This window comes from Rhizobium sp. Leaf306 (assembly GCF_001423425.1).
In the GTDB taxonomy this organism is placed as follows: domain Bacteria; phylum Pseudomonadota; class Alphaproteobacteria; order Rhizobiales; family Rhizobiaceae; genus Neorhizobium; species Neorhizobium soli.
In genome coordinates this window covers 166,246-396,338 of sequence record NZ_LMNX01000002.1, presented here as the reverse complement: position 1 = coordinate 396,338, position 230,093 = coordinate 166,246, and the positions used below count along the sequence as shown (strand labels likewise).

The following is a 230,093-nucleotide window of genomic DNA, read 5'->3' as shown; positions in this document are numbered from 1 at the left end:
CCGATCAGCGTCACCGACTATTTCGCGCTCTGCCTCGCCGATCCGGAATTCGGCTACTACCGCACCCGCGAACCTTTCGGCCGGCATGGTGATTTCGTCACCGCGCCGGAGATCAGCCAACTGTTCGGCGAAATGGTCGGCATCTTCATGGTCCATGCCTGGCAGCGCCAGGGTAGCCCGGGCGATGTGCGCCTGGTCGAGATTGGTCCCGGCCGCGGCACGATGATGTCCGACATGCTGCGCGTCATCCAGCGCATCGCACCATCCCTGATGGACGGCCTGCGTGTCCATCTGGTGGAAACCAGCGAACGCCTTCGCGGCGTTCAGCGCGTGACGCTCGAGGCCTATTCGACCAAGATTTCCTGGCACGACAGTTTCGAAGACGTGCCGGAAGGGTTCACCCTGATCGCCGCCAACGAACTGTTCGACGCAATCCCGATCCGCCAGTTCGTGCGGACCCCGACCGGTTTTCGCGAAAGGCTCGTAGGCCTTGGCCCGGAGGACGAGCTGTCTTTCGTCGCCGGCATCGCCACGCTCGATCCGGTTCTCCTGCCCGCCCCGGTCGCTTCCATCCCGGAAGGCACGATCTTCGAATTTGCCCCTGCCCGCCAGGCCGTCATGCAGACGCTCTGCGAAAGGCTAAGGCATTTCGGCGGCAGTGCGCTCGTCATCGACTACGGCCATATGGTCACCAGTTTCGGCGATACGCTGCAGGCCGTAAAGAACCACGACTATGACCCGCCGCTTGCCAGCCCCGGCGAGGCAGATCTGACCAGCCATGTCGATTTCGAAGATCTCGCCAAGGTCGCCTTGGCGTCCGGCATTCATCTGAACGGCGGCCTCCATCAGGGCGAATTCCTCTATGGCCTCGGCCTTGCCGAACGGGCTTCAGCCCTTGCGCGCGACAAGGAACCGTCCGAACAGCGGCTGATAGCAGCTGCCGTCGATCGTCTTGCCGGCGAAGGTGCGGGCAAGATGGGCGAACTCTTCAAGGTCATCGCGGTCTCGGGCTCCGCGGTCAATCTGATGCCCTTCCGTCCGGTCGACTGAAAGAGCACGTCCGGGCAGATTGACACACGCTATCGGCTTGCGCCAATCTCGCGCCCAATCGAAGCAGCGAGTGCCGCCAACGGTGCATCACGCAAAACCAACAAAATCAGCAGGGTGGATAAACCGATGCCGGAGAACGCCTCGCCGACGCCGATCGAAAGCGCAGTCTTGAACGCAGCAGCCGGCGCCAAAATCCGCCACGGCTTCTTCACGCGAAAGGGCGGCGTTTCGGACGGAATCTACGCCGGCCTCAATGTCGGTGTCGGGTCGAACGACGATCAGACGCTCGTTCTCGAAAACCGCCGGCGGGTTGCGGCCTGGTTCGATCTGCCGCTCGAAAAGCTCGCAACCGTGCATCAGGTCCATTCGCCTGATGTGGTCGTGGTCGATGCCGCCTATTCAGGCGAGCGCCCGCAGGTCGATGCGATGGTCGCGGCCACGCCCGGCGTCGTGATCGGTGTCCTGTCTGCCGATTGCGGCCCCATCCTGTTTGCCGATGGCGACAATGGCGTGATCGGCGCGGCCCACGCCGGCTGGAAGGGCGCGCTCACAGGCGTGCTCGAAAACACGATCGACGCGATGGTGTCGCTCGGCGCCGTCAGGGAAAAGATCGTTGCCGTTCTCGGCCCGTCGATCGGGCCTGACAGCTACGAGGTCGGCCCGGAATTCGTGGAACGCTTCCTCGGCGTGAACCCCGAATACGCAGCCTTCTTCACGCCGTCTCCAAAGCCGCAGCATTCGATGTTCGATCTGCCGGCACTCACCATGTCGCGGCTGAAGGCGGCAGGCGTCACCGCTGAGAACCTCGGCCTCGACACCTACCCGGATCGGGAACGCTTCTTTTCCTATCGCCGCACGACGCATGACCAAGAGCCGGATTACGGCCGCCAGATTTCAGCCATCGCGCTTCAGCAATAAAAGTTCGGGAGGACTACCATGGCTCTGCACTTCGACAGATCGGAATATGCCGATCGCCTCGCCCGCCTGACGACGAAGATGGCCGAGGAAAAGCTCGATGCCATCCTGCTGTTTGCGCAGGAAAGCATGTACTGGCTGACCGGCTACGACACGTTCGGCTACTGCTTCTTCCAGACGCTGGTCGTGAAGGCCGATGGCTCGATGACGCTGCTCACGCGCTCTGCCGACCTTCGCCAGGCCCGCCAGACCTCGATTATCGAAAACATCGTCGTCTGGGTCGACCGGGTGAATGCCGATCCGACGCTGGATCTCAAGAACCTCTTGAGCGAACTCGATCTGCTCGGCGCAAAGATCGGCGTCGAATACGACACGCATGGCATGACCGGCCGCATCGCGCGCCTGCTCGACAACCAGCTCACCAATTTCGGCCAGCTCAGTGACGCATCCTATCTGGTCAGCCGCCTGCGCCTCGTCAAAAGCGCGGCCGAGATCGCTCATGTGCAACGCGCCGCCGAACTGGCGGACGATGCGCTCGACGCCGCTCTGCCGCTGATCAAGGCCGGCGGCGACGAGGCCGTTATCCTCGCGGCGATGCAGAGCGCGGTGTTTTCCGGCGGCGGCGATTATCCCGCCAACGAATTCATCATCGGTTCCGGCGAGGATGCACTTTTGTGCCGGTACAAGGCCGGTCGCCGCAAGCTCGATGCCACCGACCAGCTGACGCTCGAATGGGCCGGCACCGCCGCCCACTATCACGTCGCGATGATGCGCACCGCGCTCGTCGGCGAGCCATCGCCGCGCCACAAGGAACTCTACAAGGCCTGCCTTGAGACGATCCGGGCGATCGAGGAGGTTCTGTCTCCAGGTCATACATTCGGGGACGTATTCGACACCCATGCCAGGATCCTCGACGAACGCGGCCTCTCCCGTCACCGGCTGAATGCCTGCGGCTATTCGCTGGGCGCCCGCTTCTCGCCGTCCTGGATGGAGCACCAGATGTTCCACTTCGGCAACCCGCAGGAGATCCTGCCCGGCATGACACTGTTCGTTCACATGATCATCATGGACAGCGACAGCGGCGCGGCCATGACGCTCGGCCAGACCTATCTGACGACGGAAGGCGCTCCCCAGCCGCTTTCACGTCATGGTCTCGACCTTATCCAGGGCTGAGAAGCCCGCGATCATTGACAGGCCGGAAAATCCGACCTTAGCTTGTCGCGGGATGGGAACCGGCAAAGGGGCGAACGCATGCGGCTTATCGGAAAACTGCTTTCCGCCTGCATCGTTGCGCTGACCGTCTCCGGCTGCAACACCAGCGAGGCCCTGACGCCGCGCGCCGAGATCGGCGGCGGCAGTCGCGCATCGACACCGGTCACCCAGGCCGATACGGAACGCATGGCACGATCCCCAAGGCCCGAGACCTACCAGAACCAGACCTACAGAAACGACACCTACCAGCCGCGCCCGCAAAATACGCTCGAGGCGCAGGCCCAGGCGATGCAGTCTGGCAACCAGACCTCGCCCGCCTCTTCAGGCCCGCCACCCGAGTGGCAGGGCCAAAGCCAGGCTGAAGCCCAGTCTACCGCTGCAGCGCCCCAGCAGGAGGCTTCCCTGCCCGCCGCCGCCGGCAACACCATCCGCTTCCTGCCGATCATCGGTGCCCCCGTACAGGCCGTGACGCCGCTGTCGCGAAGGCTTGGCGCCGAGGCGCGCGCCGCCGGGCTGACGATCCGTCCCTCCAGCGATACGGGTACCGAGCAGATCCTCAAGGGCTATTTCTCGGCCTTCAGCGATGGCGAAAAGATCACCATCGTCTATGTCTGGGATGTTCTCGACAATACCGGCTCCAGGCTTCACCGCATGCAGGGGCAGGAAAATGTGCCCGGCAGCGGCCAGGATCCATGGGCCGCAGTGCCCTCCTCAACCATGGAACTCATCGCCGCAAAGACGATCCAGGACTATATGAGCTGGCGGCAATCGCATGGCGGTTAGGTAACCATGATGTGACACGGTCACTGTTTCTTCGCAAAAAACGGTGGCCTGAGGGAAAACGCTATTGCATTCGAAGGTGGCGCCGGTAAAAGGCCGCCATCCAGCTTCAATACAGGCGGACCGCAATGAAGGTTTTCGCAGGCAATTCGAACCGGCATCTGGCCGACGCGATCTGCAGCTATCTTAATGTACCAGTCGGAAAAGCCTCGGTAAGGCGATTTGCAGACCAGGAAATCTTCGTTGAAATACAGGAGAATGTCCGTGGGGAAGACGTGTTCGTCATCCAGTCCACGTCGTTTCCGACCAACGATCACCTGATGGAACTGCTGATCATGATCGATGCGTTCCGGCGGTCTTCCGCCAAGCGCATCACGGCTGTGCTTCCCTATTTCGGCTATGCTCGCCAGGACCGTAAGGCCGGGCCGCGCACGCCGATCTCGGCCAAGCTCGTCGCCAACCTCATCACCGAGGCCGGCGCCAACCGTGTCATGACGCTCGATCTGCACGCAGACCAGATCCAGGGCTTCTTCGATATCCCGACCGACAACCTCTACGCCGTGCCGATTCTTGCGCGCGACGTGAAGGAACACTACGACCTCAACAACGTCATGGTGGTCTCGCCGGATGTCGGCGGCGTGGTTCGCGCCCGTGCGCTTGCCAAGCGCCTCGGCTGCCAGCTCGCCATCGTCGACAAGCGGCGTGAACGCGCAGGCGAGTCGGAAGTCATGAACGTCATCGGTGACGTGACCGGCAAGGACTGTCTCCTGATCGACGATATCGTCGATTCCGGCGGCACGCTCTGCAACGCGGCCGAAGCGCTTTTGAAGAACGGCGCCACAAGCGTCACCGCCTACATCACCCACGGCGTGCTGTCGGGCGGTGCCGTTGCCCGCATCGCGGCGTCCAAGCTCAAGGAACTGGTTATTACGGATTCGATCCAGCCGACGACATCCGTTCAGTCGGCGCACAATATCCGCGTCATCACCACGGCAAACCTTCTCGGCGAGGCGATCAACCGTACCGCCATGGAAGAGTCCGTCTCGAGCCTGTTCGACTAGGATTGACGCATGACCGTGGGACGGGCTCGGCAGCAAAAACGCTGCGCCCCCTGTCCCACGGCTATGTAAGTCTGATAGAGGTCTGCCATCCATCTGCAGAGGGAGGACCTATCGCGATGTCGATCCTACGAAACAAGCCGAAATGGCTTGCACTTTTCATCCTGGCTCCAATGCTTTCTGCCTGCGTCGACGCAGGTCCGGGCCCAGGCTATCCGCCGGAACGTCCCGCCCCCGGCTGGAGCCGGCCCGATCGCCCCGATCCCCGTCCAGATTGGGATCGCCCATCCAGACCCGATCGCCCGGATCGTCCATCAAGGCCTGACCGCCCGGATTGGGATCGCCCCTCGAGGCCGGATCGTCCCGGCAGACCTGACCGTCCTGAAAATGGCGGCGGCATGTGCACCCGCGAATATCGCCCGGTCTGCGGCCAGCGTGGCGGTCGGCTCCAGACATTCCCGAATGCCTGCGAAGCCCGCAATGCCGGCTTCGGCGCGGTCTCTCCGGGCGAATGCCGCCGCTGATCGCGACGTGAGTTGAACGCCAAGAATATAAACGCCGGGATTTTCATCCCGGCGTTTTGCATTCGCGGCGTCTGTTGACTATGTAGGCGCGGTACCCAAGGAGTTCCGCATGGCCGCCCGCGACCGCTATTCCCGAAAACTCGAATGCTCGCAGTGCGGACATGCCGGTTATGCCGAAGTCTCCGAGTCCGACGACAAGCGCGCCAGCAATCGCGATTTTCGCATCGACGAACTCCCGAAAGGTTTTCAGACCGAGTTCGCCTCGAAAGATCCGCGCAAATACATGCTGCGCTGTAGCGACTGCGGCCACAAATTCCGGTTCGAGCAGAAAACGGCCTACGCCCCCGGCGGCGAACCCCGACGCTAGGTCAAACGTTTCCGCGATCTTCAGGCAGCGTTCTGGTTGGCCGAGCCCATTTCTGACCCAGACTGCGGGTTCGGCTGATCTTCCATCGGCATCGGCCGACCGAGAAGATAGCCCTGCACTTCGTGGCATCCTTCCCGCCGCAGAATGTCGAGCTGGTTCACCGTCTCGACACCCTCCGCGAGAACCGGGATCTGCAGGCCCTGCCCCAAAGCCAGAATTGCTCGCACCATGGCCGTTGCCTGCTCGCTGCGGTCCACTTCGGTCAGGAAGCTCCGGTCGAGCTTGATCTTGTCGAACGGGAAGGAGCGCAGCGTCTCCAGCGACGAATAGCCGGTCCCGAAATCGTCGATCGCAATCGATACGCCCAGCGCCTTGATGGAGCGAAGCGCATTCATCGCCCGCTGCTTGTCGCTGATGATCGAGCTTTCGGTGATTTCAAGCTCGAGACGGCTTGGTTTCAGACCGGTTTCCAGAAGCACGGTATGGACCAGCGCCGGCATGTCGGCATGGGCGATCTGCACCGGCGACAGATTGACCGCAACCTTGTAGTCATTCGGCCAGTTCGCCGCCTCCCGGCATGCTTCGCGCAGAACCCACGCTCCAATCGGCAAGATGGCGCCGCATTCCTCGGCAACCCCGATGAAATCTGCCGGCGAGACATTGCCCCGCTCCGGATGGCTCCAGCGCAGCAGGACCTCGTAACCGGTGATCTCATCGGTCGCGACCGATTTCTGCACCTGGTAGTGCAGCCTGAGCTGATCCTGCTCGATCGCCGTCCAAAGATCCTCCGCCATCTTGGTTCGGTCGCGGGCGGCCTCGTCCATCTCGATGTCGTAGAAGCAGATGTCGCGCGAGAGCGAGCCCTTAGCGCGGTACATGGCCAGGTCAGCGTTCGCGATCAGCGCATCGGGGGATGCCCCGTCATGCGGGTAGAGCGCGACACCCATGCTTGCGCCGGGACTGAGACGATGCACCTCGATCTGGATCGGCTGCCCGAACGCATCCGACAATCGGTCGAGGAACTCGGACACTTCGGCCAAATCCCCGTAGCGCTTCACGGCCACGAATTCGTCGCCGCCGAACCGGGCAAACATCTCGTGCGGCCGCACGATCGAATTCATCCGCTCGGCAATTTCCTTGAGCACGGCATCGCCGGCCGCATGCCCGAACTGATCGTTGATCTGTTTGAACTTGTTGAGATCGATGCCGACGACCGCAACATGCCCGCCCTCGCTCTCGGCGTTACGCACCTCGGCTTCGAGATATTCCATCAGGGCCGGACGGTTCGGAAGCTGCGTCAGGCTGTCATGCTTCGCCATGAAGGCGATCTTTTCCTCCGACCGTATCCGCTCGCTGATATCCTCGAATGTCGAAACCCAGCCGCCCTGATCGAGATAGCTGAAATCGATCCGGATCGTCCGATCGTCGCTCAGTCGGTGAAGAAGGGCTTCCTGCCTGGAATTGATGGCTGCGATGTTGCGCTGGTAATGCTGTTCTGCCCGTGCTTCCGCCTCCGCCGCGTCGGCAAACGAGGTCCTGTAGCCAAGAGCCACGATCTCGCGGTATGTCATACCCGGCTTCAGAGCGCCTTCCTCAAACCGAAAAATCTGGCCGTAGCGCCGGTTCGTCAGCACCAACCGCTGCTCGCGATCGAACAGGCAGATCCCCTGCGCCATGTTCTCAAGCGCCAGATCCAGGTTCTGCGTCACGGAGGCGATCCGGTCGGTGTCCTGTCTCTGACGGGTGATGTCGCGCGTGATCTTGGCGTAGCCGGCAAGCACGCCATCGTCGTCGAGGACGGGCTGGATCACCACATGCGCCCAGAACCAGCTCCCATCCTTACGGTAGCGCCGGCCTTCCGCCTCGAACAGACCGGTTGTGCGCGCTGTTGCGAGCGCCTGTTCCGGCAGACCCCGGGCTTGTTCTTCATCCGAATAGAAACGTGCAAAATGCTGACTAATGATCTCGTCGGCCCTGTACCCCTTGGCACGCTCTGCCCCTGCATTCCAGCTGGAGACGGCGCCCTCGGGTGAAAGCATGTAGATCGCGTAGTCGGTCACCCCGCGCACGAGCATCTGGAAATTGGCTTCGCTGGCCTTCGAGGACCGCGCCGCACGCCCGGTGATTGTGGCAACGGCCAGGCCCGACCCGATCAGCGACAGCGAGACGGCAATGATCGTTGCCAGCATCAGCGGCTTCGACAGCATCCCGTCTTCAGGCAGGATCCCGAAACCCGGGACAAGTGTTGCCGCGGCCATCGCGATGAAATGCATAAAGACGATACCGAGCGACAGGAGACCTGCAGCAAGAATGTTGTTTGCAAGGCCTCCCTTCAGGATCATGAGGAAGGCTGTCGTCGACATGACGATCGCGGTGACGATGGCAGCGATGACCAGCGGCTGCGACCAGACGATCAGGCCGCCGAACTCGATCGCCGCCATGCCGGTAAAATGCATAGAGGAAACGCCGGTACCGAATACCAGGCCGGCGGCCACAGCGCCGGATTTGCCGGTAAACAGCACGGCAAGCAGTCCCGCCGCAAATGTCGCGAGAAATGCAATACCAAGCGACAGCAGCGTCAGCGACAGATTGAATGTGAAGAGCTGGCCCGGATCGTAGGCGAGCATGGCCACGAAATGTGTTGCCCAGATCCCGAAGCCCCCTGCTCCGCCGGAGACGATCACCCAGCCGTAGCGGCTGCGGTCGTTTGCCTGTCGTGCCCGGGCGGCAAAAACCACGGTTCCCGCATTCGCAATGAAGCAGAGCGCCCCCGCCACGACGACGAGGAAGAGATTGTGCTCATAGGCCAGACAGGACAGAACGGCGTACATGTTAGATCTTGGTCTCCGGAGTTAACACCGTCTTGACCCTCACAATTTAACAAATTCGGTCGCCCGGACCTCGCATTTATCGAATCTCGCTAATTTCGAATGAACGTCATTAATGGATGGCAAAACGGCACATACCGGAAGTTTCATATTGGGCACGCGGGTATCTGGCGGTAGGTAACGACGACGACCGGTTTGCAGAGCCAACCACGCCGCAGATCCCTTGCGTCTCCTGCCCTGATGGACTATAGGGACCCCGTCCGCGTAGACACCCTTGGAGGCAACGCGGATGGAGAGCGTCGGACGATGCCCTCCGGTTTGACGCGGCACCGTTCGCGAAGAACTCTCCAAACAACCTCGAAAGGAATTGCCATGAGCAAGGAAACTTACGTGCTCAAGGCCGAGGCGCGCGAACGGGTCGGTAAGGGGTCCTCCCGTGAACTTCGCCGCAACGGTTTTATCCCTGCAGTCATTTATGGTGACAAGCAGGCTCCTCTGTCGATCGTGCTCAACACGAACGAAGTCACGAAGCGCATTCACGCTGGCGGTTTCATGACCACCATCGCGACGATCGAATTCGACGGTAAGAAGATCCAGGTCCTCCCGAAGGACTACCAGCTGGATCCGGTCCGCGACTTCACAATGCATGTCGACTTCCTGCGCGTTTCGGCCAAGACTGAAGTCAACGTCGAAGTTCCGGTTCACTTCGAAAACGAAGACAAGTCGGCCATCAAGCAGGGCGCCGTTCTGAACATCGTCCGTCACACGGTCGAGTTCCATTGCCCGGCCGACCAGATCCCGGAATTCATCACGGTTGATCTGACCGACGCCAAGATCGGCGACAGCCTCCACATCTCGGCCGTTAAGCTGCCGAAGGGCGTGACACCTGTCATCACCGACCGCGACTTCACCATCGCGACGATCGTTGCACCTGCTGCAGGCGTCGAAGAAGAAGAAGCGACTGAGACTGCGGCTCCCGAAGCCGAATAAGACATTTTCGTCTTGTCTTTCTGAGAGCCCGCCTTCCACCGAAGGCGGGCTTTTACGTTTTCCGGTCAGGATTACGTAACCCTCTTTAAGATCCGCTTCGCTTTACTCTTCCCGCCTTCAGTAAAGCTTAATCAATGGCTGGAATTATCCGGCCAATTACTGTGTTGGGGAACACGCAGTCGGCGGCTAACACCGACTACAAGCAGGCGGGGAATACGGGTGGCTCATTCCGTTGAGAGTCGGTTCATAGCCATTATTTCGGGCGCGCTTCTGGCCGTCGTCGTGCCGTTGTTCACGCTGCTTTTGGCGTTGTCATCGCAGCAGGCGGTTCGGGCGCTCGAAGAGCATGTCGACATCGTTCTGGCGACGAACTCGCAAGCGCTTGCCAAGCCCCTCTGGGATCTCGATACCGAAAGCGTTCACCAGATCGCCGTCGCCATGGTGAAAGATCCGACCATCTACGCGGTTCGCGTAACCGACACGACGGGCAAACTGAATATATCGGAAGTCACGCCGCAAGAGATATCCCTGAGCGACCTGACGATCCGCTCGCAGCCCATCACCTACATGTCGAACTACGGCGCTCGCGTTGTCGGTAAGGTCAGCGTCAGCATCCCGACAATCGGCTGGTTCTCGAAGCTTCACGAATTCGAGTTCGCCTTCATCTCGATCTTCATCATCGCCATCCTGACCGTGTTCGGCGCCGCCATTCTCGGCAACCGCGTGATGGTGATCAAACCTCTTCTGCGTTTGACCGCCGCAATCGAAGCGACCCGTCGCCTCGGTTCTCGTCACCATGTCGACTGGCGCTCCACCGATGAAATGGGACGACTGGCCAAGAGCTTTAACGAGATGCAGACCCTTCTCGAACACGAGGAGCGCGAGCTGAAACTGGCACATCGCAAGACGACGCAGACCTACAATCTCACGCCGGCCATGCTGTTTTCGCTCGACGCCGACGACAGGATCGCCGCCGTCAGCGACTACTGGCTCGTTGCGACCGGGTACAGCCGATCTGACATATTGAACCTGCCCTTCTGCGAACTGGTGATGCCGGAAGACCGCAACCTCTACCACAACAGGAAATCGCAGGTGCGATCGCGCGGACCGGCGTTCGAAGTCACCGTGCGCTTCATCTGTCAGTCCGGCAAGACGATGAACGTCCTTATCGCCGAGACCGAACTCGGTTCGGCGGGCGACGGCGAGACCGGCTCACTGAGCGTGATGACCGACGTCACCGAGCTCAAGCAGTCAGAAATCCGCAACTATCAGCAGGCCATTTCCGATCACCTGACCGGTCTTCTCAACCGTCAGGGGTTCGAGGCGGCGCTTGAGCAGAAAATCATCGAGGCGGATCGCAACGGAACCGACATCGCCTGTCTGTTCGTCGATCTCGATCGGTTCAAATCGATCAACGACAATCTCGGTCATGCGGCCGGCGATCTCGTGCTCGGCCAGTTCGTCGAGCGGATGCTGCCGCTTTTGGGCGACCACGACGCGGCATCGCGCCTGGGCGGCGACGAGTTTGCCATTCTTCTGTGTGGCGAGGGGTCGGAACGGCGCGGCACCGAGCTGTGCCAGAGAATCGTCGAGTTCTTTGACGTTCCATTCCGCATCGAGACCAACAGTGTGCGCCTTAGCGCCAGTATCGGCCTTGCCTTCTACCCTGCCCATGCCGCAAGCGGCGCCGAGCTTCTACAGAAGTCGGATCTGGCCATGTATGCCCGCAAGCGCGACGGCAAGAACGGTGCGCAGGTCTATAATTCGGCCATCCTCGACAAGACGCGGGAACGTGCCGAAATCGAAACCGACATCGAAGCAGCGCTTGCCGCCAACTGGTTCGAAGCGCATCTCCAGCCGATCGTGGATATCAGGACCGGCGCCTGCAACGGCTTTGAAGCGCTCATGCGCATGCGCCATCCGCGCAAGGGGCTTGTTCCTCCGGGCGCAATCGTCAGCGTCGCCGAGGAAACCGGTACGATTGGCCAGATCGGCAATCTCATCCTTGAGGACGCCGTCGCCAATCTTGCCCGCATCTCCCGGATACCGGGCATGTTTGACACCTATGTCGCCGTCAACGTATCGCCGCTGCAATTCGATGCGAGCCTTCCCGTCAAGCTGTCAACCTTGCTCGGCCGCTACGCAATCCGCCCGTCCCGACTGGTCATCGAGATCACGGAGGCCGTGCTGATGCATGACAATCCGGAAATCCGCAGGCTGCTCGACGAGATCCGCAACATCGGTTGCCGCATCGCGCTTGACGACTTCGGAACCGGCTATTCCTCGCTCAGCTATCTCAGCCGTTTCCCGGTCGATATCGTCAAGATCGACCAATCCTTTATCCGGTCTCTCAACAATGGCGACGATGATATCGATCGTCGAAACAAGATGCTGATCGAAGGCATTGCCGCGATCTCGCACAAGATGAACTGCCATGTCGTCGCCGAAGGCGTCGAAACCGAATATCAGCGTTCGACACTCATCGACATGGGCATCGAATACGCTCAGGGTTACTACTTCGCACGACCGCAAGCGATCGGCGATGTCCTTACGATGTTGAACGCCGACCGAAGCGGCGACCGAATTGATTCTATTGCAAGCTGAAATCCCGGCCCTCGATGTGGAGCAGCAGATGTCCTCGATCAGGTGTGGCATGACAAGCGCAGCACTCGTCGTGCTTGCTCTCGCTGCAACAATCGGACCGTGGTCTTGCCTGCAGGCGCACGCCGCAGACAGGCTCCAGCTCAAGACAGAGCCCTATGCACCCTTCAGCTACCGTGATCAGAACGGTCGCTATGGCGGCGCAGGCATAGACCAGATCGATGTCATCATGCGGCAAGCGCAGATACCCTATGACGTTGAAATGATCCCTTGGGCGCGCGCCATCGCGCTCGCCGAGACCGAGCCGATGACCTGCGCCTTCTCGGCAGCGCAGACAGCGGACCGCAAGCCGCGGTTCAAATGGGTCATGACGATCTCCGTGAACCATACGATCCTGGTCAAGCGGGCGGGCTCGTCGATCCACGCCACGACGCTCGATGAGGCGAAGAGCTTTCTGATCGGAACCCATCGGCTCGACTTTACCGAGGACCTTCTGAAATCGATGGGATTTGCGAACCTCGATCTCAGCGCCGATTTCGACACGTCGCTGCGCAAGCTCGTCCGGGGCCGGATCGACATGATGCCCATGTCGGAAGGCGTCTATCAGAGGCTGAAGAACAATGGCACCGACGTCGAGAGGGTGGTTCCCCTCTCCGAGGAGAAGCTCGGCATTGCCTGTCAGAAAACAGTCCCGGACGCCTTGATCGCTAAAATGCAGTCCGCACTCGACAGCATGATCCGCGATGGCCGCCAGGACACGATCTACCGGCGTTACGGCCTCAAGGCCGAACACTGAGCAAGCGATCAGCGGTGCCAATCAGTCGGCAGGGACGAAACCGGGTTGACTTCCGTTCCGTTTCGGGGTGGTGAGACCACATCCTGTACGAAAATTCGGACGCACTTCATGTTGATCATTGCGGGTCTCGGCAATCCCGGCAGCAAGTACTCCGGCAATCGCCACAATATCGGCTTCATGGCGCTCGACGCCATCCAGCGGCGGCCGGGCTTTTCGCCATGGGCAAAGAAGTTCAAGGCCCTCATTTCCGAAGGCGAGCTCGCCGGCGACAAGGTTCTGCTGATCAAGCCGCAGACCTACATGAACCTGTCGGGCGAAGCGGTCGGCGAGGCCATGCGCTTCTACAAGCTCGGCCCCGAAAACATCATCGCAATCTACGACGAGCTCGATCTGGCGCCCGGCAAGGCGCGCATCAAGACGGCCGGCGGACATGGCGGCCACAACGGCATCAAGTCGCTCGACGCCCATTGTGGCAAGGATTACCGCCGCCTGCGGCTCGGCATCGGCCATCCCGGCGCCAAGGAATTCGTCAACAACCACGTGCTCGGCGATTTCGACAAGCTGGATCAGGCCTGGTTGCCGCAGCTTCTCGATGCGCTCGCCGACAATGCCGAAATGCTGGTGAAGGGCGAGGATTCGCAGCTGATGAACAAGCTGGCCCTTGCCGTCGGCAGCCAGCCGGACGAGGACGAAAAGCCGAAGCCCACCCCGAAGGCGCCAAAACCAGCGGGCAAGAGCCATATCCACCAGGCGCGCGGCGGCATGAAACCGAACATCCCGGCCACCGGCCCGATGGCCGACATGCTGAAGAAACTGTTCGGCGACAAGGACAAGTAAGATGACACCAGATATGACCGCTCTCACGACCGAACTCGTCACGCTGCGCGATTACTGGCGCTATGCAATCTCGCGCTTCAACGCCGCCAATCTTTCCTTTGGCCACGGCACCACGACTGCCGGCGACGACGCGGCCTTTCTGCTGCTCGATACGCTCGACCTGCCGATCGACGCGCTCGATCCCTTCCTCGACGCCCGCCTCCTGCCGGCCGAGCGCAGGCTTCTCGCAGAGCGTATCGAGGCCCGCGTCACGACCCGCAAACCGTCGTCCTATCTCACCGGTCGCGCCTATATCCAGGGCGTCCGATTTCTGGTTGACGAGCGGGTCATCGTGCCACGCTCGCATATCGGCGAGATCCTGTTTCGCGAATATCTCGGCCCGAACGGATCGTCCTTCCTGCCCGACCAGATGATGGTCGAGAGCGCTGTGGACATCTGCACCGGCTCCGGCTGCCTTGCGGTGCTGGCCGCCAAATTCTTCCCCAACGCCGCCGTCGATGCGGTGGATCTGTCGGCCGACGCGCTGGAAGTGGCAAAGTTGAACCTGCGGGAACACGAGGTCGAACAGCAGGTGAGCCTGCATCAGGGCGATCTCTTCCAGCCGCTCGCAGGCCGGAAATACGACCTCATCATCACCAACCCGCCCTATGTCGATCACGACGCGATGGATGGTTTCCCGGCGGAATTCCGTGCGGAGCCGTCGATGGCGTTCGACGGTGGGGTTGATGGTCTGGATCTAGTGCGGACATTGCTGGCAGACGCCGCAAGCCACCTCAACCCCGAAGGCGGGATGATCTGCGAGATCGGCTCCGGGCGCGAAATCCTCGAGGAGGAATTTCCGGGTCTAGACTTCGTCTGGCTGGAAACCGAGGAATCGCAGGACGCGGTGTTCTGGATCTCCGCCGAAGCACTCAGCGTCACCGCTTCCTGAGCGGACGACCGGCTATTCTTCAGGCTCGGTCGTGAACATCAGCGGAAAACCGGCTTCCTTGGCGAGATCGATCGCCTCGGTGGCCTTGGTCTCGGCAATATCCTTGGTGCAGACAACCACGACCGCCACACCCATCTGGTGGGCGGTCATCATCACCCGCCGGCCCGTATCCTCGCTCATCCGGAACACGGCTTTCAGAACCATGGTCACGAATTCGCGCGGCGTATAGTCGTCGTTGACGAGCATAACCTTGTAGAGCTTCGGCCGCTCCAGCTTGGGCTTTGTCGTCGTCTTCGGCGTGAGGGTGGTGTCTCCGGCCATCCGCATCTCCTGATGACGTTCGCCATGCTCAAACAGCAATGATTGTATGCTGGCTATATCGCACCGACGGGTCGGAAATTCAAGCAACTGCGGTGATTTGCCCGATTGGGACCGGTGGGTCTGATTTGTGTTTGCATCGCAAGCCGACGTCTCGTTTCCGAATTCTGTTTTGCGTCGTTACCAGCGTCCCCGCCGCCTCCCCCAAGCCGCCAACCCTTGACCGCCCGGCCTGTTTCCCCCATAGCCACGGCAACGAACAATTCTAGTCAGACGGGGTCCGTCCCATGGGTTTCAAATGCGGTATCGTCGGCCTGCCGAATGTCGGCAAGTCCACGCTCTTTAACGCTCTCACCAAGACTGCGGCGGCGCAGGCTGCCAACTATCCGTTCTGCACGATCGAGCCGAACACGGGCGAAGTCGCGGTTCCGGATCCGCGCATGCAGCAGCTGGCCACCATCGCCGGCTCCAAGGAAATCATTCCGACCCGTATCTCCTTCGTCGATATCGCCGGCCTCGTGCGCGGCGCCTCGAAGGGTGAAGGTCTCGGCAACAAGTTCCTCGCCAATATCCGCGAAGTCGATGCCGTCGTGCACGTGCTGCGCTGCTTCGAAGACGACGACATCACCCATGTCGAAGGCCGCATCAACCCGGTCGGCGATGCCGAGACGATCGAGACCGAGCTGATGCTCGCCGACCTCGAAAGCCTGGAACGCCGCGTCGAGCAGACCCGCAAGCGCGCCAAGACCAACGACAAGGAATCCGTCGCCCAGCTGCCGGTCATGGAAGCCGTCATCAAGCTTCTCAACGAGGGAAAGCCTGCCCGCATTCTTCTGAAGACGCTGGCAGCCGACGACATCGAGATTTTGAAGGCTCTAAACCTCCTGACCTCGCATCCGGTCCTCTACGTCTGCAACGTCGCCGAAAGCGATGCCGTCGACGGCAACGAGCACACCAAGGCCGTGGCCGCGATGGCCAAGGAACAGGGTGCCGAATGCGTCATCATCTCGGCCGCCATCGAATCTGAAGTCGCGCAGCTGCCGGAAGACGAAGCCAAGGAATTCCTCTCGGCCCTCGGCCTTGAAGAAGCAGGCCTCGATCGCCTCATCCGCGCCGGTTACAATCTCCTTCACCTGATCACCTATTTCACGGTCGGCCCCAAGGAAACCCGCGCCTGGACCATCGTCCGCGGCACCAAGGCCCCGGCCGCTGCCGGCGTCATCCACACGGATTTCGAACGCGGCTTCATCCGCGCCTTCACCATCGGCTTTGACGACTACGTCGCCTTCAAGGGCGAAGTCGGCGCCAAGGAAGCTGGCAAGGGCCGCGACGAAGGCAAGGAATATGTCGTAAACGACGGCGACGTGATCCACTTCCGCTTCAACACCTGATCGGGACACCACGGAGGCGCGAACGCGATGACGGAAATCGAATATCACTTCGAGGACTTCACCCCGGATCGCACCTTCCCGCTTGCGGATAAGCAGGTGACGGCCGAGGAAATCGTCGAGTTCGCCACCGAATTCGACCCTCAGCCCATGCATCTCGATGAAGCCGCCGGACGTGCCAGCATTCTCGGCGGTCTCTCGGCGTCCGGCTGGCATACATCGTCGATGTTCATGCGGATGATGTATGACGGCTGGCTGTCGCGCGCAGCGTCCGAAGGCTCGCCCGGCATAGAGCTGATGGAATGGAAAAAGCCGGTCCTCGCTGGCGACACGCTGTCCGGCCGCTCCACCGTGGCCTCGACCCGCCTGCTCCGCTCCCGCCCGGGCATCGGCCTCGTCAACTTCCTGCACGAAGTCACCAATCAGCGAGGCCAGATCGTCATGCGCGGTGAAAACCCGATCATGATCCGGCTCCGAAACGCGGCCGAGGTCACGGCATGAGGCTGATCGAACTCTCTCCCCCCGGCACGCGGATCGAAACCGGCACGCTGCTCTTCACCCCTGAAGACATCATCCGGTTCGCCCGGAAATTCGATCCGCAACCCTTCCATGTGGATGCGGAAGCCGCAAAACACTACGTCTTCGGCGGGCTCTGCGCCTCCGGCTGGCACACATGCGCGGGCTGGATGAAGACGTTCATGGCCTATTGGACAGCGGAAGTCGTACGCCTCGAAGCCGCCGGCCTCGCCGCCCCGAAACTCGGCCCTTCCGCCGGCTTCAAGTCGCTGCAGTGGCTGAAACCCGTCTATGCCGGCGACAGCATCACCTATTCCGTGACCCTGATCGAATCGCGCCCGCTCGGAAGCCGCCCCGGCACCTTCATCAACCTGACGGAAAATGACGGCGTCAACCAACACGGCGAGACGGTGATGCGCTACGAAGGCACCGTTCTCGAATTCACCTGACACCACTATCGCACGGCAACAGCAGCAACGCCCGCCCCCACCATCACCGCTCCGCAGCCCCGGTTGACGCGCCGCAGAACCGCTGGGCGCTTCAGTGCTGCCCTCGCCCGCCCGGCAAGAACCACGTGGCCGCCGATCACCAGAACCTCGACGGCGACGATGACAAGCGCCAAAACGCCGGCCTGCTCCATCGTGAGATTGGGTCCAACGACATTGGGCAGGAGCGCTATGTAGAAGAGCGGCATTTTCGGATTGCCGAGATTGAGAAGGACACCGGTCGCAAATGTCGCCACCAGCCCCGACCGGCCCGTTACCACGGCATGATCGGCCGGAACCGGCTCGGCAAACCACAACCGCACGCCCATCCAGACCAGATAGGCAGCCCCGGCATAGCGCAGCACCGTCATTGCCATGCCCAGCTCCTCCGCCACCAGCGACAGGCCGAACACGGCGAGGAACAGAAAGATCAGGATGCCGGTGACCGTTCCGGCTCCATAGGCGATCCCAGCCGCAGCACCGTGCGAAACCGTACGGGCCATGATCGTCACATTGTCGGGTCCGGGACTTGCCGCGAAAACCAGAAACGCGGCGGCAAAGGCAGTCAGGCTTGCGATATCCATGTCCGTTTCCCTAAGGCTCCGGTCAAGTCCGGAACGGGTGAAGGATATCGCCTCCGCCGCCGGTCGCAATCCTCAAAACCGGCGGCATTTGCGGATTTTCGTTAGTGCCCTTCGAATTCGATCAGCGTGCGCACTTCGACGCCGAGGGCTTCCAGCTTTTTGCGGCCGCCGAGTTCCGGCAGGTCGATGACGAAACAGGCGGATACGATCTCCGCACCCATCTGGCGCAGCAGCTTTACCGCTCCTTCGGCCGTGCCGCCGGTCGCGATCAGGTCGTCGGTCAGGATGACTTTCTCGCCGGGCTTGACCGCATCGACATGCATTTCCATCTCGTCGACGCCGTATTCGAGGCTGTAGGCCACGCGCACGGTCTCGTGCGGCAGCTTGCCCTTCTTGCGGATCGGCACGAACCCTGCCGAGAGCTGGTGCGCCAGTGCACCACCGAGAATAAAGCCACGCGCCTCGATACCGGCCACTTGGGCGATGGACATGTCGGCATAAGGTTTCACCAGATCGTCCACCGCCTGACGGAACGCCTTGGCATCGCCAAGCAGCGTCGTGATGTCGCGAAAGATGATACCTGGTTTCGGGTAATCACGGATGGCACGGATGGAGGCGGCGAGTGTGTCGTCACGGGAGGACATTGGGGCGGGAGCCTTGTTTGTTGTTCGTTGCTAAAGGAAAGCAATAGGCAGCTGCGGTCGACATTGTCCAGATCAAACCGCGCACTACCCGCCGACCCAACAGTGCCCCCAGCGACGCATTCTCGTCCGCCGTCTCTTCAGCCAAAACCGATCTGAGTATTCACCGCAATCGATACCTGCACTCTCGACATTCCGCCATCCATTAGAAATTACGAATAAGTAACCTGTCGCCTGACCCTCGCATAACGCGCTGGCTCGTTTGAATGCGGAAGAGCGATTTTCCGATTCATCATCACTTTATTTGATTTAGAGTAAATTAGTTACTTGTGAAAGAAACGGCATTAATGTTTCGTTAACAAATTGGACCGCAGTCTAGGGTTGGCAACACTGCCAATTTCTATCAAAGCGCGAATGATCGCGCCCATTGAGGTCCTTCATGACGAAGACAATACTCGCGACGATTTTCGCCGCTACAGCCATTTCCCTGACGTCCAGCGCCGCATTTGCCCAGACACTGGATGCCAACATGGATGTTTCGATGACCGTGGCTGCCGAATGCACGCTGGCCACTGATCCGGTCGCCTTCGGCAATCAGGCCCTGATCGATGTAGCCGTCGAGGTCCCCGGAAACATGACCGTGCAATGCACGGCGAATGCGCCCTATCAGATACAGCTCGGTGTCGGCAATGGCGCCCTGGCAACCGTTGAAACCCGCTTTATGACAGGCGTAGCCAACGGTGGTCTGGCGACCTATACGGTTCACCAGGGCTTGGCGACCGGCCCGATCTGGGGGGCCACCCTCGGCACGAACACGCTTGACGGCACCGCGACTGGCGCAGCAGACGTCATTCCGTTCACGGCAGTGCTTGCAGCGAACCAGAGCGTCCAGGCTGATACCTACGGCGACGTCTTGATCGCAACGATCAACTACTAAGCACGAACCTTTCGGCAAGCTCGGCGGCGCGGCGTGTCGCTAACCTAAAATAAGGATGACAAGATGATCTCCATGCGCTTCATGGCAGCGAGCCTATTCGCGTGCCTGATAGCCGGCGGTGCCGGAGCAGCTGCGTTGAGGGTTTCTCCGATCACTTTGGATCTGAAAGCCTCTTCCCCCACGGGAACGGTTCGGGTGTGGGAAGACGGGTTGCGGCCGGTCAAGGTGCAGGTGCGGGTTTTTCGCTGGACGAAAGTCAATGGGAAGGATCGCCTCGATCCCACCACGGACGTGGTTGCCAGCCCCCCGGTCACCACGCTGAAGCCTGGTACTGAGAACTCGATCAGAGTTGTCCGTGTCAGCAAGAAGCCGATTGTCGGAACAGAGTCCTACCGGCTTCTGATCGATCAGCTGCCCGAGGCCGGGCGAAAGACCCCCGGTCAGGTCAGCGTCATGATCCGGCATTCGATCCCCGTTCGGTTTACCGACTAGGGGGTCGGTCGCATGGCGCGTCAGACAGCCCTGCTCCTGGCGCGCTTGTGCCTCGCCGTCCTCGTCCTGCCGACCGCAGGTCATGCGGCATCCGGGGATACGTCTCCGGATGCCAATCTGGCGGCCGACGCCGATCCCTTTGACGTCCCTGCGGCCACCGATACGGACGGGCCGAGCGACCTCTACCTGTCCGTGTCGATCAACGGCGTAAAGACTAATCTCGTTGCCGCCTTCCGGCAGGCACCGGACGGATCCCTCTCGATCGAGATCGAGCAGCTGCGCAATATCGGCATCAAGCCCGCCAAGACGGCAATCGGCGAAGATGGCCGCGTAACCATCGATCAGCTACCATCAGTCACTTTCGTCTACGACGATCTGCAGCAAACGATCGATTTCACCGCATCGAACGGCGAACGCGCGCCAAAAATCATCGACGCCAAGGCGAAGCGCGGCGGCGCGCCGAAGAGACCGAGACTGAAGGCGCAATCCTCGTCCGGTGCACTCCTCAACTACAATATCGTCGCGTCTTCCGACAATTCCGAAAAGGATTCGCGGTTCGGCTTCACCGGCGTGAGCGGCGCTTTCGGAGCCCTGTATTTCAGCCCGCTGGGCGTCCTCAGCAATACATTTATCGCCAGCACCTCTGACGATACCTACTACGGCTCGACGCGCCTGGACACGACCTGGCGCTATTCGGACCAGGACTCGATGGTCACCTACAGCGCCGGTGACGTCATCACCGGCGGCCTGAACTGGACGCGCCCGACCCGTCTAGGAGGCCTGCAGGTGCAACGCAGCTTCTCGCTGCGATCCGACCTGGTCACCTTTCCCGTGCCGGAACTGTCGGCAAGCGCTGCCGTGCCTTCCACCGTCGATGTCTATCTCAATGATGCCAAGCGCTTTTCCAGTTCGGTCGGCGCAGGTCCGTTCGATATCACCAACCTGCCCTTCGTCGACGGAAGCGGCAATGCCCGGGTCGTCGTCACCGACGCTCAAGGGCAGCAGGTGTCGACCGAAAGCAGCTTCATCGCGTCCAGTCAGATGCTCGCCCGCGGGCTTTACGATTTCTCCGCCGAGCTGGGCTTTGCGCGACACGGCTACGGGATCGACTCGAATGACTACGATTCACGCCCTTACGGATCGGCGACCCTGCGCACCGGCGTGACCAACTGGCTGACGATGGAAGGCCATGCCGAGGGCGGCGCGGATCTCGTCCATGGCGGCGTCGGCGCCGTGTTCGCCGCGCCTTGGAGTGGCGTCATCTCGCTCTCGGGCGCTGGCAGTTATCACGACGGTTCAATAGGCGAGCAGGTTGGCATGACCTGGGAGCGACAGATGCGGGGCTTTCACCTCAGAGCCCGCATGCAGCGCAGCTTCGGCAGTTTTCAGGACATTGCCTCGGTCACAGCCGACAAGCGCAGCTCCACCGACGGGATCTTGCTCGGATCAGCGGCGCCGCCCAAGGCGCTCGACCAGGTATCCCTGTCGGTCCCAATGCCTTTCGACCGATCGAACCTGAACTTCAGCTTCACCAATGCCGAGACCGCCGAAGGTGACCGGCAGCGTATCCTCGGCCTTTCCTACAGCCGCCCGGTGTTCAATGACAGCACGTTTTCCGTGTCCGCGATCAAGAGCCTGACCGACGGCACTGTCGGAATCTATGCAAGCCTCTTCGTCCCGATCGGCAAGCGGATCTCGGCCACCACATCGGTCGCATCGCAGTCAGACGAAACCAGCGTGACGCAGACGGTCAGCCGCACGCTGGGTCAGCAGATCGGCGACTACGGCTGGAGCGTTGGCCGGACGCAGTCGGAAAACGCGATCAACTCGGCAGCCGCCAGCTACCGCGCTTCGGCGGCAAAAGTGGCAGCGCGTGTCGACCAACGCGGCAGCAAGACAAGGGCCAGTGTGACCGTTGATGGAGCTCTGGTCGCGGCCGGAGGCGGCGTCTTCGCGTCCAACCGCATCAACGATGCGTTCGCCATCGTCGATGCAGGCGCGCCCGGCGTCGAGGTCCAGCATGAGAACAGACCAGCCGGCCGCACAAACAGCGGCGGCAAGCTGCTCCTTCCGAACCTGCGCTCCTATCAGGAAAACCACATTGCGATCGACCCCGAGGATCTGCCGCTCGACGCCGTCGTCAACACCACCCGCACCGTCGTGGTGCCGGCCGACCGATCGGGGATCGTCGTCAACTTCGAGGTCGACGTCGATGCGAACGCCGCACTGGTGACCTTCTCCGGACCGGACGGAAAACCCATCGCAGTCGGCGCCAGTGGCACGACGAAGACCGGATCGGAGCCCTTCGTCGTCGGCTATGACGGCCAGACGCTCGTGGAAAATCTGAAAGCCAGCAACCGCCTCACCCTGACGCTGCCGGATGAGACCACCTGCGTGGCAACCTTCCAATACAAGCCCCAGCGGGGCAAACAGGTGAGTATTACCGATGCGATATGCCAGCCTTAAGCGCCTCAGAACGCTTCTTCTCCAGGCCGGGATCGGCCTGCTCCTCTATGGAGCCGGCGCCGCCGACGCCGCGGCCGCAAGCTGCACGGTCGACATCGACTCCGCCAATTTCGGCAATGTCGATACGCTCTCGGGCGCATCCGCCGATGCGACGGCGCAGGTTTCGATCAGTTGCAGCGGCGTCAGCGCCAACGCAACGGCGGTCACGCTCTGCGGCAATCTCGGCAGCGGTAGCGGTGGCACATCCGGCGGGACCCGCATCATGCGATCGGGCACGAACGAGCTCGGCTACCAGCTCTACGCCGACGCCGGCCGCGCGACCCGCTGGGGTTCGTATGACGATACGACACTCGGCCAGCCACGGACGATCCGCATCGCCGCATCTGATGGCGAGGCCAATGGCGCCGTGACGCTTTACGGCGGGCTGTCTGCCGGCCAGACGAGCGCTGCCACCGGCACCTACCTCTCCTCCTTCACCACCGGCGAGGTGCGGTTCTACTACGAAGAGGGAACTACCCTCGACTGCGCGGCACCGACCTCGGCGACACTGGCGCAGGCAAGCTTTACCGTCCAGGCAACCGTTGCGGCAAACTGCCTGATCGCCGTTTCAAACCTTGATTTCGGTCTTCACGGCCTGATCGATTCCGAAGTGACTGCGAGCGGTGGGGTCGACGTCACCTGCACGCCGAACTCGACCTATAGCATCGCCATGGATGGCGGCCTGGCTGCGGCCACCAACCCGGAACAACGGTTGATGCGCTCCGGCACGAACACGATCGCCTACGGCCTTTACGCCGATCAGGCCCATTCTCGACCCTGGGGTGCGACAGGCAGCGCACTCGTCTCCGGCACAGGGGCCGGCGCCGTGCAGTCGATACCTGTCTTTGGCCGCGTTGCTCCGCAACCGGCTGCCGTCGGCAACTACACAGACACGGTCATCGTCACCGTCACCTATTTCTGACCACCGCCGGAGGACAGCTCTGCCCGCCGCCTGATCCGCCAATCGCAAGACATGAAAAAGGCGGCCGAAGCCGCCTTTTTGGTTTGAACTTTGAAGCTCAGTGCGGCTTGCGGGCATAGACCGATTTCTTGGTCAGATAGATCAGCCCGGTAAAGATCACCAGGAAGATCATCACCATGAAACCGGTGCGCTTGCGCTCTTCCAGATGCGGCTCGGCAGTAAACATCAGGAACGCGGCGACGTCCTTCGAATACTGATCCACCGTCTGCGGCGTACCGTCGTCATAGCTCACCTGATCATTGCTGATCGGCGGGGCCATGGCGAGCGCTGAGGCATTGGCAAAGTACGGATTGTAGTGCGTCCCCGGTGCGACTTCCACGCCCGGAGGCGGATCCTGGTAGCCGGTCAGCAGCGCGTGGATATAGTCCGGGCCGCCTTCCTGGTACTGGGTAAAGATGTCGAACACGAACTGCGGGAAGCCGCGGGTGATGCCGCGCGCCTTGGCAAGCAACGACATATCCGGCGGTGCAGCACCGTTGTTGGCCGCCGCCGCCGCCTGGGCGTTCGGATAGGGCGACGGAAAGTGGTCCGATGGTACCGCCTTGCGGGTAAACATCTCGCCGTCGTCGTTTGGACCGTCCTGCACCTCGTAATTGGCCGCAAGCGCCTTCACCTGACCGTCCGAATAGCCGAGATCCTCGAGCGTGCGGAACGACACGAGCCGCATCGAATGGCAGGCGGAACAGACTTCCGTATAGACCTTGAGGCCGCGCTGCAGCTGGCCCTTGTCGTAGTGGCCGAAGGGACCGGCAAAGGTCCAGTCCACAGGTTCCGGATGACGCAGCGGATAATGCGGCGTGCCGCCTTCCGCATGGTCACCGCCGCCGCCACCGGCTGTGCCGGCGCCGACGTCATGCTTTTCCTGCGCGCTCAACGATCCCATGGTGAGGCCAAGTGCCAGTGTGAGCGAAGCGAGGCCGAGTGTGATCTTCTTCATGTATGTCTCCTCCCGCCTGCGCTCAGGCATTTGCCTGAGCGGCCGCGACGCCGGCATTGGCTGTTCTGCCCTGTTTCTCCAGCACCGCTTCCGTGATCGAATTCGGAATGCGGCGTGGTGTCTCGAACAGGCCGAGCAGCGGCATGATCACGAGGAAGAAGCCGAAATAGTAGGCCGTCCCGATCTGCGACAGCACGACGAAAATGCCTTCCGCCGGCTGTGATCCGAGCCAGCCGAGCAGGATCGCGTTGACGACGAAGATCCAGTAGAACGTCTTGTACCAGGGCCGGTACACGGCCGAGCGCACCTTCGACGTATCGAGCCATGGCACGAAGAACAGGATGATGATCGCACCGAACATCACCAGCACGCCGCCGAGCTTCGAGTCGATAAACAGGAAGTTGAAGGTGATCGCGCGCAGCATCGCGTAGAATGGCAGGTAGTACCATTCGGGCACGATATGTGCCGGGGTCTTCAATGCATCGGCCGGGATGTAGTTATCAGGATGGCCGAGATAGTTCGGCATGTAGAAGATGAACCAGGCATAGACGATCAGGAACACCGAAACGCCGAGCGCATCCTTGAGCGTCGCATAAGGCGTGAACGGCACCGTATCCGTCTTCGTCTTGATCTCGACTCCGGTCGGGTTGGTCTGGCCGGTCACATGCAGTGCCCAGATGTGCAGGATGACGACGCCCGTTATCATGAACGGCAGCAGGTAATGCAGCGAGAAGAAGCGGTTGAGCGTCGGCTGGTCGACGGCAAAGCCGCCGAGCAGGAACTGCTGTATCCATTCACCCACCAGCGGGAAGGCCGAGAAGAAGCCGGTGATGACGGTGGCACCCCAGAACGACATCTGTCCCCAGGGCAGAACGTAGCCCATGAAGCCGGTCGCCATCATCAGGAGATAGATGACGACGCCGAGGATCCAGAGGATTTCGCGTGGCGCTTTGTAGGAGCCGTAGTAGAGACCGCGTCCGATATGCAGGTAGACGGCGATAAAGAAGAACGACGCGCCGTTGGCGTGCATGTAGCGCAGCAGCCAACCATGGTTGACGTCGCGCATGATCTTCTCGACCGAGTCGAACGCGTCGACCGTCGATGCGGTGTAATGCATGGCCAGCACGACGCCGGTCAGGATCTGTACGATCAGCATGACCGCAAGCATGGCGCCGAACGTATAGGCGTAGTTGAGGTTTCTCGGCACCGGAAACGAGATGAAACTGTCATGGATCAGACGCGGCAGCGGCAGCCGCTGGTCGACCCATTTTTCAATGCCGGTGGATGGCTGGTAGGACGAATGATCGCTCATGAGAATGCTCCCCTCACCCGATCCGGATCACGGTATCCGACGCAAATGCGAACGTCGGGATGGCCAGGTTTTGCGGAGCAGGTCCCTTACGGATACGGCCTGCCGTATCGTAGTGCGACCCATGACACGGACAGAACCACCCGCCGAAGTCCCCGGACTGACCGAGCGGCACGCAACCCAGATGGGTGCAGGAGCCGATCATCACGATCCAGTTTTCCTTGCCGGCGCCGGCAGAACGATCGACGCCGGATGCTTGCGCATCGGCCGGCAAGTTGGCATTGCGCGCCACCGGATCCTTGAGCGCGGCAAGCTCAACCTTGTTGGCCTCTTCGAGTTCCTTCGGCGTCCGGTTGCGGATGAACACCGGCTTGCCCCGCCATTTGACGGTGAGCGACATACCCGGCTCAAGAGCTGCGACATTCACTTCGATCGATGCGAGCGCAAGCGTCGATGCATCAGGCCGCATCTGGTCGATGAACGGCCAGGCAACAGCCGCGACGCCCACGGCGCCAGCCATGCCGGTAGTCAAATATAGGAAATCGCGCCGCGTGGGTTCACCCGAATGGGGCTCCACGCGTGCACTATGCGTATCGTGCTCGCTCACGGTCAGTCATCCTCTCACGCTCCAGCGGATAAATCCGCATCGCTCCTCCGCGCGGCTCCCCCGACACACTCATGCCTTGGGAATCCCAGCAAATAGCGCCTCATGTGCTTGATCGCAGATAAAGTCCCAACTTGGCAAGTGCCTGCCCGCCACATTCTGGCCAGGATGCGGACCGTCCCCCTGTATTGCCGGATATGCGCCGCATTGGTTCGAACTGCCCCACCCCGGGACGCGCGGGCGTGGCGAAGCGGCCACAACCCCAGATCGCCTGCCCTTCCTTGCCCCCGGCCGGGCCTGTTGCGTTGCCAGTGGCGGAACGGCATGCTAGGCGGCAGAAAGCTTCATGGCAGCCGGCTCGGAAATCCTGAATGAGAAAGACGTTATCGGTCGCCATCTGCGTCATCGTGTCGCTGGTCCTTCTCGCGATCTTGACACGCTATCTGCGGCCTCACTGGATCCTCGCAACGCTGCACAGCCTGCAATTTCATGCGGCCGCGGCCTGCGTCGTCGCCATGGCGGTCGCGCTTCTTATCCACCGCAACCTCGCAAGCTATGCCCTGCTTCTGGTCGCGCTGCTTTTGACCGCGCACCCTCTGTGGATGGCGCGCGAAATTGCGGCGGAGGTCACGCCTGCCGATCAGAGCGCACCGACCTTCCGGCTGATGTCCTTCAACATCCTCTCCGAAAACTACGAAAATGCCGAGGGCATCACCCGCGCCATCCTGTCATCGGGCGCCGATGTGGTGAACATCATGGAAGGCGAATCGCTTTACGAACATCTGACGCAGATCGCCGCGGTCTATCCTTACCGCGTCGGCTGCGGCGTGCTCATGGAAGAGTGCGACCAGATGATGTTTTCAAAAACCCCGATCGAAAACGCTTCGGTTCGAAGCCTGAGCAATATCTTCGACAATCGCTTCATCATGGGCGAGGTCACGGTTTCCGGGCGCAAGGTTCACGTCGTCGGCATCCATACGACGAAGCCGTATTTCGACAACTTCCACACGATGGAACTCATGAATGCAGCGCTCGCGATCACCGCCACCGATGGCCCGCTGGTTTTGTCAGGCGATTTCAACGCCTCAAGCCTGCCACCCAACATGCGGATGTTTCTGAACTCGACGGGGCTGAAAACCGCCGCCTTCGAGCCGCCCACCTGGCCAGTCCGGGCGCGGATGCTGGGTCTGGCGATCGACCACGTCTATGTGCGTGCCCCGCTCAAGATAAAGTCGCTCACCCGCATGCCGAACACCTACGGCTCCAACCACGCCGGGCTGATCGCCGACATCGCGATCACCGGACCTTGACCACGTCGCCTTCGTCTTCGATCCCCAGAAACCCGCCAGACTGGCGCGACCAGAGGTCCGCGTAGAGACCGCCCGCCGCAATCAGCTCGTTATGGGTGCCCTGCTCGATGATGGCGCCCTTGTCCATCACGATCAGCCGGTCGAGCGTCGCGATCGTCGAAAGCCGGTGCGCGATGGCGAGCACAGTCTTGCCCTGCATCAGCCGCTCCAGATTGGACTGGATCGCGGCTTCCACTTCCGAATCGAGCGCCGATGTTGCCTCGTCCAGCACCAGGATTGGCGCGTCCTTCAGCATCACCCGGGCAATCGCCACCCGCTGTCGCTGTCCGCCCGACAGTTTCACGCCGCGCTCGCCCACATGCGCATCGAAGCCGCGCCGGCCGCGCTGGTCGGTCAGCGTCTGGATAAACCCGTCTGCCTCGGCCTTCTTGGCCGCATCGAGAAGCTGTGCGTCGGTCGCATCGGGTCTCCCGAACAGGATGTTGTCGCGAAGCGAGCGATGCAGCAGCGACGTGTCCTGCGTCACCATGCCGAGATTGGCACGCAGCGACTCCTGGCTCACCTTCGAGATATCCTGCCCGTCGATCAGGATGCGCCCGCCCTCCAGATCGTAGAAGCGCAGCAGCAGGTTGACGAGCGTCGACTTGCCCGCACCGGATCGTCCGACGATCCCGATCTTCTCTCCCGCCCGGATGGAGAGCGACAGGTTGTCGATCACGCCCTCGCCCTTGCCGTAGTGAAACCGGATGTTCTCAAACCGAATCTCCGGCTGCTCCACCTTCAGCTCCGTCGCGCCGGGCACATCCACCAACCCGATCGGCTTTGAGATCAGCTCGGCCGCATTCTGGACGGTGCCGAAATTGCGCATGATGCCGTTGAACTGGGTCATCAGACGGCCGAGCAGGAAATTGAGCCGCAGCACCAGCGCCAAGGTAAAGGCGACCGCGCCGGAACTGATCAGCCCGGACAGCCACAGATGGATCGACAGCGCCGCCATGCTGCTGATCATGATGCCCGACAGCAGCGCCATCGACGCCCGGACGCCGGTGATGAAACGGGTAAAGTGGATGAGCGTGGTCTGATAGGTCTCAAAGCCCTGCCGCATGTAGCGGTCGTTGGCCTCGTCGCGCCCGAACAGTTTCAGCGTCTGGATATTGCTGTAGGCGTCGACCATGCGGCCGTTGAGCATGGAGGCAGCCTCCGCCGTCTCGCGCGAGTGGTACCGAATGCGCGGCACGAAATAGCGGGCCAGAAATCCGAACACCAACACCCAGACGCAAACCAGTACGCCGAGCCGCAGGTCGAGCCCGCCGACCAGGACCAGCATGGAGACCGAGTAGATCGTGACGAACCAGACGCTTTCCATCAGCGAGGTGACGAGATCGCCAGCCGCCTGTCCGCCAGACCAAACCTTGGTGACGATCCGGCCGGAAAAGTCGTTCTGGAAAAACGACAGCGATTGGCGCGCAACATGCATGTAGGACTGCCAGCGCATCAGGTTGTAGAACCCGGGCGTAATGATCTGCTGGTCGATCAGCGCGGTCGACATCGTCACCAGGAAGCGCACGACACCGATCAGCACCAGCATGCCCAACAGCTCGCCGCCATGCTGGTCGAGCAGCACCGTCCAGCCGTCACCCGGCTTGATCGTCGACAGGATATCCACGAGCCGCCCGACGAACCAGAACAGCGCCGCCTCGATCGCCGCCGTCAGACCACCCAGAATGAGCATCCCGAAGAACGGCGCCTTGGCCTGCGAGATGTAGAACCAGATAAAGGCGAACACGTCTTCGGGCGGACGCAGATCGTCCTTGCGCGCAAACGGCTGAACATAATTTTCGAAGGCGCGGAAGAGACGAATGATCATGCCGCAGGATATAGGCGGATTTCGAAAGGGGCAAAGGCTGGGATGCGGCTGTCGCCGGATAATTCCGCAATCGCCCCCTTTTCATAAGGCGGGCTTCAAAACGAAAACGGCCGCCGAAGCAGCCGTTTCCAGAACTCATCATTTTGGCAGAGGATCAGAACTCCGACCATTCCTGCTTGGCCGCAGCCTGACCTCCGCCGAATGCCGAGGCAATCCGGTTGCCCATTGCACGCACGGGTGACTGTGCCGGTCGCGATGCAGGCGTGGCCGAGCGGACGGCACTGCGTCCCTCTTCCAGCTTGAACTGTGCCAAAAGCTCGATCAGCGATGCAGCCTGCGCGGCAAGGCTGTGGCTGGCAGCCGTCGTCTGCTCTACCATCGCCGCGTTCTGCTGGGTGCCCTGGTCCATATGATTGACCGAGGTGCTGATCTCCGACAGACCCGTCGACTGCTCACGCGAAGACACGACGATCGAGGCGACGTTGGTGTTAATCTGCTGCACTTCGGTCACGATCGATTGCAAGGCAGCCCCTGTCTGGCCGACCAGCGCAACGCCGTCACGCACCTTTTCGCCCGAAGCACCGATCAGAACCTTGATCTCGCGCGCCGCTTTCGCGGACCGCTGGGCAAGTTCGCGGACTTCCTGGGCAACGACCGCAAAGCCTTTGCCTGCCTCGCCGGCCCTGGCTGCCTCGACACCGGCGTTCAGCGCCAGAAGATTGGTCTGGAAAGCGATGTCGTCGATCACGCCGATGATGTTGCCGATCTCGCCGGACGACTTTTCGATCGCTTCCATCGCAACAACGGCCTGGCGAACGATATCGCCGGACTTTTCGGCACCGTCGCGGGTGTGCTCGACGAGCTTGCCGGCTTCTCCGGCACGGGCTGCCGAATCCTTGACGGCCGTCGTTACCTCCTCGAGCGCCGCAGCGGTCTCTTCGACCGATGCCGCCTGCTGCTCGGTACGCTTCGACAGATCGTCTGCGGCAGAGCGGATCTCGTTGGCACCGGCATCGATCATCCGGGCATTGTCGCCGACCGAACGAAGGACAGTCTGCAGATTGTCCATCGAGGCGTTGAAGTTGACGCGCAGCTGATCGAGCTGTCCGGCGAACGGCTGTCCGATGCGGAAGGTCATATCGCCGTGCGAGAGGGAGTTCAGACCGTTGGCAAGACTATCGACGGCAAACGAAACCTCGGCCGCCTCATGCGCCTTCTGCTCCTCGCGAGCAATCCGCTCGCTCTCGCTCATCGAACGGTTGGCTTCGGTTTCCCGCTCCAGGCGCTCGCGCTCCAGGGCGTTGTTGCGGAACACGGAGACGGCTGCTGCCATCTCGCCGATTTCATCCTTCCGCCCCGCGTAAGGGATCGCAACCTGCGCATTACCGGAGGCAAGCGTGTTCATCGAACCGGTAATGTCGGCAATCGGGCGCGCAACGCGGAAGTAGGACAAAAGCCCTGCAGCAAGCGCGAGAAGTGTTGCGAAGACGACGACGACTATCGTCGAGATCGCTGCAAACCGTGCGGCGCTATCTGCGACCTTGCCGTATTCGAGGCTGTGCAGCCGGTTGTCGTTGATCATGTCCAGCATCACATCGCCGGCCTCGCCGCCTTTGGGCACCATCTGCGCGATGACGGCCTTGGCCTCATAGACGCGCGAGGCCCCCAGCAGGCTGACGAACTGAGCTCCCAGCTTGTCGTAATCGGCAACGATCGCCTCGAGCTTTTCAATCTTGTCCTTGGTCACATCGAGGCTGGCCGTGTCGGCGAATGTCTTGAAAGCCTCGGCACGCTCCTGCGTCTTGGCGCGGATCTGATCGAGCCACTGCTTCTGGTCAGCGGCATTGCTGGCCGAAAGCGCCATCAAATAAAGACGCCGGATATCGGACAGGATCCTGTCCATATTGGAGGTCATCACCGAGCGTTCCATGCGACGGCTGATATTGGACGCCTGGGCATCGAGCTGGTTGACGGAGCGCATGGCGAGTGCGCCCTGAAGGATCACCAGAAGAACGGTGATGCCGAAGAGAGCGGGCAGAAGAAACTTGATCTTTATCTTGCTGAACATCTGGGACCGGAGCCGAAATGAGAGGGAGTTTAATCCCTCGAGACTTGACAGCTTTAGATAAAGAAAAACTTACTGCGTCTCGGCCATAAAAAAATATTAGCGTCGTCGCAAATACCTGACATTGTTGAATGTTTCGCTGGCCGCGGCGTCGTTCTCTAGGGAGCCTACGACAGCGTGAGCGACCATCTTGGGGTGGCTCGGAACATGCGCAACACGTGATAAATCATTGCCTTCGCGCCCTCCCGCCGATCGGAAGCGTCCAGCGCCCATCGGACGCGTGACGACCGTTGTCGGCCGCCGGTTTCCCCGGCGACCGTGAGCCGCTTCCGTCAACGGTTTACTCGGCAGCCTGGCCCTCGTCCTCATGCCCGATGAAGCCGCCGGACTGACGGTTCCAGAGGTCCGCATAGATGCCGCCCTGATCCGCCAGTTCGCGATGCGTGCCGGTCTCGACGATGGCGCCCCGGTCGAGCACGATCACCCGGTCCATCTCCGTGAGTGTCGACAGCCGATGCGCGATGGCGATGACCGTCTTGCCCTGCATCAGGGCAAACAGGTTTTCCTGGATTGCCGCTTCGACTTCCGAATCCAGCGCAGAGGTCGCCTCGTCCAGCACCAGGATCGGCGCATCTTTCAGGAACACGCGGGCGATCGCGATCCGCTGACGCTGGCCACCCGAAAGCTTTACGCCCCGTTCGCCCACATGCGCGTCGAGCCCCTTGCGCCCCTGAAGATCGACAAGGCTTTCCACGAAGTCCCAGGCATTGGCCCGCTTGGTCGCCTCGATGATCTCGGCATCGGTCGCGTCCGGCCGGCCATAGGCGATATTGTCGCGGATCGAGCGATGCAGCAGCGATGTGTCCTGTGTCACCACGCCGACCAAGGACCGCAAACTGTCCTGCGTCACACCGGCAATGTCCTGCCCGTCGATGGTGATCCGCCCGCTTTCCAGATCGTAGAACCGCAGGAGCAGGTTCATCAGAGTCGTCTTGCCGGCCCCGGAGCGCCCGACCAGACCAACCTTCTCGCCGGCCTTGATATCCAGCGTCAGCCCGTCGATGACGCCCGCTGCCTTGCCGTAATGGAAGCGCACGTCGTCGTAGACGATATGGCCTTTCGCCGCCGAAAGCTTCGACGCATCCTCGACATCGGTGACGTCATGCGGCTTGGTCATCATCGACATGCCGTCATAGACCGTGCCGATATTCTCAAACAGCGCCGAGACTTCCCACATGATCCACTGCGACATGCCGTTGATGCGCATTGCAAGGCCGATCGCGATGGCAATGGCGCCGATCGAGATCGCGCTGTCCAGCCAGAACCAGATCGACAGCGTCGCGACGGCAAACAGGGCTGCACAGTTGTAGAAATAGACCAGCACCTGGAACGCGGTCACCTTGCGCATCTGCCCATGCACGGTCTTCAGGAACACGTCCATCGCATCCTTGGCGTAGTCTTCCTCACGGCCGGAATGCGAAAACAGCTTCACCGTCGCGATGTTGGTGTAGCTGTCGACGACACGCCCGGTCATCATCGAGCGCGCATCCGCCTGCGCTGCCGAGATCTTCCGGAGCTTGGGAACGTAGTAGGCGACGGTTGCCGAATAAAAGGCGATCCAGACCACCAACGGCACCGCCAGACGGATATCCGCGACCGCAACCACCGCCACCATCGAGATGAAGTAGGTTGCCACATAGACGAAGACGTCGAGCACCTTCATCACCACTTCGCGGATCGCCAGCGACGTCTGCATGACCTTGGTCGAGACGCGACCCGCAAACTCGTTGGCAAAGAAGGTCATCGAGTGGTTGAGCAGGAACCGGTGCATCTGCCAACGGGCGATCATCGGAAAATTGCCCATCAGGATCTGGTGCATGATGAGAGAATTGAGGCCGGCGACCAGCGGCAGCCCGACCAGCACCATCAGTGCCATGGCAACCAGCGTCATTCCCTCGTTCTGAAGGAAGGTCGAACGCTCCGCATGCGTCAGCCAGTCGACGATATTGCCCAGAAACTGGAACAGCATCACTTCGCCGAGCGCGATGAACATCGTGCAGACCGACATGATCAGCACCCAGGGCCAGACCGGCTTGGTATAGTGCCAGAGGAAGGCGATCAGGCCGGCAGGCGGCAGGCCTGGGGTCTCCTCGGGATAAGGGTGAACCCGCCGTTCGAACCAGGAAAACATTGATAGCTCCGTCAATCGGACCCGCTTCACGCAACGCAAACGCGCCGACGGCGAACCGGTCAGTTATGTGGTGAGCGCTGCCGGATATCGGCCGTGCAAAATACAAAGGTGAAAAGACTGCGTGAAACCGCGGACGCCTAAGCCTGTCGGACAAATACCGGGGGGCGGAGGCGCATAGGCACGGTCATATCCATGTAGGCCTCCATAGGCTGGCGTTAAAGATCGATGCCCTTTTACCCGTTCATTGCCATTTTGAAAAGTCCCAAATCTGCGGCAATCCGATCGAAACCGCCCTCAAACGCTTGAGCTCACAGGCCGGCTCGGCTTAAGGAAAACCATGACCAACCTGCGCATCGCCCTCTACCAGCCTGACATTCCCGGCAATACCGGCACGATCCTTCGCCTCGCCGCCTGCCTCGGCCTCGGCGTCGATATCATCGAACCGGCCGGCTTCGATATTTCGGATCGCAACCTGAAACGCTCAGGCATGGATTACCTGGCAAACGTCGAACTTGCCCGCCACGTCAACTGGCAGCAGTTCGACGACTTGCGGAGATCCGAAAACCGGCGGCTGGTGCTTGCCTCCACCAAGGCGGCCCAGCCTTACGTCGCCTTCCAGTTTCAGCCCGCCGACATCCTCCTGTTCGGCCGCGAGAGCGCGGGCGTCCCGGACGTCGTCCATGACATGGCAGATGCGCGCGTCCTGATCCCGATGCGCGAAGGACAACGCTCCATCAACGTCGCCATGTCGGCCGCAATGATATCAGGAGAAGCGCTGCGGCAGACGGGTTTCACCACATAAACGGCACGCGCATTTCGCGTCTTCTACACGCCTGAGTTTACTCTATGATGTTGCACGACTGCACTCCATAGAGTACATATTATGTACAAAATTCTATCCACGTCCGTATTCGATACCTAGATCGACGACCTCGTGGACAGACGTGCCGCGACGCGAATTTTGGGCCGCATCGGCAGATGCGAAGGAAGGAAATCTCGGCGATATCAAGCCCGTCGGTGAGGGCATAAGCGAGATGCGAATTCACCACGGCCCCGGCTACCGCGTGTATTTCGTGCGGCGCGATCGCACCATTTTGCTCCTGCTGTGTGGGGGCGACAAGGATAGTCAGGCGAGAGACATCGCTGAGGCCAGAAAATTGGCTGCGTTTTGGAAAGGATAGTTCGATGCCTCTGGAGACTCGTCCATTCGATATTTCCGAACACCTGAACTCTGAGGAAGACTGTCTCGAATTCATGGTCGCAGCCTTCGAGGAAGGCGATCCGGCCTTCATTGCGAAATGCCTTGGCACGGTTGCCAAGGCCCGCAACATGAGCAAGCTTGCCCGCAAGACAGGCATGAGCCGCGCGGCGCTCTACAAGGCCTTGAGTGGCGAAGGCAACCCGGAATTTACCACCATCCTGAAGGTGATGAAGGCATTGGGTCTCGAACTCACGCCGGTCATGGCGAAAGAGCAGGCCACCGAAGACGCTGCCTGATGTCCTTTTGCCCCCGCGCCAAAACGCGTAAAAAACTGTCGCGAACAGTGATTTGCACATCGGCGTAATCGGCCTATATTCGTTAGCCGGCAATTCATTATCGCACTTCATTCGATAGGAACCGTCCCCGGGCGAAGACAATCCGATATGCAATCCACCATCGTGATCATCAATCTTTTCGGCGCCGTGGCCCTGCTTCTGTTTGGCCTTGCGCAGGTCAAGGATGGCGTCACCCGCGCCTTCGGGACACGCCTCAAGACGGGTCTAGCCCGCGGCACCAGCAGCACCCTGCGCTCCTTCGTCTCCGGCCTTGTCGCCACGATCGCCCTGCAAAGTTCGACCGCGACCGCACTGACGCTCGCCTCGTTTGCCGAACGCGGCATGGTGCGTCCACGCATGGCTCAGATCGTGCTCCTCGGCGCCAATGTCGGCACCGCCGTTACCGCCTGGCTGGTCGCGACCGGCATCGAGTGGCTGTCGCCCCTTCTCATCCTCATCGGTCTGGTCATGCTTCGCGGTGCATCGCCAGCCCGCAAAGGCGGCGGCACGGCCATGATAGGCGTCGGCCTGATGCTGCTGTCGCTGCATCTGCTTGGGCTCGCCACCGAACCGATGCGCCAGTCGCCGGCACTCGCAGCCTTTATCGGCCTGCTCGATGACGCGTGGCCGGTGGCGCTGATCCTGTCGGCGGTTCTGGCTTTCGTCTCGTCGTCCAGCCTCGCGGTCGTGGTGCTGATCCTCTCGCTCGCCTCGACCGGAAATGTCTCCGCCGGCCTGGTGATCGTGCTGATCCTCGGCGCCAATCTCGGTGGCGCCATTCCACCCGTCGTCGCCACTCTTTCTGCGCCGGCTGCGGCAAGACGCATCACGCTCGGCAACCTTGTCACCCGCGGCATCGGTTGCGCCATCGCGTTGCCGCTCGCGGGCCCTGTCGCCGATGCCGTTCAAGCCCTGCCGCTGTCGCCGGAAAAGCTCCCGGTCGATGCACACCTCGCCTTCAACATCCTGCTGGCGCTGATCGTATTCCCGTTCTCAGCCCAAGTCTCCCGCCTTGCAGCTCGCCTCGTCCCTGATGATCCGCAGCGAGACGACGGCCCCCGCTTCCTCGATCAGGACGCGCTCGACAACCCTGTGATGGCGCTCGCCAACGCGACGCGCGAAGTGCTCGGCGTCGGCGACACCATCGAGCGCATGCTGATCCGCACCGAAAATGCCTTCAAACGTAACGATATCGCACCACTTGCAGACATCGCCGGGCTCGAGTCACGGGTCGATCACCTTCATCAGGATGTGAAGCTCTACCTGTCGGAACTGGGCCGCACCGGTCTCGATGCGGAGAACGCGCGCCGCTCCATCGCCATCATCGATTACGCGATCAACCTCGAACATATCGGCGACATCATCGAAAAAGGCATCGCCGAACAGGTCCGCAAGAAGATCGCGCACGGCCTCAAGTTCTCGGACGACGGCTTCGATGAATTGCAGGTGCTGCTCAGCCTGACCGTCGACAACCTGAGAACCGCCCAGACGATCTTCCAGACCGGCGATCTGGCGCTGGCGCGGCAGTTGATGGAAATCAAGGTGGAAGTCCGCCGGCTCGAAAAGCGGTCCGCCGAAAAGCATCTGGAGCGGTTGCGCGACGGACGACTGGAAAGCCTGCAGACCAGCTCGCTGCATCTCGACATGCTGCGTGACCTCAAACGCATCAATGCGCACATCGTGTCGGTTGCGCATCCGATCCTCGATGACAGCGGCGCACTGATCGAAAGCCGCCTTCGCCTCGCCGAACCCGGCGCCTGAGGGACTTCCTTAGTCCGCCGTCGGAAGTCTCCGCATGGTGAACTCGATGCGGTCGCCCTCCAGCTGGCGCCAGCTTTCCACTTCGGTCCAGTAGGCAGCCTTCGGAAATTCGTCGAACCATTGCCGCGCTTTTTCGCGGGCATCCTCGCGGGTCATCAGAAATGTCTCGCGCACGAACATACTGCCCGGTCCGCCGGCCTGTTCCTGCCGGTGGCGGTGAATTCTGCGCTTCAGCCCGTCGAGTGGCGGGGGTGTGAATTTCGCCATCAAACCCTCTTATCGGCACCTGGTGACATCAAGATAATATGGTCTCACACGCATTGCGAGTCTGTTTTCCTGTCTTAAAACGGGCGGCCTCACGCGCTTGGGAATGGCCGGCGCAAGTCTGAGATGCTAAGTGCCGCCGGCGAGGATACGGAATCAGATCAAAGGCATAGCGGAAAAGGAAAAGACCATGGAACGGCCGGCATTGCCCAAGGAACTGCCCGAAAATCTCGAAGAGAAGAAGGCAGCCGCGCGAGCCTGGTTCGAAAGCCTCCGTGACACGATCTGTGCTTCCTTCGAGGCTTTGGAAGACGAGCTGACCGGCCCGCTCTCCGATCAGCCGCCCGGCCGCTTTACCCGGAAGAACTGGCTTCGCAACGAGGGCGAAGGCGGCGGCGGCACGATGTCGATGATGGAAGGCCGCGTCTTCGAGAAGGTCGGCGTCCACACGTCCACCGTCCACGGCGAGTTTTCCGAAGAATTCCGCAAGCAGATCCCCGGCGCCGACGAAGACCCCGCATTCTGGGCGTCGGGCATTTCGCTCATCGCCCATCCGGTCAATCCCAATGTGCCGGCAGTGCACATGAACACCCGCATGGTCGTCACCACCAGCCAGTGGTTCGGTGGCGGCGCCGACCTGACGCCGGTCCTCGACATCCGCCGCAGCCAGGAAGACCCCGATACCCAGCTTTTCCACCGGGTCATGGAAATCACATGTAATCGGCACGCGGTCGCCGATTACCCCCGCTACAAGGCATGGTGCGAAGACTATTTCTTCCTGAAGCACCGCAACGAGCCCCGCGGCGTCGGCGGCATCTTTTTCGACTGGCTCCATTCGGACGCGGAAAAAGGCGGCTGGGATGCCGATTTCGCCTTCACGCAGGATGTCGGCCGCGCCTTCAACCTCCTCTACCCGAAGATCGTCCGCGGCAATTTCAACCGGCCCTGGACCGAAGAGAACCGCGACGAGCAACTGATCCGTCGCGGCCGCTACGTGGAGTTCAACCTTCTCTACGACCGCGGTACCATTTTCGGCCTGAAGACAGGCGGCAATGTGGAATCGATCTTGTCCTCGATGCCACCGGCAGTCCGCTGGCCCTGATCAATTTGGCACGCCCAGGCAGTCTGCTCTCAAGAAATTGATGACTGTAAGGCCACTGGTAGTTGTCATCTGCGAAAAATTCGATGTTCGAATCGGTGTGTTCGGTGCTAGCGTGCGTTCTGGTTGCACGGGAGAACAGCCATGACCCCATCAAACAGCCTGACAAAACCAAGTCCATACCCTGTTTCGAAGTTGATGAAGACGCCCGAATTGGTCGAGCGTCTGGCCGTCGAAATGCGAGCCAGAAGCGGTGGCGAACTGCCCCACGCTTTCTGTGTCGAGCAAGTGAAGCGGCAGCTTGCCGGTAAGTCGGCGGAATCCGGTGCGGCCAATGCCGCTCATATGATGATTCCTGCGGAGCGGGCATCCGTATTCCACTCCTGGGCGATCTCCGAATAGGAGGATTGATCAGGAGCTCTGCTTCACGATCTCGTCCAGCCGGGCGGCCAGCGCTGCCCGGTCGGGGTTGAAGTTACGCTCCACCCAGAAGTCCTCGATCTGCTTCAGGATCTCACCGACCCTCTTGCCGGCAGGCACACCTGCCGAGAGAACGTCGGCGCCCGCGATCGGAAAGACCGGCTTCGCGTAGCCCTCGGCCCGCTTCAGAAGAACCGACAGCCTTGCCGACTTGCGCATCGCCATTGGATCGCCCTCGGCCGCTGCTCTGGCCGACGACAGCGCCAGCTTGACGCGTGCAACCATGCCGGCCACGCCATTTCGGTAGAGCAGACGATCAAAGCCGACATCCGTCACCTCGTCGGGAATGGCGGGTGCGGACGCCCAGACGGCCAGCTTCGCCGCATCGGCATTCGAAAACCGCAGCCGTTTCGCCATCGCCGCCAGCCGCTCCGCATCGGGCGGCACGATCGAAGCAAGCCGCAGCAGCGGATCCGGCGTCCACCCGAGCGCTGCTTCTGCGGCCACCAGCGGATGAATGCCGTCGATGCCCCATTTTTCGGTTTCCGGCAGGATTTCCGTCAGCACGCCAGCCTGCCGCATCCATAAGAGTGCGCGAGACGGATCGGGGGCGGCCAGCAGTTTCTTAGTCTCGCCCCAGACCCGCTCGCCAGACAGCGTCGAAAGCCTGTCCTTGGCGCGTGCCGATGCCCGCAATCCGTCCGCATCCGGCCGGCCGGATCCGTAATAGGCGAAAAACCGGAAGAACCGGAGAATGCGCAGATGATCCTCGGCAATCCGCTGCGAAGCGTCGCCGATAAACCGGATCGTCCGGCTCTCGATGTCGGGCAGACCTCCGACCAGATCGACCACGGCGCCCGATGCATCCGCATAGAGTGCATTGATGGTGAGGTCGCGCCGTTCCGCATCGGCCTGCCAGTCGGTGCCGAACGAAACCTTGGCATGGCGTCCGTCCGTCTCGATGTCGCGGCGAAGCGTCGTCACCTCGAACGGCGTGCCGTCGATCACCAGCGTCACCGTCCCATGCTCGATCCCGGTCGGCACGGCCTTCATGCCGGCAGCTTCTGCCCGCTCCACCACATCCTGCGGCAGAAGCGTCGTCGCCACGTCGATATCGGCGACGGCAAGCCCCATCAGCGCGTTGCGCACCGCGCCACCAGCCACCCGCGCCTCGCCGCCATCGGCGTTCAGAAGGAGAAGAAGCCGCTGCAGAGCGGCATCGTTGAACCATGCCTCATCGGCAACCGAGGGGGTAGCAATGGAGGTCATGCGTAAAGCCTTTCATACAGCGTGCGTAAAATTCCGGCGGTAATGCCCCAGATTTCCCGGTCCTCATAGGGCATGACGTAGAAGTGCCGGGTCGCGCCATTCCAGTCGCGGGTCCCGCGCTGGTGGTTCGCCTCGTCCATCAGAAACGACAAGGGCACTTCGAAAGCCGAGTCCACCTCGTCCGGATTGAGGGTCAGCTCGAAACCGCGGCTCACAACAGCCAGCACCGGCGTGATGCGAAAGCCGGTAGCCGCGTAATAATCGGGAAGCCTGGCCAAGGGCTCGACGAAGCGCCGGTCGAGACCGATCTCTTCCTCGGCCTCGCGCAGCGCCGCCACCTCAGGCGATCCGTCTTCGGGATCGATCGCACCGCCCGGAAACGCGATCTGTCCGGAATGCTTGCGCAGCTTCACCGTCCGCTGCGTCAGGATAACCTTGGCGCCATCGGCATCGTCGATGACGGGCACCAGCACGGCCGCATCCTTCAGCTTGGATTGAACGGTCGCGTTCACCCAGGCCGGGTTGAGCAGATGATCGCCGTGATCGCGCCACGCTTCCTCGATCGGCCCGCCCTTCTGGGACCGCGCACGGCGGCGAAACTCATCAGCGGAATAAAAACCAAGACCGCTCATCGAGACAACACTTCCAGCTCGGCCACCGGCATCACCGGGAACACCGCATCGCCGGAGCGGACCGCAAACATCGCGACGCCATCGATCTCTACCGTCTCGCCAAGCGCGACGAGATCATACATCACCGCCCGCGATACCAGTGCCTCGAGCCGCCCGCGGACATGCAGGTAGGGCTTCAGCTCCTGCCCTTCGCCAGCGATCGCAAAACGTATCGCATGATCGCTCCCTGCCTCCACCACATCGCCGACACCGGTACGAAACGTCAGCACCTGCTGGCCGTCACGGAGGCTCGTTTGCATCTCCACCGCCACAAACGGCGCATCGACGACACGGATCGCAACCTTTTCCACAGGCGTGACGAGATAGGTTCGGCCGTCCTCGTCCTTGCGCAACACGGTCGAAAACAGCCTGACCAGCGGCGCCCGGCCGATCGGCGTGCCCAGATAGAACCATGTCCCGTCGGCACGAATTTCCATGTCGAGATCGCCGCAGAACGGCGGGTTCCACCGCTCGACCGGCGGCAGGCCGGGAATTTCGCCTCTCGGGCCACCACTTGCCTGCTCGGACGCATGGGCAATCATCGCCGCGAGACCAGCGGCATCGGCCGCCTTATTAATTGGTTCTACTGCCATTTTTCAGTCCCGGTTCGACCTTAAGCATCAGCCAAGGTGAATGTTCTCACGAGATAGTCATTCATCGCGTGCTTGTCAGCCTTATTTGGCGGAATAAGTTTCAAGGTCTAAGGTGGCCGCTGCGATGCAGCGATTCACGGTCGGACGGATAGGTTCGGCGAAGCCTGCTGGATCTGGATACCAATCAAGGGTGATGGTGAACGACATGGGCATGATGAATTCTACGCAAACAGTCCTCGACGAGAAAGCCATCATCGCCTCGGCCGAAAAGGCACTTGCCGATATCGCCGCCATCCGCGAGGAAGTCGCCAAGGTCATCTTCGGACAGGAGCGTGTGGTCGAAAACACCATGCTTGCGGTCCTGTCCGGCGGTCATGCGCTGCTGGTCGGTGTTCCCGGTCTAGCCAAGACCAAACTAGTCTCGACGCTCGGCACCGTCCTCGGTCTGGATTCCAACCGCATCCAGTTCACGCCCGACCTGATGCCGTCAGATATTCTGGGCTCCGAAGTGATGGATACGGATGAGACCGGACGCCGCTCCTTCCGCTTCGTCAAGGGACCCGTCTTCGGACAGCTGCTGATGGCCGACGAAATCAACCGCGCTTCGCCGCGCACCCAGTCTGCGCTGCTGCAGGCCATGCAGGAATATCACATCACCGTGGCCGGCCAGCGCTATGACCTGCCGGCACCATTCCACGTCCTTGCCACGCAGAACCCGCTGGAACAGGAAGGCACCTATCCGCTTCCCGAAGCGCAGCTCGACCGGTTCCTGCTGCAGGTGGACGTTCTCTACCCGGAGCTCGCCGCCGAGCGTCAGATCCTGCTCGACACGACAGGCAGCGCCGAAGCCAAGGCGCGCAGCGTAATCGACGCGACGCGGCTGAAGGACATCCAGGCGCTGATCCGCCAGATGCCTGTCTCCGACAAGGTGGTCGATGCGATCCTGTCACTCGTCCGCTCGGCCCGCCCGGGCCACGGCAACGCGTCGACCGACAAGCATGTTGCCTGGGGTCCGGGCCCGCGTGCCGGCCAGTCGCTGATGTTGACGGCCCGCGCCCGTGCGCTTTACGAAGGCCGCCTCGCTCCTTCGCTCGACGATATCCACGCGCTTGCCGAACCGGTCCTGCAGCACCGCATGGCGCTGACATTCGCCGCCCGCGCCGAAGGCATGTCGGTGCGCGATGTCATTGCCGGCCTGGTCAAACAGGCACGCGGCTGAAGATCGCCGGTTCAGGCTAGAAAGGAACCTCCGTGGCATCCATCGGCCAGATCGTCGATCAAACCGCCAGCAGCGATGTGCTTCATCGCGCCCAGCAGCGCGCCATGCTGGTGCCCGATTGCATGGTCGAGGCCAAGCGCATCGCCAACACGGTGATTGCCGGCTGGCACGGCCGCCGCAAGCGCGGCATGGGCGAGAATTTCTGGCAGTTCCGGCCCTATGCGGAAGGCGAAAGCCTGTCGCGCATCGACTGGCGCCGTTCCGCCCGCGACGACCATACCTATGTCCGCGACCGCGAATGGGAAGCCGCGCACACGATCTGGCTCTGGGCCGACATGTCGCCGTCGATGATGTACAAGTCGACATTCGGGTCGGTATCGAAGGAGAGCCGCGCGCTGGTCATCATGCTGGCGCTCGCCGAAATCCTCGCCCGCTCCGGCGAACGGATCGGATGCCCCGGCATCATGGAACCGGTCTCTGCCCGCAACGCCGCCGAACGGCTGGCGACCGCCATTATGCACGCACCGCAGGCGACCGGCCTGCCGGATACGGGCATGATCCGCGGCCAAAGCGATATCGTCCTGATCGGCGATTTCCTCGATGATGCCGACAGGGTCATGGACCGCATCACGCCCCTCGGACGCCGCGGCCTGCGCGGCCATGTGATCGAGGTTGCGGATCCCGCCGAAGAAACCTTCCCCTATACCGGCCGCACCGAATTCACCGACCCCGAAACCGGCGAAAAGCTCGTCTCCGGCCGCGCCGAAAATATTCGTGAGGATTATCAGCGCGCTTATCTCGCCCGCCGCGATGCGCTTGGCGAGGGCCTGCGCCGTCTCGGCTGGAGTTTCGTGTTCCACCGCACCGACCGTCTCGCCTCCGAAGCGCTGGTCGCCGTCCACGGCTACCTCTCCGGCATGCCGGCGCCTAGACGGATCGATAGCGGAAATATCGAGGACAGGTCATGAGCGCGCTCGCCTTCGCCTATCCCGCCATCCTCTTCGGCCTGATCGCCCTGCCCGCCATCTGGTGGCTGCTGCGGCTGACACCGCCACGGCCGAAATCGGAAGTCTTCCCGCCGCTGCGCATTCTCGCAAGTGTCCTGAAGCGCGAGGAAACGCCGTCGCAAAGCCCGTGGTGGCTGACGCTTCTGCGCATGGCTCTCGCCGCCGCAATCATTCTCGCCATCGCCGATCCGGTCATCAACCCGCGCACGAGTTCGCTCAACACCGGCGGCCCGCTGGCGCTGGTCCTCGACAACGGCTGGGCGACATCGACCGACTGGGAACGCCGCGTCGAGACCGCCAATCTCCTGATCGACGACGCCGAAAGCGCCGATCTTCCGGTCGCGATCGCCTTTACCGCCGATCAAAACCAGGAAGCAACGCCCGGCAGTGCCGCCGCAGCGCGTGACAAGCTTGCCGCCGCAAGCCCGAGGCCGCTTGTGCCAGACCGCGGCCGCGCCGTCACAGCACTCCGGGAAGCTCTCAACGGCACCCGCCCCGGCACGCTGGCCCTTGTCTCCGATGGCATCGCCGCCACGACCGACACCGAAACGATGACCGCTCTTGCAGGCCTTTCGGCAGGCGACATGCGCGTCCTCGAAGGCGATGGACAATCGGCCGTCGCGATCACAGGCGCCACCAACAATTCGACCGCGATGAATGTCAGCGCCACCCGCCTTTCCACGGCTGGCACGCAGCAGTTCACCGTCAACGCGCTTGATCCACAGGGTCGCTCGCTCGCCGCAGGCACGCTGGAATTTGCCGACGGCGCCAACACGGCAACAACGGAAATTTCCGCGCCGTTCGAACTGCGCAACGATTTCGCCCGCCTCTCCGTCGAGGGCATCGCAACCGCGGGTGCCGCTCACCTTCTCGACGACGGTTTCCGCCGCCGCCGCGTCGCGCTGATCGCCGGCGAAAGCGGCAGCGATTTCCAGCCGCTGCTGCAACCGCTCTACTATATCAGCCGGGCTCTCCAGCCCTACGCCGATGTGATCCAGCCCAACACGGCCGATCTCTCGGTATCGATCCCGCAGATCCTCGAGGACAATCCGTCGGCAATCATCATGGCCGATGTCGGCCGCTTGCCGCCGGAAATCTCCCAGCCGCTGCAACGCTGGATCGCGCGCGGCGGCACGCTGGTCCGCTTTGCCGGACCTCGCCTTGCCGCAGCACCGGCCGACGATCCGCTGGTACCTGTCACCTTGCGCCAGGGCGAACGCGCGCTCGGCGGCGCCATGTCCTGGTCGGAGCCTCAGGCGCTGGCGGATTTCCCGAATTTCGGCCCCTTCGCCGGCCTGCCGCGCGCAGCCGATATCACCGTGACCCGCCAGGTTCTCGCCGAACCGACGCCGGACCTTGCCGAGCGCACGTGGGCAAGCCTTGCTGATGGCACGCCGCTGGTCACCGAAAAGGAGGTCGAAGCCGGCCGTATCGTGCTGTTCCACACCAGCGCGGAAGCGACATGGTCCAACTTGCCGCTGTCTGGGAATTTCGTCGAAATGCTGCGCCGGCTGGTGCAGATGGCCCGCGTCGGCGGTGCTGCCGGTGGCAGCGCATCCGGAGCACCAGGCACAGAAGGAGCCGCTGCAGCCCTGCCGCCCTACCGCCTTCTCACCGCCGACGGCGTGATGACAACAGAGACCGGCGCTGCCCGTCCGATCACCATCCCCGCCAACGCCCGCCCTGTCGCAAGCTTCGATCACCCGCCCGGCCTCTACGGCACCGAAGACGGCTACTCGGCCGTCAATCTCCTTGCGCCCACGACCGTGCTTGCCCGCTTCGATCCATCGGTCGGTGGAACGCAGGTCGCGCGCGCGCAACTGGCTGGGGGCGAGGCTCTCTCCCTGCGTCCGACCCTGTTTGCTCTCGCCTTCGCGCTCCTCGTCCTCGATAGCCTGGTAATGCTCTTCATGAACGGTGCCTTTTCCCGCCGCCCCGGACGCTCAACGCCAACCTCCGCCCGGACGTCTGGCACCGCCGCGACCCTCATCCTCGGCTTCGCGTTGGGAATGGCGCTGCTCAACCCGAACCCGTCGCTCGCCCAGCAGCCACCCTCGCCGCCCGCTGCCGCGGCGCAACCGCAATCGGCCCAGCCGCAGCCGTTTCGCGAAATGCAGCCCGGTGAAGGCGTAAAGCCTGGCGACGACCAAATCCTCGACCGCCTCGACACGACCCACCTCGCCTATGTCCAGACCGGCGAAAGCGACGTCGACAGCATCTCCGAGCGCGGCCTCGACGGTCTCACCCAATACATGAGTTATCGCACGACACTGGAGCCCGGCGCCCCTGTCGGCCTCGACATCGCCAAGGACGATCTCTCCTTCTACCCGATCATCTACTGGCCGATTTCCGCGACAGCGCCGATGCCATCGCAGGCCTCGATCTCACGCATCGACGCCTATATGCGCAACGGCGGCACGGTTCTGTTCGACACCCGCGACCAGGTTTCAGCACTCGATGGCAGCTCCAGCCCCAACGGCCTGCGGCTGCAGGAAATCCTCGCCAGCATCGATATTCCGCCGCTCGAGCCGACACCGGAAAACCATGTGCTGACCCGCACCTTCTATCTGCTGAAGGATTTTCCCGGTCGCTATCGCGGCGGCCCGCTCTGGGTCGAAGCCCGCCAGGACGCCCGCAACTCCACCTCGCAGCTCTCCTCGGGCGGCGACGGCGTGACGCCGCTTCTGATCACCGGCAACGATTTTGCCGGCGCCTGGGCGGTCGATCAACAGGGTAACTCGATGCTCCCGACCGTTCCGCCTGACGACATGCAGCGCGAATACGCCTACCGCGCCGGCGTCAACATCATGATGTATATGCTGACCGGCAACTACAAAGCCGACCAGGTCCACGTGCCCGCACTCCTCGAACGGCTGGGGCAGTAACAGATGACCATCGAATTCGCCCCCTTCTTCTCGTGGCCGATCCTTGCAGCCCTCGGTGCATTGGCCCTCGTCCTTGCTGTGACCGCCCTATTGCGCGGCGTCCGTGGTGCGGTCCTTCGGACGCTGGCGCTTGCCGCCCTGCTGATGGCGCTCGCCAACCCGACGCTCAACCAGGAAGATCGCGAACAGCTCTCCACCATCGTGCCAATCGTCGTCGACCGCTCTCAGAGCCAGGAGACAGCTGGCCGCGAGCAGCAGACCGATCAGGCGCTGGCGGAACTGCGCGACCGCTTCTCCCGCTATCCTCGCATCGAGACGCGCATCGTTGAGGCCGGAGACGATGTAGACAGCGACACACCTTCGACGAAACTGTTCACTGCGCTCCGCTCCGTCATGTCGGACGTGCCGCCGGCCCGCGTCGGCGGTGCCGTGTTTCTCACAGACGGCCAGATCCATGATCTCCCCGGCATTAACCAGGATCTCGGCTTCAACGCGCCCGTCCACGGGCTGATCACCGGGCAGCCAAACGAATTCGATCGCCGCATCGAAGTCCTGCGCGCCCCCCGGTTCGGCATTGTCGGCGAAGAGCAGGAACTGACCCTGCGCGTCTTCGACGACGGTCGCCAGGGCGGCGGTCCCGCCGAAGTCATCGTGCGCATGAACGGCCAGCAGATCGCAACGCTGCAGGCAACGCCGGGCGTCACCACTCCGTTTTCGTTCAACGTCCAGCGCGGCGGCAACAATGTCATGGAGTTCTCGGTTGCCGAGCTCCCCGGAGAAGTAACCACCGCCAACAACCGCGCCGTCCACGTCATCGACGGCATCCGCCAGAACCTGCGCGTGCTGCTTGTCTCGGGCGAACCGCATGCCGGCGAACGCGCCTGGCGTAACCTTCTGAAATCAGACGCGTCCGTCGACCTCGTGCATTTCACCATCCTGCGCCCACCGGAAAAGCAGGACGGCACACCGATCAACGAGTTGTCGCTGATCGCCTTCCCCACCCGCGAACTGTTCGTCGAGAAGATCAAGGATTTCGATCTGATCATCTTCGATCGCTACAAGCATCGCGGCGTGCTGCCGATCCTCTATTACGACTACATCTCCCAGTATGTGCAAAACGGCGGAGCCCTGCTGATCGCGGCAGGCCCCGAACATGCCAGCGAAGATTCGATTGCCGCGACGCCGCTCGAACAGGTCCTGCCGGCCGCACCCACAGGCGAAGTCCACAATGCCGGCTTCTTCCCGCATCTGTCGGAAGTCGGCACCAAGCACCCGGTAACCCGCGGTCTTGAAGGCTCCAACCAGACGCCGCCCGCCTGGGGACGCTGGTTCCGCACCATCGATGTCGATCCGCCGCAGGGTCAGACGGTAATGGAAGGTGATGGCGATCGCCCTCTCCTCGTCCTCAACCGTCAGGGCGAAGGCCGCGTCGCCATGCTCCTGTCGGATCAGGGCTGGCTCTGGGCCCGCGGCTTTGAAGGCGGCGGCCCGCATGTGGCGCTCTATCGCCGCATCGCCCATTGGCTGATGAAGGAACCCGAACTGGAGGAAGAGGCGCTGACCGCCCGCTCCGTCGGCCGCACACTCGCCGCCACCCGCCAGACGATCGGCGACGATCCCGGTCCCGCCACCATCCGCTACCCATCCGGCCGCACCGAAACCGTGCAGATGACGCCGGCCGGCCCCGGCGAATACCGGTATGAAAGCCGCATGGATGAAACCGGCCTGTTCGAGGTGAGAAACGGCGACTTCCAGACCCTTGTTCATGTCGGCGCGGTCGACTCGCCCGAGTTCAAGGCAATGATCTCGACCGAGGCAACCTTGCGGCCCTATGCCGACAAGACCCGCGGCCTCGTGACCCGCGTCGCCTCGGGCGATGGCGTCACCATTCCCGACATCCTCCCCGTTCGCGGCGAAGTTCGTGTCAGTGATCCCAACCGCATGGTTATCCGCATGACCGACGAGACGGTGCTGCGCGGCATCAACACGCTGCCGCTGTTTGCAGGCTTTGCCGGCCTGTCGGTGCTGCTGTTCGCAATGGCCGCGATGTGGTGGCGCGAGGGTCGCTGATGGACCACGAGCTTTATCTCACCGACGCGCCGAGCTCAGACGATCTTGCAATCGTCAGCAGCGGCCTCACAGCCTTCAACGAAGGCGAAGTCGGCCCCTCCGACCGGAAACTGCTCGCCGTGCTGATCCGCGACGAGAGCGGCACGGTCATCGGCGGCCTCTCGGGCTACACATCCTGGGGCTGGCTCTTCACCCAGCTTCTGTTCATTCCCGAAAGCCTGCGCGGCAAGGGGATGGCAGCAAAGCTTCTGACCGAGGCCGAAAATGAAGCGCGCACCCGCGGCTGCAAGGGCGCCTGGATCGATACGTTCAACCCGCTCGCCCTCAAGGCCTACAAGAGCCACGGCTACCAAGTGTTTGGCGAGATTCCGAATTTCGTCGAAACAAGAACCCGCACCTTCCTTCAAAAAGCGCTTTAGTCTATCCATCTCGGCCGCAAGTCGGGAGATTGGATATGCATCTGGAAATCGTCGAAGGCATCTCGCAGCAGGATGAAGACATCATCCTCGACAAGCTGAAAGCCTTCAATATCGAATGCTTCGGCGCGAGCGACCGCCGCGAACTGGCAATCCCGCTACGTGATACGGCCGGCGATATCGCAGGCGGCCTCGTCGGCTATACCGGCCGCGGCTGGCTTTACATCTCGATGCTGTTCATTCCGGAATTGATGCGCGCCAAGGGTCTCGCCACGCGGCTGCTCACGATGGCTGAAGCGGAGGCGGTCAAGCGCGGCTGTATCGGCGCCTATATCGATACGATGAACCCGGCCGCACTCGCGCTCTATCTGCAGCTCGGCTACCACCCGATCGGCAAGCTCGAAGGCCTCGCCGGCGGACATGATGTAACGTGGCTGGAAAAACGATTCTAGATCAAGGGCTTGGCGCGAAGTCCTGACGGATCACAGCTCCCGCCAGCCGATCACGCCCTTCAGCCCGTCATGCACACCGTCCTTGAGCGGCACGACCAGCACCCGCCCCGGATCGACCGGTCCCGGAAAATCGAGCGCATCATAGGCCACTTTCTCGAAGCCGAGCGGCATATAATAGGGCGGATCGCCGATCAGGATCACGGCTTCCGACCCATGCCGGCGCGCGGCATCGATGGCGATCCGCACCAGTTCGCGGCCAATCCCGAGGTTCTTGTGCGACGGCCGCACTGCCAGCGGGCCCAGCATATGGCCCTTCACGCTTCCCGCCAGAACCGGCGTCATCCGCACCGAAGCGATCGTCTCGCCATCGTCAGCGCAGACAAACGAGATCGACCGGTCATGCGGCCCCTGCTCGCGAATGCGGGACGCGGCGCGCACATGCCGACCGGGGCCGAACGCTTCCTCGTTGATCACCTCGATGATGTCATCGTGAGACGCATCCTCGGTCAGATAGACGAGGTCGTGTTTCGCCATGGACTTGGCGGTGTTTTCGGACGAAGAATTCTGGGATGTTGAGGATTGCGACGCAACAAGATGCAGGGACATGGAGAACCGAAGCCGTAAGGAGAGAGCAGACAGGACGAGCGATATCGCGACGCGTTTTCAGGCGTCGTGGTCGATCTTCAGCGTCGTCGCAGTGTCCGCACTTCGGTCATTCTCTGATGTTCCCGAACAATCGTGACAAGCGAGCTATCAGAAAATTTTCCACCCGTCCAATCCAAAAACGCAGCGTTTACAAAATCGCACCTCGTCATTGTCAGGCTTTGTCGTATCTAACAGAAAGACAACCAAGGAGATTGCAATGGGCATGCTGGTAGACGGTAAGTGGCACGACGTCTGGTACGACACCAAGGCCAGCAAGGGTCATTTCAAGCGCTCCGAATCACAGTTCCGCAACTGGGTGACAGCTGACGGGTCCACCGGACCGTCAGGCACCTCCGGCTTCAAGGCCGAGGCCGGACGCTATCATCTCTATGTATCGCTCGCCTGCCCCTGGGCGCACCGGACGCTGATTTTCCGCAACCTCAAGAAGCTGCAGGATCTGATCTCGGTCTCCGTCGTCGATTACCTGATGCTGGAAAACGGCTGGGAATTCCGCAAACGCGACGGCGCAACCGGCGACGACCTGTTCGGCTCCGACTATCTCTACCAGGTCTATCTGAAAGCCGATCCCACCTATTCCGGCCGCGTCACGGTTCCGGTCCTTTGGGACAAGCAGCAGAACACGATTGTCTCGAACGAAAGCGCCGAAATCATCCGCATGATGAACAGCGCCTTCGACGGCATCACCGGCTCCGACCTCGATTTCTACCCTGAAGATCTGCGCACTGAGATCGACGCGATCAACGCGGTCATCTACGACACCGTCAACAACGGCGTCTACAAGGCGGGCTTTGCCACCACCCAGGACGCCTATGAAGAGGCCGTCTCAAAGCTTTTCGAAACGCTCGACAGTCTCGAGACCCGTCTCTCGAAAAGCCGCTACCTGCTCGGAGACAAGCTGACCGAAGCCGACTGGCGGCTGTTCACCACACTCATCCGCTTCGATCCGGTCTATGTCGGCCACTTCAAATGCAACATCCGCCGCATCGCCGACTACCCGAACCTGTCAGCCTATCTACGCGATCTCTACCAGCACGAGGGCGTGGCCGAGACCTGCAATCTCCTCCACATCAAGCACCACTACTACGAGAGCCACAAAACCATAAACCCGACCGGCATCGTCCCGACAGGACCAGAGCTCGATCTCGACGCACCGCATGGGCGGGGGTAGGAAAGCGGGTAACTCTCACCAGTACTCCCCCTTCTCGATCTTTCCCGAAAGCTCCTGCAATCGGCGCGCTGTTGCCTGGGTGACCTCAGGCGGTAGCGCGTCGAGCGCAAAGAAGCCGCTTTCCGCAATTTCGTAATCCGCGGTGCGCGGCGCCTTCTGGTTGACGTTGACCTTGTAGAACAGCACGTGGTCGCGCTTCGATGCGTTGCGGTTCAGGTAGACGTGGAAAAGCTCCGGCACTCCCAGGACTTCCAGATTGCCCTCTTCCCGCAGTTCCTTGTGCAGCGCCTGAAGCGCGGTTTCGCCGCGTTCCATTCCGCCGCCGGGCATATACCATCCGGGAACATAGGTGTGGCGCACCAGGAAAATCCGGCCTTCGTCATCGAAACAGGCGGCCCGGACACCCATCGTCATGCCGCGGGTGACGATGAACGCCTTGTGCATCAGCCAGACGAGAATGCGGGCGCGGCCGCCAGTAACTTCGGGAATGCCCTGCTCAACCATTCAGGCGTTCCACTTCATAACTTCGGGAGCGGCGATAAATTCGGTACCAATTGCTCTCTCATGCGTTATGTCTTCGCCATGTTCAAGTTCGCGCATATTTCCGATATCCACCTGGGGCCCCTTCCGCGGCTGACGATGCGCGAGCTTCTGTCAAAACGCATCACCGGTTTCGTCAACTGGCACCGCACCCGCCGAAAGCATCTTCTCGTCAACACGCTGGATCTGCTGTTGAGCGACATGAAGGACCGAGAGCCGGACCAGTTGCTCATCACAGGCGATCTGGTCAATTTGGCGACAAAGATCGAAACCCGGCTGGCCCGCGAATGGCTCGATACGATCGGCGAACCCGCCGATACGACCGTCGTGCCGGGCAATCACGACGCCTATGTGCCGGGCGCTCACGACAAGTCGGTTGCCGCTTGGTATCCCTTCGTGAAAAGCGACGACGATCCGGGCGAATGGCCGAAGGACGATCACATCTTCCCGACCTACCGGGAGCGTGGCCCGATCGCCATCATCGGCTGCTCCACATCCAACGCGACGCCGCCGTTTTCCGCATCCGGCTATTTCAGCCCGCGCCAGGCGCGCGAAACAGTGAACCTTCTTAAGAAAGCCGGCGAACGTGGCCTGTTCCGCGTGGTAATGATTCACCACCCGCCGATCCACGGCGCGGCGTCATCGCACAAGCGTATGATCGGCATCCGTCGATTTGCTGCGGCCATCTCGACCGGCGGCGCCGAACTGGTGTTGCACGGCCATACGCATCTTAACACCGTCTACGAACTCAAGACCCATAACCGGCCCGTGCCGGTCGTCGGTATCGCGTCCGCCTCGCAGGGTCCGGGCGGCCACAAGCCACCTGCTTCCTACAACTTGTTTTCGCTGTCGGGCAAACCCGGCAACTGGAACCTGGTTTGTGAACGCTATGGGCTGACGCAGGCAGGCGACGGCATTGCGCTGGACAGCAGCCACGTCTTTTATGGCGATCAACCGATGCCTATGCCGGCGATCCAGCCCGAAACCGTCGAAATCTTGTAGATTAATTGCGTCGCCTGTTGCAAATGCATCACATTCGATTCATAGCTTAACGAGATGGCCGTAATCATAACGCATAGCCCCGTTAAGCTTGTTTCCGCATGAACAATCCGACCCAGACCATGGACATTCGCCGTGACCTCGTAGCCTTGCTGCCGAGGCTTCGTCGTTTCGCGTTGACGCTTGCGGGCACCGCCGAGGATGCCGACAGGCTGGTGCGCGAAGTCTGTTCGCGTGCGATCCAGAAAAGCCATCACTGGAAGGGCGAAGGCCGCATCGAAAGCTGGCTGTTCAGCCTGATGCGCACCGCTTGGTCCGACGAGATCAAGAAGCGCCGCAAGACCCAGCCGTCCTCCACCCCGAAGGCACAGGGCGTCGTATCTTCTGCCGAGATTTCCACAATGGCCACATCGGACCAGATCCTTCTGTCCCTGCCCTCAGGCCTCGCCAGTGTCTTCCTTCTCGTGGACGTCGAGGCATTCGCCTATGGCGAGGCGGCTGCTATACTCGGCATTCCGGAACAGGCCTTCGCCGAACGCCTGTGTTCTGCACGGCTCAGACTGTCGGAAATCGCGCCGGAAGCATCGGAGCGCCGCGCATGAAAGCCAGTGCTTCCTCGTCCGCGCTCGAACAGCGCATTTCGGCCTTCCTGGATGGCGAAGCCAACGAACACGAACGGCAGGAGATCGAAGCGCTTCTGGTCAACGAGCCGCAGGCGCGGGCCCTGCATGACAACCTGAAACGCGGCACGGATTACGGCCGGCGCGTCTTCGACGATGCCATGAAGGAACCATTGCCGCTCGAACTCGTCCGCACCATCAAGAACGCACCGCTGCCGCGCCGCGCGATCAGGCTGCCTGATGACAAAAAGCGCCAGTCACTCTCGTTCAAGCCAAGCAGAACGCAGGCGCTTGTCGCATGCATTCTCAGTCTCTGCCTCGGCGGCGGCATCGGCTATGCGCTCGGCACGCAGCCGGGATCGACCCGTCTCGGCGGCTCGGAAGTGCAGCTCGATTCGCGGGACTGGCTTGACGACGTCGTCGCCCATTACCGGCTCTACACCCGCTTGCCCGATCGTCTGGTGGAAATCGGTGCCGACAGGCCCGGCGATATCCTCGCATGGCTGACCACAGGCACCGGCATCGCCTTTCGCATTCCGGACCTGTCGCAAAGCGGGCTCACCTTCGCCGGCGCACGGCTTTTCACCGCCGACAACCGCCCCTCGGGCCTCCTCCTCTACCGCCGCGGCGATGAAGGAGAGATCATCGCGATCACCTTCTCCAAGACCCGTCCGGACACCAACAAACCGGTCGAGGACATCCGCGCCGATACAGGCCTTGTGTCCTGGAGCACGCCGCTCGCGACCTACGTCGTCGTCGGCCCCTCCTCCGCCGCCGATCTCGACGAAATCGCCGCCAAGGCCGCGGGACTGATCTGACTGCGACGCGCGATCAGGTCCACCTGATCCCAGCAAAAAGCCGCATCGGCTGCGATGCGGCTCAGGATCCTGACAGACACTGAAGAAGCTTGTTTGGCGAGAGCGATAACCCACCCTCCGTCATCCTCGCCCTTGTGGCGGGGATCCAGCGACCCGACGTCTGTCGGGTCAAAAGACTCTCTCAGCTCAAGGACTTGAGCTGACTGGGTCCCCGCCACAAGGGCGAGGATGAGGGGAGTTTGATCGAACGGCTCAGTTTCTCCAGTGAACTGCGGAGTTGTTAGATAACACCCTTGTCTGCAGTCCAAGCCGCATCGGCTAGCGATGCGGCTTGTGTCTTCTCATACCCTACAGGCCCCGGCTTACTGGCCGCGTTCTTCCAACACCCGGTTCGCCGCCGACACGATCGCATCGAGCGATGCCGTCACGATGTTGTTGTTGATGCCGGCGCCAAACAGCTTGCCACCCGGATGCTCGACCTCGACATAGGCGATCGCCGAGGCGTTCGAGCCATGCTGCAGCGAGTGTTCCGAATACTCGTTCACCGACAACTCGATCCCGAGATAGGCCGACAGCGCATTGATGAACCCGTCGATCGGGCCCGTGCCGCGGCCTTCGATCGTCTTCGTCTCGCCACCATCGGTGATCTCGGCGGAAACGACGCGGATGCCCTTGTGCTCCATCCCGGCCGGGAAGGTCTGGTGATCGACGAATTTCAGTCGTGCTGAAGGTTGGTCCACATAGCGCTCGATAAAGCGCTCATGGATGCGCTTGGAAGCGACTTCCTTGCCTTCCTCGTCGGTAATCCGCTGGATGTCCTCGCGGAACTCCACCTGCAGATTGCGCGGCAGGTTGATGCCGTAATCCTGCTGCAGGATATAGGCGATGCCGCCCTTGCCCGATTGCGAGTTGATGCGGATGATAGCCTCGTAGGACCGGCCGACGTCGCGCGGGTCGATCGGGAGGTAAGGCACTTCCCACACCGGATGGTTGGCCGTCTTGATCGCCTTCATGCCCTTGTTGATCGCATCCTGGTGCGAGCCGGAAAACGCCGTATAGACCAGTTCGCCGACGTAAGGATGGCGCTCGGGAATGACCATTTCGTTCGAATATTCGTAGACGTCCTTGATGCGCTCGATATCGGTGCAGTCCAGCCCCGGATCGACCCCTTGCGTGTACATGTTGAGCGCCAGCGTCACCACGTCGACATTGCCGGTGCGCTCGCCATTGCCAAACAGCGTGCCTTCGACGCGGTCGGCGCCGGCCATCAGCGCCAGCTCCGTCGCCGCAATCCCGGTGCCACGGTCGTTGTGTGGATGCAGCGAGATGATAACGTTTTCTCTAGAGTCGATATTACGGCACATCCATTCGATCTGGTCGGCATAGATGTTCGGTGTCGCCATCTCGACGGTCGAGGGCAGGTTGAGGATCAGCTTGTTGTCAGCAGTCGGCTTTACGACCTCGATGACTGCGTTGCAGATCTCCAACGCCACTTCCAGCTCGGTGCCGGTGAAGCTTTCCGGCGAATATTCGAACCGGTAATCGCCGCCGGCCTTGGCAGCCATGTCGGTGATCATCTTCGCCGCGTCGACGGCGATCTGTTTGATACCGCGGACATCCTTGCCGAACACCACACGGCGCTGCAGTTCCGATGTCGAGTTGTAGAAGTGGATGATCGGATGCTTGGCGCCTTCCAGCGATTCGAACGTGCGGGTGATCAGTTCCGGCCGGCACTGAACCAGCACCTGCATCGACACATCGTCGGGAACGCCACCCTCTTCGATGCACCAGCGGGCAAAGTCGAAATCGGTCTGCGAAGCCGACGGGAAACCGATCTCGATTTCCTTGAAGCCCATATCCAAGAGCAGCTTGAACATGCGGGCCTTGCGGTCGTGGCCCATCGGGTTGACCAGCGACTGGTTGCCGTCACGCAGGTCCACCGAGCACCAGATCGGCGCCTTGTCGATCACCTTCGACGGCCAGGTCCGGTCGGGAATGTTGATGGCGGGATAGGCACGGTATTTCACCGCCGCGTCGGCCATACCCTTAGCCTTGTTGGCAGTAGTCACGTTGGAATTCTTGGCGTCCATGGTCTTCAAGTCCTCGTCCTATCCATCCGCCGCGCGCCGCACTTTTGGGGCCTGCTTGGTGAGGATGGCGACCTCTTAAGGTCTGTCTCAGCTATATCGGTAAATCTTGCGAGGAGCTCTTACGCCGGCGGGCTTTCGGCCGCCGGGCGCTCCTCAACGGACCCGGCAACCGAGTGTAAGGTCGAGGCTAAGAAGCGAGAGAGGCGCGAAAACCGTCGCCCCGGCAGCGAAGCTGCGGGTCGGCAAACGGTCGGACATGATCGCACCTGTCATGGTCATGGGAGAATCTATAGCGGGCGGGCAGAGAACGTGCAAGTGCACTTTCGAACGGCATTTGATGTTGCAACGACGGCCGCGGTTCCCTTTCAAGGCAATCTTTCGCGTCTGAGAGCCTTCTGCAAACCCATCATCACGCCACCGGCCAGCAGACCCCAGAACGCCCCCGAGATCCCGGCGAAGGCGATTCCGGAAGCGGTGACCATAAAGGTGATGGCTGCAGCCTCGCGGGTAGCGGGATTGTGGTAGGCGGCGTATGCCGCGTTCGAGAACGCGCCGATCAGCCCGAGCCCGGCGACGGCCTGCAACAGGATCGGCGGCGCGAGCGATACGAAGGCAATAATGCCGCCGGCCACCAGCCCCAGCGCCGCGTAGCTGAAGCCGCCGATGATCGCCGCTACGTAACGCCGGGCGGGATCCGGATGAGCGTCGGTACTGGCACACATCGCCGCCGTGATCGCCGCCATGTTGACCGGCACGCCGCCAAAAACGCCGACAAGCGAGGACAGGGCGCCGGTTGCCACGAACATCGGTCCGGGATGCGGCTCGTATCCGTGCGCCTTGAGGATCGCGATGCCGGGAATATTCTGCGACGCCATGGTGACGATAAACAGTGGCACCGCCACGGAAATCGCGCCGTGCCAGGTAAACACCGGCTCGACGAACACGAATTGCGGATGGATCGCAGCGCCGATCTGGCTCAGCGTATCTGCCGGCAGGTCGACGCCGAAGATCAGCACCAGCATCATCGCCGCAAGCGAGGCCGGCACGGCCAGAAGCCGCCAGCGCGACACGACGACCGCCCAGGTCAGCACGATCGGCAGTCCCAGCATCGGGTCGAACGCCACCGCCTTCACGGGAGCAAGACACAGGCCGAGCAGGATACCGGCCAGCATCGCATTGGCAAGCGGCCCCGGGATCATTCGGATCGCGCGCCCGAGCGGCTGGAACAGGCCCGACAGCATGATCAGCCCGCCACAGATGACGAAGGCGCCGACGGCTGCGGGAAATCCGCCCTCGATCATCCCGATCCCCGAGAGAAGAGCGGCACCAGGCGTCGACCATGCAATGCTGATCGGCATCTTGAGAGCCGCCGAGAAACTCACGGCAAGGATGCCGAGCGCCAGGGAAAGCGCCAGGAGCGCGGAGGCGACCTGATCGCTATTGGCGCCCATTGCCTGCAAACCCTGGATAATCACGGCAAACGAGCTGACGAAACCGACAAACGCGGTCAGCATCCCCATCGTCAGGGCGGAAAAAGAGAAGTCTTTGAACATGATGAGAACCCGACGCGGTGAAGGGTGCATGGAGCACGACCCGCCGCCGCGAGACAAGCCCAAGAGATGACCAGGCCGACTGATTTTTTCCGATTTTCAGTCATGTATAAAGGGCCGGATTTCTCAAAAATATTGGAGTGGAGACCAGTATTTCGGCTCGACGACCCGTCCGGCGCCGTTCCATCTCAGACTAAATTAAGCCTTGTCTGAAATGTTGGCGGGAGACCTGTTGGAACATTGCATGCTCTTCTCTTCCTCCATGATAAAGCCCGGCCGAAGCCGGGAACGGCGATTCTACCGGTTCGGCTGGTATCTGCCCGCCTTCATTATGGTCGCCGCGGTCATTTTCGGAATTGTCCGGGCCGATCTGGAAGAGCGCGCCCAATACATGGCGCAGCAGCGGCTCGTCGCGTCGGAACAACTGGCGCGCGTGTCCTCAAGCCTCGAAACCAATATTCGCGGCAACGTCAATCTGGTCCAGGGTCTCGTTGCCGCGATCGCTGCAAACCCATCCATCACGCAAACGCAGTTTGCGGCGCTCTCCGAGCGAGTTTTCGCTGTTCCCTCGCAGCTGAAGAACGTCGCCGTGGCGCCCGATCTTGTGATCCGGTACGTCTACCCTTACGACCAGAACAAGCAGCTTGTCGGACGAGATTACACGGCCGACCCCAAACGGTCAGTGTCCGTCATGGAGGCGATCAAGCGCCGGTCCACCACGATCGCCGGACCTGTCGAACTCGCTCAGGGCGGACTGGGACTGCTGGCCCGCTACCCGGTTTTCTCGCAAGCCAACGGACATTTCTGGGGCATCGTCTCGAGCGTGATCGACGTGGAGCGCCTGTTCCGCGACATCGACCTCGATACCGAACGGCAACCCCTCAGCATCGCGATCTCCAGGCGGCCGGCACCGGTTGCGAAGGACGTCTTTACCGGTGACCCGGCGATCTTCTCCGCCGACGCGGTTCGTGCCCGCATCGAGCTCGGATACGACACCTGGTACCTCGCAGCGGTCCCGAAAGCCGGCTGGAACACGACCCCGCCGGATATCGGTTGGCTTTATGCCTACGCGACGCTGATCGCACTCTGTATCGTCGCCCCGATGATCTGGGTGGGGATCTTGATGAGGCAGCGCAATCGCCACATCGTCGATCTGCAACACCGGGAGGAGCAGTTCGAGACCATTCACCACCGGTTGACGCTGGCACTCGAAGCGTCGCAGATCGGCGTCTGGGAATACGAGGGCGCCACAGACCGCCTTTTCTGGGACGAGCGGCTCAAGGACCTCTATTCTGCGCCTCCGGGCAAGGACATCCTCACCTACGAGGACTGGCGTTCGACTGTCCATCCGGATGATATCGAGACGGCTGAAAATCGACTGAACGAGGTCATCGGTGCCACCGAGCCCTATATTACCCAGTTCCGGATTGTCCGACCTTCAGGCGAGATCCGTCACATCCGCGCGCATGGCAAGGCCTACAAAACGTCGGGAGGCGTCGAACGCGTCGTTGGCGCCAATTGGGATGTCACTGATGACGTCAATCTGCAGATCGAACTGCGGGAGGAGCGCGCCCGCGCGGAAGAACAGAACGAGCGGTTGCGCGCGACACGCCGCACGTTGCAGCACCAGTCTTTGCACGACGCCCTGACCGGCCTTCCCAACCGGCGCTTTCTTGACCAGTTCATGGAAGCCTCGAACGCGACGACGCACAGTCACCGCCTGGCCTTTATCCATTTCGATCTCGACCGCTTCAAGGAAGTCAACGACACGCTCGGCCACGCGGCCGGCGACGAGGTCCTGCGCCAGACGACGGCCCGGCTCCTGGAACTGATCGGCCATGACGAATTCGTCTCGCGGATCGGCGGCGACGAATTCGTGGTCGTCACCAGCGGCCCGGCCCCGGAAGAGCGAGCAAAACATCTCGGCCGCTCGATCGTCAAGGCGATCGCCAAACCGATGACGATCGACGGCCAGGAATGCCATGTCGGCTGCAGCGCCGGCATCGCCATGCAGACGCTTGCGTTCGAAGAACCGCGCCAGTTGCTGATCAATGCCGACGTCGCACTGTACGAGGCCAAGAAACGCGGCCGTAACCGTGCCGAGGTGTTTTCCGAGTCCCTGCTTCTGACGGCGATCCAGGTAAAACGCACGTCCGACGAGCTTCTCGCGGCAATCGAGAACGATCAGATCGTTCCCTTCTTCCAGCCGCAGTTCGATGCCGTCACCCTGGATATCGTCGGTGTCGAGGCGCTGGCCCGCTGGGTCCACCCGACCCGCGGCCTGCTCGCGCCCGAAGCGTTTCTCGATATCGCTGAAGGTCTTCATCGCTCCGGTGAAATCGACGCGCTCATTCTCGAAAAAGCGCTGTTCCAGGCCACCCGCTGGCGTGCCCGCGGGCTTGCCGTCCCAAGGGTCTCTGTCAATGTCTCAGCCCAGCGCCTGAAGGACGAAAACCTTTTGGAGCAGCTGTCGCACCTGTCGTTTGCGCCGGGCAGCATTGCATTCGAACTTCTGGAATCGATCTCGTTTGAAGGAAACGACCGCGGCCTGCGCAAGATCATCGGCACGCTGAAGGATTTGGGTATCGATATCGAGTTGGATGATTTCGGCTCCGGACACGCTTCGATCGTCAGTCTGCTGGAACTCGGCCCCAAGCGGCTGAAGATCGACCGGCAGCTGATTTCGCCGCTTCAGGCGTCGGGTCCCCAGCACCGGCTTGTGGCTTCGATCATCGAGATCGGCCGTTCGCAAGGGATCGAGATCGTCGCCGAGGGCGTCGAAACGGAAGCCCATATGGATATCCTGCGTGGCCTCGGTTGCCAGGTGCTGCAAGGTTATGCCTTCGCGGAGCCGATGTCGCCCGATGCGTTCATGGATTTTGCCGCCCACTGGCAGCAGGGCCGCGTCCCGGCAACCGCCGTACCCACCCGCAAGCTCGCCTGATATCGCGCGGTGGTCGAAAGGGTTCCGGTCATCCGGACCTGTCGGCCCCTACCCGCGCCTGAAACAATTGCCCTCAAACGCAAAAATCCCCCGCCGGCCTGAAGCCGACGAGGGATTTTTATTTGTCAGAACGGCGTCTGGATCAGATTTCGCTCTGCGACGTCACGATCTTGGATGCGAGACCATAGGCCACGGCTTCCTGTGCCGACAGCCAGTAGTCGCGGTCCGTATCGGCTGCGATCTTTTCGATCGGCTGGCCGGTTGCTTCTGCCATGATCTTGTTCAGGCGTTCGTTCATCTTGATGATTTCACGGGCCTGGATCTCGATGTCGGAGACCATGCCGCGCGTACCGCCGGATGGTTGATGAAGCAGGAAGCGGGTGTTCGGCAGCGCGATGCGGCGTTCCTTCGGAACCGACACATAGATCAGGGCGCCTGCAGAAGCGACCCAGCCCGTGCCGATCATCCAGACCTTCGGCTTGATGAACTTGACCATATCATGAATCGAATCGCCCGACTCGACATGGCCGCCCGGGGAATTCACGTAGATGCGGATGTCTTCGTCGCTGGCTGCGGCAAGTGCCACGAGCTGCGTGTTGACCTTCTGCGCCAGTTCCTGGGTGATCGCTCCGTAGATGAAGATCGAACGCGACTTGAAAAGATTCGCCTCCGTTTCCTTACCGAGCGGCAGTTCCTTCGTCTTGTCTTCTGTGTCGTCTTCGTCGTTCAGCACGGTCAAAGTCTCCTGCATGAAATTCATATACGGGACATAATGTGTTCGCGGTCACAAAACAATGCACCCCGGCCTGAACATGGCAAGCTTCCAACGACTAAGGTGAATGACGTAGTCCGCATCGCCGGATCGTTACAATTGGCAATGGACGCGGTGACTGCTCTTGCCTATCGTTTTACGCTTCACGCATCATGTATTTCATCGGGGATCAAAATGTTGACCAGACCTTTCCAAACCGCCCTGAAGCATATTTCGCTCGCAACGGGCGCAGTCGTCGTTGCTGCCGCTCCCGCCTTTGCCCATCTCGATCCTGAAGCACATGGCTCGTTCATGGCCGGCATTTCGCATCCGATCTTCGGCCTCGACCACGTGCTTGCCATGCTCGCCGTCGGCCTCTGGGCAGCACAGATCGGCGGCAAGGCCATCTGGTCCGTGCCTGCCGCATTCGTCGGCACCATGGCGCTCGGCTTCGTGCTCGCGGTCTCCGGTCTCGATCTGCCTTTCGTTGAACCGGCGATCCTCGCCTCGGTCATCGCACTCGGTCTTCTGGTCGCTACCGCCGTCAAGCTTCCGACAGCCGCCTGCGCTGCAATCGTCGGCGTTTTTGCGCTGTTCCACGGCCATGCCCATGGCGGCGAACTCGGCAGCGCCGGTGCGCTTCAGTTCGGCCTCGGCTTTGTCATCGCGACAGCTCTTCTTCACGCAGCCGGCATCGCGCTCGGCCTCGGTATCGCGCGCTTTGCGCCAGCTGTAACCCGCATCCTCGGCGCAGCAACCGCAGTGCTCGGCCTGACGCTCGCATTCGGCTGATATTACAACAAGATAGGCTGCGCCGCCTGAATCATAGTGTCAGGCGGCGCATGTTCTACATGAACAAGATTTAACCCGGCAGCGGGTTTGAAATCCCGAAAATGCCGACTAACTCCTTGTCAGATGACGGCCGCTTGGGACGTCCACAAGGAGTGAGACCATGTCACCGGAAGAACGCCAGCTTCTGACCGCATTGTTCGATCGCGTGAAAACAGCCTCGACCACCCCGCGCGACCGTGACGCGGAGACATTGATCGATGACGCGACCCGCCAGCAGCCGTATGCCGCCTATTACCTCGCCCAGGCGGTGATCGTTCAGGAAAAGGGCCTTGAGGCTGCCTCCGCCCGCATCCGCGAACTCGAAGAACAGGTCAAGCAGCTTCAGGCCGGCGAAAGCGACACCAGGCGCGACGAACAAGGCGGCGGTTTTCTGAGCTCGATCTTCGGCTCCGGTCAGGCGCCTCGCCCTCCGGCACCGCAAATGCCGTCCCAACAGGCCGGCCAGCAGCCATCCGGCCCCTGGGGTGCGCGACCGGGATATCAGCAGCCTCAGCCATACCGCGGCAACGACGACGGCTATCGCCCATCGGCCCCGTCAGGTCCCTGGTCATCACAGATGCAGGGGGCACAAGGCTATCAGCAGGGTCAGGCACCATCTGCTGGCGGCGGTTTTTTGCGCGGCGCACTTGGCACGGCCGCCGGCGTGGCGGGCGGCATGCTGCTTGCCAATTCGCTTTCGGGCCTGTTCGGCAACCACATGTCAGGCCTCGGCTTGGGCAATCCCGCAGCCGAAGCCAATCCGTTCACAGGCGGCCCGACCGAGGAAACCGTCATCAACAACACCTATATCGGCGACGACGCAATCCGTGAGGCATCCAATACGGACGCAGATAACGGCAACGACGTAACACCCGATCCCGGTGGCAATGACGGCGGCTGGCAACAGGCCGATTTCGGCAACGACGATCAGTCCGACTTCGGCGGCGGCGATTTCGGCGGCGACGACAACATGAATGTCTGAGGCGGAATGGCCCTCTCCCCGAACGGGTTGAGTGTCGCAATCAGCCCGGTGCGTGCCGGGCTAATTGCCAATAAATCTTACCCACGTCCCCGATAGGTCGCCACGCCCTGATCCGGCAACCACACGCCCTTCGGCGCTTCGCCGGTCTGCCAGAACACGTCGATCGGAATGCCGCCGCGCGGATACCAATAAGCGCCGATCCGCAACCATTTCGGATTGAGCAGGTCAACGATCCGCTTACCGATATAGACCGAGCAGTCCTCGTGAAAGGCGCCGTGGTTGCGGAACGCATGCAGGAACAGCTTCAGCGACTTTGATTCGACCAGAAACCCGTCGGGAATATAGTCGATCACGATATGGGCAAAATCCGGCTGGCCGGTCATCGGGCAAAGTGAGGTGAATTCGGGTGCGGTAAAGCGCACCACGTAATCCGTGCCCTGGTTGCCGTTCGGCACCTTTTCCAGAACCGCCGTCTCGGGGCTCGTTGGGGCCTCGACCTGATTGCCGAGCTGCGACAGTCCGCTGACATCCGTCATCGTCATTTCATATTCCCTTCAGATTCGCATGGCTTTCAATGGCGACACGCTTGCCATGCGCGTGTTCGCTTTCCGGCTCCACATGGATGGCCAGGGTGGCACCGGGAATAGCCTCCTTGATCGCATCTTCCAAGCGGTCGCAGATTTCGTGAGCTTCGCCGACCGACATTCGCGATGGCACCACCAGGTGGAAATCGATAAACGCAGCCGATCCCGCCCGTCGCGTCTTCAGATCGTGCACATCGAGAACCCCGTCGCAATGGGCGGTGATCGCCGCACGCACCGCCGCCTCCTCCTCCGGCTGCAGCGCCTTGTCCATCAGCCCGCCCAGCGAGTGGGTGATGACCTTGTAACCCTGCCAGAGAATGTTGAAGGCGACGAAGATCGCAAGCAGCGGATCAAGGATCAGGTAACCCGTCAGAACCGCGAGCACCAGACCGACGAATACGCCGGCCGACGTCACCACATCCGACATGATGTGCTGGCCGTCTGCCAGAAGCGCCGGAGACCGGTGCGACCGTCCGACCCTGATCAGCACGGTCGCCCAGACCGCGTTAATTCCGCCTGCCGTAGCGTTGATGGCAAGCCCGAGCCATGGCGTTTCCGGCATGCTCGGGGCGCCCAGAGCGCCCCAGGCTTCCTGAATGATCAGGATCGCCGCCAGCACGATCAACGCGCCTTCCGCCACGGCGGATATGTATTCCGCCTTGTGATGGCCGAAGTGGTGGTCATCGTCTGCCGGCCGCTGAGCATAGCGGATGACGAAATAGGCAATGAATGCCGCCGCCACGTTGACCAGTGATTCCAGACCGTCCGACAGCAGCGCCACCGAGCCGGTTACCCACCACGCAGCAAGTTTGAGGAACAGCACGCCGATCGAGATCGGGATGCCCCACATCGCCAGTCTCTCGACCTTTTTGTCGTCCTTTGCCACTCTGTCCATATCGCCCATACCCGTCTTCACTAATCGTCCTCCTGCATCTGCAAGCGATTTGCAGGAAGCTATGCCCAAAACGACGAAACCGCCGCGGCGAGAGCGTCTCGCAGCGGCGGTTTCGAATAATGGCCGGCTGTATGGCGCAAGCCTCGCGGTTTGTCAAAGCCGGTCTTGCGCGTCCAGTCGCCGGGTATGCTCGTCGTCAGACGTTATCAACAACGGGGCATCGTCGCAGGCGGGCATCGGGCGTCAGAGACCAGGCGTCAGGTAAAGATTAGCGCCATCCGCACGCTGTCCAGGTAGCATCCGTCGATCTTCAACGCATCGCGCGCCACGCCCTCCACCTGAAATCCCACCTTCCGGTAAAGCGCGATCGCCCGGTGATTGTCCGCATGCACGTCGAGTTCGACGCGGTGAATGCCGGACCGGTTGGCGGCCTCGACCGCGTTAACGATCAGCCGACGGCCTAGGCCTCTATCGCGAAACCCGGGAATGATGCCCATGCCGAGCAGGCCGCGATGAGCATGCACATCGCGCTCCAGCCTTCGGATATCGCACCAGCCGACGACCTCACCGTCAGCGACCGCGACGATGTGCGGATTGCCAGCAGCCACGCTCTCGCGCACGAAATCCCGCATCTCGTCGATCGGCGGGGCACGCAGAAACACCATGTAGCGCCGCTCCCGGCAGACGATATCGAGCGCCTTGTGAAAGCCCTCGATATGCTCGTCCGTGAGCTGTTCGATGGTGACGCCGTCAGCGCCACCCACCGTGTCGGCATCGTCCATCAGGCCGCCTTCGTTGCGCGCTTTCTCGAAAGGTTTGCCACCACGTTCTCGATCATCCGCATGCCGGCATCGCCGCCCAGCGTCATGATCGATTCCGGGTGGAACTGCACCGCGGCGATCGGCTCGCTGGCGTGTTCGATCCCCATGATCGTGCCATCCTCGCTTTCGGCGGTGATGATGAAATCGGAGGGCAGCGTCGATGGATCGGCAAAGATCGAGTGATAGCGCCCGACCGTCACATCCTTCGCCAGCCCCGAAAACACGATGCCCGGCTCCAGAACCCGGATGCGCGACGGCTTACCGTGCATCGGCAGCGCCAGCTGCCGCAACTCGCCGCCATAGGCTTCGGCCAGCGCCTGCAGGCCAAGACACACGCCGAAGATCGGCAGGTCCTTTGCCCGCGCCGCCTTGATCGTCGCCTTGCAGTCGAAATCCTTCGGATTGCCCGGCCCCGGCGACAGGACGACGAGATCCGGATCGATCCGGTTAAACACCTCTTCCGGCACCGGCGAGCGAACGGTCGAGACCGTCGCCCCCGTCTGGCGGAAGTAGTTGGCAAGCGTGTGGACGAAACTGTCTTCGTGGTCGACCAGCAGGATCTTCACCCCCTGGCCCACCTTGGCGACGTCACGCGAAGCCTTGGCCGTGTTGCCGGCGCGCGCATCGCGGATCGCCGAAATCATCGCCGATGCCTTCAGCTCGGTCTCGGCCTCTTCCTCATGCGGATCCGAATCGTTGAGCAGCGTCGCACCGGCACGCACTTCGGCAATGCCGTCCTTGACGCGGATGGTGCGCAGCGTCAGCCCCGTATTCATGTCGCCGTTGAAGCCGACCATGCCGATCGCGCCGCCATACCAGGCGCGCGGGCTCTTTTCGTTGGCCTCGACAAACCGCATCGCCCACAGTTTCGGCGCACCGGTCACGGTCACCGCCCAGGCGTGGCTCAGGAAGCCGTCGAACGCATCCATATCCGGACGCAGCCGTCCCTCGATATGGTCGACCGTGTGGATGAGACGCGAATACATCTCGATCTGACGGCGGCCGATCACCTTGACCGAACCCGGCTCGCAGACGCGCGACTTGTCGTTACGATCGACGTCGGAGCACATGGTGAGCTCGGATTCGTCCTTCTTGGAATTGAGCAGCTTGAGGATCTGTTCCGAGTCGGAAATCGCATCCTCGCCACGCTTGATCGTGCCTGAAATCGGGCAGGTCTCGATGCGACGGCCAGACACCCGCACGAACATTTCCGGCGATGCGCCGATCAGGTATTCCTGGTTGCCTAGATTGATGAAAAACGAATAGGGCGATGGGTTGATCGCCTTCAGCCGGTTGGAAATCTGCGACGGATTGCTGTCGCAGCGCTCCATGAATTTTTGGCCCGGAACCACTTCGAACAGATCGCCGCGGCGAAAGCTTTCCTTGGCGCGGGTAACGAGGCTCGCATATTCCCCCGGCTTGTGGTCGCCCTTCGGCGGCGTCACCGTGGTGCGCAGGAACGGCTCGGGCGCGATATCCTGCGCCTTGCCTTCCGTCGTCACGCCGTCCTTGGCAAAGTCGTAGCGGTCGACCCAGGCCTTTGCCGCATGGTGGTCGACGACCAGAATTTCGTCGGGGAGATAGAGAACCATGTCGCGCTGGTCTTCCGGACGCTGCATCGAAAGCTTGATCGCATCGAACTGGAACGCAAGATCGTAGCCGAAAGCCCCGAACAGACCGATCGCCGAATCCGCATCCGAATGGAAGAGATCGACGACGGCTCTCAGCGCGGTAAACACCGTCGGCATCTTCGAGCGCTCTTCCTCGGTAAACACGCGGGACGGCTGGTGGACGGTCAGATCCAGACGGCGGTCGGTGCGCTCGCCGAGCGTCAGGTCGGAAATCGTCGCAAGCTTGTCGGTGATAAACGACAGAAGCACTTCGCCACGACCGTTATAGGCCTCGATCCACATCGCCCGGCCGTTGCAGGTAATGCCGAGTGGCGGATCGGCAATCGCCGTATCCCAGCGGGTATAGCGCCCCGGATATTCGTAGTTCGAGGAAAACACCGCGCCGCGGCGCTCGTCCAGCCGGTCGACATAAGACGAGATTGCGGTTGCATATTCGGCCGGCCTGCGGGCTCGGCTGACGCTTACTCCCCCCCTGGTTTCGTAGGTCTCGGACCCGTCGTCGTGAATGATCGTCGCCATGTCTGCCTCTAAAATCCCTGTTGATCTGCCCGGGTTTTGAGAAGCGGCCAACAAAAAAGCCGCCTCGGTAATCGGGCGGCTTGTTCATAGTCTTGTCGATGGACATGACTGGTCAAGGCCGCGTCAGCGTGCCCACCACCAGTTACCGTTGTTGCTCATCGAAATCATCATGGAGCGAATTGTTAGCGCGGCTCCGGCAAACGCGCAAGTGGATTTATTTGGCCACAATGCGACCAAAACAGGGTCATCCGCGTTGCGTCTCCGAAACATGGGAAAGGACGACCGAAGGATGAAGCATACTCTATGCCTTCTCGCTTTAAGCACTTCGCTGGCAATGAGCGCACCGCTGACACTGGGTGCTGCCCCTCTGCCTGTCCGCCCGGCGCCGCAAGGCTCGGTGACGAACATTATTGAAATCAATATTATCGACCAGTTCATGCGCGATGCCGGCCGCACGCGCAAACAGTCGTCGCGGAAATCCTCGTCCGGCAAGAACCAGTCGACCCGCCCGTCACAGGGTTCCCAGAACCTCAGCCGCGCCGCGATCCCGGCCGCACCTGCCCTCGCAATCGTTCCGCTTCCCATGGCAAAGCCGGGCGCTGAACCCGTGCCCGAGACAACCGCGGCAACGGCCGCAGCCGCAGCTACTCCTGAGGTCGCCGCAAAGCCCGCCGAAGCACCTGCCGAGAAGCCGCCCGAAACCACTGCGGAGAAGCCGGCAGAACGCACCGCAGAGCCACCCGTCCCGGCTCCCGAACAGACCCAGAGCCCCGAACAGACCGCTAAAGCTCCGGAAGAAACCATCCCGACCCCCACTCCCAAGCCGGAAGAACCCGCAGAACAAAAGCCCGCTGCAGCGAGCAACGACGGCAAAGCTGATCCTGCCAAACCTGACGCCGCTAAGCCAGACGACAAGGCACCGCAGGACAAGGCCGCTGATGACAAAACTCCGGCCGACAAGCCTGCTGACGACAAGCAGGAACAGGCCGAGACCCCGCCTCCTCCGCCTCTCGTCGAGGAAGACGCCGAAGAACTCAAGGCCTGCCTTGCAGACCTCGGTGCCATCGGCGCCAAGTTCGAATCCGTCAAACCGATCGACGACGGCAATGGCTGCGGCATCAAGCAGCCGATCGAGGTGGCGCAGGTTCTGCCCGGCGTCGATCTCGGCGGCGCCACCATGCGCTGCAAGACGGCACTGACCATGGCCCACTGGTTGAAGGATACGGTCCAGCCCGCGCTCAACATCGCCATGCCGGGCCGCAAGATTACCGGTCTTGTCCCGGGCTCCACCTACCAGTGCCGCCTGAGAAACAGCGCCTCGACCGGCAAGATCTCCGAGCACGGTCGCGGTAACGCCTTCGATGTCGCCGCCTTCAAGCTCGACAACGGCGAGAAGGTCGTGATGAAGCGCCGCGAGGACGATCATACGCTGGAGGGTGCATTCCAGAAGACCGCCACTGCCGGCGCCTGCCTGCATTTCACCACGGTCCTCGCACCCGGCAGCGATGCTGCGCACGAGGATCACCTTCATCTCGACATCATCGACAGGGATGGTGGCTACCGCATCTGCGAGTAGTCGTTGAGTGCCACTGTCAGGCCGGCGAGGAGCCGGTCAGCTGGCTTTCCTGGGTGCCGATCGTCATGGCATTGCCGCGCCATTCGAACGATCCGGAAAGCCAGCTTCTGATCCAGATCGCCGGCAGCATCACGTCGCGCATCATCATTGCCGGCAGCGACAGGATCGACAGCCGCCAGCCCTTGGCCCTCGCAAGGGCCAGTTCCGGCAGGTAGGTTGCCGCAAACACGGTCGCAGCAACCGCTGCCGAATTGAGATCCAGCAGGACGGCTGCGATCAGCCCAAGCGTCAGAGGCGGCAGCGCCCCGAGCAGGATCTCCGGGGTGAAGAACAGGGGAAACGTCACCCGCCGCAGCCGGGCCCAGCGCGTCTGGCGCGACCAGATTTCCTCCAGCCCCCGGCGCCCGAGCGGCTGCTCGAACGGCGCCGACACCAGATGCACTTTCTTGCCATGCCGGTTGACGAGCTTGGTCGACGCCGCGTCCTCGGCAATCTCGGCCGCCAGCGCCTGGATGCCGCCGGCCGCATCCAGAAACGGCTTGTGCCACAGCATGCTCTTGCCCTGCGCAAAGCCGAGCCCCAGCGCCTCGCCGACATATTGCCAGCGCGCCTGCAGCGTATTCAGGAACGCGCATTCCACTTCCGCCCAGAACCCGTCCGGCCGCGATCCGATCGGTGTCGAACAGACGAGCCCGGTATCGGCCCGCCATCCGGAGACGAGGTTCTGGATATAGTCCTTGGGCATCAGCACGTTGGAATCGGCAAGCACCACCCATTCGTGGCGCGCCGCATGCCAGCCCTTGGCGCAGTTGTTGAGCTTCGGATTGGCGCTGATCCGGTCGTCGCCGATCAGCAGCCGCGCCGGCACCGCGGGATGCGCGGCGATTGCGGCACGGATTTCCCCGATGATCGGATCGCCCTCGTCCTGCACGCAGAAGATCAGCTCGTAATCGGGCCATTCGAGCTTGAATGCATGCGCAAGCGTCAGGCTGGAATAGGCCTCGATGCCGCGCACCGGAATGACGATCGAGACACCGTCCGGCGTGATCACCGCCGGCGTGTCGCTCGCCTTGTCCCGATGCGAAAGTCGCCGGCCGGCGATAGCGATGCTGAAGAGATTGATCGCCAGAAGGGCCATGGCGAGTGTCGCAAGAACAAGATCCATCCTGATGTTCCCGATGGCCGGCCCCGAATCGTCGGGTCACCGCCAGTGCCTGAAGAGTAAGGACAAACAGACCATTTCGGTGTGACAGACGCATGACGTTGCCCCTCACCCGCGAAGGCGAGAGGCAAGGACGATCAGGAGAAAACCCGCTGAGAACTATAAGGCCTAGAACAACCCTTCGATCAGCCCATCGGCGTTCAGATGGATCCGCTCGGCCGAAGGCGCGCTTGGAAGGCCCGGCATGGTCATGATCTCGCCGGTGATCGCCACGATAAAGCCGGCGCCGGCAGACAGCCGCACTTCGCGCACATGCACCACATGACCTTCCGGAGCACCGCGCAGGTTGGGGTCGGTGGAGAACGAATACTGCGTCTTGGCGATGCAGACCGGCAGATGGCCGTAACCAGCACTTTCCCAGGCCTTCAGCTGATCGCGCACCGGCTTTTCCGCCGTCACCTCGCCGGCATGATAGATCTTGGTGGCGACCGCCTCGATCTTCTCCATCAGCGGCATGTCGTCAGGATAGATCGGCTTGAAGTTGGCGGCACCGCTTGTCGCCAGTTCCACCACCTTGTAGGACAGTTCCTCGATGCCGGCCGAGCCCTCGGCCCAGTGGCGGCAGAGGATCGCCTCGGCGCCGTGATGCGAGACGTAGTCCTTGATCGCCGCCACTTCCGCATCGGTATCCGAGATGAAGTGGTTGATCGCGACCACGACCGGCACGCCGAACTTGCGCACATTTGCGATGTGGCGCCCAAGGTTCGAGCAGCCGCGCGTCAGCGCCTCGACATTCTCGCCTCCCAGATCGTCCTTCTTCACGCCGCCGTTCATCTTCAGCGCCCGGATGGTCGCGACGATCACGGCCGCATCGGGCTTCAGCCCTGCCTTGCGGCACTTGATGTCGAAGAACTTTTCGGCCCCCAGATCCGCTCCGAAACCCGCTTCGGTCACCACATAGTCGCCAAGCTTCAGCGCCGTCTTCGTCGCGATCACGGAGTTGCAGCCATGGGCGATGTTGGCGAACGGCCCGCCATGCACCAGCGCCGGATTGTTTTCCAGCGTCTGCACCAGGTTCGGCTGCATCGCGTCCTTCAGAAGCACCGCCATCGCCTTGTCGGCCTTGATGTCGCGGGCATAGACCGGCGAGCGGTCGAACCGGTAGCCGATGACGATATCGCCGAGCCGCTTTTCGAGGTCGGCCAGATCCTGCGCCAGACAGAGGATCGCCATCACTTCGGATGCGACGGTAATGTCGAAGCCGCTTTCGCGCGCAAACCCGTTCGACACGCCGCCAAGCGAGGTCACGGTCTGGCGCAGCGCCCGGTCGTTCATGTCCATCACCCGCCGCCAGGTGATGCGGCGCGTGTCGATGTCGAGCGCGTTGCCCCAGTAGACATGGTTGTCGATCATCGCCGACAGGAGATTGTGCGCAGAGGTAATGGCGTGGAAGTCGCCGGTGAAGTGCAGGTTGATGTCTTCCATCGGCACGACCTGCGCATAGCCGCCGCCGGCCGCCCCGCCCTTGACGCCGAAGCAGGGCCCAAGCGACGGCTCGCGCACGCAGATGACGGCCTTCTTGCCGATCCGGTTCAGCCCGTCGCCAAGCCCGACCGTGGTCGTCGTCTTGCCCTCGCCCGCCGGCGTCGGATTGATCGCCGTCACGAGGATCAGCTTGCCATCGGGGCGGCCCTGGAGCGAGCCGATGAAATCGGCCCCGATCTTCGCCTTGTCATGGCCGTAGGGCACCAACGCCTCGGGAGAGATGCCAAGCGCCGCGCCAATGTCCGCGATCGGTTTCTTTTTTGCCGCGCGGGCGATCTCGATGTCGGATGGAACGGGGGCCATGCTTGTCTCTCGCTTGTTGGTTTGCGTGAACCATGGCCACAGCCGCTTCCCCACGACAAGCCCGGAACGGGAACAGCGCCCTGATTATGCACACTACAACGCGCTCATCCACACACCAAAGTTGCAATTTACCTCGATACAATCTTATATATCTCTGATCCATGGGGGATCGAGGGGGAACGACCAATGAACCTTATTCTCTGCTGCGACGGCACCTGGAACACGCCCGACGATATGGATGGCGGCCAGCCTAGCCCGACCAATGTTCGCAAGATTTACAATGCAGTCGCCGACAAGGATGCCGCTGGCATCAAACAGGATGCCTACTATCACCCCGGTGTCGGCACGGACGGAACCTGGTGGCGACGTGCGGTGGAAGGCGGTACCGGCAAGGGTCTCGCTGACAACATCAAGGGCGCTTACAAATGGCTTGCCAGCACCTACAAATCCGGAGATCAAATCTATCTGTTCGGCTTCAGCCGTGGCGCCTACACGGTCCGCAGCCTCGGCGGCATGATCTCCAAATGCGGCCTTCTGGATATCAAAGCCTCTAAGCTCGACGAAGAGGGAACCTGGAAGGCGATCGAGGCGATCTTCACGGAGTACCGCGCCAAGAGCGAAGCCGGCACCAAGCGCAAACAGTCCGGCAAGATCCACTTCCACAACGTCGCCCCAGGCGGCACCCGCAATGCCTCAACGCTCATCCAGTTCATCGGCGTCTGGGATACGGTCGGCGCGCTCGGCATTCCCGATGACATGGGGTTTCTCAACCTTCTCGACAATCCGGAGAACCATGAGTTTCACGATACGACACTCGGTTCCGCCGTCCTCAACGCCCGCCATGCGGTCGCGCTCGACGAGTTCCGCCAAAGTTTCATGCCGACGCTCTGGGTCAAGCCGGATGGCTGGACCGGAACGCTGAAACAGGTCTGGTTCCCAGGCGTGCATGGTGATGTCGGCGGTGGCTATGCCGCAACAGGCCTTTCGGACGGCGCTCTCCTGTGGATGATGAACGAGGCAAAAAGCTGCGGCCTCGTATTCCGCGAAGGGGCTGAAAACCAGCTGAGGCCGGATCCGCGCGGCGTGCTGCATGATTCCGCCAGTGGCATCTTCGCCAAGCTGAAAACGAGACCGCGCGCCGTACCGCACGTGACCGCAACGCCCTCAGAAGATTTGCACAGCTCCGCCTCCGAGCGGCACCGCACCCCGCCCTTGTCGCAGGGGCGCTACCGGCACGCCAACGCAAACCTGCCCGCAGAGGTCGATGTCTTCGCACGCGACCACTGGAACGACACCGGCATCTTTCTGCAAAAGGGCATCACCTACACGTTCGTCGCGAAAGGCGAGTGGACCGATGGCACGGTCCTGTGCAACGCCGATGGCCCGAAAGATGGAGGAAACTTCCAGGCCGGTGAGATTGCCCATCTTGCCTCGAGCGGCCTTGGCCAGCTCGAAAAGGCGTGGAAATGGTCGACCGGAAACCAGCAGGTGGATTTCTGGTGGACCCGTCGCGAGGAGGAGCTCCCCTGGTTCAGCCTGATCGGCGTGATCGCCAACGACGTGCCGCCGCCCGCTCAGCAGCAGACGCCCAAGAACGGCATTCTCAAACTGCCCCACGAGGTGTTTCTGATCCGCAGCAAGGCGAAATTCACACCGAAGGGCGACGGCTATCTTTACTGCTTCGCCAACGATGCCTGGGGCGCCTACGGCAACAACCGCGGCAGCGTCAGGCTGACAGTCGCCTCTTCTCCGACTTCCGCAAACCCACCACCGAGCCACTGACCAACCACGCCGTGACGACGACCAACACTCGTCACGGCGTGCTCTCACCACACGCCGCGCAAAAACATGAGTATTACACTCAGATTCAAACTTGACTCATTTAGTTTAGATTTCTAAGCTTTTTGCGGGGCTTCTGCTTCGGCGGAAATCAAACAATCCGAACGTTACCCGGACGCAGGCTATCGCCGCGCCCGATGTCTCTGCATGTCTTTTTGAGGGGAACCACCATGCCTACCCGTTCGTCGCGGCATCGCCATCTCTACGCCGGAACTGCCGCACTTCTGCTGATCACGGCCGCGCCGCCGGCATGGGCGCAAGAGACTGCCCAGACCGCCGCTGGAACGACCGCCGCTGGAACGACCGCCGCGACCCAGGTTGCCGATGGCCAGGATACGACCGCCCTGAAGCCGATCGTGTTGCGCGACGGGACTTCCGTCGGCAAGTCCGACTCGCCGCTGACCGAAACGACAGATCGTCAGGTCATCCAGGACCGGATGGTCACCGATTTCAAGGATTTCTCCCGTCGCGTCGATGCCGGCGTCACCTTCAACCGGCAGAGCCAGAGCATCAACATTCGCGGTCTGCAAAACGAGCGCGTCCTGACGACGATCGACGGGATCCGCCAGCCCTGGCTGACCGACCCGCGCGATAGCGCCCGTGGCGGCAACAACGCCTTCGATTTCGACACGCTCTCGACGATCGATATCACCAAGGGTGCCGATTCGAGCCGCGTCGGATCCGGCGCCCTCGGCGGCGCGGTTCAGCTCTACACGATCAATCCGGAAGACCTGATCGAGGACGGCCGTAATTTCGGCGCCCTGACCAAGAGCACCTATGACAGCGCCGACCGCAGCCTCGGCAACAATGCCGCCATCGCCGCACGACACAATGACAGCTGGTTCATGCTCCAGGGCGGCTACAAGCGCGGCAACGAGACCGATAACGAGGGCGATATCGGCGGTTACGGCACCACCCGCACGGAGGCCAATCCAAGCGATTACTGGCAGCGCAACCTGCTCGCCAAGTTCCACCAGTATATCGAGGGCGGCCATCGTTTCGGCCTGACCGGCGAACTCTTCAACAAGGAGATCGACAGCGACAACATGCGCGGCACGACAACGAGCTACCAGCAGGGCACGCTGAAGAGCGGCGAAGAGGTCGATCGCAAGCGGCTGTCGGCATCCTACGACTTTACCTCCCCCAGCGGCGGCGACATCGTCGATCAGGCGAGCATCATCACCTACTGGCAAAAGCAGCGACTGAACAACACGACGGACGGGTTCCGCCTTACCGACCCACGCGGCTCAATCATTCCCGGCGACCCCTTCTTCTACGGCTCCCCAAGCGGTATCTACAGCCGAGACAACCAGCTGACACAGGATAGCTACGGCATCTCCGGCAGCGCCTCGAAGGAACTGACCATCGGCGGCGTCAGCCACGAATTCCGGTTCGGCGGCGAGCTCTCCTGGCAGAAGACCTATCAATACTCCTCCGGCGTCGACAATTGCCCTGATGTCGACTGGACGACCATCCCGCAACCCTTCGGTCCCCAGTCCTGCCGCATGCTCCATTCCAATTCGTCCGATATGCCTGACGTCGACGGGATGATCTTCGGCATGTATGCCGAAGACGACATCAAGTTCTTCGAGGACCGCCTGACGGTGACGCCCGGTGTGCGCTTCGACTGGTACGATTACGATCCGAAATCGACCGCAAGCTTCGAGAACAGCCCGAACTACGATCCGGCCTATCTCGAAAGCAACAATGATTTCGGCATCTCGCCAAAACTCCGTTTCGGCTGGAAGGCGACCCAGGAACTGGAACTGTTTGCCCAGTATGCCCGCGGCTTCCGCGCGCCGACCGCGACCGAGCTTTACCAGAATTACGGGGCTCCGGGCTCCTATGCCCGCATCGGCAATCCTGATCTCGAAACCGAAACCAGCAACGGCTTTGAAATCGGCGCCAAATACGACGCGGCCGACTATTCGTTCAAGGCGACCGCCTTCAACAACTACTACAAGAACTTCATCGACACGGTCACCATCGCGCCTCCGGGCGGTGAGTACCCGGTCGGCGGCATCACCGGCTACGAAAACCTCAACCACGTCCGCATCTACGGCATCGAGCTGGGCGGCGAATGGCGCTTCGATCCACGCTGGCGCACTTGGGGCTCGTTTGCCTATTCGCACGGCAAGGATACCGATACCGGCGACTACCTGAACTCGGTCGCGCCGCTGCGCGCCATCATCGGCCTTGGCTATTCATCCGAGACCTGGGGCTCGGACGTCTCGCTGACGCTTGCGTCCTCCCGCAACAAGGTCAGCGGCACCGGCTTCGAGGCACCCGGTTACGGCCTCGTCGACACAACCGTCTGGTGGGCACCCGAAAAGGTCGGAAGCATTGATCTGACCGGCCTCAAGGTTCAGGCCGGCGTCTTCAACGTGTTCGACAAGAAGTACTTTGACGCGGTCAGCGTCCCGGACGGCGTTTCGGCTTCGGCGCAGGACTTCTACAGCGAGCCCGGCCGCAGCTTCAAACTGTCGGTGACCAAGAAGTTCTGATCCCTCCCCGACGGTCGCCCTTTGATTCTGGACGCCGCATTCCCCGTAGGGGGTGCGGCGTTTTCGTCAGGATAGGCATCTTGCACCGGTTTTCGGCCCGGCTTATGGGAATCTCCAGCGCCTGCAACGGAGAACGGCCCCCATGAAATCGCTGGAACTGCTTGTCGAGAAGATCATCCTCTCCAGTCGCTGGCTCCTCGTCGTCTTCTATCTGGGCCTGGTTGCCGCACTTGCCGTCTACGCGCTGTCTTTCATGTTCAAGTTCTGGAAAGTCGCCAAGGAAGTCTTCACGCTGAGTGAAGCCGAAATGATCCTCGCCATGCTGGGTCTCATTGATGCGGCACTCGTTGCGAGCCTGATCGTGATGGTGATGATCTCTGGTTACGAGAACTTCGTTAGCCGCTTCGACGAAACGGAAGCCGACGTTTCGTTCCTCGGCAAACTGGATGCCGGAAGCCTCAAGATCAAGGTCGCCTCCTCCATCGTTGCCATCTCGTCGATCCATCTCCTGCAGATCTTCCTCAATGCCAACCAGTACTCGGATACCACGCTGATGTGGTACACGATCATCCACCTCACCTTTGTGGTCTCGGCCGTCATGCTCGGCTGGCTGGAGAAGATCATGGCGACGACAAAGGCCCACAAACACGAAACCAAGCTTTGACCGACTCAGCGTCTAAATCACCCCGGATCAGGCCGGACCGGTGATTGACGAACCGCAAAAGTGCTTGCTAGTGAGCCCATCTCGGCGATACATGAGACAAATATAACAGTATCTCGGAAAATTACTCCGCACGGGGGCTTTTGCTCACTTTTCCGCTGGATTTACAAAGCGATTAGTATATTTGTTGCGCTTAACATAATAACCATTCACTTTTTTCGAAGCTAATATGATCACGCTGGAGCGGCAATCGATCCTCAACGGCGAAATTTCTGCAGCCTACTCCCGTGCGGAGATTTCGACGGTCTTTGAACGGGCCACACGCGAATTTGGCTTGCGCCATTTCGCTCTGGTCAAGCTTCCGCCTGCAAGCGAGACGCTTCTGTCCCGCATCATCGTCGAGACCAATCTTCCCAAGGACTATATCCGCGAATTCGATCGACTGCGGCTGCTGCCACGCACCCGGATGGCGGATGCCACGAGCGGCTGGTCGCTCCCGGACTGTTGCTGTCTCGATGATCGCAACTCGCCTGGCCAGCTCCCGCCGGACCTGATCGCCCTGCGCCGTCAGTACGGCATGATCACCAGCGTGGCCATGGCGCTTCATTCGGTCGATGGTACCGGCTTCCGCATCCGCATGTCGGGAGATCGTCCGCGCCTGACCCAGGCGGAACTGAACGAAATCGGCATGGTTATTTTGCACGCCTTCGCGGTGTTCGATCGCATCCGCCGATCGGAGCAGGCATCGACCTTCGGGCCGCTGACCACGCGGGAACTTGAAGTCGTACGCTGGACGGCACAGGGCAAGACCTCGTCCGAAATCGGCAAGATCCTGTCCCTCTCCGATCACACGGTCAACGCCTACATGACCAATGCCATCAAGAAGCTCGATTGCGTCAACCGCACCCAGCTTGTGGCAAAAGCGCTGAGACTGCGGCTGATCAGCTAGCGCTGCCGCAGCCGCACCGTCTTACCGATCCAGTACGCCGCGCACTTCAACGAGGTTGGAGCGCACCATCAGCGTATGGAAGCCCATCACCGACAGATGGCTCGGCATGATCATCCCATCTTCCGCCCCATTGGACACGATCGACGGCTGGATGCGAAGTGCTGCGCGGAAACGCGACAGCGTCTCGTTCCAAAGCTGCGTCAGGTTGCGCTCGCGAATGACCTGCGAGAAGTCGGCACCAGCTGCGGAAAGCACGGCGTAATAGCCGTAGAGCTGGCCATAGGCGAACCAGAAACGGTCGTCGGCACGGGTATCGAACCAGCCCGCCGCATGGTTTTCCGACCGGTCGCGCAGGATCGCAGCCGTCGCACCAAGATCATTGGCGATCCGGTCGACGAACTGCACGAGATTGTCGGAGCGGCTGTCGAAGGTCGCGTTGCAGGCGGTGAGATCGGCGTTGAAGGCCCGCAGCTTTTCGATCGCGGTGCGATAGTAGCTCGGCGTCGGCGTTTTGAAGCCAAACGGATCGACACCGAAATACCAGGAATACTCATCAAACTGCAGGTTGCCGCGGGCATCCTGTAGGTTGGTGTTGACACCCGACGTGCCACGCACGCGGCCGAGCGTATCGACAAGTTCGCTGGACGTGCGTCGCACCGCCTGGTTCACGCCGCGCTGGAACGAAGCCTTGTTGTCGAGAAATGGCGTGTTGTCCCAGCTGATGCCGAAGAAGCCGAGCCGGTAGAGCAGCATGGACGAGATCCACGCATTCTGGTTCACGTTGGCGTCGGTCAGATCCGCCGCCGCATCGACGATCGCCGACGACTGGCACTGGCGGGCAGCCACAACAGGCGCGGCGGGCACCGGAGAAGACGCGGCCGTCCCGTTCGATGTTTCGGCAGCAGCCGCCGCCACGGGCGCCGTCGCAGGAAGATCCTGGCCGGCCGGCACGGTGCGCTCATTCCAGCGATAGGCATCGACAAAGCTCGGGTTGAACCCGGTCCAGATCTGGGTCTGCACGAAGAAATAGCCGTAAAGACCAAACAAGATAACGAGGAATGCCAGGATCGGCGCCTTCACCATCAGGTGCCGCTCGCCATACCAGCCATGAGCGGCACGAAACGGCCAGACGATCCCGGCGACGAGCAGTCCGATGCCCCTTGCGATCGCCTTGCCCAGGGTCTGAAGTGAGGCCTTGAGCCGATCGAGCATCCTGTTCTCCTGTCTGTGGGGCCGATAGGTCCGCCCGGTTGTTCCAACAGATATGGTTCCGCAAGCAGGCAAACAACCGCGCTGCACAAAAATCGGCAGCGGAGCACGGGTTTACGATCGCAGATAGCCGCCAAACGGCCAGTGCGGCATCCTCCAACGCCCGTCACTGGCGCTCGTCACAGCCGTCACCTCTCCAGGCTCGCTCCCATCGGTCACGGACACCGGATCGGTCTCCGCCTTTGGCAGGAACCGGTCGGCAAAGGCCTGTTGCGCCGCCCGCTTTGCTTGCCCGGCACCGGAGGCCCGCCAGGCACTTTCGGCAAATACCCCTGCTACCGGAACACTGTAGGGGAGAAGACCCTGCAGCGGTGGATCGCGCTGCCAGAGCGCCTGATGAACTGCCAGCAGGTCGCCGGTGTCGAAAAGCACCTTGTGGCGCAAGATATTGAGCGTCATCACGCTGGCATTCATCCGGTCGGTTACACCGTTCATCAGCCGGAAAAGGCCTTCCGTCCGGCCCACCGCGTCGGGTTTGGACAGATCCTCGCCCATCAACCCGCGCACCAGTTCCCTGCGGTGGTCGGCAAGGTCGAGAAGCCCCCTCTCGAACCGGTAGCGTCCCATCATCAGCGCGACACGTTCCTTGTCGAGCAGCGTGTAGAAAGCATTTCCGACATCGAGGAGCTGCTTCACAGGCTCGATGCCCGTCCTGTTTTGCCCCGAACGTTGACCGGACCACTTCGTGGTCCAGCCGAGTATGCGCTTCAAACTGGTGGGCTCGACAGGATCGTCGAAGGTCTGCCGCAGCCTCGTCACCGCATCGCCGAACGCGCCGACCGCTTTGGCGAGATCCGCCTCCAGGCCGTCGCCCATCATCGTCACCCGTGCCTGCCGCTCGGCCTCGGCTTCGAGGTCTGCGACATCTGGAACGTGTCTGTCCTTCACCCCTCGCGAAAGCATCGCTTCGGATGTGGCGAGCTCGTCCCACATTGCCTGAAACGCCGTCGCGATCCGGGATATTTCCTCGTGAAATCGCCGGTAATCTCCCATGCCCTGCCCTCCCCAAAGCACTCCCGCGGCCGTGCCACCGTCCGGGAGAATTTCAAGGTATCACAGGCTGGAAAAATCGCTACGGCGTTTCAACGCAAACGGGAACAGTGGCAGTCTTCGCGTCGCCGCTTACCAGCAGCGCATCTTTTCTTCCCAGTGCCGACGGCAAAGCGAGACGTAGCGGTCGTTACCGCCCACTTCAACCTGCGCGCCTTCGCGAAGCGCCTCGCCATCGGCATCCACACGCACGACCATCGTTGCCTTGCGCCCGCAATGGCAGATCGTGCGGACTTCACGCAGTTCGTCGGCAATCGCCAGCAACTCCTGCGACCCCGGAAACAGCTTTCCGCGGAAATCGGTCCGCAGACCATAGGCCATGACCGGAATGCCGACGCGGTCGGTGATGCGGGCAAGCTGCCACACCTGCTCGGACGTCAGGAACTGCGCCTCGTCGATAAAGACGCAGGTCAGCGGCTCCTGCGCATGCAAGGTTGAAATTTCGGCATAGAGATCGTCCGCCGGGCTGAACGGGATTGCCTCGGACGACAACCCGATCCGCGATGCAACGCGCCCCTGGCCGCCCCGGTGGTCGAAGTCGGCGATGAAGATTGCCGTGCGCATGCCGCGTTCGCGGTAGTTGTAGGATGCCTGCAGCAGCATGGTCGATTTGCCGGCATTCATCGTCGCGTAATGGAAGTAAAGCTTGGCCATGCGGCTTTGTGATGCCGATCGGCATCGAAGAAAAGCGCCGCCACGCAAAACCCACAAAAAATACGCGAACGACCCATCAATCGGCGCCTTGTCGCAAATGGTGGCTTCAGACGCCGTGATGCACAAGCTTGCCTGTTTCGGAGAGATATTGATAAGGTTGGGCATGATTTTAATGGGGAGCATAAATATGACCATGACCGTTTCGACCAAGACCATTCTGGCCGCCGCCGTCTCCATGATGGCGCTGAGCGGAGCTGCTTCGGCCGCCGAGCCGGCAAGCTGCGGCACCGTCCGTTTCTCCGATGTCGGCTGGACCGACATCACCGCCACGACCGCCACCGCCTCCGTCCTTTTGAAGGCGCTGGGCTATGAGACGGATGTGAAGGTGCTTTCGGTGCCGGTCACCTATTCGTCGCTGAAGAACAAGGATATCGACGTCTTCCTCGGCAACTGGATGCCGACCCAGGAAGCCGACGTCCGGCCCTTCCTCACCGACAAGTCGGTGGAATCCATCGGCCCCAACCTCGTCGGCGCCAAGTACACGCTGGCAACAAATGCCAAGGGCGCCGAACTCGGCATCAAGGACTTCAAGGATATCGCAGCCAAGTCCGATGCTTTGGGCGGCAAGATCTATGGCATCGAACCCGGCAATGACGGCAACCGCCTGATCCTCGGCATGATCGAGAAGGACACATTCGGCCTCAAGAAGCTGGAAGTGGTGGAATCTTCTGAACAGGGCATGCTGGCCCAGGTCGCCCGCGCCGACAAGGCCGGCGAACCCGTCGTCTTCCTCGGCTGGGAACCGCATCCGATGAACGCCAACTTCAAGCTGACCTACCTCACCGGCGGTGATGACGTGTTCGGCGCGAATTTCGGCGGCGCCGAAGTCTATACCAACGTCCGCGCCGGCTACACGCAGGAATGCCCCAATGTCGGCACCTTCATCAAGAACCTGAAGTTCTCGCTGCCGATGGAAAACCAGATCATGGGCGGCATCCTCAACGACGGTGAAGAGCCGGAAGCAGCGGCGACCACGTGGCTGAAGGCCAATGGCGCAGCGATCACCCCGTGGCTTGCCGGCGTCACCACCAAGGACGGCAAGCCAGCCGAGGCCGCCGTCAAGGCTGAACTCGGCCTGTAACACGCGTCGCAAACCGGCGAATGCCGGCGATAAGGCGTGATCCTCGGGCCCGTCCCGAGGATCCGCTGACGTTGGTAGACCCTTGGGGGCGCCCTCAAGGGTAACGCTTTCGCTCCTTGTATCACCCTTCCAGACGAGGCAGGCACGCGACGTGAACTGGCTAACCAACTCGCTCCCGAACTGGCTTGTGGATTCCACCGGCAAGATCCGCCTTGGAAACTGGGCGAAAGATGCGGTCGACTGGCTGACCACCAATGCCGACTGGTTCTTCAACTGGCTTGCCACCGTGCTGTCGGCGGTCATCGATGCGATCCTGTACGTGCTGCAGGGGCCGAACCCCTTCGTGCTGATCGCCATCGTAACGGCGCTCGCCTTCTGGCTGAGACGATCCGTCTCGATATCAGCCTTCACCGCAATCGGTCTGTTGCTAATCTATAACCAGGGCTACTGGAAAGAGACGACGGAGACGCTGGCGCTAGTCCTTGCAGCCACCGCCGTCTGCATGGCGGTCGGCATTCCGATCGGAATCGCTGCCGCCCGTCGCCCCTGGCTCTACGAAATCCTGCGGCCGATCCTCGACCTGATGCAGACCATTCCCACCTTCGTCTATCTCATCCCGGCGCTCATTCTGTTCGGCCTCGGCATGGTGCCGGGCCTTATCGCAACCGTCATCTTCGCCATCCCCGCCCCGGTCCGCCTCACCCGCCTCGGCATCATCTCGACGCCCGGATCTCTGACCGAAGCAGCCGTCGCCTTCGGCGCGACGCCGTCGCAGGTCCTGCGCAAGATCGAGCTTCCTTACGCGATGCCGCAGATCATGGCAGGCCTTACCCAGACAATCATGCTGTCTTTGTCGATGGTGGTAATCGCAGCGCTTGTCGGTGCCCCCGGTCTCGGCGTACCGGTCGTGCGGGCGCTCAACACCGTCAACATCGCCCGCGGCTTCGATGCCGGCTTCTGCATCGTCATCCTGGCGATCATTCTCGACCGCATGTTCAGAACGGCAGAACCGGGAGGCAAGTCATGACCGACGCGATGAACCGGACAGCGCCTGCCGCCGTCACCTTCTCGAAGGTCGATATCATCTTCGGCAACAACCCGGAACGGGCCGTCAAACTGCTCGACCAGGGCATGACGCGCGACCAGATCTCGGAAGAAACCGGGATCGTGCTCGGAGTCGCCGATGCCACGCTGTCGGTGCGCGAAGGCGAAATCCTCGTGCTGATGGGCCTGTCCGGCTCGGGCAAGTCGACGCTCCTGCGCGCCGTCAACGGTCTGGCGCCGGTCGTGCGCGGCGCGGTCAGCGTCGCCACCCCGTCCGGACCGGTCGATCCCTACAAGGCCGGCACCCGCACCTTGCGCGATCTTCGGATGCACACGGTTTCGATGGTCTTCCAGCAGTTCGCGCTGCTGCCGTGGCGCACCGTCGCCGACAATGTCGGCTTCGGGCTGGAGCTTGCCGGCGTCGCCGAACCGGAGCGGCGCAAGCGCGTCGACGAACAGCTGGAACTCGTCAACCTCAGCCAGTGGGCGGATCGCAAGGTGGGTGAACTCTCCGGCGGCATGCAGCAGCGTGTCGGCCTTGCCCGCGCCTTTGCCACCGGCGCACCGATCCTGCTGATGGACGAACCTTTTTCGGCGCTCGATCCGTTGATCCGCACCCGCCTTCAGGACGAGCTGCTGGAATTCCAGCGCCGCCTGAAAAAGACCATCCTGTTCGTCAGCCACGACCTCGACGAGGCTTTCCGCATCGGCAACCGCATTGCCATCATGGAAGGCGGCCGTATCGTCCAGTGCGGCACCCCGCAGCAGATCGTCCAGGCACCTGCAAACCAGTATGTCGCCGATTTCGTCCAGCACATGAACCCGATCAGCCTGCTGACCGCGGGCGACGTGATGCGGCAAGGCGTAACCGCCGATGCCGGGGCGCCGCCGGTGTCGGCAACAGCGAAGAGCACCACGCCGCTGGTCGACATCATGGATGCGCTGGCCCGCCAGAGGGGATCGATCGCGGTCGTCGATAACGGCGCCGTCGTCGGCGCGATTACGGCTGACGACGTGATTGCAGGTCTGACACGCCACCGACGCCGGACTTGATGCAAATCAAGGCGGACTGACACTCGTTTGTTAATGATCTGCTGTTATAGAGATTTGAAATTTAGAACTGGTGAATATTTTGACCGACGAGCTGCAGGGCGCAATGACGGTGAGACAGGCTCTTCCACCGACCTCTGCGCAGGAACCTTCGAAAGATAAAAGCGTGTTGCGCGACACGGATGAGGAAGCACGCAACCTTGCGCGGATGCTGGTGCGCGGCGCCCGTCACATGGCGCTTGCGGTGCTTGATCCCACAAGCGGTTTTCCCTCCGCGAGCCGCGTGCTGACCGGAACCGATCTCGATGGCGTGCCGGTGATTCTCGTATCGGCGCTGTCGGGTCATACGAAGGGATTGGCAGGCGATCCCCGCTGTTCTCTACTCGCCGGCGAGACCGGCAAGGGCGATCCGCTCGCCCATCCGCGAATCACCGTTCAGTGCATTGCGGAAAAAGTGGAAAGGGATAGTCCCGTCCATCTGCGCATCCGCCAGCGGTTTCTGGACCGTCATCCGAAAGCAAAACTCTATATCGACTTTCCGGATTTCTACTATTTTCGCCTTGTTCCGCAGTCGGCCTCGCTCAACGGCGGCTTTGGCAGGGCCTATGCCTTGAATGGCAGCGACCTTGTCATCGCGAACCCTGGAAGCGGCGAGGAATGGAGTAATTTCTCGCGCGATATCAGAGAGTTGACGGACGAAGCGAACAGCCTTGCCGCACGGCTCGGCGCAAAGAATGCTGGTCAATGGCGGTTCGTCGGTGCAGATAGCGCCGGGCTAGATCTGATCGCCGGAGACACATTGCTGAGACATGAGTTCAGGACGTTGCAATCGTCCCCCGAGCACGCGTCCCAGTATATTTTCAATATGTCTAAAACAGTGTAGTCGACTACCCAAAATCTAGGGATATACAACTTTGATGTCTGCTGGTTTAGTCAGTTCCAGGGACTACGGCATTACCGGAGCACGGCATGCTCAGGAAGAGGGGATAGAGATATGATGGAAACGATGCCACTTTCAGACCACTCGAATGCAGCAGCGAATTTGCTGTCTGCGATGGCAAATCCAAAGCGGCTGATGATTTTGTGCTGCCTGGTCAAGGGCGAAGTAGCTGTGGGGGCACTGGCTACTCAAGTTGGCCTGAGCCAGTCTGCACTGTCACAGCACTTGTCCAAGCTGCGCGCGCAGAAATTGGTGAAGACGCGCCGCGATGCGCAGACGATCTATTATTCGAGTTCCGCGGACTCGGTTCTCAAGGTCCTGTCGACGCTTGAAAACATCTACTGCATCCCGGCTGAGACGAAATCTGCAGCCGCCTGAAATCTTGTCCGCTGCATGACGCGGCGGGTCAGAACGCATCCACACAGCGTTGCCGGCATGGCTGGTAGCATTTTTTCTTTTTGAAATTTGCTTTGTAAGATTTTTTGAAACCGATGAAATCTCTGGAAATGGCTCGTCTCGCGACGAGCCATTTCTGTTTTAACTATGCCTTGAAGAAGGCCAGGAGATCCGCGTTGATGACGTCGGCATGCGTCGTCGCCATGCCATGCGGCAGACCTTCGTAGACCTTGAGCGTGCCGTTCTTCAAAAGCTTCGATGACAGCATCGCCGAATCGGCGATCGGCACGATCTGGTCGTCGTCGCCATGCATGACGAGAACCGGCAGGTCGATCGCCTTGAGGTCTTCCGTGAAGTCGGTTTCGGAAAACGCCTTGATGCAATCGTAATGCGACTTGGTGCCGCCCATCATGCCCTGACGCCACCAGTTGCGGATCACGCCTTCGGAGACCTTGGCACCGTCGCGGTTGTAGCCGTAGAACGGTCCGGTCGGGATATCGAGGAAGAACTGCGCCCGGTTGGCTGCCTGTGCGGTACGAAATCCGTCGAACACCGACAGCGGCAAACCGCCCGGATTGCTGTCGCTCTGCACCATGACAGGCGGCACCGCACCGATCAGCACGGCCTTGGCAACGCGGCCCTGCGGCTGGCCGAATTTCGCGACATAGCGCGTCACCTCGCCGCCACCTGTCGAGTGACCGACATGGATGGCTTCCTTGAGGTCCAGATGCGCCGCCAGTTCGGCCACGTCTGCCGCGTATGTGTCCATCTCGTTGCCGGTATCGGTCTGGCTGGAGCGGCCGTGCCCGCGACGGTCATGCGCGATCACGCGGTAACCCTCGCCAAGGAAGAACAGCATCTGGGCGTCCCAATCATCGGACGAAAGCGGCCATCCATGATGGAAGACAATCGGCTGGGCGTCCTTGCTGCCCCAGTCCTTGAAGTAGATCTGCGTGCCGTCGCTGGTGGTGATGTAGCTGCTGCTCATGGCTTACCCTCGATTGATCTGACAGGTGAGAGGTGAACGTCTGCATTTGGCTGACCGGTACATCGGGCAGCGCCTGCAGATTATGATTCCCTCTCGCTTTTGCAACTCTTGATAAAAGCCAGAACCGGACATTCAACAATATGGTTGACAATTGCAGCGGAGGCTTTAAGTTAAACCTTATGGTTGAATTAACGGAACATCAGATCGATGCGGTTTTTCAGGCTCTGAGCGACACCACGCGCCGGCAGATGCTGACGGCTCTTGGAAGCGGCGGGCAGACTGTCGGACAACTGGCAGCCCCCTACGACATGTCGCTGGCAGCCGCGTCGAAACACATCAAGGTCTTGGAGGCAGCCGGGCTGGTCCGCCGGGAAATCCAGGGCCGTACGCATCTCTGCCGCCTTTCGCCAGGCCCGCTCGCCGCCGCCCACGAATGGCTGGCCTTCTACGAACGCTTCTGGACCGCCCGCCTCGACACGCTCGACCGGCTGTTGCGCGAGGACGATGCGATCAAGACCACCGGCCCGCAAGGCGAGGCCACCACCAAAGCCGAAGGAAAACCGCACAGCAAACCGGGAGACGATCAATGACCGACATGACATCGTTGAGCAGGCACGCCTTCATGACAGAACCCCTCGCCCTGACGATCCAGCGCAAGCTACCAGGGCCGATCGAACGCATCTGGGACTATGTCACCGACAGCGATCTGCGCCGCCAGTGGCTTGCGTCCGGCACGATGCCGAGCCAGCCGGGCGGCACGTTCGAGCTCGTCTGGCGCAATGATGAACTCAGCGATGATTCCGCCGGCCGCCCGGAAGGCTTTCCCGAAGAACAGCGCATGCAGAGCGAGATGATCGCCTTCGAAGCACCCCACCGGGTGGTTTTCTCCTGGCCACCTTCAGGCGAGGTCTCGATCGAACTGCAGGCCGTCGGCAAGGATGTTCTTCTGACCCTCACCCACCGCCGCATTTCCGACCGTCGAAACATGGTCATGGTCGGCGCCGGCTGGCATGCCCACCTCGACATCCTCGAGGTCAAGGCAGCGGGCAAAAATCCTGCCGCCTTCTGGCCCGCATGGCTTCGCCTGCGCGAGGAATACGAAGCCATCGTTCCCGCCTGAGATCCTCTAGCGACCACACCCCGCCCCGGCGCGAGCCTCAGGCACCGGCAACCAGAAATGGAGCAGCGTCCATGCATGAACCCTTTACCGGCGGCTGCACCTGCGGCGCCGTCCGTTACACCGTCACCGGCGAACCCGTCGCCATGGTCGATTGTCAGTGCCGTCAGTGCCAGCGCGAAAGCGGCACCGGCCACACGTCCAATCTCGTCTTCGTCGGAGCGACGGTGACGATCGAGGGCCAGCCGAGTCACTGGGAAGCAACAGGCGATGGCGGCACCGTGAAAAGACGCGCCTTTTGCCCAACCTGCGGCGCGCCCGTCTCCATGACCTTTCCGGCCATGCCGGACATGTTTGTCATCCGCGCAGCAAGCCTCGACGCACCGGACCAATATCGGCCGCAGATCATCACGTGGACCGACGCGGCCCAGCCATGGGACCACCTCGACCCGGCCCTCGCGCGCTTTGCGAAGATGCCGCCTGCAGCCTGACGCGAGGCAAACGGGACCGTCTCCGTCTCTGTCAAAAGGGCTGCCAAACCGCGGCCCTTTCGACAATCTTGGCCCTCGGGTCTTGAAGATGACAGCCGCCTGAGGCAATAGGCGCCATACACTTTCCCAGGACCGTCACGAGGCCGACCGCACGATATGCTCCAGACACCCTACTACCTCATCGACAAGTCGAAGCTTCTCCGCAACATGGAGAGGATCGCTGCTGTCCGCGAGACGTCGGGCGCCAAGGCATTGTTGGCGCTGAAATGCTTTGCCACATGGTCGGTATTCGATTTCATGCGCGACTACATGGATGGCACCACGTCCTCGTCGCTCAACGAAGTCCGCCTTGGCCATGAGCGCTTTGGCAAGGAAACCCACGCCTATTCCGTGGCGTACGCCGATTACGAGATCGACGAGGTCGTTTCGCACGCCGACAAGATCATCTTCAACTCGATCGGCCAGTTGCAGCGTTTCGAGAGCCAGTCGTCGGGCATTACCCGCGGCCTGCGCCTCAACCCCGGCGTCTCCTCGTCCACCTTCGATCTCGCCGATCCCGCCCGCCCCTTCTCGCGACTGGGCGAATGGGACCAGAAGCAGGTCGAGCCAGTCATGGACCTGATCTCCGGCTTCATGATCCACAACAACTGCGAAAACGGCGACTTTTCGCTGTTTGATCGCATGCTGGGCGAAATCGAGCAGAAGTTCGGCCCCCTGCTGAAGAAGGCCGAATGGGTCAGCCTCGGCGGCGGCATCCATTTCACCGGCGACGATTACCCGGTCGACCTGTTTGCCGAGCGCCTCAAGCGCTTTTCCGGCGAGTACGGCGTCCAGGTCTATCTCGAACCCGGCGAAGCCTCGATCACCCGCTCGACGACGCTGGAAACCACCGTCCTCGATACCCTTTACAACGGCAAGAACCTTGTCGTGGTGGATAGCTCCATCGAAGCGCACCTGCTGGATCTTCTGATCTACCGTGAAAACGCAAAGGTTCATCCAAACCAGGGGCCTTATCGTGCCATGGTCTGCGGCAAGTCCTGTCTTGCCGGGGATATTTTCGGCGAGTTCGATTTTCCGAATGAACTGAAAGTTGGCGACCGCATTTCCTTCCAGGATGCCGCCGGCTACACGATGGTCAAGAAAAACTGGTTTAACGGCGTGCAAATGCCGGCAATCGCCATCCGTGAACTGGATGGCAGCCTCAGGACGGTCCGCGAGTTCGGCTACGCGGACTACGAACAAAGCCTATCCTGAGCACAAAGCTCAGCGGCTTCTGACGATTGGACTTGAAGGAACTCGTCCCCACCATGAAAAAGAACGTACTCATCATCGGCGCCGGTGGCGTCGCCCAGGTCGTGGCGCACAAATGCGCCCAGAACAACGACGTGCTCGGCGATATCCATATCGCCTCCCGCACCAAGTCGAAATGTGACGCCATCATCGCCTCGGTCCACGACAAGAAGGCGATGAAGGTAGAAGGCAAGCTCGAAGCCCACGCGCTCGACGCCCTCGACATCGAAGCCACCAAAGCCCTCATCAAGGCGACCGGCAGCCAGATCGTCATCAATGTCGGCACCGCCTTCCTCAACATGTCGGTGCTGCGCGCCTGCATGGATACCGGCGTCGCCTATATCGACACCGCCATCCACGAAGAGCCGAACAAGATCTGCGAAACCCCGCCGTGGTACGGAAACTACGAGTGGAAGCGTGCGCAGGAATGCGAGGAAAAAGGCATCACCGCCATTCTCGGCGCCGGCTTTGATCCGGGCGTCGTCAATGCCTATGCCCGCCTTGCCAAGGACGACTATCTCGACAAGGTCACCGACGTCGACATCGTCGACATCAATGCCGGCAGCCACGGCAAGTATTTCGCCACCAACTTCGATCCGGAAATCAACTTCCGCGAATTCACCGGTGTCGTCTACGCCTGGCAGGGCGGCGAATGGACCGTCAACAAGATGTTCGAAATCGGCAAGGACTACGACCTGCCGGTCGTCGGCACCCGCCGCGCCTATCTCTGCGGCCATGACGAAGTGCATTCACTGGCAAAGAACATGGAGGGCGCCGACGTGCGCTTCTGGATGGGCTTTGGCGATCACTACATCAACGTCTTCACCGTCCTGAAGTCCATCGGCCTCCTGTCGGAACAGCCGGTCAAGCTTGCCGACGGTTCCGAAGTCGTGCCGCTCAAGGTCGTCAAGGCCTGCCTCCCCGACCCGTCGTCGCTCGCGCCGGAATACGAAGGCAAGACCTGCATCGGCGATTTCGTGAAGGGCATCAAGGACGGCAAGGAACGCACGGTGTTCATCTACAACGTCGCCGACCACAAGGAAGCCTATAACGAAGTGGGCTCCCAGGGCATCAGCTATACCGCGGGCGTTCCCCCGGTCGCCGCCGCCATGCTGGTGGCATCAGGTGAATGGGATGTGAAGAAGATGGCAAACATCGAAGAACTGGCGCCAAAGCCTTTCCTCAACATCTTGAACAAGATCGGCCTGCAGACCTGCATCCGCGACGAAAACGGCGAACGCGAGCTGCATTTCGACTGAGATCGGAACATCAGCCCTTCAAGCATCAAAAAAGCCCGCGAGCGATCGCGGGCTTTTTTCTTTGTAACGATGTGAAAACGAGGCTGCCCTCACCATCCAGGCAAAGTCAGGCCCGTCCACTCAGCGCCAGGACGTCCCGTCGGCGCTCGCGCAGCCATAGGGCGGCGGCACTTCGCCGAATGTGGCATGCAGCTTGTCGCAGCCCCATTTGTTCAGCGGTCCCGGCAGACGGCTGTTGATCTCGATACCGACCTCGTCATAGGCCGAAGTCGTGTTCGACACGTAGCTGTACCAGCGCTGCCCGATAAACCCGGTTGCTGCGATGAGAACAACCAAAACGACCAAAATAATTCTGCTCATGAAAATCCCTTAACTTTGAACCCCCTCCGTAGATAATAAGGCCTGCGACCGCAAGGGTAAGCGCTTGTCTTTCCTGCGGAAAATGTCATCCGCGGAGGGAAAAACGAAGGGTGGCTTCAGTGGTTCCTGCTCAGCGCGGAACTGCCGCCCGGTCGAATGCGGTGCGATGGCCATCCGGATCGAACGGCGTCTTGAAGTCAAAAGCGAAGGAAGAGGACCCGTGGTCGTGCAGGTGCTCCAGACGTTCGCAGCCGTCCTGCCAGGTGGGAACATGACCTTCAGAGACCCACCACAAAACGTAAGGTGGCCATGTATGCCGGTCGAACCACTGCCGCGCATTCCGCATCGCCTCGATATGGATGGCCGAGTAGGTAAACGCGTAGAGCGCTGTCAGGTCGCGCCACAGGGAGAGGGTCGCCGGAGCCCAGCCGTCTCCATTGTCTATATGGAAACGCGGAAACACTTGAGGGCCCCAACTCTCAGGCCTCTCCTCGCCCTCGTAACCCGACCGAGCGACAAACCCCTCGCTCGTTTCCGCCGCTTGGAAATTGAGGTCGTTCCTGTCGTGAAAACCCTGGTTTACCGGCTCGTCCGCGCGAACCCGGAAATTGTTGAAATTGTAGACGGCCAGGTGATGCATGCGATCCTCGTCTGCTTCCCCTTTGATGGCTTGTCTCTTTTCAAGCTACGGGAGCCATCGCCAGGCAACAAGTGGCCTGAAATCGCAGTTCTCGAGACATCAGAGGCCTCAGCCAAGACAACGGTCAGAGCCACCGCGAGGCGGTCGTGCGTCTCTATGCTTTCGGCCCGCGTCCCCGGCCCTGTCGCGGCTCCTTCGGCGGAGCCGCATACCCCGGAGGTTTTGTTTTCACCCAGGCAACGAATGTCCGTATCGCCGGGTCTTCAAGGATCGCCTCGATCGTCGAGAACTTCTTGGCGAGCTGGGCATCCGTCAAATTCACATGGATCTGGTCGTGACAGATCCGGTGCAGGCAAACCGTTTCCTTGCCGCCCTTGCTCTTGGGGACAAGATAATGCTTTTCCTGCTGATCCGCCGGGATCACCCGCTCGCACATCGGACAATACACGGGCTCCGGCGCAGCCTCGTCCCATGAAGCCGGTTCGTCTCTGTTCTTGCGGGCCATCGGTCCATCACCTGTTGAGCGCTGCCGGCCCTGCATCTCCATCTGGCTGGATCGATGCAAAGCCCTTGCCTCCAGCAGATATCGCGTCCCGCAACCCGGAGCAATGCCGTTCGAAACAGACCTTGGACCTGGCATCGCCCAAATCCCGCTGCCCACGCAGACCCGCCATCACCCTCACCCGCCCGAAAACCGTTTTCCCTTTCACCCTCCCGCCCTACATGATGCTCGACGGATGCGCTGTGACGCGCCCGGTCGATCACCCCTGCAGCGAATGACGCCACCTCCATGACCTTTTTCGAAAGCCTGCTCATCCTGATGCTGGTCGCGATCGTGCTGTTGCAGGTGTCGCGGCGGCTCTCCGTGCCCTATCCGTCGATGCTGGCGCTGGCCGGCGTTGCGGTGGCGCTGGTTCCGGGCGCGCCTTACTTCGCGCTCGATCCGGAGATCGCGCTGGCGCTGTTCATCGCGCCGGCTTTGCTCGATGCCGCCTTCGATTTCCCGCTGAATACCGCAAGGCGCTTCTGGCTGCCGCTCGTGGTCTTTGCGCTCGGCGGCGTCGTCGTCACCACGGCAACGGTCGCGGTCGCCGGCTATGTGATGGCCGGCCTGCCGATTGCAGCTGCCATCGTGCTCGGAGCCATCGTCGCGCCGCCGGATGCCGCCGCCTCCACCGCTGTCCTCTCCACCATGTCGGTGCCGCGCACCACCGATGCCATCCTGCGCGGCGAAAGCCTGTTCAACGATGCCGCAGCACTTCTGATCTTCGGGGCAGCCCTTGCCGTCCAGTCGGCCGGCGGGCTTGATCGCGAAGTAACGACCCATCTCGTTCTTGCCGTTCCCGGCGGCATCCTGCTCGGTTGGGTCGCGGCGCTGGTGATCCGCCGCCTGTCGGCCTTCGTCGCAGGCACGCTTGGCGGCAATCTCCTGCAATTCGTGCAGACCTTCCTTCTGTGGATCCTCGCCGAACATCTGGAACTGTCGGCGGTGCTCGCCATCGTCACCTTCGCCATGACCATCGCCAGCACCAGCGAAAGCCTGTCGTCGGCGCGCATGCGGGTGCAGTCCTACGCGGTCTGGACGGTTGTCGTGTTCGTCCTCAACGTCGTCGCCTTCCTGCTGATGGGCATGCAGGTACGCGACATCTACGCAGACATGGAGGTCGGCCATTTCGCCGAAGCCCTGCTGTTTTCCGCCGTGATCGTCGCCATCGTCATCGCCACCCGCTTCGCGCTCTGCCTCGCCTATAACCGCATCGAAGCCTGGCGGGCCCGTCGCGACGGCCGCGAGGAGCCGGCATCGACCAGACAGGCGATCCTCGCCTCCTGGTGCGGCATGCGCGGACTCGTCTCGCTTGCCACAGCCTATGCGCTCCCCGCCGATTTCCCGGAACGCGACATGGTGGTGCTGACCGCCTTCTCCGTGGTCATCGCCACGCTTGTCCTGCAGGGTCTGACGCTGTCGCCGCTCATCCGCTGGCTCGGCCTCGACCGGCGCCATACCAGCGCGCAGGAACTGTCCGAGATGCGCCGCCGCGTCGTCAAGGCAGGCATCGGCCGCCTCGATGGCGAGACGGGGACAGAAGCCGAAAAACTGCGCGCAAAACTCACGATGGAACACCAGGCCTTCGACGACCCCGACCGCGCCGCCTCGATGGACACCTACCGCCGACTGGTACTTCTCTTCATCGCCGGACAACGCACCGAACTCGAAAACCTCCGCGCTTCCTACGAGTTGAACGTCGACGAATACAATCTCCTGCTCGAGGAAATCGACTGGCGCGAACTCTCGATCCTCCCGGAAGACGACCGACGGATCGAGGAGATCTGATTGGGGAAAGCGGTGGGGATCAACGGGCGTTGAACCACCCAAAACGTCTTGCTCCCCGCACCAATCCACAGGCACCGGCGCCGATAGTTTTGCGCCCACAGTCCCCCACACTCCCGCATTCCTGTGCTCGTCACAGGAACCCAGTCAGCCCAAGTCCTTGGGCTGAAAGAACCGTCGTCGCCCTACCGACGCGTCGGCAAAATTCCTGTGGCAATCACAGGAAAGAGGGGAAGATTGCCTCCCCCTCCCATCCCACTCACACCTACGCCATCACACCCGCGCGCAGAACACATCCAGCGCATCGAGCTTCACGGCACCCGCTTCCAGCTTCGACACAAACCCCGGAAGATCGACCGGCATCACGTCGCCCATCCGCTTGGGCAGCACGAAGTTTTGCGGCTCGCGGGTCAGGTTGAACACGAACAGCAGCTTCTCACCGCCCTTTTCGCGGACGAAGGCGAGCAGGTCCTGGTTGGTCTCGATAAACGTCATGTCGCCGTCGATCAGCGCATGGTGGTTTTTGCGGAAGGCGAAGGTTTCGCGGTAGTGCTGCAGCACCGAATCCGGCATTGCCTCCTGCGCATCCACCGAACGGCTGGCGTGATCGGCCGGAATGGGCAGCCATGTCTTGGCGCCCTCGCTGAAGCCCGCATGGGTCTCGCCCGCTTCCCACACCATCGGCGTGCGGCATCCGTCGCGGCCCTTGAAGGCCGGCCAGAAGCGGATGCCGTAGGGGTCGCGCAGATCCTCGTAAGTCAGTTCCGCTTCGCTCAGGCCCAGCTCCTCGCCCTGGTAGAGGCAGATCGAACCGCGCAAGACAGAGATCAGCGTTGCGGACAATTTGGCGACGCGGTCCTGCTCGGACGGATCCTCGGTAAAGCGGGTCACGTGACGCACCACGTCGTGGTTGGAAAACGCCCAGCACACCCAGCCGTTCACCACCGTATCAAGCACGGTCTGCATCACCTTGCGGATATAGGCGGCAGAAAACGCCGGGCCCAGCAGGTCGAACGTGTAGCACATGTGCAGCTTGTCGTCGCCGGTCGTATAGAGCGCGAGCGTGTTCAGCGAACGCGGCCCGTCGCCCACTTCGCCCACCGAGGCGCGGTTGTCGTAGCTGTCGAGCAGCGCCCGCAGCCGCTTCAGAAAGCCGATATTTTCCGGCTGCGTCTTGTCGTAGAGATGGTTCTGCATCGAATACGGATTGGTATCCGTCTCCATGCCGGCGCCGTCGGTGTCATAGACCATCGGCGGGTTGCTGCGCAGTTGCTTGTCGTGGAAATAGTAGTTCACGGTATCGAGCCTGAAGCCGTCGACGCCACGGTCGAGCCAGAAGCGCACCGTATCCAGCATCGCGTCCTGCACATCGGGATTGTGGAAGTTAAGGTCCGGCTGCGATATCAGGAAGTTGTGCATGTAGTACTGCTTGCGCACACCGTCCCATTCCCAGCCCGGTCCGCCGAAGATCGACAGCCAGTTGGTCGGAGCCGTGCCGTCGGGCTTGGGGTCGGCCCAGACATACCAGTCGGCCTTGGGATTGGTGCGGCTGGAGCGGCTTTCGATAAACCACGGATGCCGGTCGGATGTATGCGAAATGACCTGGTCGATGATCACCTTGAGGCCGAGGCGATGCGCCTCTGTCATCATCTCGTCGAAATCGGCAAGCGTTCCGAACATCGGGTCGACATTGCAGTAATCGGAAACGTCATAGCCCATGTCGGCCATCGGCGAGGTGAAAAACGGCGACAGCCAGATCGCATCGACGCCGAGCGAAGCCACATGCGGCAGGCGCTGGGTAATCCCCTTGATATCGCCCAGTCCGTCGCCGGTCGTGTCCTGGAAGGATCGCGGATAGATCTGGTAGATCACCGCACCGCGCCACCAGTTGCCGTCAACCTTGCGAGTGGTGTCCCTCGTGGTCTCCAATACCATTCCACAATGCTCCTTCTTGAAAATCGCTCATTCCAACCTTGGTCCCAAACTAGAGCCATGCCATCAAAAGACAACGCGGAAACGAACCGCCACACACTCTTGTCATGGCGGACGCTTCAGCTTATTCGAGCGTCAAACCCATGGGAGGGATGACAATTGGGCGGAAAGCTTCTTTCGATCGGCGAATGCATGGTGGAACTGTCGCAGGCGGGTGAAGGCCTGCTGCGCAAGGGCTTTGCCGGCGATACGTTCAATACGGCCTGGTATGCCCGCGCCTGCCTCTCCAAAGACTGGTCGGTGGACTATCTGACCGTAGTCGGCGACGATCCGATGTCGTCGGATATGCTTGGGATGATGGAGAAAGCCGGCATCGGCACCGGCCTCATCCGCCGCATCCCCGGCAAGACGCCCGGCCTCTACCTGATCACCCTCAAGAATGGCGAGCGCACCTTCAGCTACTGGCGCGACAGCGCTGCCGCGCGCAAGCTCGCAGACGACGCCGAGCACCTGCGCTCGGCAATCGAAACCGCCGACATCATCTATTTCTCCGGCATCACGCTCGGCATCCTGGCACCGGAAGCGGTCGAGACGCTTTTATCGGAACTGCGCCGCGCCAAGGCCGCCGGCAAGACGGTCGCCTTCGATCCGAACCTTCGCCCGCGCCTGTGGGTGAGCCGGGACATCATGCTGAAGACGATCGAGGATGGCGCAAGAGCCGCCACCATCGTTCTCCCAAGCTTCGACGATGAAGCGACTTATTTCGGCGATGCCACGGTGGCCGATACGATCGCCCGCTACCATGGTCTCGGCGTCACGGATGTCGTGGTCAAGAACGGCGCAGAAGGCGCAACCTTCAGCCTGTCGGGCGTGACCGGTCATGCACCGGCCGTCACCACCGGCAAGGTGGTCGACACGACCAGCGCCGGCGACAGTTTCAACGCCGGCTTCCTGTCGAAGTACTTAAGCGGCGCCGCACCGCACGAAGCCGCAGCCTACGGCGCCGCAGTCGCCGCCACCGTCATCGGCCATCACGGCGCGCTGATCAGTCCGGAGCTTCTGCCCGGCTGAACCACCGCGATCGGATGTGTCGGCTTGAGCTGGCAGATCCCTTTCGGCTCGCCCACCTTCACGCCAGCCTCGCAACCGTGTTGCGCGGCATCCGTCAGCGCGTCGTAGAGATCGAGCGTCTTACCGAGATGGATCGACCCCAGATGCGAAAAATGCTCGTCGTCGAGGAACAGCGAAACGCCGTCATCCACCACCCGGCAGCTTTTCTCGTCGCAGAGATAATCTTCGAGCGACACGACCGGGAACCGCTTCGAAACGTCCGCCATCAGCCGCTCCACGAGGGCATCATGGGCGCGCTGTTCCTCCCGCTCCATCATGCAGGGCGTGTCTGCAACATCCAGCATGGCGCTTCGCACGACACAGCGGCCGATATCGCGACCATCGCGCGGCGGCGGCGCCATGAACACCGGCCTCAGACCGATCGAGCGCAGCCAGTCGGCAGTCGCCTCGACCTCGGCAAGCATCCGGCCGTAATCCGTCCGCATCGCCTGGCCTTGCGCCGTCATCACCCGGCGGTCAGATCTGAGATAGGTCAGGTACTGCGATCCGAGCACGACGGTGCGCAGCGAGGGCGTCTTTGCAAGATAGGCCTTTACCGCCTCGTTGTGACGAATGCAGTCGAGCGGCCATGACGCGGAATCGTTGAGCGGAATGGGCGCGATGCCGGTTGGAAACGCGCAGCTGTTCTTGTGAAGCTGCACCAGTCCCTCGCCCTGATCGGCCGGCGTATCGTGCATGGACGCCGCCAACCCGTCGACCAGATGCATCGCCAGCGAATCGCCCCAGACCGCCATTTCCGGGCCCTGACCGATCGTACAGACATCCGGCCGCACTTCGCCGTTGCAGATCTTGCCGATGCCGAGGCTCGGCTCCCCCATGGCTGTGAGCACGGGATCGCGGCCCGGAAAGCCCTGCGCGTTGGTGGTCACGATGCCGAGCACCACCAGCACCGCCGCCAAGGACCCGCTGAGGGAAAACACCAAGCGACGGCCGACCTGCGGCTTCCGGAACGGCTGTTCCACCAGAAAATAGCTTGCGATTGCCAGCGCAAACACGAGCGCCACCAGCAGCCCGTAGGACCAGCCCGGCAGCATGTCCATCGAGCGCAGACGGGCAAAGGCGAACACCGGCTGATGCCAGAGATAGAGGCTGTAGCTGATCAGCCCGATCGCCACCAGCGGCCGAAGCGAAAGCAGCCGTCCGGCAAGATTGCCCGGACCGGCAAAGGCGATCACCAGAAGCGTGCCGACGACCGGCGCCAGCGTCACCGGTCCCGGCCATTTCAGCTCGGATGTCAGGAACAGGCAACTGCCGACGATCAGGATAAGGCCAGCAAGCCCCAGGGCCGATCGGGTCCGCTCAGAGTAACGGGTCGGTATGCCGCCGATCGCCAAAAGCGCGCCTGCGGCAAGTTCCCAGAAACGGGTAAAGGGGAGATAGAAATTCGCGACCGGATCGACCCTTGAAACCGGCCATGCCAGAAACAGGCTGATCAGCGCCAAAACCGCCACGATGCGGAAGATCACCTGCCGCGTCTGCTTGCGCACCATCCACAGAAGCACCGGAAACACCAGATAGAACTGCTCTTCCACCGATAGCGACCACGTATGCAGCAGCGGCTTCAGTTCGGTACTGGGCGAAAAATATCCCGTATTGTCCCAAAGCTCGAAGTTGGAAACCATCAGCAGCGAGTGGAACAGGTCCTTGCCGAAATCGTCCAGTTCCGATGGCAGCATCCACAGAGCCGCAAAGGGCAGACAGGCAATGCACACCACAAGCAGCGCCGGCGCGATGCGCCGCACCCGCCGCTCGTAGAAATTGACGATGCTGAAACGGTCTTTCGCCAGGTCGTTGAGAATGATCGCGGTGATCAGGTAGCCGCTGATGACGAAGAACACGTCGACGCCGACAAAGCCACCCGGCATTAACCCGAGACCGGTGTGGAAGAGGATGACGGGAACGACGGCGATCGCGCGCAGCCCATCGATTTCTGGTCTGTACTGCATGCCGGGGCTCTACCAATCCCGGCCGCGGAAGTCCATTGCTGAGGGGTGCTGCGAGCAGCGTTCGGCTTCGACAATCAAACGTTGAGAGCGCGTCTTCATCGCCCTGTTACAATATTTTCCGATGAAGGAACGGAAAACATGGTCGGCAGCCGCGAGTCGGTTCCGGCATGGCAACGGGGCCGGGTCAAACCATGACAAGGATTACCATTGTAACCGACGCCTGGTATCCACAGGTCAATGGCGTCGTACGTTCGATCGAAAATACCAACCGCGAACTGGCATGCATGGGCATCAATGTCTCGATGGTGACGCCGCTGGATTTCTCAAGCATCCCCTGCCCGACCTATCCGGAAATCCGCCTTTCGGTCGCAAGCTTCCGCAGCGTCGCCGCGACCATCGAAGGAACCCAGCCATCCGCCGTGCATATTGCAACGGAAGGCCCGCTCGGACTTGCGGCCCGCCGCTGGTGCCTGAAGAACGGCATGCCGTTCTCCACCAGTTATCACACGCGTTTTCCGGAATATGTGGCCGCCCGCTTTCCGGTGCCGATCCGGCTGCTCAACGGCTTCGTCCGCTGGTTCCACAATGCCGGCAACGGCTGCATGGTGGCAACCGCGAGCCTTGAGCGGGAACTGCACAAGCTCGGCGTGAAAAATCTTCTGCGCTGGAGCCGCGGAATCGATCAGACGGTGTTTCACCCGGTGGCACTCGAGGCCAAGCCCTTCGACCTGCCGCGCCCGATCTTCATGACGGTCGGCCGAGTCGCCGTGGAGAAAAACCTGCCCGCCTTTCTCGATCTCGATCTGCCGGGCTCCAAGGTCGTGATCGGCGACGGCCCCGCCCGCGCCGACCTTCAACGGCGCTACCCACATGTGCTTTTCACGGGAATGAAAACGGGAGAAGACCTGGCACGCGCCTACGCCCAGGCCGACGTGTTCGTCTTCCCGTCCAGAACCGATACGTTCGGCAACACCATTCTCGAGGCGCTGGCAAGCGGCGTCCCGGTCGCGGCCTATCCGGTCATGGGTCCGATCGACATCATCGAACAGGGCTCAGGCGCCGGTGCCCTCAACGAAGACCTGCGGCTTGCCTGCCTGGAAGCACTGACGTGTCGGCGCGAGGACGCAAGTCGCCTTGCCCGCCGCTACACCTGGGAAGCCGCCTCGAAACAGTTTCTCGGCAACGTGCTCAAGGTACAGGGCGTCAAGGCGCTGACTGCGCGATAACCGAATATTGCTGCTGTGGCCGGGGTTCTATGCGCTAGCCTGCATGTCGAACCGGCACGTCCCGCTGATGCCTATCCGCGCCAGATGAAATAGCCGATACCACCAGCACCAAGACCCACGGCAGTCAGCAGACCGAGTACGATCATGAAAAACCTCCCAAAAGGCCGCCCAACGCCCTCCACAGCACCGGGTCGACAAGAAGGAGTGGATCATAAAGACGAACCGAATGCAAGCAGAGCGCGAAACGCCTTAGCGGACGCTGCGTTCAGCCCACGTTCTGGCTTATATTTCAACCATTTGGCGAAATCGCTCGTGCTGCTGATGATCGACGCTCTGCACTAAACGCGATCATCGAGCAGGTTTATCGCTTCTTGCGGCGGTTTTCGAACGGGTTCTCGCCCGCCTTGAAGTGAATGCGGATCGGCACGCCCGGGATCTGGAAATCGGCGCGCAGGCCGTTGGTCAGATAGCGGATGTAGCTTTCCGGCAGGGCATCGGGACGCGTGCAGGAAATCATGAAGGCCGGCGGGCGGGCCTTGACCTGCGTCATGTATTTGAGCTTCAGGCGACGGCCCGAAACGGCCGGTGGCGGATGCTGAACCTGCGTGCCTTCCAGCCAGCGATTGAGCTTGGCCGTCGAGATGCGCTTGTTCCACACCATGTCGGTGTCGATGATGCTCTGCATCAGCTTGTCGAGCGAATAACCGGTCTGGCCGGAAATCGGCACGGCGCGGATGCCGCGCGCCTGCGGCAGCAGCCGCTCGGTCTTTTCGCGCAGCTCGGCCAGCACCGCCTGCGGCTCTTCGACAAGATCCCACTTGTTGAAGGCGAGCACGGCGGCGCGTCCTTCGCGCAGCACCAGATCGACCAGCTGCAGGTCCTGCTTCTCGAACGGGATGGTCGCGTCGAACACGATCACGACCGTCTCGGCAAAGCGGATCGACCGCAGCGCGTCGGCGACGGACAGTTTTTCGAGCTTCTCCTGGACGCGGGCCTTTTTGCGCATGCCGGCCGTGTCGAACATCTTGATCGTGCGGCCACGCCACTCCCAGTCGACGGAAATGCTGTCGCGGGTAATGCCCGCTTCCGGGCCGGTCAGCAGCCTGTCTTCACCCAGAAAGCGGTTGATCAGCGTCGACTTGCCGGCATTCGGACGGCCGATAATGGCAACCCGCAGCGGCTTGGTATCGTCATAGGCCGGCTCGAACTCGTCGTCGGCCTCTTCGCCCAGCACGCTGTCGCGCACGTCGATATCCGTCTCGGCCTCGTCGTCGTCGCCTTCCGGAAACGCCCGGTCTTCGCCGATCGCCTCGACGATCGCGTCGCGCAGGTCGATCATGCCCTGGCCGTGTTCGGCAGAAATCGGCACCGGCTCGCCGAGACCCAGCGTATAGGCATCGTAGAAACCACCGTCGGAACCCTTGGCTTCGGATTTGTTGGCCACCAGCACGACCGGCTTGCCGCTGCGGCGCAACAGCTCGCCGAACGTCTTGTCGAGCGGCGTCAGGCCGAACTTCGCATCGACCACGAACAGCGTCAGGTCGGCATCCTCGATGGCGAGCTCGGTCTGGGCCCGCATGCGGCCCTCGAGCGTATCGGGACCGACCTCTTCGAGACCGGCCGTATCGATGATGATGAACCGGAGGTCGATCAGCTTGGCATCGCCCGGGCGGCGGTCACGGGTAACGCCCGGCGTGTCATCGACGAGCGCGAGCTTCTTGCCGACCAGCCGGTTGAAGAGCGTGGACTTGCCGACATTCGGGCGTCCTACGATGGCGACGGTGAAGCTCATAGTCGTTCCTTGCTGCCCTGTGGCGAAAAATCAGGGCGCCTTGCCGGATGCGGCGATGTTGTCGAGCATGATCTGGGCGCGGTTGGCAACGTTGCGCGGCGCACTGGCATCCTCGGCGATCCGCTGGAACCAGGTCTTGGCTTCCGCCATGTTGCCGGCCTTGTAGGCGGCAAGACCCAGTGCTTCGCGGGCGGAATTGGCAAGCGTCTGGCCCTGGTTGGCCATGGCCTGCGCCTGTGCAGACACCTGATCGTAGGTGCCGGCGTCGATCAGCAGCCATGCGGCGCGCAGTTTTGCGAGATCGCGGATCGCGGCCGGCGCTGAAGTGTCGCCGCCGATCGCGGTAAAGGTGGAGATGGCAGCGCCGGTATCGCCCTTGGCGGCCTGAACCGAGCCGGCGCGCATCTTGGCGAGAACCGGATAGGCGCCGGAGCCATCCTTTTCGATCGCAGACAGCGCTGCCAGCGCTTCGTCGTTCTTGCCCTTCGAGGCCAGATCGAGCGCCGCGATGAACCGGTCACCCGATTGCGACGAACCGTGGTTTTCCCAGTATTCGTACCCGCGCCAGCCGGCCGTGCCGAGGACGACGAGAACGGCAACGCCGATCAGGATACGGCTGTAGCGCTTCCACACATACTGCAACTGGTCGGAACGAAGTTCTTCGTTGACCTCACGGAAAAAGCTGTCGTCGTTCTGCGCCATGATCACTCCGGCCTTGCTGGGGCCCCATCCATCTAAAGAGCGCCTAATAGCTTATTTTGCTAAGGATGTAAGGCCCCTCACGCAATTCTCAAACAAGCTTGTTGATGCAAGGAGCCTTGGTCCCTTCTATCATATCCCAATTCAAAGCTTCGCCTTAATCCGGGCGCAGGGAAATTCGCCTCGATTCTCCCCTTTGGACACAGTACCGGGTTGCCATGCGTTTGCTCTTTTCCTCCATCGCCCTTTGCCTCTGCCTCGCCTCCCCGGCGCTGAGCGCAGACGAGCGGCCGAAACAGTTGCTGATCGTCTCCTTCGATGGCGCCGGTCCCAACCACCTGTGGCAGCGCAGCCGCGATTTTGCGAGGTCCAACAACGCCCACTTCACCTACTTCCTGTCCTGCACGCTGCTGATCCCCCGCGCCGAGCGGTCGACCTATCAGGGACCGGGCCACAAGCCCGGCCGCTCCAATATCGGCTTTGCCCAGACGAAAGACGAAGCGCGAGAACGGCTTTCCCATATCTGGCAGGCGCATCAGGAAGGCCACGACATTTCCAGCCACACCTGCGGCCACTTCGACGGCAAGGACTGGTCCGCGGCAGACTGGAGCGCCGAGATGACGACCTTCTCGCGCGTCCTCGGCAATGCCTGGACGGCGATCGGTGCTGGCGACAGCGAACCCGACGGCTGGAAGGATTTCGTGGCGAACGACATCCATGGTTTTCGGGCCCCCTATTTCTCCACCAGCGCCGGCATGACTGCCGCCGAGAAAAAGGCGGGCTTCACCTATGACGCAAGCCTCGTCACCAAGGGGCCGATGATGCCCGACGACGAGGACAGGCTGATCCGCTTCGGCCTGCCGCTCATTCCCGAAGGCCCGTCGCAGCGACCGCTCATCGCCATGGATTACAATCTGTTCATCCGCCATTCCGGCGGCATCGACAATCCCAGCCAGTCGTCCACGTTCGAGGACCGCGCCTATTCCGCGTTCCGCGCCGCCTTCGACCGCGAATACGACGGTGACCGCATTCCTGTTCAGCTCGGCTTTCACTTCGTCGAGATGAACGGCGGTGCCTATTGGCGGGCGATGGAACGGCTGGTCTCGGAAGTCTGCAATAGGGACGATGTCGCCTGCGTCAGCTACAAGCAGGCCATCCCCATGATCGCAGAACGTCGCAAGGCCAAGGCAACGTCCGGCCTGTAGCCATCTGCTGGACGCCGTTAACCGCGGGCGACGATTCGATTTTCGCAATGCAGCACAATTCGGTATGACACCCTGATGACAAACCGCCTTCTCGCAAATCCGGCCAGAACCCTGGCCTGGCTGGCGCTCGCCGCAATCGTCTTCGTGACGATCTCGCCGATCGACCTGCGGCCGCACGACCTCCTGCCCGTCGATGTCGACCGGGCGGCGGCCTTCGCCGTGATGGCCTTCCTCTTCGTCGTCGCCTATCCGCGCCAGTGGATTTTTTGCGCAGTTCTGCTCTTGATCGGGGCTGGTGGCATCGAGATGCTGCAGCTCCTGTCGCCCTCGCGCCATGCCCATATGGATGACGCACTGGTCAAGGCCGCAGGCGCCGCCATCGGCTGCCTTGCCGGCTGGACGCTGAACCAGATGCGCTTCCGCCGCAAAGCTGTCGCCTAAGGCGTCCGAAAAATCCGCTAATGCACGTTATCTCCGTTTGAAACCAACGGATTATCATCTTTCTGAAAACCGCCCGTCCTCACGCTGTCGGGCCGGGTGATAATGCTTGCGTCATCGGGCGGGAAACCGGGTTCGCGAACCGGCATCACCAACAGGTTCGAAAGAACCGGTTCCGATGATGGCCGTGACGCTTTTCGGGCAGGCTATACCCCGAAAATCATCGGAAACGGTCCCGGCAGGCGGAAAGCCTGAACTCCAAAATACCCTTATTGCGCCGCCTGCCCTTCCCCTGAACGAGAAACCGCGCCGGACTAGTCACCCGGCGCGGCCAAAACTGCTGTCTGCTATCTGGAAACGACGCGCCGATCAGGTCGGCTTGTTCGCCGCCATCTCCCCGCCTTCCGCTTCACGCACCAGATAATTCCGGTCGATCTCCGGCAGCGGCTCACCATCGATCGCCGCCTCGAAGGCCTTCAGGCGCTTGTGGATCGACAAAAGCTCGATGATCGTCGTCCAGGAGTTAACGAGATACTGGAACGAGTTCGACACCTGCCCGAAGGCCGTGGCGATCTGCTGGTAGATACCATAGGTAATCTTGCCGGCGACGATGGTTGGAACCAGCATGAACAGCAGGAAAAGCCCGTCCGCCTGGATGTAGAAATAGCGGGCGACGTTGAAATAGAGGTAATGCCAGTACATGCGGAAATAGTTCTTCCGCACATTCCCGTAGAGTTCTCTGACCGTCGCAGGCTGGGCGCGATCGGCATGGTCCTCGCCGTAAACAAGTTCCTTGCGGTAGGCGGCTTCAACGCGCTGGTTGCGGAAATTCAACCCCGGAAGCTTGACGCCGACAGTTGCCAGAAGAACGGTACCAAAGGTTGCCCAGAAGATCGCCAACCAGAACAGCGCATGCGGTATCTGCCCGATAATCGGCAGTTCCGTCACGTAGCTCGACAGTCCGAACAGGATCGGCAGGAAGACAATCAGGGTCATCACGGAATTGATCAGCGTAATGCCAAGGCCTTCCAGCGTCGCGGAGAACCGCATCGTATCTTCCTGGACACGCTGCGATGCGCCTTCGATATGGCGCAACTGCTCCCATTTTGACATGTAGAAGTCGTTCATCGCCGTGCGCCAGCGAAAGATGTAGTGGCTGGTGAAGAAATCCGTGAGGATCGATACGGCCATGCTGAGGAAAGCCACCTGCGCGAAGATCAGCATCAGACTGTAGAAGTCCCATGCCGTCGTCCCCGGCTTGCCCTGCAGGGCGTTCATCAGCGTATCACCGAAAGGACGGCGCCAGTTGTTGATGACGACGGTCACCTGCACGCCGAAATAGGTGACGGCGACGATCAACAGGGATCCCCACACCGACCAGCCGATCCACGGATTGTAGCGATCGATGAAACTCCATGCGGCGCCGAACAACAGCATGCAGATTGCAAAATAGGCATAGAAAAAGACATTGGACGGCATCAGGAAGAAGGTGAGGTCATATGGTTCCACCGCCCCCTCCGGCGCGCCGAAGCCAAGACTGTCGCCGATACCGGCAAAAACAAAATACCAGGCGAGGACAGCGACAAACGCAAATGCAATCGCCGAAAGGAAAAACAGTTTTGGTCGGGGAAAGAAGGAGTGGAACACGGAGCGCGCGCTTTCCTGAGTTCGATTCTAGGATGATGTCGGGGTGGACGATGTGGCCGGAAACTAAGGCAGTTCCAAGGGAGCGGCAATGGTTCCCCACCATTGTTACATAAATGTAAGCATCAGCCCTCAGGCGTCCCGTCGAGGCACATACCGGATCAGCGGCAATGCCAGCCCGACGCACACGACAAGGGCGCCGGCTGCAATCAGCGACGGTAGCGTGAAACTGCCGCTCCGCTCCGCTATAAACCCTGCCACCAGCGGCCCGACGATCTGGCCGGTGCCGAAGGCGGCGGTCATGAAGGCAAAGGCGCGGCGCGGGCTTTGCGGCGCAAGCTGGCGCCCGAGCTGCAGCCCGTAGGCGGTAACGACCATGAATGTCGCCCCGAGCAGCAACCCGCCGAACAGCGCACCGGGAACCGCAGGCAGCATCACCGAGCCCAGCACGCCGAGCCACAGCAACGCGATGGCAGCGCAATAGGCCGCCCCGAGCCCGAGCCGCCTGACGAAGGGCTGCCAGGCAAACAGCGAAACCGCCGCCGCACAGCCGGTGACGAACCAGGCCAGAAACTCGACCACCGACCCGGCATTGCCCATCCGGGCGATCGCGACAAGAAACGTGGCGGTGATCACGTAACCGAAGCCGAACAGACCATAGGACAGCGTTATCAGCACAAGCGGACGGTTCCAGACGAGCCTCGGCTCGACGGGTACCCGCGTCTCCCCGGCCGGCCGCGGCAATCCGCGCGACACCAGGAGGAAGACAAGAAACGCGATTGCCGCACCCGCAAACCAGTTGATCCGCCACCCGTGCGCCGCATCACCCGCCACCGTGTTGACGATGAAGGCAAGCGCCGAAGACAGCGCGATGCCGGCGCCCACGCCACCGTAATGCAGCATGCCGACAGTCGGACGGCCCGCCGCATGCGGCAGCACCACGGCCGAGGTGAAGATCATCGAAAACGCACTGGCAAGCCCGGCGAGAAAGCGGATCGCCACAAACACCGTGACCGATGTCGAAAGACCCATGGCAGCCAGAAGAACCGCAGTCGCCAGCAATCCTCCGAGCGCCACCTGCCGCTCGCGACCGGACGCCCAGCCGTAGGCCGAGAGCACGGCGCCAGTCAGATAGCCCGCGAAGTTACCGGCTGCAATCGTGCCCGCATCGGCAGCCGAGATCGGAATGCCCGCAATCATCCCCGGCAGCACCGGCGTATAGAAGAACCGCCCGAACCCCATCGCCGCCGCCATAGCGACGCCGCCGGACACGCCGATCATAAGGGGGGTTCGAACCTGAGGCGTAGAGATCTGCAACATGTCGCCTTATCCCAGCGGCAGTTGCGCTGCACAATGCAGAAATTGTCATCGCTGCGATGACGAGCGCTGATGGGTGGTCGGGCAGCCTCAAATTCGGATCACCTGCAATCCCATTCCCGACACCACAAATCACGACTTCTGTCGCTTTGCTGACACGAATGACGGGCATTATATGAAGGTCGACAGGGGCTCCGGTGATTCGGATGTCCTGGCCGGCGTTCATTTTAGGAAATCTACGCATCGTACCCTTCGAATGCCGTTTCAGGTGTTCGGATCGATTTTGTAGGGATGATGGAGTTTATATTGATGAACCAGGATCTTACCCGTTCGGACGTGATGTCCGACCCTTTGATCTCGCAGCTGCGCGAGGCCGACCAGATCGGCAACGCGGCTTTTGCCCAGTTGCTCGAAAGCGCTGCCCGTCGCCAGACCAGCCTGATGATGGACAAGCTCAATCAGGAGCGCGCCGACGCTTTCTATCGCAGGCTGGATATCGTCTGCAGCAAACACAAGAAAAGCTGATCGGATCGACACGGCCGACTCTTCGGCCGGTCTGCTGACAGAGCTAGGATAGCCTAGTCTGCCAGCGTCAGGATCAGCGGCCCGTTGCGCGTCACCACGATCGTGTGCTCGAACTGCACGGTCGGCGCCTTGGGTTCGCTGTAGAGCGTCCACGGATCGCTCTTGTCGTCGGCGTCCTCGGCCCATTCGCCGCCGAGCGACAGGAACGGCTCGATGGTAAACACCAGCCCCTCCTCCATGATACGGCTTTCCTGCGGATCCGGCCATGTCGGCACTTCACCCGGCTCCTCGTGCAGCGAGCGGCCGATGCCGTGGCTCGAAAGATTGGTGATCAGCGTATAGCGGTTCTTCTTGGCAAACGCCCCGATCGCGTTGCCGATGCCGGCAATCGGCTTTCCCGTCTTCACCTGCTGCAACCCGGTCCACAGCGCCCGCTTGCCGTCGCGGCACAGCTTTTCGACCTCGCGCTTGACCGGCGGCACGCAGAATGACGCGCCTGTATCGCCGTAAAATCCGTCCTTGAGCGCCGAAACGTCGATATTGACGAGATCGCCCGCCGCAATCGCCCGGTCGCCGGGAATTCCGTGCGCCACTTCCTCGTTGACGGAAATGCAGGTCGCGCCGGGAAACTGGTAGTCATGCTCCGGGGCCGACTGCGCGCCACTGTCTTCCAGAAGCTTGCGGCCTATCGCATCCAGTTCGCGGGTGGTGATCCCGGGCTCGAGCGCCTTGCCCATCAGATCCACCGCACGGGCGCAGAGCCTGCCGATCTCCTTGAGCTTTGCAAGCTCGTCTTCGTTCGAAATGATCATTCGTCCCGCACGTCCACTCTCTGTAAGGTCGCCGGTTTCGCGCCAACAACCCGGCCCGTCAAATGCTTTTTGGGCTCCCGATCTCTTTTCTGACGATCGGCGCCACTTTCGTGCCGTAGAGTTCGATGCCGCGCATGATCTGATCATGCGGCATAAGGCCGATCGCCATCTGCAGCATGAAACGGCTCATGCCGAACACCGTGTGGGCAGCGATGATCTTTTCCGCCACCAGCTCCGGCTCGCCGACAAAGAGATTGCCGATCGGACCACGGGCCTGGTCGAAATGCGCCCGGTTGGTCGGTCCCCAGCCGCGCTCGCGACCGATCCGGTCCATCACCGAAGCCTGCGGCCCGTAGAACTGCTGGGCAGCGATATCGGTCGTATCGGCGATGAACCCATGGACAGCGATGCTGGTTGGCAGCGCGGCGGCATCATGCCCGGCCCGCGTCGCCGCCTCGCGGTAAAGCTTGAAGAACGGCGCAAAGCGCGGATATTCCCCGCCGATGATGGCGACCGCAAGCGGCAGGCCCATGGCGCCGGCCCGCGCCACCGATTGCGGCGTGCCGCCAACCGCGATCCACACCGGCATCTGGTTCTGCAACGGCCGCGGATAGACGCCACGGCCATTGATCGGCGCCCGCTTTTCGCCCTGCCAGGTCACGATCTCGTTGTCGCGCAGCGCGAGCAGCAGATCGAGCTTTTCCGAAAACAGGTCGTCGTAATCGCCAAGGTCGTAGCCGAACAGCGGGAAGGATTCGATGAACGAGCCGCGCCCGGCCATGATCTCGGCCCGGCCGCCGGAAATCAGATCGACGGTCGCAAACTCCTGAAACACCCGCACCGGATCTTCCGAGGACAGAACCGTAACGGCACTCGTCAGCCTGATGTTTTTGGTGCGCACGGCCGCCGCCGCAAGCACCGTCGCCGGCGACGATATCACATAGTCGGCCCGGTGATGTTCGCCGAGCCCGAACACGTCGAGCCCCACCTGGTCGGCAAGCTCGATCTCTTCGAGAAGGTTCGTCACCCGCCGTGCCGCCTCCCCACCCTTGTTGAGCGTGGTCGGGTCGAGATCACCGAAAGTGTAAAGGCCGAGTTCCATCGTCAGAAGATATCCGGTTGCTGATGCCAGTCACATAGTCACCGGACAGACATCCCGCAAACCGGATTTTCTCGAACGGTTCGTTCGATTGAGTGGATAGGCAAAAAGGAATCCGTTTTCAGACAGTTGAAGGCAAACCCGGATTCACGTCGTCAGCCGCACCGTTGGCGGATTAAGGACACGAGCAATAGGGCCCAACAGCTTGAAAGGACTCGGTGAAACCTACATCTTCTTGGCAATCTCGGCCATCTGGTCCGCAACCACGCCCCAGCCTTGCTCGAACCCCATGTCCCGGTGGGCGATCATGTCTTCCTCGGCCCAGTGGACGGCCGTTGCCGTGTAGCGCGAGCGTCCGCCGCCGATATCCTCGAACGCGATGATGCCGGTCATGAACGGCTTGGCCGAGGGCACCCATCCGGCCGTATAGGCGTCGGTAAACACGAGCTTCCTGTTCGGCACGACTTCCAGATAGACTCCGGCATTCGGCACCGTTTCGCCTTCTGGCCCCTGCATCAGAACAAAACTCTCGCCGCCGGGGCGAAGGTCGGCGCGCGCCTGCGTCACTTTCCAGGGCAGCGGGCAGAACCACTCGCCGAACCGTTCCGGCGTCGTCCAGACCTTGTAGAGCTTCTCGGCCGGCACATCGAACTCGCGGACGATCTGCAGTGCGTAAGCGGCGTGTGTCATCCGTCTCTCTCCCGTGCGTGTTCAACGTTCTGAGGAAATGAGCCTACAACGAATGCGTCGCGAGGGAAGCGCGAATACGAGGTTTTCGGATCTATCGCAGATAGTGGATATGCGGCCGCCCGTGATGCGACGAGGTTTCCACCCGCGCATCGACCGAAAACACGTCCCGCAGAAGTTCCTGCGTGATGATCTCCTCCGGCGTGCCCGACGCGACGATCCTGCCCTGCTGCAGGATGATCAGGCTGTCGCAGAACATCGCGGCGTGGTTGAGATCGTGCAGCGCGATCACGCTTGTGACCGGCAGACCGGCAACCAGCCGCATGAGGCTGATCTGGTGCTGGACATCGAGATGGTTGGTCGGCTCGTCGAGGATCAGTTCCTTCGGCGATTGCGCGAGCGCCCGCGCGATATGCACGCGCTGCCTCTCACCGCCCGACAGGCTCTGCCAGCGGTCGTTTCGCTTTTCCACCATGCCGGATCGTTCCAGCGCTTCACTCACAGCCTCGTCGTCGGCCAGCGACCAGCCCGAAAACATCGACCGGTGCGGAAAGCGCCCGAGCTTGACCACGTCGATGACCCGCAGGCTGGAATTGGTCGTCGCATGCTGCTCCACGAACGCCACCCTTTGGGCGATAGACCGACGGCCGATCGTGCCGATATCGCGGCCATCGAGCGTCACTTTGCCCGCATGCGGCGTCTTCAGTCCGGCGATCAGGCGCAAAAGCGAGGTCTTGCCGGATCCGTTCGGCCCGAGCAGCCCGACCATCTTGCCCGGTTCGGCCGCGAAGGACACGCCGTCGAGAATGGTCTTGCGGCCGATCTTCCAGCTGAGATTTTCCGCTTCGATGCTCATGACGACTTCTGGAACCGGTAGAGAATGACGGAGAAGAACGGCACGCCGACCAAAGCCGTGACGACGCCGATCGGCAGAACCTGCTGCGGGATCAGCGCCCGCGAGGCGATATCGGCCAGCACCATGAAAATCGCGCCGACGATGGCGCAGGCCGGCAGCAGCCGGATATGCAAAGGCCCGACGATGAACCGCGCCGCATGCGGCACGACGAGACCGACGAAGCCGATCGTTCCGACCATCGAGACGATCGTCGCCGTCATGATCGCCGTCAGCGCAAACAGAACGATACGGGCCCGACCGACATTGACGCCAAGCGAGGCGGCCGCCTCGTCTCCGAAGGCAAACGCGTCGAGCACCCGCGCATAGAACAGGCAGACGATCAGGCACACCCCGACGACCACAGACACCAGCATGAATTCCGGCCAGCGCACGCCGCCGAAACTGCCGAGCAGCCAGAACATCACGTCGCGCGCCTGCTGCGCATTGCCGGATGTGGTGACGATATAGGAGGTTGCCGCGTTGAACAGCTGCGACGCCGCAACGCCCGCAAGAATGGTGCGGTCCGCCCCACCCCGCGCGCCGTTCGACAAAAGCGCCACGAAAAAGAAGGCCGCGAATGCGCCCGCAAAGGCCCCGGCCGAAAGCGACACCGTGCCAGCGCCAAGCCCGAGAATGACGATTGCCACCGCCCCGGTGGAGGCGCCGGCGGAAATGCCGAGCACATAGGGCTCGGCCAGCGGATTGCGCAGCAGCGACTGCATGATGGCGCCAGACAGCGCAAGACCCGCACCGCAGAAGGATGCGACCAGCGCCCGGCTGAGGCGGTAGTCCCAGATGACCGTCTCGTGGATGCGGTTGAGCTCGATCGCGGTCCAGCCCAGCCGGTTGGTGATTGCGGCATAGGTCGTCGAAAGCGGGATCGGCAGGTCGCCGATCCCGACGCTCACTCCGACCACGAGACCGATGGCGGCGAGCGACGCCAGCAGCAGGCCGAACAGGACGGCAAGCTGCCGCCCGTTCTGCCGGCCCGTATGCCGGCTTTGCTGCGGGATCGGTCGCTGCGTTTCGCTCACTTCAGGAGACCAAGCGCCTTGAGCTGCGAGGCCACCTGTTCGGCGCCGTAGATCGTGCGGATCGTCGGGTTCATCGCCTGACCGTCCATCACCACCATCGCCTTGTTCTTCACCGCCGCGATCTGGCTGACGGCCGGATCGGTGGTCAGGAACTTGATCTTGGCGTCCGGCTTGTCCAGCTCCCAGCGGTTGCGGTCGAGATTGGCGACCACGATCACATCGGGATTGGCAGCGATGATGCTTTCCCATCCAAGCGTTGGCCATTCGGCTTCCGCCGTCACGGCATTCTTGCCGCCCAAGAGATCGGCGATAAAGCCGGAGGCCGCGTTCTTGCCGCCGAGATAGGCATCGGCGGTCGGCGACTGGCTGGAGAACCAGAACAGGTAGGAGAGTGTCTTGCCGTCCTTGGCAACGCTCGAACGAAGGGCGGCCTCACGCGCCTTGAAATCGGCGATGACCGCTTCGCCACGCTCGGAAACGTCGAAGATCTGCGAAAGCTCGGCGATCTCCTTATAGAGCAGGTCCATATTCCAAAGCTGGTCGCGGCTGCCGTATTCGTTCTTCACCTTTTCGGTGGAAAGGCAGGTGCTGGGCGAGATATAGGTGGGGACGCCGACTTTCTCGAAATCCTCGCGCTTGGCAACCTTGCTGGTCGGGCCGATCAGGCTCGGCAGCGCGGCGGCGGCAAAATCCGGGTTCTGCGCCAGAATGCTCTCGAATGTCGGGAATTCGACAGTCAGCAGCTTCACCTTGGCATTGGCTTCTTCCAGTTGCGGCAGGACCTTGCTCGGCCAGAAAGCGGTTCCGACCATCCTGTCCTCGAGCCCGAGCATCAGCAGGATTTCCGCGCTGTTCTGGCCAAGTCCGACGGCCCGTTCCGGGGCCTTCTGGAAGGTGACGGAAGCGCCACAATTGTCGATCGTCAGCGGGTACTGGGTTGCCGCCTCGGCAAGATCGGCAGTCGCGAGACCAAGAGCGGCGCAAAGGCCGGAGACGGCCAGAAGAGACTTAATCGCTGTCACGAGAGTGGTTCCCTGTTGAAGGACGATGGGCGCACGCGCCCTATATCCACGCCGCCGGATCAAAACAAGATGAATTCAATCATCTTTTGATGAACAGCCGCCGCGTCACGCTGTCCTTCCGACAAAATGCCGCAACGGGGGCTTGTCGGTCTATGATAAATCCCTTAGAGACCGCCGCGGGAGGAGCGAAACACCAACAATTCCGAGGTGGCGATGCCTTCCAAGAACAATAACATTTCGTCCTCCACAAGCGGCATGGCGGTCAGCCGTCGCCAGCTTCTCGGCTCCGCTGCGGGCGGCGCTGCTGCACTTGGCGCAACGACGCTTCCGAGCTGGGCGCAAACCACCTCTCCCGAAAAGACGGTCGACGTTCTCCTCGTCGGCGGCGGCATCATGAGCGCCACGCTCGGCGTTCTCATCTCGCAGCTCGAGCCGACCTGGACGATCGAAATGATCGAGCGCCTCGACAAGGTCGCGATGGAAAGCTCCAACGGCTGGAACAACGCCGGCACCGGCCACTCGGCGCTCGCCGAACTCAATTATTCGCCGATGGACAGCAACGGCAATGTCCAGATCAACCGCGCAATCGAAATCAACGAAGCGTTCCAGGTCACCCGTCAGTTCCTCGCCCACCAGGTGGATGTCGGCGTTCTGAAGGATCCGCGCTCGTTCATCAACTCGACGCCGCACATGAGCTTTGTCTGGGGCGAAGACAACACCGCGTTCCTGGCCAAGCGCTTCGAAGCGCTGAAGGCGAGCCCGCTCTTCTCCGGCATGGAATTCTCCAACGATCACGCCAAGATCGCCGAATGGGTTCCGCTGATGATGGAAGGCCGTGACGCGAACCAGAAGCTCGCCGTCACCTGGAGCCCGCTCGGCACCGACGTCGAGTGGGGCGAAATCACCCGCCAGTACGTGGCGCACCTGAAGGCCCAGCAGACGTTCACCCTGCGCACCTCGTCGGAAGTCGACGACATGCAGAAGAACGACGACGGCACCTGGACGGTCAGCTATTCCAACCGTGACACCGGCGCATCCGAAACGGTCCGGGCGAAATTCGTCTTTATCGGTGCCGGCGGCGGCGCATTGCCGCTTCTGCAGATGTCCGGCATTCCCGAAGGCGACGACTATGCCGGCTTCCCGGTCGGTGGCTCGTTCCTCGTCTGCGACAAGCCTGAGATCGTCGAACGCCACCTTGCCAAGGCCTATGGCCAGGCCGAGACCGGCGCTCCGCCGATGTCGGTGCCGCATCTCGACACGCGCGTGCTCGAAGGCAAGCGCCACATCCTGTTCGGCCCCTTCGCCACCTTCTCGACGAAGTACCTCAAGGAAGGCTCGCTGTTCGATCTGCCGGCTTCGGTCACGCTCGACAACATCTGGCCGATGGTCAAGGTCGGCACCGACGAGTTCGCGCTCGTCCAGTATCTCGCCGGCCAGCTGATCATGTCCGACGAAGACCGCTTCGAAGCGCTCAAGGTCTACTTCCCCAATGCCAAGGCCGAGGACTGGCGCCTGTGGCAGGCCGGCCAGCGCGTGCAGATCATCAAGCGCGATCCCGTCAAGGGCGGCGTGCTGAAGCTCGGCACCGAGATCGTTGCAGCCAAGGACGGCTCGATCGCAGCCCTTCTCGGCGCTTCGCCTGGCGCCTCGACCGCAGCCCCGATCATGCTCGACGTTCTGAAAAAGGTGTTCGCCGAAAAGCTGAAGACACCGGAATGGCAGGAACGCGTCCACACGATCGTTCCAAGCTACGGCCAGAAGCTGAACGAGAACCCGGACATGCTGGCCAAGGCATGGGCCGCCACGGAAGCCCGCCTGCAGCTGGCCATCGCCTCCCCGGCGGTCAACGCAGCAGCCGCCGCCAGCGCAACGGTAACTCCCGCTGGCGACGTCAAGAAAGTCCCGGACATCGCTTTGTAATCGCGGCGGCCTGGACGGAATGAATGGAGCCGGGTGTCCGCAAGGACGCCCGGCTTTTTCGTGGTGCAATTCGGGCTGACAGCCACGGAAACGTTTCCTCTTTTCCACGGGCAGTCACCGAACTAGGGTGTGCTGGATAGTTCAACCCGAGGATCCCCCATGGCCGATCTTTCCGCTTATCCGATCACCACCCGCTGGCCCGCCCAAAACCCTCAAGTCCTTCAGCTCTATTCGACGCCCACGCCGAATGGCGTGAAGGTTTCGATCATGCTGGAGGAGACGGGCCTGGCTTACGAGCCGCATTTCATCAATATCGGCGCGAACGAGACCTGGGAGCCGGAGTACCTGTCGCTCAACCCGAACGGCAAGATCCCGGCAATCCTCGATCCGGATGGTCCCGGCGGCAAGCCTCTGGCGCTGTTCGAATCGGGTGCGATCCTGATCTATCTTGCCGAAAAGACGGGACAGTTTCTGCCCGCCGACCCGGCCGGCCGTTACGAGGCGATCCAGTGGGTGATGTTCCAGATGGGCGGGCTCGGTCCGATGTTCGGCCAGCTCGGATTCTTCCACAAATTCGCCGGCAAGGATTTCGAAGACAGGCGCCCGCGTGACCGATACGCCAAGGAGAGCGCCCGGCTGATCCGCGTGCTGGAAACACGGCTCGCCGGTCGCGACTGGGTGTTGGGCGACGAATACACGATCGCCGACATTTCCATGCTCGGATGGGTTCGCAACCTGATCGGCTTTTACGGTGCCGGCGACCTCGTCGGCTATGAAGAGCTTGTCCATGTGCCGAAATGGCTGGAACGCGGCCTAGCCCGTCCCGCCGTGCAGCGCGGACTGGATATCCCGAAACGCCCCGCCTGACATTGTCAGCATGATGCGCTATCTCCTCGGGATCACCTGAGGAGATGCCGATGCCGAAACTGCCGCTCGATGGGTCCTGCCGCTGCGGCGAAATCCGCTTCCGGATCAGCGCAGCGCCGCTGGTCACGATGGCCTGCCACTGCAAGGGGTGCCAGAAGATGAGCGCCAGCGCCTTCTCCTGCTCGGCCGCCATTCCTGCCGATGGTTTCGAGGTCACAGCGGGAAAGCCTGTCATCGGCGGCATGCATGGCGACGACGTCCATCACTACCACTGCTCGCGCTGCAAGAGCTGGCTCTACACGAAGGCGACAGGGATGGACGGGTTCGTCAACATCCGGCCGACCATGCTCGACGATGCCAGCTGGTTTGCGCCCTTCATCGAAACCTTCACCTCGACGAAATTCCCCTGGGCAAACACGGGCGCCACCCACAGCTTCGCGGAATTTCCGCCGATGGACGCTTACGAAGGGCTCGTCAGGGACTGCCGGGCGCAGGCCGGGAGCGACGACCGATAACCCCATCGTGAGTGCATCGTGTCCCCGGAGCCGGCGTTGATTAACGCCCTGCTAACCACGACCGACTTGAATGCCGCAGCCGGCCTTAGCTGGCTGCAGCAACGATGGCGGGTTGATGAAAACAAACGGAGAAATCGGAACGCGCGCCAGAAGAGCCTTGCCCGCTCTCCTGGTCCTGATCGCCATCCTGGCACCGGTCGAAACAGGGGGCAGCGTGCCGCAGGCGCAAGCCGCGTTCAACGACGGCTGGAAGAAAGGCCGCTCGACCGGGTTTCCGATCCCCCGCTTTGTGTCGCTGAAATCACGAACGGCGCATATGCGCGTCGGACCCTCGCTGGATCACCCGACATCCTATGTCTATTCCGCCCGTGGCCTGCCGCTTGAAATCATCGAGGAATATGGAAACTGGCGGCGCGTGCGTGACCAGCAGGGCGCGAGCGGTTGGATGTTTGCAGCGCTTCTGTCCGGCAACCGCACCGCCGTGGTCGGCCCCTGGATCAAGGAGACGGTGCCGTTGCGCATCGCGCCCGCATCCGACGGGCGGCCGGTGGCGCAACTGCAAGCGGAGGTGAAACTCGATATCGTCAGGTGCGACGGCCGCTGGTGCCGCGCGCAATTGCAGAACCGCCGGCTTGCCGGCTTCGTCAGACAGGCGGATCTGTGGGGCGTCTATCCCGGCGAAACGATCGAGTAAGGCCTCAGCGCACCACGAAACAGGTCATCGATTTCGCCTGCAGCGAGGCGCAGGCGCTGGCGGCAACCTCACGGCTGGCAAATCCAACAAAACGTGCGCGAAAATACTCGCGGGCGCCATCCTTGTAACCCTCGACGCTTGGTGCCGCCGGGCCGAACCCGCCTGCGAGAACCGGCAGTGCCCGCTCCAGCATCGCGGTCGCGGCCCTGCGGCTGCCGGCGGCGGCAACCTGGATGCTCCAGCCTGCGGCGTTCGACGCGGCATCCACCTGCGATGCAGCGCTCGACGCATCGGCGACCCGCGCGGAGGGCAAGGGAACCGGCGGTTCGATGCCGGTGCGCGACTGGGTTCTGCCGCCGGCACTGGCAGCGACAGTCCTCTGGCTCGACGATGCCATGCCGGGCGAAATCTGACGGCGCGGCTGTTCGGCATAGGAGAGGACCTGGCCCGCCGCCGGAGCTCCCGCCTGGCCCCCAGGCTGGACGCCGGGACGCTTTTGCGGTTCCGCCGTCGCCACAAGCGCACCGCCTGCCGGCCGCATCGGGTTGGTATACTGATCGAGCAGCGCCGCCATCTGGTCATCGCGCTTGCGGGCGGACTTGCCGCCCATCACCACGCCGATATAGCGCTTGCCGTTGACGACAACGGCGCTTGCCAGATTGTAGCCGGAGGCGTTGACGAAACCGGTCTTGATCCCGTCCATGCCGGGATAGCGGTACATGAGATTGTTATGGCCACGGATGGTCCGGCCGCGGAACACGAACGAACGCATCGAAAACAGCTGGTACTCGCTCGGATAGTCGCGGATCAGCGACAAAGCCAGGATCGCCATGTCGCGGGCGGTGGTGATCTGGGCCGGATCCGGCAGGCCGGACGCATTGCGGAACACCGTCTTCGACATGCCGAGCGCCCGGGCTTTCGCCGTCATCATCGTCGCGAACCGTTCTTCCGAACCGCCAAGACGATCGCCGAGCGCCGCCGCCGAGTCGTTGGCGGATCGGATGCCGGTGGCAAGCACCGCCTCGCGCACGGACAGCGTCTCGCCGGGCTTCAGCCCCAGCTTGAACGGGATCTTCGACGCCGCGTTCGGCGTCATGACGATCTGCTCGTCCCAGGTCATCCGGCCGCTCTTGATCGCCTCGAAGGTGAGATAAAGCGTCATCATCTTGGTAAGCGACGCGGGGTGGTTGAGCACGTCGCCATTTTCGGACGCAAGAATCTTGCCCGCGCTCACATCATAGATGAAATGCGCGTAACCTGCCTGCGCCTCGGTCCGGCCGGCAGCGACCGCCAAGCATGACACCAGAAAAAACGACAGAACACGCAGCAGCCGAACCATTCTTCACCTTCTCGAATTTGCGGTGCGACCATAGGCGAGCGATACCGGCATGAAAATGGCGCTGCCGAATTTTACCCGGTATGACGTGTCTTTTTATGGGACACCGATCGGACGGCGACCGCGGCCTGCGCTGATCCAATCGGAACGGATCGTCTTGTGCGAAGACGATAAATAAGCAACCCGTCCGTAAGATACTGCTCAAACTGCAGGCAGACGACAGCGCGAGAAATAAATCCTGACAGATTGTCGATGAATACATCAATCTGCTAAGAACAGTTCCACAAACCGGAGGCGGTTGACGGGATTGGGGCAGCCATTGCAGACCTATATAAAAAACAACGACGCCGACAGGCCGGCAAGCATAGTCTTGTTTGCCGCAACGCTTTTGAATACGGCCCTTGCTTTCTCCAACAGCCTTCTGTTTCCGGTCAATTCAACTATCGCGTCCGTCGCTCAATTAGCGATTACTGCAGCAGCAATTGCTGTTGCTGTCCTGCGGCGGCCACATCTTCCGTTGAGCTTCTGGATCGCCTGCGCCTGCCTTGGTGTTTTTGCACTCTTGGCGTCGATCTGGAACGAGCTCAATTCGAAACATTACTACGACCTGATGGTCATCCCGATCTTCATCATCTTCGGAAGTGTCATCAGGCAATTTCCGTTCAAGGCCTTCAAGCTGATCATCGCTGCGGTCGGTGTCATCTGCTTTCTGGATGCGTTCCTGGTCGGCCTCTATACCACGCTGTTCAATCCCCTCTCGTTCTTCCGCAACACCCGGGTCTGGGTCTCCGACCAGCTCGCCAGCGGCTCGGACGAGATGGGGCTTTATCTCGGCGCCAACCGCGGCGGCGGAAGTTTCTTCGGCTTCCTGACCGATCACCGGATCGGTGGACCGTTTCTGGAACCTCTGTCGCTCGGATATTTCGCAGTCGTCGCCTGCATGTTCTTCGCCGTCTGGTTCCGGCACTACCCCTGGCAACGCGCGGGCGCATTTGCCGCCTGCCTGGTCCTGGCACTGCTGGCCGACTCGCGTGTGCCGTCCGCCATGATCATCCTCTTTTTCGGCCTCTCATGTCTCCAGTCGCATATCAGAATGGCATGGTCGGCTTGGGGTCCGGCCATCGTGCTGGTCGCGGCATTTTTCTTCTACATGATGAGTGATGGCCGGCTTGCCGAGTCCGAAACCCCTCGACGCATCGCCATCACATTCGATGTCGTCACCAGTACCAACATCTTCGAGTTGTTCTCGGGCGCCTTGAACGTGAGCCGGTTCGGCGACAGCGGCATCCTCTATCTCGTCTACGCTGCCACACTGCCAGGCATGTTGCTCTGCCTCTACCTCTTTTCAGGCGTCCTGAGTTCGACCCGCCTGACGCCGCCGATCCTGCCACTGATGGCATCGATCTACATCACCACGACGGCGCTGTTCGGCGGCGCGTTTCTCTCGATCAAGACGTCCGCACTTTTGGGAATCATGCTCGGAGCAGCATCGGTCGGCGCAGTTCGTTCCAAGTTGAAAGCACGATCGATGCGGAAACAGCCGGCTCCATTCAGTCAACCCGGCTACAAGCCCGACCTGGGAGCGGTCGGTCAACAAGCGACAAATTGACTGGTGCTAGATAAGCAAGAGGGCTGAGGCCAAAATTCCCCCTCACCCCTTCGTCAACGTCCGCCTTACCGCGTCCTTCCAGCCCTTGATCTTGGCAACCCGTGTCTTCGGGTCCATCTCCGGCTCAAACCGGCGTTCTCGCGCCCAGCTTTTGGCAAAAGCCTTGCGGTCTGGCCAGACGCCGGCCTTGGAGCCGGCGAGCCAGGCGGCGCCAAGGGCGGTGGTTTCGAGGATCTTGGGGCGATCGACCGGTGCGTCGAGGAGGTCGGAGAGACGCTGCATCGTCCAGTCGGAAGCAACCATACCGCCATCGACCCTCAGCACCGTGTCGCCGCTGCGGTTCTTCCAGTCGCGGCACATGGCATCTAGCAGGTCGCGGGTCTGGTAGCAGACGGCTTCGAGTGCGGCGCGGGCAATTTCCGCCGGTCCCGTCGCTCGTGTGAGGCCGAACATGGCGCCGCGCGCCTCCGCATCCCAGTGCGGCGCGCCCATGCCGGTAAAGGCGGGCACCAGATAGACGTCCTGCTGCGGATCCGCCTTTGCGGCGAGATCTCCCGATTTTGACGCCTTGTCGATGACGCCGATTCCGTCGCGCAGCCATTGCACGGCAGCGCCCGCGATAAAGATCGAGCCTTCCAGCGCATAGGTCGTCTCGCCGTCCAGCCGGTAGGCGATGGTGGTGAGCAGCCGGTTTTTCGAAGGCACCATGTCGCGTCCCGTGTTGAGAACGGCGAAACAACCGGTGCCATAGGTGGATTTCATCATGCCCGGTTCGAAACAGGCCTGGCCGATCGTTGCCGCCTGCTGATCGCCCGCAACGCCGAGGATCGGGATCTCGGCGCCGAACAGGGATTTTTCCGTCACGCCGAAATCGTCGGCGCAGTCCTTCACCTCGGGCAGCATGGCGGCCGGGATCTTGAGGATATCAAGCAGCGACTGGTCCCAGGCATTGTCGGCGATATTGTAGATCAATGTGCGCGAGGCATTGGTGGCGTCGGTGACGAAGCTCTTTCCCCCTGTCAGCCGCCAGATCAGAAACGTATCGATCGTGCCGAAGCAGAGTTCGCCCTTTGCGGCGCGCGCCCTCGCACCCTTCACGTTGGACAGCAGCCAGGCAAGCTTGGTGCCGGAGAAATACGGGTCGAGCAGCAGGCCGGTGCGCTTCGAGAAGGTCTTTTCCAGACCCTCGCGTTTGAGCTTTTCGCAATAGGATGCAGTGCGGCGATCCTGCCAGACGATGGCGTTGTGGATCGGCTTGCCGGTCTGGCGGTCCCACACGACGACGGTCTCGCGCTGGTTGGTGATGCCGATTGCGGCGATCTGCGATGCCTCAAGGCCTGCGGCCTTCAGCGCCTGCTTGACCGTCACGAGCACGCTCTCCCAGATCGCTTCTGGATCGTGCTCCACCCAGCCCGATTTCGGAAAGATCTGCGGAAACTCGGTCTGGCCGACACCGGCGATCTGCATTGTTTCGTCAAACACGATTGACCGTGTCGACGTGGTTCCCTGATCGATCGCCAGGATGTAACCCGCCATGCTGCCCTCCCTCACCATTTGCGCGTTGATCACGGTTTGAGCAGATGCCGCCGTCGCCGTCAAACCGCAACTCCCCGCCATGGAGGCTGGAATCGAGCGGGTGCCGCACCGTTATCCACAGGATCAGCGGCGAAACTGCTAAATTTCGCATTTGCCTTTTTGAGCGAGCGCCCTCTTTTGGACGCACCCATAGCTTTATGCGGTCTTTGGACCCCGCAGGGGACTTGTATCTTCAAAAGGAGCCGGGATGAATCCGACCCCCCCGATGGCGCTGCAGCCTTTCAGGAAATCACTGACGGCCAAGATCTTCATGATCTGCTTTTTGTCCATCCACGTGCCCTTGATCGCCGTGATCGCCTATCTCGCGATCGGTTTCGAAACCCAGCCGCTCACGCTTCTTCTGTTGCTGCTCGGCGCCACGCTGATCGGCACCGTGGCCTGCCTTTCGGGCCTTTGGCTGCTGCTGCGGCCGCTCCGCAGCCTGACGCGCGCGGTCAAAACCTATCGCGACGAAGGCCAGCCGGTGCGGATGTTTTCCAAAGCCGATGATGAGATCGGCGTGCTCGCGACGGCTGTGACCTCGATGGTCGCCGAAGTCGAAACGCTGATGCAGAAGCTGCGCCACCAGGCGATGACCGACCCTTTGACCGGGCTTGGCAACCGCCGCTGGCTGAGCGAACGCGTTGCGCAGGAACTGGCACGCGCCGAGCGCCAGGCGGAACCGATCTCGGTCATCCTGTTCGATCTCGACAAGTTCAAGACCATCAACGACAGTCACGGACACGATGTCGGCGACCAGGTTCTGGTGGCAGCCGGCGAAATTGCCACCAATTATGTCCGCCCCTACGATCTCGCGGCGCGGATCGGCGGCGAGGAATTCTGCATCGTCTTGCCGAAGACAACCGAGACGGAGGCCGCTGATATCGCCGAGCGGTTGCGCGCAGCACTCGCAAAGACCACCGTCACGCCGCTCGCGCAAGGCCGTCTCACCGCAAGCTTCGGCGTCTACCAGGGGGAGGCCGGCGAGAGCTTCGCACAGATGCTGCGGGTGGCCGATACGCTGCTCTACGACGCAAAGCAAGGCGGGCGCAACCGCGTGCGCCAGGCCGCCAGAAACACGGCCGGCAACCCGGCGCGATCCCCGTCTCATGCGCAGGCGACCCATGCCGCAACCGGTGCGGGCAAGCCGGCAAACTGAAGCTTACTGCAAGGGCAAGGCTGGCGCCTGGCCCTTGCTTGCTCCCCTTCTTTCGGCACTCCTTGGCAATTGCCAGGGCGCAAGGTTTGAGCGTACCTTTCCGGTCGAGGCACCGCTCAAGCGCGGGCGCTTTGGCCTAGGGAGGGTTTTATAAAAATGGCAAGAACCGTCGTCGTCACCGGCTCAACGTCCGGCATCGGTCTCGGCATCGCAAAGGGTTTTGCAGCCGCGGGCGATACGGTCGTGATCAACGGCTTTGGAGAAAAGGACGCAATCGAGGCCGCCTGCCGGATGCTCGACGAGGCGGGTGCCGCAACCGTCCTCTACCACCCGGCCGACATGACGAGGCCCGGCGAGATCGAGGATCTGATCCGGAGCACGGCGAAGACATTCGGAACGGTCGACGTCCTTGTCAACAATGCCGGCATTCAGCATGTGGCAAAGATCGAGGACTTTCCGCCGGAAAAATGGGACCAGCTGATCGCCATCCTCCTGTCATCCGCCTTCCACACGATGCGCCACGCGATCCCGCTGATGAAAGCGCAAGGCAAGGGCCGCATCATCAACGTCGCCTCCGCCCACGGCCTCGTCGCCTCGCCGTTCAAATCCGCCTATGTGGCCGCCAAGCACGGCATCATGGGCCTCACCAAAAGCGTCGCGCTCGAGGTTGCGCAATCCGGCATCACCGTCAACGCCATCTGCCCCGGCTTCGTGCTGACGCCTCTGGTCGAAAAACAGATCCCCGCCCAGGCCCGCGAAAAGGGCATCAGCGAAGCGCAGGTGCGAGACGAAGTGCTGCTGCGGCTACAGGCTACGAAGGAATTCGTCGCGGTCGAGGACGTGGCCGCCGCGGCGCTGTACCTCGCGAGCGATGCGGCAAGAAGTATCACGGGGACGCACCTCTCCATCGATGGCGGATGGACGGCGCAGTAGTTTGGGCGTGGGAGGCGATTGGGAGCGAGTGCAACTGAGAAAACGGCACGTCTCCGCTTCCCTCATTCCGTCTCCCTGCGCGTGCTCTCCGTGGCCGCGCGTTGTCCTCCCCACGACCCTCATCCCTGTGCTTGTCACAGGGATCCAGTCACGCGAAGTCTTTCGCGTGGAAAGGCTCTTCCGCGTCGCGGACGCGACGCTGCTGGATTCCTGTGACAAGCACAGGAATGAGGAGAGTTGGGCGGGTGTTGCGACGGAGACGCTAGGTGGTCGCTGCGGTGGAGAGATCCGGACAGCTGTCTCGGCGGAAAGGTTGCCTCCCGCGTCCCCGCCAAAAATATCTCCATCGACGGCGACCGCACTGCGAAGTAGACTTGCGCGAAGCAAGCGATGTGGGTGACGACGCCCACCCCCGCTACCCTCATTCCTGTGCTCGTCACAGGAATCCAGTCACGCGAAGTCTTTGCGTGAAATGGCCCTTCCGCGTCGCGGACGCGACGCTGCTGGATTCCTGTGACGAGCACAGGAATGAGGAGAGTTGGGCGGGTGTCGCGGCGGAGACGTCGGGGCGTCGCGGCAGAGACTTTGAGCGGATGCCCCGGCATCCGCGCCAATGAAATTGACAGCAGAAGCCGGGAACGGCGGACGAAGGAGACAGATGAGTTCAGCGATCCGCTTCATTCTCAACACGGAAGAGTTGAGCCTTGGAGATTTCGGCCCCACGGAAACGCTTCTCGATTATCTGCGCCTCAGAAGGCGGCTGACGGGGACGAAGGAAGGGTGTGCCGAGGGCGATTGTGGTGCCTGCACGGTGCTGGTGGGGAGGCTGAGCGAACGCGGCCTGATCTATGAAAGCGTCAATGCCTGCATCCGCCTGCTCGGATCGCTGCACGGAACCCATATCGTCACGGTCGAACATCTGGCCGCAAAGGATGGCGTTCTGCATCCGGTGCAGCAGGCGATGGTCGACTGTCATGGCTCGCAATGCGGCTTCTGCACGCCGGGCTTCGTGATGTCGCTTTATGGGCTCTGGCTTTCCAACGAACAGCCGTCGCGCCAGGACATCGAAAGCGCCTTGCAGGGCAATCTCTGTCGTTGCACCGGTTACGAGCCGATCGTCAAGGCGGCCGAACAGGTGGCGGAAAGCCGCCCGAGCGCGCTGTTTGATCCGCTGGAACGCGACCGCACCGAAATCATGGGCAAGCTTTTCTCCATGCAGTCGGCGACCGACACGCTCGTCGTTGAGAAAGACGGCGCACGCTCCATCGTACCGGCCTCGGTCGAGGCCTTTGCCGAAGTCTTTTCCCAAAACCCTGATGCAACCGTCGTGGCCGGCGCCACTGACGTCGGGCTGTGGGTGACGAAGCAGCTGCGGCTGCTCGACCCTGTGATTTTCATCAACCACCTCAGCGAGTTGAAATCGATCACCATCGAGGATGGAGGCGTCTCGATCGGCGCCGGCGTCAGTTATGCGGATGCGCAAGGCGTGATGGATGCGGTGGTTCCCGCCTTCGGCCGGCTGATCGACCGGATCGGCGGCAGCCAGGTGCGCAACATGGGCACGATCGGCGGCAATATCGCCAACGGATCGCCGATCGGCGACACGCCGCCGCCCCTGATCGCGCTGGGTGCCGAACTGACGCTGCGTTCCCATTCCGGTCGCCGCACGATGCCGCTCGAGAATTACTTCATCGCCTATGGCAAGCAGGACCGGCAGCCCGGCGAGTTCGTCGAAAAGATCGTCGTGCCGCGCCCGGCAGAAAACAGCCATTTCGCCGTCTACAAGATTTCCAAGCGCCGCGATGAGGACATTTCGGCGCTGTGCGGCGCGTTTTACCTGATGCTCGATGCGGAAGGGCTGGTCGAGGAGATCCGCATCGCCTTTGGCGGCATGGCGGCGATCCCGAAACGGGCGACCCACGTGGAGGATATGCTGACCGGACAGCCCTGGAGCTGGGGCGTGGTATCGGCCGTGCGCGACGCGTTCGATGCGGATTTCCAGCCACTGACCGACTGGCGGGCGACCGCTGAATACCGCAGCCTGACGGCCAAAAACCTGCTAACGCGGTTCTTCCTGGAGACCGCGGGCGCACCGAGCGAGTTGCACCGGTTCGAGCTGGAGGAAGCATGATGGACAATACAAGCTTTCCGATGAAGCCCGTGATCGACGGCCCGATGCATGTGTCGCTGAAGCATGATTCGGCGCACAAGCATGTGACCGGACAGGCCGAGTATATCGACGACATCCCAGAACCCGCAGGCACGCTGCATGGCGGGCTGGGCCTTGCCGATCGTGCCCATGCCCAGATCGTGTCGATCGACCTCGAAGCCGTCAAGGCCGCACCCGGCGTCGTCTGGGTGATGACGGCGGACGATATTCCGGGGGCCAACGACGTCGGCTCGACCGGACGCCATGACGAGCCGCTGCTGGCGACCGATCTCGTGCAGTTCCACGGCCAGCCGATCTTTGCGGTGTTTGCGGAAACGCGCGACCAGGCCAGGCGTGCAGCACTTCTGGCAAAGATCGAGTATAGCGACCTTCCCCACTGGAGCGACATCGCAGGGGCCCGCGACAATGGCGCGCCATTCGTGACCGAACCGATGACGCTGAAGCGCGGCGAGCCGGAGGCCGAGATCGGCAAGCCGCCGCTTCGGGTTCAGGCCTCGATGGAAATCGGCGGCCAGGAGCATTTCTACCTCGAAAGCCACATTGCCTTTGCCATTCCGGGCGAGGATGACGACGTGATCGTCTGGTCCTCGACCCAGCATCCGAGCGAGGTGCAGCATATGGTGGCGCATGTGCTGGGCGTGCCGAACCACGCGATCGAAGTCCGCACCAGACGCATGGGCGGCGGTTTCGGCGGCAAGGAGACCCAGGGCAACCAGTTCGCAGCCCTTGCGGCCGTCGCGGCAAAGAAGCTCAACCGGGCGGTCAAATTCCGGCCGGACCGCGACGAAGACATGTCGATGACCGGAAAGCGCCATGATTTCCGGGTCGATTACGATATCGCCTTCGACGAAGAGGGTCGCATCCATGCGGTCGATGCGACCTATGCGGCGCGTTGCGGCTTTTCCGCCGATCTCTCCGGTCCCGTCACCGACCGGGCGCTGTTTCATGCGGATTCGAGCTATTTCTACCCGCATGTGCACCTGACCTCGCAACCGCTAAAGACCCACACGGTGTCCAACACCGCCTTTCGCGGGTTCGGCGGGCCGCAGGGCATGCTCGGCGCCGAGCGGATGATCGAGGAAATCGCCTATGCGGTCGGCAAAGACCCGCTCGAGGTGCGCAAGCTCAATTTCTACGGACAGCCCGGCTCCGGCCGCACCACGACCCCCTATCATCAGGAGGTCGAGGACTGCGTCATCGCCCGCATCGTCGACGAACTGGAACAGTCGAGCGACTATCAGGCGCGGCGGCAGGCGATCCTCGAGTTCAACGAGCAAAGCCCAGTCATTCGCAAGGGCATCGCGCTGACGCCGGTCAAGTTCGGCATCTCGTTCACGCTGACGGCCTACAACCAGGCGGGCGCGCTCGTGCATGTCTATAACGACGGTTCGATCCACCTGAACCACGGCGGCACCGAGATGGGCCAGGGTCTCTATACCAAGGTGGCGCAGGTGGTGGCCGATGCTTTCCAGGTCGATATTGACCGGGTGAAGATCACCGCGACGACCACTGGCAAGGTGCCGAACACATCCGCGACCGCCGCCTCTTCCGGCTCCGATCTCAACGGCATGGCCGCCTACGATGGGTGCCGCCAGATCAAGGAGCGGCTGGTGGATTTCGCCTGCCGGCAGTGGAAGGTGGAAAAGTCGGAAGTGGAATTCCTGCCCAACCGCATCCGCATCGGCGGCGACACCGTGCCCTTCGATACATTCGTGAAGGCCGCCTATTACGACCGTGTGCAGCTTTCCGCCGCAGGTTTCTACAAGACACCGAAGATCCATTGGGACCGGGCGGCCGGAAAGGGCCATCCGTTCTACTATTTCGCCTATGGCGCCTGCGTGTCGGAAGTCTCGATCGACACGCTGACCGGCGAATACATGATGGATCGCACCGACATTCTCCATGATGTCGGCAAATCGCTCAATCCGGCGATCGATATCGGCCAGATCGAAGGCGCCTTCGTGCAGGGCATGGGGTGGCTGACTACCGAAGAACTGTGGTGGGACGCCAAGGGGCGCCTCAGAACGCACGCGCCCTCCACCTACAAGATCCCGCTCGCCTCCGACCGGCCGAAGATCTTCAACGTGCAGCTGGCGGAATGGTCTGAAAATGCTGAACCGACCGTCGGCCGCTCGAAAGCCGTGGGCGAACCGCCGTTCATGCTGGCGATCTCGGTTCTCGAAGCGATCTCGATGGCGGTGGCAAGCGTTGCCGACTACACCGCCTGCCCGAGGCTCGACGCGCCCGCGACGCCGGAAAGGGTGCTGATGGCAGTCGAGCGGATGAAGGCGTTGGGGTGAGCCGCGATGCTGCAGCCGCATGAGCCCCAACCATGACCCTGCCGCTTGCCGCGTTTCTCGCCGCCAACCCCGCATCGGTCCTCGTCGAGATCACTGAGGCGAAGGGCTCGACGCCGCGTGAGCGAGGTGCGTTCATGCTGGTCAGCAGCACTGCGATCTGGGGCACGATCGGCGGCGGCCAGTTCGAATATATGGCGATCGACAATGCCCGCTCTATCCTTGCAGGCTCAGGGGCGGTGGTGATGGATATTCCGCTGGGACCCGAGATCGGCCAGTGCTGCGGCGGGCGAACGAAACTCGTGTTTACCGTCGTGACGTCTGGCGTCGCAGTAGATCTGCAAACCCGTATCCGCTTCGAAGAGGACACGCGCCCCGAAATCTACCTGTTCGGCTGCGGCCATGTGGGTCTGGCGCTGGCACGCGCCCTCGTGCCCCTGCCCTTTGCCGTCACGGTCATCGAGACACGCGCCGAGGCGCTGGAGGGACTGCCGCTAGAAGTGTCCGCAAGGCTGATTGCCATGCCGGAAGCGCATGTGGCGGAGATTGCGCCGGGTGGCGCGGCTGTCATCCTCACCCACGACCATGCGCTGGACTTCCTCATCGCCGAACGGGCGCTTTTGCGGGGAGACCTCGCCTATGTCGGCATGATCGGCTCTGCCACCAAGCGAGCGACATTTTCGAACTGGCTGCAGCGGCAGACGGAGGATCGTGACGCGAGTGCGGCAATGATGGCCCGGCTGACGCTACCGGTCGGCAATGTCTTGGCTGACGGCAGCGTCAAGGACAAGCGCCCGGCGGTGATCGCAGCGCTGGTCGCCGCCGAACTGTTGCACCGCGTCCCGGCCCGGCATCCGGTCGAAAGTGTCTCGGCGCGTTCTTCGGTCTGACACGCGCCTCACGGAAAGCGCTGGTAGCGATCCACCTCGGCCCACGCCTCGGAACGGAAGCGACGCTTGACGGTGCTGGGCGAGATCCTCTCGTCGAGCAGACCGAAGGCCCGCAGTTCGTCCTCGCTGACATTCTCCACGTCGCACCGCTGGCGGGAGCCCGAGATCATCGATGTCAAAAAAACCACGCTTGTTTTCAGGCGCAGAAATGCAGCGCGCAAACCACTGAACATGGCCGCTTCTCCCTTGTTGAGTCATCATTGATTTGATGTTTGTGCTTGGAAGATGCGCGCAAAAATGCTCCGTTTCCAATGGAACATCCGTCTGGATGGATGAAGAGGGCTTATCCATGAAAATGTCGACGAACTTTCCGCTGAACGCCCTTCGCGTCTTCGAAGCGGCAGCGCGGCACCTAAGTTTCACCAGGGCCGGCGAAGAGCTGGGCATGACGCAGACGGCCGTGAGCTATCAGATCAAGCTTCTCGAGGAGACTTTGGGCGACCAGCTTTTCCTCCGCCGGCCGCGACAGGTGACATTGACGGCGGCAGGCGAGCGGCTGGCACCAAAAATATCGGAAGCGTTCGGCATCATGGACGAGGCTGTGGCGGGAACGAAGGAACTGTCAGAGAGCACGCTGGTCATCCACACGACCGCGACATTCGCATACCGGTGGCTCGCCCCTCATCTCGGCACATTCCAGATGCAGAACCCCGACATCGCGGTGCGGCTCGAAACCTCCCAGACCGTGGTGGACTTCACCCGGACCGAAGCCGACGTGGCGATCCGCAGCGGCACCGGCCACTGGCCGGGACTGACCTCGCATTTCCTGATGAAGAGCGATTTTACGCCGATGCTCAGCCCGGTGCTGGCCGAAACGATCGGCGGCGTTCGCGAGCCGGCCGACATCCTGAAGCTGCGGATCATCGACGCGGGCGATGTCTGGTGGCGGCTGTGGCTTGCCGCGGCCGGCATTCCCGATGCGGATCTCGGGGGACGACCAAACAGCCGTTTCGGGGCACAGGCTTTCGAGGCGGCGGCCGCGATCGCCGGACAGGGCGTGGCGATCCTGAAGCCTGAATTCTACGCCGACGACGTTGCGCTCGGACGACTGATCCAGCCGTTCGAACTGAGGGCATCGGACGGCAACGACTATTGGTTCGCCTATCAGGAGACGCGGCGGCATTCGAAGAAGATCCGCGCCTTCCGTGATTTCATGCGCCTCATGATGCCGAGTTTCCGAGACTGATCATGCTGGTCGTTCAAAAGCCCATGTCGGGCGCGTAGAAACAACGCAACGTGTCTTCCGTCGGATAGAGACAGATATGATATTCGGAATCGGTGCTGCGACGGGCCTCGCTTTGCGGCAGCTGGAAATCATGGGTGCGGGTGACCAGACGGTGGTCACCGGGCTTCACGATGATTTCGTAACCGCCGCTTGTGATCCTGACATTCCTGGTCGGGATCCTCTGGCAGTCGCCGGTATGATTGTTCCCGTTGCAGCAGTAGGACTCGTATTTGAAGCCGCTCACGGCCTCGTGCGCCCGCCCCTGTGGGATGGGAATGCCGAACGTGGATACACCGGATACAAACGCAATCACCGCGCCCGTTGGAAGGCACCGCCTGCTCGGCGTCATGTCGCTACGCATAAGCCTGTTCTCCGTTGATGAATGTCATCTCCGGCGACGTGCTCAACGCAATACCCGGCACCGCCGGAGGACTTGCAAAGCTTACAATACGCGAGTCGGCTGGTGCCGCTAAACAAAATAGTGCGGCGCACAACTTACGTATTAGATTTTTCTTAAGGAAACGACACTCAGGCAGGTATTCAGAGGTGCGAGACCATCCGGTGCAGCTGGGCGGCGATCTTGGCGGCATCGTAGGGCTTGCTGTAGAACACGCTGCGGGACGGCATATCGTCCTTGCCGAGCTTCACATGGCCGGACACGATGATGATCTCGATCGGCGGCCAGCGGTCGCGCACCATGGCGGCCAGCCGCATTCCGTTCATGCTGCCCGGCATATCGATGTCGGTAAAGACGATGCGGATATCCTTACGGTCCTGGAGAATTTCGACTGCCTGATCGGCACTTCGAGCCTCGACGGCTTCGAAACCGGCTTCTTCTACGAGGTCCGTCGCCATCATCAAGAGCAGCGGTTCGTCCTCAACTACGAGTACGACGTGCCTTGAAGGCGGGGTAAGTGATCCCATTCAGATATCTGCCTGCTGGAGCTGAGGGAGAGACGCGTGCATCTGGGCGACGAAGCCCGATGGTTCATAACGAACGTTAACGCCGCCTGTTCCGGCCAGTCCCATACGAATAAGTTTCGATCCAAACCCATTGGCCTGCGGTTCGGCAACCTGGGGCCCGCCGCTTTCCTGCCAGCTGAAGTTGAACGACGAAAGATCGCCCTCGCCTTCCACGTGCCAGTTAATGGCAACGCGGCCTGTCGTGTTGGAGAGACTGCCATACTTGATCGCGTTGGTGGCGAGCTCGTGCAGCACGAGCGACAGCGACAGCGTACCCTTGGGTCCAAGCATGATCGGGTCGCCGACAATGTCGATCCGCTCGCGCACGGAGAGACGGTCAAGCGTCTTTTCAACGACGTTGGAAACGGGGGCACTACTCCAGTTGCGCTCGAGAAGGATTTCGTGCGCGGTGCTCAGCGCGTGCAGGCGACGCTCGAAAGCATCCACGTGGTTGCGCTCCTTGACCGGACGCAGGGTCTGGGAGGCGATGGCCTGCACCATGGCAAGCGTGTTTTTCAGACGGTGCCCGAGCTCACGCTGCAGGACCATCTGTTCGGCCTCGGCATGCACGCGGGCAATCGCGGCCTGGATGCGATCGCCAAAGCTGCGCAGGAAAGCCAGTTCTTCGGTGCTCCACGCATAGGGATGCGTGTGATGGGCGAACACGACCAGATTGAAACGCCCCTGATCCATGATCGGCACATTGACGAGGACGCGGATATCCAGATCCAGCAGTGCCTGCGCATTGTCGCGGGTTCTCGGGTCCTGCGTGACATCGGGGATGACGACGGGGTTGCCAAGCCTCAGATCGTTGATGAACGAGCCGTAATCGCGGAAGTGATGCCGGCCGGAAAGAGACACGACACCGGGCGCCGTCCATTCCGGCTGCATCATCACCGTCTCGTCAGCAAGGTTGACGATGCCGAAACCGGCGCGGGTGGCATCCAGTGCCTTGGCCATCAGGTCGGCCGCCGCCATCGCCATGGACTCTGTGTCGGTCAGATGATTGAGACGGTCGCCGAGATCGAGCAGAGCCTGAACGCGGGCGGCCGCCCGCTTGATGACTGTGACGTCCTTCACCGCACCGATCATCTTGATCGGCCGTCCGCTCTCGTCGTGAACGAAACTGGCGGTGCGCGAAATCCAGCGGATTCCGACATCCGTGTTGATGCGATACTCGACGTCGAGCGAATCCGTGGCCTCCCGACGGCCGAGGTCGCTCGACTGCAAGCCCCGGTCGCTCTCCACGACCATTCCCTCAAACAGGGAGGACGGATAGATTGGTGCGACGGGCAGATGGAAGATGCGGCAAAAGGCCGGCGACGTCTTGGCCTGACCGGTCTCGATATCCACTTCGAACGTGCCGACGCCGCCAGCCTCCTGGGCAGCCAGCGTCTCGTTTGCAGCGGCCCGCATATGCGATGTCAGGCTCTTCTGCCGGCGAAACAGATCGTCCTTGCGCTGCGACAGCCGGCGCGCTTCAAACAGCGCAATCACCTGGCCTGCAAGGGCGCGCAGTCCTTCGCGCTGTTCGTTGTCGAGACCGTGCGGCCGCGGCACACTGTCGATGACGCAGAGGCTGCCGATGGTGATATTGTCGGGCGTGATCAGCGGTGCGCCCGCGTAAAAGCGGATGAATGGCTCGCCGGTCACCAGCGTGTTGTCGCGCGTGCGCGGATCGTCCTTGAGATCGGGAATGATCAGAAGATCGGAACTGGCGAGCGCATGGCGGCAGACCGACTGGGAGAGCGGCGTTTCAGACGGGCTGAACCCGACACGCGCCTTGAACCACTGGCGTTCCGCATCGACAAGACTGATAAGCGCCACCGGCGCCTTGCAAAGCGCGGTGGCGATCTGGACGATCCCGTCGAACTCCGGTTCAGACGGAGAATCCATGATGTCGTAGGCTTCGAGGGCCTCGAGACGATCGAGAAGGGCGGCGTGTTCGTCGAGATCGGCGATGAGCAAGGGAAACTCTGAAAATTGCAATTGACGCTAAGATAGGGCGCAAAAATGATTTGTCACCACTGCACGGTCACTGCTGCTGCTCAACCGCGTATACCGCGGGTTGAAACAAATTGCCTAACCGATCATTCATAAGTAACAGCTAAGAAATACGCAGACAGAGACTCACATTCTGGGACATCATGGCCTTGAACGACGACGCGACGCTGCGGCAGATGGCCGGGCTGATGGAAGTTGCAGGCGTCCTGATCGCGGTGTTCGATCAGGACGACAGGCTACGTTTCGCCAATCGTGCGTTCCGGGACGCCTGGTGCCTCGACGAGACCGATAGTCCGCTCTGGTCGGAGATGATGCGCCGCAATTTCCTGTCAGCGCGCGGCACGGTCATCAAGGCGACGGATTTCGAGACATGGCTGCGCTCCACCCTTTCGCGGCGCGGCAAGACCGGCTTTCGCGCCTACGAAACCGACCTTCACGACGGCCGCTGGCTCTGGATGACGGAAACCATGCAGCCGAACGGCTGGATGCTGTGCGTTGCAAGTGACATCACCTCGATGCGCCCTGACGAAAGAACGCTCCGGCAGGACCGCGACGACGCGATCAGGGTCTCCCAGATCGACGAACTGACCGGCATTCCAAGCCGGCGGTTTGCGATGGCAAAGATCGACGATCTGTTGCGCTCGCAAGGTGGCGCGCCGTCGCAGCCGGCCGGATGCCTGGCCGTACTCGACATCGACAATTTCAAATATATCAACGACCGTTTCGGCCATTCGGTCGGCGATGCGGTGCTGAAGGACTTTGCCAAGACACTGCACAGCCATGTGCGAAAGACCGACGTACTCGGCCGTGTCGGCGGCGAGGAATTCGTGCTGATCCTGCCCAATGCATCACCGGAAAACGCGCTGACGATCGTCGGCAAGATGCTGGAGGCGGTGCGTCACTCGCGGCCCGTCGCGGAACAGCAGAGCTTCCGCTACACGTTTTCTGCAGGCATCGCGTCCGGCGACAGCGGCGATAGCGCCGCAGACCTCTACCGGCGCGCCGACTTGGCCCTTTATGCCGCCAAGATGCGGGGCCGCAACCAGGTCTGCCTCGATCCGGAAACACGCCTGGGACGGATTACTGCCGCTGTCTGACAGCCTCAGGTTGTCGAGTATCTGAGGACACCTGCTATCCCCGAATTTGGATCGGCACCCGTATCGGCCGGATGACGGACGCCGTCCATGACCGTCACTTCGGGGAAATCGAACGGACTGACACCTTCGATGCAGGCGACATTGATGCCGAACTGCTCCGGATTTGAGCGTCGCTGGTGATGGGTATAGATGCCGCAGGTCTTGCAGAAATAGTGTTTCGCAGTCCCCGTATTGAACTGATAGAGCGTCAGGCTGTCCTCGCCCTCAAGGATGGTGAGATCGCTCAGCAGCGCAGAGGCAACGACGGCTCCCCGCATGCGGCAAAACGAGCAGTCACAGCGCCGGATCGTGTTGAACCCATCCGACAACTTGACCCGCAAGCGCACCGCGCCGCAGTGGCACGAGGCATGATGGGGTTCTGCGGTTTCGCTCATGGGTAGCTCCTCGATCCTGATACGCCCGAAAGCTAGTCCGGATGGACGGGCACGGCAACCTCGCCCGCTACCCTCATTGCCATATGATCTGTATCGGAATGACGGCGGCGTCCGCCCCTCTTCCCTCGCGATCCTTTTTTGCCCAAAGTGCGCTGCAGGGGAACTGAATCGGGAACACACGGAATGTACGAATACGCGATCGCCTGGGAATGGCTGAGCTTTGCAGCGCGCTGGTTTCACGTCATCACTGCGATCGCCTGGATCGGCTCGTCCTTCTACTTCATCGCGCTTGATCTTGGGCTGGTGAAGCGGGCACATCTTCCCGTCGGCGCCTATGGCGAGGAATGGCAGGTGCATGGCGGCGGGTTCTATCACATCCAGAAATACCTGGTGGCGCCGGCGCAGATGCCGGAGCACCTGACCTGGTTCAAGTGGGAAAGCTACGCCACCTGGCTCTCCGGCTTCGTGATGCTGTGCATCGTCTATTATGGCGGCGCAGACCTGTTCCTGATCGACCGCACGGTGATGGACCTGTCATCCCTGCAGGCGATCGGCCTTTCGCTGGCGTCACTCGGTATCGGCTGGGTCATCTATGACCAGCTGTGCAAATCGCCTGTCGGCAAGAATACCTGGGCGCTGATGGGCATTCTCTATGTGGTTCTGGTCGCGATGGCCTGGGGCTACACGCAGATCTTTTCCGGCCGGGCGGCCTTCCTGCATCTCGGCGCCTTTACCGCCACGATCATGTCGGCCAACGTCTTCATGATCATCATGCCCAACCAGCGCATCGTCGTCGCCGACCTGATCGCCGGGCGCACGCCCGATCCGAAATACGGCGCGATTGCCAAGCAGCGTTCGCTGCACAACAACTACCTGACCCTGCCCGTCATCTTCTTCATGCTGTCGAACCATTATCCGCTGGCGTTTGCCACCCATTTCAACTGGGTGATCGCGGCGCTGATCTTCCTGATGGGCGTGACGATCCGGCACTGGTTCAACACCACCCATGCGCGCAAGGGCAAGCCGACCTGGACCTGGCTAGTGACGGTGCTCCTGTTCATCGCCATCATGTGGCTTTCGACCGTGCCGAAAGTGCTGACCGGCGAGACCGAGATATCGAGCGCATCGGCCATGACGCCGATCCAGCAGACATTCGCATCCGACACGCATTTCGTCGCGGCGAGCAACGTCGTTCAGGGGCGCTGTTCGATGTGCCATGCAGCAGAGCCGGTCTGGGAGGGCATCACCTTCACGCCAAAATCGGTGAAGCTGGAAACCGATGCGGAGATTGCTGCCCACGCCCGCGAGATCTATATCCAGGCCGGCCGGAGCCACGCCATGCCGCCAGGCAACGTGTCCGCCATCACCCCCGAGGAGCGCCGTCTTCTCGTTGCGTGGTATGAAAGTGCAATAGCGTCGAAATAGAGTTTTAGATGACCGATTCCCTGATCCGCGGCCGCCTTCTTTCATTCAAGCGTGCGCCCCTCGCGATGACCGATACCGACAGCTATTCGTACGAGCACGACGGCGCCCTCCTCGTGTCCGGCGGCCGGATCACCGCAACCGGCGACTACGCGCAGGTCAAGGCGCAGGCGCCAGCCGATATCGAGGAGATCGACCACCGGCCACACCTCATCCTGCCGGGCCTGATCGATACCCATGTGCATTTTCCGCAGATGCAGGTGATCGCGTCCTATGCCGGCAATCTGCTGGAATGGCTCAACACCTACACATTCCCCGAGGAATGCCGCTTCGTCGAAAGCGATCACGCGACGCGCATCGCCACCCATTTCTACGACGAGTTCCTGCGCCACGGCACGACGACGGCCGTTGCCTATTGCTCGGTGCACAAGACCTCCGCCGACGCCTTCTTCGCCGAGGCGATGAAGCGCAACATGTGCATGGTCGGCGGCAAGGTGATGATGGATCGCAATGCGCCGCAGGGCCTGCTCGATACCCCCGAGATGGGCTATGACGAAACCAGAGCCGTGATTGCCGAATGGCACGGAAAGGGCCGCAACCACGTCGCCATCACGCCGCGCTTTGCCATCACCTCGACGCCGGGCCAGATGAAGGCGGCGGAAGCGTTGGCGCAGGAATTCCCCGACCTGTTCATCCAGACGCACCTCTCGGAAAACCACGACGAAATCAAGTATACTGCCGAGCTCTATCCGGAAGCGGCGGACTATACCGACATCTATGCCCGTTACGGCCTGCTGGGGAAAAAGACGCTGCTCGGCCACGCCATCCATCTCTCCGAGCGCGAGGCAGATGCGCTGTCGGAAGCCGGCAGCATTGCCGTGCATTGCCCGACCTCCAACCTGTTCCTCGGTTCCGGCCTGTTTCCGCTGAAAGCCTTGAGGAGGCGCGAAAAGCCCGTCCGTGTTTCCGTCGCGACCGATATCGGCGGCGGTTCCAGCTATTCGATGCTGAAGACCATGGACGAGGCCTACAAGATACAGCAACTGCTGGGCGAACGTCTCAATCCGCTCGAAAGCTACTACCTGATGACCCGCGGCAATGCCGAGGCGCTGGGCATGGAGGCCGACATCGGCACGCTCGACATCGGATCGATGGCCGACCTCGTCATCCTCGACGCCGGATCGACACCCGCAATGCGGCTTCGGATGGAAACGGTGAAGACCCTGCCCGAAGAGCTGTTCCTGCTGCAGACCATGGGCGACGACCGCGCGGTGGTGGAAACCTATGTTGCGGGCAAGGCGATGAAGACGGGGCTCGACGCGTGAGCGGCAACGCCGCGAAATGACATACGAACATCACCGCCCTGCGCAACCTGCGCAAGAAACATTAAGAAAAGATCCCGCAATCGCTGCATGTTTCCAGTAATATCTCTATTTAATTGTATTTAAACTATAACTTATTACCCCTGTTCCCTGACAGAACATCCACTGGCAGCCATGAAGGCAGAGCGCAGCTGTCATGCCACGTTAGTTCGCCGGACCAATCGGTCAGTTTATGCATTTGCCCCAGCCCTCCCGGCCGGCACCAGCAAATCTGATGGAATGACGGCTTCTTTGGACCTCCACGAGGGATATATGTCGTTTCTGAAAAACGCGAGTATTCGCACCAAAATACTGTCTGTGCTCATCCCGCTCTGCGTCGTCGGACTGAGTGCCACAAGCTTCGTTGCAAGCCGCTACAAGGCCGCCGACACCAGCTATTCGGATTTCATCTCTTCGGACAACGTTGCGGCCGTGGAATTTGTGCGCGTCAACCGCAACCTGGCCGCCTCAGGCTACGCCGCCTATCAAATTCTTACATACTCACGCACCGACCCGGCCATGACGACTGCAATAGCTTTCTACAAGGAAAGCAAGACGGCTCTGCTGATGCGCCTCGACACCGTTCAGGCAGGACTGGCGTCGAAAATGCCTGAGGTCAACGGCATCGCCATCCGTGTCAAGGAAGCCCTTGCACTGATCGACAAGGCCGTCGAGGCCGGCTCCTCCGATCGTGACGAAGAGGCCCGCGCGCTGCTTGCGCAGGCGGACCTTCAAATCATGCCGCTCGGCAGGGACATGGTCACTTTGCTGGATCGCTTCAACAAAGGCATTGCCCAGACCAGCGACGAGATGACCGAGACCACCAATGCCCTCATTTTAAAGACGCTCGCAGCGCTGGTCGTCATCTTTGCCCTTGGCATCATCGCCTCACTCATCATCGCGACGAAGGGCATCACCAAGCCGATCGCCAGCCTTCGCGAACGCATGGCATCGCTGGCACGCGGTGAGACGGAGGCCCCTGTCGAAGGTCAGGATCGCCGCGACGAGCTTGGCGCCATGGCGGCAGCCGTTGCCGTGTTCCGCAACAACGCGCTGGAGCGCATCCGCCTCGAACGCGAAGCCGATGCCAACCGCAGCCTGTCCGATCGCGAACGCATCGAACGCGACGCGCAGAAGGCAAAGGACGCAGCTGACACCCAGTTCGCAGTGGACCAGCTTGCCGGCGGACTGGCGAAGCTTGCACAGGGTGATGTCGCCTACCGCCTCGACACGCCGTTCGTCGCGCATCTCGATGCACTGCGCAACAACTTCAACGATTCGGTTGCCAACCTTCAGGAAACCCTGCAGGCCGTCGGCAACAATGCCCGCGGCATCGACGGCGGCGCCAATGAGATCCGTGCGGCCGCCGACGATTTGTCCAAGCGCACCGAACAGCAGGCTGCATCGGTCGAAGAAACCGCAGCCGCCTTGGAGCAGATCACCACCACGGTGAAGGATTCCAGCAAGCGCGCCGAAGAAGTCGGCAACCTCGTCACCAAGGCCCGTGCCGGTGCCGAGCGTTCCGGCGCAGTCGTGCGCGATGCGGTCACCGCCATGCAGGGGATCGAAAAGTCCTCGGGCGAGATCTCCAGCATCATCGGCGTCATCGACGAAATCGCCTTCCAGACCAACCTTCTCGCCCTGAACGCCGGTGTCGAAGCCGCGCGTGCCGGTGAAGCGGGCAAGGGTTTCGCCGTCGTCGCACAGGAAGTCCGCGAACTCGCACAGCGGTCTGCCAAGGCCGCCAAGGAGATCAAGGAACTGATCACCGCATCAAGCGAGCATGTCCGCTCCGGCGTCCACCTGGTCGGCGAGACCGGCAAGGCGCTGGAAGTCATCGTCGCCGAAGTTCAGGAGATCAACCGCCACGTCAACGCGATCGTCGACTCCGCGCGCGAACAGGCGGTCGGACTGCAGGAGATCAACACGGCGGTCAACACGATGGACCAGGGCACCCAGCAGAACGCCGCCATGGTGGAAGAATCGACTGCGGCCAGCCACTCGCTTGCCAAGGAAGCAGCCTCGCTGAACGACCTCCTGTCGCGCTTCAACCTCGGCCAGGGCGAAAACCGCTCCGCATCGAACGGTCGTCGCGGCCATGCTCCGTCGGCTCCGATGGCCGTATCGCCGGCCTCACGTCAGGCCCCCTCGCCGGCCCGCGCACTCGGCAACCGCATCGCTTCAGCCTTCGGCGGCGGTTCGTCATCGGCCGCGGCGCAGGCCCAGTCTTGGGAAGAATTCTGAGGCTCAGCCACAAAACCCGGCCACAGATTGAGTAAACTACGACGGGCGGCCTTGGCCGCCCGTTTTCCGTTGCGGCGCGGCACCTGCGGTGCGGTTGAGAAAACTGCTCCCCCAAACCGACGTTTCCGCTGGCAAGGTCGCCCGGATATGGTAGTTGTCGGACAACCATCGAGGAGGAAGTTTTGCGCATGTCCAAGCCGCTGACCATTGCCGATCTGAAGACCATGGCTCGCCGTCGTGTGCCCAAAATGTTCTTCGATTATGCCGATAGCGGCGCCTGGACCGAAGGCACATACCGTGCCAACGAGGATGACTTTTCCAAGATCAAGCTGCGCCAGCGGGTGCTTGTCGACATGACCAACCGATCGCTGGCAACGACGATGGTGGGACAGGCGGCGGCGATGCCCGTGGCGCTCGCGCCGACCGGAATGACCGGCATGCAGCATGCCGATGGCGAGATGCTGGCAGCCCAGGCGGCCGAAGAATTTGGCGTTCCCTTCACGCTGTCCACCATGAGCATCTGCTCGATCGAGGATGTGCGCTCGGTCACCACCAAGCCGTTCTGGTTCCAGCTCTACGTGCTCAAGGACCGTGGCTTTATCGAACGGCTGATCGGCCGCGCCAAGCAGGCCGGCTGCTCGGCGCTGGTCGTCACCGCCGATCTGCAGATCCTCGGCCAGCGCCACAAGGACATCAGAAACGGCCTGTCGGCGCCGCCCAAATGGACGCTGAACAGCGCGCTGCAGCTGGCGACCAGGCCGCAATGGTGCCTGGAAATGCTGCGCACCAAGCGTCGCGGCTTCGGCAATATCGTGGGCCATGCCAGCAACGTCTCAGACCTGTCGTCGCTCGGTGCCTGGACCGCCGAACAGTTCGACCCGCGCCTCTCCTGGGACGATATCCGCTGGATCAAGGACCTGTGGGGCGGCAAGCTGATCATCAAGGGCATTCTCGACGAGGAAGACGCACGCGCCGCAGCCGATACCGGCGCCGATGCGATCATCGTCTCCAACCACGGCGGCCGCCAGCTGGACGGCGCCCCCTCCTCGATCAGCATGCTGCCGAAGATCGTCGACGCCGTCGGCGACCGCATCGAGGTGCATTTCGACGGCGGCATCCGCTCCGGTCAGGATGTGCTGAAAGCCGTGGCGCTGGGGGCCAAGGGCACCTATATCGGCCGCCCCTTCCTCTACGGCCTCGGCGCGATGGGCAAGCCGGGCGTCACCGCAGCACTCGAAATCATCCGCAAGGAGATGGACATCTCGATGGCCTTGTGCGGAAAGCGCGATATCGAAACCTGCGGCCGCGACATCATCGCCGACGTGAGGTTCTGATTTCTTCTTCTGAGCCTAGGCCCACAGTCTGCCGCAGGGCCAGGCCTGGGACGACCGGGTCGATGCCTGGGCAATCCGTGCCGCGAGCATGTCGAGCATTTTCGGCAGGTCATAGGGTTTGGGAATGAACGCGCAGCCGGGTTGAAGCTCGGCTTCGCACAGGACATGACCGCCTGACGTGACGATGACGGCGGTATCCCGGTAGCAGCTGCAGATCAGCTTCATCAGGTCGAAACCGTCGAGGGCGCCGGGCATGTCGATATCGGTAATGACCGCGTCAACGGTTCGGGACTGCCCAAGGACGGCCACCGCCTCGAGCACGTTCGATGCCTCGAGAACCGTATAGCCGGCATCCTCCAAAGTGTCTGCCAGATGCAGCCGGATTAGGGGCTCATCTTCTACGACAAGCACGGTACGCTGATACAAAGCCATGTTCGCCTCCGATGTAGTTCGCTCCCTCAACGCCTGCCATCTGATTTCGATGTGTCCCGTCCGTCAGTCTTTGCTAACAATATTAATAAAATGCGAACAATCGCATATTCGCCGCGTCTGCCGGTGGAACCGCGCCCCGTTCCTGCCCGTTCGAAGCCTTGGAGGATGGCCCTAACAGCATCGCTTACAAGGAGAATTTCATGCAGCGCTTCAGCGAAAAAGTCGTCATCGTCACGGGCGCGGGATCGGGCATCGGCAAGGCGACCGCAGAACGGTTTCTGGATGAGGGCGCCTTCGTCGTGATCGCCGGCCGCACCCCCGAAAAGCTCGAGGCGGTTGCCGCGCCCTACCCCGAGGACCGCGTTCTCGTGCAGGCCTGCGACATGGCGGACGAGGACCAAGTGAACGATCTGGTCGAGGCCGCGGTCAAGACGTTCGGTCGCGTGGACACTCTCGTCAACAATGCAGGTGTAGCGGTGCAGGGCGATGTGTCATCGCTCTCGACCAGCGACTGGCGCAAGGTGATGGCGACCGATCTCGACGGCGTGTTCTTTGCCAGCCGGGCGGCAATCCCGCATTTGAAGACGACCAGAGGCTCGATCGTGAACGTCGCGTCTGTTTCCGGCACCGGTGGCGACTGGGGCATGGCGGCCTACAATGCCGCCAAGGGTGGTGTCGTCAATCTCACCCGGGCGATGGCGCTGGATCACGGCAAGGACGGCATCCGCGTCAACGCGGTCTGTCCTAGCCTGACGCGCTCCGGCATGACCGATAGCATCATGGACAATCAGGAACGGCTCGCCCAGTTCAACGCGCGCTTTGCGCTGGAAGGTCCCTGCGAGCCGGCCGATGTCGCCGCTGTGATCGCGTTTCTGGCGAGCGACGATGCGCGCTTCGTGACGGGCGTCAACCTGCCGGTCGATGGCGGGATCTCTGCGTCCAACGGCCAGCCTTCGAAGTAAGGTGGAGGCCCGGCGAAAAGCGGCTGAGGCTCAGGAGCACCAGCCGGACTTGCCGGCGCCCGGGCGCTTCGCCAGTCCCTCTTTGACGAGGATATCGGCAAGCGAGCGGCCGTTGCGGGTGACTTCGCGCAACTGGTGACCGTCCACCGCCGCATCATTGCCGCGCCAGCTCATCAGGTCGAACGGACCGGAATCGAGGAACGCGCGGACCCGCAGCTTGGCATCGCTTGCCTTGATCCGCTCGGCCTCGCACCGGGGCTTTGCGATATTGGGGACTTCGACGCCGACCAGCCGGATCTTCTGACCATGGAGGACGAAGCGGTCGGCGGACACGACGCAGTCGTCCTGCTTGGCGGTGCCGCAGAGAAAGAACTTCGCCTCATAGGCGCCGGCAAGCTTCTCGCCCACTCTCGGCGCCCCCGGCTGAGCCGCCGACTGTGCGGCAACCGCGTCTAGGCCCGGCTTGCCGATCGGCGCCGGCGGAATGATCGCGGCCGTCTGGCTCTGGTCAAGCGCAGCGGCCGGCCGCGGCGTGATCGGGCGCTGCAAAGGTGCAGCAGCAACGACCGGTTTCGGCGGTACCGGATTGTCATCGCGCTGCACCGGCTTCGAGGCCGTCTGAACGGGCTTTGAAGAGGTGAGACTGCTCACAAAGCGGCGCGCGGCAGTCGAATGATCGTAGAGCGCGATCGAGCCGCCGACCACGACAAGGGCTGCCCCCCAGAGCCAGAGCGAACCGCCCGAACGCGAGGAAGAGCGTTTGGTCCCGGCGCTGCGCTTTCGTTTCGCAGCCGGTTTTGCGCGTGATTGAGCCATCGAATCATCCCCTGTCTCGTCGCAGGGGAGTATCTGGAAGAAGCCTTGCGGAATGGTTTCCGTTTGAATTTTAGCGGTGGATAGAGAATTGAAGGGGCATGGGCGCGGCCCGTCCGCCCCTCACACCCTGCCGGTCGCCAATGCGCTTGCCCAGTCGGGACGGTCGTTCTTCGCGGCGAGCCGCGACATTGCCATGTGGTCGTAGGCAACGGTGCGAAATGTGGGCGTCCAGCCTTTGTCGGTCTTTTCGATCACCGCGTAGGACGCCAGAGCATGGCCTGTTTCGACCTTGTGAAAGACGGGGGCATCGTCGTCATAGGCGGGCTGGCCGACGCTGCCGGGATTGACGATCAGCCGGCCATCCGAAAGCTGCACGATCCGGGCGACATGGCTGTGGCCGCAAAGGATCAGCGATTGCGCGATGCCTTCGGCCAGCGCTTCGATCTCGGCTTGCGGCCGTAGCGTCACGTGGCCGTCCGAGGACACCGTTTCGAGCCAGTAGAGATTGTCGTTCTCAGGCGTCGCGTGGCAGAGGTAAACGTCGTCGCGCCAGACCATGCTGAACGGCAGTTTGCGCAGCCATTCGAAATGCCGCGGTGACATCTGCCCGTGCGCGTGCCGATCCGAGGCGGCCAAAGCGTCTGGTGGCGTTTCCAGGAGGTAGCGATCGTGGTTGCCGCGCACGGTTTGCGTTGCGGCTTCATCCAGAAGCAGCAGCAGGTCACCGGTCCGGTCCGCCTCCAGCGGGCCGCTGAAGCAGTCCCCGAGATTGACGATGTCGCGGATACCGAGCTCTGCGACATCGTCGAGCACCGCCTGGAGTGCCACGCAGTTTCCGTGGATATCGGCGATCGCGGCAAACCGCATCAACTCCCCCTGTAGGTGGAGTAGCCATAGGGGGAGATCAGCAGCGGCACATGGTAATGGGCCGAGACATCGGACATGCCGAAGCGGATCGGGATGACGTCGAGAAAGGCCGGCTCGGTCAGCGAGACACCGCGGGCACGCAGATAATCGCCGGCATGGAAGACGAGCTCGTAGGTTCCGACAATGAAGGTGTCGCCGGATAGGATCGGCCCGCCATTGATGCGGCCATCGGTATTGGTCGTGACCGTCATCAATTTTTCGCGGGCGTCGCCGTCAATGCGGTAGAGGTCGATGACGAGCCCGGAGGCAGGCGCACCGCTCGCGGTATCGAGCACATGGGTGGTGAGGCCGGTCATAGGCTGGGCTCCGTGATGCGATAGGGTGTTTCGAAGACGAATTCCTCGAGATTGGCGGCCGTGTTGTCGCGATCGACGACGAGAAACTCGCTGATCTCACCTAGCGCCATCAGCGGATGATGCCAGGTGTTGGCGAAATAATTAACGCCCTGATGCGGCTGCGCCAGAAAGATCTTGGGGCGCCCCGGCCGACCGTCCTCGTCGTCGGAAACGCCCACCAGAAACGGCCGCCCCGAGAGCGGCATGAAACTCTGGCTGCCGAACGGATGCCGCTCCATCATCCCCACCTCGTGCGGAAAACTCCGCGGCTGGCCGCGAAAAATGTTGAAGATCAGCCGCTCGGCCGGCCCGACCACAACTGGTGAGGCAAGCCCGTGGTAGCGCTCTGTCGTGCCGTTGTTGATCAGCCGCATCGTCGCCGGATCGGCCTCGATCACATCGCCATAGGCTGCGAAGGCGGCTTTAGTGAGCGGGAGGATGCAGAGGGTTTCATGGTCGGTCAAATCATTCGCCTTGGGCATGGAAGTTGCGCAGAGATTGGAGTTTGTCGAGAAGGTCGGGAAGATCGATCATCACCGTGCGCCACACCGTATCGACGTCGATATCGAAATACTGATGCGCTACCCGATTGCGCATTGCCCTGATATCCTGCCACGGCACCTCCGGGTGAGCGGCGGCGAATTCGGGAAACCTGTCCATGATTTTCGTCACGCATTCGCCGATCGCAGCGATGTTGGCGATTACCGCATCCTGCGTCCGCTGGTCCGCTCCGAATGATGCGCGGTCAGCACCGTCGACATAAGCAATAGCGCGTGATCCCGCGACTGACATGCGCTCTAGGTAGACCTCCAGCCGGCCGCCCGTCATATGGCGAGCGCTTCAGAAACGATGCGCTCGCGCAAATTGGGAGGAAAGTCGCCGGGCACCTTGATATCGACGGGCACGCCGAGTGCTTGTTCGAGCTCCCATTGCAGCCCGCCAAGGGTGAAAAGCGATGTATCCGGCGACGGGTCGACCAGAATATCCAGATCGCTTCCGGCATGATCCTCGCCCCGCAGGACGGAACCGTAGACGCGCGCGTTGAAGACCTGCCGACGGGCGACAATCTCCCGGATCACTCCCCTGTTTTTCTCCAGCGCTTCCGACGGTCTCATGTGGCCACCACTCGTTATCCATCCAATATAGGCCACAAGCGACGGCGAAGAAAGCAACCCCCTCACGTCTCCGGCAAAAGGGCCAGCAACCGCAGATGCGCGATCCTTTCCACCTGGGCGCAGGCGGTCTTGAACTCCTCATCGGCGTCGTTGCCGACGCGGGTCTCGAAGGCGGCGAGGATGTCGTCCCGTGTCAGGCCCTTGACGGCGATGATGAAGGGGAAGCCGAATTTTGCGACATAGGCGGCGTTGAGTTCGGTGAAGCGTGCGTGCTCATCTGGGCTCAGACGATCGAGACCGGCGCCGGCCTGTTCGCTTTTGCTCTCTTCAGTCAATCCGCCGGCGATGGCGAGCTTGCCGGCAAGGTCCGGATGGGCGTTGAGGATGCCGAGCTTCTCCTGCGGGTCCGCGGCGCGAAAAACCGCCACCATCGCCTCATGCACGCCCTTGGCGGTCAGCGGCACGAAGATCATGCCGCCGTCATAGGCGCGCTCGGCGATAAAGGGCGAATGTTCGAACACACCACCGAAGGTCGCGACGAAATCGTTGCGGGCGGTCATCGTGCAGCCACCGTGCTGGTCATCGACGCATCTGAGGGCTTGTGATGGGCGTGCCAGTGGCGGGCGATCTCGATGCGTTGCGGCAGCCAGACCTTGTCGTGGGAGAGCACGTATTCCATGAACCGGCGCAGCGCAGCAACGCGACCCGGACGCCCGACGAGGCGGCAATGCAGGCCGACCGACAGCATCTTTGCCGCGCCCTCCTGTCCCTCGCGGTAAAGCGTGTCGAATGCATCCTTGAGATAGGTGAAGAACTGATCGCCGGTGTTGAAACCCTGCGGCGTGGCAAAGCGCATGTCGTTGGTTTCCAGCGTATAGGGGATGATCAGGAACGGCTTGCCATCCAACCCGGGAACCCAATAGGGCAGATCGTCGGCGTAGCTGTCGGACGAATAGAGGAAACCGCCCTCTTCCATGACAAGCTTCAGCGTGTTGTCGGATGGCTTTCCCTGATACATGCCATAGGGACGCTCGCCGGTAAGCTCCGTATGCAGGCGCACCGCCTCAAGGATGTGTTCGCGTTCCCGCGCTTCGTCGAAATCCTTGTATTCCAGCCAGCGATAACCGTGGCTGGCGATCTCCCAACCGGCTTCCTTCATGGCTGAGACAGCTTCGGGATTGCGGGCCATGGCAAGCGTCACGCCGTAGACGGTGGTCTGGACCTTGAGTTCGGTAAACAGCCGGTGCAGCCGCCAGAAACCGGCGCGCGAACCGTATTCGTAGATCGATTCCATGTTGAGATTGCGCTGGCCCGGCCAGGCGGCGGCGCCGACGATCTCCGACAAGAGGTTTTCCGACGCCGGATCATCATCCAGGATCGAGCTTTCGCCGCCCTCTTCGTAATTGATCACGAATTGCACGGCGATATTGGCGCCGCCGGGCCATTTCGGATCAGGCGTGTGGCGGCCATAGCCGACGAGATCGCGGGGGTAGTCTTTTATGGTTATGGGCATGGTCCACCTCGATTATCTCTTGTGGAAGGTAGCCCAGCCTTTCCGCCGATGTCGAGACGGAACGTGATCGCTCAGGCGATCTTGCGGGCGGAAACGCGCCCCATCGGATGCAGAGAATGGACATGGAACGGCGCACCGGGCTCATTCTCGACGAACAGCGCGATATTGGCGATTTCCAAGGGACGCAGCAGATACGGATTGAAATGGGCGCGCAAGGCCGTTTCGAAACGCGGCATCTCGGCTGGTGTCATCGGGCCCGTCAGCGTCATGTGAAAACGGTATTCTTCCATCACGTAAGGGTTGCCCCAGCGATAGAGATTGGAAAACTGCGGTGCCGAGAGATCGCCGGGATCGGCGCGTTCCAGTTCGCCTTCCGAGAGCGGCGCCCGAAACGCATCGAATTCCTGCACGACGGCGCAGGCGAGAAACCGCATCCGCTCGCAGGGAAGCGCCGGCACAAGCCCGAAATAATTGCCGAGCCGGGCCACTTCGAGAGGCGGCAGTTCGAACGGATCATGCGCGCCGGCAAAGCGCATCAGGTGGCGCAGCAGCATCTGTTCGGTGATCTCAGGCGCCAGCCGGAACGGCGCCTTCAGCGTGGCGTGAAAACCGCAGCGACGCGGCAGCGCGGTATGATAGGCGATCTCATGCAAACCAAGGTTGCAGATCTCGGGCGGCTCCATCGCCTCGCCGGAATAGGCACTGCGGCCTAGCCATTGCGCCGCGGCAAGCGTCAGCGGATCATGCGCAGGTGGCGTAAAATAGATTGCGTAGCGCATGCGTCACCTTTTCTGCCCCTGTTCGTTTATTCACGCATGCTCATCAACCCCACGAATTGGGTTACGCGATTTGCGTGACAGATTAACGACGAGAAAGGGCCGAAACGCGCGTTTAACGCGTAGCAACCGCAAGATGATCCGAAAGTATAAAACTCTCGGGTAGCGAGTGCTCCTGGCCGATGACGAAACCGAGCGCAGCATCTGCAAGCCTGTGGGCAAGCCCGAAGCTGACCTTGAAGCCGCCGGTGAGAGCAATGACGCGCGGATGGTCGGGATGCGGACCGACCATCGGCTCCCGACCGATCGCCTTCGGCCGTAGCCCGGCCCAGCGCTCCACCACTTCCGCACCGGAAAGTGCCGGCACGAGCGCGCGGGCGCGGACCAGGAGATCGTCGAGCTTGGCATCGGTGGCAAACGGCGCGTCGAATTCCTCCTCGCTGGTGCTGCCGACCGCCACGTGGCCATCGTCATGGGCGATCACATAGAGCCCGTTGAGAAACAGGATCGGCAGCGCCGGATCGATATCGGCCTTCAACAGCGCCGCCTGCCCCTTCACCGGCTGTCCCAGCGGAACCGAGATGGATGGAGACAGGGGACCAAGCAGCGGAAACGACTGCGGGCCGGCCGCAATCATGCAATGGCCAAAACCGATCGAGCGCCCATCGGCAAATTCGACGCGGTTCGCCACCGGGTCGATCCGCTCCGCCGGCAGTCCTTCGATCACGCTGACATGCCGGGCGTTGCCAAGGACGGCGGCGAGCGCTGCCATGAGATGTCGGGGGGAAACGCGGGCAGCAAACGTGTCGTACACGATGCCGGCTTCGGTAAAGGCCGGATCCGGCCAACATGCGAAGGGGGACGCATCGAGCACATGCCAGTGGAACGGATCGCCGTCGTGCCGCCAGTTGACCTCCGCCTCCTGCTGATGGCGTAGGGCGATGGGTCTGAGATGCGGTTTCGGCAGCGGGATCAGCCGACCGGAGCGGCGATAACCGCAGGACAGCCCGGTCTCGCCTTCGAGCCTAGAAACTTCGTCTTCGAGGGCGACCAGCGCATCGAACTGCGCCTGTTTTTTGTCGTTCCAGCGGTCGGGCACATGCGACATCAGCGCACCCAGAATGCCGCCGCTGGCACCCTGCCCCAACCGTCCCGCTTCGACCAAAAGGGTGCGGATGCCAAGCCGTTCCGCCTTGACCGCGGCCCAGAGGCCCATGATGCCGCCGCCGATGATCAGGAGATCGACGTGATCGCCGGGGAGATGCGGGATCGCTTGAGATTGACCCCGGGGACCTCGAGGATTATCCGCATCTTCCATGAGCAATCACGATCCCGAAATTGTAAAAGACGACGCCACGCCTGAAGCCCCGGCGCTTGACTGGCATGACGGCGATATGCCGTATTCGACGGAATTTGGCGACCACTTTTATTGTCGCAGCGATGGCCGGCTGGAATGCGGCCATGTGTTTCTGGCCGGAAACGGACTGCCGGAGCGCTGGAACGACATGTCACCGACCGAAGACACGTTCCGGATCGGCGAACTCGGTTTCGGCACCGGCCTCAACGCCTGCGAGACCTGGCGCCAGTGGGCGCTTTTCCGCAAACCCGGCACACGGCTGCATTTCACATCGTTCGAACTCTATCCGATGCAACGCGACGAGATCGGGCGGGCACTGGCGCGGTGGCCGGAAATCGATCCGCAGCGGCAGGCACTGACGCAAGCATGGCCGGATGAGCCGAGCGGCCGGATCACCATCGACCTCGATGACCAGACGACGCTCACGGTTGTCTGCGACGCAGCGCTCGACGGCGTCACGGCTGCGGGAGACGAGTTCGACGCGTGGTTCCTCGATGGCTTTGCGCCGTCGCGCAATCCGGACATGTGGTCGCCGGAGCTGATGCAGGCGCTGTTCGACAAGACCCGCATCGGCGGCACGTTCGGAACCTATGCGGCAGCAGGCTTCGTCCGGCGCAATCTGGCGGCGGCCGGCTTCACCGTGGAGCGCCAACCCGGTTTTGCCGGAAAGCGAGAGATGCTGAGCGGACGCAAGGGCTGAGGCTCCAAGACCTCAATTGCCGTCGAGCGCCGAAACGACGACTGCCCCATCCAGCCAGTGACGGATCTTGTTCTCCAGCGCTTCAGGGCTAATTGGCTTCGACAGATAATCGTCCATGCCGACCTGGAAGCAGAGCTCGCGGTCGCTTTCGAGCGCGTGGGCCGTGACGCCGATGATCGGGACATGCGTGCCGGTCGATGTCTCGAGTTCGCGGATCTTGCGGGTCGCCTGATGGCCGTTCATCACCGGCATCGACACGTCCATGATGATCACTGCCGGATCATACTTCTGCCAGGCCTCGACGGCTTCCGCCCCGTTCTTGACGATCTGGAACAGCCATCCGGTCATCTGCAGGATCTGGGTAAAGACGATCTGGTTGACCTCGTTGTCCTCAGCCACGAGAACATCGAGCGTTGGTTTGACGATGGGAGCGACGGTGTTTTGTTGCGCCACCGGTTCTGCAGGCTTTGAGCCCGCTGTGTCGACGGAGGGAGCAGACGACGCAATGAGCGGCACCGCTTGCCCGGAGGCGCGGCGCCGGGTGCGGATGACGCGGACGACGTCGATGATCGTGCTGCGCAACAGGGCTGCGCGGGCGGGCTTCATCAGATGCGCCTGGACGTTGAGTTCGGCAAACATCGACTCGTCATTGGCCATGTCCATCGAGGTCAGAAAGACGATGCCGGTGAGATCGAAGCGCTTGTCGCGCCGGATCGCCTTGGCGCAGTCGAACCCGTTCATCTCCGGCATGTGATAATCCAGCACGACCGTATCGATGACGATGCCGAGCCTAGCGGCTTCCTGCAGGAAGGCGAGGCCTTCAGCCCCGTCTTCAGCGGCCACGGTCTCGAAGCCCCACATGCTCAACTGTTCGGTGAGGATGCGGCGATTGACGGCATTGTCGTCGATCACGAGGACGCGGGCGCCGCTGGTGTTGACCGGCAGCGTCACTTCCATCTTGCGTTCGGCAACCACGGCAAACGGCAGGTTGACGGTAAAGACCGAACCACGGCCAAGCTCGCTCTCGACCCCGACGGAGCCGCCGAACAGCTCGACCAGACCGGAGGTGATCGCAAGGCCGAGCCCCGTGCCTTCATGACGGCGGGTGGACGACGTATCCACCTGGCTGAACTTTTCAAACACCGACCGAAGCTTTTCTTCGGGAATGCCAAGGCCGGTATCCTCGATGCGGATCGACAGCATCAGCTGGTCACCATCGATCGGCCGCGACTTCAAGTCGATGAAGACATGGCCCTTTTCGGTAAATTTGACGGCATTGCCGACCAGATTGGTAACGATCTGGCGGAAACGGCCGGCATCGCCGAGGACCGTTTCGCGCACCGAAACCTCGCCCCGGACGATCAGTTCGATATCCTTGTCGGCAGCGGCCGACGACAGAAGCGTCGCCACGTCCTCGATTGCCTCGACAGGATCGAACGGCGCCTTGCGGAGCTTCATCTGGCCGGCATCGATCTTGGAAAAATCGAGAATGTCGTTGATGATCGTCAAAAGCGCATTGCCGGATTTGACGATGATGTCGACGAAGGTCTTCTGGCGGGTATCGAGGCTGGACTTGGCGAGCAGTTCGGCCATGCCGAGCACGCCGTTCATCGGCGTGCGGATCTCGTGGCTCATGTTGGCGAGGAATTCCGACTTCGCCCGGTCGGCCGCTTCCGCCCGGTTGAGCAGGCGCGTCAGGTCCGCCTCGCGTTCCTTGCTCTCGGTGACGTCCGTGAAGACCGCAAGCCAGTGGTCGTCCCCGGTCGGACGGGCCTCGAGCTGGATCCAGCGGCGGTCCTCGACGCGGAACGAGGTAAATACCGGCTCTCCAGAGGCAACGCTTGCTTCCCATTCGCGCAACGCCGCGGTCGAGGTGCGCGCATCGCCAAGATCGCCGCGTTTTGCGCAGTAGCCAAAGACGTTGCGCCAGCTTTTGCCGATCGACAGCATGTCGGCCGGCATCTCCAGCATGGCGGCAAGCGCATCGTTTGAAAAGATAATCGCGCCGTCATGCAGGATGAGCAGCCCTTGAGACATTGCGCTGGTTGCGTCGCGCATCAGCGCGCCGTGTTTCTGCAGCGCTTCCTGCGCTTGCCGGATGTCCGCATCGCGTTGGCGCATCGCGGTGATATCGGTATGGCTGATGAGGATCTTGCCATCGGTCAGCTGCGTGCCCGAAATCAGCAGGTAATGACCGCCATGGGTGCGGATCTCGATCGGCGGATGATCGTTGCTGGCTGTCAGTGCGGCGATGCGGGCATTGTAGATCGCATCGAAATCCAGGTCCGAGCCGGCATAGATACCGTTGTCGTAATTGACCTTCATGAAATCCCGGTAGGAACGGCCGGCGAGATCGAAGCGCTTGTCCGTATCCCAGGATGTATAGAAGGCGGGATTGGCGTATTCGAACACCAGATCCGCATCGAGAATACCGATGCCGACCGGCTGGGCCGACAGGATCGTCTGCAGATCCTGGCTGACCTTTTCCGCCTTTTGCTGCGCTTCCTTGATCAGCGACACGTCCGTGCGCGAGCAGACCAGATAGCGGCTGCCGTCGTCGACCTCGATCGAGCGCAGGCGTGTAAGAACCGGAATGACCGAACCGTCGGGGAAGGTCATATCCTCTGACTTGTCGATCGCCTCGCCGTCCAGCACGCGGGCGTTTTCGTTCCAGAACCGCTCCGCCGCCCAGGGAAACATCTGGGCTTCAGTCTTGCCGAGATAGTTTTCCCGTTCGCTGCCCAGCATTTGCTCGTAGGCATGGTTGGCATAGGTCAGCTCGTGCTTTTCGTTGCGAACGAACACGGGGGCCGGCAGGTCTTCCAGGATGGCGCGGAAAAGCCCGGTTTCCGCCACCTGGCTGCGCAGCAACATCTCCTGGTCCTTGAAGTCGGTGACGTCGTGGCGGATGGCGATCAGCAGGCCGTTTTCCAGCCGTTTGTTGAGACTGCGCATCCAGCGCCCATCCGGCAGCTTGTCGATCCGCTCGTGATAGGGAACGAGGAAGGCACGGAGACGCTGTTCCACCCACTTCTCGCGCGGCGCAAGCGTTACGGACGCATTGCCGCTTGCCGCACGTTCCCGCTGATCATAGGCGCGGTGAATGATGTCCTCCAGCGCTATGCCCGGCTTGATGACGATGCCGCAGGCATCGAAATGGTCGACAAGCTGCGAATTGCAGTAAACGAGCACATTGTCGCGGTCGTAGATGCCGATGCCCATTTCGAGCATGTCGATCGCGTCGTCGAGAAGACCGTTCTCAAACAGCGAAAACGGCTTCGCTGTCGTTTCGAGCGGCGCGGGGACGCCATTACCCGTTGGGCGCGATGCAGCGCCGACCGGCAGGAAATGGCCGAAGACGTAGGATTGATCGTCTTCCGTCAGAAACCGTTCGATATGGATCTCGTGGGAAAAGATCCCGTCGGCGTTGAACGCCAGCGCCTTTTCTTCGGCACCGAACACCAGGGCGCGGCATTCCTTTTCCTTGCGCTCGTCCTTTTCGCCATCGCTGCCGAGGCTGCGGCTTGTCTGGCCGACGAGCTCCTCCGGGCGAGCGCCGACCATGGCCGCATAGGCGGGGTTGACGGCGACGTATGCGAGCCGGCAGTTCTTGATATAGGCGGGTTCGGGGAGATCCACGATGCGGGCGCAGGCCCGCTCCAGAAACTTGCTTTCCAGGCGTTCGCTCTTCGTGTGCACCCTGCCCCGCTCACTCCCGCGCATGCGGGATCCCACCATTTTTCGGAAACCGACCCGATAACACCATAGCGAGTATTAACAACACGTTGCCCGGAACACAGGGTTGTTTAATATTTGCGTTTTCGCAAGTTCGAATGGAGTGCGGCCGGGGGCGTTTCACGCATCGAGGATCAACGCGATGACACTAAATCGGCAGCATCAGGCAACCTTGGACGCCGACGCCGGTTAACCCTGACGTGAAGCGAACAAAGGAAATTTTCGATGATGAAACTTGTGACGATTGCCACGCTGACGCTTGGCCTTGCAACATCGGCATTCGCTCAAGGTGCATCCGGTGGATCCGCAGGTTCCGGCGCGTCTGGCGCAGGCGCTGCATCCGGAACGAGCAGCGGCACAACCGGCCAGACGCCGTCCAACACACCGTCCAAAACGCCGTCCAATAGCGCCAACGATGGGACGACCACGGGCAGCACGGACTCCAAGAGCATGACGACCGGAAACGGCACGAGCAAAGGCGGCTGCGACACGACGGGTGTCGGTGGCGCACCTTCGGCAACCAGCGGTTCGACCGACGGTTCCGGCACCACGACGAACAACTGCTGATCAGCTCCGGCGCCGGGTTCAGACCCGGCGCTTTTTCTTGCCCGCCAAAACTGCCAGATAGATCAAGCCACAATTCCTCCCGCAAATTGCCGGGTTTTTGCCGCAATCCAATCTTCGGGCAGACCCTGGGTTGCCGACACCTTTCGAAAAGCAATTTTTCCACGGTGTAGTCTGAATAGGCGTTCAGACTACGGCGATAAAACCTCCATCAATCCGCCGTGATTGAGAGCGACGCTTTGATCGTACCTCGAAACACCACGGGGAAAGGAACCAGGCATGTCGATCATGAAGAAGACCATTACTGCTGGCATTGCGGCTCTCTCAGTCGCCGGCGCACTTGCTGCGACGGCACCGGCAGCGCAGGCCCGCGATCACTACCGTCACCACGGCGACGATGTGCTGCTGGGTGCCGCGGCAGGGATTGCCGGCGGCCTGATCGGCGGCGCGATCGTGTCAGGATCGCAGCGTCCGGTCTATGTGGAGCCGCAATACGAATATGCTCCGCCACCACCGCCGCCGGTCGTCTACCGTCGCGCCTATTATGCCGCACCGCCACCACCACCGCGTTGCCACCATGAATGGGTGGAAAACGAGTATGGCGAAGCCTACCGCGCACGGGTCTGCTACTAAAGCGTCCAGGCGTCCATCAAGATTTGCGATACGGCGGTGCGATGCACCGCCGTTTTTCGTTTTGGGCCGCCACTCTGCGCGACCATTGCCTTGGGGATCGCCGTTCGTGTGGCCGCCGCTCGGAGGGCTGACGACTCGAGAAAATCCCCTGTGACGTGAGTGCCTACCGGGTCGCAGCTAGCGGACAGCCTGCGTCGTTTTGCAGAAGAACCTTGACTTTCGGCGGCAAATCAACCAAATGCATGCCAGCTTTCACCTTCCGGCAGCCGCGTGAGCTGCCCCGCGTCCATACTGACAGCGCGAAGAAGGAACAAGGCGCACAGATAGATCGCCCTCGGGATGAGGGTTCAAGCGCTGGAAAGTAATTTCCAACACACAAGTTCCCAAATCACGCGGGGTTCTTGACGCCACAAGCAGCCCGGATGGCATGGTGCCATTTCGGAGCGTCCGCTTTTGGCGCCCCGAAAGGTATTCGACTTGACGAATTTTGAATCTCTTGGCGTGTCCAAGCAGATCGTCGCCACGCTCACCGAGCTTGGTTTTGAAACCCCGACGCCGATCCAGGCCCAGGCAATTCCGCTTCTCCTCGAAGGCCGCGACCTGATCGGCCTTGCGCAGACCGGCACCGGCAAGACCGCAGCTTTCGGCCTCCCGCTGATCGAGCGCCTGATGGCCGACGCGACCCGCCCCGACAACCGCACCACCCGCGCGCTGATCCTCGCGCCGACCCGCGAACTGGTCAACCAGATCGCCGCCAACCTGAAGACCTTCATCAAGGGCCGCCCGCTCAAGATCAATCTCGTCGTCGGCGGTGTCTCGATCAACAAGCAGCAGCTGCAGCTGGAAAAGGGCACCGACATCCTGGTCGCCACCCCTGGCCGCCTGCTCGACCTGATCTCGCGCCGTGCGATCGGTCTGACGACGGTTCGCTTCCTCGTGCTCGACGAAGCCGACCAGATGCTCGACCTCGGCTTTGTGCATGACCTGCGCAAGATTTCGAAAATGGTGCCGAAGAAGCGCCAGACCATGCTGTTTTCGGCCACCATGCCGAAGGCGATCGCCGATCTGGCCGCCGACTTCCTGACCGATCCGGTCAAGGTGGAAGTGACGCCTGCGGGCAAGGCAGCCGACAAGGTGGACCAGTTCGTCCACTTCGTTGCCGGCAAGGGCGACAAGACCGACCTTCTTCGCAAGTCGCTGATGGACAACCCGGATGGCCGCTCGATCGTCTTCATGCGCACCAAGCACACCGCTGAAAAGCTGATGAAGCACTTTGAAAACATCGGTTTCTCGGTCGCCTCGATCCACGGCAACAAAAGCCAGGGCCAGCGCGAACGGGCACTCAAGGGTTTCCGTGATGGCGAGATCAAGACGCTGATTGCGACCGACGTCGCGGCCCGCGGCATCGATATCCCGGCCGTCAGCCACGTCTACAACTACGATCTGCCTGATGTCGCGGAAGCCTATATTCACCGCATCGGCCGCACGGCCCGTGCTGGCCGCGAAGGCATCGCGATCGCCTTCTGCGCACCGGACGAAACGATGCTGCTGCGCGACATCGAAAAGTTGATGAACATCGAGATCAAGACGCTGACCGGCGAGCGCCCTGAGACGATGAACCGTCCGGTTCGCGCCAACGGCGGCAACAAGGGTGGCGGAGCCAATGCCCGCGGCGGCAACAAGGGCGGCCGTGGCGGCCAGCCACGCGGCAATGGCGGCGGCGGCGAAGGCCGCGGTGCCGGTGCTGCCGGCGAAGCCCGTGGCCCGCGCCGCGAACGTCCGGCCCGCAAGCCGTTCTTCGCTGGTGACGGTGCAGAAGCGCCAAGAAGCCAGGCTCCCCGTTCACAGGCTGCACGGCCGGCAGCGGCAAGCGTAGCGCCCGACAACGATCTGTCCTCGACTTCGGATTTCCGTCCGGTCAAGAAGCAGTTCGGCAACCAAGGCGCAAAGCCTGGCGGTCGTCCTGACAACCGTGGCTCAGCCAAGCCAGCCGGTTCCGGCAACCGCGATCATGCGAGCCAAGGCGCGCATGAAGCCGGCAGCCAGCGCAAGGCCCATCAGGGCAATGCCAATGCGGCCGCCGCATCCGGCGAAGCCAAGCCAAACCGCCACACACCGGCCGCAGCCCCCAAGGGCGACGGTCGCGGCCCGGTCCGCTTCGGCAACGACAACCGCGGCCAGGCCCCCATCGACCAGCGCACCGCCGGCCATCAGGGCCGCAAGCGCACCACGCGCGCTTAACGCGAGACGCGGTTGAGAGAGTTCAGACGGCCGGGAGAGATCTCGGCCGTTTTTTTGTGGGGTATTAGGGGGTGGTTGGTGAGGCCGCCTTCAGCTCGACACTTCGGATTTTTGCGACAACTGGATCGCTCGATCACAGTTCATTCCATCCGCGCAGAAACATGTATGCGGCAATCGCAACCAGCACCACACCAGCCACCCTTCCTGTCCAGATCGTCAAAGTGGGTTTGGAGACAATGGCATCGCGTCCTCTCGCGGCGGCCAGAGCCAGTCCACCGTAAACGGTAAGCTGAACGAGCACGGTCATTAAACCCATCGCAAGTGTCTGGGGCCAGAGCGGCCCGAAAGCAGGCTTCAGGAACTGTGGATAGACGGCGAGAATGAACAGCCATGCCTTCGGATTGAGGAGGCAAGTGACGACGGCCTGAATGAAGACACGCCCGGAAGATTGAGCCGCACCGCTGTCAACGGACCCGATCACGATCGAGCTGCGGGCAAGACTGACCCCGATCCAGATCATATAGGCCGACCCGATGATGAGCATGGGACCGGAAACAGCCGGGATCAACCTGGTAAGCCCGGCAACGGCGAAAGCGCCGAACAAGGTATGGCAGGCTCCACCGGCCATCATCCCGAAAGTCGCTGCGAGCCCGGCGCGTCTTCCACCCGCAAGGGTGTTCGCAAGGACAAACACCATGTCCATGCCCGGAACGGCGATAATGCCCGTCAGCAGAAGGAAGAAAAGCCAGAGATTTTCGACGTAGGTCATGTCAGTTGCCGCCCGTTCCATTCGACTGACGGTCTTGATACCGCCTGTTTTTCAGCGTGTTGCGGCATGCTATACAGGGGCTCAACTGACAGGGGTGTGTCAGTTGTGATGGGGTAATCAGCATGCGCAAAGCTTCCAGGCTCTTCGAGATCATCCAGATTCTGAGACTGGCAAAGACGCCTGTAACGGCGGCGAAGATGGCAGCCCAACTGGAAGTCAACATGCGCTCGATCTATCGGGACATTGCCGGCCTTCAGGCGATGCGCGTGCCGATCGAAGGCGAGCGCGGGATCGGCTATATTCTCCGACCCGGCTTTGATCTTCCGCCACTGATGTTTACGGCTGAGGAGACCGAGGCTGTCGTTCTCGGCATGGCGCTGATCGAGCGTACAGGCGACACTGACCTCAAAAAGGCATCCGAACGGGTCGTCGCCAAGATCGCAGCTGCCGTGCCCGCGCCGTTGCGCGAAGCACTGACATCGCGTGCCCTTCACGCATGGGGCGCAAGCACTCCAGCTCCGGAAGGCATCGATTTCGGGATTGTCCGTCGTGCGATCCGCGACGAGGAAAAGCTGTTGCTCGACTACCGTGACCAGCAGAACAATCCAACGCGTCGCATCGTCTGGCCGCTGGCGTTGATCTACTATCTGGACAATGCCGTCATCGTCGGATGGTGCGAGCTGAGACAGGCAATTCGGAATTTCCGGATTGACCGCGTGGAGAGCTGCAGTTTGACGGGAAACCACTTCCCCAAAGAGGGAGATCGGCTGCGCAGCGTCTGGATTTCCGGCTGGCAGATCGATCGGAGAGACCCAGCATATCCTGCAATCCAATTGTGAACCAACGCCGGGTTTCGGGAAACTCGCGATGAAAGCGACATTGGTGTTTCTGCTTTTTGCGACGTGGCAGACTAGGGAGTTCTACGATCGTCCGCAGTGTCGCGTGTCGGGGCAGAACTGTCGAGGTCGACTGTTGGCCCAATGCGGACGCAGACCTCCAACCCAGTAGCAGCATCAGCAATCCATGATGTCGCGTTCGTTCAATGCGTCGTATTTCTTGAGTTCGCCTCGCATCTTACCGATCCAGCGGCTGACGAACGCGATCGTGTCGGCTGCCTGCAAATGAGCGCTAAGCGCAGCCTGATCGACCCAACGTTCCGATATCAGCAATCGACCTGATTGTGGATCGTCCACGGCAGCATCATACGTGATGCTTCCCGGACGCTTCCGTGTTGTGGATGCCAGCGCATTCAGTTCCATCATGCATTGCGCCAGATCGGCTGGATCGACGTGCATGTAGCCGGTGATAATCAGCATGGGGATAGCTCCTCCATCAGCGCCCCGACCACCTGTTCGCGGCGGCCTCGGCCTTGACTGGTCAAGTGGTGATCAGATGGCGACCAGCACGATCTTGCCCTGGATGCTCCCTTCGGAAGCACGACGATGCGCTGCCGATGCCTCGGCCAGCGGATAGGTGCTGTCGATCACCACCCGTATGGAGCCGTCCTCAAGCAGACGGCCGGCCTCTGCCAGTTGCGCGCCGTTCGAGCGCACCTGCGTCGTCGAGACGGTGATCTTTCGCCGCGCGGCTCCGTCATAACCTGAAAAGCCCAGCGGGTTGACGAGAAACAGGGCGCCATACGGCTTAATGCTGGGGAGAAAGCGTTCCATAGTCGCGCCGCCGACGGCATCGAGCACCAGATCAACATCCTTCGCCGCTATGTCGGCAGACGTCTTCGTGTAGTCGATGAACATATCGGCGCCAAGATCATTGAGAAGCGCCTCGTGTTTGCCGGAAGCGACGGCAACCACCTTCGCGCCTTGCCATTTCGCGATCTGGACTGCGAGATGGCCGACGCCGCCGCCGGCGCCGTTCACCAGCACTGTTTTGCCGTCGAGCGGAGCCGGTGCATGCGGGAAGGTCTGGAAAGGGTTCGGCGCATCGTGTCCCAGATCAATCAAGAATTGCCAGGCGGTCAGGAGCGACATCGGCGCGCCGGCAGCCTGGATGTGGTCGATCCCGGCGGGCTTCAGCGCCAGGTCCGATGCGGGGACACGAACATATTCGGCATAGGCGCTGCTTCCCGTCATGAGGTCATGCGGGAACCGGACCATCGCATGGACCTCGTCGCCGACCTTGAACTGCGACACGTCTTCGCCGACGGCCGCAACCGTGCCGGAAACGTCGGTACCAAGGATCAGCGGAAAGCTTGGATTGGGCTGCCATTTCGGCGGGAGAGGTCGGTAACCGTCGCGCAGATAGAGATCCGGCGGGTTGAGGCTGGTGGCATGGACGCGAACAAGCACGTCGACAGCCGAGATTTCCGGTCGGGGCGCATCCTCGTAGAGGAGTACATCTGGTCCACCGAACTCGTGCAATCGCACGGCTTTCATCATGTCAGTCATCATGGCCTCGCTTGGATAGTCGTTTCGATGACTGAAGATACGATCAACTCCTTCGATTGATAATCATCAGATAATTCGCTTTAGTAGTGCCATGAGGGAACAAATGGGAATTGATAGGCTGACGGGGCTGATTGCATTCGCTCGCGCCGGCTCGCTCGGAAGCTACACTGCCGCCGCCCGCTCCTTGTCCATCTCACCCTCGGCGGTCAGCAAAAGCATTCAGCGGCTGGAAAAACAGCTCGGCGTTTCGCTTTTTGCGCGCACGACACGTTCCCTGACGCTGACGCCCGAAGGACGCGATCTGCATGAGCGTGCGCTCAGGCTACTGCACGACGCAGAAGAGATCGAGCAGGCGGCAAAAGCAGCGCGCACTGAGCCCGCCGGCACATTACGGATCGCGGCATCTCTGCCGATCGGCCTGCACGTTATAGCGCCGGTGCTTCCTCAGTTTCGCAGGCTCCATCCGAAGGTTAACATAGACCTGCGTTTGAGCGATCACATGGTTGATCTTATCGAAGGCGGCTTCGATGTCGCGGTCCGCATTGGCGATCTGGCAGACTCGCGCCTGCTTTCCCGCCGCCTCCTGCCGCATCGGCTATGCTGCTATGCCTCGCCCGAATATCTGGCCGGGCGCGGTCCGCCGACCCACCCGGACCAATTGGCAGAGCATGAGACTGTCAGCCTGCGCTACCAGAGTAGCGGCCAGCTATTCCGCTGGCCTTTCCGCGTTGGGGACAGGGAGGTTGAGATCGTGCCGTCCTCGGGTATTATTGTGGACGCGAGCGAAGCCGTGCTTGCGACGATCGCAGCGGGTAGCGGCATCGGAATGGCAACCAGTTTCATGGCAAGCGCTTGGGTGAGGCGTGGAGCCCTTGTGCCGGTTCTGGCCGATTATGCGGTAGACCGGCACAATATCACGGCGCTGTGGCCCGAGAGCCGATGGTCGAACCCCGCCGTCCGCGCCTTCCTCAACACCCTAGCAGCGTTGTCGTAACATTGGCAGTGAACGACCGCAGTTGGGCCGAAGCGGACACGTCCATTTAGTCATCAATCATAATGGGTGGCGGGGCAATCTGGGGCTAACCTTATTGTTGCGTTCAATGCCGGATGCCGCTATTTCGCAATGGGTTATTTGAGACCTTTGATGATGGCCGTCGATGATGTTGGCGACCTCCGGCGGAGAGACATAAAGCATGGCTATCGGTGATATTACGGGTCTTCCGACTGAGATCAGAGAAAATACGAAAGCGGGAACGGTCGTGGCGACCCTGGGGGCCGAGGGCTACGATACGGCGGACCTGCAGTTCGATTTCAGCATGTATGCCATGGTCTGGTACGGCTCGGTCGGCAACGTAGATACATTCAGTGACCTTTTTGCTCTGGAAGGCAACCAGATCGTTGCCGTGAGGGACGTGCGCTACCAGGCTTACGACCTCAACTCTTTCCACTATGAGCTGGAAGTCTCCGCACACGACAAGGCGGGCAATCCTGTAGGCGCTCTCACGGGTTCTGCTCTGAACGTTGTGGATTATCTGGATGATATCAGGGGAACCGCACGTGCCGACACGCTGAAGGGCGACACAGGCATGAACAAGCTCATCAGTGGCGCCGGTGATGACAAGCTCTACGCTGGTCGCGGAGACGACGTGCTTTACGGTGGCGCCGGCAAGGACGTTTTGTCGGGTGGCTGGGGAGAGGACACGTTCCTTTTCAAGTCGATCAAGGAAAGCACCGTCAAGGCGGCGGATGTTATCACCGACTGGGAACATAATTCCGCTACGCGCGACCTGATCAACCTCACTGCCATCGATGCCGATACCAAGATCAGCGGAAACCAGGATTTTGACTGGATCGGAGCCAAGAAATTCACCGGCAGTGCTGGCGAGCTTCGCTACGAGAAAGAAAAATCGCATACCTACGTCTATGCCGACGTCAACGGTGACAAAAAGGCCGATTTCATGATCGACCTGCATGGCTCCCACAAAATGTATGCGGACGACTTTCTACTCTGATGCGGATTGATGCTGTTACGGCGCGGTCGTAGCGGCTGTGGAGAGCGCGGGATCGATAGTCTCCGAGCATTGCTGTTCCTCATCTTGGAAAAGATGAGGATCGATTGGCGCCGTGAAATGTCATGATCACGGCGCAGCCGCCCCCCGTTTGCTGTTCGGTTGCCCTGTACTTGACGGTGGGGAGGCGGCGGCCGGTTTCGGCCCGGAGCGGTCATAGCTGCGGCGACGACCCCACCTCCCTTTGCTCAGTTTTGATGTGGCGAACCCTACTAAGTTACCAAGCATAGCAGAAAGTACGACGATAACTGGGACCATCGAAAGAAACGTCCACGGAAGCGAAAAACCACCCATCAGGTAAAATGGGAGAATAAGCGGAAAGAACAGCGGAACTAATATTACCGCTATTAGCAGCGAAGCGCCGAATAGGATGGCGGAAATCATATTCGCCATCGACTCATTTGTCTGCATCCCACTTGCATCAACAAATGGACCAATGCTGAGAATAAGCGCTGCCATTATAAGTATCAGTGCGGGCAACACAATTTGCTCGAAAACTGCAAATTTACCCAAATTGCCCCGCGCGAGACGCCTATGCATCAATAACGCAGCGAGAGATGCGGATACGCCTGCAATCAGTGCGAGAATCAGGTGATGTTTCCAATCCACTGCTCACCTCTTTGACGAGCAAGATGATTGCTCCACGCTCGACAGTATTCGACAACTAACTGAGCATACGCAATGCGTTTCCCGCTGACTACGTCCGCTGTTGGCGCAAAACGGCGGGAGCGCATCCGCAAAGCAACTCGCCCCTCACCTTTGTCGGTCTCGCTACTTCTTCTTCTCTTGATCCCGATGCCACTTGATGGCGAAGAACATGCCTGTGCCGAGCACGATGATCTTGAGCGGGAAGAAGACGATCGGGAACCAATCCCACATGTCGGTGATATCCAGGCTTTTGAGTGCATTCACGAGCGTGGCGGAGCAGTACATGAGAACGGCTGCGTACAACATCCGCCATGTTGACGCAGAGGAGGTCGGAGCGAGAGAGGTTCAGCCTCAAATGGCCCTCACCCCGCCCTCGCCTTGCGGTTCACCAGATACACGCCGAGAACCACGATCGCGGTGCCGGTGACCATGGGGAGGGTCACGGGTTCGCCAAAGAGGATTGCTGCTTCGACGGCAACGACGGGCGGCACAAGATAGATCAGCGAGGCTGCGCGTGAAACCTGTCCGCGGCGGATGAGGTAGAGGAGCAGTGCGACGGCACCGAGCGAGATGCCGATGACGGACCAGGCCATGGCGGCGAGTGCCTGGGTGGTCCAGTCGAAGCGCATGGGCTCGATCAGATAGGCGACCGGCAGCGTCACGATGAACGCTCCGACATATTGCAGCGTGCCGATGGCAACGAGGTTGCCCTGCTGCAGGTAGCGCTTCTGGTAGATCGTGCCGTAGGTGACCGACCCCATCGCCATGAGATTGAGGAGAAGCGGCAGGCCAAGCCCGGTCATGCCGGCCGACAGGCTTGCAAAAAGCTGCGGCGAGATGGCGATGAAGATACCGGCAAAGCCGAGCGCGAGGCCGAGCTTCTGCCGGCGGGAAAGCGTTTCGCTAAGCAGGAACGGCGCGACCGCCGCCGTCATCAGCGGCTGCAGCCCGGCAATGATGCCCGACAACCCCGAGGGCACGCCCTGCCCGATCGCATACCAGACGCCGGCGAGATAAAGCCCGTGCAGAAAAATGCCTGAAAGCACCGCATGGCCGATCTCGCGTCCGGTCTTTGGCCACGTGACCCGCAGGGCAAGCCCGAGACAAAGGAAGACGACGGCCGCCAGTGCATGCCGGGCGGCCAGAAAGGTGACGGGGTCCGCATGGGCGGACGCATATTTGGCGACGATCCACCCGGTCGACCACAGGAAAACGAAAACGGCCGGAGCCAGGCGGTCGAGCATTAGAAGGTTCCGGAGCGTGGCTTTGACAAGGCCGGTGGACGGGAAATGATCCGGCGTCTGATTAGGCTGTGGCGGCGACGCGGTCAAAGTAGAAATACTCACCGTTCCCATCAGCGCAGCTGACGGTGTGCGACTAAGATCCGGTCTCTGGTGTGACCAGCGATGAGGCAGTTGCTGCTTTGACGAGCGGTCTTTCTACGACCGAAGATGAGCCGTCGCTAATTCCATCGGCAGTTGCCCTTTTTGATCGTCGTTCAGGCCCTATCTCACCGCATCAGGACGGGTCGTGTATTTGTCATACGCAACTGAGCATGGTTCTTGCATTGCCAATGCCGTTGTATTCTTATGACCAAAAATGGGGAACATACCTTTGGCATTTGATGAAATGTTAACCGCGGACGACCAGCCGCGTCTGCCCTACAAGACCTATTATGATTGGTATGCCAGCCAGGATACGGCGCATCTGATCCGCAAGACGCAGGACGCCGAAAACATTTTCCGCAAGACCGGCATCACCTTCGCGGTCTATGGCCATGCCGACAGTTCCGAAAAGCTCATCCCCTTCGACATCATTCCCCGCATCATCGCCGCCCGCGAATGGCGCAAGCTCGCGCAAGGCATCGAGCAGCGCGTTGTGGCGCTCAACGCCTTTCTCGACGACATCTACCACAAGCAGGAAATCATCAAGGCCGGCCGCATTCCGCGCGAGCTGATCGAGAAGAACGTGGCCTTCCTGCCCGAAATGATCGGCTTCAAGCCGCCGGGCGGCGTCTATACGCACATTGTCGGCACCGATATCGTGCGCACCGGCGAGGACCAGTTCTACGTGCTGGAGGATAATGCCCGAACCCCGTCCGGCGTCTCCTACATGCTGGAGAACCGCGAAACGATGATGCAGATGTTCCCCGAGCTGTTTACCCTGAACAAGGTGCAGCGCGTGGAGGATTATCCGCGCCAGCTGCGCCAGTCGCTGGCCTCGCTCGCACCCCCCGGCTGCAAGGGACGGCCGCGTGTCGCGGTGCTGACCCCCGGCATCTACAATTCCGCCTATTACGAGCACTCGTTCCTGGCCGACCAGATGGGCGTCGAACTGGTCGAGGGATCGGACCTTCGTGTCATCGATGGCAAGGTGAAGATGCGCACGACGCGCGGCTATGAGGCGATCGACGTGCTCTACCGCCGCGTCGACGACGATTACCTCGATCCGCTGACATTCCGGCCGGATTCGGCGCTTGGCGTTCCTGGCATCATGGACGTCTACCGCTCCGGTAACATCACCATCGCCAATGCGCCGGGCACCGGCATCTGCGACGACAAGGCGATCTATTCCTACATGCCTGAGATCGTCGAGTTCTATACCGGCCGCAAGGCGCTTCTGGAAAACGTGCCGACCTGGCGCTGCTCGGAAGCCGACAGCCTCAAATACGTGCTCGAGCATCTCGAGGAACTGGTAGTCAAGGAAGTGCATGGATCGGGCGGCTACGGCATGCTGGTCGGCCCGACCGCGACGAAAGCCGAGCGCGCCGAGTTTGCCGCAAAGCTGAAGGCGCGACCAACCAACTACATCGCCCAGCCGACGCTGGCTCTGTCCACCGTGCCGATCTTCGTCAACAAGGGCGTTGCCCCCCGCCACGTCGATCTGCGCCCTTATGTCCTCGTGTCCGACAAGGTGAAGATCATTCCCGGCGGATTGACACGCGTGGCCCTGAAACAGGGTTCACTGGTGGTCAATTCCAGCCAGGGCGGCGGCACCAAGGACACATGGGTACTGGAAGATTGAGGGCGTAAAACATGCTGGGAAGAACTGCAAACGGCCTCTACTGGATGTTCCGCTACATCGAGCGTGCCGAAAACATCGCCCGACTCGTCGATGCCGGCCTGCGCGTCTCGCTGACGCGGGCCGGATCCTCCGACGAGGACTGGCACGGCGTTCTGGAAAGTGCGGGCGTGCGCGATGCCTATAAGCAGGTGCATGCCAAGCTGACGGCAGCCGACGCGGTGGATTATCTCCTGCGCGACACGGCCAATTCGTCGAGCGTCCTGTCCTGCATCGAATCTGGCCGCAACAATGCCCGCATGGTCAGAACTGCCCTGACGCGCGAAACCTGGGAGGCCACCAACGAAGCCTGGCTCGATCTCAAGGCACGGCTTGCGCGCAACCTCAAGGCCACCGAACTGCCGGAACTGATCGACGTCATCAAGCACCGCTGCGCCCTCATCCGCGGTGCTTTTCACGGCTCCATGCTGCGAAACGATCTCTACAATTTTTCGCGCATCGGCACCTTTATCGAACGGGCCGACAACACGAGCCGCATTCTCGACGTGAAATATTACGTGCTTCTGCCCTCCGTCAGCCAGGTCGGCGGCGCGCTTGATAATTTCCAGTGGGAATCGATCCTGCGCTCGGTTTCCGCACACCGCTCCTATGGCTGGGTCTATGACGGCGACTATCAGGCCGGCAATATCGCCGACTTCCTGATCCTGAAAGTTCAGATGCCGCGCTCGCTTGCCTATTGCTACGAAAAGATCGTCAGCAATCTCGGCTACCTGCAGCGGGAATACGCAGAGCGGCACACGGCCCACGACACGGCCGACGCGATCCGCGCGACGCTGACGCGGGGATCGATCACCGAGATCATGGATCACGGCCTGCATGAGTTTCTCGAGGAATTCGTATCGCGCAACAACCAGTTGAGCGCCGAGATTTCGCAAGGCTATCGCTTTTACCAGTAGGACGGGCCGAGTGGCGTCCCTTGAGGATTTGAAACAATGCGCCTGAAGATTTCCCATACGACGGAATATACCTATGACGAACCGCTGCCCTATTCGCTGCAGCGGCTTCGCCTGACGCCGACCGCAGGATCCACCCAGAAGATCATCAACTGGACGGTGAGCGTGGACGGCGCCACGGTTGAGGCAGGCTATGCCGACCAATACGGCAACCGCGTCGAACTGGTGTCGTCGGAAGGCGGCGAGAACACGATCCGCATCGTCGCATCCGGCGAGGTGGAAACCGTGGACAAGGCCGGCGTTTTCGGCACCCATCAGGGCTTCTGCCCGCTCTGGCTGTTTCTCCGCGAAACCCCGCGCACGGCAGCCGGCCCGCTTGTAAAGGCGCTGGCAGAAGCCCTGACCGGCGACAGCGAGCTTGCCCGCATGCATGCGCTGATGGAAACGATCCACGAGACCGTGGCCTATACGCCGGGCACCACAACGACAGAAACCACCGCCGAAGAAGCGCTTGCCGCAAAGACCGGCGTCTGCCAGGACCACACCCACATCTTCCTTGCCGCCGCGCGGCTGCGCGATATCCCTGCCCGCTATGTTTCCGGCTATCTTCTGATGGAGGGCACGACCGAACAGGTGGCGACGCACGCCTGGGCGGAGGCGCATATTCCGGGCCTCGGCTGGGTCGGCTTCGATGCGGCCAACGACGTCTGCCCGGACGAGCGCTATGTGCGGCTCGCCACCGGCCTCGACTACCGCGACGCAGCCCCGATCTCCGGCATGCGCATCGGCCGGGTCTCCGAGACGTTCGGCGAAAACCTCAAGGTGTCGCTGACGGTGGAGGATGAGGGCCAGACTCAAGCTCAAGGCTCACAGACCCAGGGTTCGCAAAGCCAGAGCGGTGGACAGAGCCAAAGCCAAGGTGGACAGAGCCAGGTTCAGGGCGGGCAGAGCCAGACCACGCAAGGACAAAACCAGTCGTGACATCAGGATCGGCTGCCTAAGACAGCCGTCGTTGTTTACGTAAATTTAACCGACTCTCGCGCAAGCCCGGCACCATCCAGGCATGATTGTCTGCGCCGATAGCAAGGGAGCTGAAATGCTGCTGGGACAATCGATCTTCCAGTCGGTGCTGACACGGCTGAAGCGCGAGCGCGACGACGAACAACCTGTCGAGGCGGCAGCGGATTTCCGCGTCCGCGGCCTTGGAACGGGTTTCGTCATCTCGACGACCGACGAGGAACCAGAGACAGGTGCGACTGGCGACACCAACGCCTATTTCGCAGACCTCGCCGACATCTCGGAACTGGAACCGGGAGCCGGCACGCAGCAAGAGATGGAGGCGCAAGCTCCGCCTTCGCCAGGTGATTTCACATCCGAAACCCCGCAGCCGCAGCCGGTCGATCCGGTAGAACCGTCCATACCTGTACACCTGACCCGGTTGACGACGGATGAGATTGCCGGCGAACTTGCTATTGTCGACGTCGACACGGAAGCCACGCTTAACGACAAGCGAAGACGGTTTGCCAAGACCAACCATCCGGACGGCGTGGCCGAGCGGTTCCGTCCGGCGGCGACCACGCGGATGCAGATCGCCAACCTGCTGATCGACCAGGCGATCAGGGCGCGGGAAATCCACGCGCGGATGTTCGGCTGATTTTAAAGTTCAGGTCTTGTCGAACGTCCTGTCGGCAGGCTGTTCAGGCGCATTGCGCAGCTGCGCATCGTCGGCCAGCGCATCCTGGTCCTGTGCAGGGTCGGCCATCGTAACCGGTGCAGCCGGCCGCTTTTCGAGGAACAGCTTGTAGGCCGCATAAAGGCCGAGACCCCCGGAAATGACCGCCCAGGTGACCGAACCGGCATAAAGCTCGAACACAGCCCAGCCGAAGCAGATCGCCGGAATGAGGATCCGCCGCCAGAGCGGCCCATAAAACGGGTGGTTCGGATCGATCATGCGTGCCTGCTCCCCTCGCGGCCAGATACGGCCCTGCCCCGACGATATCCCTGTCCCCAGCGAAAATTGCAAGGGATCACTCCCACTTTCCCTCTCCCCGACGCAGCCCCGCGGGACGCCCACGGCCGCTATCTTGCCCACAGGCTGCGATTTCCCGATTTTGCCAATTGATGCCGCAAGCATCCTGGGTTAAGAACCGTCTCATCGGACGAAGCGAGTCATCGCTTTTCGGCATGCACCCGTAGCTCAGCTGGATAGAGTGTTGGATTCCGATTCCAAAGGTCACAGGTTCGAATCCTGTCGGGTGCGCCATTTTCTCTTTGAGTTCCTCCACATGAGAAGCAATCGTGATTGTGCCGCCTTGGTTTGCGCTGGAATCTGCTGGTTTGCTATTTTTGTCGCGGTAGCTGTGCGCCTGGCCGTGGTAACTCTAGATGCAGGCAGCAGAACTTTGCAGTCGTCACTGATCCCCCGCTTTCGTAACGTGCTTCTCATAGCCCAGAGACGGTATTGACCTCGACGTCCAATGCCGTTCAACTACTGCATGTTTCAAGCACCGAACACAGTGCAAGTCCAAATCACTATCGACGAGATCAAACCGAACGTCTGGCGACGACTGGTCCTGCCTTCGTACTGGACTTTGAAGCAGTTGCACCTCTCCATCCAAGCAGCTTTCAGCTGGTGGAACTATCATCTTCATGAATTTCAGATTGGCGGCTTGAGGTTCGGTGACGTCGAGCTTCTGACGGATGGCGACTGCAACGATGGATCGCGTGTTTTCGACTTCCGGGAAGTAAGTCTTCGTGACTTCCAAGTGGGATCGTCTTTCAGGTACCTGTACGACTTCGGCGACGGTTGGCGGCATACGATAATGATCGAGGCGTTTGCCACTGACGATAAGGTGCTCAAATTCGGCAGATGCCTCGAAGGAGCCAGAGCGCGTCCACCAGAAGATGTCGGCGGAACGTCGGGCTATGAACGCTTCTTGGAAATCATCGCAGATGAATCAGACCCGGAGCATGAGGAAACGCTGCGATGGTGTGGCGGTCATTTCGATCCGGAATGGTTTGACTTGGAAATTGTGAACAAGGATTTGCGCACCGCTTTACGAGCGAACTCCAAGCGCCGCCTCTACCAGCCGAAGGCCCCAGTTGTCAAAGCACCCTTGACATAGCACGACGAAAAACCACGACGGCGCGTGACCATGATTTGATGCGATAGCTGCACGCTAAGGCTCTTGGGATCTCCCTTCCCTGTCTTGTAGCTCAGCCTGATGGCTACGAGCGGTTTCGGCATGAAAAACCGAGCCCGACATGGATGCATCGATCGAAGCTGTATCCATGTCAGCTGTAATGCGGCCTCCCACGGCCAATGCTTGCGTCGTGTCACCGCCACACTTCCCGCGTCTTCCAGTCCATGGGAAATCGGAGCGAACTAAGTGTGACGTGCGGGCAGCCCGGGACCAATCTATCCAATCTCATTGCCCAATCGTTGCTGCGAAGCGATCCAAATTCGTCGATGAAAACGCCCCTTGCGCCTCTCAACGATGCGAACCAGGGGGGCTTATTTGTGCCGTCAAAGATGGCTCAAGTTCCAGCTAGAGCAGCACTAAGGCCCCGGATCAAACTTGAACCGGCGTCGTGTCCTGGACGTCATAGATGAGGGTTGAGAACCCAGATTTGAGCCTGTGATCGAGCAATGCCTTCATGATCTGAGCGCACGTCTCCGGGGTCGCTACAATCTTTCCTTGAGGATCGAACTGAATCTCGAAGCCATACTCAGCCTGATTGTCACGCAGCCGCTGCATAAACAACGGGTCCTTGTAATGTCCCTTATCGCGGATCGCGAAGGCACGCCGGAGTTGGATCTTGTTGTCGCCGACATATGCAACAAGCGGTGCCACATCCAAAAAAATATCAAGAAATTCTGGTTCTGCCTGGAGCCCGACGAACTCCTGACGCTGGTCACTTTTGTAGCGTAGGAATGACTCAAACGCATTTTTGGTTTTTACCAGAATCTCGCCGCCGAAAATGAAAAAATCAAAGTTCTTGCTAAGTTGAAAATGGGGGCGATCATCTAGCGCTAGTTGCTGATCCGCAAAATAGAGGTCCCTTACGTTCAATGCCCGTTTGGTTTTCCATCCGTCCTCGGTTTTCCGAACGGCATAAATTACCTGCGTCCCTATAATGAACTTCGCGACATAAAACTTGGCGTTGAGGAGGTGTTTTACCGCTGACGCCTTCTTCTGCGGCAATTCAGCTGCAATTTCATCGAGGAGCTGGTCAGCGTGGGTCTCATCGAACCCTATCGTGAGCGCACTTGCTTCGTTGTTTTGCGCAAGTAGCCCGTACTCCAGGACTTCTTCCGTCTTAGCGAGATCCCCTATGAGGATTTCCTTGAGGACGTCGTCTACCTGGTCAGTGGTATCTATCCACCTCCCGGAGTATTTCGGGGTGTCGGCGGCGGGGCCGGTCGGGCCTTTTACGGTCCACAATGTGACCTGCGCTTGTGCAAGGTCTAACGCCTTCAAATCTTCGAGAGCCGCCATCAGCCGGAAACCTTTATCGTACGTGCCTTGATAATCATTGTGTCTTGCACGGTTGCCACGTCCGTGCGCGTGTTTGGCTCGATATTGTCCTTCGACAGAGCCCAACCGGTGCGAGTTTGGTCGTTTCCGGGATAGAAATACGTAACCTCATAGAGGCGCCACCCAAATACGATTAGCAGTGGGTTCAATACCAGTTGCCCCGATCGATGCGTGATGACGAACATCCATCCGAGAAAGATGACGAGGCCAACGAGTTTGCCGGTGTCTTGATATTCAAGGCTCATAAACGAAACAACGTACGGTAGCGTATATGCCATAAACTCCGAGGGAACATATTTCACCTCCTGGATATCAACAGGCACCTTCGGCTTGATAGTCGTCAGTCCCAATAGCGACAGCAACAGACAGGCAAGACAAACCCCGAATAGAATAAGCGGGAGAGTGCCGTTCTTGAACGGAAAGACGCACTTCGCCGCATCGATCGGCCAGCAAAATGGAGCGATAGCCAACTCGTAGCGATAATCCTGAGCAAGCAAAATTAGGCTCAGCGGGAAATACGAGCCAAGGAATACGATCAACGATGCGATAAACCTAAACTGCAAGCACCCTCTCCTGCCGCCAGTCGAGCATGTACACAAAATGCCAACTACGTCTGAAAGGGCTTGCGAGTGAACAACTCATCGGAAGGACAATTGCCGCTTGTTTTCTACAAACCCCAACGGACGCCATCTCAAGCCCTCGAATCAATCCATGATGGCAAGCATAGTCTGACGGTCGCACAAAACGCGAGTAGTTGTTTCAGTAGAAATCGCCAGGTTCGGGCCTGGCAAAGTTAAATTTGGGATCAGGGAACTGTAAGTCTCAATAATTTTCGATTTGGCTTCTTCAGGTGGCCGATCCCGCAGCCCTGAAGACTGAATCCGACATCGGTAGTAACGTTAGTTCGCCTAGCTGACAGTGACCGCGCCGTCAGTCATCGCCATCCGGAATAAAGACCTCGTCTCTGACCGACATGACACGACCTACTGGTGGCTGGTGCCGGTTCAGGTGCCGATCGACCATGTTCCGGACATCACCGCTTATTCGTCTAGGAACTAGGATCAGCTCAGCATCGAGCGCTGCACATATCGCGTTCAAAGTCGAAGTTTCCGGATTGGCCTTACCTGCCTCAATCGTCGAAATCTTCCCTTGCGAAACTCCAGCTAGGTCGGCAAGCTTCGCTTGGCTCATATTAGCTGCTTCACGCACGATTCGAAATTTGCTGAAATCGACACCAAAGATCATTGCGCCCTCCCCTCTGTTTATTCCGTTTAAGGTATAGTCGAATTCTTTTATACCTTGAACGGAATAATTTGCGCCTAGCTGGTATCGCCTGCGATCTGACATCGGATCGCAAGGCGAGGCGGCAAGAATTTCTCGGGGGCTACAGTTGCTCTCCAAGCGTATGGTGATGGATTGCTGACCAATGGGCCTCAAGAGCTTGAACTAACCTAGCCATGTCGCCTTCCCCCAGGTCGGCCAGCGTTGAGTTGTTGCTGGCAAGATATTCTCGAAGGCGGTGGGAGGCACCAGACCGGAGGGCGTTGTTAGGATCAGTCGCCGAGGGACTAACATGTTGATGCAACAGTTGCTCACTATCAGGCGTATCGCTAGTCTTCATGCCTTCCCACCACCCTTCGGGCCATTATACCGGGCACAGGCGCCGCGATGCGTAAGCTTATTCGGCTTCAGGATGTGACAAGTGAACCTTTCCCTAAAACAGATGCCCTTCAACTCGCTCAGCCCAAGCAAAGCCGTACCATTGCCATTTGTGCTAAATTCATACGTGGTCTGATCGAGCCCTTCGATGGTTGACTCCGCCTTGCTTCGCCGATCCGCCTTTAGATAGACCGTCGCGCCGATCATGACATGACCAGAAAACAATCGGTATCGCCGAGGTACGCCACCCTCGCGGTCGGACCGCAAAAATGCCTCAACCGGTCCTCGATCAACCAGCGGCGTGTTTTCAAGTAACGTCCAGTACGTGAAGGTCGTGGCAAAGGTCAGGTTAGCAAGCAAAGGATCGTTGAAGTTTCGATCTGTGAAAAATACGTCTTGCGGGATTGTGAGCGGGGTCTCTTTTGCCTGATCGTTCATTTGTCTGACTTCAGGCTCATCTTCAGCGACAAAAACAGCAGTGGCGGATATAAAAATGTCGGCGGAATACATCTGCATTGGTGCAGGTCTCGGTTTCATTGAGAAAAGTGTCACCGGAAAAATCTGACGACGCAAGCGGCTTAACCCAAATTCTGCTCATAGGTCCCCGCGATCGGCAGGATGTCGTATCGATCAATGCTGCGGCAAAATCCGGCTCCAAAATTGTCTTATCGCAATCACGGACCAGCCCAATGCCGGAATATCTAATCGACACATACGCAATGGCGACCTTCTGGGTCACAGCGTCCACTGAAGAGGAAGCGGTCAATCACGTTAGAGGTCTGACTGAAGGCCTCGATTGTTACCAGGAGGATGGACGCGAAACCTGCGTCATTGGCTGCCGTGATCGATTGCCTTTTGGTTTTGCACTGCCTGCTTGCCTGAAGCCGTTGAACATGGCTCGGTTCTCTAGGCAATTCGTGAGCGATCTCCGCCCTAGAGCGGCTCGGCATAGTGCGATCGGGCAGGAGCAAACGGGAAATCTCGCAACCAGCTCAAAATGGCCATTTCTACTATCACCCAATCCATGATCTAACACACCAATGGCGATTAATAGCGATTGATGTATAGTGACCTCAAAACCCCGTTGGCTACGTGATCTCGTCCGATTTCTTCCCCTGAAAAGCCAGTTTGTTCTGACTGGCAATATCAGAGACCTTCAGGCTTATGAGACGTCGCCAGGCGCGATTGCCGCCATTCCGCTGCCGCTCTGCCTGGACATGGAGCTTCGAGCCTCCGGGTACAACGACGTGATCGTTTTCACTCCGTTGCTCGGCTTCAGCTTACCGGGTGGAAGCTCTTCTGCGGAAGATGCCCTGACAGTGATGGCCCGCAATGGCCTTGGGTCCGACAACACCGTCGGAATGGGCCTGGATGTTCTCAACAGCGTGCTCACCAACTTTACGGCTTCTACCGGCGATCCAGCAGTGCTTATCGTCAACTTCGCGTCGCGCTTGATTAACCGTGCAGATGCTCTTGCACCAGCTGAGCAAATGCTTTTCACGAAAGCCCAGATCGTCAGCCACACGTCTAACGCCCGGCCTGCTGGACCTGCACGCCGACCCTTCTACAACACGATCATATGGATCGCTGACCGAGAAACCGATTTACCCGACTGGCTCACGGTCGATAACCCGAAGCTGCGCCACATCTCGATAGCTGCTCCGGATAGTCTGACACGAAAGTCTCTGTCCAGATCGATGTTGCGGGCACTCCCAGATGCTCGCGATGTGCGACCCGAGGAACTCGATAAGTCAGCTGAGGCGTTCGTGAACCTGACTGATGGCCTCCTGCTCGCGGACATGAACTCAATCGCTCAGCTGGGGCGAAACGAAGGGCTGAGAGTATCAGAGATCTCAGACGCTATCAGGCGCTACAAGGTCGGAGTCACCGACGACCCTTGGCGGCAGATAGATCACGCGAGAATCTTGGGCGCCGAGGACTTCATCGCTTCTCGTGTGAAGGGCCAAGATCACGCCGTCGTCCACATGCTCGATATAATCAAACGAGCTGTAACCGGGATTGGGCGATCTTCTACAAACGGCCGACCGCGAGGCGTCGCATTCCTCGCCGGTCCGACGGGCGTCGGCAAGACTGAGTTGGCCAAGACGATCACAAGCCTCCTGTTTGGTGACGAGTCTGCCTACATACGGTTCGACATGTCGGAGTTCAGTGCCGAGCACGCCGATCAGCGATTGATAGGCGCTCCTCCAGGTTATGTTGGTTACGATGCGGGTGGTGAGCTAACGAACGCCATTCGCGAGAAGCCGTTCAGCGTGGTCCTTTTCGATGAAATCGAAAAAGCGCATCCGAAAATCCTCGACAAGTTCCTGCAGATCCTTGACGACGGCGTCCTAACCTCCGGGCGAGGTGACCGAGTGTACTTCTCCGAGGCAATCATCCTCTTCACATCGAACCTTGGAATTTACCGCACCGATAGTAGTGGTGTGCGAGTACAAAATGTCTCGTCGAACGACAGCCATGAGCTAGTTACTGAAAAAGTCCGCGAAGAGATTGATCGCCATTTCAAACTCAATCTCAACCGCCCCGAGATCCTCAATCGGATTGGCGAAAACGTTATTGTCTTTGACTTCATCCGACCTGCGGTGGCGGAGGCCATCTTTGAGGGCATGGTGTCCAGTCTTCTGGAAAGTACCCGGGCACTTGGCTTCAGCATTTCGATATCGGACACTGCCAAAACGGCGCTTAAGCAGAAATGCCTTGTTGACCTATCAAATGGAGGACGTGGCGTACGAAACATGGTCGAGGCGCACTTGGCCAACCCACTATCACGCGCCATTTTCGACATCGGCGCAGTCGATGGCGCTTTCGTTATAAGTGAAATATCTCCAGGCTCAGTCACCTCGTTGACGCTCGTTCGGCAATAGGAGACCTCATGTCAACGATCTCCTTGTCCCGTATCCATTTCCCCGTGACCACACTTGGTCCGGGAAATCGAATCGGAATCTGGATGCAAGGCTGCTCGATACGCTGCCCAGGATGCATTTCAGCGGACACTTGGGCGGCAGGTCGCGGCCAGACCACGATAGAGCAGGTGCTCCTCGCGATGGCCGACTGGTTTCCTCAAGCCGACGGCGTCACGATATCCGGCGGAGAGCCGTTCGATCAGCCAAATGCCTTGAACGAGCTACTGAGAGGCATCCGAACCTACACGAAAGCCGACATTTTGGTCTTTTCCGGGTATCCCTTCGAAAGCATTTCACAGCCTCTGGAGGGGATGACGGGTCTCATCGACGCCCTTATCTCAGATCCATACGAGGTCGAGGCACCGCAAACAAAAGCATTGCGTGGCAGCGACAACCAGCGCCTCCATCTCTTCACCTTACTTGGGCAGAATCGCCTCTCATCCTATGAGCGTCCGATCGGCTCTGAAGATCGCCGATTTGACCTCATGATGGGTGAAACTGGAGAAGTTTGGATGGCGGGCATACCGGCACGGGATGACTTCGAGCGCTTGGCAACGGTCCTGAACGAACAGCACCATCAAGTACTCACAACGCAAGATCGTTCGATACGCGGCCGGAGTGGAAACCTCAATGATTAGATTTTGCCCAAACTGCAAGACAGAGAGACCGCTCAGCGAGTTTTATTGCGAAGGCGTCCTCGACGATGGCGGCACTTGCAACTGGGACCTGACAACGGTCACCGCACGGGAGCCTGGCCAGCAGATCGAGGCTAATTCCGGGGTTACAACGGCTGTAGTTGTAGAGGCCGCCTCTCGGCTTTGCGCAAACGGACATGTGGTCGATGACGGTGATCTCATATGCATGGTCTGCGGTGCAGACGTCGTAGCACAGGCACCGACGGCTGAGGAATCATCAGGCCCAACAATCCCCGCTGATGACATGCCGGGTGAGGTTGTAACGGAAGTCGCGGGTTGGACTATCGAAAGCCGCCTGCCCTCTCCTAGCGCCGTTCGCGAGCGCTTCCTCGCAATTGAGAAGGACACCGAGCGGCGGGGCATTCTCACCCTCTACACGGACGGCTCGGAGCCTGATACCGCCGTTTACGACGCTGTAAGGAACCTGCCGGACGATCACCTACCTGTCATCTATGATGTCGGCCGGTGGCACGAGCGTGCCTACGAAATCGCTGAAGAGACCACTGGTGGAGACCTTGAGAGCCTCCGCTTCGACGGTCGCGATGTCGAGGTGATACGGACAATCGTGTTCGAGATCGCAAAGGCCCTTGGCTCCTTCTCGCAAGCTGGGCTTCGACACCGCGACATACGGCCATCGAACATCCTTGTCCGGTCGCTGCAGCCGCTTGATCTTGTGATAACTGGGTTTGGTTCGGCCAGACTTTCGGATTACGACCTCGACATCGTCGCGCCGTTGGACACGACCAGGTATATGGCGCCTGAAGCGATTGCAGGCGGGGTCGCGGCTGCATCGGATTGGTGGAGCCTTGGAATGGTCGCGCTGGAAATTGCTACAGGCGGGACGTGCTTTGACGGGGTAAATGAGCAAGCGTTTCTCATCCACGTCCTGACCGACGGCGTAGACATTCCCAACAACCTTGACCCGTCGATCGAAGTTCTGCTGCGAGGCCTACTGGTGCGGGACCACCGCGAGCGCTGGCAATGGAATGAGGTTCGCTCATGGTATGATCGAGAAGTCGTCGAGGTCCCGCAAAGCTCCATGCGCGATGCCGACGTCGAAGGTAAGGCAGCCATTATCTTAGCGGGTAAACCCTATCGAAAAGCCTCCGCATACTCCCTTGCTGCTGCCGAACCAGGAAATTGGGATGAGGCCCGGATCCAGGTCGCTCGCGGTGTCATCGCAACTTGGGCTCGGGACGCAGGTCTGGAAGACAACGTCCAATCGGCCATCAGACGTTTGTCCCACACCGAAGGCTTGTCGGACGATCTCCGTCTGTCCTTGGCTTTGAAAATTCTGCATCCCGCGATGCCGCTGATCGTAAAGGGTAACATAGTCACACCTGGCTGGCTTCTTGATCACCCGGCTGAGGGCACGGAGCTGATATTCGGGCCAGCGGCCGACATTCTAGCCAGACTTGATGCCGAACTGTGGCTACAGCGGATGAAGCAACGTGGTATCTCGGTGCGCGAGAAGGCGAAGCAGTTCGCGATCGCACTCAACGAAGAAGACCTTCAGGTTCATCTGCTGGCCAGTTCGAAAGCCCGACTTGCAGCTCTGTGGTCTGAAAAACGTCGTATCCTGCCGGACACCGATCACCCCGGCCTCAATTCGTTGATCGAGAGGCGGCAAACCACCGACGAGGACTTCATACTTCTGCTCGCCGCTGAAGTCGGACAATTCCGTTCGGTCGATGACATCTTGGAGGAGGCAACAGCTACCGCCGACCGAGCTGGCGTCGCGCTCTTCGACCGTGAGCAAAGCCGCGAAATGCTAGGACGGTCTCGCCGCGATCTTCATGCATTAATCGATCAACGTCTTGCAGGATTTGCTCGTTGCAACGTTGAGCGTGTCGATGAGTGGGCCGATCAATTCCGCCTAGATAGGCGGATAGGCCTCGACCGCGCCCTCGTTCTTATATCAATTCCGACGGATGCTTGGCAGGAGCCGCCAAAGCAAAACTATGTCTCTACGCTGCTGGATTACTTTTCAAAGAAAATCTCCGGTAGCATCCTACGTGGGCCGCTGACCCGAATGGTGATAGGTAAGACGACGCCACGCGTTGACCTCTACGAGCTTGGCACTGCTCGGCGGCCTGCCCCAGCCTTGCTGGATCACATCCTTGCCCGAACAGATCGTTCTGTAGATTTGGATCCAGCTGCCTTCAGCGCTTCGGAGACCCTGGAACGCCGACTTCGCTCACTTCACGCCCATGCCACGCTATACAAGCGAGATACGGGTATCGACGGGCTCTACCTTGGGTTCCCGTTCCTCATTCATCGCGACGATCGTCGGAAGCCGAAGATCGCTCCCATCCTGCTATGGCCGGTGAAACTTGTTCCCGAAGTTGGTAACCGGGGTCATGCCACCATTGCCTTCGACCGGGATCGCGACGAAGTCCGTCTAAACCCTGCGTTCGAGGGGATGATTGGCATTGATGCCTCCAGACGCTGGCAAGAGGCGGCCAATGATCTACTCGGCAGGGCAACTCTGACGGCCGCCGATGTGGTGGATGGTTTTGGTGGCCTGGCAAAAGTCGACGGGCGCACTTTGGCCAAGTTGCCCGGCAAGGACGCAGATGCGGCTTTTGGAGAAAGTGCGATCGCTTGTTCCGGTGCTCTGTTCCATCTCGCTTACATGGGTCAGGCGATCGTCGAAGACCTTCGCCAGATGAAGAGCAAGCAGTTGACCGGAAGTGCTCTGGAAACTGCTCTCAAAGTGACGGACGCGCCACCACAGTCGACGGTCCGCGAGAAGCCTGCGGAAATTGATCGCTTCTTCACCGTGGCGAGCGATCCCTCCCAGGAGGCAGCGGTCCTCGAAGCAAGGTATGCGCCCGGCCTTCTCATCGAGGGCCCTCCTGGCACGGGTAAGAGCCAAACCATCGTCAACATGGTCGCGGATGCTATTGGCCGAAAGAAAAGCCTGCTGGTGATTTGCCAGAAGCAGGCAGCGCTTGAAGTCGTGAAGAAGCGGCTCGAAGCCGAAGGCCTCGAAGATCGCATCTTCATGGTCACCGACGTTAACCGTGACCGAGAGCCGATCATCAATGCCATTCGTGCTCAGCTGGAATCTCTGCATGGTAGCCGAGCGAATGAAGGATGGAAACGCGATAGGCAGAACCTCGCGACCCGAATACAGGCCGTTGAGAGCGACTTGAACAATCACCATGAGGCTCTCCATAAGGTCGACGACCAGATCGGTCTTTCCTATCGGACGCTCCTTGGCGAACTCATCGGACTAGAGACGCCTACCCCGCCTCTCGACGTTCCTGCACTTCGGCGATCGCTCAGCGCGTTAAGCCCTATCGAAATCGAGACGTTGGTTGAGGCATGCGCTCCCCAGGCCAGATACTGGCTTCCCGCCAGGTTTGAAGGAAATCCGCTTGAAGCGCTGAAAACATTTACGGCCGACGCTGCAAATTCCGCCGCTTTTGATGAGGAACTGGCTGCCTTTGCCTCCAGTGAAGCGGAACGTCTCACCGTTCTTGCTCGTACCGATCAGGCTCTGGCGATGGACGATCCTGCTCCGTATCGCACTTGGTACGACCACAACGACACAGCTTTTTCCGCACTTGATGACACCGACCGTGGTGAGTTGGCTCGATGGTATCGGCTCTGCACTCATCAAAATGGCACAACCAAAGCCCTGACCGGGGTCAGCCGTCTGAGGCAAGTCGAAAAGGCCATAGGCGCACTGCAGGGAAAGCCGCCGAGCGAGCCGTACCGCAAGCAGACGATCGATCTTACTGATGAGGATCTGGAGACTTGGGGTATCGAGGCCGCTTCACTGGTCAAAGTTCCCTCGACCCTCGGCGCACTCAATCCAATTCGTTGGCTGCGCTTACGAAAGGTCAAGACGTTCCTAAGCTCGCAGGCGTTGGAGCCGCCGGACATACCAGCTTTCAACGCTGCACTTAATTGGGAGAAGCAGCTTCGCCCCATCCGACGCGATCTAACGGCAACGCTCCATTTATTTGGCGAGGCGGCACTCGTCACGGATGATCTGTTAAGCAACGACATTGCAGCCATTGCCGCTCACCGCGCTGAAGCTATTGAAAGCACCCAATCACTGGCCGACAGGGCAATGACCTTTCCCCGCCGATTGGACTTGGAGAAGGTTATCGCTTCAGCTTCGCTGTCGGAATATCAGAAACTACGCGACAGCGCTCAGCAGGCCTTCGAACGTTTTGAAGCAAAGCAGTTCAGTCGTGCATCTCTGGAAATCGTTTCTCAATGGTTCGGATCAGGTTGGTCAGCCGACAGGCTCAAGGCAATTGAGGAAGACGGCGGGAACAGCGGCTCAATCGCGAGTATCGTCCAGGGAAGGCCAACGCTTGAGCCCTTTCAACGCTTTCGAATTCGAGCGAGTGCTCTTTCGAGCCATGCGTTAGAAATCTTCAAGCTTCTTCGTCCGAAAGCATCCGAGCTAGCGGAGATCCCTGTCCATCAGCTGGAAGAGGAAGTCAGGAGGATCATTAAGCGTGAAGCCATGCTCGCCTGGAAAACTCGCTTGGAGAGTGAGGATCCGAGACTTCTTTATGAAACTCCCGAACTTGAGGCGAAAGTCCGTTCAGTTGAAGAAGCAGAGACGGCAATGCGACGGGCGAACCGGCAGATGCTGACGCACGGGATCGACGCTGCACGAGTGTCGTCGCAACGAGATTGGGAGCCAATCACCCGGTTGCGCGGACAGCGGGCACAGCGCCTGCGTGAATTCCTTGAAAAGGGCCCAGACCTGGGGCTGATGGAGTTGCGCCCCGTCTGGCTCATGAACCCTGACGTGGCCAGTAGAATACTTCCGCTCCGTAAAAGCATGTTCGATACGGTCATCTACGACGAAGCGTCGCAGATGCCCGTCGAGTACGCCCTTCCCACACTGTTCCGGGGCGAAGTCGTTATCATCAGCGGCGACGAGAAGCAGATGCCACCGACGGCGTTCTTTGCCAGCAAGGTCGAAAATGACGAAGCCGATGTGTTCGACGGGGATGATCTCGACGAGGATGCAACGGAAGTCGAGCGGGAAACCTATAACGAAAGCTGGAACCGTCGTGAGATCAAAGACTGCCCAGACCTTCTCCAGCTAGGCAAGTCAGTTCTGCCGACCACCACTCTGCAAATTCATTATCGATCCGCTTACCGAGAGCTGATCTCCTTCTCGAACGCCTCGTTCTACGCAAACCGCCTCAGCGTGCCGGTTCGCCATCCAGACGAGGAAATCCTTCGTGCGAAGCCTATCGAAGTCATTCGGGCGGACGGGATCTATATCGATCAAACGAACGAGATCGAAGCACGCAGGGTTATTGACGTCCTTGTTGATGTTTGGAGGAAGCCTGGCCGCACACCAACGGTGGGTGTTGTCACATTCAATCGTAAGCAGGCGGATCTAATCGAGGATATCCTCGAAAAATATGCCGAAGGCGACGACTGGTTCCGAGCAATGCTTGCCAAGGAGCGTGATCGGCATGAAGGTGGTGAAGATGTAGGGTTTTTTGTCAAAAACGTCGAGAACGTTCAAGGCGACGAGCGTGACTACATCATTTTCTCTTCGACGTTTGGGAGAAATCAGCAGGGAACGTTCCGCCGAAACTTTGGTGTATTGGGTCAAAAGGGCGGCGAACGTCGACTGAATGTTGCGGTGACCCGAGCACGGGCCAAAGTCATCATGGTGACGTCTATACCCGTGAACGATGTATCTGACATGATGAGCAGCCGTCGGAAGCCCAACATTCCCAGAGATTACCTTCAGGGTTACCTCGAATATGCCCGCACTATATCCGACGGCGAGTTCGACAACGGTCGCAATCTCCTCGCTAGCATGACGATAGAACGATCGGGATCACAGCACCGGGACGGTGACAGCCTTGATGGCTTTGCGTCTTCGGTTGCTGCGTACCTGACGGAGCTTGGAGTATCTTCGAACCAGGTAAATGACGGCAGCGCCTTTGGTCTCGACTTCGCTGTCGAAGACCCGTCGACTGGCCTATACGGACTTGGCATCGAATGCGACGCGCCACGCCACCGCATACTGGACAGTGCGAGGGCGCGTGAAATTTGGCGGCCATCGGTACTTCGTCGCTCGATTCCGATCATCCACCGCGTGTCGTCGCATGGATGGTACCATGCCCGCGAAGAGGAGCGGCAACGCCTACGGCTTGCGGTTGAGAACACTGTTCGCAAGGAGGCGGCAGAATGAGCGGTCCGAAGGTTGTCAGGATTGTCACACGCGAAGAGATCATAGCCATCTGTGAGAGGCAGATCGCTATGCTAAAGGCTGCGGTTGCTCAGTGGCAAAAGGTCGGAGAGCGCAATGGCGTTCTAGCGCCCGAGGACATTGACATTGCAAACACTCGCGTAACCGCCATGCAGCAGCTCCTTGCAGCCGATAAATTCGTGGAGCTTCAAAAGCAGGTTCCGCTTGAGATCGGCTTTCTCACTTCGGACGTAGAGAGGCGCGTTGCTGCGGTTGCTGAAAGGAAGGCTGCTGCCCGGAAGGAAGCGCGGCAGCTGGTGAGAGCAGCCGCATCCCTATCGAGCGCATTGGCGGCGAAAGGACTTGTAGTCCCACCTGCCCTTCTGCGGCCAGAGACCGTCAAACAAGAGGAGCTGCGTCAGGCGGTCCGCCAAGGCTTTGGTTTGCTTCAACCGTCCACCGCTCCTGCAGCCGTCACCGATAGGCAACGCAATCTGGCGTCGCGGCTAGCCGGAGATGACAAGCGCTCGACCCTAGCTGAATGGCTGGCTGGCCAAGAACGTCAGCTAGCAGACGACCCGGGCCTATTGATCGTAGAGCGCAGGTACGAAGAACTGCACGCCCTAGACCCTGAAGTATCCCAGGCGTTCGCAGACCGCCTAGACAAGCTGGCGACAGATGACTCTAATCGACGTCCACTGCTGATCGATAGCTTGGCGCTCGACATCGGGAATGCCCATAAGGCCGCCGTGGCAAAGACGGCTGCCATCGCGGAGCTGCGCGGGATCGAGGGCGAGCTGAAATATCTTGGAGACCCGACGGTAGAACCGCATCTCCAAGCGATTGCTCGCCTGCTACAAGAGAAGGCCGACCTCCCGGCGATCCTTGGTGAAATTGGCTCATCGAAAGAGACATTGCTGGCACTGGTCGAGCGAAGAGCCGCGATTGAGCGCCGACGCGCCATCCTCAACGGCCTGTCGGACCTCGGATACGAGGTGAAAGAGGGCATGGAGACAGCTTGGGTTGAAAACGGTCGGGTCGTCCTCAAGAGTACCAAGACACCGGCGTATGGCGTCGAGGTAGGTGGAAATCCTTCGATATCCATGCAGGTAAGGACGGTCGGCTTCGAAATTTCAGGGGTCGCCCGCAACACAGTTGGCGACATAGCAGCGGAGACCGAGTTCTGCGGGGACTTCTCAAAACTCCAGGCGAGGTTGGCCGCAGATGGCGGGGCGCTGGAAATCATCAAAGCTATGGGTATCGGTACCACCGCTGTGAAGACGTTCGCACTGGACAGCGAGGCGAGCAGTATCTCCGAGGTAAGGCGAGCGACACCAGGGACTATGTCTCGCCAGTAGGTGTATTGATCCGACTTTCCTATTGCCAGGACGTGTGCCAATCTTTCAGCCTCGCTTCTGTCGGACGTCCAGTTCAACATAATATGTGGGTTATGGCCGAACTAGTGACAGCCGCCTTTACAATCACCGCAGCTGATCGCCAAGGACTACTACTTCTGAGGTGCCGTTCAGTAGAGGCGCCAGCCGAAGTGATAAGTTCGTTGTCATCGGTTCAGCAACGAATGTCCGCTACCACCGTTGATTGCTTTTTTCATTTCCGGTCCCAACTATTGTTCTTATGCGATCGCTACAGACGGGGCTTGATCCTCTCGGGCACATTATACGCCTGGACCGTGATCGTGATCTCCCTGTTCGCATCATCCTTGTGTCCGAAGAGATAGGTCCAGCTGCTCTCGGAGCGCTTCTTGGTCATTTTTTTGAAGTTCGGGTGGCTCGGCGTCGCTTCCTCGATCTTGGCGAGAACCCCCCCAAAATCCTTGTTACGATTGAAAACCAGGACGGCGGCCTTCGTGTCTCGCCAGCTCAAATAGGAAAGAACCTGGTCCAAGGTTTCAAGATATCCCTTTTCGCCAGTCCAGAACTTGCACTCGCCCACGAAGATGTTCTTTCCGTCGACCTTGATTAGGATGTCGGACTTGCCCTCGTAGTTGAAGGTTTCTGCCGTTGCGGCGCCAGAGTATTGGCCATTAAGCTGAACCAGGAAATGCGTTCGTAGGCTTTCCTCATCTATCTCGCGAAATGCACCCGGGCTTTGCTCCATAACCCCGACCATATTCTCCAGAACCGAGAGAATATGCTCGTAGTCGTCGCCGGTGAGGATCGGCTCTGGTTTGAATGGTTCACGAGAAGCCACGGGCTTGGGGACGCCCGGGCGAATGACCCGGCGCACTGACGTTGCTGCGAACGTCTGGCTGGCGCCGGGGCGCTCCTTCATCTTGAACCCCAGGCCTGCGACGAGCGACTTATCTTTGAGAAGTTTCTCTTTGCGGCGCTCAATCGCCTGTGTCGCTAGGCCTTGCAAGCTCGCATTGTACGACTTCGCGTCGTTCGCGAGCCATCCAAGATGCTCGTTGATCGAGTTCACGAGACGGTCAATTTCCTGCCTCACCCGTTCCGCAGTTAGATCGGTGCCCGTGATCGAGAATGAAACGACACCGTCACTGACGACAGCCATGGGATTGCTGAAGTTTCGGGTAGATGGCTGGATGTCAAAGCCAATTTTGTTCCCGGTGAACGGGATTTCCACATCGACCGCTGTTCCCGTAATGTAGTGCGGCCGAGACCGGTCCTCGATCCACCTATTATGGTCACGGCTAATGTCGATTTGCGTCTCGCGCTGTTCAACGACAAGATCGTCGGGGTAGATTTTCGGCACATCGAAGGCCATATCGCTGGCGTGATATCGAGCAAGATCAGTCGTCGACGTATTGAGCAGTTCATCGCCATTTATCCGCTCAATGGCTTCCAAAAGCTGCTTTTTCCATTGCTCTTGGGTCGCGAACCAATCTCCTTTGCTGAAGAGATGTTCCGCTGCTCCATTTCGACGACCGCGCATTATCCTGTGCTCCAATCCAAATACCCGGCGTGATTGTATACTAAGGGATTGGCTGAATATCGGAATTCGTCGTATCCGCCGAGTTCCGCACAGGAATATTAGAGAGGCGTTCCATTAAACGCGCGGGGAGCAACACCACCCGCCCTGTACTACCGATCCATACCCGGATACCGGCCGGTATCCGATTATTGCTGGCGCAAAGAGGTCTAGTCGCCCCCTGCGACTTTATAGCCATGCTTCTAACTCAGTCTTCAACTGGGAAGTCGTCAATTTCTTCACCCGCTCCCGGTTGAATGACAGGTTCTCTCCATCAGCCAGTAGCGCCACGAGCAACTCCGCATCGGGCATCAGATACAGCTTCGCCAGCCTCGCACCCAATGCTCCGTTCGAGAGTGTAATGCTCACGATACTGGCCTGAATAGCCTTAACAATGGGATCGTTCAAAATTGGTGCTCCAGGCGACGTGTCGGCGAAGATGTACATCGTCGCGGCGATCACGACGCTAGTCCGATGCCATTTCACAAGCGTTGCCCTAACGCATTGACATCATGGTCATCGGGCGCACCGCCGAAGGCCTCGCTACATCTTCATACCCGATTTCAAATTGACACGCTTAAGGTGAAGACTCTCGCAGGCGGTCAATCTTCCCTCACTTTGACCGGCTCGCTAAGGTCGCGCTTTATATATTGGGCGGCCGACGGTACTGCTCCGGAGGAAGTTCGGTTTTGCTCCAATATGACGATGAGCACTATTGCCAGTTACAAGGATGATCTGTTGGAACAGGCTGCACATGGGTGGCTATTCCAGACCGCCTCAGACCACGCCACGACGCTCACTTCCATACGAGAAAAGTCGGAGCTGCTCGATCGAATGCAACCGCTCCGCGATAGGTAAAGGGAAATGCCGGAGCCGAGTGCCCTCGACTAGTGCTCGAACCAATAGCCAGAGAAGAGTTCTTCGCATTCTACGAAGAACTTATTGAGGACTGCAAACGGCACGGTTTCACGACAGCCGCCTTCCCCATATGAAAAACCGAAAACGTATACGGGATGAGGTGCCACTACTCGATCGATGCGGTTTGTCCGGAACCAAATGACCAGATCCGCATTTTAACGACAGTAGGCATCGTTTTGGCTCTCCGGTCGTCCGATGTCTGCCCTTGGTGATGGACGAAAGCTCGTGCGGTGGTGGCTCCTTCCGCACGGGCTTTTTTCGTTCGGGTCTGCTACCGCCGATCCCATCGCTCTGCGACGTCCGTTGCCGATCTAACAGACTCAATCCCGATTAGATCGGATGATGGGAAACGATACTCGCCTCCGTCTTGGCTTACTAAGTAAAGGCCGTCCGGTGACAGCATCACCATCGAGCACAAGAACACACGCTCGACATCGTCTTGGAAGACCGTAACGATGTATATGCTGTCCATGTAGATGCCCCGGTCCCCATACGATCATCCCACGTAGTCGAAAGACTGAAACAAATCGAGTCTCGCTAGCAAACAACGTCGTTTATTAGATCAATCGAATATGCTTGCTACAACGGCTTTAAGATCGAGATTTGATTGCCCGGGATAAGTTGAATAAACTTCTGTGCCTCCATTAGACAGACAGCATCTATGATTGCTTCCGGGTCGAACCCCATGTCGATGAGCGGTGCCCCGATGGCGTAGATGTTGACGTTATCGCCCGGCTTCAAATCAAGCTTCCGCAAGCACTTAATGACAGCTTCCACCGCGTCCATGAAGCGCTACTCCCGAACGAACCGTGGCCGCCATCCCCCCGCTCCGTAAGAAACGAACATCGATGCTATCAGTAGCTGTCCATGTAGGAAGGACGCGTCGGCAATGACGTGCCTAAGCGCGGCAACAGCATCGCCTTCGTGCGCGGCCAGTAAGGCTTCCGCATGATCGATCTCAACGTCATTCGTTGTTACGGCTTGGATAATTGCTGACATCTCGCACCTGATCTGGAAGGGTAATGTTCTTGTTGTGTTCTCTTAATTCATATGAGTCAACGGCTTCTTCCGCACAATTAACAATCGGAACTAAACTGACGGTTTGTCATTTCCTCTACAACCATAGGAAAGACTTCATGCCTTATCTGGCCAGTTCCAAAAGACGCACACCCGCCCCGCCCCCCTCGATCAAACCTCACCAAAACCATCTAATGACGGTTGTTTTAATGAGCGTGATGATTGCAGCAGTCTGCTTGACTTCCGCGTTGTTGGCGTAAGCGACAGAGCGATCCCCCCCCCCCCTCACTACTACAACTCACTGACTAAAATTAGCAATTACGAATACTCGCATTAATGGCAAAATTGGTATGATTCGATCAGGGGTTTGAGATGGCCTTCAGTGAAAACGACGTTCCTAACTTAGGGTTCTACAACTGGAACGTGGTGGATAATTGCCTTACAGGCGATGTGATATTCGCCAGTCTCTACGGGTTCACTTTGGATGAGGTGGTTAGAGGTGTGACGATCGAAGACGTCATGGCACGCATCATCCCCGGCGATCGTGAGAGGGTGGCTTTTGAAGTCCACACCGGCATACTCAGTGGTGAGGCTGGCTCCATCTGCTACACCGTATTTGACGGCTTTCGGATGAAGAAGGTCATGTCGATCGGCAGATGCCTACACGATACCACGGGCTTGCCCTCATTCTACACCGGCACGATTTTCGAGCGACCGGATCGGCAGCAGGACGTTCAGACAGAGGTTGCTGGCCATAATGTCGTGCCGTTCCAGCGACTATCTCGCTCGAATGGGGTAGCGCCTTAACAACACCTTGAAAAATATCTTGTTGGCAAAAAGTCATACCTGCGGAACCAGTCACGAACATCTGTAGAATCAACGGGAACCCTGCCTCTTAGCGCGGGCTACTCGTAAACCTCGCAACGCGAGAAGGGGTCCGGTTTGCGTCCCCTAAGCATGAAAATAATGAATTGGGTAAAGATTAGCTTTGCCACCTTATGCAATGGCTATCCTGAAGGTAACTGCTTGACCCTGCCAGATCCGATCGACACCATTGGATACGACTGCCGATCTCTGCGATCCGCTGTATTGATCTGAATGGCGAAGTGAGAAAACTACATCGGGCTGTGTGACCCCGTACCGAACGATATTCCAGTGTCTGAAGTGGTGCACGTCATCAACCGACCACCACGAATTTCGTCAAGATGAATTTCCAGAACCCCTGCCCAGCAAGCAATTCCGGCTGCTATATGCTCGTTATTTCGTCAGATGCCGGAATAGTGCGTCGTACCGAAAATAAAAATGTCGTCAGATTGAGGAAATCTGGAAACCGCTTGACTGACAGGGCACGTCGCACTTTTCGGCAGATCGAAAAGGGGAAGGCTGTCATGGAGACAGAACCTTCCAAGTCGGAGGTCCGGGTTTGGCTTCGGACCAGCCAAAGCACTATCAACGTCACCGTTATGACGCAAGCTCACCAACAGGCTGCTTCAACGATCGGGGACTTGGGAAGGCCAACTCTCATCAGCCTTCCCGTTGAAACGGACGCTCATGCGGGGAGCATGTTGAGGGCAACCGTTCCAGGTAGAGACAATGGTTCTGACGTCCTACCGCTGAACCAGCGTCACTCGTTGCCATAGCCGGAGGAATCAACTCTCGACAACAACATAAGCGTAACAATGAACAGTGTGGGGAACAATGGTCAGATGCGCTTGGTGGCAGCAGATCATCATAGGAAGGATTGTAGCGGAGCATGTCGGGAGCAGGTACCAATTACTGCCGACATGCTCGCTGAGCTACTGGTATTGCGGCACCAGACGCAGCACGAATATGAGTGATTCTGGTTAAGGAAGCATTGTGGGCTGGAAGCCCCGCTATCTCGCGGGATATAGGCGAAGGGCAAGCCGAATAGCCCTGACCTGCCCTCGCCGTTTGAGAAGATCGCAACTTGTAGGGAACGAAGCTTCAAGCCGTCACGATAGATATGACAACGCCTCACAACCTATCAGTGACGGTCAACCCGAGCAAGAGACAGATAATTACCAGTGGAAACCTTCGTGTCCGCCGTCTCCAACGTGAGGCTGATGATCACCGAGCTAACCAAGAAGGCAATGGCTGTGATCTGATACCTTTGCCTTCTTGGAAGCCGACAACGACCGAGACGTTCATGCTTGAAACGCCCGCCCCGGTCGTCACGCATCTCGGCAAGGCGTTGCCAAGACGCTGACTGGTTATCAGGCTTTTGTTTAAGGAATTATTGCGGGCTCATGACCGGTCTTACCCAACCGGTCGTCGTTTTAGCGGGCATGTCGGTAGCCGGTAACTACCAACTCCAACACGCCCGCTCCACCAGCTGGAACGGCATCCCAGAGGCATGTCGCCGACCACGAGGGGGTGTCGTGCTGGCAATGCACTTATATTAGAATATCCTATTAAAAAAGTAACAGCGGCCTTCCTGTGAATGACGCTCCGCCGTCATCTAGCCATTGAAAGCGTTGTTGATACTTCAGCGTGGCCGCATATCTAAGCAGGACAAGGGAGAGACGGGCATGTGCAACCTCTACAATTTCACGACCAACCAGCAGGCCATCAGGGACTTCATCAGCATCACGCGGTTTCGGGAAGGAAACCTGCCACCGTCGATCAACGTCCACCCGGATCGCGAAGGACCGATCATCCGCGTGGACACCGAAGGCGAGCGCGAACTGACGATTTCGACCTGGGGCATGCCGACGCCTGAAGTGCATCTCGACGGTAAGCCAGACCGAGGCGTAACTAACGTTCGCAAGACGTTCCTTCCCCACTGGCAGCAGTGGCTCCGCGTCGAGAACCGCTGCCTCGTTCCCGCGACGGCATTCAGCGAGTACGAACAGTCGGCTGACCCGGCCACGGAAAAGAAGCCGCTTCGGTGGTTCGTCGTCGGCGAGGACAAGCCGCTGTTTATGCTTGCAGGCATCCATACGAAGTGGATCGGCTCACGGGGACCGATCAAGGCGCCGCGCGAGGGAGAACACGACCTCTATGCCTTCCTGACGACCGACCCCAACGAGATCGTAAAACCTATCCATCCGAAGGCCATGCCCGTTATTTTGACAACGGAGGAAGAATGCGAGATTTGGTTGACCGCGCCCTGGAGTGAGGCGAAGGCCCTTCAACGCCCCCTGCCCGCCGACCGAATGATGGTATTGCCGCGTTACACGGAGGTCGGTGGCCTCGGTAGCTTGCCGACATTGACGAAAGACCTGTTCGGCTGATCTTGCGTGGCCACGTCTCTGCGGTAAATTTGGAGCTGGCTGGATCGGCGCTGTAATAACGACCTGCAGAACGTATGCGACATTCCACGTACGACCGGATAATCTAATCGACCGCCGTACGAACCTAGAGTCCCGTAAGGATCTGATCACTTCGAAGAAAAGCCATTGTCGGAATCGCTAAATTAGGTTTTGGTGTTGGTTATAAAGGGGTCTGTCATGGGAAATATGCACAGCGGTCTGATCGAAGTCGTGCTCAACGGTGCAGGGTTCTACTCCTGGTCTTTGACAACGAACAAGCTTACAGCGGATTCGGCATTTGCGGCTATCTACGAGATAAGTGAAGCCGATCTGGCGAAAGGGATTCCAGTCGAATCTATCCTTGAACGTATCGTTGCCGATGATCGCCCTCGCCTTGCCAAGCGCATCCACGAAGTCATTCTTGGAGGGAAACCCTTCGTTTCGCCCTATCGAATCCTGACTAGCGATGGGAGTATGAGATCGCTTCTGAGCATGGGGTCTTGCTCGCACGACGACGACGGTGTGCCCTCGATCTACTCGGGGATCGTGCTTGTAGCAGAGAACGTCGAGATAGGGCTCGAATCTGCCGGGCTCGAAAGCCACATAGGAGCCGCACTCAATCTCGCGAGGAACGACGGACTTGAACTGACCGAACGCTACTTGTCTTCGGCACTACGGTCGCTCTCTTCAGAAAAATCGTAGAACTTACTCAGTTGTCTGAGCACTCGAAGGACCATTTCCCTCTTTTCAATGCGGGCATCCTCATCACCTACGGTACGGATTGAAGCTGTCCGAATTCGTACAATCAACTCCGCCAACTTTTCTTCCTCGTTCATGTGCATACCAATGCTCAGACTTACATGGCCATAGCGTGCATCGCGGTTGAGCTATGGCTGTGACGCAAGTCGTAAGCGAGACAGAACAGCAGTCGAGTTGGCACGGAGTAAAGAGTTCACGCCGATGGGATCGGACGGTTAGTATTATGAAATCGGGTCGTCAGAAGGCCAGTCGTTGGCATGTTCCTTGACGTATCGGGTACCGTCTGCCGCAGAATTGATAATTAGGTTGTCGGACGGTTCGGGGGGCTTCGCCCTAACAAAAGTGGCTTGATCTGCTGATTGCAGAGTCTGTCCATTCCCTTCTGCTAGTATGCCGTCTTGACGTTCTAACTCGCGCTCGACAACTTCATGGGATCGCTCTGCCGGATCTTGCTCTGCTAGTACGGTCTCTTCGATCATTATATTCTCCTTTCCGCATAAACCGACCCGATCATTTTTCGTTCCCTAAAGGAGCGTTGATCATCAGTTGCCGTGCGTCACTCAAGCGACAACGGACTTGGGTTTCCCGGACGGAAGAACGCGAGAGTTCGATAACCGTGCCGTGAAGTGACTCGATGGCTTCTCGACGCCGCCTGCTCGCGGGCGAGATGTTGGCTTTGCGCGTATCCGGGAGTTAGGGGTCAGAGAAGACTTCTGGCAGAGAAGAGATACCTCTTCTGCAGACTTCTGAGTGATGAATGACGGTACGAAACGTAAAGTCGCGGAGCGGTCATGACTGGGCAGGCGAAGGCGAGCCGCCCGTAGCGGCACGATCCAGTTTCGGGAAGTCACTTACAGACAGAAAGCGGTGTGTCGCAACGCCCGAACCGACCGGGCAAACGGCTCATTTCATTGGCGAGAAGTGAGGCTCGCTGCCCGCATGAAGCGTGGTCCGTCTGCAGCGAGCCTCGGCTGCAGTGCCCGGGGTGGGGCACGACGGCACCTGTTGGAGGACGCCTTGCACGGTCAAGAAGGGGCGATCCGACTATCAGAGGAAATCGACGCTGATCCGCGAGAACTGCTCGATCATGCCTGTCGCCTCGGGCTAGAGGGCATTGTCGGCAAAGATCGCGATAGTTCTTATCGATCCGGCCGGAACGGTGATTGGGTCAAAATCAAATGTGTACAATCTGAGGGCTTTTTCATTGTCGGCTACGAGCCGTCAAGCTCGTCGCCGTTCTCGTCGCTCCTGCTGGCTGCGTATCGAAGCGATCAACTGGAGTATGTCGGAAGCGTGGGAACTGGTTTTACGGCCCGCCAAGCGTCCGAACTGCGGTCGATGATGGACCGCCTGACTTGGAAGCGGAAAACGCCCCCTGTGCCCTACGAAGACAAGCGTAACGTTGTCTGGATCGCGCCGACGTTGATAGCCGAGATTGAATATCGAGCGTGGACGACCAATAGGCAACTACGACATGCCTCGTTTAAGGGGCTGCGAGAGCGGCAAGACAACGCGGAGGTCTACCGCCTCGATAGTGAAAACTAGGAGCAAGCCGTGTAACTTCCGATCAACTATATTCAAATGTGGTGGTGGACCTGCGGTAATGGGCAGAGCAAGTTTAAATAAACTTGCTTGTCTGGAGTTGCCTGATGATCCGCTTCTTCTCGGGCTTCGCCCTACTGATTGTCCTTTCGGTTTTTGTGATCCCGACTTTGTTAGTCGCTACCGGCACTCCCCTGGAGGTCGTTTATGTTGTCCCGTTCGCACTCGGTGTCATCATCACGATAAAGCGCCTTAGCGGAAATGAACCTCGAAAAGGCGACGAACTTGCTACCAAGTTTGGGCTGTTAGTGGCAGAGCGGATTAGTAAGACCTTCGATTTACAGCCTCGGTCAGAGCCTACCAGCGAGGAAAGGCTGATCGCGGCGGCTGTGGGAACAGCTGCTGCTATTGGGCTTGTGGTGGTGGCGTATGTTAGTCAGGCGTCTCTCCGCTGGTATCGCGTTGTATTCGGCATGTGGCTTATTGCTATGTTTGTCGCTTGGGCATTGCGACGGCCGGGCTTGCAACCGCCTACGGATGCCGAGTAGCTTGCTCTGGGCAGCCTGCTATCGTCATGCGATGCGGTATCAGCATTTAAATTTTTGGGCGAAACGTAGGCCGTGAGGACCATGAGCAAACGAAACAGACCAGAAATGCTGGTTGGTCGAGTTCTCATGATGACCGGCTTTTTGATCGAATGGCTCTTTTGGAGCTTTGCGGTGACACGCCGTGCTCCAATTCTGTTCGGTGTTATCGGCTCATTCTTAAGTTTTCCCGCATCTCTCTTAATCGATGCGCCTCCCATACTGCTTTGGTGTCTATTCTTTGGTGCGACAACATTCCTTTATCCAGGGCGTCTCCTATTATCGGTGGCAGAGCGGCGCATGGATTTCTGGATGGGCTACGGCTACGAGTTGGCGATGTATCAAAAATACAAGTTCAAGGACTTGAGGCAGAGCTGGTGGTTTAGTCGTTGAGGACACTTCCTTGTATAATGCTGCAGGCGTCTCCTTGAATTTAGCTCGCCCGCTCTGGCCCGAATGCAGAAATCGGCACCTTTGCGCCAAGATCACTGATCGAGCTGATTACGCGGCTTACTCGGCATCTGTTACCGCGTTGATGAACTGCTCCGACTTGGCCGTGGCAAGAGATTACAATCCGTAGTAAATGAAGCCAATGAAAATCAAAGAGAGCTTGGTCGTCTTGCGCCGGTGGGAGCGGCGTCACCCCTTCTTAGGCTTCATCGCCTTCATAATCATCTCCTGCACCACCCTGCCAATATTCTTTGGTACGATCTTCCACCTCTTGTGGCCGAAGGGGTTTTGAATAGAACGGCGGTTACCGTTGTTTTGAAGCAGAATGTGTGACCGCGCTTGGCGAAATTCGGGCGCACCGCCGACGTCTATTAAGCTGAGGCACGTTTTGCAAAGAAACGCAGTTTTGCCGGGACCATTCAAACGCTGTTACTTCGGCGGTTAGAGGGAATAAATGGAAGGTGAGCATAGCTCTTCTGCAAAGTCGTTTGTGACCCGGGTACTTGATGCAGCAGGTAGCCTGGTTATCGCCCACCTCGTAGGAACGTATGTGAGTTGCCTGATAGTGTGTGCACCGGGTGGTTGGGCTGCTCCCATGGCCGCGTGGGTGCTTACAAGCCTAATGCTAATACCTTTGCTTCTTCTGGTCTCGCCATTCGCTGCCGTCTTGCTACTGTTATTGAAGCGGTGTCGCGCAAAAAGGAAGAGGACGTTCGCGATAGCCGGGTTGCTCGCTGGACTTTTGGCCCTAGCGACGCTCATGTGGCTTGCGCCGACACTTTCGACTGAACTCCACCCCGCGCTGATGATAGTTGCCGCATCGTCGGGTGGAGCAGCAGGAGGTTTCCTCTACCGCCTCACAACAACCTTACCGAGTTCGCGCAGGCCAGCAAGGTCCGCTTAGGGGTAAGAGGACTTTGCCTGCTTTGCGCCCAAAAGCCTACCCTGCAACCCCATCAAATTTTGCGGATTCATTCATCACGTCTAATGGCGGTGTCGGTGCTGTGTCGGCGTCTAACCAAAGCGTCCACTCGTCTGTCAAACTTAACGTCCTGCCATATCACCCACAAGAAGAAGGCGATGAACATCAGGCAGTGCAACCGCGTGAACCAAAGCGCTCCAGCGCTCCAGTGGGCCCAAAGAGCGCGACAAGCAGCGCGGCACTAGGATATGAAATGACGTCTTTGATCAAGATAAGCCCTGCTAGGCAGAACCCGATCAGGCCTATTCCCAATACCCTGGAGTTAAATAACTTCTTCACCGAATTGTCCCTGCCACTTTCGGCGGCCATCGAACGCTTTCCTGCAGAACTGCGGTCTGAGCAGTATAGCGGCATTGTCCGAAACCGAAAGTAAGTAGGTTCTTCCGATTTTTAGCTTTCTTGCATCAGTCGGCAGCACACCACGTACCCCAATTGAAACTGGTGGGCCCAAGAACCAATTTCCGCTTCGGGCTGAAAGGCGTCTTCCGCTTCGCACCATAAGCGGTCAGCCGCGTAAATCCCAAGCAATGGCTTTCATATCAACACGAGTTGCGTGGGCGGCTTTCACGGAAGAATACACGCAGAGCAACGTGTCAGGCCCAAATTGTCCGCTTTTCATAAGGTCGGCAAAGTTTGTCTTTTGGGCTGGGCTGAGAGACCTGGCATGATCCAAGATGTATGGGACCACTTCACCCGAACTCTGTTCCGCTGTTTTGCCTTCGACCATGAGGATACCGGACTTGAATAGAGTTTTGGTTGCGAGGTCGGCGACCGCAGTGTCGGCAACAAAAGGTCGAGCAGCAAGGTCGAGGCACCCAGGAAGTGCAGCCGAGATCAGTTCCTGAAGCCGATCAGGCGCACGTTGCGCCATTAGCAGATACTCTCGTGCATATGGGTCTACCGTGTTCCTTGTCGAAACGCCATAGATAGCCAGCGCCCCCGCAACTGCAGAAAAAATCGAAACTGAAAGCAGGATGATGCGCATAAAATCACTCCGAACGGTAGCCAGGCTAAACGCCTACAGTAACCGTGCGATTAAACTGCAGGCTGAACCGAACGAATACTGCGCTGACTGATGCATCTGTGACACCACGACGAAGGACCATTAGACGTCACGACGCTAATGCGCCAGAAGCAGTCATCGGTTGGTTGCAGTCATGCGCTGGGTCGAAACACAAGTTCCTCGCCAACAGATGAGCCGAGCCACTCAGGAACTGCATCCTGAATGGCCTGTCGGCGTTCCTCATTCGTAAGGCCGCGTACTCTCGCATCGACTGCATCTGGATGATGCTCGAAAACCGAAGGCAAAATAGAAATTGCGTTCTCAACTGGTGAACCTAGATCATGGAAGACGGTCATCGATTTTGTGCCAGATGCCCTCCGTATCTCATCCGCTGCTATAAGTTAGCCGCCGAACTGACGATCCGTACGTCACATTCGGTGTCGGCCTTAGTGAGCGAGTAGTTTGGATCAACCGACACTACGATTGGCGTTGCCATGTTGGGCCCTCCACGGAAAAAAGAGACCTTACGACAGAGCCTTGTTGTCCGCAAAGGGCCGATAGCAGAGATTGACTGCTTTGCGCCAATAGCGGTCATCTCGGGTCCGACTTATGTGTAATCCGTTAGGTGTTTTTTAGGACGGGCATCTGGCTTGGGAATTGGCAAAATTACAGGAACCGATGCCCCCTCGATTGCCATTCAGCAGCACTGTGCAACATCACTTGCATCGCTTAAATTCATAACGAACATTCGGAAAATTCGATTGTTGGACTGGACGAATTCAAGACTGCGATCCCATGACCCTAGACCAGTTGCGCATTTTCGCCGAAGTGGCCCGCCATCAGCACATCACCAAAGCCGCCAAGGCGATGCACATGACGCAGTCGGCCGTCAGTGCGGCAATTATCGCGCTGGAGGAACGTCATGGAGTAGCGCTGTTCGACAGGATCGGACGCTCGATCGTTCTCAACCAGGCGGGAACGATCTTTCTCGAACACGCGCTTCAGGTGCTCGCGGAGGCGAAGGCGGCCGAAACCGCGCTAAAGGATTTGACGGGTTTGTTACGCGGTGATCTGTCGGTCATGGCCAGCCAGACCGTCGGTGCCTATTGGCTGCCGTCACGGCTTGCGAGGTTTCATGCGTTTTATCCGGGTCTCGGTATTGATGTCTCAATCGGCAATACGGAGGCGGTGGCGGATGCTGTCGAGACCGGGCGGGTCGAGCTCGGTTTGGCCGAGGGCGTGATCGATCGCTCGACCTTGTCTTCACGCGTGATCGCCACGGACGAGATGATCATCGTCGTTTCACCAACCCATCCCTGGGCCAAAGGCAAAAAGCTGGGCAAGGCGGATTTTGCAGATGCGACATGGGTGCTGCGCGAACCCGGGTCGGGCACGCGTCTCGCCTTCGAGGCGATGATGGCCAAAGAGAAGCTGAAGCTCCAGGCCTTAGATGTTGCGATTGTTCTGCCGGGGAATGAGGCTGTGCTCGGCGCAGTCGAAGCGGGCATGGGGGTAACGCTGACCTCGCGAAGTGCCGCCCAGACAGAACTCAACAGCAACATGCTGGTCGAGGCCAACCATCCTCCGCTTCCACGTCCGTTCTTCCTGATCCGGCACAAGGAACGATATCGCTCGAAGGCAGCCGATGCGTTTGAGACGCTGCTATCAGAGCAGGTCTGATGACCTATCGCGGGCCTGAGACACTCTGGCACGAGCACCGTCGCGACGAGCGGTTGGCCGCACTCGACAGACCGCATACGCGAGCACTGAATGACTACCGAGACCGCCTTCAGCTTGCATCCGGCAGGGATGTGCCGAACTTCGATCCATTCGATGGCGGCGTCCATGCGAGACTGCTGATCCTCCTCGAGACACCCGGGCCAAGTGAGGTCGAATGCCACCGCCGCTTCGTCTCAATCGATAACCCGACCGGCACGGCGAAGAACCTGCGACAGGCGCTGGCTGAGACCGGGATATCGAGAGATAACATCGTTCTGTGGAATGCGGTCCCGTGGGTCCGTGCGACGAGAAAGTCGATCACGGCCAGCGAGCGGCGCGACGGCAAGGAGAAATTTTCTGGCCTCTTACCGCTGCTGCCGGACGTCGAGGTTGCCATTCTCGCGGGATCGGTGGCGAGTGCAGCGATGGAACTGCTCGAGAGTTTCGGTATCAAGGCGATCCTGTCGCCTCATCCGAGCCCGACGCTGATCAATACCTCGATAACGCAGCGTCACCGTCTGCATGAGGCCTTCGAAACGTCGTCCACAATCCTCAATCAATCGAAAATGTCGATTGAAACATCCTGAACTATGCGTTGGAACTGATTGACGTGGTCGCGTATTTTCTCCTCAATAATCAGGAGAGAAGCCATGCAACAGGTTGTTGCCACCACTAAGCCCATCACACACGTCGCAGATGTGCCTATGCAGGGCAATATCATCCGCAACTTTACCCCGAACTGGTTCGCCACCACGATGGGCACCGGTATCCTGTCTGTTGCTCTCGCCCAGTTCCCGGGGCATTTGTGGCTGTTCGCCATGGGCGAGGCGCTCTGGCTGTTCAACATCGTGCTGTTCGCCACCTGCACGGCGCTCTACGCTGCAAGGTGGACGCTCTATTTCCATGAGGCAAGCCGGGTCTTTTCCCATTCGGTCGTATCGATGTTCTTCGGCTGCATCCCTATGGGCCTCGCCACGATCATCAATGGCTTTCTGATTTACGGCATCCCGCATATCGGCGACACGGCGGTAGCAATCGCAACGACGCTGTGGTGGATTGACGTCTCGATGTCGCTTGCCTGCGGCCTCGCCATCCCGTTCATGATGTTCACCCGCCAGTCGCATTCGATCGACCAGATGACCGCAGTCTGGCTGCTGCCGATCGTGGCCAGCGAGGTGGCGGCCGTCAGCGGTGGTCTGCTTCTGCCCCATATCGCCGACGCCCAGACACAGTTGACGGTGCTGATGACCAGCCTGGTTCTGTGGGCCTGTTCGGTCCCGCTTGCCATGAGCGTCCTGGTCATCCTGTTCCTGCGCATGGCCGTCCACAAGCTTCCGCATGTCAACATGGCCGCCTCGAGCTGGCTGGCGCTTGGCCCGATCGGAACCGGAGCCCTCGGCCTTCTCGTGATGAGCCAGACCGGCCCCGCTGTGCTCGCGGCCAATGGATTGGCCAGCGTTGCTCCGGCCTTCGGCGGAGCCAGTTTCCTGGGCGCGATACTTCTGTGGGGCTACGGCATCTGGTGGCTGGCCACTGCCGTCTTGATCACCCTGCGCTACCTTCGCGAGGGCCTGCCCTTCAACATCGGCTGGTGGGGCTACACCTTCCCGCTCGGCGTGTTTTCCGTGGCCACGCTTCGTCTGTCGACGATGGTGCCAATGTCGGCCATCGCAGTCTTCGGAGCGGTTCTGGTCACTGCCCTTGCCTGCATGTGGCTGCTGGTTGCGGCCAAGACGATCAAGGGTGCACTCGACCGCTCCCTCTTTATCGCGCCCTGCCTCAAGGCAGACTGATGATCGAAACACTTCGGCGTCTGCCCATGTCGGAGTGTTTTCTCGAACCGAGCAGGAGAAGATATGACGCTTCGTATTATGGCCGTGATTGTCGGCGGCATTGCGTTGGGATGTGTAGGGTCCGCCAAGGCCGACCCCGTGCAGGGCTTGATGAATCCGGCTGTGCTCCAGGACAGTATCGTTGGAGTGAAGACGGCCCCGGTCACGCTGGTCGTCTATTCCTCCCCGACTTGCAGTCACTGCATCGCCTTCCATGAAAAAGACTTGCCGAAGCTGCAGGAGACGTATGTGGCACCGGGCAAGCTGAAGATCGCCTACCGGCCCTTCGTGCGAAATTCGGCGGATGCCGTCATCTTCATGCTGGCGAATACGCGGGGCCAGGACAGATTCGATGAGACGGTATCGACCTTCATGTCGAAGTCCGATGAGATTGCTTCGGCCTCAAACGCCGAGGATGTGCTGCGCGAGATCGCCGCTAGCATGGGCATCGACCGTGCGGGCTTCGATCGCGCTGTTGCCGATCAGGCCTATCTGGACAAGCTCAATGCCGTGACGACCGAGGCCAGTCAGAAGTTCGGTGTGGCCGGCACGCCATCGTTCTTTGTCAACGGCGAGCGGGTCGAAGTGAAGCGCAGTTTCGACGAGGTCTCCGATGCTATCGCCGCCGCACAAGCCGACTGATCAGAAAGGCCCGATGCAGAGCACCCGGAGCCCAGTCACGGGAACGTGAGCACGGATTGTCCGTCACGTGGGAATGAATCCCGCCTCGGGGGGTTCTTACCCACTCTTGTCGAAAGGAAGACCTCATGCGCGCCAAAGTCACAGTTCTTATCGCAACGGCGGTCGGCATAGGCCTCTGTTCCCTCAGCCCCGCCTTGTCAGAACAGCAGCACCAGCATCATCAGCCCGAACCGGCGGGCGAGAATGAAGCAGCAGATGCGTTCTCGGCAAGCATGAAGGCTGCAATGGAAAAGATGCATGCCGGCATGATGTCGGTTCCTGAGACCGGAAATCCGGACAGGGATTTCCTGGCGCAAATGATCCCGCATCATCAGGGCGCTGTCGATATGGCCAAGGCGGTTCTGGTCAGCACGAAAGACCCGCAAATTCGAAACCTCGCTCAATCGATCATCACCGAGCAGACCTATGAGATTCAACTGATGCACACGATGCTCGATCAGTCGGGCAATCAACCTGCCGCAACTCTGGAGACCGTAAAATGAAACGTTCCATCCTGGTTCTGATGTCCGCACTCGCAGCATCTCCCGCCCTGGCTCTTCCGGACGCCAAGGATCGAGTCTATGCCGCCGACCAGAACAGCAACACGGTTTCCGTCATCGATCCCTCGACGAACACGCTTCTGGGTCTGATCAAGCTAGGTGATCCAAGGCCGAACGTCCTGAGCCCTCTCTACAAGGGCGAGGTCAATGTTCACGGTCTCGGCTTCTCGCCGGACCATAAAACAATCGTTGCTGTCTCCACCGTTACCAATTCGGTGACCTTCATCGATACCGCGACCAACAAGGTGAAGGGTGTGACCTATATCGGCCGCAACCCGCACGAAGCCTTCTTCACACCCGATGGCAAGCATGTCTGGGTGACGGTTCGTGGAGAAGACTACCTGTCGGTCATCGACGCCAAGACGTTCAAGGAGACCGATCGGATCAAGACGGAGAGTGGCCCCGGCATGACGATCTTCGCGCCCGACGGCAAGCGCGCCTTCGTCGCAAACAGCTTCAACCCCGTCGTCCAGGTCTTCGACGTGGCGTCGAAAAAGCTGCTAGCTGCCATCCCGGTCGTGTCGCCCTTCTCGCCGTTCATACAGGTCACGCCCGACGGCAAGGAAGCCTGGCTGACCCACAAGGACGTCGGCAAGGTAACGCGGATCGATACCAAAACCCTCGAGGTCAAGGGTGTTATCGATACCGGCCCGATCACAAACCATCTGGCCTTTGCCAAGACACCCGCTGGCACCCTCGCTTACGTGACCATTGGCGGCGAGAATGTCGTGAAAGTCTACACACTCGACGATGACGCCAAACTGGTCTCCACCATACCGGTCGGTGCGCTTCCGCATGGCATCTGGGGCTCCGGAGACGGCAGCCGTATCTATGTCGGACTGGAGAATGGCGATGCGATCGATGTCATCGACACCGAAAAGCAGACGAAGATCGCCCACATCCCCTCCGGCCAAGCTCCGCAGGCCCTGATCTATGTTCCCGACGCAGTTGTGGGCGGTGATGGCCGTCAAAACTTGGAGCCGCGAAAGGATATGCCCGAGAACATCACCCTCAGGCTCAAGCCCGCAGAGAATATGGAGGGCAGCGGCATGATCGTTTCGCGCAATCTCGGTTTGATCGATATCGTCGACGTCAGCGTTTCCAAGCTGAAGCCGGACACCACTTACACGCTGCTCTTCGAAGGCCAGCCGGAACCGATCGTCGCCTTCAAGACCGATGCCAAGGGAGCCGCGATGGCATCCGCAACCAGCCCCACACGTGCGATCGTCAATGCGGGCGAAGCGTCAACATCTCCCAACGTGATCCTGGTCGAAGGTGCCAAACCATCTAAGGATGCCGTTTTGAAGTCTCGATAGGATTGTCGGTTGGATAGCCGCAGGCGTAGTGCTATTTCGTTAGGCGGCGTGCGCCTGCCGCTATTAAAGCAAGCAGATGACCTGTTTGGGCCAAAATGCGACCTCGGCTTCGAGCCGAAAAGCGGTCCAGCCCATTTCATGGAGAGGAGCGCCGCATAGCGGCGATCCCCAGGATTTGACGATTATTTGACCGCAGAGTTACCGCCGTCCGCGTACAGGGCTGAACCCATGACAAAGCTCGACATGGAGCTGGCGAGGAAGAGGGCCGCATTCGCGATCTCCTCGGGTTGCGCGATGCGTTTCATTGCATGCAGCCCGGCCGCCCATGCCTTCTGGCCTTCGTCACCAGCGATAGGAGTATCCACCCCGCCTGGGATGAGAGCGTTCGCCCTGATGCCCTGGCTTCCGTAATCCGCCGTGATACCCTTCACTAACCCCATCAAGCCCGCTTTCGCAGCGGCATAAACCGCCATGCCCGGAAGCCCAACGCTCGTGCCGACAAAGCTCGATGTAAAGATGATGCTGCCGCCGCCCGCTTGAAGCATTGCGGGAATTTGAACGCGGCTCGCGAGGAAGGCAGAGGTCAGCGTCGTTGAGATCGTATTTTGCCATTCCGGCAACTCGACCTCGGCCAGGGGCTTAACGGGACCGACAGACGCCGCGTTGTTGAAGGCGATGTCCAACCCTCCGAAGGCGTGATAGGCCTCCGCTACCAGCCGCGCATGCGTCTCCGGCAGGCCGACATCGCCCGCAACTGCAACGGCCCGTCCTCCCTCAGCACGAATACTGCCCAAAACATGATCGAGTGCCGCACTGTTTCTTCCGTTGATCACAACCGCCGCCCCTTCGGCGCTGAACAGCAACGCGGCGGCGCGGCCGATACCTGACGATGCACCCGTGACGATAGCTACCTTGTTTTCGAGCAAACCCATGCGTTAGCCTCCATTGTTGAAGGCCGAGCGATACAGACGCACGGACGCTTGACGCCACCCGTTTCCTGCGGAATCGAAGTATTGCAGATCGTCCGTGCAAGAGCCGAAGACGGCCTTGTGGCGCGGCAATATTACACCGAATTGCTGCCCTGTGTTGATACCGACTGGATTTGGGACACATGGCAGAACATCGAAGCATCCAGAGCGAGGTTTGACGCCGGGAGCAGAGCGGCGATTGAATCGGCTACGGTGTCTACGGGTAACAGCTCGGGCCGAGATCGATGGGCCATCTTCAGCCTGACGCAATCCAGCATATACTTTCATAAATCAGGCACCGTCACGGAAACGATGCCTGATCCGAAATCAGTAATTGGCGCTGTAGACCACAGGTACCCAATCATAATTCGTCTCGTCACGTCGGACATGACCAATACCTGGAAAGGCGTGATGAGCCCCTGCGACCAGATATTTTTGATCTGCCGCTTCGGCGAATGCAATCGCGCGTGATTCTGCAGCTCTTGTCTGGTCGACGTCGAAATCGACCGTAACTTCCGGATGGTCATACTGCAGGACGTCGCCATGAGCGACATCACCCCAGAACACGATCTTCTTGCCCTGGCTTTCCAAGATGATGCCGCTGTGGCCTGGAGTATGGCCAGCCCGCAGCACAGAACCAAAGCCGGGCAACGGGGCGGCGTTGTCTGCAAAGGTTCCGAATTTTTTGGCGTTCACGTAGGGTCCAACGCATCTCTCAGCTTGGTCTATCTGCGGGCCCAGCACCCTGTCAGCCTTGGCCTCTGCATCGGCATTGAGCCAGAATTCGGCTTCCCGATAGTTGACGTGCAGGATCGCGTTTTTAAACACAGGTTCGCCGTTGGCGACGAGCCCGCCAGAATGATCGGCGTGGATGTGCGTAAGAATTACGTCGTCTATCTGATCTACCTTGTAGCCAGCAGCCTCGATATTTGAGACGAGCTTGCCGAGCGACGGCCCCATCAGGTCCCCGGTGCCTGCATCGATGAGAACGAGCTTGTCGCCGGTATTGACCAGAAAGGCATTGACCGAGGTTTCGGCTGAACCCGACTGGAAATGACCAGCGAGATAGGTCTCTGCGACACTTTCAGTAATGTTCTTATAAATTTTCGCCATTGGCAGATTCACCGTGCCGTCGGACAGTGCGGTGATCTCGTAGGCACCCAATTTCATCCGGTAAAAGCTTGCGGCCTGTTTACCGATCATTGGTGCCTTGGCTAAAGCGGTGGCAGGCAGGGAAGCGATGACACCCGCAGCAAATGCTGCACCGGTGGTGCTGATGAGAAGTGAGCGTCGGGTCTGCATGTATAACTCCAAGTGGTAGAAGGCTTGAGGGAGACGGCCTTGAACTGACCTGAAGACCACGTATGTATCGCTTTATCAGCAATCAAATCGATGTGGCTCATGACAACTATCGATCATTTCAATCTGCGCTCGTTCGACCTTAATCTTCTCGTGGCCTTCGATGCCCTGATGGCAGAAGGAAATGTTACCAAGGCAGCACGGCGGCTTAAGATTCAGCAACCGGCAATGAGCCATTCGTTATCGACGCTCCGGGTTCTATTACAGGACGATCTCTTTATTCGCGTTGGGCAGGTAATGCAGCCGACTGCACGAGCCCGGAGCCTTGCTATCCCCGTGCGCCGCGCCCTTCGTCAGGCGCAGATGGCGTTGACCGGCAGCCAAGCTTTTGACCCCGCGACGGAAGAGCGAACGTTCCGGATTGCCATGTCCCCGGAAATCGAACTGCTGCTAATCCCCGAGTTGACGATGCGCCTACGTCGCGACGCGCCCGGTCTCAAGGTTTTGGCTAGGGTATTTCCGTACGACGCTATGGAGCCGTCCTTAGAGGATGGAAGCATCGATATCGCGGTCGGCTGCACCTATTCGAAGGCAAGCCGCCGTTCTTTCGAGACGCTCTATGAACCCGAGATGGCATGCTGCTTTAACCCTGCGCTGCTGGAGCTTTCGAACCCGGTCGGCCTTGCTGCCTATCTTTCCGCTGAGCACGCCACCATCTCACAAAATGAGACGTTGCAGGGCTGTATCAAGGACGCGCTTGAGATGGCTGACGTAGAACTGAACGTAATTGCGGCCGCACCTGGCTATATGTCGGTACTCTCGGCGGCGCAGGTTGCGCCGGTCATTGCAACGGTTCCGAGTCGGATCGCTGCTCGCTATGCAGCTCTGCTGGGACTGGAGACAAGTCCACTACCTGTAAACCTAACATTTCCGCCGGTGAAAATGGTCTGGGCAAACCATGCCGATAGCGATCCGGCGAATGGCTGGTTGAGGAAGCAAATCCGAGACAGCCTTACATTCACCGAGGTCGGAAGCCTGGATGAGGACGTATCAATTCAGATAAGCGGCTACAGCATCGTCTCAAATGGTGGTGATGCTGCCGAAGGTCTGGTTTCCTGAACCGTTATACCGTCGATGTGTCTGCATAATTTGGGAGTTCGACCTTCTTCGAGTCCCTGAGGTACAAGTTCGAAAAAGTCTTTCGAACAAAAGCTGTCCCGGCTACGCGCATCGTACCACGAAGGACAGCCAGGCCGATACGGGAGTGAGGCCAGAGCATACGAGGCAAAATTTTCGGTACACCTTGCCCTTCCTTTACGAAAGGCCGCATTACGCGTTCGTATGCTGCAAGCGCAGATGGAAGATCATTCGTCTTCGACAATTCGCCTGCCAACACATAGCCACCCACCACCGCAAGCGTCGTTCCAATGCCCGATAATGGCGTGGCGCACCAGGCAGCATCTCCCGTCAGCACCACTCGGCCGTTAGACCACCGATCCATCCGAACCTGCCTCAAGACATCGAAATAGAAATCGTCAGTCTTGAACATGCCGTCCAGAATGCGCGGGAAATGCCATCCTGCATGAGAGAATTTCTCCTTCAGGAAGAGCTTCTGACGCTCGGTGCTCCACTCATTCTCGCCCTCCGGCTTTTTCTGCATACCCATGTATACATGGACATTGTCTTCGCGACCCGGTTTCAGGGTCGCGCCGATCCCCCCGATGGTGTTGTACTGGCGTGAGAATTCGCCGTCATCGGTCGTCTTGGGAATGCCGAAATACGCGATAGTGATATCCATCCACTTCGGTTTGTTTTCGTCTGGAAATATCTTCTCCCGGGTCGGCGACCCAACGCCTTCTGCAGCAATCACGACGTCATAGCGTTCGCTTGTGCCGCTTGCGAAGTGCACGGTGACGCCTGAGGCATCCTGCTCCAAAGCGTGTATCGTTTCACCAAACCGATAGGCTACTCGCTGGCTTGCCGGGTCATAGATCATTCGGGCAATGTCGCCGCGCATCATCTCCAGCTCGGCAGTCGGTCCGTCGCCGATATCGGCTACGGCAAACCGCGCAATTGTGTTGTCATTCTCATCTACCCAGTCTGTTCCCGCCTCTCCAGTGGTGAGATCGAGCGCCGATTGCTCCAAGCCCATCCTGCGCAACACTTCGCGGCCAGCCCCGCGAACATCGACGTTTTGGCCACCGTCGCGAAACGCCGGGGCTTTTTCGATAACCGTGACTTCGAAGCCATATCGAGATAGCCACCAGGCCGTCGTGTTGCCTGCGACGCTCGCGCCACTAATGAGGACTCGTTTGGACATACAGATACTCCTGTTGTCCCGTGATTACATCACGCATGATATTAAGTAAACATCACGAATGATATAATCGCCTTTATCGTTCCAGATTGCCGATAAAGCGTTGGAGCATCGCTACGAAAACCACAGCCTCTTCAGGGCTGAAGCCCTGCATCCCTCTCGCATTTGTGGCGAGCAACACCTGTCGCCCAAGCGCTGCCAGTTCTTGGCCGCGTGGCGTGATGATCACTATTGAGGCACGCTTATTAGCTGGCACGGGGGAACGCTCAATATAGCCTGCCACTTCCAACTTATCGAGTGTCGCGACCATCGCGGGCTGCTTCACGGCCGATGCTTTTACGAGGTCCCTCTGCAGCATAGGCCCGCGCCAAGACAACCATAGCAGCGGGCCAAGTAGGGTCAGCGATATACCATGGGATCGCAACGCGTTATCTACCGACCGGTTGAACACTCGTTCGGCATGATTTGCCAAATAGCCAGGAGCCACAGCAGCTTCTGGATGGATGTCTTCGTTTTTCTTCATTCGAATTTTCTGCTGAAATTCATTTAATTTACTACTCTATCGCTGACTAATTGAACCTGCAGTAACTTTCGCATAACGACCTCGGGCCGGTTACTGAACGGTGGCTAGGTCATTGGCTTGCTAAAGAGCTTTAGAGTGAGCCCGTCGAACAAGCTCATCCACCACAGTTCGGACCCGGGGGAGTATCGCACGGGTCGCGGGCCAAACAGCGTTGAACGGCGACTGCACCTGGCACCGTTCAGGCAGCACTTCGACTAGCTCTTTCCGTTCGATGTAAGGCTGCAGAAGAGACTGCGGCATTTGGCATAAGCCGAAACCGGCAACTGCCATATCGATGACCACCTCCCCGTCGCTCACCAGATGGGTTGCAATTGGATCAACTGACTTCACGCGCCCATCGCTCTCGATGAAACGCCAAGGCGCGGCTCTAGATTGCGAGCCTCCGAGAATGCAGATGTGATTTTGAAGATCGCGTAGGTCCGTGGGTTCCCCTGCATCATCGAGATAGCGCGGTGCCGCGCAAAGAACGAGGCGCTGTGATCCAAGTGGTCGAGCAGCAATGTCAGTTCGGTCAGGCAACTCGCCGAAACGCAGACATAAGTCTACCCCCTCCTCAACAGGGTCGATGACCCTATCCGAGAAGCTCGCCTCCAAGCGAAGGTCGGGGTGGGCCCTGAGAATGTTCAACAGGATCGGCATGGCGATCCGCCGACCGAACGCCGCTGGCATGTCAACCCGTAGTATTCCTCGAACAGTGCTAGCCTTCGACCGCGCAACGTCTTCTGCTGACCGGAGCAGATCGAATGCGGTTTCGGCTTGCCCGAGGTAGGCCTGGCCATCGGGTGTCAGCGATAGCCGACGCGTTGTCCGATGTAGCAGCGTCACGCCAAGTCGACCTTCCAACTGGGCGACCGCCTTCGCGACAGCGGACTTGGTGATACCGAACTGTGTTGCGGCCGCTGTGAATGAGCCAGCCTTCACAACCGCGATAAAGATTTCTACGCCACCAAAAGGGTTCGTAAGAGCCACTTAACACTCGCTCCAATTGACGACTTCAAGTGTACAGTACGACAACCAGAGGGGCAATTGTCTCCAGAAGGCGTTAGGGCCATATCCATACCAACCAAGGAGATTTTGATGTCCCGTTTGTTCGATCCTTTGAAGGTAGGCGCTCTTGAGCTGCCGAACCGCGTCATCATGGCCCCGCTTACGCGCAAGCGCTCTGGCGTTGACCGTGTGCCAAACTCATTGATGGCTGAATACTATCGACAACGGGCTGGTGCCGGGCTGATCCTGAGCGAAGCGACGTCTGTATCTCCGCAAGGCGTAGGCTACTTGGGCACGCCCGGGATATGGAACGATGACCAGGCCAAAGGTTGGCAACACGTCACGAAGCAGGTCCACGATGCCGGAGGTCGCATCTTCCTGCAGCTTTGGCATGTTGGGCGCATCTCCGATCCAGAACTCCTTGACGGCCAGCTTCCTGTTGCGCCCAGCGCAATCGCTGCGGCTGGTCATGTCTCGGGACTACGCCCGAAACGACCTCATCCTGTTCCACGGGCGTTGGAGACAGACGAAATACCTGGCATTGTCGAGGACTTCCGACGGGGCGCGGAGCGAGCAAAGGCCGCTGGCTTCGACGGCGTTGAGCTGCATGCGGCCAATGGCTATCTCATTGATCAGTTCCTGCAAGACAAGACCAACAAGCGTACTGATCGCTACGGTGGCTCAGTCGAGAACCGTGCCAGACTCCTGCTTGAGATCGTTGATGTACTGATCGAAGTTTGGGACGCTGATCATGTCGGAGTGCACCTGCGACCTCGCGGCGAGGAACACGATATGGGCGACAGCAATCCCAAGGCAATTTTCGGTTTCGTCGCCGACGAACTCGCCAGACGGAAGATCGCCTTCATTTTCGTCCGCGAAATTGAAGCCGAAGATAGCCTGCTCGGCGAGATCAAGCGCCGCTTCGGTGGCCCGGTCATCGCCAACGAACTCATGTCCAAGCAAGACGGGGAGCGACTTATCGAGGCGGGAGATGCCGACGCAGTGGCATTCGGTCGCGACTATATCGCAAACCCGGACCTTGCCGAGCGCCTTCGACGGAACCTTCCTCTGAACACACCGAATAGGGACACGTTCTATGGTGAGGGCCCGGAGGGCTACACAGACTACCCCAGACTGGTGCTGTAACTGAGGATGCCGACTGCTCTCGTTTAGACGAATGTCCTGAAGCGACTAGGGGCGACGGCTTTCATTCCATTGCGGCTGTCAACCGCAAACTGAATCACTGTCGTCAACTCTAGAGGTAGAAGTGGTTTGCTGATCACCCCGAGCGCTTTTGGAACGCCATCGCCAAGTATTTCAGGATTTGCCGTCATGAAAACAACGGTGACAGCAGCAGTGGCAAGTTCTCGTCCTATATCAGGTCCTGTCGGGCCATCGAGCAAGTTGCAGTCTACAAAGGCGACTTCGATGCGGCCAAACGGCGGAACTTCATCACGGCTTGCTGCAATGCCAACGACGTTAAATCCGAGTTCAATTACTGCATCCTCTGCCAACATGGCCAGGATCGGTTCGTCTTCAACAATGAGTACGTTTGTCACGCTACATTCTACCCCGTTTGGTGCAGACGCAAAAAGGAGTATGTATTGTTCCGAGGCTTATTCAGATTTTACGCTAAGGTCAGGAGCGCAGGTTCCAAGCCCAGCTGAACAGCGCAACGTCATAGCTGAAGCGCTAAACGGTTCTTGTCACGAACACGGTTTCCGTTTCTAGCTTCCCAAGATTTTCAGTCATTCAGCCGTTGATGCTTAGATGAACAACCTCCGAAACAGTCTACGATTGGACCGTTGCGCCGCTCATCCGCCGCTGAAAGGATGGCAGAAGGGGTAACTTAAAAGGGAACAACCGAATTTCTCCCTTCGACAGCCCGGCCGTACGGAGGCCGAATTTGGTCATCATCAGACTTCCTGGAGACAGTGCTTGACGAAGTACGACAAACGCTTCTCTTTCTCGCGACCTTCCAACAGCTCCTGGTAGTGGTTTCGAAGATTCTCTGCGGTGATCGATCCCGCAATCCACTCTTCGACAGCGTCCAAGTACGTGGGATCGTCCTCGAATTGCAATCCAAGTGAATGGGCTTTGTTGCGGACCGCTTCGAATCTCTCGCGGCGTCTCTCAGGCGTCACGTGAACCCCTGTGGCTACATCCAGAACCGGCCTGCCGGACTCTCCCGCGACAGGATTCCTGCCGATGTACGCGGGACACAACGGCTGGTTCTTGCATACCTACCACCAAACACATAGTACGCCTCCCATATTCAAGGAGCCGAAAGCAGAAGACGGCATGATTGCAGTAGATGGCTTGGAGCGCGAGAATGCGGTTTGTGAAAGTAACAGCGTGGATATGGCTTGGCCTGATAGGTGCTGGTTTTGGTCTTGCTGCTTTCGGGCTTGAGAAACTTCCGATAATGTCCGGGCTAATCTGGGGCTGCGCAATCGGCCAATTGTGCGCTGCTAGAGAAATCGCTGCCAACCCAGGCTACGCGGTAAAGGCTAACATTATTGCGTTGTTGCCAGCGTTGATCATAGTAGTTGTTGCGATGGTTTTGTTCCGCGCTGCCTCCGACACTCCCGACGCGGTTCAGCACGTAACGCTCCGATTGCCATTATAGTAGAATATGCTAATATTAATTCCGTTATCGGCAGATACCCCCTCTTGCCGATGATGTGCCTCTGGGATGCCGTTTCAGATGGTAAGCGGAGCGTGTCGGAGTTGGTTGTCACCTTCTATCGTCATGCTCCGCTATAACGTTAACCGGTTGCTGAGGCCGGAGATGCGACCCCGCTACAATTCCTTAATCAAAAAGCCTGATAACATGTCAGTGTCTTGGCATCGCCTTGCCGAGATGCTGGACGACTGAGACGGACGTTTCAAGCATGTACGTCTCGGTCGTTGTCGGCGTCCAAAGGTAACGCATCCCGCAATCTATTGAGATTCGCTTACGCAGCGAAACTTGGCGGTGTTCCAGAAGCAGCTTTCTTCAAAAGCTCGCACAACACAGCGAACCGTCGGTCAGCTTTTGCTAAAACGCTTGCGTCTGCAATCGGTAGTTCGATTACGCCGTGGAGCGAACGAGCGAGATTTTGAGCCGCCTTCCGAATCTCCGGAGAAGCCAAAGTTCCGGCTTCCCCGATCTCAATAGCGATTGCATACATCTGCCTATGGCTTTTTGCCTCGATCGCCGCAGCAAGCCATAATCTCGGGTGATCGTTGGTCATAAGCGACTCTACGCCCCACTCCGAAAAATAGTTTCAGTCGTCGCAAGACGTAGTCAACCTCACGCTAACCAATATATTGAACGCTCATCCACGAGACGCGACTGCTATCATGGCAGTCACGGCAATCATAAGCGCGGTCACCCAGACCATCGCCGTTGATAACCCGACCCCCAACGCAAGCAATGAGCGCGACGAATGAGAAGGCGACAGGTCCCGCAGTCTGCGGCACTGTCAGTGTGGCCGATGAAGCGTACCAACGGACAAGCGCCCACTTTTTTGATCGTTCACTGCCGCCGGGGACGGCGCTGCCCTGTTCCGATGTATCGACTGGACTGACCACGCTATTGCACAGCCGATGAGTTGACCGCAGTACGCAGTGCATCGACTGCCTCTGCGACCCGGACGCGTGCTTCAGGTTGAAGCCCCAGAACTGGACGGGGCGGCTCGAAGCTTCCTACCCCAACTATCTCTGCGATTGCGTACATGACACGAAAGCTTCCGAACTCCTTGAACAGAGACCACAACGGTTCGAACGCCCTGTTGACGCGCTCCGCTCCCTCGATGTCGCCGGATTGAGCCGCTCTGGTGAGTGCCAAAGCCTCTGATGGCAGAAGCCCTGCGACAACGCTGTACCAGGCGTCGGCTCCTGCCAGCAGCGCGTCGGCAGCACCCCAGTCTCCACTATAGCCAGTCGCAAAAGTAGATGCCGTGTGACGTCGGATAGTGGCCATCTCGGAGGAGTAATCCCCATCGGCGGGCAGCGGCATCTTGATGGCCACGATGTTTGGAACCTTGGCGAGCCTCTCGATCAGTCCAACGCTGAACGTGAATTTCGTGGTGCTTGGGTTGTTGTAGACGCACAGAGGAAGCTGTCCGACGTCAGCGACTGCGACATAGTGTTCATAGACCTCCTGCTCGGTAAGAGGCGTGTAAGACACTGGGGCAAGGAGGAGGCCATCCGCCCCTGCCTCTCTGGCATCCCTCGCCAAGGCCTGTGCCTCGTCTGTTCGAAGCGCACCGACACCAACGATGACGGGTACCTTCCCACCGACCGTCGTCATCGCTGTTTCCACCGCGCGACGTCGCTGATCACGAGACAAGAACGCGTATCCCCCGGTGCTGCCGAGCAGTCCGATTGAATCCGCACCTGCTTCCTGGATACGGCTTAAGATGACCGCTAAAGACCCGGCATCGACAACGCCAGCCTGGTCAGTGGGGGTAATGGGGAATGCCGACAGTCCTCGAAACAGGGTCATCAGGTTTCCTTCGTTATCAGCGCGAAAGCAAAAGCTTCACGCTTACCGCTCCATACACGACTGCGAGGGTGCCCTCGATCCAGCGGCGGGCGCGACGGTAGATACGGATCATCGGCGCGGTTGAGAACAGCAAAGCGTAACCGCCGATGATGGTTCCTTTGCTTGAAATCAGACGCGACTTAGCAGCTTGAACGCGATCAGCCACATGACGCATCCGATGACGGCTTCGAGAATGCGCCAGGACAACGGTCGGGAAAAGAGGGGTCTCAACCATCTCGCGCCGTATCCAAGGGAAAAGAAGAACAGGAAAGACCCTGTCACCGCCCCAGCGGCGAACTCGAATCGGTGTTCGGGAAACCGTGTCGAGACTGTCCCGAGCAGCACGACCGTATCGAGGTAGACATGTGGATTCAGCCATGTGAGAGCCAGGCCCATTGCCATCGTTTTTGCAAAGCTGGTTGAGAGGCTATCACTAACTTCCAACGCGCTGGAGCCTCTCAACGCCGACATGAAGCTTTTGGCGCCGTACCAGATCAGAAAAGCAGCGCCGCCATACCGCATGACAGGATCGAGCCACGGCAGAACTTCCACGATCTGCCCAACGCCGACATGAAGCTTTTGGCGCCGTACCAGATCAGAAAAGCAGCGCCGCCATACCGCATGACAGGATCGAGCCACGGCAGAACTTCCACGATCTGCTGCAGACTGGTGACGCCGACGACGATGAGGATAGCATCGGAAAGGGCACAGGCCAGGCATACCGCGAAGACGAATTCGTTTCGAAGTCCCTGCCGCAATACAAATGCATTTTGCGCACCGATGGCGACGATCAGGCTCAGCCCTACAGTCATTCCGGTGAAATAGGTCATAAAATCCATATGGACTTGCTCAATTGTCGATGAGGTCCAAGCGGAGATAGACCCACGGTCAGGGTTAGGCTACTTAAACCGTCTAACGTAGGTTAAGTGAAACTAATGATTGACTATTCCGCGCTTCGTGTTCTGCTGGCTGTTGTTCAATCCGGCAGTTTCGAAAAGGCAGCCGCTGCGATGAGCGTTACGCCCTCGGCTGTATCGCAACGCATCAAGCAGCTGGAGGAACGGGTCGGTGCAGCGCTTGTGGTGCGCGGCTCGCCCTGCGTGGCGACAGCAAAAGGCGAAAAGCTCTGTCGTCATATGGAAAACGTCGGCATGCTGGAGCACGACCTGTTCGAAGGACTGCCATCGCTAGCTGACAAAGACAACCCTCGACAACGGGTCACCATAAGAATCGCCACCAATGCCGACAGTCTCGGGACATGGTTCCTGGAAGCGATGTCGGAGTTCTCGAAATCGTCGAGCTACCTTTTGAACATCTCAGTCGACGATGAAGATTACACTGGAGATTGGCTTCAGCAGGGGAAAGTCGTTGCAGCTGTATCAAGTTCGGAAAGGCCTATATCGGGCTGTCGGCGTTTTCCGCTTGGCGCACTTCGATATCACGCGACCGCTAGTCCGCAGTTCATTGCCAGACACTTTGCCGACGGAGTCACACCGGAGGCGTTGGCCGATGCGCCGACGCTGACGTTCAGCCAAAAAGATCGACTTCAATTGCAGTGGGTTCGCCGCACACTCGGTGCTGACGTGAATTTGCCGACACATTGGTTGCCATCGACCCAAAGCTTTCTCGACGCCACGCTGATGGGCATGGCGTGGGGGATGAACCCGGCCTTCCTCGCCAGAGACCACTTGTCAGCTGGTCGCCTTGTAGAGCTGATCCCAGATACTTCTCTCGAGATTCCCTTATATTGGCACATCAACCGGTTGGCGGCGGATCGTCTTGCTAAGTTGACATCGACAATCGTGGATGTTGCCAGGCGCTCTCTTGCTCAGGCGGAATGACCGCTCAAGGCGGGTTGCGGTCGTCTATAGAGAAGGATCATCGGTGCGGGTCGGGAAAGGAGTGCGTAGCATAGTCGTTTCCGTTCCGCTCATGACGCTCGGCTTGACAGGTTGCGGCCTCTTAGGACGTTTTATCGCTTTCAATCTTTTGTCGTTCATCGGTCTCCCGCGACATTCTCAGCTTTCGCAACCGGTCGGTCTTTTGCTCACGTGCGGCGGCTTCCTTGTCCAGGATTTCGTAGGCCGCACGATCAGTTTCCTCCCGCTTCGCGATTCTATCAGTCTGCTTCATTTCCAACCTCGATTGCCGATCCACCTAACGTAGCGCGACAACGGCGTCTGCCAACTCGCTGTGGGATTGCATTTTGCAGGAAGCCACCGAGACGCCCTCCTCCATGATGTGTCTCGGGTTATCAGCCGCCTGTCGGTATCCAGATCGCCGACCGGTCGTCGCCGTACGCCTTCGCTGTCCCATCGAGAACGCAAGTACCTACCCACGCGCAGACCACTGCATCCAGTGCGTCCTCAAATGCCTTTAGCTCATAGCTTCGGCAACCGAGGTCCGGCAACACAAGGGCTGCCGCAGCGCCTTGCAGTTGGCGCTCCAGCAAATCCACAATGTGTTGCCAAATCTCAAACAGCTTCTGGCGACGGACCGTTGAGGTTTCACCGGGCCAGTATTTGCCAGACTTGGCGTGCTTGTACGGGAGCCTTCGTGCGGCGCTCGCCAGTTCGATCAAAGCAGGATGGGGGTAGACCTCTATGAGGCCAGGAAGTGAGTTTTCCGACGTAAGCAGAGGGTATCCCTCGCGCTGAAACGCCAACGTTAGTTCGTCACTGAGCTTACCCGGTCGCAGTGCGGTTGGGGAGTGAGTGCCCGCGTGTCGGGCGCCATACAACGACGAGATCAGATTATCGGACGTTCGACGCTCAACTATAGGGACAGTCGATAATGGCATGTCTATCGCAACGATGGTGATCGCGCTCCCAGCATCAGATACGGACTTTGCCAGAAGCGCTTGGGGATCGGGCGTTGAACCGCGATGCCTCGCATTCATAGAAAGATTGTCGCATAGAAATGCGTGGTATGACGACGCAACTTTCAACAGCCGCCACCCTCCTCCGTCGTCAGTCACCAAAGCTACCCCGCTGGGCTCGACATGGGTCCAAGCGGCATCAATGCCAAGAACTGATCTCATCATTGCCGCGCCCTGTCTGGCTCCGATGACTTAACGGCGTCGAGCATACTCGGAAACATATCTAATAGAATTCTAATGACGGACGTCTGATAGGTGCACCAGGATAACGGTCGCCCGGCACCGTTAAATGGTGAGCTTTGACCAAGCCGGTTGCAAAGTTCGCCGTCAGAGCCTGCTTCTCAAAATTCACTACGTGCGGATCTTAATCGCCTTGTTGTGTTATTGCGTTCCATCCCGCCATCATCGCGGTTACCATCGCCAAAAGAGCGTCTCGTGGAGCGCCGTCTCTCGCCTGGATGGAGATACCTTGCAGCATCGTCAGATACACCCTAGCAAGACTAGCTACATCTGTGTCGGGCCGAAATTCACCTGAATCCACCGCAGCCTGGAACTTCTCACTAAGCATTTGATACGTGCTTTCACGGCCCGCTTTCACTAATTCAGCTAGCTTAGGTGATTCATCTTGGGTAACTATCGCTAAGGTTGACATGCATCCAAGCGGCTGATTGTGATCCGTATAGGCGTTGACTGTACAGTTTAAAAGAGTTTCGACCGTCTCACGGGCGGTTTTCGCTTCCATAACCTTCAGCCAAATCGGTAAACCGCGAGTTTCGGAAAAGTGCTCCAAGGAAGCCTGGTATAGCGCCTCCTTGTTTCCAAACGCGGCGTACATGGAGGGCGAAGTAATGCCCATTGCGGTGCATAGGTCCGAAACTGACGTGCCCACGAAGCCACGTCTCCAAAAAAGCTGCATCGCGACCTCTAAGGCTACATCGCGATCGAAGCCCCTTGTTCTTCCCTTACCCAACCACATACCCCTTTCGGAGGCGCAAAACCGAAGTTTGGCTTATCCATGACGATCGCTACAGAAAATCAGCGGTCGCATATAATCTTTTAGCGTCAAGAACTCCGGCTGGCCATAGAAACGCCTTCCCGAAAATGTCATCGGGCCATTAAAGACAACGAAGCTGTGAAACGTGGGCGTCCGGCCGATTGGCGAATACAGCCATTATCCGAATGGCCGCTGAGATCGGAATTCCTCGACGCCCTTTAAGATGCAGAGAAATACTGCGTCATGAGTTAGGAATTTCGAGCTTTCGGTTTGGGCCTCCTCAACAATCTCCCAGCTTCTTTCCAGAGAAAGATTTTTGTAATTATCCCAGCTGATAGTTCCTTCGTCCCCGGTCTCGAAAACTTGAAATACCCAATCCAACCCCAGCACACCAAACAGCCAACGGCGCCTGTCTATGTGCCCTGTTGTAAGTGTTGAAGGTACGCTACCATACCAAATAGTGTCGCATCCGAACGAGCCGATAGATTGTAGACGGGATCTGAGCGCATCATCGATCTCGAAGGCGGTGAAGTCGCACGGCTTTTCAGAGTCCGCTGTATCAGCGGACGAACGGGAGCTAACAAACACTTCAGTCGAAATTCCGATATACTCGATGTAAAAAGTGTTGCCCGGAAAATTGCGCCTGTCAACAAACGTAATGGTCATAGAGCGGTAGCGCTCGGAGAGCATTTGGCGAACTGCTGCTGCGTTGAACATCAGAAAAAAAGGCGACTATTCGTCCTCGTCGTCAACCAAGTTGTACTCTTCTCGGCTGTTGCCTTCGGAGACTCCAAATTTTATCTGAAGCACCGCCTTCGACGAGGAGTGAAATGGCGGAAGCGATCGCCGACCTGGCCATTCCCATACTATGGTCGGTCTGCTCGCTTACAAATCTCGATCGTTGAAGCTCAGGGGCACCTAACCATTCGATAATGTGCTTAAAACGCTAGACATCTTCGTCGAGCTGCACAGTTATGTATTCCATGTCATTCTGAACTAGCTTGCGCTCGCATTTGCGGGCGATCGGCCTGAACTAGACTTCAAGTTTCAGCGGATTGGATTTCGACCAGTTTGGGTGAAAGCGGTCTGAAACCTTCCTTGCTCGCTAGCGACAGCGAATCAATCTGGGTTTGCTTCAGGATGCAAGTAATCTCCAAGGGTCCAAGGACCGCTAGCTCCACGCAGAAGCTTTCAGCTTTACCTTCATGGGTGGTGATATCGAAATTTAAAAATCGGGCTCCGGGCATCACCCCCTGCCCTCCGGCGTCGTCTCGATCACAAAACTCGGTCGAAACCCGGTCCACCCGCCGCGTTCACGTTGGTATCCCAACGGATTGCAAATCATACGCGTTTCCGACTGAATGTAATCACAGAAGCGATGGACGTGCCCATGCACCCAAAATGCCGGGCGGCCTTTTTCGATAACGGCAGACAGGTCCGAGGCAAAGGCCGCATTTGACAGCTGTCCCCTGAACCGGGGATCTAAAGATCGTGGTGTCGGGGCATGATGCGTCAGGACCATCGTCGTGCCCTGAAACGGCTCTTTCAACTTTCTCTCGATGTACGCCCGGCTTTCTTTGTGCCTGGAATACAATTCATCGGGCGTGATAAGGCTGCTTCCACCGTGTCCTCCCGACGCCCGGACTGTTCTGAAATCGACCATAACGCGGTAGCAGGCCTCCATCGCTGCTGCCCGTCGCTGATCGATGGGAAGGCGACCCGACGCATGGGCTCGAACAGCGTAGTCGGTCCAAAGCGTCGCGCCGATAATGCGAAGATCCCCCTTTCTGAATTCGTCGTTTTCAAGGACGTGAACATTGGTCCCGGCGGTCGCTCGCCTGACGTAGTCGAGTGTCTCCTGGATGCTTGAGCCATAGTAGTCGTGGTTTCCAAGTGTCATCACCACCGGCATCCGATGCGCGATCTCCGAGAAAACAAAATTGATTGTGCGTTCGATTGAGCCAGCAACATCGCCTGCGCAAACGCAGAGGTCGGCTTCTGGAACATCTAGGACGTTTCCATAAAGCAGGTCCAACGGTGACGAATGCATATCGCTGATTAGCCAGATTTTCATGACCGCACCTCCTTCCTGGAAGAAGGTCTTTGCGGCTTCCGCTCGCCATGGCCGCCGCTTTGGCGGCGAGACTTCTCTTGTGAGTTTTCGACCAGTCTTGCTTCGGGCAGTCCTGCCTCAAGTTCGGCGAACCGCTCCGGCGAAAGATGCGCCTCCTTGTCAATTTCATTAGCTGCGGCCAATAAAAGATGCCGCTCGCGATCAAGGATTTCTTGTCCGCGAGCAAGCTCTCGGACAAGGATGTTGTTCACGCTTTCGACGACCCAGTGATGCTGTTGCAAGCCCAACTGGTCCCAGCCACCGCGTTTACCCATGCGAAGCAGCTTCGTCCCCATCCCATTCTGCGTCTCCATCTCAAGCGCAAGCCTTGTTGCCTCCGCAAGGTCTGCCTCTGCTCCGTCCGAATGGCTGCCAAAAATCAATTTCTCAGCTGCGATACCGGCGAGAAGAACACAGATCTGGTCCCGAAATTTCTGCTCATTTCGAAGCCAGACGACGGGAAGCTCGAAGCCCGCTGCTCCAGCCAGCTGTTCCTTGAAGCGAGGATTCAATTGCCGATGAACAAAGGCTCCTCGAAACCGGCCGTATTCCAGTCGAACGCCGACGAGCGCGTGACCGGCTTCATGAACTGCCGCAGACCGCCGGAATGGGCCAGTGATGGGGATTAGCGGCGGCAGCTGGGATGTCAGATCCGCCAGAACGAGTCCGCGCCCTTCACGTCGAGCCAACCGCTTCGCGTCCCGTACGAGCTGCGCGAGATCAGCACCCGCCATCGCTTCGGTAAGAGGTCCAAGGTCTCCAAGGTCAATCGAGCCATCTGGACCCAACTGTTGGCGAATAATTGCGAGACGATCCTCTTGGCTCGGCAGATCAATGACCACATGCCTGTCGAGGCGGCCGGGGCGACGAACTGCTGGATCGATTTTGTCAGGGTGATTGGTGGCACCCACCACGACGACACCATCCCGTGCGGCGGTGCCATCCAAACACTCAAGCAAAGCGTTGACCACCTGACTAGAATAGTTGGCGTGGTCCGTCGGGAATGTGGCGCGATCCCCAATGGAATCCAGCTCGTCGATGAAAAGGATACTCGGGGCGTCAACCGAGGCTTTGGCGAACTCCTTTCGCATTGCTTTTAAGGTGTCGCCCAAATGACCGTCGGCCTGCCATTGAGCTACCGACGTCGCCACAAAGTTGACGCCGCATGTGTTCGCTAGAGCCCGAGCAAAAATGGTTTTCCCGACCCCTGGCGGCCCGCTCAATAGAAGGCCGCGATCAACGTCGGACCATGCAAGCCTCTTCTGCTGCCAGAGGTTCAAATCTGTGGCAAGCTGAAGACCCCACGTCTTGGCCTGGCCATAACCGTGCAGGTTCTCTAGGAAGAGTTGCTCGCAAGGGCCGGGGTCAACCGTGGTGGCTTTCCGAGCTGAGGAGTTTTGCAACCTTTTAAGCGCATCCGCCGCTGATCGATTGCGCCGCAATGCAGAGAACATGACATCCGGCGGAAAGGTCAACAGACCCCTCGCCTGTTTCAAAGTTACTCTCACATCGATGGCAACCTTACACGCCTGGCGAAGATCATCAGGCGTGATCGGTTCAATCGGAAGGATGGCATCGACCGAAACGACGACAAGGGGCGGCAACATTCCGATTTCCGAGATCAGAATACCTCTGGTCTTGCCTGATAAGTCGCTCTTGAAGTTGTATTCGATTTTGTGGTCCTTTTCGGCAGTGCCGACACACAGGATGCCATAGGCATCGTGATCCCCACGCTCGGCTCCGTCGTACAAATAGGCTCCTGCGGCCGCGAGGTAGTCTTTTGCGGTGTGCTCGGGCGGTGTGATGAGCCCTACGATGCCGGGCCCGCCGGAAAAGAAAGGCTCAAAATTCGTCAGCGCTCTCAAGAGGGTCAGGTACAGGGAGTGATGCTTGACCGAACTGCGAACGGCCTCATTCAGTTTGTCGTTGGACATGACTTATCCTTGGCCGCCGGAGCAGCTTCAAAAGGGATCGGAAAATATGGCGTGATGGAATCGCGAGTTACGTGGACGTTAGTCGCGTTTGCGACGGATGACCGTTTCGGGGCCGATCAGGCGATCGTCCAAATCTATCGTGACGAAACGATGCAGGATCATCGATGCCAAACCTGCCACTGGCTTGGTCTCACGGAAGACGATCAGGGCTTCTGCAACGGTGAGGCTGGAACATTCGTCCAGCGCAGCAAGGAGACGAATCCTATCGGATAGAGGAGCTTCATGACGCGCGTATCGCAGCAGATCCTTTGCATTCCTCAATCTCACGGGCGGCAGTTCTGACGACTTAACTGTTTCGTAGCTCAGATCGGCTCTGGCCGCTTGTTCCCGAACCCATTCGGGCGCGACCTCTTCCCTCACCCCGTCGACGAGGAAGCTGCAATCGGCCCTATGAACATGGAAGTCTGGCCGATACGTCTGGCCATCCTGCGTGAGGGCAAATGACCGGCAGGACCAAGATACAATGTCGTTATCGACGTCTAGGATGCAGGCGATATCACGCGCCAGCTGATCTCTGAAAAGAACGGGCCCGTCGCACCGAACTGTGCTGAGCGGATAAAAAATTTGTACGGAGTTTGGTTGCGCTGGATGGCGCGAAGAAGAGATGCTCATCATGAACCCTCGAATAGGACGCAGGAACTCGTTCCCCTGGCGGGGCAGTTCAGCGGGCTATTCGTATCGTGGGTCGAGCGATCTTCGTCATGAGGAACAGATACGGAACATCGCAAAGGATGTCAATATGCAAAGTTTACCGTGATCTCAGCGTCACACCGGTTACGATCATCTTCAATATGAGCGTCATCTACTACCAGTGGACCCCGGCACGCTAACCAGCGACCTGTGCCAAGACCGCTGAGGCGCCAAAACTCGACGAAATTCCCGCCCGCACCTAGCGGTTAATGAGCCCGCCCTTCGTGAGAAATTTCCGACCTTTTTCGGAAACGGTCTCGGCGGAGATCTTGACGGTGAACATGCCGTCGCGGAACCGTAGGTGGAACTCACCGGCCAAGCGCAGCCTTTCAAGGAAATCTAAGACTTCCTTGTCCATCTCATCGACTACGATGATTTCCTTGTACGGCATTTGCGTGAATCGATCCAATTTCCTTCATTTTCCTTAGCACGCCATTCGATGATTGTAGAGAGCAACCAGCCGTTCGAGATCGGACCCGATCGGCTAGAGTCATTCTGGTCGCGTTGATTGTTTCTGCGGCCCGCGTGTAAGTAACGAACCAACGACAAAAATATCCCTAGCTATTAAACTCAAACAAGGCGCCATTACAAATACAGACTCCTACTTTTCAAGCATTATGTCCGTATTACTTACCTATATCTTGTAATTTTGGAGCAACATTTCGTTAACCAAGGCACGAGTAACCTGCCGACAACGATGGAGACCACTAGAGATGACGAAAGCATTTCTACTCGATACTTGCGTGATTAGCGAGACCTCGCTGCCGCGTCCGCGAGAAAGTGTTATCGAATTTCTTGCCACCGCAAGCAACTACTTCATCCCAGTCGGTGCTCTCATGGAGCTGCAGATGGGGATAACCAAGGTCTGCTCGACCAACCCCATCAAGGCGGTGCAGCTCAGCGCCTGGTATAATCAGTTGGTGAAAGCCGGAATTCCCACAGTCGAAACAGACAGCGAAATTGGCGCACTCTGGGGCATTCTGGCGATTGATCCAAAGCTTCAGGGAATGAACTCCGTTGACAGCAGATCGAAAAAAACGCGAGGCGGGCAAGACCTCCATATCGCTGCAGCCGCTTTGGCTCGACGATTGCCGATTGCCACGATGAATGTGAAGGACTTCATGAGGATACATGAAATCTATCCGCTCCCAGGGATCTATGATCCCTCTACAGGTGTTTGGCATGCGAAAATGGAACCGCTATCCGAAATGTATCCTGTCGCGAATAAAAATCGGCCAGAGTTAACCGAGCAGAACGCCTCCAGCGACGAGATTGATCAAATCCCGGTCTTCGGGCGGTAAGCTGTAGGCAGGATACTTGACGATAGCTACCTTCAAGGCAGCACAATCATCGGCTCTCGGTGCGGCGTCTAGTTAAGGAGGTCCTTCATCAGGTAAGATCGCCTCGAAGGCGTCAGCCGGAACAAGCGGCCGGTAAGCAAAGCTCTCTCCCCTCTTCGTCTAATTTCGTCGCTTACCTCAGATGCTTGGCATTTGAGTAATTTCTTTTGCGGACAACAAATCTCTTTTTGGGACAACTTGGCCTCGGTAGCGAGGTGGACGATGCCCGAAATGAGTGTTGCAGAAGAACTGAACCAAAACCTTACACCACAAGAGCGGCTAAAGCGCGGCCTTGAACATCTCGCGAGGATGAGGGTTGCAATGACTGCCCAGATCTTCACGGTCTTGGATGAGGTGAACCAATTAAAGCATCAAGTCGAGCTTGACGTTGATACGATGTTGCGCGACGGCGGCTTCACCGACACAGAGATAAACACCTACATCAACTTTGCTCCCACTGAAGATCAAAAGAAAATCATCAGGGCTAACAAAGTCAGTTTTGAAGCAGTTGCAGGCTTGCCCGGTGCAGAGGGTGAGGCTCGGCGTGAGGTTATGAGGAGTATCGAACGAGATCCTTCCTTCAGCTATGAGCAAATTCAAGGGACTTTCGAACGTCGTCGCGGAGATACGCTTTCAATACACGACAAGCTTTTCGTAGCGAGCCAACGCGCGTTCGCAGAAACGTTCTCGCAGGCAAACATGAGACATGAAGCCTCGTTCAGATACAAGGCCTCAACGCTCCACGCGTTGATGGGAGAATTCTCCCGCCTTCATGCGTATGTCGATCGCAATCCATTCCGACGCACGAAAATGCTGACATCGGCGCGTTACGCTCCGTTCTTGACAAAAATGAAGGGCGTCGAGGATCAACTTGCGTTGGCCGCCGAGGAGTTGTTCACTGAACTGAATTCAGTATTTCCTGGATGCTCACGCCCCATGAAAGATTGGGCCTTCATTGCACTGGAAAAACCGGCGGAAGCCTATCTTGCCCAAGCGCATTACTCTCTACAGAGGATGTCACGCCGTGAGTTCCACATGGATCTGCCGGGTGAGCACACCAGCTACTACAGTTGGTCAAGCTTCGACGCGATTAGGTTCCTTTCGGGGATAAAGCGCGAAGAGGACCAACGAAAAGCACCGCAGGTCCATCCCCGAGACCTCCGCAAACTGAACGCCATTGACATCTGTGCGGGATCTGGAGGGCAAGCCCTGGGGCTGGAGGCCGCAGGGTTCAATATTCGTGCACTCGTCGATTTCGATAGGACATCCCTTGAGACCTTGTCTAGAAACCGCAAGCGGTGGAATGTTATCGAATGCGACCTGTCCGAGCCTCTCACGCAAGATGCCATACACGGCTGGCGTGGCGACGGGAAATCGGCATACAGCTTAGACCTTGTATCGGGCTCCTTACCCACGGCTCCTTGGGACTATAGAGGTGACGGGATTGGCGAGCTTTTCACTGCAACGAAGCAGATAATTGCTTCGTTGCAGCCGAAGGCCTTTTTCTTCGAAACGGATGAGGGTTTTAAAGCGGACCGTCACCGCGAGTTCCGGCTTAGCTTGCGCCAATATTTCGCAAATCTCGGCTACCGCACAAAAATATGGAAACTGAGCGCTGACGAATTTGGGGTGCCGCAGAATCGAACGAGATACTATTTTGTGGGGCTAAAACGCGGCCAAGGGTATGGCGATCTTCTTCCACCAGAATGGAACATCAAAAACCCAATCGGCAGGACAATATGGTCCGCAGCGTTCCCAGATCTAAGTGAACACATTCGCCATATTTTGAAGAAGAATTTCGGTGAAAGCGTCTCAAAGATCGATCTCAAGAAGGCGAAGGAGGGTTTGAACCCTGTACAGCAAGCCTACGATCGTTGGGCTTTAAACTGGTTGAGAGACAACAAAAAGTGTGTACCGGACCTGGGAAAAATTCATCTACCAATTGTTGGGGCCGCTGCCAGAGCATGGGGCGAGGCTGGATTCGCTCCACAACTTCGAAGGCCCGTAAGCATCAGCGATCCATATTTTGCTCTCGTCAGCGATAGAGAGGCGCTGGCAAAGTCTCCCATACGCCCTCGAACGCCAAAGGTCGCGTTGACAGCCTCGGTACTTCGATTGCTGCAGGGGATCCCTGCAGACTGGGAGTTGGAAGGCGACGAAGCCTCGCAGATACAACAATTATCCGGCATGCGGCCCCCTTTAATGAGCCTGGCGGTTGCTCGTCAAATCCATAAGGCAATTACGGGCCAGTCGGTCGATCACAGTGACCCAGAAGCACGAAAGATAACAAGTGGCCGCGACAGGAAGCTACCCTCTTTTGTAAACAATAGCGCCACTCACCCAGACCCCATGAGGTATCGCGCTCAGATGTGGAAGAATTCAAAAATCGACGAGGAAAATCAGGATCGAAACCTGGCGTTTGACGATGATGACTTCGACGACTGAGCGTTACCACTTCTTCGACAACCGAATGTGATCAAGCCTGGAACGAATGATTTCCCTCATTTCAAATCTGTCGTCATGTTCCACAAGACCGACAGATTTTCCATCGACGGAAATTTTCACCCGACTTGCGTTGAAGCCGAGGGTCCACTCTTTGCCCTCGGCATCTGCAAAATTCAAAGATTCAATGCCGTCTGTCACCGTATATTTGACTTCTCGGATGTTGCGTGGCTCAAGCTCCTTGGTGATTTCCTCATAAGCCAGCGCGATCTGGCCGTTGGCCGTCACCTTTTCATGGATACTGGCATTGCGCACAACGCCAGCTCGGCTGATCGTTTCGGATATCTTTGCGAAGTCTTGCTCAGGTTTTCCGGAGAGTTCGAACCAATCGCTGCGGGAATACTCATAGAAGATCCACCCGTTCGTGCCGACCGGCACCGGATACCATTTCTCTTGAAGCAAGGTGCACTCCTCCAACCGAAGTTTTGATTGAGGAAGCAGGACACCCGGTTTCAACATGATGTTGACTGGCACGTATCGTCCATCACCCGTGAATTCTATGAACTGCCCGCCGTATTTTCGTTTCGCTTTCGCTTCCACGCCCAGGTCATTCAATTGATGTTCAAACCGGAAGCGGATCGCTTCCAAAAATTCCTGCAGAGCATTTTTCATCGGAGTACCAAGAAATTTCAATCGGTACCCAATTCTCGCAGGCTTGTTGCAAGCGACAAGCGAGGCTTGGCGCAGCCGTGAGCCGCTGTTAACCATGATTAACATTTTATTAAAGTTAGATCGATTTGCTTTGGACATTGGCTAACACTACTGGCATCATGCGCAAAGCTAGTGTCCAGGAGACGAAGGCCATGTCGTTGCTTCGAATAGCAAAACTCAGCGCGATCCGCTGATATTGATGTTATAGGTTTAGGCCTCTCAACGACATCTCTCCGGCAACGCGCGACGACCGTCCGCGCAAAGTGACGCCGGGAACACCCCTTGAAAATATGAAGTTCTCGCGTCGAGCCCGTGCTCGAAGTGTATCTGCGTTCTAAATTTCAAGGGCCGCGCTAGAAAAAACAGCTCTTTTCAATCGGACTGTCTAATGGCCGTCGGCCAATCGATGCCCCAGATGTGCTGCAGGTTTTGGCAGGAGCTGTGCGCGATTTCTAGGGTCCGTCACCGTTCCCCTCGCCAGGACCGAACGGGAATAAATGCTGATCAGGAGACAGCTATTATGGCGACTTATCGCGGAATGTTTTTGCACGACGTCACTTTCTCGGAAATCGATGCACACCTTGCGCGGGGCGCTTCGATTGAGGATCTCGCGTTCGATTTCCAAGGCGGCGACGATGACCCCGACTCTCCGGGTGCCCTCAGCAAGTATCCGGGTCTTTAGAACCCGGATTGAGAGGCCCCATGCGCAAGATCGTCCGCTTGCCCGCGTCGGAGTCCTTAATCCTGAATGGATTGACGATTTGGACTCGTGCTTCCGTTCCGGCGCTTGCGGCTGCGAATGTAGGTCAATTGACCGTTTCAGGGCGTGGGGGCAATAGCGTTTGCCCCTTGGCCAACAGCATTCTAGTTCAGCGTTTCGTGTCTCAAGGACAATGCTCATGACCAATAAGCAGACCCAAAAGCACGCCATTGCCACCGCGTTTCCGATCGAAGTGGCAACCGCCGGTGCAAAGCTGCACCACCGTCTGGGAGTAAATCAGACGCAAGTCGACGACGCGTTCGGTTTGTCGATCGCACGCCTGTCTTCCGCCAGCGTCGGAAACCACACGTCAATGGATGCTTGGAGGCGTTCGATCGCCGCTCCGATCAAAGCGGCGCGTCTTGCCAATGGCCTGTCGACCGCCATCGATAACGGCCGTCAACACCCCGCAAAAGGCCAACCAGTTGAACGCTGCGAGTTCGACGAGTGGAAGACCGATCTCATGACTCTTCTGTCGAAGTTCGGGGTCCATTCGGTGGCGCGGTCAAAAGTAGAAGTAGCGCTGGAGCATACATTCCAGCTGCTTGAAAAGCACAACAGAGCTTTCTCGCGGGATTTCCCCGTTACCATAGCCAAGCTGTTGAATCCCCTCAACTAACCTCAACCATAACTGATGGCCAACTGCGTCCGGGTGTCCCGGCGAGCGCGAAGCCATGCCCAAAAGGAGGGCAAAATGACCAATTCCAACAAGAAGCGCAGAGCAACATCGCTTTCTACCCTAGAGATGAACCGCTTGGCCGCGCTATTTCACGCTGGTCAGTTCGGCATCACGAACCTGGACTATCGGCGTCCAGAGGGCCGCGACGCGACCAGCGAAGAGGTCATGCAGTCGTTCGTGTTGCTTTACGTGTCGCCGACCCGCCCCACAATCGCCCAAGCCTATCGTCTCTACCAAGTCGAGATCGCTCAATTGAATAGCGAGCGGACACCATCCAGGCACTTGCCCTTCCTGAGCAAGTACAAGTTCCGCAGCGCCATCAACGACTTGGATCCGTTCTTCGTCATGGCCGGTCGGTACGGATTCGATGCCGCGATGCGGTTCCTTCGTCGAAGCACCCCTCGCCGATCTCCTTACCCCTCAGCCGCGCCAGTTTCACAGCCCTTGGCTTCCTAACGCCCACCCCATCCAATTGAAGCATTCAACAGCGCGATGGAATCGCGCACAAGGAGCGAATATGAGCAAACTTGCTGAAATGCAGAAGTTGAAGGCACGTATCGAAGATCTTCTTCGAAACGTCGATCCTCAGAGCCGCAACATCTTTCTGAGACACGCCTCGCGGTATCTGCACCCAAGCCGACCAAGTATTGCAAGCCTCTATGCCGAGTATCGAGGCGAAGTTGCGTGGCTCAACAGTCAGCGGACCGTCCAAGGAATTTGGCCTCTGGAGACGCTGTCAAAGCACGTTTTCCACAACTCGATCCGCTGCCTGGACCCCTTCATGGTTCGAGCAGCCCGCTTCGGTGAAAGCGTTGCCGCGCAACACAGCCGCCTTCATTCCAAAGAATGAGCCACGGATTCAAGTCCGCGATCACTAGCTCACGTTGGTGATCGCGCTCCGTCTATTGCTGAAAAATTTCTGGATTTCAAGGGGTTACAATGACCATTCATGCTGCGCGTCTAGTTGCCGCTCGAATGAGAATGAAAAGAGCAGGCTTGGGCTTCATTCACAAACGCAAGGCCGGTATCGGAGGAATGGAAGATCCGACCCTGCGAGTCACCACCTCGCCAATGGATTTTGCCAA

Annotated in this window: 208 protein-coding genes, 1 tRNA gene and 4 pseudogenes (2 of these 213 only partly in view); 115 read left to right on the top strand and 98 right to left on the bottom strand. The window is 59.8% G+C overall.

The annotated features are described in order from the left end of the window. The 7 genes from ASG19_RS09750 to ASG19_RS09725 form a co-directional block, all read left to right on the top strand. Nucleotides 1-1,050, top strand: partial view of a class I SAM-dependent methyltransferase gene (locus ASG19_RS09750; protein WP_062455810.1) — the 3' portion only. 66 nt of this gene lie to the left of the window's left edge; 1,050 of the gene's 1,116 nt are visible here — the last part of the coding sequence; its start codon lies off the left edge, out of view; the stop codon is at nt 1,048-1,050. A gap of 126 nt (nt 1,051-1,176) precedes the next feature. Beyond that, the gene (pgeF, locus tag ASG19_RS09745) at nt 1,177-1,968 is read left to right on the top strand and encodes a peptidoglycan editing factor PgeF (RefSeq protein WP_062455807.1); all 792 of its coding nucleotides are present in this window, start codon (nt 1,177-1,179) and stop codon (nt 1,966-1,968) included. An 18-nt stretch (nt 1,969-1,986) separates the two neighbouring features. Then, nucleotides 1,987-3,138: a Xaa-Pro peptidase family protein gene (locus ASG19_RS09740; protein WP_062455804.1), complete on the top strand. Its 1,152-nt coding sequence runs from the start codon at nt 1,987-1,989 to the stop codon at nt 3,136-3,138. 78 nt (nt 3,139-3,216) lie between these two features. Then, complete coding sequence (locus ASG19_RS09735) at nt 3,217-3,960, top strand: hypothetical protein (protein ID WP_062455801.1); 744 nt, start codon at nt 3,217-3,219, stop codon at nt 3,958-3,960. Nucleotides 3,961-4,085: 125 nt separating this feature from the next. Further along, entirely contained in the window at nt 4,086-5,018 is a 933-nt protein-coding gene (locus ASG19_RS09730; RefSeq protein ID WP_062455798.1) for a ribose-phosphate pyrophosphokinase, read from the top strand. Nucleotides 5,019-5,134: 116 nt separating this feature from the next. Beyond that, the gene (locus ASG19_RS23515; protein ID WP_082472021.1) at nt 5,135-5,539 is read left to right on the top strand and encodes a Kazal-type serine protease inhibitor; all 405 of its coding nucleotides are present in this window, start codon (nt 5,135-5,137) and stop codon (nt 5,537-5,539) included. 109 nt (nt 5,540-5,648) lie between these two features. Then, nucleotides 5,649-5,906, top strand: coding sequence for a hypothetical protein (locus ASG19_RS09725; protein WP_062455795.1), 258 nt, complete (start codon nt 5,649-5,651; stop codon nt 5,904-5,906). A gap of 20 nt (nt 5,907-5,926) precedes the next feature. Here ASG19_RS09725 and ASG19_RS09720 read toward each other — a convergent pair whose 3' ends face one another. Beyond that, nucleotides 5,927-8,737, bottom strand: a complete 2,811-nt coding sequence (locus tag ASG19_RS09720) for an EAL domain-containing protein (RefSeq protein WP_062455792.1) — start codon at nt 8,735-8,737, stop codon at nt 5,927-5,929. 369 nt (nt 8,738-9,106) lie between these two features. Between ASG19_RS09720 and ASG19_RS09715 the strand changes: the two genes are divergently transcribed. From ASG19_RS09715 to prmB, 5 genes are all read left to right on the top strand, one after another. Beyond that, nucleotides 9,107-9,724, top strand: a complete 618-nt coding sequence (locus tag ASG19_RS09715) for a 50S ribosomal protein L25/general stress protein Ctc (protein WP_062455789.1) — start codon at nt 9,107-9,109, stop codon at nt 9,722-9,724. Nucleotides 9,725-9,943: 219 nt separating this feature from the next. Further along, the gene (locus ASG19_RS09710) at nt 9,944-12,328 is read left to right on the top strand and encodes an EAL domain-containing protein (RefSeq protein WP_062455786.1); all 2,385 of its coding nucleotides are present in this window, start codon (nt 9,944-9,946) and stop codon (nt 12,326-12,328) included. Nucleotides 12,329-12,356: 28 nt separating this feature from the next. Next, nucleotides 12,357-13,121: a transporter substrate-binding domain-containing protein gene (locus ASG19_RS09705; RefSeq protein ID WP_244474107.1), complete on the top strand. Its 765-nt coding sequence runs from the start codon at nt 12,357-12,359 to the stop codon at nt 13,119-13,121. A 108-nt stretch (nt 13,122-13,229) separates the two neighbouring features. Next, entirely contained in the window at nt 13,230-13,958 is a 729-nt protein-coding gene (gene pth / locus ASG19_RS09700; protein ID WP_062455780.1) for an aminoacyl-tRNA hydrolase, read from the top strand. A gap of 1 nt (nt 13,959) precedes the next feature. Continuing rightward, entirely contained in the window at nt 13,960-14,889 is a 930-nt protein-coding gene (prmB, locus tag ASG19_RS09695; RefSeq protein WP_062455777.1) for a 50S ribosomal protein L3 N(5)-glutamine methyltransferase, read from the top strand. Between the two features lie 12 nt (nt 14,890-14,901). Here the strand turns inward: prmB and clpS are convergent, their stop codons facing one another. After that, nucleotides 14,902-15,210, bottom strand: coding sequence for an ATP-dependent Clp protease adapter ClpS (clpS, locus tag ASG19_RS09690; RefSeq protein WP_062455774.1), 309 nt, complete (start codon nt 15,208-15,210; stop codon nt 14,902-14,904). Nucleotides 15,211-15,494: 284 nt separating this feature from the next. Between clpS and ychF the strand changes: the two genes are divergently transcribed. The 3 genes from ychF to ASG19_RS09675 are packed head-to-tail and all read left to right on the top strand — an operon-like array spanning nt 15,495 to nt 17,560. Continuing rightward, the gene (ychF, locus tag ASG19_RS09685) at nt 15,495-16,598 is read left to right on the top strand and encodes a redox-regulated ATPase YchF (protein WP_062455771.1); all 1,104 of its coding nucleotides are present in this window, start codon (nt 15,495-15,497) and stop codon (nt 16,596-16,598) included. A 27-nt stretch (nt 16,599-16,625) separates the two neighbouring features. Beyond that, on the top strand, nt 16,626-17,096 hold the full coding sequence (locus ASG19_RS09680) for a MaoC family dehydratase (RefSeq protein ID WP_062455768.1): 471 nt from the start codon (nt 16,626-16,628) through the stop codon (nt 17,094-17,096). Next, nucleotides 17,093-17,560, top strand: a complete 468-nt coding sequence (locus ASG19_RS09675; protein ID WP_062455766.1) for a MaoC family dehydratase — start codon at nt 17,093-17,095, stop codon at nt 17,558-17,560. The genes ASG19_RS09680 and ASG19_RS09675 overlap by 4 nt, the downstream gene beginning before the upstream one ends. Nucleotides 17,561-17,565: 5 nt before the next feature. On the opposite strand, the gene ASG19_RS09670 is transcribed toward ASG19_RS09675, so the two are convergent. Both ASG19_RS09670 and ASG19_RS09665 read right to left on the bottom strand, forming a co-directional pair. Continuing rightward, a complete protein-coding gene (locus tag ASG19_RS09670; protein ID WP_062455763.1) occupies nt 17,566-18,180 on the bottom strand; it encodes a LysE family translocator in 615 nt (204 codons plus the stop codon). Nucleotides 18,181-18,281: 101 nt separating this feature from the next. Next, nucleotides 18,282-18,824, bottom strand: coding sequence for an adenine phosphoribosyltransferase (locus ASG19_RS09665; protein WP_062455760.1), 543 nt, complete (start codon nt 18,822-18,824; stop codon nt 18,282-18,284). A gap of 436 nt (nt 18,825-19,260) precedes the next feature. On the opposite strand from ASG19_RS09665, the gene ASG19_RS09660 reads away from it, so the two are divergent. The 4 genes from ASG19_RS09660 to ASG19_RS09645 all read left to right on the top strand — a co-directional run bounded on the left by ASG19_RS09660 (nt 19,261) and on the right by ASG19_RS09645 (nt 23,677). Beyond that, entirely contained in the window at nt 19,261-19,758 is a 498-nt protein-coding gene (locus ASG19_RS09660; RefSeq protein ID WP_062455757.1) for a spore coat protein U domain-containing protein, read from the top strand. Nucleotides 19,759-19,821: 63 nt separating this feature from the next. Then, a complete protein-coding gene (locus tag ASG19_RS09655) occupies nt 19,822-20,250 on the top strand; it encodes a fimbria/pilus periplasmic chaperone (RefSeq protein WP_062455754.1) in 429 nt (142 codons plus the stop codon). Nucleotides 20,251-20,262: 12 nt separating this feature from the next. Next, nucleotides 20,263-22,716 carry a fimbria/pilus outer membrane usher protein gene (locus ASG19_RS09650; protein WP_062455751.1) on the top strand — a complete coding sequence of 818 codons (2,454 nt, stop codon included), beginning with the start codon at nt 20,263-20,265 and terminating at the stop codon, nt 22,714-22,716. After that, complete coding sequence (locus ASG19_RS09645) at nt 22,697-23,677, top strand: spore coat protein U domain-containing protein (RefSeq protein ID WP_062455748.1); 981 nt, start codon at nt 22,697-22,699, stop codon at nt 23,675-23,677. The genes ASG19_RS09650 and ASG19_RS09645 overlap by 20 nt, the downstream gene beginning before the upstream one ends. 97 nt (nt 23,678-23,774) lie before the next feature. Here the strand turns inward: ASG19_RS09645 and ASG19_RS09640 are convergent, their stop codons facing one another. The 3 genes from ASG19_RS09640 to petA are packed head-to-tail and all read right to left on the bottom strand — an operon-like array spanning nt 23,775 to nt 26,590. Then, nucleotides 23,775-24,674, bottom strand: a complete 900-nt coding sequence (locus tag ASG19_RS09640) for a cytochrome c1 (protein WP_062455745.1) — start codon at nt 24,672-24,674, stop codon at nt 23,775-23,777. Between the two features lie 22 nt (nt 24,675-24,696). After that, entirely contained in the window at nt 24,697-25,986 is a 1,290-nt protein-coding gene (locus ASG19_RS09635) for a cytochrome b N-terminal domain-containing protein (RefSeq protein WP_062455743.1), read from the bottom strand. Nucleotides 25,987-25,999: 13 nt separating this feature from the next. Next, a complete protein-coding gene (petA, locus tag ASG19_RS09630) occupies nt 26,000-26,590 on the bottom strand; it encodes a ubiquinol-cytochrome c reductase iron-sulfur subunit (RefSeq protein ID WP_062455741.1) in 591 nt (196 codons plus the stop codon). A gap of 368 nt (nt 26,591-26,958) precedes the next feature. Here petA and ASG19_RS09625 point away from each other — a divergent pair, with 368 nt between their 5' ends. Then, nucleotides 26,959-27,897: an endonuclease/exonuclease/phosphatase family protein gene (locus tag ASG19_RS09625; protein WP_062455738.1), complete on the top strand. Its 939-nt coding sequence runs from the start codon at nt 26,959-26,961 to the stop codon at nt 27,895-27,897. On the opposite strand, the gene ASG19_RS09620 is transcribed toward ASG19_RS09625, so the two are convergent. From ASG19_RS09620 to ASG19_RS09610, 3 genes are all read right to left on the bottom strand, one after another. After that, nucleotides 27,884-29,764, bottom strand: coding sequence for an ABC transporter ATP-binding protein (locus ASG19_RS09620; RefSeq protein WP_062455734.1), 1,881 nt, complete (start codon nt 29,762-29,764; stop codon nt 27,884-27,886). The two genes, ASG19_RS09625 and ASG19_RS09620, sit on opposite strands and share 14 nt — an antisense overlap. A gap of 154 nt (nt 29,765-29,918) precedes the next feature. Continuing rightward, on the bottom strand, nt 29,919-31,832 hold the full coding sequence (locus ASG19_RS09615; RefSeq protein ID WP_062455731.1) for a methyl-accepting chemotaxis protein: 1,914 nt from the start codon (nt 31,830-31,832) through the stop codon (nt 29,919-29,921). Between the two features lie 337 nt (nt 31,833-32,169). Then, a complete protein-coding gene (locus tag ASG19_RS09610; protein ID WP_062455728.1) occupies nt 32,170-34,020 on the bottom strand; it encodes an ABC transporter ATP-binding protein in 1,851 nt (616 codons plus the stop codon). 337 nt (nt 34,021-34,357) lie between these two features. Between ASG19_RS09610 and ASG19_RS09605 the strand changes: the two genes are divergently transcribed. From ASG19_RS09605 to ASG19_RS09590, 4 genes are all read left to right on the top strand, one after another. Further along, nucleotides 34,358-34,822 carry a tRNA (cytidine(34)-2'-O)-methyltransferase gene (locus ASG19_RS09605; protein WP_062455724.1) on the top strand — a complete coding sequence of 155 codons (465 nt, stop codon included), beginning with the start codon at nt 34,358-34,360 and terminating at the stop codon, nt 34,820-34,822. 232 nt (nt 34,823-35,054) lie between these two features. Further along, the gene (locus ASG19_RS09600) at nt 35,055-35,201 is read left to right on the top strand and encodes a type II toxin-antitoxin system RelE/ParE family toxin (protein ID WP_280136951.1); all 147 of its coding nucleotides are present in this window, start codon (nt 35,055-35,057) and stop codon (nt 35,199-35,201) included. Nucleotides 35,202-35,205: 4 nt separating this feature from the next. Continuing rightward, entirely contained in the window at nt 35,206-35,517 is a 312-nt protein-coding gene (locus ASG19_RS09595) for an addiction module antidote protein (protein WP_062455721.1), read from the top strand. Between the two features lie 147 nt (nt 35,518-35,664). Then, nucleotides 35,665-37,317 carry a Na/Pi cotransporter family protein gene (locus tag ASG19_RS09590; protein WP_062455718.1) on the top strand — a complete coding sequence of 551 codons (1,653 nt, stop codon included), beginning with the start codon at nt 35,665-35,667 and terminating at the stop codon, nt 37,315-37,317. 9 nt (nt 37,318-37,326) lie between these two features. Here the strand turns inward: ASG19_RS09590 and ASG19_RS09585 are convergent, their stop codons facing one another. After that, entirely contained in the window at nt 37,327-37,584 is a 258-nt protein-coding gene (locus ASG19_RS09585) for a hypothetical protein (protein WP_062455715.1), read from the bottom strand. A gap of 187 nt (nt 37,585-37,771) precedes the next feature. On the opposite strand from ASG19_RS09585, the gene hemF reads away from it, so the two are divergent. Both hemF and ASG19_RS09575 read left to right on the top strand, forming a co-directional pair. Continuing rightward, nucleotides 37,772-38,683, top strand: a complete 912-nt coding sequence (gene hemF, locus ASG19_RS09580) for an oxygen-dependent coproporphyrinogen oxidase (protein WP_062455712.1) — start codon at nt 37,772-37,774, stop codon at nt 38,681-38,683. A 141-nt stretch (nt 38,684-38,824) separates the two neighbouring features. Next, complete coding sequence (locus ASG19_RS09575; protein WP_092660339.1) at nt 38,825-39,082, top strand: hypothetical protein; 258 nt, start codon at nt 38,825-38,827, stop codon at nt 39,080-39,082. 9 nt (nt 39,083-39,091) lie between these two features. On the opposite strand, the gene ASG19_RS09570 is transcribed toward ASG19_RS09575, so the two are convergent. Genes ASG19_RS09570 through ASG19_RS09560 form a run of 3 tightly spaced genes read right to left on the bottom strand, consistent with a single transcriptional unit; the run spans nt 39,092 to nt 41,633 of the window. Continuing rightward, nucleotides 39,092-40,369 (bottom strand): CCA tRNA nucleotidyltransferase, encoded by a 1,278-nt coding sequence (locus tag ASG19_RS09570; protein ID WP_062455707.1) that lies wholly within the window; start codon nt 40,367-40,369, stop codon nt 39,092-39,094. Next, nucleotides 40,366-41,001 carry a CoA pyrophosphatase gene (locus tag ASG19_RS09565; protein ID WP_062455704.1) on the bottom strand — a complete coding sequence of 212 codons (636 nt, stop codon included), beginning with the start codon at nt 40,999-41,001 and terminating at the stop codon, nt 40,366-40,368. The genes ASG19_RS09570 and ASG19_RS09565 overlap by 4 nt, the downstream gene beginning before the upstream one ends. Continuing rightward, on the bottom strand, nt 40,998-41,633 hold the full coding sequence (locus tag ASG19_RS09560; RefSeq protein ID WP_062455701.1) for a DUF1285 domain-containing protein: 636 nt from the start codon (nt 41,631-41,633) through the stop codon (nt 40,998-41,000). Before ASG19_RS09560 ends, ASG19_RS09565 begins: the two co-directional genes overlap by 4 nt. Nucleotides 41,634-41,838: 205 nt before the next feature. Here ASG19_RS09560 and ASG19_RS09555 point away from each other — a divergent pair, with 205 nt between their 5' ends. Genes ASG19_RS09555 through ASG19_RS09530 form a run of 6 tightly spaced genes read left to right on the top strand, consistent with a single transcriptional unit; the run spans nt 41,839 to nt 49,682 of the window. Continuing rightward, nucleotides 41,839-42,852: a MoxR family ATPase gene (locus ASG19_RS09555; protein WP_062457917.1), complete on the top strand. Its 1,014-nt coding sequence runs from the start codon at nt 41,839-41,841 to the stop codon at nt 42,850-42,852. A gap of 32 nt (nt 42,853-42,884) precedes the next feature. Continuing rightward, entirely contained in the window at nt 42,885-43,820 is a 936-nt protein-coding gene (locus tag ASG19_RS09550; protein ID WP_062455698.1) for a DUF58 domain-containing protein, read from the top strand. Then, nucleotides 43,817-46,744 (top strand): DUF4159 domain-containing protein, encoded by a 2,928-nt coding sequence (locus tag ASG19_RS09545; protein WP_062455695.1) that lies wholly within the window; start codon nt 43,817-43,819, stop codon nt 46,742-46,744. The genes ASG19_RS09550 and ASG19_RS09545 overlap by 4 nt, the downstream gene beginning before the upstream one ends. Before the next feature lie 3 nt (nt 46,745-46,747). Beyond that, nucleotides 46,748-48,814, top strand: coding sequence for a hypothetical protein (locus tag ASG19_RS09540; RefSeq protein ID WP_062455692.1), 2,067 nt, complete (start codon nt 46,748-46,750; stop codon nt 48,812-48,814). After that, nucleotides 48,814-49,233, top strand: coding sequence for a GNAT family N-acetyltransferase (locus ASG19_RS09535; protein ID WP_062455689.1), 420 nt, complete (start codon nt 48,814-48,816; stop codon nt 49,231-49,233). Before ASG19_RS09540 ends, ASG19_RS09535 begins: the two co-directional genes overlap by 1 nt. 35 nt (nt 49,234-49,268) lie before the next feature. Next, on the top strand, nt 49,269-49,682 hold the full coding sequence (locus ASG19_RS09530) for a GNAT family N-acetyltransferase (protein WP_062455686.1): 414 nt from the start codon (nt 49,269-49,271) through the stop codon (nt 49,680-49,682). A 30-nt stretch (nt 49,683-49,712) separates the two neighbouring features. On the opposite strand, the gene ASG19_RS09525 is transcribed toward ASG19_RS09530, so the two are convergent. Then, on the bottom strand, nt 49,713-50,216 hold the full coding sequence (locus ASG19_RS09525) for an N-acetyltransferase (protein ID WP_062455683.1): 504 nt from the start codon (nt 50,214-50,216) through the stop codon (nt 49,713-49,715). A 328-nt stretch (nt 50,217-50,544) separates the two neighbouring features. On the opposite strand from ASG19_RS09525, the gene ASG19_RS09515 reads away from it, so the two are divergent. Continuing rightward, nucleotides 50,545-51,516, top strand: a complete 972-nt coding sequence (locus tag ASG19_RS09515; protein WP_062455676.1) for a glutathione S-transferase family protein — start codon at nt 50,545-50,547, stop codon at nt 51,514-51,516. Between the two features lie 15 nt (nt 51,517-51,531). Here ASG19_RS09515 and ASG19_RS09510 read toward each other — a convergent pair whose 3' ends face one another. Continuing rightward, a complete protein-coding gene (locus ASG19_RS09510) occupies nt 51,532-52,020 on the bottom strand; it encodes an NUDIX domain-containing protein (RefSeq protein WP_062455673.1) in 489 nt (162 codons plus the stop codon). Between the two features lie 78 nt (nt 52,021-52,098). Here ASG19_RS09510 and ASG19_RS09505 point away from each other — a divergent pair, with 78 nt between their 5' ends. The 3 genes from ASG19_RS09505 (at nt 52,099) to ASG19_RS09495 (ending at nt 54,493) form a co-directional block, all read left to right on the top strand. Beyond that, nucleotides 52,099-53,058 (top strand): metallophosphoesterase, encoded by a 960-nt coding sequence (locus ASG19_RS09505; RefSeq protein WP_062457914.1) that lies wholly within the window; start codon nt 52,099-52,101, stop codon nt 53,056-53,058. A 98-nt stretch (nt 53,059-53,156) separates the two neighbouring features. Further along, nucleotides 53,157-53,657, top strand: a complete 501-nt coding sequence (locus ASG19_RS09500) for an RNA polymerase sigma factor (protein ID WP_082476274.1) — start codon at nt 53,157-53,159, stop codon at nt 53,655-53,657. Next, nucleotides 53,654-54,493: a hypothetical protein gene (locus tag ASG19_RS09495; protein ID WP_062455670.1), complete on the top strand. Its 840-nt coding sequence runs from the start codon at nt 53,654-53,656 to the stop codon at nt 54,491-54,493. Before ASG19_RS09500 ends, ASG19_RS09495 begins: the two co-directional genes overlap by 4 nt. 362 nt (nt 54,494-54,855) lie before the next feature. On the opposite strand, the gene leuA is transcribed toward ASG19_RS09495, so the two are convergent. Both leuA and ASG19_RS09485 read right to left on the bottom strand, forming a co-directional pair. Continuing rightward, nucleotides 54,856-56,583, bottom strand: coding sequence for a 2-isopropylmalate synthase (gene leuA, locus ASG19_RS09490; protein WP_062455667.1), 1,728 nt, complete (start codon nt 56,581-56,583; stop codon nt 54,856-54,858). 365 nt (nt 56,584-56,948) lie between these two features. Next, nucleotides 56,949-58,136, bottom strand: a complete 1,188-nt coding sequence (locus tag ASG19_RS09485) for a benzoate/H(+) symporter BenE family transporter (RefSeq protein WP_062457907.1) — start codon at nt 58,134-58,136, stop codon at nt 56,949-56,951. Between the two features lie 241 nt (nt 58,137-58,377). On the opposite strand from ASG19_RS09485, the gene ASG19_RS09480 reads away from it, so the two are divergent. Beyond that, nucleotides 58,378-61,077, top strand: coding sequence for an EAL domain-containing protein (locus ASG19_RS09480; RefSeq protein WP_062455664.1), 2,700 nt, complete (start codon nt 58,378-58,380; stop codon nt 61,075-61,077). Nucleotides 61,078-61,219: 142 nt separating this feature from the next. On the opposite strand, the gene ASG19_RS09475 is transcribed toward ASG19_RS09480, so the two are convergent. Then, on the bottom strand, nt 61,220-61,807 hold the full coding sequence (locus ASG19_RS09475) for an ATP-dependent Clp protease proteolytic subunit (protein WP_062457904.1): 588 nt from the start codon (nt 61,805-61,807) through the stop codon (nt 61,220-61,222). A 216-nt stretch (nt 61,808-62,023) separates the two neighbouring features. On the opposite strand from ASG19_RS09475, the gene ASG19_RS09470 reads away from it, so the two are divergent. Both ASG19_RS09470 and ASG19_RS09465 read left to right on the top strand, forming a co-directional pair. After that, nucleotides 62,024-62,620, top strand: coding sequence for a HupE/UreJ family protein (locus ASG19_RS09470; protein WP_062455661.1), 597 nt, complete (start codon nt 62,024-62,026; stop codon nt 62,618-62,620). 160 nt (nt 62,621-62,780) lie between these two features. Beyond that, nucleotides 62,781-63,641 (top strand): DUF2076 domain-containing protein, encoded by an 861-nt coding sequence (locus ASG19_RS09465; protein WP_062455658.1) that lies wholly within the window; start codon nt 62,781-62,783, stop codon nt 63,639-63,641. A gap of 77 nt (nt 63,642-63,718) precedes the next feature. On the opposite strand, the gene queF is transcribed toward ASG19_RS09465, so the two are convergent. The 4 genes from queF to ASG19_RS09445 all read right to left on the bottom strand — a co-directional run bounded on the left by queF (nt 63,719) and on the right by ASG19_RS09445 (nt 68,091). Next, a complete protein-coding gene (queF, locus tag ASG19_RS09460; protein ID WP_062455655.1) occupies nt 63,719-64,183 on the bottom strand; it encodes a preQ(1) synthase in 465 nt (154 codons plus the stop codon). A gap of 1 nt (nt 64,184) precedes the next feature. Further along, nucleotides 64,185-65,111, bottom strand: coding sequence for a cation diffusion facilitator family transporter (locus ASG19_RS09455; RefSeq protein WP_280136603.1), 927 nt, complete (start codon nt 65,109-65,111; stop codon nt 64,185-64,187). A 266-nt stretch (nt 65,112-65,377) separates the two neighbouring features. Beyond that, nucleotides 65,378-65,902 (bottom strand): GNAT family N-acetyltransferase, encoded by a 525-nt coding sequence (locus ASG19_RS09450; protein ID WP_062455653.1) that lies wholly within the window; start codon nt 65,900-65,902, stop codon nt 65,378-65,380. Next, nucleotides 65,902-68,091, bottom strand: coding sequence for an anthranilate synthase (locus ASG19_RS09445; protein WP_062455650.1), 2,190 nt, complete (start codon nt 68,089-68,091; stop codon nt 65,902-65,904). The genes ASG19_RS09450 and ASG19_RS09445 overlap by 1 nt, the downstream gene beginning before the upstream one ends. Nucleotides 68,092-68,380: 289 nt before the next feature. On the opposite strand from ASG19_RS09445, the gene ASG19_RS09440 reads away from it, so the two are divergent. Further along, nucleotides 68,381-69,667, top strand: coding sequence for an extensin family protein (locus ASG19_RS09440; protein ID WP_162238140.1), 1,287 nt, complete (start codon nt 68,381-68,383; stop codon nt 69,665-69,667). A gap of 16 nt (nt 69,668-69,683) precedes the next feature. Here ASG19_RS09440 and ASG19_RS09435 read toward each other — a convergent pair whose 3' ends face one another. Both ASG19_RS09435 and ASG19_RS09430 read right to left on the bottom strand, forming a co-directional pair. Then, complete coding sequence (locus ASG19_RS09435) at nt 69,684-70,832, bottom strand: ceramide glucosyltransferase (RefSeq protein WP_062455643.1); 1,149 nt, start codon at nt 70,830-70,832, stop codon at nt 69,684-69,686. Nucleotides 70,833-70,997: 165 nt separating this feature from the next. Further along, nucleotides 70,998-72,677, bottom strand: coding sequence for a formate--tetrahydrofolate ligase (locus tag ASG19_RS09430; RefSeq protein WP_062455640.1), 1,680 nt, complete (start codon nt 72,675-72,677; stop codon nt 70,998-71,000). 186 nt (nt 72,678-72,863) lie between these two features. Here ASG19_RS09430 and ASG19_RS09425 point away from each other — a divergent pair, with 186 nt between their 5' ends. From ASG19_RS09425 to ASG19_RS09410, 4 genes are all read left to right on the top strand, one after another. Beyond that, nucleotides 72,864-74,459, top strand: a complete 1,596-nt coding sequence (locus tag ASG19_RS09425; protein ID WP_062455637.1) for a DUF2235 domain-containing protein — start codon at nt 72,864-72,866, stop codon at nt 74,457-74,459. 227 nt (nt 74,460-74,686) lie between these two features. Next, the gene (locus ASG19_RS09420; protein ID WP_062455634.1) at nt 74,687-77,020 is read left to right on the top strand and encodes a TonB-dependent hemoglobin/transferrin/lactoferrin family receptor; all 2,334 of its coding nucleotides are present in this window, start codon (nt 74,687-74,689) and stop codon (nt 77,018-77,020) included. Nucleotides 77,021-77,162: 142 nt separating this feature from the next. Then, a complete protein-coding gene (locus ASG19_RS09415) occupies nt 77,163-77,684 on the top strand; it encodes a TIGR00645 family protein (protein ID WP_082472017.1) in 522 nt (173 codons plus the stop codon). Between the two features lie 226 nt (nt 77,685-77,910). Further along, nucleotides 77,911-78,630 carry a LuxR C-terminal-related transcriptional regulator gene (locus ASG19_RS09410; protein ID WP_062455631.1) on the top strand — a complete coding sequence of 240 codons (720 nt, stop codon included), beginning with the start codon at nt 77,911-77,913 and terminating at the stop codon, nt 78,628-78,630. Between the two features lie 21 nt (nt 78,631-78,651). Here ASG19_RS09410 and ASG19_RS09405 read toward each other — a convergent pair whose 3' ends face one another. The 3 genes from ASG19_RS09405 to ASG19_RS09395 all read right to left on the bottom strand — a co-directional run bounded on the left by ASG19_RS09405 (nt 78,652) and on the right by ASG19_RS09395 (nt 81,603). Further along, nucleotides 78,652-79,842: a DUF2333 family protein gene (locus ASG19_RS09405; RefSeq protein WP_062455628.1), complete on the bottom strand. Its 1,191-nt coding sequence runs from the start codon at nt 79,840-79,842 to the stop codon at nt 78,652-78,654. A gap of 111 nt (nt 79,843-79,953) precedes the next feature. Continuing rightward, nucleotides 79,954-80,892: a hypothetical protein gene (locus ASG19_RS09400; RefSeq protein WP_156466467.1), complete on the bottom strand. Its 939-nt coding sequence runs from the start codon at nt 80,890-80,892 to the stop codon at nt 79,954-79,956. A gap of 129 nt (nt 80,893-81,021) precedes the next feature. Further along, nucleotides 81,022-81,603 carry a thymidine kinase gene (locus tag ASG19_RS09395; protein ID WP_062455623.1) on the bottom strand — a complete coding sequence of 194 codons (582 nt, stop codon included), beginning with the start codon at nt 81,601-81,603 and terminating at the stop codon, nt 81,022-81,024. A gap of 187 nt (nt 81,604-81,790) precedes the next feature. On the opposite strand from ASG19_RS09395, the gene ASG19_RS09390 reads away from it, so the two are divergent. From ASG19_RS09390 to ASG19_RS09370, 5 genes are all read left to right on the top strand, one after another. After that, on the top strand, nt 81,791-82,744 hold the full coding sequence (locus ASG19_RS09390; RefSeq protein ID WP_062455620.1) for a choline ABC transporter substrate-binding protein: 954 nt from the start codon (nt 81,791-81,793) through the stop codon (nt 82,742-82,744). 151 nt (nt 82,745-82,895) lie between these two features. Next, nucleotides 82,896-83,771 (top strand): choline ABC transporter permease subunit, encoded by an 876-nt coding sequence (gene choW / locus ASG19_RS09385; RefSeq protein ID WP_062455618.1) that lies wholly within the window; start codon nt 82,896-82,898, stop codon nt 83,769-83,771. Further along, nucleotides 83,768-84,841, top strand: a complete 1,074-nt coding sequence (choV, locus tag ASG19_RS09380; RefSeq protein ID WP_062455615.1) for a choline ABC transporter ATP-binding protein — start codon at nt 83,768-83,770, stop codon at nt 84,839-84,841. The genes choW and choV overlap by 4 nt, the downstream gene beginning before the upstream one ends. 103 nt (nt 84,842-84,944) lie before the next feature. Further along, nucleotides 84,945-85,721, top strand: coding sequence for a pyridoxamine 5'-phosphate oxidase family protein (locus tag ASG19_RS09375; protein WP_062457896.1), 777 nt, complete (start codon nt 84,945-84,947; stop codon nt 85,719-85,721). A gap of 114 nt (nt 85,722-85,835) precedes the next feature. Next, nucleotides 85,836-86,156: a metalloregulator ArsR/SmtB family transcription factor gene (locus ASG19_RS09370; RefSeq protein WP_062457893.1), complete on the top strand. Its 321-nt coding sequence runs from the start codon at nt 85,836-85,838 to the stop codon at nt 86,154-86,156. 163 nt (nt 86,157-86,319) lie between these two features. On the opposite strand, the gene ASG19_RS09365 is transcribed toward ASG19_RS09370, so the two are convergent. Next, nucleotides 86,320-87,162, bottom strand: a complete 843-nt coding sequence (locus ASG19_RS09365; protein ID WP_062455612.1) for an alpha/beta hydrolase — start codon at nt 87,160-87,162, stop codon at nt 86,320-86,322. Between the two features lie 179 nt (nt 87,163-87,341). Between ASG19_RS09365 and ASG19_RS09360 the strand changes: the two genes are divergently transcribed. The 5 genes from ASG19_RS09360 to ASG19_RS09340 all read left to right on the top strand — a co-directional run bounded on the left by ASG19_RS09360 (nt 87,342) and on the right by ASG19_RS09340 (nt 91,319). Further along, a complete protein-coding gene (locus ASG19_RS09360) occupies nt 87,342-87,752 on the top strand; it encodes a metalloregulator ArsR/SmtB family transcription factor (RefSeq protein WP_062455609.1) in 411 nt (136 codons plus the stop codon). Then, nucleotides 87,749-88,282 (top strand): SRPBCC family protein, encoded by a 534-nt coding sequence (locus ASG19_RS09355; RefSeq protein WP_062455606.1) that lies wholly within the window; start codon nt 87,749-87,751, stop codon nt 88,280-88,282. Before ASG19_RS09360 ends, ASG19_RS09355 begins: the two co-directional genes overlap by 4 nt. A gap of 71 nt (nt 88,283-88,353) precedes the next feature. Next, complete coding sequence (locus ASG19_RS09350; RefSeq protein WP_062455604.1) at nt 88,354-88,770, top strand: GFA family protein; 417 nt, start codon at nt 88,354-88,356, stop codon at nt 88,768-88,770. Between the two features lie 156 nt (nt 88,771-88,926). Beyond that, nucleotides 88,927-90,024, top strand: coding sequence for a carboxynorspermidine decarboxylase (locus ASG19_RS09345; RefSeq protein ID WP_062455601.1), 1,098 nt, complete (start codon nt 88,927-88,929; stop codon nt 90,022-90,024). A 53-nt stretch (nt 90,025-90,077) separates the two neighbouring features. Beyond that, entirely contained in the window at nt 90,078-91,319 is a 1,242-nt protein-coding gene (locus tag ASG19_RS09340; protein ID WP_062455598.1) for a saccharopine dehydrogenase family protein, read from the top strand. A gap of 120 nt (nt 91,320-91,439) precedes the next feature. Here ASG19_RS09340 and ASG19_RS09335 read toward each other — a convergent pair whose 3' ends face one another. The 3 genes from ASG19_RS09335 to ASG19_RS09325 all read right to left on the bottom strand — a co-directional run bounded on the left by ASG19_RS09335 (nt 91,440) and on the right by ASG19_RS09325 (nt 92,824). Next, the gene (locus tag ASG19_RS09335; protein WP_062455595.1) at nt 91,440-91,679 is read right to left on the bottom strand and encodes a hypothetical protein; all 240 of its coding nucleotides are present in this window, start codon (nt 91,677-91,679) and stop codon (nt 91,440-91,442) included. 130 nt (nt 91,680-91,809) lie between these two features. Next, nucleotides 91,810-92,319 (bottom strand): DUF3291 domain-containing protein, encoded by a 510-nt coding sequence (locus tag ASG19_RS09330; RefSeq protein WP_062455592.1) that lies wholly within the window; start codon nt 92,317-92,319, stop codon nt 91,810-91,812. 154 nt (nt 92,320-92,473) lie between these two features. Further along, nucleotides 92,474-92,824, bottom strand: a complete 351-nt coding sequence (locus ASG19_RS09325; RefSeq protein ID WP_062457890.1) for a restriction endonuclease — start codon at nt 92,822-92,824, stop codon at nt 92,474-92,476. 285 nt (nt 92,825-93,109) lie between these two features. On the opposite strand from ASG19_RS09325, the gene ASG19_RS09320 reads away from it, so the two are divergent. Continuing rightward, nucleotides 93,110-94,651, top strand: a complete 1,542-nt coding sequence (locus ASG19_RS09320) for a sodium:proton antiporter (protein ID WP_062455588.1) — start codon at nt 93,110-93,112, stop codon at nt 94,649-94,651. A gap of 270 nt (nt 94,652-94,921) precedes the next feature. Here ASG19_RS09320 and ASG19_RS09315 read toward each other — a convergent pair whose 3' ends face one another. Next, complete coding sequence (locus tag ASG19_RS09315; RefSeq protein WP_062455586.1) at nt 94,922-96,583, bottom strand: alpha-glucosidase family protein; 1,662 nt, start codon at nt 96,581-96,583, stop codon at nt 94,922-94,924. 156 nt (nt 96,584-96,739) lie between these two features. On the opposite strand from ASG19_RS09315, the gene ASG19_RS09310 reads away from it, so the two are divergent. Then, a complete protein-coding gene (locus ASG19_RS09310) occupies nt 96,740-97,651 on the top strand; it encodes a sugar kinase (protein ID WP_062455583.1) in 912 nt (303 codons plus the stop codon). On the opposite strand, the gene ASG19_RS09305 is transcribed toward ASG19_RS09310, so the two are convergent. After that, nucleotides 97,612-99,657: an acyltransferase family protein gene (locus ASG19_RS09305; RefSeq protein ID WP_062455581.1), complete on the bottom strand. Its 2,046-nt coding sequence runs from the start codon at nt 99,655-99,657 to the stop codon at nt 97,612-97,614. The two genes, ASG19_RS09310 and ASG19_RS09305, sit on opposite strands and share 40 nt — an antisense overlap. Nucleotides 99,658-99,848: 191 nt before the next feature. Between ASG19_RS09305 and ASG19_RS09300 the strand changes: the two genes are divergently transcribed. Next, a complete protein-coding gene (locus ASG19_RS09300) occupies nt 99,849-100,883 on the top strand; it encodes a glycosyltransferase family 1 protein (RefSeq protein WP_082476315.1) in 1,035 nt (344 codons plus the stop codon). A gap of 361 nt (nt 100,884-101,244) precedes the next feature. On the opposite strand, the gene der is transcribed toward ASG19_RS09300, so the two are convergent. Together der and ASG19_RS09290 are read right to left on the bottom strand one after the other, a co-directional pair. After that, entirely contained in the window at nt 101,245-102,675 is a 1,431-nt protein-coding gene (gene der, locus ASG19_RS09295) for a ribosome biogenesis GTPase Der (RefSeq protein WP_062455575.1), read from the bottom strand. Nucleotides 102,676-102,705: 30 nt separating this feature from the next. Beyond that, nucleotides 102,706-103,377 (bottom strand): tetratricopeptide repeat protein, encoded by a 672-nt coding sequence (locus ASG19_RS09290; protein ID WP_062455572.1) that lies wholly within the window; start codon nt 103,375-103,377, stop codon nt 102,706-102,708. A 215-nt stretch (nt 103,378-103,592) separates the two neighbouring features. Here ASG19_RS09290 and ASG19_RS09285 point away from each other — a divergent pair, with 215 nt between their 5' ends. Then, nucleotides 103,593-104,579 carry a hypothetical protein gene (locus ASG19_RS09285; protein WP_062455569.1) on the top strand — a complete coding sequence of 329 codons (987 nt, stop codon included), beginning with the start codon at nt 103,593-103,595 and terminating at the stop codon, nt 104,577-104,579. A 75-nt stretch (nt 104,580-104,654) separates the two neighbouring features. Then, entirely contained in the window at nt 104,655-105,020 is a 366-nt protein-coding gene (locus ASG19_RS09280; protein ID WP_062455565.1) for a VanZ family protein, read from the top strand. Between the two features lie 366 nt (nt 105,021-105,386). Here the strand turns inward: ASG19_RS09280 and sbmA are convergent, their stop codons facing one another. Then, nucleotides 105,387-106,664 carry a peptide antibiotic transporter SbmA gene (sbmA, locus tag ASG19_RS09275; RefSeq protein ID WP_062455562.1) on the bottom strand — a complete coding sequence of 426 codons (1,278 nt, stop codon included), beginning with the start codon at nt 106,662-106,664 and terminating at the stop codon, nt 105,387-105,389. A 129-nt stretch (nt 106,665-106,793) separates the two neighbouring features. Beyond that, a complete protein-coding gene (locus tag ASG19_RS09270; protein ID WP_062455560.1) occupies nt 106,794-107,981 on the bottom strand; it encodes a YbfB/YjiJ family MFS transporter in 1,188 nt (395 codons plus the stop codon). 306 nt (nt 107,982-108,287) lie between these two features. Here ASG19_RS09270 and ASG19_RS09265 point away from each other — a divergent pair, with 306 nt between their 5' ends. Beyond that, nucleotides 108,288-108,503, top strand: a complete 216-nt coding sequence (locus ASG19_RS09265) for a hypothetical protein (RefSeq protein ID WP_062455558.1) — start codon at nt 108,288-108,290, stop codon at nt 108,501-108,503. A gap of 53 nt (nt 108,504-108,556) precedes the next feature. Here the strand turns inward: ASG19_RS09265 and map are convergent, their stop codons facing one another. The 6 genes from map to ASG19_RS09235 all read right to left on the bottom strand — a co-directional run bounded on the left by map (nt 108,557) and on the right by ASG19_RS09235 (nt 114,052). Then, nucleotides 108,557-109,315 carry a type I methionyl aminopeptidase gene (gene map / locus ASG19_RS09260; RefSeq protein WP_062455555.1) on the bottom strand — a complete coding sequence of 253 codons (759 nt, stop codon included), beginning with the start codon at nt 109,313-109,315 and terminating at the stop codon, nt 108,557-108,559. 58 nt (nt 109,316-109,373) lie between these two features. Further along, nucleotides 109,374-110,417: an LLM class flavin-dependent oxidoreductase gene (locus ASG19_RS09255; protein ID WP_062455554.1), complete on the bottom strand. Its 1,044-nt coding sequence runs from the start codon at nt 110,415-110,417 to the stop codon at nt 109,374-109,376. 222 nt (nt 110,418-110,639) lie between these two features. Then, nucleotides 110,640-111,104: an SRPBCC family protein gene (locus ASG19_RS09250; protein ID WP_062455551.1), complete on the bottom strand. Its 465-nt coding sequence runs from the start codon at nt 111,102-111,104 to the stop codon at nt 110,640-110,642. A gap of 91 nt (nt 111,105-111,195) precedes the next feature. Next, complete coding sequence (locus tag ASG19_RS09245; RefSeq protein ID WP_062455548.1) at nt 111,196-111,957, bottom strand: ABC transporter ATP-binding protein; 762 nt, start codon at nt 111,955-111,957, stop codon at nt 111,196-111,198. Beyond that, on the bottom strand, nt 111,954-112,955 hold the full coding sequence (locus ASG19_RS09240) for an iron chelate uptake ABC transporter family permease subunit (RefSeq protein WP_156466494.1): 1,002 nt from the start codon (nt 112,953-112,955) through the stop codon (nt 111,954-111,956). Before ASG19_RS09240 ends, ASG19_RS09245 begins: the two co-directional genes overlap by 4 nt. A gap of 71 nt (nt 112,956-113,026) precedes the next feature. Next, nucleotides 113,027-114,052: an ABC transporter substrate-binding protein gene (locus ASG19_RS09235; protein ID WP_062455545.1), complete on the bottom strand. Its 1,026-nt coding sequence runs from the start codon at nt 114,050-114,052 to the stop codon at nt 113,027-113,029. Nucleotides 114,053-114,265: 213 nt separating this feature from the next. On the opposite strand from ASG19_RS09235, the gene mqo reads away from it, so the two are divergent. The 4 genes from mqo (at nt 114,266) to ASG19_RS09215 (ending at nt 118,048) form a co-directional block, all read left to right on the top strand. Then, nucleotides 114,266-115,972, top strand: coding sequence for a malate dehydrogenase (quinone) (gene mqo / locus ASG19_RS09230; RefSeq protein WP_062455542.1), 1,707 nt, complete (start codon nt 114,266-114,268; stop codon nt 115,970-115,972). Between the two features lie 159 nt (nt 115,973-116,131). Next, nucleotides 116,132-116,839: a glutathione S-transferase N-terminal domain-containing protein gene (locus ASG19_RS09225; protein WP_062455539.1), complete on the top strand. Its 708-nt coding sequence runs from the start codon at nt 116,132-116,134 to the stop codon at nt 116,837-116,839. Nucleotides 116,840-116,883: 44 nt separating this feature from the next. Further along, nucleotides 116,884-117,354 carry a GFA family protein gene (locus ASG19_RS09220; protein ID WP_062455536.1) on the top strand — a complete coding sequence of 157 codons (471 nt, stop codon included), beginning with the start codon at nt 116,884-116,886 and terminating at the stop codon, nt 117,352-117,354. A gap of 115 nt (nt 117,355-117,469) precedes the next feature. Further along, nucleotides 117,470-118,048, top strand: coding sequence for an SH3 domain-containing protein (locus tag ASG19_RS09215; RefSeq protein ID WP_162238139.1), 579 nt, complete (start codon nt 117,470-117,472; stop codon nt 118,046-118,048). Between the two features lie 4 nt (nt 118,049-118,052). Here the strand turns inward: ASG19_RS09215 and ASG19_RS09210 are convergent, their stop codons facing one another. Then, nucleotides 118,053-119,387: a D-alanyl-D-alanine carboxypeptidase gene (locus ASG19_RS09210; protein WP_062455530.1), complete on the bottom strand. Its 1,335-nt coding sequence runs from the start codon at nt 119,385-119,387 to the stop codon at nt 118,053-118,055. 316 nt (nt 119,388-119,703) lie between these two features. Here ASG19_RS09210 and ASG19_RS09205 point away from each other — a divergent pair, with 316 nt between their 5' ends. Further along, the gene (locus tag ASG19_RS09205; RefSeq protein ID WP_062455527.1) at nt 119,704-120,993 is read left to right on the top strand and encodes a hypothetical protein; all 1,290 of its coding nucleotides are present in this window, start codon (nt 119,704-119,706) and stop codon (nt 120,991-120,993) included. A 42-nt stretch (nt 120,994-121,035) separates the two neighbouring features. Here ASG19_RS09205 and glpK read toward each other — a convergent pair whose 3' ends face one another. Next, entirely contained in the window at nt 121,036-122,529 is a 1,494-nt protein-coding gene (gene glpK, locus ASG19_RS09200) for a glycerol kinase GlpK (RefSeq protein ID WP_062455523.1), read from the bottom strand. Between the two features lie 247 nt (nt 122,530-122,776). Here glpK and ASG19_RS09195 point away from each other — a divergent pair, with 247 nt between their 5' ends. From ASG19_RS09195 to xdhC, 5 genes are all read left to right on the top strand, one after another. Further along, nucleotides 122,777-123,727 carry a sensor domain-containing diguanylate cyclase gene (locus ASG19_RS09195; protein WP_082472015.1) on the top strand — a complete coding sequence of 317 codons (951 nt, stop codon included), beginning with the start codon at nt 122,777-122,779 and terminating at the stop codon, nt 123,725-123,727. A 156-nt stretch (nt 123,728-123,883) separates the two neighbouring features. Next, complete coding sequence (locus tag ASG19_RS09190) at nt 123,884-124,660, top strand: 3-hydroxybutyrate dehydrogenase (protein WP_062455520.1); 777 nt, start codon at nt 123,884-123,886, stop codon at nt 124,658-124,660. Between the two features lie 658 nt (nt 124,661-125,318). After that, entirely contained in the window at nt 125,319-126,791 is a 1,473-nt protein-coding gene (xdhA, locus tag ASG19_RS09185) for a xanthine dehydrogenase small subunit (protein ID WP_062455519.1), read from the top strand. Next, nucleotides 126,791-129,130 carry a xanthine dehydrogenase molybdopterin binding subunit gene (gene xdhB / locus ASG19_RS09180; RefSeq protein ID WP_062455516.1) on the top strand — a complete coding sequence of 780 codons (2,340 nt, stop codon included), beginning with the start codon at nt 126,791-126,793 and terminating at the stop codon, nt 129,128-129,130. Before xdhA ends, xdhB begins: the two co-directional genes overlap by 1 nt. Nucleotides 129,131-129,162: 32 nt before the next feature. Next, nucleotides 129,163-130,017: a xanthine dehydrogenase accessory protein XdhC gene (gene xdhC, locus ASG19_RS09175; RefSeq protein ID WP_062455513.1), complete on the top strand. Its 855-nt coding sequence runs from the start codon at nt 129,163-129,165 to the stop codon at nt 130,015-130,017. 8 nt (nt 130,018-130,025) lie between these two features. Here the strand turns inward: xdhC and ASG19_RS09170 are convergent, their stop codons facing one another. Continuing rightward, nucleotides 130,026-130,205 carry a hypothetical protein gene (locus ASG19_RS09170; RefSeq protein ID WP_156461906.1) on the bottom strand — a complete coding sequence of 60 codons (180 nt, stop codon included), beginning with the start codon at nt 130,203-130,205 and terminating at the stop codon, nt 130,026-130,028. Nucleotides 130,206-130,366: 161 nt separating this feature from the next. On the opposite strand from ASG19_RS09170, the gene ASG19_RS09165 reads away from it, so the two are divergent. Further along, the gene (locus ASG19_RS09165) at nt 130,367-131,263 is read left to right on the top strand and encodes a LysR substrate-binding domain-containing protein (RefSeq protein ID WP_244476133.1); all 897 of its coding nucleotides are present in this window, start codon (nt 130,367-130,369) and stop codon (nt 131,261-131,263) included. 13 nt (nt 131,264-131,276) lie between these two features. On the opposite strand, the gene ASG19_RS09160 is transcribed toward ASG19_RS09165, so the two are convergent. From ASG19_RS09160 to ASG19_RS09150, 3 genes are all read right to left on the bottom strand, one after another. Continuing rightward, nucleotides 131,277-131,663: a hypothetical protein gene (locus tag ASG19_RS09160; protein WP_244476132.1), complete on the bottom strand. Its 387-nt coding sequence runs from the start codon at nt 131,661-131,663 to the stop codon at nt 131,277-131,279. A 179-nt stretch (nt 131,664-131,842) separates the two neighbouring features. Next, entirely contained in the window at nt 131,843-132,226 is a 384-nt protein-coding gene (locus tag ASG19_RS09155) for a response regulator (RefSeq protein WP_062455504.1), read from the bottom strand. Further along, nucleotides 132,227-134,233 (bottom strand): GAF domain-containing protein, encoded by a 2,007-nt coding sequence (locus tag ASG19_RS09150; RefSeq protein ID WP_062455494.1) that lies wholly within the window; start codon nt 134,231-134,233, stop codon nt 132,227-132,229. A 212-nt stretch (nt 134,234-134,445) separates the two neighbouring features. Between ASG19_RS09150 and ASG19_RS09145 the strand changes: the two genes are divergently transcribed. Continuing rightward, nucleotides 134,446-135,366 carry a sensor domain-containing diguanylate cyclase gene (locus tag ASG19_RS09145; protein ID WP_062457881.1) on the top strand — a complete coding sequence of 307 codons (921 nt, stop codon included), beginning with the start codon at nt 134,446-134,448 and terminating at the stop codon, nt 135,364-135,366. A 5-nt stretch (nt 135,367-135,371) separates the two neighbouring features. Here the strand turns inward: ASG19_RS09145 and ASG19_RS09140 are convergent, their stop codons facing one another. Beyond that, complete coding sequence (locus ASG19_RS09140) at nt 135,372-135,800, bottom strand: GFA family protein (protein ID WP_062455492.1); 429 nt, start codon at nt 135,798-135,800, stop codon at nt 135,372-135,374. A gap of 183 nt (nt 135,801-135,983) precedes the next feature. Between ASG19_RS09140 and puuD the strand changes: the two genes are divergently transcribed. The 4 genes from puuD (at nt 135,984) to ASG19_RS09120 (ending at nt 142,161) form a co-directional block, all read left to right on the top strand. Further along, entirely contained in the window at nt 135,984-137,225 is a 1,242-nt protein-coding gene (puuD, locus tag ASG19_RS09135; RefSeq protein ID WP_062455489.1) for a urate hydroxylase PuuD, read from the top strand. An 8-nt stretch (nt 137,226-137,233) separates the two neighbouring features. Continuing rightward, on the top strand, nt 137,234-138,547 hold the full coding sequence (gene guaD, locus ASG19_RS09130) for a guanine deaminase (RefSeq protein ID WP_062455487.1): 1,314 nt from the start codon (nt 137,234-137,236) through the stop codon (nt 138,545-138,547). A gap of 309 nt (nt 138,548-138,856) precedes the next feature. After that, nucleotides 138,857-140,827, top strand: coding sequence for a methyl-accepting chemotaxis protein (locus ASG19_RS09125; RefSeq protein ID WP_062455484.1), 1,971 nt, complete (start codon nt 138,857-138,859; stop codon nt 140,825-140,827). Nucleotides 140,828-141,015: 188 nt separating this feature from the next. Further along, on the top strand, nt 141,016-142,161 hold the full coding sequence (locus ASG19_RS09120; protein WP_062455481.1) for an alpha-hydroxy acid oxidase: 1,146 nt from the start codon (nt 141,016-141,018) through the stop codon (nt 142,159-142,161). Nucleotides 142,162-142,176: 15 nt separating this feature from the next. Here the strand turns inward: ASG19_RS09120 and ASG19_RS09115 are convergent, their stop codons facing one another. Beyond that, nucleotides 142,177-142,593, bottom strand: coding sequence for a response regulator (locus tag ASG19_RS09115; RefSeq protein ID WP_062455479.1), 417 nt, complete (start codon nt 142,591-142,593; stop codon nt 142,177-142,179). Between the two features lie 200 nt (nt 142,594-142,793). On the opposite strand from ASG19_RS09115, the gene ASG19_RS09110 reads away from it, so the two are divergent. Then, entirely contained in the window at nt 142,794-143,555 is a 762-nt protein-coding gene (locus ASG19_RS09110; RefSeq protein ID WP_062455476.1) for an SDR family oxidoreductase, read from the top strand. 30 nt (nt 143,556-143,585) lie between these two features. Here ASG19_RS09110 and ASG19_RS09105 read toward each other — a convergent pair whose 3' ends face one another. The 10 genes from ASG19_RS09105 to ASG19_RS09060 form a co-directional block, all read right to left on the bottom strand. Continuing rightward, complete coding sequence (locus tag ASG19_RS09105; RefSeq protein ID WP_062455472.1) at nt 143,586-144,371, bottom strand: hypothetical protein; 786 nt, start codon at nt 144,369-144,371, stop codon at nt 143,586-143,588. A 120-nt stretch (nt 144,372-144,491) separates the two neighbouring features. Then, nucleotides 144,492-145,238, bottom strand: coding sequence for a metallophosphoesterase family protein (locus tag ASG19_RS09100; RefSeq protein WP_062455470.1), 747 nt, complete (start codon nt 145,236-145,238; stop codon nt 144,492-144,494). Beyond that, entirely contained in the window at nt 145,238-145,594 is a 357-nt protein-coding gene (gene uraH / locus ASG19_RS09095; RefSeq protein WP_062455467.1) for a hydroxyisourate hydrolase, read from the bottom strand. The genes ASG19_RS09100 and uraH overlap by 1 nt, the downstream gene beginning before the upstream one ends. Further along, entirely contained in the window at nt 145,591-146,115 is a 525-nt protein-coding gene (locus ASG19_RS09090) for an ureidoglycolate lyase (RefSeq protein ID WP_062455465.1), read from the bottom strand. The genes uraH and ASG19_RS09090 overlap by 4 nt, the downstream gene beginning before the upstream one ends. Next, on the bottom strand, nt 146,099-146,425 hold the full coding sequence (locus tag ASG19_RS09085; protein WP_200933892.1) for a DUF86 domain-containing protein: 327 nt from the start codon (nt 146,423-146,425) through the stop codon (nt 146,099-146,101). The genes ASG19_RS09090 and ASG19_RS09085 overlap by 17 nt, the downstream gene beginning before the upstream one ends. A 32-nt stretch (nt 146,426-146,457) precedes the next feature. Continuing rightward, entirely contained in the window at nt 146,458-146,748 is a 291-nt protein-coding gene (locus tag ASG19_RS09080) for a nucleotidyltransferase family protein (RefSeq protein WP_062455459.1), read from the bottom strand. 62 nt (nt 146,749-146,810) lie between these two features. Then, nucleotides 146,811-147,308: a 2-oxo-4-hydroxy-4-carboxy-5-ureidoimidazoline decarboxylase gene (gene uraD, locus ASG19_RS09075; protein WP_062455456.1), complete on the bottom strand. Its 498-nt coding sequence runs from the start codon at nt 147,306-147,308 to the stop codon at nt 146,811-146,813. Beyond that, on the bottom strand, nt 147,305-148,255 hold the full coding sequence (puuE, locus tag ASG19_RS09070) for an allantoinase PuuE (protein WP_156466493.1): 951 nt from the start codon (nt 148,253-148,255) through the stop codon (nt 147,305-147,307). The genes uraD and puuE overlap by 4 nt, the downstream gene beginning before the upstream one ends. Before the next feature lie 77 nt (nt 148,256-148,332). Further along, the gene (locus ASG19_RS09065; RefSeq protein WP_062455450.1) at nt 148,333-149,040 is read right to left on the bottom strand and encodes a DUF1045 domain-containing protein; all 708 of its coding nucleotides are present in this window, start codon (nt 149,038-149,040) and stop codon (nt 148,333-148,335) included. Nucleotides 149,041-149,152: 112 nt separating this feature from the next. Then, nucleotides 149,153-150,355: an FAD-binding oxidoreductase gene (locus ASG19_RS09060; protein WP_062455445.1), complete on the bottom strand. Its 1,203-nt coding sequence runs from the start codon at nt 150,353-150,355 to the stop codon at nt 149,153-149,155. On the opposite strand from ASG19_RS09060, the gene mnmD reads away from it, so the two are divergent. Further along, a complete protein-coding gene (mnmD, locus tag ASG19_RS09055) occupies nt 150,354-151,094 on the top strand; it encodes a tRNA (5-methylaminomethyl-2-thiouridine)(34)-methyltransferase MnmD (protein ID WP_062455442.1) in 741 nt (246 codons plus the stop codon). The genes ASG19_RS09060 and mnmD overlap by 2 nt on opposite strands. A 12-nt stretch (nt 151,095-151,106) precedes the next feature. On the opposite strand, the gene ASG19_RS09050 is transcribed toward mnmD, so the two are convergent. After that, entirely contained in the window at nt 151,107-154,817 is a 3,711-nt protein-coding gene (locus ASG19_RS09050; RefSeq protein WP_062455441.1) for a response regulator, read from the bottom strand. A gap of 237 nt (nt 154,818-155,054) precedes the next feature. Here ASG19_RS09050 and ASG19_RS09045 point away from each other — a divergent pair, with 237 nt between their 5' ends. The 3 genes from ASG19_RS09045 (at nt 155,055) to ASG19_RS09035 (ending at nt 158,267) form a co-directional block, all read left to right on the top strand. Beyond that, nucleotides 155,055-155,396, top strand: a complete 342-nt coding sequence (locus ASG19_RS09045) for a hypothetical protein (RefSeq protein ID WP_062455440.1) — start codon at nt 155,055-155,057, stop codon at nt 155,394-155,396. 276 nt (nt 155,397-155,672) lie between these two features. Beyond that, nucleotides 155,673-156,026: a hypothetical protein gene (locus tag ASG19_RS09040; protein WP_062455439.1), complete on the top strand. Its 354-nt coding sequence runs from the start codon at nt 155,673-155,675 to the stop codon at nt 156,024-156,026. Between the two features lie 477 nt (nt 156,027-156,503). After that, complete coding sequence (locus ASG19_RS09035; RefSeq protein ID WP_082476267.1) at nt 156,504-158,267, top strand: DEAD/DEAH box helicase; 1,764 nt, start codon at nt 156,504-156,506, stop codon at nt 158,265-158,267. Between the two features lie 133 nt (nt 158,268-158,400). Here ASG19_RS09035 and ASG19_RS09030 read toward each other — a convergent pair whose 3' ends face one another. Then, nucleotides 158,401-159,036 carry a LysE family translocator gene (locus tag ASG19_RS09030; RefSeq protein WP_062457878.1) on the bottom strand — a complete coding sequence of 212 codons (636 nt, stop codon included), beginning with the start codon at nt 159,034-159,036 and terminating at the stop codon, nt 158,401-158,403. 122 nt (nt 159,037-159,158) lie between these two features. Between ASG19_RS09030 and ASG19_RS09025 the strand changes: the two genes are divergently transcribed. Beyond that, nucleotides 159,159-159,875 (top strand): YafY family protein, encoded by a 717-nt coding sequence (locus ASG19_RS09025; protein ID WP_062455437.1) that lies wholly within the window; start codon nt 159,159-159,161, stop codon nt 159,873-159,875. A 174-nt stretch (nt 159,876-160,049) separates the two neighbouring features. On the opposite strand, the gene ASG19_RS09020 is transcribed toward ASG19_RS09025, so the two are convergent. After that, on the bottom strand, nt 160,050-160,352 hold the full coding sequence (locus ASG19_RS09020) for a putative quinol monooxygenase (protein WP_062455436.1): 303 nt from the start codon (nt 160,350-160,352) through the stop codon (nt 160,050-160,052). A 72-nt stretch (nt 160,353-160,424) separates the two neighbouring features. Next, on the bottom strand, nt 160,425-161,441 hold the full coding sequence (locus ASG19_RS09015) for an NADP-dependent oxidoreductase (protein ID WP_062457875.1): 1,017 nt from the start codon (nt 161,439-161,441) through the stop codon (nt 160,425-160,427). A 91-nt stretch (nt 161,442-161,532) separates the two neighbouring features. On the opposite strand from ASG19_RS09015, the gene ASG19_RS09010 reads away from it, so the two are divergent. Both ASG19_RS09010 and ASG19_RS09005 read left to right on the top strand, forming a co-directional pair. Beyond that, nucleotides 161,533-162,435: a LysR family transcriptional regulator gene (locus tag ASG19_RS09010; RefSeq protein WP_156466465.1), complete on the top strand. Its 903-nt coding sequence runs from the start codon at nt 161,533-161,535 to the stop codon at nt 162,433-162,435. Nucleotides 162,436-162,634: 199 nt separating this feature from the next. Continuing rightward, nucleotides 162,635-163,453, top strand: coding sequence for a M10 family metallopeptidase C-terminal domain-containing protein (locus ASG19_RS09005; protein ID WP_062455432.1), 819 nt, complete (start codon nt 162,635-162,637; stop codon nt 163,451-163,453). Between the two features lie 126 nt (nt 163,454-163,579). Here the strand turns inward: ASG19_RS09005 and ASG19_RS09000 are convergent, their stop codons facing one another. The 3 genes from ASG19_RS09000 to ASG19_RS08990 form a co-directional block, all read right to left on the bottom strand. After that, the gene (locus ASG19_RS09000) at nt 163,580-164,119 is read right to left on the bottom strand and encodes a hypothetical protein (protein WP_062455430.1); all 540 of its coding nucleotides are present in this window, start codon (nt 164,117-164,119) and stop codon (nt 163,580-163,582) included. A 162-nt stretch (nt 164,120-164,281) separates the two neighbouring features. Further along, a complete protein-coding gene (locus tag ASG19_RS08995; RefSeq protein WP_062455427.1) occupies nt 164,282-164,464 on the bottom strand; it encodes a hypothetical protein in 183 nt (60 codons plus the stop codon). Between the two features lie 56 nt (nt 164,465-164,520). Beyond that, entirely contained in the window at nt 164,521-165,402 is an 882-nt protein-coding gene (locus ASG19_RS08990; protein WP_062455424.1) for a DMT family transporter, read from the bottom strand. Between the two features lie 370 nt (nt 165,403-165,772). Here ASG19_RS08990 and ASG19_RS08985 point away from each other — a divergent pair, with 370 nt between their 5' ends. The 4 genes and pseudogenes from ASG19_RS08985 to ASG19_RS08970 all read left to right on the top strand — a co-directional run bounded on the left by ASG19_RS08985 (nt 165,773) and on the right by ASG19_RS08970 (nt 169,786). Further along, on the top strand, nt 165,773-167,182 hold the full coding sequence (locus ASG19_RS08985) for a circularly permuted type 2 ATP-grasp protein (protein ID WP_062455421.1): 1,410 nt from the start codon (nt 165,773-165,775) through the stop codon (nt 167,180-167,182). Between the two features lie 11 nt (nt 167,183-167,193). After that, nucleotides 167,194-168,135: an alpha-E domain-containing protein gene (locus ASG19_RS08980; RefSeq protein ID WP_062455418.1), complete on the top strand. Its 942-nt coding sequence runs from the start codon at nt 167,194-167,196 to the stop codon at nt 168,133-168,135. A gap of 36 nt (nt 168,136-168,171) precedes the next feature. Further along, nucleotides 168,172-168,996 (top strand): annotated as a pseudogene (locus ASG19_RS08975) (transglutaminase family protein); the annotation flags it as partial. A gap of 232 nt (nt 168,997-169,228) precedes the next feature. After that, nucleotides 169,229-169,786 (top strand): hypothetical protein, encoded by a 558-nt coding sequence (locus ASG19_RS08970; RefSeq protein WP_062455415.1) that lies wholly within the window; start codon nt 169,229-169,231, stop codon nt 169,784-169,786. A 9-nt stretch (nt 169,787-169,795) separates the two neighbouring features. Here the strand turns inward: ASG19_RS08970 and ASG19_RS08965 are convergent, their stop codons facing one another. After that, complete coding sequence (locus tag ASG19_RS08965) at nt 169,796-170,083, bottom strand: hypothetical protein (protein WP_062455412.1); 288 nt, start codon at nt 170,081-170,083, stop codon at nt 169,796-169,798. Between the two features lie 235 nt (nt 170,084-170,318). Here ASG19_RS08965 and ASG19_RS08960 point away from each other — a divergent pair. Next, nucleotides 170,319-170,395: transfer RNA gene (locus tag ASG19_RS08960), tRNA-Arg, on the top strand. A 214-nt stretch (nt 170,396-170,609) separates the two neighbouring features. Beyond that, nucleotides 170,610-171,257 carry a plasmid pRiA4b ORF-3 family protein gene (locus tag ASG19_RS08955; protein WP_244476131.1) on the top strand — a complete coding sequence of 216 codons (648 nt, stop codon included), beginning with the start codon at nt 170,610-170,612 and terminating at the stop codon, nt 171,255-171,257. Nucleotides 171,258-171,704: 447 nt separating this feature from the next. On the opposite strand, the gene ASG19_RS08950 is transcribed toward ASG19_RS08955, so the two are convergent. The 4 genes from ASG19_RS08950 to ASG19_RS08935 form a co-directional block, all read right to left on the bottom strand. Continuing rightward, complete coding sequence (locus ASG19_RS08950) at nt 171,705-172,631, bottom strand: Kiwa anti-phage protein KwaB-like domain-containing protein (protein ID WP_062455408.1); 927 nt, start codon at nt 172,629-172,631, stop codon at nt 171,705-171,707. Continuing rightward, nucleotides 172,631-173,233 carry a hypothetical protein gene (locus ASG19_RS08945; protein ID WP_062455405.1) on the bottom strand — a complete coding sequence of 201 codons (603 nt, stop codon included), beginning with the start codon at nt 173,231-173,233 and terminating at the stop codon, nt 172,631-172,633. The genes ASG19_RS08950 and ASG19_RS08945 overlap by 1 nt, the downstream gene beginning before the upstream one ends. Before the next feature lie 367 nt (nt 173,234-173,600). Beyond that, a complete protein-coding gene (locus tag ASG19_RS08940) occupies nt 173,601-173,915 on the bottom strand; it encodes a helix-turn-helix transcriptional regulator (RefSeq protein WP_062457867.1) in 315 nt (104 codons plus the stop codon). Nucleotides 173,916-174,287: 372 nt separating this feature from the next. Then, nucleotides 174,288-174,845 (bottom strand): hypothetical protein, encoded by a 558-nt coding sequence (locus tag ASG19_RS08935; protein ID WP_062455401.1) that lies wholly within the window; start codon nt 174,843-174,845, stop codon nt 174,288-174,290. A 551-nt stretch (nt 174,846-175,396) separates the two neighbouring features. On the opposite strand from ASG19_RS08935, the gene ASG19_RS08930 reads away from it, so the two are divergent. The 4 genes from ASG19_RS08930 to ASG19_RS08915 are packed head-to-tail and all read left to right on the top strand — an operon-like array spanning nt 175,397 to nt 185,496. Then, nucleotides 175,397-177,214, top strand: a complete 1,818-nt coding sequence (locus ASG19_RS08930; RefSeq protein ID WP_244476130.1) for an AAA family ATPase — start codon at nt 175,397-175,399, stop codon at nt 177,212-177,214. An 8-nt stretch (nt 177,215-177,222) separates the two neighbouring features. Continuing rightward, nucleotides 177,223-177,891: a 4Fe-4S single cluster domain-containing protein gene (locus ASG19_RS08925; RefSeq protein ID WP_062455397.1), complete on the top strand. Its 669-nt coding sequence runs from the start codon at nt 177,223-177,225 to the stop codon at nt 177,889-177,891. Continuing rightward, nucleotides 177,884-184,141, top strand: coding sequence for an AAA domain-containing protein (locus ASG19_RS08920; protein WP_062455395.1), 6,258 nt, complete (start codon nt 177,884-177,886; stop codon nt 184,139-184,141). The genes ASG19_RS08925 and ASG19_RS08920 overlap by 8 nt, the downstream gene beginning before the upstream one ends. Then, nucleotides 184,138-185,496 (top strand): hypothetical protein, encoded by a 1,359-nt coding sequence (locus tag ASG19_RS08915; RefSeq protein WP_062455393.1) that lies wholly within the window; start codon nt 184,138-184,140, stop codon nt 185,494-185,496. The genes ASG19_RS08920 and ASG19_RS08915 overlap by 4 nt, the downstream gene beginning before the upstream one ends. A gap of 286 nt (nt 185,497-185,782) precedes the next feature. Here ASG19_RS08915 and ASG19_RS08910 read toward each other — a convergent pair whose 3' ends face one another. From ASG19_RS08910 to ASG19_RS08895, 3 genes are all read right to left on the bottom strand, one after another. Continuing rightward, nucleotides 185,783-187,051: a hypothetical protein gene (locus tag ASG19_RS08910; protein ID WP_244476129.1), complete on the bottom strand. Its 1,269-nt coding sequence runs from the start codon at nt 187,049-187,051 to the stop codon at nt 185,783-185,785. Between the two features lie 225 nt (nt 187,052-187,276). Continuing rightward, nucleotides 187,277-187,549, bottom strand: a complete 273-nt coding sequence (locus tag ASG19_RS08905; protein ID WP_062455391.1) for a hypothetical protein — start codon at nt 187,547-187,549, stop codon at nt 187,277-187,279. Between the two features lie 1,035 nt (nt 187,550-188,584). Further along, nucleotides 188,585-188,791, bottom strand: a complete 207-nt coding sequence (locus tag ASG19_RS08895; RefSeq protein ID WP_062455387.1) for a hypothetical protein — start codon at nt 188,789-188,791, stop codon at nt 188,585-188,587. Nucleotides 188,792-189,394: 603 nt separating this feature from the next. On the opposite strand from ASG19_RS08895, the gene ASG19_RS08885 reads away from it, so the two are divergent. From ASG19_RS08885 to ASG19_RS08870, 3 genes are all read left to right on the top strand, one after another. Further along, on the top strand, nt 189,395-189,829 hold the full coding sequence (locus ASG19_RS08885) for a hypothetical protein (protein WP_062455383.1): 435 nt from the start codon (nt 189,395-189,397) through the stop codon (nt 189,827-189,829). Nucleotides 189,830-191,571: 1,742 nt separating this feature from the next. Next, on the top strand, nt 191,572-192,276 hold the full coding sequence (locus ASG19_RS08875; RefSeq protein WP_062455380.1) for an SOS response-associated peptidase: 705 nt from the start codon (nt 191,572-191,574) through the stop codon (nt 192,274-192,276). A 216-nt stretch (nt 192,277-192,492) separates the two neighbouring features. Next, nucleotides 192,493-192,996 (top strand): PAS domain-containing protein, encoded by a 504-nt coding sequence (locus ASG19_RS08870; RefSeq protein ID WP_062457861.1) that lies wholly within the window; start codon nt 192,493-192,495, stop codon nt 192,994-192,996. A 278-nt stretch (nt 192,997-193,274) separates the two neighbouring features. Here ASG19_RS08870 and ASG19_RS08865 read toward each other — a convergent pair whose 3' ends face one another. Further along, complete coding sequence (locus tag ASG19_RS08865) at nt 193,275-193,532, bottom strand: hypothetical protein (RefSeq protein WP_062455378.1); 258 nt, start codon at nt 193,530-193,532, stop codon at nt 193,275-193,277. Nucleotides 193,533-194,043: 511 nt separating this feature from the next. Between ASG19_RS08865 and ASG19_RS08860 the strand changes: the two are divergent. The 3 genes and pseudogenes from ASG19_RS08860 to ASG19_RS08850 form a co-directional block, all read left to right on the top strand. After that, nucleotides 194,044-194,598, top strand: a pseudogene (locus tag ASG19_RS08860) (ATP-dependent DNA ligase); the annotation flags it as partial. Between the two features lie 104 nt (nt 194,599-194,702). Beyond that, a complete protein-coding gene (locus ASG19_RS08855; RefSeq protein ID WP_062455375.1) occupies nt 194,703-195,143 on the top strand; it encodes a hypothetical protein in 441 nt (146 codons plus the stop codon). Between the two features lie 81 nt (nt 195,144-195,224). Next, entirely contained in the window at nt 195,225-195,572 is a 348-nt protein-coding gene (locus tag ASG19_RS08850) for a hypothetical protein (protein ID WP_156466464.1), read from the top strand. A gap of 1,544 nt (nt 195,573-197,116) precedes the next feature. On the opposite strand, the gene ASG19_RS08840 is transcribed toward ASG19_RS08850, so the two are convergent. Further along, nucleotides 197,117-197,596 (bottom strand): hypothetical protein, encoded by a 480-nt coding sequence (locus ASG19_RS08840; protein WP_062455368.1) that lies wholly within the window; start codon nt 197,594-197,596, stop codon nt 197,117-197,119. 813 nt (nt 197,597-198,409) lie between these two features. Here ASG19_RS08840 and ASG19_RS08835 point away from each other — a divergent pair. The 6 genes from ASG19_RS08835 (at nt 198,410) to ASG19_RS08810 (ending at nt 203,722) form a co-directional block, all read left to right on the top strand. After that, a complete protein-coding gene (locus tag ASG19_RS08835; RefSeq protein ID WP_062455366.1) occupies nt 198,410-199,294 on the top strand; it encodes a LysR family transcriptional regulator in 885 nt (294 codons plus the stop codon). After that, the gene (locus ASG19_RS08830; protein WP_062455364.1) at nt 199,294-199,920 is read left to right on the top strand and encodes a uracil-DNA glycosylase; all 627 of its coding nucleotides are present in this window, start codon (nt 199,294-199,296) and stop codon (nt 199,918-199,920) included. The genes ASG19_RS08835 and ASG19_RS08830 overlap by 1 nt, the downstream gene beginning before the upstream one ends. A gap of 63 nt (nt 199,921-199,983) precedes the next feature. Further along, a complete protein-coding gene (locus ASG19_RS08825) occupies nt 199,984-201,126 on the top strand; it encodes a TDT family transporter (RefSeq protein ID WP_062455362.1) in 1,143 nt (380 codons plus the stop codon). A gap of 78 nt (nt 201,127-201,204) precedes the next feature. Beyond that, a complete protein-coding gene (locus ASG19_RS08820) occupies nt 201,205-201,807 on the top strand; it encodes a thioredoxin domain-containing protein (RefSeq protein ID WP_162238138.1) in 603 nt (200 codons plus the stop codon). Nucleotides 201,808-201,932: 125 nt separating this feature from the next. Then, complete coding sequence (locus tag ASG19_RS08815; protein WP_082476265.1) at nt 201,933-202,349, top strand: DUF305 domain-containing protein; 417 nt, start codon at nt 201,933-201,935, stop codon at nt 202,347-202,349. After that, the gene (locus ASG19_RS08810) at nt 202,346-203,722 is read left to right on the top strand and encodes a YncE family protein (protein WP_062455357.1); all 1,377 of its coding nucleotides are present in this window, start codon (nt 202,346-202,348) and stop codon (nt 203,720-203,722) included. Before ASG19_RS08815 ends, ASG19_RS08810 begins: the two co-directional genes overlap by 4 nt. A 182-nt stretch (nt 203,723-203,904) precedes the next feature. Here ASG19_RS08810 and ASG19_RS08805 read toward each other — a convergent pair whose 3' ends face one another. Both ASG19_RS08805 and ASG19_RS08800 read right to left on the bottom strand, forming a co-directional pair. Continuing rightward, nucleotides 203,905-204,654: an SDR family oxidoreductase gene (locus ASG19_RS08805; protein ID WP_062455355.1), complete on the bottom strand. Its 750-nt coding sequence runs from the start codon at nt 204,652-204,654 to the stop codon at nt 203,905-203,907. 363 nt (nt 204,655-205,017) lie between these two features. Continuing rightward, a complete protein-coding gene (locus ASG19_RS08800; protein WP_062455353.1) occupies nt 205,018-205,992 on the bottom strand; it encodes an MBL fold metallo-hydrolase in 975 nt (324 codons plus the stop codon). A 99-nt stretch (nt 205,993-206,091) separates the two neighbouring features. Here ASG19_RS08800 and ASG19_RS08795 point away from each other — a divergent pair, with 99 nt between their 5' ends. Then, on the top strand, nt 206,092-207,108 hold the full coding sequence (locus ASG19_RS08795; protein ID WP_156466463.1) for a LysR family transcriptional regulator: 1,017 nt from the start codon (nt 206,092-206,094) through the stop codon (nt 207,106-207,108). A gap of 4 nt (nt 207,109-207,112) precedes the next feature. On the opposite strand, the gene ASG19_RS08790 is transcribed toward ASG19_RS08795, so the two are convergent. The 3 genes from ASG19_RS08790 to ASG19_RS08780 all read right to left on the bottom strand — a co-directional run bounded on the left by ASG19_RS08790 (nt 207,113) and on the right by ASG19_RS08780 (nt 209,858). Continuing rightward, nucleotides 207,113-208,309: an FAD-dependent monooxygenase gene (locus tag ASG19_RS08790; protein WP_062455352.1), complete on the bottom strand. Its 1,197-nt coding sequence runs from the start codon at nt 208,307-208,309 to the stop codon at nt 207,113-207,115. 73 nt (nt 208,310-208,382) lie between these two features. Further along, nucleotides 208,383-208,829 (bottom strand): MarR family winged helix-turn-helix transcriptional regulator, encoded by a 447-nt coding sequence (locus tag ASG19_RS08785; protein WP_062455350.1) that lies wholly within the window; start codon nt 208,827-208,829, stop codon nt 208,383-208,385. Nucleotides 208,830-208,949: 120 nt separating this feature from the next. Next, entirely contained in the window at nt 208,950-209,858 is a 909-nt protein-coding gene (locus ASG19_RS08780) for a LysR family transcriptional regulator (protein ID WP_062455349.1), read from the bottom strand. Between the two features lie 108 nt (nt 209,859-209,966). Between ASG19_RS08780 and ASG19_RS08775 the strand changes: the two genes are divergently transcribed. Further along, nucleotides 209,967-211,022, top strand: coding sequence for an alkene reductase (locus tag ASG19_RS08775; RefSeq protein WP_062455347.1), 1,056 nt, complete (start codon nt 209,967-209,969; stop codon nt 211,020-211,022). Nucleotides 211,023-211,045: 23 nt separating this feature from the next. On the opposite strand, the gene ASG19_RS08770 is transcribed toward ASG19_RS08775, so the two are convergent. The 5 genes and pseudogenes from ASG19_RS08770 to ASG19_RS24205 all read right to left on the bottom strand — a co-directional run bounded on the left by ASG19_RS08770 (nt 211,046) and on the right by ASG19_RS24205 (nt 215,246). After that, nucleotides 211,046-211,435, bottom strand: a complete 390-nt coding sequence (locus ASG19_RS08770; protein WP_244476128.1) for a response regulator — start codon at nt 211,433-211,435, stop codon at nt 211,046-211,048. Between the two features lie 1,398 nt (nt 211,436-212,833). After that, on the bottom strand, nt 212,834-213,112 hold the full coding sequence (locus ASG19_RS08755; protein ID WP_062455339.1) for a hypothetical protein: 279 nt from the start codon (nt 213,110-213,112) through the stop codon (nt 212,834-212,836). A gap of 341 nt (nt 213,113-213,453) precedes the next feature. Continuing rightward, nucleotides 213,454-214,368 (bottom strand): dihydrodipicolinate synthase family protein, encoded by a 915-nt coding sequence (locus ASG19_RS08750; protein WP_062455338.1) that lies wholly within the window; start codon nt 214,366-214,368, stop codon nt 213,454-213,456. 16 nt (nt 214,369-214,384) lie between these two features. Further along, nucleotides 214,385-214,522: pseudogene (locus ASG19_RS24420) on the bottom strand (LysE family translocator); the annotation flags it as partial. 14 nt (nt 214,523-214,536) lie between these two features. Then, nucleotides 214,537-215,246, bottom strand: a pseudogene (locus ASG19_RS24205) (LysE/ArgO family amino acid transporter). A 96-nt stretch (nt 215,247-215,342) separates the two neighbouring features. Between ASG19_RS24205 and ASG19_RS08740 the strand changes: the two are divergent. Continuing rightward, nucleotides 215,343-216,248 (top strand): LysR family transcriptional regulator ArgP, encoded by a 906-nt coding sequence (locus ASG19_RS08740; RefSeq protein WP_062455336.1) that lies wholly within the window; start codon nt 215,343-215,345, stop codon nt 216,246-216,248. A 121-nt stretch (nt 216,249-216,369) separates the two neighbouring features. Here the strand turns inward: ASG19_RS08740 and ASG19_RS24200 are convergent, their stop codons facing one another. The 8 genes from ASG19_RS24200 to ASG19_RS08700 form a co-directional block, all read right to left on the bottom strand. Beyond that, the gene (locus ASG19_RS24200) at nt 216,370-216,540 is read right to left on the bottom strand and encodes a hypothetical protein (RefSeq protein ID WP_192077366.1); all 171 of its coding nucleotides are present in this window, start codon (nt 216,538-216,540) and stop codon (nt 216,370-216,372) included. A gap of 121 nt (nt 216,541-216,661) precedes the next feature. Next, nucleotides 216,662-217,447 (bottom strand): DUF429 domain-containing protein, encoded by a 786-nt coding sequence (locus tag ASG19_RS08735; RefSeq protein ID WP_082476313.1) that lies wholly within the window; start codon nt 217,445-217,447, stop codon nt 216,662-216,664. Between the two features lie 202 nt (nt 217,448-217,649). Beyond that, on the bottom strand, nt 217,650-218,201 hold the full coding sequence (locus tag ASG19_RS08730) for a TetR/AcrR family transcriptional regulator (RefSeq protein WP_210168445.1): 552 nt from the start codon (nt 218,199-218,201) through the stop codon (nt 217,650-217,652). 255 nt (nt 218,202-218,456) lie between these two features. After that, nucleotides 218,457-218,996, bottom strand: a complete 540-nt coding sequence (locus ASG19_RS08725) for a hypothetical protein (protein ID WP_062455332.1) — start codon at nt 218,994-218,996, stop codon at nt 218,457-218,459. 529 nt (nt 218,997-219,525) lie between these two features. Next, nucleotides 219,526-220,353, bottom strand: a complete 828-nt coding sequence (locus ASG19_RS08715) for a metallophosphoesterase (protein WP_062455328.1) — start codon at nt 220,351-220,353, stop codon at nt 219,526-219,528. Beyond that, on the bottom strand, nt 220,350-222,326 hold the full coding sequence (locus ASG19_RS08710) for an AAA family ATPase (protein WP_062455326.1): 1,977 nt from the start codon (nt 222,324-222,326) through the stop codon (nt 220,350-220,352). Before ASG19_RS08710 ends, ASG19_RS08715 begins: the two co-directional genes overlap by 4 nt. Before the next feature lie 78 nt (nt 222,327-222,404). Beyond that, on the bottom strand, nt 222,405-223,001 hold the full coding sequence (locus ASG19_RS08705) for a hypothetical protein (protein ID WP_062455323.1): 597 nt from the start codon (nt 222,999-223,001) through the stop codon (nt 222,405-222,407). A 274-nt stretch (nt 223,002-223,275) separates the two neighbouring features. Then, entirely contained in the window at nt 223,276-223,485 is a 210-nt protein-coding gene (locus ASG19_RS08700; RefSeq protein ID WP_156466460.1) for a hypothetical protein, read from the bottom strand. A 304-nt stretch (nt 223,486-223,789) separates the two neighbouring features. Between ASG19_RS08700 and ASG19_RS08695 the strand changes: the two genes are divergently transcribed. Beyond that, on the top strand, nt 223,790-224,377 hold the full coding sequence (locus tag ASG19_RS08695; protein ID WP_244476127.1) for a type II toxin-antitoxin system VapC family toxin: 588 nt from the start codon (nt 223,790-223,792) through the stop codon (nt 224,375-224,377). 270 nt (nt 224,378-224,647) lie between these two features. Next, nucleotides 224,648-226,861, top strand: coding sequence for a DNA cytosine methyltransferase (locus tag ASG19_RS08690; RefSeq protein ID WP_162238136.1), 2,214 nt, complete (start codon nt 224,648-224,650; stop codon nt 226,859-226,861). A gap of 3 nt (nt 226,862-226,864) precedes the next feature. Here the strand turns inward: ASG19_RS08690 and ASG19_RS08685 are convergent, their stop codons facing one another. Next, nucleotides 226,865-227,668, bottom strand: a complete 804-nt coding sequence (locus ASG19_RS08685) for a hypothetical protein (RefSeq protein WP_156466459.1) — start codon at nt 227,666-227,668, stop codon at nt 226,865-226,867. An 800-nt stretch (nt 227,669-228,468) separates the two neighbouring features. Between ASG19_RS08685 and ASG19_RS08680 the strand changes: the two genes are divergently transcribed. The 4 genes from ASG19_RS08680 to ASG19_RS08665 all read left to right on the top strand — a co-directional run. Then, entirely contained in the window at nt 228,469-228,948 is a 480-nt protein-coding gene (locus ASG19_RS08680) for a hypothetical protein (RefSeq protein WP_062455315.1), read from the top strand. A gap of 75 nt (nt 228,949-229,023) precedes the next feature. After that, a complete protein-coding gene (locus ASG19_RS08675) occupies nt 229,024-229,464 on the top strand; it encodes a hypothetical protein (protein ID WP_062455314.1) in 441 nt (146 codons plus the stop codon). A gap of 61 nt (nt 229,465-229,525) precedes the next feature. Next, nucleotides 229,526-229,858: a hypothetical protein gene (locus tag ASG19_RS08670; RefSeq protein WP_062455312.1), complete on the top strand. Its 333-nt coding sequence runs from the start codon at nt 229,526-229,528 to the stop codon at nt 229,856-229,858. Between the two features lie 89 nt (nt 229,859-229,947). After that, nucleotides 229,948-230,093: the beginning of a hypothetical protein gene (locus tag ASG19_RS08665; protein WP_156466458.1), read on the top strand. 679 nt of this gene lie beyond the right edge of the window; only the first 146 of its 825 coding nucleotides appear in the window; it begins with the start codon at nt 229,948-229,950; its stop codon lies off the right edge, out of view.

What these genes read in the sequence shown, in the direction of transcription:
- ASG19_RS09535 (WP_062455689.1), top strand. Translation starts at nt 48,814, where the DNA reads ATGGACCACGAGCTTTATCTCACCGACGCGCCGAGCTCAGACGATCTT.
- ASG19_RS09415 (WP_082472017.1), top strand. Translation starts at nt 77,163, where the DNA reads ATGAAATCGCTGGAACTGCTTGTCGAGAAGATCATCCTCTCCAGTCGC.
- ASG19_RS09100 (WP_062455470.1), bottom strand. Translation starts at nt 145,238, where the DNA reads ATGCGGTTTGCCGCGATCGCCGATATCCACGGAAACTGCGTGGCACTC.
- ASG19_RS08815 (WP_082476265.1), top strand. Translation starts at nt 201,933, where the DNA reads ATGCGCGCCAAAGTCACAGTTCTTATCGCAACGGCGGTCGGCATAGGC.
- ASG19_RS09330 (WP_062455592.1), bottom strand. Translation starts at nt 92,319, where the DNA reads ATGCATCACCTGGCCGTCTACAATTTCAACAATTTCCGGGTTCGCGCG.
- ASG19_RS09615 (WP_062455731.1), bottom strand. Translation starts at nt 31,832, where the DNA reads ATGTTCAGCAAGATAAAGATCAAGTTTCTTCTGCCCGCTCTCTTCGGC.
- ASG19_RS09165 (WP_244476133.1), top strand. Translation starts at nt 130,367, where the DNA reads ATGAAAATGTCGACGAACTTTCCGCTGAACGCCCTTCGCGTCTTCGAA.
- ASG19_RS09440 (WP_162238140.1), top strand. Translation starts at nt 68,381, where the DNA reads ATGAAGCATACTCTATGCCTTCTCGCTTTAAGCACTTCGCTGGCAATG.
- ASG19_RS09505 (WP_062457914.1), top strand. Translation starts at nt 52,099, where the DNA reads ATGTTCAAGTTCGCGCATATTTCCGATATCCACCTGGGGCCCCTTCCG.
- ASG19_RS09215 (WP_162238139.1), top strand. Translation starts at nt 117,470, where the DNA reads ATGAAAACAAACGGAGAAATCGGAACGCGCGCCAGAAGAGCCTTGCCC.
- ASG19_RS09405 (WP_062455628.1), bottom strand. Translation starts at nt 79,842, where the DNA reads ATGCTCGATCGGCTCAAGGCCTCACTTCAGACCCTGGGCAAGGCGATC.
- ASG19_RS09255 (WP_062455554.1), bottom strand. Translation starts at nt 110,417, where the DNA reads ATGGAACTCGGCCTTTACACTTTCGGTGATCTCGACCCGACCACGCTC.
- ASG19_RS09655 (WP_062455754.1), top strand. Translation starts at nt 19,822, where the DNA reads ATGATCTCCATGCGCTTCATGGCAGCGAGCCTATTCGCGTGCCTGATA.
- guaD (WP_062455487.1), top strand. Translation starts at nt 137,234, where the DNA reads ATGACCGATTCCCTGATCCGCGGCCGCCTTCTTTCATTCAAGCGTGCG.
- ASG19_RS08715 (WP_062455328.1), bottom strand. Translation starts at nt 220,353, where the DNA reads ATGAAAATCTGGCTAATCAGCGATATGCATTCGTCACCGTTGGACCTG.
- xdhB (WP_062455516.1), top strand. Translation starts at nt 126,791, where the DNA reads ATGGACAATACAAGCTTTCCGATGAAGCCCGTGATCGACGGCCCGATG.
- ASG19_RS09400 (WP_156466467.1), bottom strand. Translation starts at nt 80,892, where the DNA reads ATGGGAGATTACCGGCGATTTCACGAGGAAATATCCCGGATCGCGACG.
- ASG19_RS09340 (WP_062455598.1), top strand. Translation starts at nt 90,078, where the DNA reads ATGAAAAAGAACGTACTCATCATCGGCGCCGGTGGCGTCGCCCAGGTC.
- ASG19_RS09740 (WP_062455804.1), top strand. Translation starts at nt 1,987, where the DNA reads ATGGCTCTGCACTTCGACAGATCGGAATATGCCGATCGCCTCGCCCGC.
- ASG19_RS09030 (WP_062457878.1), bottom strand. Translation starts at nt 159,036, where the DNA reads ATGACCTACGTCGAAAATCTCTGGCTTTTCTTCCTTCTGCTGACGGGC.
- ASG19_RS09540 (WP_062455692.1), top strand. Translation starts at nt 46,748, where the DNA reads ATGACCATCGAATTCGCCCCCTTCTTCTCGTGGCCGATCCTTGCAGCC.
- ASG19_RS09640 (WP_062455745.1), bottom strand. Translation starts at nt 24,674, where the DNA reads ATGAAGAAGATCACACTCGGCCTCGCTTCGCTCACACTGGCACTTGGC.
- uraD (WP_062455456.1), bottom strand. Translation starts at nt 147,308, where the DNA reads ATGACCGCCCGCAACGATTTCGTCGCGACCTTCGGTGGTGTGTTCGAA.
- ASG19_RS08895 (WP_062455387.1), bottom strand. Translation starts at nt 188,791, where the DNA reads ATGGACGCGGTGGAAGCTGTCATTAAGTGCTTGCGGAAGCTTGATTTG.
- ASG19_RS09530 (WP_062455686.1), top strand. Translation starts at nt 49,269, where the DNA reads ATGCATCTGGAAATCGTCGAAGGCATCTCGCAGCAGGATGAAGACATC.
- ASG19_RS09355 (WP_062455606.1), top strand. Translation starts at nt 87,749, where the DNA reads ATGACCGACATGACATCGTTGAGCAGGCACGCCTTCATGACAGAACCC.
- ASG19_RS09300 (WP_082476315.1), top strand. Translation starts at nt 99,849, where the DNA reads ATGACAAGGATTACCATTGTAACCGACGCCTGGTATCCACAGGTCAAT.
- ASG19_RS08925 (WP_062455397.1), top strand. Translation starts at nt 177,223, where the DNA reads ATGTCAACGATCTCCTTGTCCCGTATCCATTTCCCCGTGACCACACTT.
- ASG19_RS09635 (WP_062455743.1), bottom strand. Translation starts at nt 25,986, where the DNA reads ATGAGCGATCATTCGTCCTACCAGCCATCCACCGGCATTGAAAAATGG.
- ASG19_RS09660 (WP_062455757.1), top strand. Translation starts at nt 19,261, where the DNA reads ATGACGAAGACAATACTCGCGACGATTTTCGCCGCTACAGCCATTTCC.
- ASG19_RS09485 (WP_062457907.1), bottom strand. Translation starts at nt 58,136, where the DNA reads ATGTTCAAAGACTTCTCTTTTTCCGCCCTGACGATGGGGATGCTGACC.
- ASG19_RS08865 (WP_062455378.1), bottom strand. Translation starts at nt 193,532, where the DNA reads ATGATCGAAGAGACCGTACTAGCAGAGCAAGATCCGGCAGAGCGATCC.
- ASG19_RS09650 (WP_062455751.1), top strand. Translation starts at nt 20,263, where the DNA reads ATGGCGCGTCAGACAGCCCTGCTCCTGGCGCGCTTGTGCCTCGCCGTC.
- ASG19_RS09715 (WP_062455789.1), top strand. Translation starts at nt 9,107, where the DNA reads ATGAGCAAGGAAACTTACGTGCTCAAGGCCGAGGCGCGCGAACGGGTC.
- ASG19_RS09010 (WP_156466465.1), top strand. Translation starts at nt 161,533, where the DNA reads ATGAGGGAACAAATGGGAATTGATAGGCTGACGGGGCTGATTGCATTC.
- ASG19_RS09525 (WP_062455683.1), bottom strand. Translation starts at nt 50,216, where the DNA reads ATGGCGAAACACGACCTCGTCTATCTGACCGAGGATGCGTCTCACGAT.
- prmB (WP_062455777.1), top strand. Translation starts at nt 13,960, where the DNA reads ATGACACCAGATATGACCGCTCTCACGACCGAACTCGTCACGCTGCGC.
- ASG19_RS08755 (WP_062455339.1), bottom strand. Translation starts at nt 213,112, where the DNA reads ATGACCAACGATCACCCGAGATTATGGCTTGCTGCGGCGATCGAGGCA.
- ASG19_RS09390 (WP_062455620.1), top strand. Translation starts at nt 81,791, where the DNA reads ATGACCATGACCGTTTCGACCAAGACCATTCTGGCCGCCGCCGTCTCC.
- ASG19_RS09145 (WP_062457881.1), top strand. Translation starts at nt 134,446, where the DNA reads ATGGCCGGGCTGATGGAAGTTGCAGGCGTCCTGATCGCGGTGTTCGAT.
- ASG19_RS09020 (WP_062455436.1), bottom strand. Translation starts at nt 160,352, where the DNA reads ATGCTGATTATCACCGGCTACATGCACGTCGATCCAGCCGATCTGGCG.
- ASG19_RS09600 (WP_280136951.1), top strand. Translation starts at nt 35,055, where the DNA reads ATGCGAATTCACCACGGCCCCGGCTACCGCGTGTATTTCGTGCGGCGC.
- ASG19_RS08920 (WP_062455395.1), top strand. Translation starts at nt 177,884, where the DNA reads ATGATTAGATTTTGCCCAAACTGCAAGACAGAGAGACCGCTCAGCGAG.
- ASG19_RS09220 (WP_062455536.1), top strand. Translation starts at nt 116,884, where the DNA reads ATGCCGATGCCGAAACTGCCGCTCGATGGGTCCTGCCGCTGCGGCGAA.
- leuA (WP_062455667.1), bottom strand. Translation starts at nt 56,583, where the DNA reads ATGGACGCCAAGAATTCCAACGTGACTACTGCCAACAAGGCTAAGGGT.
- ASG19_RS09285 (WP_062455569.1), top strand. Translation starts at nt 103,593, where the DNA reads ATGCGTTTGCTCTTTTCCTCCATCGCCCTTTGCCTCTGCCTCGCCTCC.
- ASG19_RS09040 (WP_062455439.1), top strand. Translation starts at nt 155,673, where the DNA reads ATGTCGATCATGAAGAAGACCATTACTGCTGGCATTGCGGCTCTCTCA.
- ASG19_RS08735 (WP_082476313.1), bottom strand. Translation starts at nt 217,447, where the DNA reads ATGAGATCAGTTCTTGGCATTGATGCCGCTTGGACCCATGTCGAGCCC.
- ASG19_RS09015 (WP_062457875.1), bottom strand. Translation starts at nt 161,441, where the DNA reads ATGACTGACATGATGAAAGCCGTGCGATTGCACGAGTTCGGTGGACCA.
- ASG19_RS09605 (WP_062455724.1), top strand. Translation starts at nt 34,358, where the DNA reads ATGACCAACCTGCGCATCGCCCTCTACCAGCCTGACATTCCCGGCAAT.
- ASG19_RS09370 (WP_062457893.1), top strand. Translation starts at nt 85,836, where the DNA reads ATGGAAACGATGCCACTTTCAGACCACTCGAATGCAGCAGCGAATTTG.
- ASG19_RS09140 (WP_062455492.1), bottom strand. Translation starts at nt 135,800, where the DNA reads ATGAGCGAAACCGCAGAACCCCATCATGCCTCGTGCCACTGCGGCGCG.
- ASG19_RS08680 (WP_062455315.1), top strand. Translation starts at nt 228,469, where the DNA reads ATGACCAATAAGCAGACCCAAAAGCACGCCATTGCCACCGCGTTTCCG.
- ASG19_RS09545 (WP_062455695.1), top strand. Translation starts at nt 43,817, where the DNA reads ATGAGCGCGCTCGCCTTCGCCTATCCCGCCATCCTCTTCGGCCTGATC.
- ASG19_RS09210 (WP_062455530.1), bottom strand. Translation starts at nt 119,387, where the DNA reads ATGGTTCGGCTGCTGCGTGTTCTGTCGTTTTTTCTGGTGTCATGCTTG.
- der (WP_062455575.1), bottom strand. Translation starts at nt 102,675, where the DNA reads ATGAGCTTCACCGTCGCCATCGTAGGACGCCCGAATGTCGGCAAGTCC.
- ASG19_RS08685 (WP_156466459.1), bottom strand. Translation starts at nt 227,668, where the DNA reads ATGTCCAAAGCAAATCGATCTAACTTTAATAAAATGTTAATCATGGTT.
- hemF (WP_062455712.1), top strand. Translation starts at nt 37,772, where the DNA reads ATGGAACGGCCGGCATTGCCCAAGGAACTGCCCGAAAATCTCGAAGAG.
- ASG19_RS09445 (WP_062455650.1), bottom strand. Translation starts at nt 68,091, where the DNA reads ATGGCGACGATCATTCACGACGACGGGTCCGAGACCTACGAAACCAGG.
- ASG19_RS09085 (WP_200933892.1), bottom strand. Translation starts at nt 146,425, where the DNA reads ATGTCAGTCGCGGGATCACGCGCTATTGCTTATGTCGACGGTGCTGAC.
- ASG19_RS08855 (WP_062455375.1), top strand. Translation starts at nt 194,703, where the DNA reads ATGATCCGCTTCTTCTCGGGCTTCGCCCTACTGATTGTCCTTTCGGTT.
- ASG19_RS09680 (WP_062455768.1), top strand. Translation starts at nt 16,626, where the DNA reads ATGACGGAAATCGAATATCACTTCGAGGACTTCACCCCGGATCGCACC.
- ASG19_RS09110 (WP_062455476.1), top strand. Translation starts at nt 142,794, where the DNA reads ATGCAGCGCTTCAGCGAAAAAGTCGTCATCGTCACGGGCGCGGGATCG.
- ASG19_RS08995 (WP_062455427.1), bottom strand. Translation starts at nt 164,464, where the DNA reads ATGTTGTACGCAGCCGTTCTCATGTACTGCTCCGCCACGCTCGTGAAT.
- ASG19_RS09195 (WP_082472015.1), top strand. Translation starts at nt 122,777, where the DNA reads ATGAATCCGACCCCCCCGATGGCGCTGCAGCCTTTCAGGAAATCACTG.
- ASG19_RS09065 (WP_062455450.1), bottom strand. Translation starts at nt 149,040, where the DNA reads ATGCGCTACGCAATCTATTTTACGCCACCTGCGCATGATCCGCTGACG.
- ASG19_RS08980 (WP_062455418.1), top strand. Translation starts at nt 167,194, where the DNA reads ATGCTGGGAAGAACTGCAAACGGCCTCTACTGGATGTTCCGCTACATC.
- ASG19_RS08790 (WP_062455352.1), bottom strand. Translation starts at nt 208,309, where the DNA reads ATGTCCAAACGAGTCCTCATTAGTGGCGCGAGCGTCGCAGGCAACACG.
- ASG19_RS09250 (WP_062455551.1), bottom strand. Translation starts at nt 111,104, where the DNA reads ATGACACACGCCGCTTACGCACTGCAGATCGTCCGCGAGTTCGATGTG.
- ASG19_RS09395 (WP_062455623.1), bottom strand. Translation starts at nt 81,603, where the DNA reads ATGGCCAAGCTTTACTTCCATTACGCGACGATGAATGCCGGCAAATCG.
- ASG19_RS09320 (WP_062455588.1), top strand. Translation starts at nt 93,110, where the DNA reads ATGACCTTTTTCGAAAGCCTGCTCATCCTGATGCTGGTCGCGATCGTG.
- ASG19_RS09325 (WP_062457890.1), bottom strand. Translation starts at nt 92,824, where the DNA reads ATGGCCCGCAAGAACAGAGACGAACCGGCTTCATGGGACGAGGCTGCG.
- ASG19_RS08750 (WP_062455338.1), bottom strand. Translation starts at nt 214,368, where the DNA reads ATGACCCTGTTTCGAGGACTGTCGGCATTCCCCATTACCCCCACTGAC.
- ASG19_RS09225 (WP_062455539.1), top strand. Translation starts at nt 116,132, where the DNA reads ATGGCCGATCTTTCCGCTTATCCGATCACCACCCGCTGGCCCGCCCAA.
- ASG19_RS09360 (WP_062455609.1), top strand. Translation starts at nt 87,342, where the DNA reads ATGGTTGAATTAACGGAACATCAGATCGATGCGGTTTTTCAGGCTCTG.
- ASG19_RS09560 (WP_062455701.1), bottom strand. Translation starts at nt 41,633, where the DNA reads ATGGCAGTAGAACCAATTAATAAGGCGGCCGATGCCGCTGGTCTCGCG.
- ASG19_RS09730 (WP_062455798.1), top strand. Translation starts at nt 4,086, where the DNA reads ATGAAGGTTTTCGCAGGCAATTCGAACCGGCATCTGGCCGACGCGATC.
- ASG19_RS08800 (WP_062455353.1), bottom strand. Translation starts at nt 205,992, where the DNA reads ATGCAGACCCGACGCTCACTTCTCATCAGCACCACCGGTGCAGCATTT.
- ASG19_RS08740 (WP_062455336.1), top strand. Translation starts at nt 215,343, where the DNA reads ATGATTGACTATTCCGCGCTTCGTGTTCTGCTGGCTGTTGTTCAATCC.
- pgeF (WP_062455807.1), top strand. Translation starts at nt 1,177, where the DNA reads ATGCCGGAGAACGCCTCGCCGACGCCGATCGAAAGCGCAGTCTTGAAC.
- ASG19_RS08850 (WP_156466464.1), top strand. Translation starts at nt 195,225, where the DNA reads ATGAGCAAACGAAACAGACCAGAAATGCTGGTTGGTCGAGTTCTCATG.
- ASG19_RS09410 (WP_062455631.1), top strand. Translation starts at nt 77,911, where the DNA reads ATGATCACGCTGGAGCGGCAATCGATCCTCAACGGCGAAATTTCTGCA.
- ASG19_RS09115 (WP_062455479.1), bottom strand. Translation starts at nt 142,593, where the DNA reads ATGGCTTTGTATCAGCGTACCGTGCTTGTCGTAGAAGATGAGCCCCTA.
- ASG19_RS09190 (WP_062455520.1), top strand. Translation starts at nt 123,884, where the DNA reads ATGGCAAGAACCGTCGTCGTCACCGGCTCAACGTCCGGCATCGGTCTC.
- ASG19_RS24200 (WP_192077366.1), bottom strand. Translation starts at nt 216,540, where the DNA reads ATGAAGCAGACTGATAGAATCGCGAAGCGGGAGGAAACTGATCGTGCG.
- ASG19_RS09610 (WP_062455728.1), bottom strand. Translation starts at nt 34,020, where the DNA reads ATGTTTTCCTGGTTCGAACGGCGGGTTCACCCTTATCCCGAGGAGACC.
- ASG19_RS09160 (WP_244476132.1), bottom strand. Translation starts at nt 131,663, where the DNA reads ATGCGTAGCGACATGACGCCGAGCAGGCGGTGCCTTCCAACGGGCGCG.
- ASG19_RS09265 (WP_062455558.1), top strand. Translation starts at nt 108,288, where the DNA reads ATGAACCAGGATCTTACCCGTTCGGACGTGATGTCCGACCCTTTGATC.
- ASG19_RS08955 (WP_244476131.1), top strand. Translation starts at nt 170,610, where the DNA reads ATGCCGTTCAACTACTGCATGTTTCAAGCACCGAACACAGTGCAAGTC.
- ASG19_RS09470 (WP_062455661.1), top strand. Translation starts at nt 62,024, where the DNA reads ATGTTGACCAGACCTTTCCAAACCGCCCTGAAGCATATTTCGCTCGCA.
- ASG19_RS08885 (WP_062455383.1), top strand. Translation starts at nt 189,395, where the DNA reads ATGGCCTTCAGTGAAAACGACGTTCCTAACTTAGGGTTCTACAACTGG.
- ASG19_RS08940 (WP_062457867.1), bottom strand. Translation starts at nt 173,915, where the DNA reads ATGATCTTTGGTGTCGATTTCAGCAAATTTCGAATCGTGCGTGAAGCA.
- mnmD (WP_062455442.1), top strand. Translation starts at nt 150,354, where the DNA reads ATGAGCAATCACGATCCCGAAATTGTAAAAGACGACGCCACGCCTGAA.
- ASG19_RS09270 (WP_062455560.1), bottom strand. Translation starts at nt 107,981, where the DNA reads ATGTTGCAGATCTCTACGCCTCAGGTTCGAACCCCCCTTATGATCGGC.
- ASG19_RS09595 (WP_062455721.1), top strand. Translation starts at nt 35,206, where the DNA reads ATGCCTCTGGAGACTCGTCCATTCGATATTTCCGAACACCTGAACTCT.
- ASG19_RS08730 (WP_210168445.1), bottom strand. Translation starts at nt 218,201, where the DNA reads ATGCAGCTTTTTTGGAGACGTGGCTTCGTGGGCACGTCAGTTTCGGAC.
- ASG19_RS08835 (WP_062455366.1), top strand. Translation starts at nt 198,410, where the DNA reads ATGACCCTAGACCAGTTGCGCATTTTCGCCGAAGTGGCCCGCCATCAG.
- ASG19_RS09665 (WP_062455760.1), bottom strand. Translation starts at nt 18,824, where the DNA reads ATGTCCTCCCGTGACGACACACTCGCCGCCTCCATCCGTGCCATCCGT.
- ASG19_RS09060 (WP_062455445.1), bottom strand. Translation starts at nt 150,355, where the DNA reads ATGGAAGATGCGGATAATCCTCGAGGTCCCCGGGGTCAATCTCAAGCG.
- ASG19_RS09515 (WP_062455676.1), top strand. Translation starts at nt 50,545, where the DNA reads ATGGGCATGCTGGTAGACGGTAAGTGGCACGACGTCTGGTACGACACC.
- ASG19_RS09090 (WP_062455465.1), bottom strand. Translation starts at nt 146,115, where the DNA reads ATGCCCAAGGCGAATGATTTGACCGACCATGAAACCCTCTGCATCCTC.
- pth (WP_062455780.1), top strand. Translation starts at nt 13,230, where the DNA reads ATGTTGATCATTGCGGGTCTCGGCAATCCCGGCAGCAAGTACTCCGGC.
- uraH (WP_062455467.1), bottom strand. Translation starts at nt 145,594, where the DNA reads ATGACCGGCCTCACCACCCATGTGCTCGATACCGCGAGCGGTGCGCCT.
- ASG19_RS08710 (WP_062455326.1), bottom strand. Translation starts at nt 222,326, where the DNA reads ATGTCCAACGACAAACTGAATGAGGCCGTTCGCAGTTCGGTCAAGCAT.
- ASG19_RS08705 (WP_062455323.1), bottom strand. Translation starts at nt 223,001, where the DNA reads ATGATGAGCATCTCTTCTTCGCGCCATCCAGCGCAACCAAACTCCGTA.
- mqo (WP_062455542.1), top strand. Translation starts at nt 114,266, where the DNA reads ATGCCTTCCAAGAACAATAACATTTCGTCCTCCACAAGCGGCATGGCG.
- ASG19_RS09305 (WP_062455581.1), bottom strand. Translation starts at nt 99,657, where the DNA reads ATGCAGTACAGACCAGAAATCGATGGGCTGCGCGCGATCGCCGTCGTT.
- ASG19_RS09510 (WP_062455673.1), bottom strand. Translation starts at nt 52,020, where the DNA reads ATGGTTGAGCAGGGCATTCCCGAAGTTACTGGCGGCCGCGCCCGCATT.
- ASG19_RS08830 (WP_062455364.1), top strand. Translation starts at nt 199,294, where the DNA reads ATGACCTATCGCGGGCCTGAGACACTCTGGCACGAGCACCGTCGCGAC.
- ASG19_RS09050 (WP_062455441.1), bottom strand. Translation starts at nt 154,817, where the DNA reads ATGCGCGGGAGTGAGCGGGGCAGGGTGCACACGAAGAGCGAACGCCTG.
- ASG19_RS09375 (WP_062457896.1), top strand. Translation starts at nt 84,945, where the DNA reads ATGACGGTGAGACAGGCTCTTCCACCGACCTCTGCGCAGGAACCTTCG.
- ASG19_RS09365 (WP_062455612.1), bottom strand. Translation starts at nt 87,162, where the DNA reads ATGAGCAGCAGCTACATCACCACCAGCGACGGCACGCAGATCTACTTC.
- ASG19_RS09105 (WP_062455472.1), bottom strand. Translation starts at nt 144,371, where the DNA reads ATGGCTCAATCACGCGCAAAACCGGCTGCGAAACGAAAGCGCAGCGCC.
- ASG19_RS09005 (WP_062455432.1), top strand. Translation starts at nt 162,635, where the DNA reads ATGGCTATCGGTGATATTACGGGTCTTCCGACTGAGATCAGAGAAAAT.
- ASG19_RS09155 (WP_062455504.1), bottom strand. Translation starts at nt 132,226, where the DNA reads ATGGGATCACTTACCCCGCCTTCAAGGCACGTCGTACTCGTAGTTGAG.
- ASG19_RS08795 (WP_156466463.1), top strand. Translation starts at nt 206,092, where the DNA reads ATGACAACTATCGATCATTTCAATCTGCGCTCGTTCGACCTTAATCTT.
- ASG19_RS09045 (WP_062455440.1), top strand. Translation starts at nt 155,055, where the DNA reads ATGATGAAACTTGTGACGATTGCCACGCTGACGCTTGGCCTTGCAACA.
- ASG19_RS09450 (WP_062455653.1), bottom strand. Translation starts at nt 65,902, where the DNA reads ATGGACGATGCCGACACGGTGGGTGGCGCTGACGGCGTCACCATCGAA.
- ASG19_RS09345 (WP_062455601.1), top strand. Translation starts at nt 88,927, where the DNA reads ATGCTCCAGACACCCTACTACCTCATCGACAAGTCGAAGCTTCTCCGC.
- map (WP_062455555.1), bottom strand. Translation starts at nt 109,315, where the DNA reads ATGATCATTTCGAACGAAGACGAGCTTGCAAAGCTCAAGGAGATCGGC.
- ASG19_RS09025 (WP_062455437.1), top strand. Translation starts at nt 159,159, where the DNA reads ATGCGCAAAGCTTCCAGGCTCTTCGAGATCATCCAGATTCTGAGACTG.
- queF (WP_062455655.1), bottom strand. Translation starts at nt 64,183, where the DNA reads ATGACGATGACGGATGTCAGCGGACTGTCGCAGCTCGGCAATCAGGTC.
- ASG19_RS09245 (WP_062455548.1), bottom strand. Translation starts at nt 111,957, where the DNA reads ATGAGCATCGAAGCGGAAAATCTCAGCTGGAAGATCGGCCGCAAGACC.
- ASG19_RS09705 (WP_244474107.1), top strand. Translation starts at nt 12,357, where the DNA reads ATGTCCTCGATCAGGTGTGGCATGACAAGCGCAGCACTCGTCGTGCTT.
- ASG19_RS08825 (WP_062455362.1), top strand. Translation starts at nt 199,984, where the DNA reads ATGCAACAGGTTGTTGCCACCACTAAGCCCATCACACACGTCGCAGAT.
- ASG19_RS09290 (WP_062455572.1), bottom strand. Translation starts at nt 103,377, where the DNA reads ATGGCGCAGAACGACGACAGCTTTTTCCGTGAGGTCAACGAAGAACTT.
- ASG19_RS08840 (WP_062455368.1), bottom strand. Translation starts at nt 197,596, where the DNA reads ATGCGCATCATCCTGCTTTCAGTTTCGATTTTTTCTGCAGTTGCGGGG.
- ASG19_RS08805 (WP_062455355.1), bottom strand. Translation starts at nt 204,654, where the DNA reads ATGGGTTTGCTCGAAAACAAGGTAGCTATCGTCACGGGTGCATCGTCA.
- ASG19_RS08775 (WP_062455347.1), top strand. Translation starts at nt 209,967, where the DNA reads ATGTCCCGTTTGTTCGATCCTTTGAAGGTAGGCGCTCTTGAGCTGCCG.
- choV (WP_062455615.1), top strand. Translation starts at nt 83,768, where the DNA reads ATGACCGACGCGATGAACCGGACAGCGCCTGCCGCCGTCACCTTCTCG.
- ASG19_RS09675 (WP_062455766.1), top strand. Translation starts at nt 17,093, where the DNA reads ATGAGGCTGATCGAACTCTCTCCCCCCGGCACGCGGATCGAAACCGGC.
- ASG19_RS09495 (WP_062455670.1), top strand. Translation starts at nt 53,654, where the DNA reads ATGAAAGCCAGTGCTTCCTCGTCCGCGCTCGAACAGCGCATTTCGGCC.
- ASG19_RS08675 (WP_062455314.1), top strand. Translation starts at nt 229,024, where the DNA reads ATGACCAATTCCAACAAGAAGCGCAGAGCAACATCGCTTTCTACCCTA.
- ASG19_RS09565 (WP_062455704.1), bottom strand. Translation starts at nt 41,001, where the DNA reads ATGAGCGGTCTTGGTTTTTATTCCGCTGATGAGTTTCGCCGCCGTGCG.
- ASG19_RS09735 (WP_062455801.1), top strand. Translation starts at nt 3,217, where the DNA reads ATGCGGCTTATCGGAAAACTGCTTTCCGCCTGCATCGTTGCGCTGACC.
- xdhA (WP_062455519.1), top strand. Translation starts at nt 125,319, where the DNA reads ATGAGTTCAGCGATCCGCTTCATTCTCAACACGGAAGAGTTGAGCCTT.
- ASG19_RS08820 (WP_162238138.1), top strand. Translation starts at nt 201,205, where the DNA reads ATGGCCGTGATTGTCGGCGGCATTGCGTTGGGATGTGTAGGGTCCGCC.
- ASG19_RS08785 (WP_062455350.1), bottom strand. Translation starts at nt 208,829, where the DNA reads ATGAAGAAAAACGAAGACATCCATCCAGAAGCTGCTGTGGCTCCTGGC.
- ASG19_RS09625 (WP_062455738.1), top strand. Translation starts at nt 26,959, where the DNA reads ATGAGAAAGACGTTATCGGTCGCCATCTGCGTCATCGTGTCGCTGGTC.
- ASG19_RS08670 (WP_062455312.1), top strand. Translation starts at nt 229,526, where the DNA reads ATGAGCAAACTTGCTGAAATGCAGAAGTTGAAGGCACGTATCGAAGAT.
- ASG19_RS08875 (WP_062455380.1), top strand. Translation starts at nt 191,572, where the DNA reads ATGTGCAACCTCTACAATTTCACGACCAACCAGCAGGCCATCAGGGAC.
- ASG19_RS09350 (WP_062455604.1), top strand. Translation starts at nt 88,354, where the DNA reads ATGCATGAACCCTTTACCGGCGGCTGCACCTGCGGCGCCGTCCGTTAC.
- ASG19_RS09480 (WP_062455664.1), top strand. Translation starts at nt 58,378, where the DNA reads ATGCTCTTCTCTTCCTCCATGATAAAGCCCGGCCGAAGCCGGGAACGG.
- ASG19_RS09435 (WP_062455643.1), bottom strand. Translation starts at nt 70,832, where the DNA reads ATGGATCTTGTTCTTGCGACACTCGCCATGGCCCTTCTGGCGATCAAT.
- ASG19_RS08990 (WP_062455424.1), bottom strand. Translation starts at nt 165,402, where the DNA reads ATGCTCGACCGCCTGGCTCCGGCCGTTTTCGTTTTCCTGTGGTCGACC.
- ASG19_RS08915 (WP_062455393.1), top strand. Translation starts at nt 184,138, where the DNA reads ATGAGCGGTCCGAAGGTTGTCAGGATTGTCACACGCGAAGAGATCATA.
- ASG19_RS08935 (WP_062455401.1), bottom strand. Translation starts at nt 174,845, where the DNA reads ATGCAGATGTATTCCGCCGACATTTTTATATCCGCCACTGCTGTTTTT.
- ASG19_RS09465 (WP_062455658.1), top strand. Translation starts at nt 62,781, where the DNA reads ATGTCACCGGAAGAACGCCAGCTTCTGACCGCATTGTTCGATCGCGTG.
- ASG19_RS09585 (WP_062455715.1), bottom strand. Translation starts at nt 37,584, where the DNA reads ATGGCGAAATTCACACCCCCGCCACTCGACGGGCTGAAGCGCAGAATT.
- ASG19_RS09280 (WP_062455565.1), top strand. Translation starts at nt 104,655, where the DNA reads ATGACAAACCGCCTTCTCGCAAATCCGGCCAGAACCCTGGCCTGGCTG.
- ASG19_RS08965 (WP_062455412.1), bottom strand. Translation starts at nt 170,083, where the DNA reads ATGATCGATCCGAACCACCCGTTTTATGGGCCGCTCTGGCGGCGGATC.
- ASG19_RS08690 (WP_162238136.1), top strand. Translation starts at nt 224,648, where the DNA reads ATGAGTGTTGCAGAAGAACTGAACCAAAACCTTACACCACAAGAGCGG.
- clpS (WP_062455774.1), bottom strand. Translation starts at nt 15,210, where the DNA reads ATGGCCGGAGACACCACCCTCACGCCGAAGACGACGACAAAGCCCAAG.
- ASG19_RS09590 (WP_062455718.1), top strand. Translation starts at nt 35,665, where the DNA reads ATGCAATCCACCATCGTGATCATCAATCTTTTCGGCGCCGTGGCCCTG.
- ASG19_RS09670 (WP_062455763.1), bottom strand. Translation starts at nt 18,180, where the DNA reads ATGGATATCGCAAGCCTGACTGCCTTTGCCGCCGCGTTTCTGGTTTTC.
- ASG19_RS09645 (WP_062455748.1), top strand. Translation starts at nt 22,697, where the DNA reads ATGCGATATGCCAGCCTTAAGCGCCTCAGAACGCTTCTTCTCCAGGCC.
- ASG19_RS09570 (WP_062455707.1), bottom strand. Translation starts at nt 40,369, where the DNA reads ATGACCTCCATTGCTACCCCCTCGGTTGCCGATGAGGCATGGTTCAAC.
- xdhC (WP_062455513.1), top strand. Translation starts at nt 129,163, where the DNA reads ATGACCCTGCCGCTTGCCGCGTTTCTCGCCGCCAACCCCGCATCGGTC.
- ASG19_RS09420 (WP_062455634.1), top strand. Translation starts at nt 74,687, where the DNA reads ATGCCTACCCGTTCGTCGCGGCATCGCCATCTCTACGCCGGAACTGCC.
- ASG19_RS09725 (WP_062455795.1), top strand. Translation starts at nt 5,649, where the DNA reads ATGGCCGCCCGCGACCGCTATTCCCGAAAACTCGAATGCTCGCAGTGC.
- ASG19_RS09575 (WP_092660339.1), top strand. Translation starts at nt 38,825, where the DNA reads ATGACCCCATCAAACAGCCTGACAAAACCAAGTCCATACCCTGTTTCG.
- ASG19_RS09425 (WP_062455637.1), top strand. Translation starts at nt 72,864, where the DNA reads ATGAACCTTATTCTCTGCTGCGACGGCACCTGGAACACGCCCGACGAT.
- ASG19_RS08970 (WP_062455415.1), top strand. Translation starts at nt 169,229, where the DNA reads ATGCTGCTGGGACAATCGATCTTCCAGTCGGTGCTGACACGGCTGAAG.
- ASG19_RS09125 (WP_062455484.1), top strand. Translation starts at nt 138,857, where the DNA reads ATGTCGTTTCTGAAAAACGCGAGTATTCGCACCAAAATACTGTCTGTG.
- ASG19_RS08810 (WP_062455357.1), top strand. Translation starts at nt 202,346, where the DNA reads ATGAAACGTTCCATCCTGGTTCTGATGTCCGCACTCGCAGCATCTCCC.
- ASG19_RS09620 (WP_062455734.1), bottom strand. Translation starts at nt 29,764, where the DNA reads ATGATCATTCGTCTCTTCCGCGCCTTCGAAAATTATGTTCAGCCGTTT.
- ASG19_RS09500 (WP_082476274.1), top strand. Translation starts at nt 53,157, where the DNA reads ATGAACAATCCGACCCAGACCATGGACATTCGCCGTGACCTCGTAGCC.
- glpK (WP_062455523.1), bottom strand. Translation starts at nt 122,529, where the DNA reads ATGGCGGGTTACATCCTGGCGATCGATCAGGGAACCACGTCGACACGG.
- ASG19_RS09555 (WP_062457917.1), top strand. Translation starts at nt 41,839, where the DNA reads ATGGGCATGATGAATTCTACGCAAACAGTCCTCGACGAGAAAGCCATC.
- ASG19_RS23515 (WP_082472021.1), top strand. Translation starts at nt 5,135, where the DNA reads ATGTCGATCCTACGAAACAAGCCGAAATGGCTTGCACTTTTCATCCTG.
- ASG19_RS09430 (WP_062455640.1), bottom strand. Translation starts at nt 72,677, where the DNA reads ATGGCCCCCGTTCCATCCGACATCGAGATCGCCCGCGCGGCAAAAAAG.
- ASG19_RS09120 (WP_062455481.1), top strand. Translation starts at nt 141,016, where the DNA reads ATGTCCAAGCCGCTGACCATTGCCGATCTGAAGACCATGGCTCGCCGT.
- ASG19_RS08725 (WP_062455332.1), bottom strand. Translation starts at nt 218,996, where the DNA reads ATGTTCAACGCAGCAGCAGTTCGCCAAATGCTCTCCGAGCGCTACCGC.
- ASG19_RS09080 (WP_062455459.1), bottom strand. Translation starts at nt 146,748, where the DNA reads ATGAGACCGTCGGAAGCGCTGGAGAAAAACAGGGGAGTGATCCGGGAG.
- ASG19_RS09315 (WP_062455586.1), bottom strand. Translation starts at nt 96,583, where the DNA reads ATGGTATTGGAGACCACGAGGGACACCACTCGCAAGGTTGACGGCAAC.
- ASG19_RS09335 (WP_062455595.1), bottom strand. Translation starts at nt 91,679, where the DNA reads ATGAGCAGAATTATTTTGGTCGTTTTGGTTGTTCTCATCGCAGCAACC.
- ASG19_RS08950 (WP_062455408.1), bottom strand. Translation starts at nt 172,631, where the DNA reads ATGGCGGCTCTCGAAGATTTGAAGGCGTTAGACCTTGCACAAGCGCAG.
- puuD (WP_062455489.1), top strand. Translation starts at nt 135,984, where the DNA reads ATGTACGAATACGCGATCGCCTGGGAATGGCTGAGCTTTGCAGCGCGC.
- ychF (WP_062455771.1), top strand. Translation starts at nt 15,495, where the DNA reads ATGGGTTTCAAATGCGGTATCGTCGGCCTGCCGAATGTCGGCAAGTCC.
- ASG19_RS08695 (WP_244476127.1), top strand. Translation starts at nt 223,790, where the DNA reads ATGACGAAAGCATTTCTACTCGATACTTGCGTGATTAGCGAGACCTCG.
- ASG19_RS08870 (WP_062457861.1), top strand. Translation starts at nt 192,493, where the DNA reads ATGGGAAATATGCACAGCGGTCTGATCGAAGTCGTGCTCAACGGTGCA.
- ASG19_RS09720 (WP_062455792.1), bottom strand. Translation starts at nt 8,737, where the DNA reads ATGTACGCCGTTCTGTCCTGTCTGGCCTATGAGCACAATCTCTTCCTC.
- ASG19_RS08910 (WP_244476129.1), bottom strand. Translation starts at nt 187,051, where the DNA reads ATGCGCGGTCGTCGAAATGGAGCAGCGGAACATCTCTTCAGCAAAGGA.